Annotated in this window: 205 protein-coding genes, 1 pseudogene and 1 riboswitch (2 of these 207 only partly in view); of the genes and pseudogenes, 150 read left to right on the top strand and 56 right to left on the bottom strand. The window is 50.0% G+C overall.

Features of this window, described 5'->3' with window-relative positions; all coding sequences use genetic code 11:
* The 4 genes in view from cobA to nirB are tightly spaced (at most 50 nt apart) and all read right to left on the bottom strand, a layout consistent with a single transcriptional unit that may run on beyond the window.
* Positions 1 to 401: the 5' portion of a uroporphyrinogen-III C-methyltransferase gene (gene cobA / locus F4V51_RS27855; protein WP_153980375.1), read on the bottom strand. Its footprint begins 370 nt before the window's first position; 401 of the gene's 771 nt are visible here — the first part of the coding sequence; the start codon lies at positions 399 to 401; the stop codon falls past the left edge of the window.
* Entirely contained in the window at positions 398 to 1,279 is an 882-nt protein-coding gene (locus F4V51_RS27850; RefSeq protein WP_153980374.1) for a formate/nitrite transporter family protein, read from the bottom strand. The genes cobA and F4V51_RS27850 overlap by 4 nt, the downstream gene beginning before the upstream one ends.
* A gap of 50 nt (positions 1,280 to 1,329) precedes the next feature.
* A complete protein-coding gene (gene nirD, locus F4V51_RS27845; protein ID WP_095360200.1) occupies positions 1,330 to 1,647 on the bottom strand; it encodes a nitrite reductase small subunit NirD in 318 nt (105 codons plus the stop codon).
* Positions 1,648 to 1,663: 16 nt separating this feature from the next.
* Entirely contained in the window at positions 1,664 to 4,105 is a 2,442-nt protein-coding gene (gene nirB / locus F4V51_RS27840) for a nitrite reductase large subunit NirB (protein ID WP_153980373.1), read from the bottom strand.
* Between the two features lie 594 nt (positions 4,106 to 4,699).
* Here nirB and F4V51_RS27835 point away from each other — a divergent pair.
* The gene (locus F4V51_RS27835) at positions 4,700 to 5,293 is read left to right on the top strand and encodes an ANTAR domain-containing response regulator (RefSeq protein ID WP_153980372.1); all 594 of its coding nucleotides are present in this window, start codon (positions 4,700 to 4,702) and stop codon (positions 5,291 to 5,293) included.
* A gap of 18 nt (positions 5,294 to 5,311) precedes the next feature.
* On the top strand, positions 5,312 to 6,388 hold the full coding sequence (locus F4V51_RS27830; protein ID WP_153980371.1) for an anthranilate phosphoribosyltransferase: 1,077 nt from the start codon (positions 5,312 to 5,314) through the stop codon (positions 6,386 to 6,388).
* Between the two features lie 8 nt (positions 6,389 to 6,396).
* Here F4V51_RS27830 and F4V51_RS27825 read toward each other — a convergent pair whose 3' ends face one another.
* Complete coding sequence (locus F4V51_RS27825) at positions 6,397 to 6,945, bottom strand: acyl-CoA thioesterase (protein WP_153980370.1); 549 nt, start codon at positions 6,943 to 6,945, stop codon at positions 6,397 to 6,399.
* Positions 6,946 to 7,119: 174 nt separating this feature from the next.
* A complete protein-coding gene (locus tag F4V51_RS27820) occupies positions 7,120 to 7,743 on the bottom strand; it encodes an acetate uptake transporter (RefSeq protein WP_095290778.1) in 624 nt (207 codons plus the stop codon).
* Between the two features lie 503 nt (positions 7,744 to 8,246).
* On the opposite strand from F4V51_RS27820, the gene F4V51_RS27815 reads away from it, so the two are divergent.
* Positions 8,247 to 8,423, top strand: a complete 177-nt coding sequence (locus F4V51_RS27815; protein ID WP_153980369.1) for an aspartyl-phosphate phosphatase Spo0E family protein — start codon at positions 8,247 to 8,249, stop codon at positions 8,421 to 8,423.
* A 136-nt stretch (positions 8,424 to 8,559) separates the two neighbouring features.
* Here the strand turns inward: F4V51_RS27815 and F4V51_RS27810 are convergent, their stop codons facing one another.
* On the bottom strand, positions 8,560 to 9,489 hold the full coding sequence (locus tag F4V51_RS27810; protein WP_153980368.1) for a response regulator: 930 nt from the start codon (positions 9,487 to 9,489) through the stop codon (positions 8,560 to 8,562).
* A gap of 435 nt (positions 9,490 to 9,924) precedes the next feature.
* Between F4V51_RS27810 and F4V51_RS27805 the strand changes: the two genes are divergently transcribed.
* Positions 9,925 to 11,361, top strand: a complete 1,437-nt coding sequence (locus F4V51_RS27805) for an alanine/glycine:cation symporter family protein (RefSeq protein ID WP_153980367.1) — start codon at positions 9,925 to 9,927, stop codon at positions 11,359 to 11,361.
* A 145-nt stretch (positions 11,362 to 11,506) separates the two neighbouring features.
* On the opposite strand, the gene F4V51_RS27800 is transcribed toward F4V51_RS27805, so the two are convergent.
* A complete protein-coding gene (locus F4V51_RS27800) occupies positions 11,507 to 12,349 on the bottom strand; it encodes a methyl-accepting chemotaxis protein (RefSeq protein WP_153980366.1) in 843 nt (280 codons plus the stop codon).
* A gap of 288 nt (positions 12,350 to 12,637) precedes the next feature.
* On the opposite strand from F4V51_RS27800, the gene F4V51_RS27795 reads away from it, so the two are divergent.
* A complete protein-coding gene (locus F4V51_RS27795) occupies positions 12,638 to 13,330 on the top strand; it encodes a Crp/Fnr family transcriptional regulator (protein WP_153980365.1) in 693 nt (230 codons plus the stop codon).
* Positions 13,331 to 13,449: 119 nt separating this feature from the next.
* Here the strand turns inward: F4V51_RS27795 and pepT are convergent, their stop codons facing one another.
* Positions 13,450 to 14,688 carry a peptidase T gene (gene pepT / locus F4V51_RS27790; RefSeq protein ID WP_153980898.1) on the bottom strand — a complete coding sequence of 413 codons (1,239 nt, stop codon included), beginning with the start codon at positions 14,686 to 14,688 and terminating at the stop codon, positions 13,450 to 13,452.
* 310 nt (positions 14,689 to 14,998) lie between these two features.
* Here pepT and F4V51_RS27785 point away from each other — a divergent pair, with 310 nt between their 5' ends.
* The 5 genes from F4V51_RS27785 (at position 14,999) to F4V51_RS27765 (ending at position 22,711) form a co-directional block, all read left to right on the top strand.
* Positions 14,999 to 16,033: an NADH:flavin oxidoreductase/NADH oxidase gene (locus tag F4V51_RS27785; RefSeq protein ID WP_153980364.1), complete on the top strand. Its 1,035-nt coding sequence runs from the start codon at positions 14,999 to 15,001 to the stop codon at positions 16,031 to 16,033.
* A gap of 278 nt (positions 16,034 to 16,311) precedes the next feature.
* Positions 16,312 to 16,734, top strand: a complete 423-nt coding sequence (locus tag F4V51_RS27780) for an SRPBCC family protein (protein ID WP_416226500.1) — start codon at positions 16,312 to 16,314, stop codon at positions 16,732 to 16,734.
* Between the two features lie 168 nt (positions 16,735 to 16,902).
* Complete coding sequence (locus F4V51_RS27775; RefSeq protein WP_236146660.1) at positions 16,903 to 20,052, top strand: ATP-binding protein; 3,150 nt, start codon at positions 16,903 to 16,905, stop codon at positions 20,050 to 20,052.
* A gap of 126 nt (positions 20,053 to 20,178) precedes the next feature.
* Positions 20,179 to 21,342, top strand: a complete 1,164-nt coding sequence (locus F4V51_RS27770; RefSeq protein ID WP_153980362.1) for a response regulator — start codon at positions 20,179 to 20,181, stop codon at positions 21,340 to 21,342.
* Between the two features lie 25 nt (positions 21,343 to 21,367).
* A complete protein-coding gene (locus F4V51_RS27765) occupies positions 21,368 to 22,711 on the top strand; it encodes a cryptochrome/photolyase family protein (protein WP_153980361.1) in 1,344 nt (447 codons plus the stop codon).
* On the opposite strand, the gene F4V51_RS27760 is transcribed toward F4V51_RS27765, so the two are convergent.
* Positions 22,665 to 23,408, bottom strand: coding sequence for a GyrI-like domain-containing protein (locus tag F4V51_RS27760; protein WP_153980360.1), 744 nt, complete (start codon positions 23,406 to 23,408; stop codon positions 22,665 to 22,667). The two genes, F4V51_RS27765 and F4V51_RS27760, sit on opposite strands and share 47 nt — an antisense overlap.
* 135 nt (positions 23,409 to 23,543) lie before the next feature.
* Here F4V51_RS27760 and F4V51_RS27755 point away from each other — a divergent pair, with 135 nt between their 5' ends.
* From F4V51_RS27755 to F4V51_RS27740, 4 genes and pseudogenes are all read left to right on the top strand, one after another.
* Complete coding sequence (locus F4V51_RS27755) at positions 23,544 to 24,029, top strand: GyrI-like domain-containing protein (protein WP_110758395.1); 486 nt, start codon at positions 23,544 to 23,546, stop codon at positions 24,027 to 24,029.
* A 213-nt stretch (positions 24,030 to 24,242) separates the two neighbouring features.
* A complete protein-coding gene (locus F4V51_RS27750; protein ID WP_110758396.1) occupies positions 24,243 to 25,418 on the top strand; it encodes an acyltransferase in 1,176 nt (391 codons plus the stop codon).
* Positions 25,419 to 26,865: 1,447 nt separating this feature from the next.
* Positions 26,866 to 27,303: pseudogene (locus F4V51_RS27745) on the top strand (HNH endonuclease); the annotation flags it as partial.
* A gap of 249 nt (positions 27,304 to 27,552) precedes the next feature.
* Positions 27,553 to 28,209, top strand: a complete 657-nt coding sequence (locus tag F4V51_RS27740; protein WP_153980359.1) for a TVP38/TMEM64 family protein — start codon at positions 27,553 to 27,555, stop codon at positions 28,207 to 28,209.
* Positions 28,210 to 28,338: 129 nt separating this feature from the next.
* Here F4V51_RS27740 and F4V51_RS27735 read toward each other — a convergent pair whose 3' ends face one another.
* Positions 28,339 to 28,854: a cupin domain-containing protein gene (locus F4V51_RS27735; protein ID WP_153980358.1), complete on the bottom strand. Its 516-nt coding sequence runs from the start codon at positions 28,852 to 28,854 to the stop codon at positions 28,339 to 28,341.
* A gap of 165 nt (positions 28,855 to 29,019) precedes the next feature.
* Here F4V51_RS27735 and F4V51_RS27730 point away from each other — a divergent pair, with 165 nt between their 5' ends.
* Complete coding sequence (locus F4V51_RS27730; protein WP_201281174.1) at positions 29,020 to 30,021, top strand: NAD-dependent epimerase/dehydratase family protein; 1,002 nt, start codon at positions 29,020 to 29,022, stop codon at positions 30,019 to 30,021.
* A gap of 169 nt (positions 30,022 to 30,190) precedes the next feature.
* On the opposite strand, the gene F4V51_RS27725 is transcribed toward F4V51_RS27730, so the two are convergent.
* Positions 30,191 to 30,364 (bottom strand): CsbD family protein, encoded by a 174-nt coding sequence (locus F4V51_RS27725; protein ID WP_082704104.1) that lies wholly within the window; start codon positions 30,362 to 30,364, stop codon positions 30,191 to 30,193.
* Between the two features lie 681 nt (positions 30,365 to 31,045).
* On the opposite strand from F4V51_RS27725, the gene F4V51_RS27720 reads away from it, so the two are divergent.
* From F4V51_RS27720 to F4V51_RS27680, 9 genes are all read left to right on the top strand, one after another.
* Positions 31,046 to 31,492, top strand: a complete 447-nt coding sequence (locus tag F4V51_RS27720) for a DUF1641 domain-containing protein (RefSeq protein WP_095290826.1) — start codon at positions 31,046 to 31,048, stop codon at positions 31,490 to 31,492.
* A gap of 23 nt (positions 31,493 to 31,515) precedes the next feature.
* Complete coding sequence (locus tag F4V51_RS27715) at positions 31,516 to 32,697, top strand: NAD(P)/FAD-dependent oxidoreductase (RefSeq protein ID WP_095290835.1); 1,182 nt, start codon at positions 31,516 to 31,518, stop codon at positions 32,695 to 32,697.
* 319 nt (positions 32,698 to 33,016) lie between these two features.
* Positions 33,017 to 33,661, top strand: coding sequence for an SDR family oxidoreductase (locus tag F4V51_RS27710; protein WP_153980357.1), 645 nt, complete (start codon positions 33,017 to 33,019; stop codon positions 33,659 to 33,661).
* A gap of 47 nt (positions 33,662 to 33,708) precedes the next feature.
* Complete coding sequence (locus F4V51_RS27705) at positions 33,709 to 34,452, top strand: response regulator transcription factor (RefSeq protein WP_153980356.1); 744 nt, start codon at positions 33,709 to 33,711, stop codon at positions 34,450 to 34,452.
* Complete coding sequence (locus F4V51_RS27700; RefSeq protein ID WP_153980355.1) at positions 34,449 to 35,837, top strand: sensor histidine kinase; 1,389 nt, start codon at positions 34,449 to 34,451, stop codon at positions 35,835 to 35,837. The genes F4V51_RS27705 and F4V51_RS27700 overlap by 4 nt, the downstream gene beginning before the upstream one ends.
* A 76-nt stretch (positions 35,838 to 35,913) precedes the next feature.
* Positions 35,914 to 36,702, top strand: a complete 789-nt coding sequence (locus F4V51_RS27695; protein ID WP_162010005.1) for a PepSY domain-containing protein — start codon at positions 35,914 to 35,916, stop codon at positions 36,700 to 36,702.
* Between the two features lie 150 nt (positions 36,703 to 36,852).
* The gene (locus tag F4V51_RS27690; protein ID WP_153980353.1) at positions 36,853 to 37,491 is read left to right on the top strand and encodes a PepSY domain-containing protein; all 639 of its coding nucleotides are present in this window, start codon (positions 36,853 to 36,855) and stop codon (positions 37,489 to 37,491) included.
* A 250-nt stretch (positions 37,492 to 37,741) separates the two neighbouring features.
* Complete coding sequence (locus F4V51_RS27685; protein WP_153980352.1) at positions 37,742 to 38,527, top strand: ABC transporter ATP-binding protein; 786 nt, start codon at positions 37,742 to 37,744, stop codon at positions 38,525 to 38,527.
* Position 38,528: 1 nt separating this feature from the next.
* Positions 38,529 to 40,184 carry a hypothetical protein gene (locus F4V51_RS27680; RefSeq protein ID WP_153980351.1) on the top strand — a complete coding sequence of 552 codons (1,656 nt, stop codon included), beginning with the start codon at positions 38,529 to 38,531 and terminating at the stop codon, positions 40,182 to 40,184.
* Positions 40,185 to 40,327: 143 nt separating this feature from the next.
* On the opposite strand, the gene F4V51_RS27675 is transcribed toward F4V51_RS27680, so the two are convergent.
* Positions 40,328 to 41,428, bottom strand: a complete 1,101-nt coding sequence (locus tag F4V51_RS27675; protein ID WP_153980350.1) for a Leu/Phe/Val dehydrogenase — start codon at positions 41,426 to 41,428, stop codon at positions 40,328 to 40,330.
* Positions 41,429 to 41,740: 312 nt separating this feature from the next.
* Between F4V51_RS27675 and F4V51_RS27670 the strand changes: the two genes are divergently transcribed.
* The 3 genes from F4V51_RS27670 (at position 41,741) to F4V51_RS27660 (ending at position 45,425) form a co-directional block, all read left to right on the top strand.
* Positions 41,741 to 42,256, top strand: coding sequence for a DUF2179 domain-containing protein (locus F4V51_RS27670; RefSeq protein ID WP_095290851.1), 516 nt, complete (start codon positions 41,741 to 41,743; stop codon positions 42,254 to 42,256).
* Between the two features lie 77 nt (positions 42,257 to 42,333).
* A protein-coding gene (locus tag F4V51_RS27665; RefSeq protein ID WP_153980349.1) for an IS3 family transposase occupies positions 42,334 to 43,691 on the top strand; the annotation gives its coding sequence in 2 pieces (ribosomal slippage) (positions 42,334 to 42,787 and positions 42,787 to 43,691; 1,359 coding nt in all).
* 306 nt (positions 43,692 to 43,997) lie between these two features.
* A complete protein-coding gene (locus F4V51_RS27660) occupies positions 43,998 to 45,425 on the top strand; it encodes a pectate lyase family protein (protein WP_153980348.1) in 1,428 nt (475 codons plus the stop codon).
* A 138-nt stretch (positions 45,426 to 45,563) separates the two neighbouring features.
* Here F4V51_RS27660 and F4V51_RS27655 read toward each other — a convergent pair whose 3' ends face one another.
* The 3 genes from F4V51_RS27655 to F4V51_RS27645 form a co-directional block, all read right to left on the bottom strand.
* Positions 45,564 to 46,577 (bottom strand): substrate-binding domain-containing protein, encoded by a 1,014-nt coding sequence (locus F4V51_RS27655; protein ID WP_153980347.1) that lies wholly within the window; start codon positions 46,575 to 46,577, stop codon positions 45,564 to 45,566.
* A 202-nt stretch (positions 46,578 to 46,779) separates the two neighbouring features.
* Positions 46,780 to 47,964, bottom strand: a complete 1,185-nt coding sequence (locus F4V51_RS27650; RefSeq protein ID WP_153980346.1) for a glycoside hydrolase family 130 protein — start codon at positions 47,962 to 47,964, stop codon at positions 46,780 to 46,782.
* Positions 47,965 to 47,966: 2 nt separating this feature from the next.
* The gene (locus tag F4V51_RS27645) at positions 47,967 to 49,148 is read right to left on the bottom strand and encodes an AGE family epimerase/isomerase (protein ID WP_153980345.1); all 1,182 of its coding nucleotides are present in this window, start codon (positions 49,146 to 49,148) and stop codon (positions 47,967 to 47,969) included.
* A gap of 221 nt (positions 49,149 to 49,369) precedes the next feature.
* Between F4V51_RS27645 and F4V51_RS27640 the strand changes: the two genes are divergently transcribed.
* The 15 genes from F4V51_RS27640 to F4V51_RS27575 all read left to right on the top strand — a co-directional run bounded on the left by F4V51_RS27640 (position 49,370) and on the right by F4V51_RS27575 (position 63,350).
* Positions 49,370 to 50,683: an ABC transporter substrate-binding protein gene (locus tag F4V51_RS27640; RefSeq protein ID WP_095290861.1), complete on the top strand. Its 1,314-nt coding sequence runs from the start codon at positions 49,370 to 49,372 to the stop codon at positions 50,681 to 50,683.
* 233 nt (positions 50,684 to 50,916) lie between these two features.
* On the top strand, positions 50,917 to 51,804 hold the full coding sequence (locus tag F4V51_RS27635) for a carbohydrate ABC transporter permease (protein ID WP_095290862.1): 888 nt from the start codon (positions 50,917 to 50,919) through the stop codon (positions 51,802 to 51,804).
* On the top strand, positions 51,801 to 52,640 hold the full coding sequence (locus tag F4V51_RS27630; protein WP_227779688.1) for a carbohydrate ABC transporter permease: 840 nt from the start codon (positions 51,801 to 51,803) through the stop codon (positions 52,638 to 52,640). The genes F4V51_RS27635 and F4V51_RS27630 overlap by 4 nt, the downstream gene beginning before the upstream one ends.
* 117 nt (positions 52,641 to 52,757) lie before the next feature.
* On the top strand, positions 52,758 to 53,795 hold the full coding sequence (locus F4V51_RS27625) for a glycoside hydrolase family 130 protein (RefSeq protein WP_153980344.1): 1,038 nt from the start codon (positions 52,758 to 52,760) through the stop codon (positions 53,793 to 53,795).
* A 45-nt stretch (positions 53,796 to 53,840) separates the two neighbouring features.
* Positions 53,841 to 54,782 carry a glycoside hydrolase family 113 gene (locus F4V51_RS27620; protein WP_153980894.1) on the top strand — a complete coding sequence of 314 codons (942 nt, stop codon included), beginning with the start codon at positions 53,841 to 53,843 and terminating at the stop codon, positions 54,780 to 54,782.
* A gap of 232 nt (positions 54,783 to 55,014) precedes the next feature.
* Positions 55,015 to 55,980, top strand: coding sequence for a phosphotransferase family protein (locus F4V51_RS27615; protein ID WP_153980343.1), 966 nt, complete (start codon positions 55,015 to 55,017; stop codon positions 55,978 to 55,980).
* A 17-nt stretch (positions 55,981 to 55,997) separates the two neighbouring features.
* Positions 55,998 to 56,996 (top strand): glycosyltransferase, encoded by a 999-nt coding sequence (locus F4V51_RS27610; protein ID WP_153980342.1) that lies wholly within the window; start codon positions 55,998 to 56,000, stop codon positions 56,994 to 56,996.
* 41 nt (positions 56,997 to 57,037) lie between these two features.
* Positions 57,038 to 57,322, top strand: coding sequence for a YesK family protein (locus tag F4V51_RS27605; RefSeq protein WP_153980341.1), 285 nt, complete (start codon positions 57,038 to 57,040; stop codon positions 57,320 to 57,322).
* A 104-nt stretch (positions 57,323 to 57,426) separates the two neighbouring features.
* Complete coding sequence (locus F4V51_RS28910) at positions 57,427 to 57,588, top strand: hypothetical protein (RefSeq protein WP_167301714.1); 162 nt, start codon at positions 57,427 to 57,429, stop codon at positions 57,586 to 57,588.
* A 97-nt stretch (positions 57,589 to 57,685) separates the two neighbouring features.
* Positions 57,686 to 59,611: a ribosomal protection-like ABC-F family protein gene (gene abc-f / locus F4V51_RS27600; protein WP_153980340.1), complete on the top strand. Its 1,926-nt coding sequence runs from the start codon at positions 57,686 to 57,688 to the stop codon at positions 59,609 to 59,611.
* A 183-nt stretch (positions 59,612 to 59,794) separates the two neighbouring features.
* Positions 59,795 to 60,328, top strand: coding sequence for a hypothetical protein (locus F4V51_RS28965; protein WP_236146658.1), 534 nt, complete (start codon positions 59,795 to 59,797; stop codon positions 60,326 to 60,328).
* Positions 60,328 to 60,609, top strand: a complete 282-nt coding sequence (locus F4V51_RS27590) for a hypothetical protein (RefSeq protein ID WP_153980339.1) — start codon at positions 60,328 to 60,330, stop codon at positions 60,607 to 60,609. The genes F4V51_RS28965 and F4V51_RS27590 overlap by 1 nt, the downstream gene beginning before the upstream one ends.
* Positions 60,610 to 60,614: 5 nt before the next feature.
* Positions 60,615 to 61,931 (top strand): glutathionylspermidine synthase family protein, encoded by a 1,317-nt coding sequence (locus F4V51_RS27585; protein ID WP_153980338.1) that lies wholly within the window; start codon positions 60,615 to 60,617, stop codon positions 61,929 to 61,931.
* A gap of 15 nt (positions 61,932 to 61,946) precedes the next feature.
* Positions 61,947 to 62,351 carry a DUF350 domain-containing protein gene (locus F4V51_RS27580; RefSeq protein ID WP_153980337.1) on the top strand — a complete coding sequence of 135 codons (405 nt, stop codon included), beginning with the start codon at positions 61,947 to 61,949 and terminating at the stop codon, positions 62,349 to 62,351.
* A 51-nt stretch (positions 62,352 to 62,402) separates the two neighbouring features.
* Positions 62,403 to 63,350 (top strand): nucleoside hydrolase, encoded by a 948-nt coding sequence (locus F4V51_RS27575; RefSeq protein WP_095360156.1) that lies wholly within the window; start codon positions 62,403 to 62,405, stop codon positions 63,348 to 63,350.
* A 75-nt stretch (positions 63,351 to 63,425) separates the two neighbouring features.
* Here the strand turns inward: F4V51_RS27575 and F4V51_RS27570 are convergent, their stop codons facing one another.
* On the bottom strand, positions 63,426 to 63,905 hold the full coding sequence (locus F4V51_RS27570) for a heme-degrading domain-containing protein (RefSeq protein ID WP_236146657.1): 480 nt from the start codon (positions 63,903 to 63,905) through the stop codon (positions 63,426 to 63,428).
* Between the two features lie 231 nt (positions 63,906 to 64,136).
* On the opposite strand from F4V51_RS27570, the gene lspA reads away from it, so the two are divergent.
* The 23 genes from lspA (at position 64,137) to F4V51_RS27455 (ending at position 89,773) form a co-directional block, all read left to right on the top strand.
* Entirely contained in the window at positions 64,137 to 64,628 is a 492-nt protein-coding gene (gene lspA / locus F4V51_RS27565) for a signal peptidase II (RefSeq protein ID WP_127537427.1), read from the top strand.
* A 316-nt stretch (positions 64,629 to 64,944) separates the two neighbouring features.
* Positions 64,945 to 66,132 (top strand): ABC transporter substrate-binding protein, encoded by a 1,188-nt coding sequence (locus F4V51_RS27560; RefSeq protein WP_397331894.1) that lies wholly within the window; start codon positions 64,945 to 64,947, stop codon positions 66,130 to 66,132.
* 24 nt (positions 66,133 to 66,156) lie between these two features.
* Positions 66,157 to 67,023, top strand: coding sequence for a carbohydrate ABC transporter permease (locus F4V51_RS27555; protein WP_095290884.1), 867 nt, complete (start codon positions 66,157 to 66,159; stop codon positions 67,021 to 67,023).
* Complete coding sequence (locus tag F4V51_RS27550; protein WP_095290886.1) at positions 67,023 to 67,850, top strand: carbohydrate ABC transporter permease; 828 nt, start codon at positions 67,023 to 67,025, stop codon at positions 67,848 to 67,850. The genes F4V51_RS27555 and F4V51_RS27550 overlap by 1 nt, the downstream gene beginning before the upstream one ends.
* Positions 67,851 to 68,099: 249 nt before the next feature.
* Complete coding sequence (locus F4V51_RS27545; protein WP_167301713.1) at positions 68,100 to 69,887, top strand: cache domain-containing sensor histidine kinase; 1,788 nt, start codon at positions 68,100 to 68,102, stop codon at positions 69,885 to 69,887.
* The gene (locus F4V51_RS27540) at positions 69,877 to 70,665 is read left to right on the top strand and encodes a response regulator (protein ID WP_153980336.1); all 789 of its coding nucleotides are present in this window, start codon (positions 69,877 to 69,879) and stop codon (positions 70,663 to 70,665) included. Before F4V51_RS27545 ends, F4V51_RS27540 begins: the two co-directional genes overlap by 11 nt.
* Before the next feature lie 125 nt (positions 70,666 to 70,790).
* Positions 70,791 to 72,128, top strand: coding sequence for an extracellular solute-binding protein (locus F4V51_RS27535; protein WP_153980335.1), 1,338 nt, complete (start codon positions 70,791 to 70,793; stop codon positions 72,126 to 72,128).
* A 56-nt stretch (positions 72,129 to 72,184) separates the two neighbouring features.
* A complete protein-coding gene (locus tag F4V51_RS27530; protein ID WP_153980334.1) occupies positions 72,185 to 73,066 on the top strand; it encodes a carbohydrate ABC transporter permease in 882 nt (293 codons plus the stop codon).
* A 56-nt stretch (positions 73,067 to 73,122) separates the two neighbouring features.
* A complete protein-coding gene (locus F4V51_RS27525; RefSeq protein WP_110758790.1) occupies positions 73,123 to 73,986 on the top strand; it encodes a carbohydrate ABC transporter permease in 864 nt (287 codons plus the stop codon).
* A gap of 251 nt (positions 73,987 to 74,237) precedes the next feature.
* A complete protein-coding gene (locus F4V51_RS27520) occupies positions 74,238 to 75,647 on the top strand; it encodes an MATE family efflux transporter (protein ID WP_095290892.1) in 1,410 nt (469 codons plus the stop codon).
* 157 nt (positions 75,648 to 75,804) lie between these two features.
* A complete protein-coding gene (locus tag F4V51_RS27515; protein WP_153980333.1) occupies positions 75,805 to 76,701 on the top strand; it encodes a helix-turn-helix transcriptional regulator in 897 nt (298 codons plus the stop codon).
* Positions 76,702 to 76,934: 233 nt separating this feature from the next.
* A complete protein-coding gene (locus F4V51_RS27510; RefSeq protein ID WP_110758457.1) occupies positions 76,935 to 77,645 on the top strand; it encodes a response regulator transcription factor in 711 nt (236 codons plus the stop codon).
* Positions 77,642 to 79,147, top strand: coding sequence for a sensor histidine kinase (locus F4V51_RS27505; protein ID WP_153980332.1), 1,506 nt, complete (start codon positions 77,642 to 77,644; stop codon positions 79,145 to 79,147). Before F4V51_RS27510 ends, F4V51_RS27505 begins: the two co-directional genes overlap by 4 nt.
* A gap of 56 nt (positions 79,148 to 79,203) precedes the next feature.
* Entirely contained in the window at positions 79,204 to 80,313 is a 1,110-nt protein-coding gene (locus F4V51_RS27500) for a DUF5050 domain-containing protein (RefSeq protein ID WP_153980331.1), read from the top strand.
* A gap of 298 nt (positions 80,314 to 80,611) precedes the next feature.
* Entirely contained in the window at positions 80,612 to 81,499 is an 888-nt protein-coding gene (locus F4V51_RS27495) for an oxygen-dependent tRNA uridine(34) hydroxylase TrhO (protein ID WP_153980330.1), read from the top strand.
* 21 nt (positions 81,500 to 81,520) lie between these two features.
* Positions 81,521 to 82,159 carry a helix-turn-helix transcriptional regulator gene (locus F4V51_RS27490; protein WP_095291272.1) on the top strand — a complete coding sequence of 213 codons (639 nt, stop codon included), beginning with the start codon at positions 81,521 to 81,523 and terminating at the stop codon, positions 82,157 to 82,159.
* 235 nt (positions 82,160 to 82,394) lie between these two features.
* Complete coding sequence (locus tag F4V51_RS27485) at positions 82,395 to 82,967, top strand: TetR/AcrR family transcriptional regulator (protein ID WP_153980329.1); 573 nt, start codon at positions 82,395 to 82,397, stop codon at positions 82,965 to 82,967.
* A gap of 70 nt (positions 82,968 to 83,037) precedes the next feature.
* The gene (locus tag F4V51_RS27480; protein ID WP_236146656.1) at positions 83,038 to 83,844 is read left to right on the top strand and encodes a phosphotransferase family protein; all 807 of its coding nucleotides are present in this window, start codon (positions 83,038 to 83,040) and stop codon (positions 83,842 to 83,844) included.
* A 327-nt stretch (positions 83,845 to 84,171) separates the two neighbouring features.
* Positions 84,172 to 85,227: an ABC transporter substrate-binding protein gene (locus F4V51_RS27475; protein WP_095290909.1), complete on the top strand. Its 1,056-nt coding sequence runs from the start codon at positions 84,172 to 84,174 to the stop codon at positions 85,225 to 85,227.
* 149 nt (positions 85,228 to 85,376) lie between these two features.
* Positions 85,377 to 86,237, top strand: coding sequence for an ABC transporter permease (locus F4V51_RS27470; protein WP_236146853.1), 861 nt, complete (start codon positions 85,377 to 85,379; stop codon positions 86,235 to 86,237).
* Positions 86,238 to 86,239: 2 nt separating this feature from the next.
* A complete protein-coding gene (locus F4V51_RS27465) occupies positions 86,240 to 87,034 on the top strand; it encodes an ABC transporter ATP-binding protein (protein ID WP_095290912.1) in 795 nt (264 codons plus the stop codon).
* A 164-nt stretch (positions 87,035 to 87,198) separates the two neighbouring features.
* A complete protein-coding gene (locus F4V51_RS27460; protein ID WP_153980327.1) occupies positions 87,199 to 88,377 on the top strand; it encodes a winged helix-turn-helix domain-containing protein in 1,179 nt (392 codons plus the stop codon).
* A gap of 79 nt (positions 88,378 to 88,456) precedes the next feature.
* Positions 88,457 to 89,773 carry an MFS transporter gene (locus F4V51_RS27455; protein ID WP_153980326.1) on the top strand — a complete coding sequence of 439 codons (1,317 nt, stop codon included), beginning with the start codon at positions 88,457 to 88,459 and terminating at the stop codon, positions 89,771 to 89,773.
* Positions 89,774 to 89,859: 86 nt separating this feature from the next.
* Here F4V51_RS27455 and F4V51_RS27450 read toward each other — a convergent pair whose 3' ends face one another.
* Positions 89,860 to 90,441, bottom strand: coding sequence for a hypothetical protein (locus F4V51_RS27450; RefSeq protein WP_153980325.1), 582 nt, complete (start codon positions 90,439 to 90,441; stop codon positions 89,860 to 89,862).
* 33 nt (positions 90,442 to 90,474) lie between these two features.
* Positions 90,475 to 91,059: a hypothetical protein gene (locus F4V51_RS27445; protein ID WP_153980324.1), complete on the bottom strand. Its 585-nt coding sequence runs from the start codon at positions 91,057 to 91,059 to the stop codon at positions 90,475 to 90,477.
* 158 nt (positions 91,060 to 91,217) lie between these two features.
* Between F4V51_RS27445 and F4V51_RS27440 the strand changes: the two genes are divergently transcribed.
* The 5 genes from F4V51_RS27440 (at position 91,218) to F4V51_RS27415 (ending at position 99,572) form a co-directional block, all read left to right on the top strand.
* The gene (locus F4V51_RS27440; protein ID WP_153980323.1) at positions 91,218 to 91,712 is read left to right on the top strand and encodes a DUF6385 domain-containing protein; all 495 of its coding nucleotides are present in this window, start codon (positions 91,218 to 91,220) and stop codon (positions 91,710 to 91,712) included.
* Positions 91,713 to 91,755: 43 nt separating this feature from the next.
* A complete protein-coding gene (locus tag F4V51_RS29210) occupies positions 91,756 to 93,327 on the top strand; it encodes a DUF6385 domain-containing protein (protein WP_236146655.1) in 1,572 nt (523 codons plus the stop codon).
* 80 nt (positions 93,328 to 93,407) lie between these two features.
* The gene (locus F4V51_RS27425; protein ID WP_153980322.1) at positions 93,408 to 95,564 is read left to right on the top strand and encodes a glycosyltransferase; all 2,157 of its coding nucleotides are present in this window, start codon (positions 93,408 to 93,410) and stop codon (positions 95,562 to 95,564) included.
* Positions 95,527 to 97,491 (top strand): glycosyltransferase, encoded by a 1,965-nt coding sequence (locus F4V51_RS27420; protein ID WP_162010004.1) that lies wholly within the window; start codon positions 95,527 to 95,529, stop codon positions 97,489 to 97,491. The genes F4V51_RS27425 and F4V51_RS27420 overlap by 38 nt, the downstream gene beginning before the upstream one ends.
* A 26-nt stretch (positions 97,492 to 97,517) precedes the next feature.
* Positions 97,518 to 99,572 (top strand): tetratricopeptide repeat-containing glycosyltransferase family 2 protein, encoded by a 2,055-nt coding sequence (locus tag F4V51_RS27415; RefSeq protein WP_153980320.1) that lies wholly within the window; start codon positions 97,518 to 97,520, stop codon positions 99,570 to 99,572.
* Positions 99,573 to 99,649: 77 nt separating this feature from the next.
* Here the strand turns inward: F4V51_RS27415 and F4V51_RS27410 are convergent, their stop codons facing one another.
* The 4 genes from F4V51_RS27410 to F4V51_RS27395 are packed head-to-tail and all read right to left on the bottom strand — an operon-like array spanning position 99,650 to position 103,839.
* Entirely contained in the window at positions 99,650 to 100,321 is a 672-nt protein-coding gene (locus F4V51_RS27410; RefSeq protein ID WP_153980319.1) for a class I SAM-dependent methyltransferase, read from the bottom strand.
* The gene (locus F4V51_RS27405; RefSeq protein ID WP_153980318.1) at positions 100,318 to 101,655 is read right to left on the bottom strand and encodes a glycosyltransferase family 4 protein; all 1,338 of its coding nucleotides are present in this window, start codon (positions 101,653 to 101,655) and stop codon (positions 100,318 to 100,320) included. The genes F4V51_RS27410 and F4V51_RS27405 overlap by 4 nt, the downstream gene beginning before the upstream one ends.
* A gap of 1 nt (position 101,656) precedes the next feature.
* Positions 101,657 to 102,547 carry a glycosyltransferase gene (locus F4V51_RS27400; protein ID WP_236146654.1) on the bottom strand — a complete coding sequence of 297 codons (891 nt, stop codon included), beginning with the start codon at positions 102,545 to 102,547 and terminating at the stop codon, positions 101,657 to 101,659.
* Positions 102,547 to 103,839: a hypothetical protein gene (locus F4V51_RS27395; protein ID WP_153980317.1), complete on the bottom strand. Its 1,293-nt coding sequence runs from the start codon at positions 103,837 to 103,839 to the stop codon at positions 102,547 to 102,549. The genes F4V51_RS27400 and F4V51_RS27395 overlap by 1 nt, the downstream gene beginning before the upstream one ends.
* Before the next feature lie 387 nt (positions 103,840 to 104,226).
* Between F4V51_RS27395 and F4V51_RS27390 the strand changes: the two genes are divergently transcribed.
* The 4 genes from F4V51_RS27390 to cydC are packed head-to-tail and all read left to right on the top strand — an operon-like array spanning position 104,227 to position 110,415.
* Positions 104,227 to 105,642, top strand: coding sequence for a cytochrome ubiquinol oxidase subunit I (locus F4V51_RS27390; RefSeq protein WP_153980316.1), 1,416 nt, complete (start codon positions 104,227 to 104,229; stop codon positions 105,640 to 105,642).
* Complete coding sequence (gene cydB / locus F4V51_RS27385) at positions 105,587 to 106,642, top strand: cytochrome d ubiquinol oxidase subunit II (protein ID WP_236146653.1); 1,056 nt, start codon at positions 105,587 to 105,589, stop codon at positions 106,640 to 106,642. Before F4V51_RS27390 ends, cydB begins: the two co-directional genes overlap by 56 nt.
* 1 nt (position 106,643) lies before the next feature.
* A complete protein-coding gene (gene cydD, locus F4V51_RS27380; protein ID WP_153980315.1) occupies positions 106,644 to 108,512 on the top strand; it encodes a thiol reductant ABC exporter subunit CydD in 1,869 nt (622 codons plus the stop codon).
* A gap of 1 nt (position 108,513) precedes the next feature.
* Positions 108,514 to 110,415, top strand: a complete 1,902-nt coding sequence (cydC, locus tag F4V51_RS27375; protein WP_153980314.1) for a thiol reductant ABC exporter subunit CydC — start codon at positions 108,514 to 108,516, stop codon at positions 110,413 to 110,415.
* Positions 110,416 to 110,583: 168 nt separating this feature from the next.
* Here cydC and F4V51_RS27370 read toward each other — a convergent pair whose 3' ends face one another.
* The 3 genes from F4V51_RS27370 to F4V51_RS27360 all read right to left on the bottom strand — a co-directional run bounded on the left by F4V51_RS27370 (position 110,584) and on the right by F4V51_RS27360 (position 112,831).
* Positions 110,584 to 111,543, bottom strand: coding sequence for an MraY family glycosyltransferase (locus tag F4V51_RS27370; protein ID WP_095360332.1), 960 nt, complete (start codon positions 111,541 to 111,543; stop codon positions 110,584 to 110,586).
* Between the two features lie 128 nt (positions 111,544 to 111,671).
* Positions 111,672 to 112,478, bottom strand: a complete 807-nt coding sequence (locus F4V51_RS27365) for a hypothetical protein (protein WP_201281232.1) — start codon at positions 112,476 to 112,478, stop codon at positions 111,672 to 111,674.
* A gap of 8 nt (positions 112,479 to 112,486) precedes the next feature.
* Positions 112,487 to 112,831, bottom strand: a complete 345-nt coding sequence (locus F4V51_RS27360; RefSeq protein ID WP_390585202.1) for an ArsR/SmtB family transcription factor — start codon at positions 112,829 to 112,831, stop codon at positions 112,487 to 112,489.
* A gap of 123 nt (positions 112,832 to 112,954) precedes the next feature.
* Here F4V51_RS27360 and F4V51_RS27355 point away from each other — a divergent pair, with 123 nt between their 5' ends.
* Positions 112,955 to 113,329, top strand: a complete 375-nt coding sequence (locus F4V51_RS27355) for a nuclear transport factor 2 family protein (RefSeq protein ID WP_153980312.1) — start codon at positions 112,955 to 112,957, stop codon at positions 113,327 to 113,329.
* 57 nt (positions 113,330 to 113,386) lie between these two features.
* On the opposite strand, the gene gntK is transcribed toward F4V51_RS27355, so the two are convergent.
* The 4 genes from gntK to F4V51_RS27335 all read right to left on the bottom strand — a co-directional run bounded on the left by gntK (position 113,387) and on the right by F4V51_RS27335 (position 118,145).
* Entirely contained in the window at positions 113,387 to 114,940 is a 1,554-nt protein-coding gene (gene gntK, locus F4V51_RS27350) for a gluconokinase (protein WP_153980311.1), read from the bottom strand.
* 85 nt (positions 114,941 to 115,025) lie between these two features.
* Positions 115,026 to 115,853, bottom strand: a complete 828-nt coding sequence (locus tag F4V51_RS27345) for a carbohydrate ABC transporter permease (protein ID WP_095290931.1) — start codon at positions 115,851 to 115,853, stop codon at positions 115,026 to 115,028.
* A gap of 21 nt (positions 115,854 to 115,874) precedes the next feature.
* A complete protein-coding gene (locus tag F4V51_RS27340) occupies positions 115,875 to 116,825 on the bottom strand; it encodes a carbohydrate ABC transporter permease (protein ID WP_227779678.1) in 951 nt (316 codons plus the stop codon).
* Positions 116,826 to 116,870: 45 nt separating this feature from the next.
* On the bottom strand, positions 116,871 to 118,145 hold the full coding sequence (locus F4V51_RS27335; protein ID WP_153980310.1) for an ABC transporter substrate-binding protein: 1,275 nt from the start codon (positions 118,143 to 118,145) through the stop codon (positions 116,871 to 116,873).
* 324 nt (positions 118,146 to 118,469) lie between these two features.
* Here F4V51_RS27335 and F4V51_RS27325 point away from each other — a divergent pair, with 324 nt between their 5' ends.
* The 5 genes from F4V51_RS27325 to F4V51_RS27305 all read left to right on the top strand — a co-directional run bounded on the left by F4V51_RS27325 (position 118,470) and on the right by F4V51_RS27305 (position 124,766).
* Entirely contained in the window at positions 118,470 to 119,237 is a 768-nt protein-coding gene (locus tag F4V51_RS27325) for a GTP cyclohydrolase II (protein ID WP_110758492.1), read from the top strand.
* Between the two features lie 246 nt (positions 119,238 to 119,483).
* A complete protein-coding gene (locus tag F4V51_RS27320) occupies positions 119,484 to 120,062 on the top strand; it encodes a glycerol-3-phosphate responsive antiterminator (protein WP_153980885.1) in 579 nt (192 codons plus the stop codon).
* Between the two features lie 82 nt (positions 120,063 to 120,144).
* Positions 120,145 to 121,632, top strand: coding sequence for a glycerol kinase GlpK (gene glpK / locus F4V51_RS27315; protein ID WP_153980309.1), 1,488 nt, complete (start codon positions 120,145 to 120,147; stop codon positions 121,630 to 121,632).
* Positions 121,633 to 122,034: 402 nt separating this feature from the next.
* Entirely contained in the window at positions 122,035 to 123,693 is a 1,659-nt protein-coding gene (locus F4V51_RS27310; protein ID WP_153980308.1) for a glycerol-3-phosphate dehydrogenase/oxidase, read from the top strand.
* A 68-nt stretch (positions 123,694 to 123,761) separates the two neighbouring features.
* Positions 123,762 to 124,766 (top strand): Gfo/Idh/MocA family protein, encoded by a 1,005-nt coding sequence (locus F4V51_RS27305; protein ID WP_153980307.1) that lies wholly within the window; start codon positions 123,762 to 123,764, stop codon positions 124,764 to 124,766.
* Between the two features lie 113 nt (positions 124,767 to 124,879).
* On the opposite strand, the gene F4V51_RS27300 is transcribed toward F4V51_RS27305, so the two are convergent.
* Positions 124,880 to 125,152, bottom strand: a complete 273-nt coding sequence (locus F4V51_RS27300) for a winged helix-turn-helix transcriptional regulator (RefSeq protein ID WP_236146850.1) — start codon at positions 125,150 to 125,152, stop codon at positions 124,880 to 124,882.
* Between the two features lie 481 nt (positions 125,153 to 125,633).
* On the opposite strand from F4V51_RS27300, the gene F4V51_RS27295 reads away from it, so the two are divergent.
* Entirely contained in the window at positions 125,634 to 126,005 is a 372-nt protein-coding gene (locus F4V51_RS27295) for a DoxX family protein (protein WP_153980306.1), read from the top strand.
* A 201-nt stretch (positions 126,006 to 126,206) separates the two neighbouring features.
* On the opposite strand, the gene F4V51_RS27290 is transcribed toward F4V51_RS27295, so the two are convergent.
* From F4V51_RS27290 to F4V51_RS27280, 3 genes are all read right to left on the bottom strand, one after another.
* On the bottom strand, positions 126,207 to 126,725 hold the full coding sequence (locus F4V51_RS27290) for an AbrB/MazE/SpoVT family DNA-binding domain-containing protein (RefSeq protein ID WP_153980305.1): 519 nt from the start codon (positions 126,723 to 126,725) through the stop codon (positions 126,207 to 126,209).
* 105 nt (positions 126,726 to 126,830) lie between these two features.
* The gene (locus F4V51_RS27285) at positions 126,831 to 127,511 is read right to left on the bottom strand and encodes a CidB/LrgB family autolysis modulator (protein WP_153980304.1); all 681 of its coding nucleotides are present in this window, start codon (positions 127,509 to 127,511) and stop codon (positions 126,831 to 126,833) included.
* On the bottom strand, positions 127,508 to 127,879 hold the full coding sequence (locus tag F4V51_RS27280; protein ID WP_153980303.1) for a CidA/LrgA family protein: 372 nt from the start codon (positions 127,877 to 127,879) through the stop codon (positions 127,508 to 127,510). Before F4V51_RS27280 ends, F4V51_RS27285 begins: the two co-directional genes overlap by 4 nt.
* Positions 127,880 to 128,041: 162 nt before the next feature.
* On the opposite strand from F4V51_RS27280, the gene cidR reads away from it, so the two are divergent.
* Genes cidR through F4V51_RS27260 form a run of 4 tightly spaced genes read left to right on the top strand, consistent with a single transcriptional unit; the run spans position 128,042 to position 131,282 of the window.
* Entirely contained in the window at positions 128,042 to 128,935 is an 894-nt protein-coding gene (gene cidR, locus F4V51_RS27275) for a cidABC operon transcriptional activator CidR (protein ID WP_127537384.1), read from the top strand.
* Positions 128,936 to 128,992: 57 nt separating this feature from the next.
* On the top strand, positions 128,993 to 129,850 hold the full coding sequence (locus F4V51_RS27270; protein WP_153980302.1) for a carbon-nitrogen hydrolase family protein: 858 nt from the start codon (positions 128,993 to 128,995) through the stop codon (positions 129,848 to 129,850).
* A gap of 51 nt (positions 129,851 to 129,901) precedes the next feature.
* On the top strand, positions 129,902 to 130,579 hold the full coding sequence (locus F4V51_RS27265) for a GNAT family N-acetyltransferase (protein ID WP_153980301.1): 678 nt from the start codon (positions 129,902 to 129,904) through the stop codon (positions 130,577 to 130,579).
* A 31-nt stretch (positions 130,580 to 130,610) separates the two neighbouring features.
* The gene (locus F4V51_RS27260; protein WP_153980300.1) at positions 130,611 to 131,282 is read left to right on the top strand and encodes a GNAT family protein; all 672 of its coding nucleotides are present in this window, start codon (positions 130,611 to 130,613) and stop codon (positions 131,280 to 131,282) included.
* A 123-nt stretch (positions 131,283 to 131,405) separates the two neighbouring features.
* Here F4V51_RS27260 and F4V51_RS27255 read toward each other — a convergent pair whose 3' ends face one another.
* Together F4V51_RS27255 and F4V51_RS29435 are read right to left on the bottom strand one after the other, a co-directional pair.
* Positions 131,406 to 133,388: an LTA synthase family protein gene (locus tag F4V51_RS27255; protein ID WP_236146652.1), complete on the bottom strand. Its 1,983-nt coding sequence runs from the start codon at positions 133,386 to 133,388 to the stop codon at positions 131,406 to 131,408.
* 164 nt (positions 133,389 to 133,552) lie between these two features.
* Entirely contained in the window at positions 133,553 to 134,050 is a 498-nt protein-coding gene (locus F4V51_RS29435; RefSeq protein ID WP_153980299.1) for an antibiotic biosynthesis monooxygenase family protein, read from the bottom strand.
* 135 nt (positions 134,051 to 134,185) lie between these two features.
* Here F4V51_RS29435 and F4V51_RS27245 point away from each other — a divergent pair, with 135 nt between their 5' ends.
* The 3 genes from F4V51_RS27245 to F4V51_RS27235 all read left to right on the top strand — a co-directional run bounded on the left by F4V51_RS27245 (position 134,186) and on the right by F4V51_RS27235 (position 138,895).
* Positions 134,186 to 136,531: a helicase C-terminal domain-containing protein gene (locus F4V51_RS27245; protein ID WP_153980298.1), complete on the top strand. Its 2,346-nt coding sequence runs from the start codon at positions 134,186 to 134,188 to the stop codon at positions 136,529 to 136,531.
* Positions 136,532 to 136,638: 107 nt separating this feature from the next.
* Positions 136,639 to 138,111 (top strand): alpha-amylase, encoded by a 1,473-nt coding sequence (locus F4V51_RS27240; RefSeq protein WP_153980297.1) that lies wholly within the window; start codon positions 136,639 to 136,641, stop codon positions 138,109 to 138,111.
* Between the two features lie 613 nt (positions 138,112 to 138,724).
* Entirely contained in the window at positions 138,725 to 138,895 is a 171-nt protein-coding gene (locus tag F4V51_RS27235) for a hypothetical protein (RefSeq protein WP_153980296.1), read from the top strand.
* Positions 138,896 to 139,008: 113 nt separating this feature from the next.
* On the opposite strand, the gene F4V51_RS27230 is transcribed toward F4V51_RS27235, so the two are convergent.
* Positions 139,009 to 139,758 carry an MBL fold metallo-hydrolase gene (locus F4V51_RS27230; protein WP_162010003.1) on the bottom strand — a complete coding sequence of 250 codons (750 nt, stop codon included), beginning with the start codon at positions 139,756 to 139,758 and terminating at the stop codon, positions 139,009 to 139,011.
* Between the two features lie 203 nt (positions 139,759 to 139,961).
* Between F4V51_RS27230 and uxaC the strand changes: the two genes are divergently transcribed.
* From uxaC to F4V51_RS27210, 4 genes are all read left to right on the top strand, one after another.
* Entirely contained in the window at positions 139,962 to 141,404 is a 1,443-nt protein-coding gene (gene uxaC, locus F4V51_RS27225; protein ID WP_153980294.1) for a glucuronate isomerase, read from the top strand.
* Between the two features lie 182 nt (positions 141,405 to 141,586).
* On the top strand, positions 141,587 to 142,129 hold the full coding sequence (locus F4V51_RS27220) for a MarR family winged helix-turn-helix transcriptional regulator (RefSeq protein ID WP_153980293.1): 543 nt from the start codon (positions 141,587 to 141,589) through the stop codon (positions 142,127 to 142,129).
* The gene (locus F4V51_RS27215) at positions 142,126 to 143,853 is read left to right on the top strand and encodes an ABC transporter ATP-binding protein (protein WP_153980292.1); all 1,728 of its coding nucleotides are present in this window, start codon (positions 142,126 to 142,128) and stop codon (positions 143,851 to 143,853) included. Before F4V51_RS27220 ends, F4V51_RS27215 begins: the two co-directional genes overlap by 4 nt.
* Positions 143,850 to 145,736 (top strand): ABC transporter ATP-binding protein, encoded by a 1,887-nt coding sequence (locus tag F4V51_RS27210; RefSeq protein ID WP_153980291.1) that lies wholly within the window; start codon positions 143,850 to 143,852, stop codon positions 145,734 to 145,736. The genes F4V51_RS27215 and F4V51_RS27210 overlap by 4 nt, the downstream gene beginning before the upstream one ends.
* Before the next feature lie 104 nt (positions 145,737 to 145,840).
* Here the strand turns inward: F4V51_RS27210 and F4V51_RS27205 are convergent, their stop codons facing one another.
* A complete protein-coding gene (locus F4V51_RS27205) occupies positions 145,841 to 146,434 on the bottom strand; it encodes a hypothetical protein (protein ID WP_153980290.1) in 594 nt (197 codons plus the stop codon).
* A gap of 278 nt (positions 146,435 to 146,712) precedes the next feature.
* Between F4V51_RS27205 and F4V51_RS27200 the strand changes: the two genes are divergently transcribed.
* Together F4V51_RS27200 and F4V51_RS27195 are read left to right on the top strand one after the other, a co-directional pair.
* Positions 146,713 to 147,924, top strand: a complete 1,212-nt coding sequence (locus F4V51_RS27200; protein ID WP_162010002.1) for a serpin family protein — start codon at positions 146,713 to 146,715, stop codon at positions 147,922 to 147,924.
* 95 nt (positions 147,925 to 148,019) lie between these two features.
* Positions 148,020 to 148,916, top strand: coding sequence for a diacylglycerol/lipid kinase family protein (locus tag F4V51_RS27195; RefSeq protein WP_153980288.1), 897 nt, complete (start codon positions 148,020 to 148,022; stop codon positions 148,914 to 148,916).
* 274 nt (positions 148,917 to 149,190) lie between these two features.
* Here F4V51_RS27195 and F4V51_RS27190 read toward each other — a convergent pair whose 3' ends face one another.
* Positions 149,191 to 149,814 (bottom strand): TetR/AcrR family transcriptional regulator, encoded by a 624-nt coding sequence (locus F4V51_RS27190; protein ID WP_153980287.1) that lies wholly within the window; start codon positions 149,812 to 149,814, stop codon positions 149,191 to 149,193.
* Positions 149,815 to 149,989: 175 nt separating this feature from the next.
* Between F4V51_RS27190 and F4V51_RS27185 the strand changes: the two genes are divergently transcribed.
* A complete protein-coding gene (locus F4V51_RS27185; RefSeq protein WP_153980286.1) occupies positions 149,990 to 152,224 on the top strand; it encodes an MMPL family transporter in 2,235 nt (744 codons plus the stop codon).
* 232 nt (positions 152,225 to 152,456) lie between these two features.
* The gene (locus tag F4V51_RS27180; protein ID WP_153980285.1) at positions 152,457 to 153,410 is read left to right on the top strand and encodes a nucleoside hydrolase; all 954 of its coding nucleotides are present in this window, start codon (positions 152,457 to 152,459) and stop codon (positions 153,408 to 153,410) included.
* A gap of 182 nt (positions 153,411 to 153,592) precedes the next feature.
* Here the strand turns inward: F4V51_RS27180 and F4V51_RS27175 are convergent, their stop codons facing one another.
* Together F4V51_RS27175 and F4V51_RS27170 are read right to left on the bottom strand one after the other, a co-directional pair.
* Complete coding sequence (locus F4V51_RS27175; protein ID WP_153980284.1) at positions 153,593 to 154,336, bottom strand: DUF3105 domain-containing protein; 744 nt, start codon at positions 154,334 to 154,336, stop codon at positions 153,593 to 153,595.
* 260 nt (positions 154,337 to 154,596) lie between these two features.
* Positions 154,597 to 155,505 carry a hypothetical protein gene (locus tag F4V51_RS27170; protein WP_153980283.1) on the bottom strand — a complete coding sequence of 303 codons (909 nt, stop codon included), beginning with the start codon at positions 155,503 to 155,505 and terminating at the stop codon, positions 154,597 to 154,599.
* A gap of 359 nt (positions 155,506 to 155,864) precedes the next feature.
* Here F4V51_RS27170 and F4V51_RS27165 point away from each other — a divergent pair, with 359 nt between their 5' ends.
* The 11 genes from F4V51_RS27165 to F4V51_RS27115 all read left to right on the top strand — a co-directional run bounded on the left by F4V51_RS27165 (position 155,865) and on the right by F4V51_RS27115 (position 167,370).
* Entirely contained in the window at positions 155,865 to 156,209 is a 345-nt protein-coding gene (locus F4V51_RS27165; RefSeq protein WP_095290982.1) for a Na-translocating system protein MpsC family protein, read from the top strand.
* A 236-nt stretch (positions 156,210 to 156,445) separates the two neighbouring features.
* On the top strand, positions 156,446 to 157,516 hold the full coding sequence (locus tag F4V51_RS27160) for an ABC transporter substrate-binding protein (RefSeq protein ID WP_153980883.1): 1,071 nt from the start codon (positions 156,446 to 156,448) through the stop codon (positions 157,514 to 157,516).
* Between the two features lie 99 nt (positions 157,517 to 157,615).
* Positions 157,616 to 158,554: a nucleoside hydrolase gene (locus F4V51_RS27155; protein ID WP_153980282.1), complete on the top strand. Its 939-nt coding sequence runs from the start codon at positions 157,616 to 157,618 to the stop codon at positions 158,552 to 158,554.
* Between the two features lie 279 nt (positions 158,555 to 158,833).
* Positions 158,834 to 159,655 carry an ABC transporter permease gene (locus F4V51_RS27150; protein ID WP_095290986.1) on the top strand — a complete coding sequence of 274 codons (822 nt, stop codon included), beginning with the start codon at positions 158,834 to 158,836 and terminating at the stop codon, positions 159,653 to 159,655.
* A 6-nt stretch (positions 159,656 to 159,661) separates the two neighbouring features.
* A complete protein-coding gene (locus F4V51_RS27145; RefSeq protein WP_095360095.1) occupies positions 159,662 to 160,453 on the top strand; it encodes an ABC transporter permease in 792 nt (263 codons plus the stop codon).
* An 18-nt stretch (positions 160,454 to 160,471) separates the two neighbouring features.
* Complete coding sequence (locus F4V51_RS27140) at positions 160,472 to 161,530, top strand: ABC transporter ATP-binding protein (RefSeq protein ID WP_153980281.1); 1,059 nt, start codon at positions 160,472 to 160,474, stop codon at positions 161,528 to 161,530.
* Positions 161,531 to 161,635: 105 nt separating this feature from the next.
* Entirely contained in the window at positions 161,636 to 163,375 is a 1,740-nt protein-coding gene (locus F4V51_RS27135) for an adenine deaminase (RefSeq protein WP_153980280.1), read from the top strand.
* A 490-nt stretch (positions 163,376 to 163,865) separates the two neighbouring features.
* A complete protein-coding gene (locus F4V51_RS27130; protein WP_153980279.1) occupies positions 163,866 to 164,609 on the top strand; it encodes an HAD family hydrolase in 744 nt (247 codons plus the stop codon).
* Positions 164,610 to 164,952: 343 nt separating this feature from the next.
* Entirely contained in the window at positions 164,953 to 165,429 is a 477-nt protein-coding gene (locus tag F4V51_RS27125) for a Dps family protein (protein ID WP_153980278.1), read from the top strand.
* A gap of 127 nt (positions 165,430 to 165,556) precedes the next feature.
* Entirely contained in the window at positions 165,557 to 166,765 is a 1,209-nt protein-coding gene (locus tag F4V51_RS27120; protein ID WP_153980882.1) for a nitric oxide synthase oxygenase, read from the top strand.
* Between the two features lie 137 nt (positions 166,766 to 166,902).
* Positions 166,903 to 167,370: an NUDIX hydrolase gene (locus F4V51_RS27115; RefSeq protein ID WP_153980277.1), complete on the top strand. Its 468-nt coding sequence runs from the start codon at positions 166,903 to 166,905 to the stop codon at positions 167,368 to 167,370.
* 40 nt (positions 167,371 to 167,410) lie between these two features.
* On the opposite strand, the gene F4V51_RS27110 is transcribed toward F4V51_RS27115, so the two are convergent.
* Entirely contained in the window at positions 167,411 to 168,643 is a 1,233-nt protein-coding gene (locus tag F4V51_RS27110) for an MFS transporter (RefSeq protein WP_153980276.1), read from the bottom strand.
* A gap of 256 nt (positions 168,644 to 168,899) precedes the next feature.
* On the opposite strand from F4V51_RS27110, the gene F4V51_RS27105 reads away from it, so the two are divergent.
* Genes F4V51_RS27105 through F4V51_RS27090 form a run of 4 tightly spaced genes read left to right on the top strand, consistent with a single transcriptional unit; the run spans position 168,900 to position 172,683 of the window.
* On the top strand, positions 168,900 to 170,009 hold the full coding sequence (locus F4V51_RS27105) for an ABC transporter ATP-binding protein (protein ID WP_127537357.1): 1,110 nt from the start codon (positions 168,900 to 168,902) through the stop codon (positions 170,007 to 170,009).
* Positions 169,999 to 170,832 carry an ABC transporter permease gene (locus F4V51_RS27100; RefSeq protein WP_095360087.1) on the top strand — a complete coding sequence of 278 codons (834 nt, stop codon included), beginning with the start codon at positions 169,999 to 170,001 and terminating at the stop codon, positions 170,830 to 170,832. The genes F4V51_RS27105 and F4V51_RS27100 overlap by 11 nt, the downstream gene beginning before the upstream one ends.
* Positions 170,807 to 171,613, top strand: coding sequence for an ABC transporter permease (locus F4V51_RS27095; protein ID WP_095360086.1), 807 nt, complete (start codon positions 170,807 to 170,809; stop codon positions 171,611 to 171,613). Before F4V51_RS27100 ends, F4V51_RS27095 begins: the two co-directional genes overlap by 26 nt.
* Positions 171,610 to 172,683 (top strand): ABC transporter substrate-binding protein, encoded by a 1,074-nt coding sequence (locus F4V51_RS27090; RefSeq protein WP_153980275.1) that lies wholly within the window; start codon positions 171,610 to 171,612, stop codon positions 172,681 to 172,683. The genes F4V51_RS27095 and F4V51_RS27090 overlap by 4 nt, the downstream gene beginning before the upstream one ends.
* 369 nt (positions 172,684 to 173,052) lie before the next feature.
* On the opposite strand, the gene F4V51_RS27085 is transcribed toward F4V51_RS27090, so the two are convergent.
* Both F4V51_RS27085 and F4V51_RS27080 read right to left on the bottom strand, forming a co-directional pair.
* Positions 173,053 to 173,553 (bottom strand): hypothetical protein, encoded by a 501-nt coding sequence (locus tag F4V51_RS27085; RefSeq protein ID WP_153980274.1) that lies wholly within the window; start codon positions 173,551 to 173,553, stop codon positions 173,053 to 173,055.
* 215 nt (positions 173,554 to 173,768) lie between these two features.
* On the bottom strand, positions 173,769 to 174,788 hold the full coding sequence (locus F4V51_RS27080) for an AraC family transcriptional regulator (protein ID WP_153980273.1): 1,020 nt from the start codon (positions 174,786 to 174,788) through the stop codon (positions 173,769 to 173,771).
* Positions 174,789 to 174,917: 129 nt separating this feature from the next.
* Between F4V51_RS27080 and F4V51_RS27075 the strand changes: the two genes are divergently transcribed.
* A complete protein-coding gene (locus F4V51_RS27075; RefSeq protein ID WP_153980272.1) occupies positions 174,918 to 175,505 on the top strand; it encodes an NAD(P)H-dependent oxidoreductase in 588 nt (195 codons plus the stop codon).
* Positions 175,506 to 175,670: 165 nt separating this feature from the next.
* Here F4V51_RS27075 and F4V51_RS27070 read toward each other — a convergent pair whose 3' ends face one another.
* The 3 genes from F4V51_RS27070 to F4V51_RS27060 all read right to left on the bottom strand — a co-directional run bounded on the left by F4V51_RS27070 (position 175,671) and on the right by F4V51_RS27060 (position 178,392).
* Entirely contained in the window at positions 175,671 to 176,642 is a 972-nt protein-coding gene (locus F4V51_RS27070; RefSeq protein ID WP_153980881.1) for a cation diffusion facilitator family transporter, read from the bottom strand.
* Between the two features lie 305 nt (positions 176,643 to 176,947).
* Positions 176,948 to 177,718: a DODA-type extradiol aromatic ring-opening family dioxygenase gene (locus F4V51_RS27065; RefSeq protein ID WP_153980271.1), complete on the bottom strand. Its 771-nt coding sequence runs from the start codon at positions 177,716 to 177,718 to the stop codon at positions 176,948 to 176,950.
* Positions 177,718 to 178,392, bottom strand: a complete 675-nt coding sequence (locus tag F4V51_RS27060; protein ID WP_153980270.1) for an alpha/beta hydrolase — start codon at positions 178,390 to 178,392, stop codon at positions 177,718 to 177,720. The genes F4V51_RS27065 and F4V51_RS27060 overlap by 1 nt, the downstream gene beginning before the upstream one ends.
* 213 nt (positions 178,393 to 178,605) lie before the next feature.
* Here F4V51_RS27060 and F4V51_RS27055 point away from each other — a divergent pair, with 213 nt between their 5' ends.
* Together F4V51_RS27055 and F4V51_RS27050 are read left to right on the top strand one after the other, a co-directional pair.
* Positions 178,606 to 178,977 (top strand): glyoxalase superfamily protein, encoded by a 372-nt coding sequence (locus tag F4V51_RS27055; RefSeq protein ID WP_153980269.1) that lies wholly within the window; start codon positions 178,606 to 178,608, stop codon positions 178,975 to 178,977.
* 32 nt (positions 178,978 to 179,009) lie between these two features.
* Positions 179,010 to 179,558, top strand: a complete 549-nt coding sequence (locus F4V51_RS27050; RefSeq protein WP_153980268.1) for a helix-turn-helix domain-containing protein — start codon at positions 179,010 to 179,012, stop codon at positions 179,556 to 179,558.
* Positions 179,559 to 179,636: 78 nt separating this feature from the next.
* Here F4V51_RS27050 and F4V51_RS27045 read toward each other — a convergent pair whose 3' ends face one another.
* The 5 genes from F4V51_RS27045 to F4V51_RS27025 all read right to left on the bottom strand — a co-directional run bounded on the left by F4V51_RS27045 (position 179,637) and on the right by F4V51_RS27025 (position 184,052).
* Positions 179,637 to 180,356 (bottom strand): 3-ketoacyl-ACP reductase, encoded by a 720-nt coding sequence (locus F4V51_RS27045; RefSeq protein WP_153980267.1) that lies wholly within the window; start codon positions 180,354 to 180,356, stop codon positions 179,637 to 179,639.
* Between the two features lie 78 nt (positions 180,357 to 180,434).
* The gene (locus tag F4V51_RS27040; RefSeq protein WP_153980266.1) at positions 180,435 to 181,334 is read right to left on the bottom strand and encodes a DUF4097 family beta strand repeat-containing protein; all 900 of its coding nucleotides are present in this window, start codon (positions 181,332 to 181,334) and stop codon (positions 180,435 to 180,437) included.
* Entirely contained in the window at positions 181,331 to 181,924 is a 594-nt protein-coding gene (locus F4V51_RS27035) for a DUF1700 domain-containing protein (RefSeq protein WP_153980265.1), read from the bottom strand. Before F4V51_RS27035 ends, F4V51_RS27040 begins: the two co-directional genes overlap by 4 nt.
* Positions 181,917 to 182,246 (bottom strand): PadR family transcriptional regulator, encoded by a 330-nt coding sequence (locus F4V51_RS27030; protein WP_095291024.1) that lies wholly within the window; start codon positions 182,244 to 182,246, stop codon positions 181,917 to 181,919. The genes F4V51_RS27035 and F4V51_RS27030 overlap by 8 nt, the downstream gene beginning before the upstream one ends.
* A gap of 261 nt (positions 182,247 to 182,507) precedes the next feature.
* Positions 182,508 to 184,052: an FAD-dependent oxidoreductase gene (locus F4V51_RS27025; RefSeq protein WP_153980264.1), complete on the bottom strand. Its 1,545-nt coding sequence runs from the start codon at positions 184,050 to 184,052 to the stop codon at positions 182,508 to 182,510.
* 386 nt (positions 184,053 to 184,438) lie between these two features.
* Here F4V51_RS27025 and F4V51_RS27020 point away from each other — a divergent pair, with 386 nt between their 5' ends.
* The gene (locus F4V51_RS27020) at positions 184,439 to 187,258 is read left to right on the top strand and encodes a glycoside hydrolase family 3 C-terminal domain-containing protein (protein WP_153980263.1); all 2,820 of its coding nucleotides are present in this window, start codon (positions 184,439 to 184,441) and stop codon (positions 187,256 to 187,258) included.
* 102 nt (positions 187,259 to 187,360) lie between these two features.
* Here the strand turns inward: F4V51_RS27020 and F4V51_RS27015 are convergent, their stop codons facing one another.
* From F4V51_RS27015 to F4V51_RS27005, 3 genes are all read right to left on the bottom strand, one after another.
* Entirely contained in the window at positions 187,361 to 188,200 is an 840-nt protein-coding gene (locus tag F4V51_RS27015) for a methyl-accepting chemotaxis protein (RefSeq protein WP_153980262.1), read from the bottom strand.
* Between the two features lie 186 nt (positions 188,201 to 188,386).
* On the bottom strand, positions 188,387 to 188,896 hold the full coding sequence (nrdG, locus tag F4V51_RS27010; protein WP_153980261.1) for an anaerobic ribonucleoside-triphosphate reductase activating protein: 510 nt from the start codon (positions 188,894 to 188,896) through the stop codon (positions 188,387 to 188,389).
* Entirely contained in the window at positions 188,893 to 190,854 is a 1,962-nt protein-coding gene (locus F4V51_RS27005; RefSeq protein ID WP_153980260.1) for an anaerobic ribonucleoside triphosphate reductase, read from the bottom strand. Before F4V51_RS27005 ends, nrdG begins: the two co-directional genes overlap by 4 nt.
* 382 nt (positions 190,855 to 191,236) lie before the next feature.
* Between F4V51_RS27005 and F4V51_RS27000 the strand changes: the two genes are divergently transcribed.
* Both F4V51_RS27000 and F4V51_RS26995 read left to right on the top strand, forming a co-directional pair.
* Positions 191,237 to 192,880 carry a GAF domain-containing sensor histidine kinase gene (locus F4V51_RS27000; RefSeq protein ID WP_153980259.1) on the top strand — a complete coding sequence of 548 codons (1,644 nt, stop codon included), beginning with the start codon at positions 191,237 to 191,239 and terminating at the stop codon, positions 192,878 to 192,880.
* A gap of 181 nt (positions 192,881 to 193,061) precedes the next feature.
* Positions 193,062 to 194,000 carry an aldo/keto reductase family protein gene (locus F4V51_RS26995; RefSeq protein WP_153980258.1) on the top strand — a complete coding sequence of 313 codons (939 nt, stop codon included), beginning with the start codon at positions 193,062 to 193,064 and terminating at the stop codon, positions 193,998 to 194,000.
* A 106-nt stretch (positions 194,001 to 194,106) separates the two neighbouring features.
* Here F4V51_RS26995 and F4V51_RS26990 read toward each other — a convergent pair whose 3' ends face one another.
* The gene (locus F4V51_RS26990) at positions 194,107 to 195,231 is read right to left on the bottom strand and encodes a GGDEF domain-containing protein (RefSeq protein WP_153980257.1); all 1,125 of its coding nucleotides are present in this window, start codon (positions 195,229 to 195,231) and stop codon (positions 194,107 to 194,109) included.
* Between the two features lie 274 nt (positions 195,232 to 195,505).
* Between F4V51_RS26990 and F4V51_RS26985 the strand changes: the two genes are divergently transcribed.
* From F4V51_RS26985 to F4V51_RS26825, 33 genes are all read left to right on the top strand, one after another.
* Positions 195,506 to 195,901, top strand: coding sequence for a Fur family transcriptional regulator (locus tag F4V51_RS26985; RefSeq protein ID WP_127537336.1), 396 nt, complete (start codon positions 195,506 to 195,508; stop codon positions 195,899 to 195,901).
* Positions 195,877 to 196,683, top strand: a complete 807-nt coding sequence (locus F4V51_RS26980) for a winged helix-turn-helix domain-containing protein (protein ID WP_153980256.1) — start codon at positions 195,877 to 195,879, stop codon at positions 196,681 to 196,683. The genes F4V51_RS26985 and F4V51_RS26980 overlap by 25 nt, the downstream gene beginning before the upstream one ends.
* Before the next feature lie 234 nt (positions 196,684 to 196,917).
* Entirely contained in the window at positions 196,918 to 198,378 is a 1,461-nt protein-coding gene (locus tag F4V51_RS26975; RefSeq protein ID WP_153980255.1) for a catalase, read from the top strand.
* 258 nt (positions 198,379 to 198,636) lie between these two features.
* Positions 198,637 to 199,053 carry a BlaI/MecI/CopY family transcriptional regulator gene (locus tag F4V51_RS26970; RefSeq protein WP_095291044.1) on the top strand — a complete coding sequence of 139 codons (417 nt, stop codon included), beginning with the start codon at positions 198,637 to 198,639 and terminating at the stop codon, positions 199,051 to 199,053.
* A 1-nt stretch (position 199,054) separates the two neighbouring features.
* Positions 199,055 to 199,915 carry a M56 family metallopeptidase gene (locus F4V51_RS26965; protein ID WP_153980254.1) on the top strand — a complete coding sequence of 287 codons (861 nt, stop codon included), beginning with the start codon at positions 199,055 to 199,057 and terminating at the stop codon, positions 199,913 to 199,915.
* Between the two features lie 41 nt (positions 199,916 to 199,956).
* Positions 199,957 to 200,367, top strand: coding sequence for a DoxX family protein (locus tag F4V51_RS26960; RefSeq protein ID WP_153980253.1), 411 nt, complete (start codon positions 199,957 to 199,959; stop codon positions 200,365 to 200,367).
* Positions 200,368 to 200,581: 214 nt separating this feature from the next.
* Positions 200,582 to 201,283, top strand: a complete 702-nt coding sequence (locus F4V51_RS26955; RefSeq protein WP_153980252.1) for a pirin family protein — start codon at positions 200,582 to 200,584, stop codon at positions 201,281 to 201,283.
* Positions 201,284 to 201,338: 55 nt separating this feature from the next.
* Complete coding sequence (locus tag F4V51_RS26950) at positions 201,339 to 201,674, top strand: hypothetical protein (RefSeq protein ID WP_153980251.1); 336 nt, start codon at positions 201,339 to 201,341, stop codon at positions 201,672 to 201,674.
* A gap of 242 nt (positions 201,675 to 201,916) precedes the next feature.
* Positions 201,917 to 202,870, top strand: coding sequence for an ABC transporter permease (locus tag F4V51_RS26945; protein ID WP_153980250.1), 954 nt, complete (start codon positions 201,917 to 201,919; stop codon positions 202,868 to 202,870).
* Between the two features lie 2 nt (positions 202,871 to 202,872).
* Positions 202,873 to 203,835 (top strand): iron chelate uptake ABC transporter family permease subunit, encoded by a 963-nt coding sequence (locus F4V51_RS26940; RefSeq protein ID WP_153980249.1) that lies wholly within the window; start codon positions 202,873 to 202,875, stop codon positions 203,833 to 203,835.
* Positions 203,829 to 204,587 (top strand): iron ABC transporter ATP-binding protein, encoded by a 759-nt coding sequence (locus tag F4V51_RS26935; RefSeq protein ID WP_153980248.1) that lies wholly within the window; start codon positions 203,829 to 203,831, stop codon positions 204,585 to 204,587. The genes F4V51_RS26940 and F4V51_RS26935 overlap by 7 nt, the downstream gene beginning before the upstream one ends.
* A 39-nt stretch (positions 204,588 to 204,626) precedes the next feature.
* Positions 204,627 to 205,613 (top strand): siderophore ABC transporter substrate-binding protein, encoded by a 987-nt coding sequence (locus tag F4V51_RS26930; protein ID WP_153980247.1) that lies wholly within the window; start codon positions 204,627 to 204,629, stop codon positions 205,611 to 205,613.
* 177 nt (positions 205,614 to 205,790) lie between these two features.
* A complete protein-coding gene (locus F4V51_RS26925; RefSeq protein WP_153980246.1) occupies positions 205,791 to 207,374 on the top strand; it encodes a spore germination protein in 1,584 nt (527 codons plus the stop codon).
* 4 nt (positions 207,375 to 207,378) lie between these two features.
* Positions 207,379 to 208,578, top strand: coding sequence for a Ger(x)C family spore germination protein (locus F4V51_RS26920; RefSeq protein ID WP_162010001.1), 1,200 nt, complete (start codon positions 207,379 to 207,381; stop codon positions 208,576 to 208,578).
* Positions 208,571 to 208,792, top strand: coding sequence for a hypothetical protein (locus F4V51_RS26915; protein WP_153980244.1), 222 nt, complete (start codon positions 208,571 to 208,573; stop codon positions 208,790 to 208,792). Before F4V51_RS26920 ends, F4V51_RS26915 begins: the two co-directional genes overlap by 8 nt.
* Before the next feature lie 53 nt (positions 208,793 to 208,845).
* Positions 208,846 to 210,048 carry an endospore germination permease gene (locus F4V51_RS26910; RefSeq protein WP_153980243.1) on the top strand — a complete coding sequence of 401 codons (1,203 nt, stop codon included), beginning with the start codon at positions 208,846 to 208,848 and terminating at the stop codon, positions 210,046 to 210,048.
* Positions 210,049 to 210,178: 130 nt separating this feature from the next.
* A complete protein-coding gene (locus F4V51_RS26905; RefSeq protein ID WP_153980242.1) occupies positions 210,179 to 211,003 on the top strand; it encodes a uroporphyrinogen-III synthase in 825 nt (274 codons plus the stop codon).
* Positions 211,004 to 211,199: 196 nt separating this feature from the next.
* Positions 211,200 to 211,389, top strand: a riboswitch (cobalamin riboswitch).
* 399 nt (positions 211,390 to 211,788) lie between these two features.
* A complete protein-coding gene (gene cobJ, locus F4V51_RS26900; RefSeq protein WP_153980241.1) occupies positions 211,789 to 213,687 on the top strand; it encodes a precorrin-3B C(17)-methyltransferase in 1,899 nt (632 codons plus the stop codon).
* 203 nt (positions 213,688 to 213,890) lie between these two features.
* Positions 213,891 to 215,105 carry a sirohydrochlorin chelatase gene (locus F4V51_RS26895; RefSeq protein WP_153980880.1) on the top strand — a complete coding sequence of 405 codons (1,215 nt, stop codon included), beginning with the start codon at positions 213,891 to 213,893 and terminating at the stop codon, positions 215,103 to 215,105.
* Positions 215,102 to 215,872, top strand: coding sequence for a precorrin-6A reductase (gene cobK / locus F4V51_RS26890; protein WP_153980240.1), 771 nt, complete (start codon positions 215,102 to 215,104; stop codon positions 215,870 to 215,872). The genes F4V51_RS26895 and cobK overlap by 4 nt, the downstream gene beginning before the upstream one ends.
* A 69-nt stretch (positions 215,873 to 215,941) precedes the next feature.
* The gene (locus tag F4V51_RS26885) at positions 215,942 to 216,589 is read left to right on the top strand and encodes a precorrin-8X methylmutase (RefSeq protein ID WP_153980239.1); all 648 of its coding nucleotides are present in this window, start codon (positions 215,942 to 215,944) and stop codon (positions 216,587 to 216,589) included.
* 761 nt (positions 216,590 to 217,350) lie between these two features.
* The gene (locus F4V51_RS26880) at positions 217,351 to 218,505 is read left to right on the top strand and encodes a cobalt-precorrin-5B (C(1))-methyltransferase (RefSeq protein WP_153980238.1); all 1,155 of its coding nucleotides are present in this window, start codon (positions 217,351 to 217,353) and stop codon (positions 218,503 to 218,505) included.
* Positions 218,468 to 219,748, top strand: a complete 1,281-nt coding sequence (gene cbiE, locus F4V51_RS26875; RefSeq protein WP_236146650.1) for a precorrin-6y C5,15-methyltransferase (decarboxylating) subunit CbiE — start codon at positions 218,468 to 218,470, stop codon at positions 219,746 to 219,748. The genes F4V51_RS26880 and cbiE overlap by 38 nt, the downstream gene beginning before the upstream one ends.
* 32 nt (positions 219,749 to 219,780) lie before the next feature.
* Positions 219,781 to 220,497: a precorrin-2 C(20)-methyltransferase gene (gene cobI / locus F4V51_RS26870; RefSeq protein WP_095291300.1), complete on the top strand. Its 717-nt coding sequence runs from the start codon at positions 219,781 to 219,783 to the stop codon at positions 220,495 to 220,497.
* A complete protein-coding gene (cobM, locus tag F4V51_RS26865) occupies positions 220,494 to 221,291 on the top strand; it encodes a precorrin-4 C(11)-methyltransferase (protein ID WP_153980237.1) in 798 nt (265 codons plus the stop codon). Before cobI ends, cobM begins: the two co-directional genes overlap by 4 nt.
* Complete coding sequence (locus F4V51_RS26860; RefSeq protein WP_153980236.1) at positions 221,284 to 222,372, top strand: cobalt-precorrin 5A hydrolase; 1,089 nt, start codon at positions 221,284 to 221,286, stop codon at positions 222,370 to 222,372. The genes cobM and F4V51_RS26860 overlap by 8 nt, the downstream gene beginning before the upstream one ends.
* Positions 222,373 to 222,477: 105 nt before the next feature.
* Positions 222,478 to 223,980, top strand: a complete 1,503-nt coding sequence (locus F4V51_RS26855) for a cobyrinic acid a,c-diamide synthase CobB (RefSeq protein WP_153980235.1) — start codon at positions 222,478 to 222,480, stop codon at positions 223,978 to 223,980.
* Between the two features lie 165 nt (positions 223,981 to 224,145).
* Positions 224,146 to 224,868 carry an SDR family oxidoreductase gene (locus F4V51_RS26850; protein ID WP_153980234.1) on the top strand — a complete coding sequence of 241 codons (723 nt, stop codon included), beginning with the start codon at positions 224,146 to 224,148 and terminating at the stop codon, positions 224,866 to 224,868.
* Between the two features lie 36 nt (positions 224,869 to 224,904).
* Positions 224,905 to 225,543, top strand: coding sequence for a ThuA domain-containing protein (locus F4V51_RS26845; RefSeq protein ID WP_095291082.1), 639 nt, complete (start codon positions 224,905 to 224,907; stop codon positions 225,541 to 225,543).
* Between the two features lie 72 nt (positions 225,544 to 225,615).
* Positions 225,616 to 225,996 (top strand): phasin family protein, encoded by a 381-nt coding sequence (locus F4V51_RS26840; RefSeq protein WP_153980233.1) that lies wholly within the window; start codon positions 225,616 to 225,618, stop codon positions 225,994 to 225,996.
* Positions 225,997 to 227,667, top strand: coding sequence for an ABC1 kinase family protein (locus F4V51_RS26835; RefSeq protein ID WP_153980232.1), 1,671 nt, complete (start codon positions 225,997 to 225,999; stop codon positions 227,665 to 227,667).
* 540 nt (positions 227,668 to 228,207) lie between these two features.
* The gene (locus F4V51_RS26830; protein ID WP_153980231.1) at positions 228,208 to 229,656 is read left to right on the top strand and encodes a SulP family inorganic anion transporter; all 1,449 of its coding nucleotides are present in this window, start codon (positions 228,208 to 228,210) and stop codon (positions 229,654 to 229,656) included.
* Positions 229,657 to 229,861: 205 nt separating this feature from the next.
* On the top strand, positions 229,862 to 230,686 hold the 5' portion of the coding sequence (locus tag F4V51_RS26825; protein ID WP_153980230.1) for a DEAD/DEAH box helicase. Its footprint extends 666 nt past the window's final position; the window shows 825 of its 1,491 coding nt (coding positions 1-825); the start codon lies at positions 229,862 to 229,864; its stop codon lies beyond the right edge, outside the window.

The following is a 230,686-nucleotide window of genomic DNA, read 5'->3' as shown; positions in this document are numbered from 1 at the left end:
TGGGTTAACGGAATCAGGGATGAGGCGGAAGTGCCCACAGCAGAGGTGATGCCAGGAATGACCTCAAAAGGAATTCCGGCTTCAGCCAGCACGAGAGCTTCTTCACCGCCGCGCCCGAAGATGAACGGGTCACCGCCTTTGAGCCGAACCACCTGTTTGCCTTCCGCAGCGTGAGCAACCAGTAACCGACCAATCATCTCCTGACTCATGGAATGCAGCCCAGGGGCCTTCCCGCAATAGATCCGGAGTGCTGCATCAGGAGCTTCGGCAAGCAAGTCATCATTCACCAGTCGGTCATACAGCAGTACATCTGCCGTTTGAATGCGTCTCAGAGCTTTCACCGTAATGAGTTCCGGATCTCCAGGTCCAGCACCTACGATACTTACCAGGCCCCGGCTCATGATCGTGTCCCCAGTCTGGACGCAGACTCTGCATTACCCAGTCCTGAACGACCGCCATGGATGGTTGCGAGTTTGGATGCCATCGGGATGGGGTTTCCCCAGCGGTGTGCAGCGTACAGCCCTAACCCGGTGAATAGGGCACCACCAATGAAATTGCCAAACAGCACCGGAATCTGATTCCACAGCCACCAGTCGGCAATACTGACATCAGCACCCAGCATTATACCTGCCGGGATGACAAACATATTTACAACAGCGTGTTCGAATCCTTGAGCAAAAAAAATCGTAATCGGCAGCCACATGGCCACGATTTTACCGAGTGTGGAGGTGGACGTCATCGCCATGACCGCACCTAGTGTCACCATCCAGTTACATAGAATAGCCTTAATGATGACCAAAACAATACCTGCGCCGCCCAGATGCTGATATCCGAGCGTCTTGGCTTCGCTGGTCTGAATCAGCGTTTGAACAAGGGGACTGCTCATGTCGGTTCCCATCTTCGTCAGTGTGAGTTCATATAACAGAGCGTAGAACAGGCATCCAAGTATATGGCCTGCAATGACCCAAAAGTAATTACGCAGCATATCCATCAGGGTGACTCTGCGTGTCATAACCGCGAGTGGAATCATGGCGAAGCTGCCTGTCACGAGCTCAAGTCCGAGCAGAATAATGATCACGAACCCTGCAGGGAATATCAGTGCACCTGCCAAACCAATGGAAGTTTGAGATACAGCGGTATATGCCAGCGTTGTTGCAAAAGCGAGAATTGCACCGGCCAGAAAACCACGGATTAACATCTGCACCCGGTTCATTCTGGCTTTATTCTCGCCTGCGTCCACCATCGATTGCAGGACTTCTGCCGGTTTAACAAAATCCATCGTGCACGCCTCCCTCATTCATGATGTCAGGCATATCTTCTGGTTAAAGACTAACCTGCAATGGTAATGTAGATCTCACCGCTGTGATCATCGACCTCGGTTTTATATGTGTTCAGACATCCATCGTCCGGCTCATGTACCTTGCCACTGCGAAGGTCGATTTTCCAGTCATGCAGTGGGCAATGGACAGCCGTTCCACATACCATGCCTTCTGACAGCCTGCCGCCCTTGTGAGGGCAGCGATTCTCTACGGCGTGCAGTGTTCCATCACTCAATTTGAAGACGGCAATCTCGGTGTCCAAGACTGTAAATGTCCGTGCTCCCTTTTCATCAATATCCGCCAGATGTCCAATTCGCAATCGATTCATCGCTGATCCTCCTCTTCTAGTGGGCTGCCGGCTGGGTGCCAGCAAGTGGGGTGAAGTTTTTACGCAATTTTTCGTCTTCAATAATTTCCTTCCATGGATCAACAGTGCGGCCCAGTGTCAGTTCAAGCCGTTCGACCAGAGCCAGGCGCTCTTCACGGTCTTCGAGTGCCTTCTTCACATGGTCCAGACCGACACGTTCAATCCAGGCTGCCGTTCTCTCATTCCAGCGTGCGTTTTCTCTATAATATTGAAGATAAGCATAAGTCCACTCTTCGACTTCGGCATCGGTTTTCACGGTGCACAGTAATTCTGCTGCGCGGACCTTGACCCCGCCGTTGCCGCCAACGTGCAGTTCCCATGCACCGTCAATCGCGACAACACCCAGATCCTTAATGGTGGCTTCCGCGCAGTTCCGTGGACACCCAGAGACCGCAAGTTTCACTTTGGCTGGAGCAACCATTTTGTCGAGTTTCTTCTCCAGACGAATGCCCATCTCAATGGAGTCCTGAGTTCCGAAGCGGCAGAAGGTGTTGCCGACGCATGTTTTTACCGTACGCAGCGCCTTGCCATAACCGAATCCGGAAGGCATATCGAGCTCTTCCCAGATCTTCGGCAAATTTTCCTTTTGTACACCGAGCAGGTCAAGGCGCTGTCCACCTGTGAACTTCACCATCGGCACATCATATTTCTCGGCAACGGTCGCGATCTTGATCAGTTCCGCTGGGGAAGTGACACCTCCGTAAATTCGTGGAATGACGGAATAGGTTCCGTCTTTTTGAATATTGGCGTGGTAGCGTTCGTTCGTGAACTTGGATACCCGCTCATCTTCGTACTCAGCAGGCCAGATCATGCCAAGGTAATAGTTAAGGGACGGACGACATTTAGAACAGCCTTCCGGTTCATTCCAGCCAAGCACATTCATGACTTCCTTGACGGTTTTCAGCCCCATCTCTTTGATCTGGGCAACGATCTCGTCACGGTCGTAGGAGGTACAACCACAGATGCCTTCCTTCACCTGTTCCCCGATAGCATCCCCTGCATAATGGACGAGCAGCGATTCAACAATGGGCTTACATCCTCCACAGGAGGCGGAAGCTTTGGTACAAGACTTGATGGCACCAAGCGTATTGCATCCCTTATTGAGTACTGCGTCTCCAATGGCAGCTTTGGTGACACCGTTACAGCCGCAGACAATTTCATCGTCTGGCATAGCAGCCATCCGCTCAGCAGCAGATGGGCCGGACCCTGAACCGCCGGCGGATACCCCGAGCAAGATTTCCTTTTCACGTCCACCGATATTCTCTCCGCTTTTAATGAGGGAGAAGAGGGAAGCGCCGTCTGTGGTATCTCCGAACAGTACAGCTCCGATAAGCTGTCCGTCCTTCAAGACCATCTTTTTGTAGACCCCGTCTACGTCGTCCTGTATACGAATGCTGCGGGTATCTGCCGCATCCTTGAATTGGCCTGCAGAGAATACATCCACGCCGGATACCTTCAGCTTGGTAGATGTCACAGACCCTTCATACCCTTCGGTTGCTGCACCGGCCAGGCGTTTGGCCAGAACCATGCCCTGTTCATACAGCGGGGCTACCAATCCATATGCGATGCCGCGGTGCTCTGCACATTCACCGACTGCCGAAATGCCAGGAATACTGGTGTTCATGTAATCATCTACGATGACACCGCGGTTCACGTTCAGGCCTGCCTGACGGGCCAGTTCAACCTGAGGGCGAATGCCGACAGCCATAACAACCAGATCGGTCTCGAGCACCGTCTGATCTGTGAAGCGCAGTGATTTCACGCGATGTTTGCCCGTAATTTCTTCCGTATGTTTTTTCAAAAGAAACTTCATGCCCTGCTCCTCAAGCTCCCGTTGGAGCATCAAGCCTGCAGGCAGGTCTAGATTTCGGTCCATCAGATGTCCATTAATATGAATAACGGTGACATCCATTCCCAGGTTGAGCAGTCCGCGTGCGGCTTCCAGACCAAGCAGTCCGCCACCGATTACAGCTGCTTTGCGATACTTATGCGAGGCTGCCATCATCGTCTCACAGTCCTTGATATCACGGAAACCGATGACACCTTCCTTATCTGCTCCGGGTATTGGGAGAATGAACGCCTGTGATCCGGTTGCCAGAATCAGCTCGTCATATGAAGCGCGGACACCAGCCTGGGATACCACTTCCTTGCGCTCGGCATCGATCCGAATCACGGGATCACCTGGGTACACCCGAATGCCGTTATCCTCGTACCAGCTCCATTCGTTGATTACGATATCTTCAATGCTCGTGCCGCCTGCAAGTACAGAGGAGAGCATGATGCGATTGTAGTTGGGGTGCGGCTCAGCACCAAAAACCGTAATTTCATAAGCATGCGGAGCGAGTTTAAGAATATGTTCAATTGTACGAATACCTGCCATACCATTGCCGACCAGCACCAGTTTTTTCGTTGTACTCATTGTGATTAGCCCCCTTGGATCCATTCTGCGAACTGCCTCGCTTTTCGTTCCGGAAAAATAGAAAAAGCCTGTCATGCCTCGGGGGACTGCGTATATGCATACGCATGCCATGGATCCGAGATTGCAAAACAGGCTTCATTGCCGTTTCAACCAGCTACGCCGTTGTAACTGTGATCGTTCAAATATGGAGTTGTTATGGCCTAACTATAAAAGATCCTTCCTTTCATGTCAATATAGTTAACACAAAAAAGTATTTGAAATTTGAAGTTAATTATGTTTACATGTGTGTAATGGAATCGAGAACTGAACGATGAACGAACAGCGTGTATCGCAACGCGCAAGCTAACAGCCGTAGCGGTTACAGGGGAGAAGAGGCATACAACCCTAGGCAATAACAAGAGACGGAGTTAGAAAAGAACCCTTTTATGATTATGGAAATTAGCCCAACAGCTTACCGACATGCATCATTGGTTTCAAACATGTATATTTTCAACTTAAGATATTGTCAGGTTATATAACATATTAACTTGATGAACCATTTTAGGTGCTTAAGCTAACCATTCTGCCTATGCATTAGGGAGGGATTGATCCATCATGCGATCTTTATTGGTCATCCGTGTAGAACCAACGATAGCGGCCTCATCCGATGCAATCCCTCTAACTCCTGAGAGATTGCTGGGGGCAAACGGGTACCATGTGCAGGTGACAGACAGTGAGAAGGAAGCTCTGAAGCTGGCAGCTGAAGCAGAGGCATCCATCCTGCATCTGTCGCTGGCCGATGTGGAATATTGGGTACGATGCCTGGGAAAGGGGAAGGTGAACACCCCATTGATATGGTGGTGTGCACCGGATACAGCCTCTTCCTCAGTAGAATCCTGCGAGGTAGAGGCCTCGTTGGATGGAATACTGACCCCATCCATGATTGGGCCTGAGATACACTGGACGCTGCACTTTGCAGCCAAGCGTTATATGGAACGCAAGCAGTGGGAGCAGGAACGGAAACAGCTGCAGTCCCGGCTTGAGGATCGAAAGTGGATTGATATGGCGAAGGCCATTTTATGTGATCTGAAACAGATCTCCGAGTCGGAAGCCTATGACCTGTTACGCAAGAGAGCCATGGATGAACGTAAACGGATGGTGGATGTCGCCACGGCAATCGTGAAGGCGCATCAACTGCTCCAGTCGTAATTGAAAGGAGGATGCATCATGGATATGTCTGAGATTCTCAGGGAGGTTGGACGTGGAAAGCGCGGTTCGCGTGATCTGAATTATGCCGAGGCGCTGGCTGTAGCCGAGCACATTCTGAGACAGGAGGTGTCACCTGCTCAGACAGCCGCTTTTCTAATGGCGGAGCGAATGAAGATGGAGAATGTCGAAGAACTGGAGGCCTTTGTTCATGCATGCCGGAACAGCGCAGACCGTCTGTCTGTATTTCACGATGGACTTGACTGCGCAGGTCCTTATGATGGACGGACCAAATCGTTCATGGCTACCTTTCCGGTTGCCTTTGTACTGGCAGCTGCCGGGCTTCCGGTGACATTGCACGGAAGCGAGCCTCTGCCGCCCAAGTGGGGGGTAACCCTGTCCACGCTGCTCAGGGAAGCGGGTATTGATACAAGGAAAATGGATCGGGAAGAAGCCAGAGTGGCGGCGCAGAGAACGGATGTCATGTACGTATCCTCCGAAGAGTGGTGCGGTCCACTTCGGCAGCTGAGACCGCTTCGTGAAGAACTTGGCTTTCGTACCGTGTTTAATACAGCGGAGAAGCTGATTGATTACAACCATTCGCCGTATCTTGTTTTTGGCGTATTTCATAATACATTTCTGGATCGGATCGCGAAGCTGCTTACCCGCTTTGGATACCGCCGTGCTTATGTGGTACAGGGAATGGAAGGTTCGGAAGACCTGTATATTGATCGGCCTACACGTGTTTATGCTGTGGAAAACGGAGATGCAAGACTGGAACTGGTAGACCCTGCCGCTTATGAGCTGGATATTCCTGTACCTGAGATGGCATGGACAGCCGCGAAGCAGCTTGAAGTGGCACAATCGGTGCTCAGCGGAGAGGGGCATATCGCTTTTGTGAATCAGGTGTTGTTGAATGGTGGCTTCCGTCTGTATGTAACAGGCCGTGTCAATTCGATTGAAGAGGGCATCTATACCTGCCAAGGTTTACTGGATAGCGGTGCTGCGTACCGGAAGTATCAGCAATGGACCGTCTCCATGGGTGGGGAACTACCGGATAGCAGAACAGTGTCCACGTATCCGGCTACCTCCAGATGATGTTGTAACTACTCCCAAGGATAGGTGACGGTAAGGAAGTCAGCGAATTTCTTGCTCTCTTCCCGCCGCTGCTTCCGCATGGCCGCCCGATCTGGAGCGGTCTCATATAGTTTCTTCTCTTCTTCCGTCTCCGGAATGAGTCGGGGGACAATGAGTTTTCGATTATTTTCATCCAACGCCACAAAGGTCAGAAATGCCGTTGCCGCAATCTTTTTCTCCCCTGTCTTCAAGTCCTCACGAATGACCTTCACAAATATCTCCATGGAGCTGCGTCCTGTCCAGGTTGCAAAGGACTCCAGTGTAACGGAATCGGTTGGGTTAATGGGATACAGAAAGTCGACTGAGTCGGTTGAAGCTGTTACTGTATTGACCCGGCATAGTTTGGAAGCGGCAATGGATGCAATATCATCAATGTAGGACATCAACTTGCCGCCGAATAAAGTGTTATGGTTGTTCACATCGTTCGGGAATACTCGTGCGGTCTTGAAACAGCGAGTTTCACGCACATATTTCTTCTCCGCTTGTTCGGACTCTGTAGCTTTAGGTATCTCTCTCATGTTTCTTCCTCCTGAACCTCTGGCTCTGCGTCTCTGAAGCATGTGCCATGTCTATCGTCTATTCATGTTATTCCTAGTATAGGTGCCCACCAAGTTCATATTCCGATGATTTCATGATTGCCAAAAAAACCGCCAGGCGCGGACCGGCACGCTGGCGGTTGGTGCTGCTGTATATTAAACCTTGGCTTTGAAGATGCCGGACGGTCCGCCTACTGGCAGGAAAGTATAACCGAAATGAGCATTCAGTACAGAAGCTCCTGTGCCGTAGAGCGACACGATACCAATACCCATTTCAGCATATGCTGCGATGGTATGGAAGACGTGAGGAGCTACGCCGAAAGCATCAAACGTCAGGCCAAGGAACAAGAAGTCAATCAGAATGAAAATGATGAGCAGTACTTTATTGGCTTCCACAGCGCCCAGCGTCATGAACAGGGTGAATACGAGGTATCCGGCAAAAGCAAATCCGAGCTGTTTACCGTCAGCCTGTTCTGCCAGGGTGGAGCCAAACACGCCCATTTTAATCAGCCAGTTGGCACCCATCGCAAACCAGAAAAATGCGTATGCGCCAAAAGCAGTCGTGCCAAATGTATTATTGCGTTTGGAATCCTGGATACAGGCGAACAACTGTGCAAATGCACCCAGGAAGATTGCCCATGGAATAGCATAGCTGAGTCCGTCCGTAATGCCGAGTTTCTGGGAGGAAGCGACCAGGGTCACAATAGCCAGCCCAAATAATCCCATTGCGCTGGGATCGGCGTTTATGATTTTAACTTGAGTCCGTGAATCGGTTTGCATGGTGTTGATGAGCCTCCAATGATATCAAATCAGGATGGTATACAAGAATACGATCCTCTATTAACTTTCGTATCCGCCGGGTCCGGACACACACATCGCCCTATTGTACCTGAATGGCCCGGTTATGGAAAGGAATTTGTTCACCGCGTGAATGCAACATCCTGAACGTTCAAACACCCCTTCATAGCATGCCGATTGGCCTCTTTGCTCAGTTTGCCTGCCTAAGGGGTGTTTTTGTTGTTCATTTTCCAAAATACACAATAAAGACACATTCATACAAGAAGTAGGATAGGGGGAGAAAATATGGATGTAAAACATGCATCTCATTGCAGAAATGGCTTGGTAGCGCCACTTTTGCGGCATCCGGGCAAACATAGTTATTCATGACTTTCAAAAACTGGGGAAGGATACAAAACATCCATGCCGACTATGCCATATGTTAATCCAACTATAGATTGACAGTAAAAACTAAAATATAACACAGAAATAAGGAGGTCAAAGGCATGGTTATGAGTTTGGATCTAAAAAATCAAATCGAAAAAGCCAGACATAACCTTCATATGTTGGTAGAACATCACGAGGGTGGGCTTGGGCATCCGGATGTCATCAGACAATCCATGGCATTGGATGAATTGATTAATGAATATAATCGAATGAAGCGAAACCAGACAAGAGCTTGAGGAATTCATATAATAGTTGGACAACATAGATGAGTACATATGACGATGCGGGCATGAACATAACCGGAAGGACAGCTTTCTTCTCGAAGCTGTTTGATTCCTGTTAATTCATGCCCGCATGTATTTTGGCGCCGGATCAGTGCAAAAGCCGCTTGGCTTCCATATACAGTACCTGAACAAATTTTTTGGTATTTATTCGAGTCTGGGACAAGGAAGGCTCCACATTGTTCTGCAGCTCCAGCATTTTTTTGCGAATTTCCGTAAAATCGAAGAATTTAGACGCATAGTTCTCGAACTTGGGATGTGTGTAATCCGTTAATCCCAGGGACACCACATGACTTAACGTTTGAAATATTGCCCGGCGAACACGCTGCTCTGAGGCCTTGACCTCTTTGGTTATTTCTGTGGCCGAGGCATCCGTTCCCAGTTTGCGAATCGCGATATTCTGAAAAATATCCTTGAGCGACGGGAATGTATAAGGCGATATGGTGTGATCTTCAGCTTCAATCTGTTCCAGATATTCGAGCATGTCCAGCAGATCCTTGCTGCCTGCTTCACCAATCATGCCCATTTCCGAGAGAAGGAAATGTCCTGCGGTCGCAATGGTTTTATTAGGGGCAGGCGCGGTTTGGCGTCCGGCAGATTGGATGCCGGTCAATCCCTGCAATGTCCGCTGAATATCCTTAATGGACTGCTGCATCCGCAGACGTTCTTCGACCAGACGGAGAACGGATAGAATCTCCAGCCGATTAATCGGCTTCGTAATGTAGTATTCGATGCCTAGCGAGTAGGCTTCACCGATCATGTTTTTGGATTCAATCTGGGAGATCATCACGATCTTGCCCTCGAATCTTCCTTCCAGTGCACGTACGGTCTGAATTCCGTCCCGATGGGGCATGAGCAGATCAATCAGCAACACGTCTACCTTCTGTAATTCCAGCAGCTCGGCATGGATGTGAGCTCCGTCCTCTGCTTCTCCGGCAATCTCGCCCAATCCCTCATCTTCAATAATATCCATCAGCATGGAACGAACGCCAGGATCATCATCCACGATAAAATAACGTATAATTTCGGTATCCTCCTCTCCTCAGCGGATGTAATTGGGCCAATGTATGTTCAGACAGATGAACTGCCCTGAGTTGTGGTTCAATTTAATTCCTATCATACTTCGTTGTTTCCTTTCTGCATAGAACCAGCCATGCAGCAATAAGCCAATATGTCAGATAACGTAACAAAGTTTTGCTGAAAGCGGCCTTTTTATAAAAAAAATCCAATGTTTGTTGTAGGAAAGTGTCGTTTTTCGTAGATAGGACTGTAGTATAAGTAACATCTGAATGAGCTGGCTATGAATTGTGTGGAATGGTACAAATGCCAAACGGAACGAAAGATCATCATTCAGAAGTATGCCATGGGATTCTATATGCAATAGTATGGGAATTTTACGCTCAGACATGCAAATGGAATGCGGTTTAACAATTTATGAATAAAAGGAGTATTGCCAATGGAGCAAACGATACAAGATATTGTCGTTGTTTTCAACGATTTTTTATGGTCCAAGCTGTTGATCCTGTTGCTGGTCGTATGCGGGATTTACTTCACGACCAAGACAAGGTTCATGCAGTTCCGCATGATCGGAGACATGGTCAAGGTGCTGGCTGAGCCCAAAAGCAAGGAAGCGGATAAAATCTCGCCTTTTCAGGCGTTCTGTATTAGCATGGCTGCCCGTGTAGGTACCGGTAATATTACGGGAATTGCGCTGGCTATTGCCCTTGGGGGACCGGGTGCTGTGTTCTGGATGTGGATCATTGCAATTATCGGCTCAGCCTCCAGTTTCGTAGAGAGTACACTCGCACAGATCTATAAAGTGAAGGATAATGGGGTCTTCCGCGGAGGACCGGCTTATTATATGGAACGTGGGCTAGGCAAACGGTGGATGGGGGTATTGTTTGCCATTCTCATTACCCTTTCGTTCGGCCTTGTCTTTAACGCTGTGCAGTCCAACACGATCACTGTGGCATTCCAGAATTCGTTCGGTCTCGATCGGTTGACGGTAGGTATTGTAATGGCAGTGATCTTCGCCGGAATCATTATGGGCGGCGTGAAACGGATTGCCAAGGCATCCGAATACATTGTGGTGGTCCTTGCTGTGCTGTATATCGGGGTTGCTGCATTTGTAGTGCTGGCGAATATCACGCAGCTTCCGGCCATGATCGTGCTAATCGTAAAAAATGCCTTCGGCATTGAACAGGTCGCCGGTGGTACATTAGGTGCAGCGCTGATGAACGGCGTCAAGCGTGGATTGTTCTCCAACGAAGCGGGAATGGGTAGTGCGCCTAATGCCGCAGCTACGGCGGATACGACACACCCGGTCAAGCAGGGACTTATTCAGGCTTTTGGCGTGCTAACCGATACCCTTGTTATCTGTACAAGTACGGCCATGATTATATTGCTGTCCGGAGTCTACGAAGGCTCCAACCTGGGGGGCATTGAATTGACCCAGGCAGCATTGAGTGTGCATATCGGATCTTGGGCATCAGGCTTTTTGGCTGTTATGGTTTTCCTGTTTGCCTTCAGTACACTCATCGGGAATTATTATTACGGGGAGACCAATATTGAGTTTATCAAGTCCAATAAAATGTGGCTGTGGGTGTACCGAATTGGCGTCATCGCCATGGTGCTGTTTGGTGCAATAGCCAAAGTGCAGCTGGTCTGGGATCTGGCGGATCTCTTTATGGGGCTGATGGTCGTCGTCAATCTGATTGCGATCCTCATGTTGTCCAAGGTCACGTTTGAAGCGCTGAAGGATTACAAAAGACAGAAGGCTGAGGGGCGTGACCCCGTCTTTACCCGTGACCTTATTCATATTCCGGGTGAGGTGGAGTGCTGGGAGTCTGAAGCGGGCGTAACAGGAACCCAAGAGATGAAGATTGCAAAGTAGGATTAGCGAAGCTCGGGTGATAAGAGCCGGGTAGGATGATAAAACAAAAAAAAACAGGACACCGACGATACCAATAGGGCTCGCGGGGTCCTGTTTCATTATTTGGTATATTTTCAGATACCTATTGATCGCTCAGGATACCATTTTACTTTGTATGAACAGAGTAACTGATCAGTTGATCTGCCAGCATTTTCATCCGGTCGCCCGTTTCATTCAGTTTCTCAATGACATCGGTGAAGGAGGATACAAGAGTGGCTTGTTCCTGGGAAGAGGCAGCAATCTGTGAAACTTCCACTTCCATCTGTTTAATGACCTGTTGAACGTCTTTCAGACTTGCATCAATATCGGTTGTCGCCTGCTTGGCGTCCACGGAGAGCTTGCGCACTTCGGAAGCAACAACGCCAAAGCCTGCACCAGCCTCGCCTACACGCGCTGCTTCAATAGCAGCATTCAGGCCCAGCAGGTTCGTTTGTTCGGAGACTTCCCGGATGAATCCGGCAACCTTATTGATTTCAGCGGAGTTTTGGACTGCAAGGCGTGTGTTCTCCAGAATTTGTTCACTGGTCGCCTGCAATTCCTCGGCATGAGCTGCTACGTGCTGAACCATCTCCACCAGGTTGCTATTAATGGATTGATTTTCTTGTATAATGGCTTCTAGCTGATTCTGATTGGATTGATCGTAGGATATGCAGAAAATGGCAACAACTTCATTATTGTCATCAAAGATAGGAATGTTCAAAATATCCAGCTCAATTCCGTAGACTTCTGGGGGCAGTTTGGTGAGCGAAGGTTCGCGCCCGTTAGTCAGAGCTGTAAAGTTTTTATAATCGTCCAGCAGTGGCTCACCTTTTTCAAAACCGAGATTGAATCTCTCATTGGCAACGGCGTACAATACTTTCTCATGATCATACACAGTCAAACCGGCTGGTTCTCTAAGAATCAGGCTAATATAAGGCATAACTTTCAGAAGTGCATCTACAACATTCATGGGGTCGAACCATCCTTTCATTATTCCTAATTTGCGATTAGAATTCAAAAAACGTACATAATGCTTTAATTATCATCGGATAAGATTGCGCTATCATTAACTCCATTTTTAAATAAAATGATGACGAATTACGGACGATATCTGAGAATTTTCCCATGTAAAATGATTTATTGGATATAAGTGTTAGTTGTAACTATTTTTATATCAGGATATTGGAGCAGTCTGATGCCGAAATTGGGACATATGTCCATTTCTATACGTTAAATACTTGGGTGGGGGTTACCGGAAATGAGAGAAATCATGGATTTTGGGCGGATGCGTCAGCTGGCACGTGAACATGGTCTGGATCAGGTGCTGGATGAGCCTGCGCTTGCAGAATTAAGACTACTGGAAGCCTCCAAAGGTGAGATTATATGTGCGAAGGGAGAACGGCCGGAACGGTTCTATTTTCTTGTTGAAGGCAAACTGAAGATTTATACGACACTGCCTAACGGCAAGTCATTGCTGCTCCGTTTCAGCACGCCGCCAGCCCTCGTGGGTGATCTGGAGCTGGTCAATGGAAAGGAAGCCAAGAATACGGTTGAATCTGTCAACAAAAGTCTGCTGCTGGGCGTTAGCTATCGTTACCTTCAAAACACGTATGCGGATAACCCAAAATTCCTGCATTTCATGCTTAATCATGTGACCCATAAACTGTATACGTTCTCCAATTTATCGAGCCTGAATCTGCTGTACCCGGTAGAAAGCAGGTTTGCCAGCTATCTGTTGTCAACGATGGAGCAGGGCGAGCAGGTGACGGAAGAGATCCAAACGTCCAAGCTGACAGAGCTGGCAGATATGCTGGGGACGAGCTACCGACATCTGAACCGGGTAATCCATGATCTCTGTGATCGGCAGATTATCCGTAAGGAACAGCGCAAGATTGTCATCTGTCATTTGGAGCAATTGCGCGAGATTGCCGGAGGGAACATGTATGAATAAGATCGGCTCCATGGATGTGAAAGTCTCAATTGTAACGCAAAGAGCACCCTATGCCTAAGCAATGGGTGCTCTTTGCTATCTAAACCGTGTAATTCATGTACGATGTACAATGCCGATGATTAAATATCGCCGCGCTCTTCAAATAATTGAGCAATCTCCACGATAACCTGAGTGGCTTTCACCATGTTATCAACCGAAACATACTCGAATTTGCCGTGGTAGTTTTCGCCGCCTGTGAAGATGTTTGGTGTAGGCATGCCCATATACGAGAGCTGGGAACCGTCCGTTCCTCCGCGGATGGGGCGAATAACGGGCTCAATGTCCAGACGAGTCATGGCTTCATGCGCAATGTCAACAATCTGGCGAACAGGTTCGATCTTTTCACGCATATTGTAGTATTGATCATTCAGCTGCACGGTGATGCTCTTCTCTCCATACTTGCCTTGGAGCTCTTCCGCAACCTTCAATACATAGGCTTTGCGTTCTTCAAACTTCGCCCGGTCAAAATCACGAATGATATAGCTGAGCTGCGTTTGCTCTACATCGCCTTCAATGGATATAAGATGGTAGAACCCCTCATACCCCTCCGTGAATTCGGGAGCCTCTTCCGCAGGCAGACGGCGGTTGAACTCCATGGCGATTTTGGCCGAATTGACCATTTTGTTTTTCGCGGTTCCAGGGTGAACATTCGTACCTTTGACTGTAATTTTGGCTGCAGCCGCATTGAAGCTCTCATATTCAAGCTCTCCCAGTGGCCCGCCATCTACCGTGTAGGCATACTTGGCTCCAAAAGCAGGCACGTCGAACTTATGCGGTCCGCGTCCAATCTCTTCGTCGGGAGTGAAGGCAACCCTGATCTTTCCGTGTTTGATCTCCGGATGAGCGATCAGATATTCCATTGCCGTCATGATTTCGGCAATACCTGCCTTGTTGTCGGCACCCAGCAAGGTTGTCCCATCGGTTGTCATGAGGGTGTGACCCTTGTATTCAAGCAGTTCGGGGAAGTCCGTGGTAGACAGTACCACATCCAGCTCCTGGTTCAATACGATATCCTGACCATCATACTGGTCGATGACCTGCGGCTTAACATTTTTGCCAGTGAAGTCTGTCGCTGTATCCAAGTGAGCCAGGAAGCCGATTACGGGTACCTCCTTGTCCGTGTTGGATGGCAGAGTAGCCATGACATAGCCATTCTCGTCCATCGTTACATCCTGTAAACCAATGGCCTTGCATTCCCCTACAAGGTATTCGCCCAAGGCGAGTTGGCCCGGCGTGGAGGGGCAGGTTTCACTGTTTTCATCCGATTGTGTATCCATTTGAGCATAAGTTGTCAGTCGCTCGATTAAAATATCTTTCACCATCATCGCTCCTTCAGCTTGGGTTGGTTTCATATGGGGTATATTATCTCCTGTGTATGAAGGTATCATATCATGTTTTGGACCTACTTCGTGTAGGGGCTGAAGTGCTGGCGGATGAGTTCTAGGTATAAAAAAGGGTACTATGGCACAAAAATGTACGTACTTGCATTCAGGGGAGGTTGCTTCATAATAGAGAATGGCCGAAAAATTGGCGAGAAAGACAGCACAAGATTGGGTAACTGTTTTTCATGTTGAAAAACAAGCGATTGCCTCAACATATACTAATATATTGAATAGGAGATGTGTCCATATGTCAGAGAAATTATTTTCCCCCTATCAGTTCAAGGGGCTTCAACTGAATAACCGTGTAGTTATGGCGCCCATGTGCCAGTACTCGGTAACTGCCAAGGATGGCATCCCGAATGATTGGCATCAGGTTCACTATGTAAGTCGTGCGGTTGGGGGTACAGGCCTGATTGTCATCGAAATGACAGATGTTGAACCAGATGGCCGCATTACCGATAACGACCTGGGCATCTGGTCAGACGCGCATATTCCGGCCTTTGCCAAGCTGGTAGATGGCATGCATGCCCATGGCTCGAAAGTGGCGATTCAAATTGCACATGCTGGGCGAAAAGCAGAGGATGCAGAGCAGCCGGTAGCTCCATCCGTGGTCACTTTCCCGGGTGAAGACTTTAGGGAGCCTCGTGCGTTAACTACCGAAGAAGTAGAAGCAATGGTACAGAAATTTGCGGACGGTGTTCGCCGCGCAGTACAGGCTGGAGTGGATGCCATTGAGCTGCACGGAGCACATGGATATCTCATTCACCAGTTCCATTCCAAGCTGATGAATCATCGTGAAGATGTATATGGACAGGATCTGGCTCGATTCGGCGTTGAGATTATTCGTGCGGTGAAAAAGGAAATGCCGGAAGACATGCCGCTCATCATGCGCATATCTGCAATTGAATACGCTGATGGCGGCTACGATATTGAGCACACCTTGGAAATGGCTCGTGCCTATCAGGCAGCAGGTGTGGACATATTCCACATCAGTTCTGGCGGAGAAGGACCTGCTGGACAACGGAAGCCGGGTAACTACCCAGGTTATCAAGTTCCATTTGCCCGTCGTTTCCGCGAAGAACTGAACGTTCCGGTGATTGCAGTAGGGCTGCTGGATGACGCAGCTCTCGCTCAAGCGGTTATTGGCAACGGCGATGCCGATCTGGTTGCAGTGGGCAGAGGCATGCTGCGCGATCCGTACTGGGCTAACCATGCGGCTCTGGAGCTTGGCGTTAGCAAGGATAAGGCAGCGATTGCGGAGCAATATTCCCGCGGTTATTAATTTATCTAAAACATATATCAGCTTGTAAGACAGGCCGCGGCAAGGGTGAACCTTATGCTGCGGCCTGATTTTGCATGTTGATAGTCAAGCGGTTACGGTTGGGATTCCATTGTTCAGAGCAGACTAAGACGGGAGTTGCACATCTTTTATTTATGCGTTCAAAATGAGGTGCGTTTAAGAGGAGATCCGATGCTAGATTTGGTTGTTAAATGAATTCATTTGACACCCATCTTCATATCCCGAACAATGAGTAATATCTATTTAAGGAGGCGATGGTTATGACATCATCATCGAGCGCACTGCCGGACATTCGGCAGCAATTGGTACTTCATGCACCGCTGGAAAAGGTATGGGAGACTGTCTCAACGGCAGAAGGCATGGAAGCCTGGTTTATGCCAAGTAATCTGGAGCCGGTGGAAGGACATGAATTCGTGCTGGAGGCGGGACCTTTTGGCAAATCACCATGCCGGGTGACGGAAGTTCAGCCGCTTCATAAGCTCTCCTTTCAATGGGGCAAGGATTGGGCACTAACCTTCGAACTGCAGGAGCAGCCGGAAGGTACAGCATTTACGTTGGTTCACAGTGGTTGGGATTCTGATAAACTGACTGAATTCGGACAGGCGCATGCCATCGTGCGCGAGCGAATGGAGCAGGGCTGGTCAGGCATCGTACAGAAACTGTCACAGGTTGTAAGCGGGTAAGAGAGGATTGTCAGTTGCGATCAGGGTTATTTCCTGATTGAACAGCTGGCCGTCCTTTTTTTATGTTGTAAGTTTATAATGCAGAGTTCATACGAGATGGTGAACGGCTTAAAAAATGTGATTCTTTTTAGTTTCCTTCTATTTCCGTGGGCAGCAGAAACGTGTAACATGGATCATGAAGATAAAACGACAAAAAGTGACGCCTATCGTCACATGTCAGAAGGATTTCATTCGATGAAAAAACACTGGATTATGCTGACGATTAGTTTCATTTGTATTGTTGTCTTCCCTGTGGGGTGGATTGTGCAGAGTATTATAACTGAACGCGGGAATCCGGTAGTTAAACAAGGCCTAATCGATTTGACCACATGGGATTTCACCAAAAAGGGTGCAGCCACATTGGACGGAGTCTGGGACTTCTTTCCGAACCAATTACTGACCCCGGTTGATTTTGAAGCGGATGAGTCCGGACGCAAACCACTTGGGCCACCTGAAACTCTTCAAGTCCCGGCCAGGTGGAATAAGACGATGGGTGAAGCTCATGGCTACGGAACCTACCACCTTCGTGTCAAACTCAGGCCCAGCTCCGAGAAGAATGACTATGGCATTCGTACAAAGAATATTCGTATGGCACACCGTATTTTTATAGATGGCAAAGAGATCGGAGGCAAGGGATTGCCTGGGGAAACAAGGGAAACAGACCTCCAGTACAACTTGCCGTTCACCGGGTTTACCTCGATTGAGGGAGACCATGCAGACATCATCATCCAGGTTTCCAACTATACATACTCTTCCGGCGGAATCGTAGCTTCACTATTATTTGGAGATGAACATAGCATTCTGTACAGCCAGCAGTGGGACTGGCTCAAGGATCTGATGACCCTCTTCGGATTTATCCTCCCTGCGGCGTTTTTCCTGCTGCTGTTCAGGCTGCGCCGAAGTGAGAAGGAGCTTCGTTATCTTGGCTTATTCAGTCTCTCCGGAGCCATGTATGCACTGACGCATGGGGAGAAGCTGCTGGGCACCTTTGTACCGTTTCTACCGAATACTGAAATTCTAAGGCTTCAATTAATAAGTTCAGCGCTGGCCTATTACTATTTGCTTCGCTATATGGATGCGCTTGTTCCGGGTGCAATTCACAAATGGTATGTACGTCTCGGAATTACGCTGGTGATTCTACAGTGTGGTATCGGCCTGATCTTGTCTCCGGTACTATTCTCGCAACTGGAGGCTCTAATGCTGATGGTGTCGCTTAGCGTCATTGTATACACTCTTCGAGCGATGTTGTATTGGTTGAAAAAGAGGCCCAATGACAGCCATTACGTGCTGATCAGCATGATGAGCATCCTTATGGTTGTTATTCTGTATACCATCGGTGCTTTTACGACGCAGGATACGGCCTTTCTCGCCCTGTATGAGCTATTGTTATTTGTTTTTGCTCAGATGATTCTTACGGCGATTCGGTTCGCGCAGTCCTTTCGTGAAGTTGAGGCATTATCCGAACGCTTGCTTGTGATCGACAACCTGAAGGATGAATTCATGGCCAATACGTCGCATGAGCTGAGGACCCCGCTGCATGGCATCATTAATATTGCCCAGTCCATGCTGGAAGGAGCGGCAGGGGCTGTGACGCCGAAGCAGGCCAGAAACCTGTCCATGATCACGTCTACCGGTAAGAGGCTCTCACTGCTGGTCAATGACATTCTGGATTTCTCCAAGCTCAAGAATAGTGAGATCGAGCTGAAGCGGGAGGCGGTGGATCTGGAGTCCGTTGCCCGCACAGTGGTTGAAGTTTCGGGATTTACCTTCGGGGATAAGCCTATTGTCTTAATACAGGATTGGCCTCCATCCCTGCCACTGGTCGAAGCAGATGAGGATCGGTTACGGCAGATTCTGTATAATCTGATTGGCAATGCATACAAGTACACGCAGCAAGGCGAGATACGGCTGTATGCGATTGTGCAGGGGGATCAGATTCGAATGTCAGTGGCGGATACCGGAGTTGGCATTGCTCCAGAGAAGCTGGAGGATATATTCCAGTCCTATGAGCAGGAGAATGGTACAAGTGAACGAATTAACGGCGGGACAGGGCTTGGTCTCAGTATTTCGCGTAAACTTGTAGAGCTGGGCGGAGGCATGATCTGGGCCCAGTCAGAACCGGGTCAGGGGTCCGTTTTTCACTTCACCCTGCCCATTGCCAAAACGCCGCTGCTTCATCCTGTTTCCAGACCGACTGCAGCGACCTACGTGCCTGCCGAGCGTGCTAATTCATCTGCAGGGTTTCCTACAGAACTCGATGAATCAGAAGAAGGCCCTGCAGCAGAGCATACGATTCTGATTGTGGACGACGATCCGGTAAATCTCCAGGTATTGTACAATCTGTTGTCAACAGAGCGATACCGGGTCATTTCTGCTGATAGTGGTGCTGCCGCTTTGAAAATGCGAGAACAACACCCGGGAATCGACTTGGTGATTACCGACTGGATGATGCCGCAGATGTCCGGAATTGAATTATGCCGCAAACTGCGTGAGCATAATTCTCTGTCCGAACTGCCTATCCTGATGCTGACGGCGCGTGGATTGCCTGAAGACATCAGGCTGGGATTCCAGGCCGGTGCCAATGATTTCCTAAGCAAGCCGGTCGATGCAGGTGAGCTTCGTGCGAGGGTGCGAACCCTGATTGAAATGCGGGCCTCCGTTCAAGGCGCCATTCGCACAGAGATGGCTTTTTTGCAGGCACAGATCAAACCCCACTTTTTATATAACGCGCTTAATGTCATTATCGCTACTTGTGCCGTTAACCCGGACAAAGCAACAGATCTATTGATCGAACTGAGTCACTATCTGCGTGGGAGCTTCGACTTTCAGAACCGGGACCAGCTGGTGCCGCTGACCAAGGAACTTGAGCTGGTAGAGTCCTATGTTCATCTGGAACAGGCCCGGTTTGAAGAACGGCTGGTGGTCAACTATGAAGTGGAGCCGGACGTTCGGATCTACGTGCCGCCACTCAGCATTCAGCCACTCGTTGAAAATGCCATTCGTCATGGTGTGATGGAGCGGGCCGCGGGTGGAACCGTGACTCTGAAAATTGTCAGAGAAGACGATCGGATCATCGTCCAAGTTGAAGATAATGGGGTGGGCATCCCTCCGGAGCGTTTGGCTCAGGTTCATTCAGGAAGGACAGAAGGACCGGGAGGCGTGGGCCTGCAAAATATCAACCGGCGTTTAATGTCCTTATATGGCGAGGGATTGAATATTCAAAGCCATGTGGGCAAAGGGACGAAAATTCATTTCCGTATTCCTCTGCTGAGAGGTTAATTATCCCAGAATTGTGCCGAGACGAATCATAATGGTTAACAGACTAATAAGTTGATGAAGTCTATTCTGTAATTCCTTTGATATAGAACGAAGAAGAATAAGTAATGTCAGGAGGCTGGAAGAACAGTGAGAGCCATTGTAATCGATGACGAGAAGCCGGCGCAGCTCCACCTGGAGCGCCTGTTATTGTCGGACGGACGGATTACACCCGTGCAATGTTTTTCAACAGCCCGTGATGGACTGGATTTTCTGGCAAAAGAACGTGTCGATGTGGTGTTTCTGGATATTGGCATGCCAGAAATGAACGGACTGGAAGCGGCTGAGTATATACAGCAGCTGGATAACAACATTCGAATTATATTTGTAACAGCGTACGCTGATCATGCAGTCGAAGCATTTGAACTGCATGCACTAGATTATGTTCTGAAGCCGGTAAGCTCGGCAAGATTGGGCAAAACCATTGATCGGATTGCGGCTTGGAAATCTGCTATGCCCGAAATGGCAGCAACCACTGAAGTCAAGGAACCAGCTTCCAATGCTGCCGAGGATGATATCCAGTTACCGGGACTGCTCACCTTCAAACATTTGGATATCTACAGAAGCCTGAAACCGGAGGCAGCCAAGCATAAATGGAGGACGACCAAATCCCAGGAGCTATTCGCATTTCTGTTTCACCATCGCGGAGAATGGGTAAGCAAAGAGATTCTGCTTGATAAATTATGGGCTGATGTCACCTTGGAGAAAGGGCTAACCCATCTGCATACGTCCGTATACCAGATTCGAAAACTGCTCAAAGAATGGAGTATGACAGGCAAATTGGAATACAACATGAATCGTTACCGTTTGCTGCCGGGCAATCTGGTGAGTGACGTGGAGCAGTTTGAACTAGGAGCGGGATATGCAGAAGTCACTTCTACCAATGTGGAAGAGCTGCGGGAGATCATGTTGTTATATCGCGGAGACTATCTTGAAGAGCATGACTACCCATGGGCACAATCAAAGGCACGTGAGCTAAGACGCAAATATATACAATTGGTCATGGACCTGGCTGAATGGAACATGAAGCAAGGAAGAGGCAAGGACGCCATCGATCAGTTACTCGATTTACAGGAAAGAGAGCCTTATGCTGAAGAGATTTGCCGATTAATGATGAAGGTATATGCATCCATGGGTGATGGACAAGCCATACTGCAAGTATATTCATCATTTGCCAAGACACTCTTGGAGGATTTGGGGCATCAGCCGGAACCGGAAACGAGCCGCCTCTTTCAAGAACTAACGACGAAGTAGGCACAGGCCGGGCGGGAGGATTCTAGTGAAATTATTTATACATCGCAAGGATTTGCGTACAGAGGATCTTCAGGCTTTTGATTATTTGCAGAACCAGGAAGATGAGAGTGTGCACCTTTTTATCTACGACCCCTTTTTGCTTCGTCAGGGACGCGATAAGGAACACAGCGGCATCAACTTTCTGAGGCATGCAGCCGGGCTTGCGAGACAGTACCGGGAGGCTGGCAAGCTGCTGCATGTGGCACATGGCAAGCCAGCAGAAGTTGTGGATTACATATTGGGACACACGGAAGACATTATCGATGAAGTGGTCGTTCACCGGGATATGACCCCTTACGCGATCGAAAGGGACCGCAGCATACGCAAGGTTGTAGACCAATACCAGGCCAAGTTCACACAGCTGACGGATCATCTGCTGATCGATCTTCCGCGGTTCGCTGACTTTACAGGCAAATCGGAGCCCTATAAAGTGTTCGCTGCTTTCCACCGGCGCTGGGTGGAATTTATGAATGAATTCCCGAATCCTCCTTCGGTAATAACGGTCGCTGATCTTAAGATCAGTAAGCTGTCCATCGAGTTTCCTGATTCATTCAGGGTTCCTGCAGTGCTTACGGATATCGAGCCGGCTGAAGAGCCTTATGGACTGCTCGATGCCTTCCTGAAGGAGCGTATCGCGGAGTATGGGGAGCATCGGGATGAATATGAAGCATACGAACCAAGCCATCTGAGTTCCTATGTGGCGGTAGGGGCCATCTCGATCCGCAGGATGTACGATGCCGCTTACCGGGCTGAACAGCCGGATGAATGGATTAGACAGCTGTGCTTCCGTGACTTTTATCTGTACCGTGCAGTATATGAGAGTCACTATTTTACATATGAAAAGGTATACGATCTGTCACCGTTAAGTGATTATCACTTCGAACGCTGGTGCAGGGCAGAGACGGGAATACCGATTATTGATGCTGCGATGACCGAGCTGAATGAGACGGGGCGCATGCCTAATCGACTGCGTATTCTGACGGCGATGTTCCTGACCAAAAACCTGCAGTGCCCATTTCCCCTGGGTGAGGCCTACTTCAGACGCAAGCTGCTGGATTATGACAACATTCAGAATCGGGGGAACTGGTTATGGTGCGCATCCCTTGGTGAGAATGCTGCTCCGTATTTCCGGGTAAACAATCCGGTAACACAGTCGGAGAAGTATGATCCCCAGGGAGATTATATCCGGAAATGGCTGCCTGATCTGAAGGATCTGCACAGCAAGGATATCCATCAACCACGCGAGGGTGCGATTGTGGATCTGAAGGCATCCAGACAGGCGGCTATAGAGGTCTATAAACAAATTCTGGCGAGTCGTCAGAAGGATTAATACCGTGCAGCGGAATGTGTATAGTGATGCTGGAGGGAGGCTCCGATGGCCGGATCTCCAAGGCATAGCCTGAAATGTCGGGCTCAAGGCCCCGCTGTCTCAGCTTGTCCATGAGCAGGAGAAACGTCTGATCAATCTCTGCCCGATCCGGAGCACCGAAATGGGTATATACGGCGTATTCACGGGCTGGAAGGATTATACCAACCATGCCTTCCGGCACTTCATGGAAGTGGGATACCTCTACACCGGCAATATAGTGATAGAGGCGTGTACGGCTCAGGGATACACCTGTCTTCACCCCCGTCCGGGTTTGGCGGGGGATTTCATGTTGTCTGCGTTCTAATTCAATCCACAGCTTAGGAATCATCACTTGTGACATATATACAGCTGTAAAAGGAGCCTGGAATTCAAGGCCGATCACATATGTCTGCGGCCGTACCATCCGCTCAAATGAATGAGCCTTGGCAATTCGTTGTTTTGCCATATCCGCTACTCGACCGGCTGATTGCAGCAAGGTATATCCTCCCTGACGTCCAGGTTCTGCATATAGAGGCACACCCATTCCACTAAGCTCATGTAAATACCGAAGCATAGTACGGTAAGAAACCCCGAATTCAGCAGCCATTTCTTCAGCGGTAAACGTAGGTTTGTCATACACTCGCATCATAAGTTCAATCAAACGCTGCGTTTTGGTCATGTTCCATCTGCTCCTGATAGAAATATAGATATACTGACAGATTTTGTCACTATATTAGTATAAAATAGAGTCAGGACTTACGGCAACAGGATCAACTTGAAGATATGGAGAGCATGAATGAAAGGGTGAGAGGGTATGGAACAAGTCAATTCTTCAATGTTGGTACGTATGGAGGCGGCGACCATTATCGGACTGAAATGGGAGGGAACCTTCGCTGAAGCAGGGGCAGGGGGCATTCGTGAAGTGCAAACGGAGTTCAAGCGTCGTCTGCAGGAGATCAGTGATGTGCTTCACCCGCAGGAGCTTCTGGGATTGTCCTATCATACGACAGATACAGGATTTGTTCATTATGTTGCAGTCGAGGTTGGCAAAGATGGAGCATCAACCATTCCATCTGGAATGGTGAAGGTTGATGTCCCGGCCCATGACTACGCCAAGTGCAGCCATGTCAAAGGACAGAGTGTGGAAGCATCCTACAATCGCATCTATGCCTGGATTGAAGAACAGGGTCATGCGGTGTCGCAAGGTCCACTTACACACTACGAAGTATATCCGATGGATCAGGATCCATATGATCCGGAGCCCGAGTTTACCATTTTCATCCCAGTGAACCAGAAATAAATCCTGCTGAGTCAGCATCGCTCGAAGACCGCATTATAGCGGTCTTTTTTACATTTATAGACATGAAAAGTGTGTGAAATCCACTGAAAATTTAGGAATTGTTAAGAAAATGGACTACCCATCTTAAGCATTATGCCTTTTAATAGATAGTGAGCTTATCGTACTAAGTCATATCTGACATATTGACGAACACATTAAGGAGAAACGCTAAACATGAGTGAGACATTGAAAAGAGAGCGAATACCGGAGCTGAACCTGGTACGTGCCATGGCGATTATCGGCGTGCTGTGTGTGCATTCCACGTCCTATGCGACGGTGGACATGACGGGTTCGGGCTACTACTGGCTGTACAACTTTATTAATATCTTCATGAAATATGGTACGCCAACTTTTATTTTCATGAGCAGCTTCGTGTTGTTCTATAACTATTATTCCCGTCCCTTGGACAAGAAACTGGTCAGCAATTTTTATAAAAAGAGATTCGTTTACATTTTGCTGCCGTATTTCCTGTTTTCCCTGTTTTATTTTGTGATTCTGCATTTCACCCATTATCAAGGCCGTCCGTTTGGTGAATCTGCCATCAGCTTCATTACCAAACTGTTCACGGGTAAGGCGTATACGCATCTGTACTTTGTATTCATCAACATGCAATTCTATCTGTTATTCCCGCTTGTTCTGTGGCTGCTTAAGAAGTATCCTGCGGTGGTTAAGTGGTCTGTACCAATTGGCCTGCTGATCCAGTGGGCATTTATCGTAAGTAACAAATACGGGTTCCAGGTGCCGAACAAAGGAAGCTGGGCCTTCTCGTACTTCTCCTATTTCATGCTGGGAGCGTTCATTGGGGTCTATTTTCCAAAGATCAAGCAATGGTTTGTCATCAGTCGTGAAAATGCGACCAAAGGCCGCGTAGCATCCTGGATTCTGCTGTGGGCCGTCTGGATTGCTGCCGGACTCGGACATGTATATATTTATTACCTGCTTCGTATGAAGATTGCCACGTATAATACACTGTGGTATGAGTTTTTCTGGAATTTGCATACCTTTGCTTGTGCGCTCGTGCTGATTCAGATTGCATACCTGTTGTATCGCAAGGGGCCTGCATTGATTGCCAAGCCGCTTAATCGACTTGGTGCGCTGTCCTTCGGAATTTATCTGATCCATCCATTTTTCCTGCTGTTGTATCGGGAATTCCCGCCGCAAACCGGGGTCTCCTGGCTGGTTCACCTATGGTATGCCGGAGGCTTTGCCGTAGCGCTGTTCGCTTCATGGATTGTAGTGGGGCTGACTGCAAGGTTCATTCCGTTTGCCTGGGTCATCTTCGGTAATCTGCCGAAACCAAAACCACGGGTTATCCCTCAATCCAATTCGGGACAGCTCGATGTTCGTTAATATTTAATTGCCATTACAGGAATAATAAGCCGTTTCTTGGTCGACCTTAGGGTTGAGCGGGGAACGGTTTTTTTCATGCGATCAATGAGCATCATGTGGGAACGAATGTTTCTTTTGGAGCTGCCAGGGGTAATGAGAAGGCGGAACACAAATCATAAATGCGAGACTTACAGAACAGGATCAAGGTGAGATAAATGAAAACATGTGAACAATGCGGGAAACCGATGCAAGATATATTGGAATATGTAGAGCACATTCTTCATGAATGCAATGGACAGACAACAGAGTACAGCACAGATGCCTATCCGCCACAGACACAGGGATATGAGTGTGTCCGCGAGCAGATGTGATACAATAGAAAGAAACCGGATTCATACGGAACCGAGGTGACAACATGGAGACGGGCTCAGCCCCTTTCCGGCAGGACATGACGGAACATGAAGCGCAGCAGACCAAGGTATGCATGTATTGCGGGCAACAGCGTCCGTTGTCTGAATTTCGGCGCAGAACCGGAAAGAGGGCGGGGCCCGGTGCCAGACGAGGGGCCTGTCGTCGTTGTCGTCAGCGCAGTGGACAGGCTGACGTTAGCGACAACCTGGTGCAGCAGGGACAGAGCTTGCACATGCGGATGCAAAGACCGGAGAAGATTACAAATGAATCAAGTGCTGCAGCCAATCAACGGGTGATTCAAGAGACAGCGGATGAAGGTTCTGAGAAACAGCACAGCCAAGCTGAACCTCTATCTTCCGCTTCCTCGGAGTCATCAGGTGATCGGAAGAAAAGAAGACGCAGACGAAAGTCCAAAGGGCAGCAGGCACAGCCAGGCCTTGAGCAGTCTGAACGGATCACGGAATCAAGCGCCGCAGGCCAGGCAGATCGTGATCCGAAGCTTGGTGGACGCACGATATTCAATGTGCGTGCTGAACAAGCCGCCGCGCAGCCAGCTGTGGCGGCCAGCGAGGCTTTGCTGCCGGAAGATCCGCAGGATCCGGCAGCGGGAACAGCAGCTGCGGGTCAGCAGACCGCAGCGGGGCGCAAGCGCAAGCGGCGCCGCAAACGCTCGGCGCCGCCCGGCGCTGGCACTGGACCGGACCGCATCGCGGTCAAGTCCGAGGTGCCAGCGAGCGACCGTGGCGCTGCGGCCACGGTCGACGGGCCTTTGGCGGCAGGTGCACAGCCTGCCGCTCCAGGGCTGGACCCGGGCCAGGCAGCATCTGCTGCGGCCGGGGCAGCCGATTCGGCTCCCGTGCGGCCGCAGGGTCCGCAAGGGAGCAGGGCACGGCCAATGCGCAAAGAACGTGCGCATAAGGCCGTGAGTGAAGACGGCGCCCGGGCAACAACTTCCGGACACCGTCCCCATTCCCATCTTGCCCGCAGTCGAAGTGCGGGCGCAGATGGCCGGCCGCGCCGTCAGACTCCGGCGGTTCCGGCAGCCATTGATCCGGAAGATCCGTCGTCGCTGCGTACGAACAGGCAGGGCATGGTCCGCATGCGTGGCAAGACGGATAAGGGTCGCCGCTGGCATCAGGAGATTGACATGGAGCTTGCGGTCACGCTGGTCAAGGAAAAAGCAGCAGTTGTTGTCAATCGGTACACGATTCGCCGATTATTCAGCAACAAGGATTTCAAACGGTACATCATGACCCGGGATCAGTATACCTGCTACTTCTGTGGATCATATGGTGATACGATCGATCATCTTCTGCCTCGGGCCAAAGGCGGCCATACCACTCCGCTAAACTGTGTATGTGCCTGCAATCTGTGCAACCAGTCCAAAGCGGCAATGGATGCAGACGAGTTCATGCGGTCCGGCATACCCGAATGGAATGCCGCTCATCAGGAGGAACTGAACGAACTGCAGATGCAGGAAGCGCAGCTGGAATAGATATGTTTATTTCTTCTCCTGTTAGGAGGAGGAATACCAATATAGAAAAGCACACCAAGACTTGTTGTACAGGTCAGGGTGTGCTTTTTGTTATGTTGGTCTCATCTGTGAATATTTCTTCAAATTAACAACGGTTTGATGTGGATTCGTACGTTATACTGTGAGAAGAAGATGAACCTTACCCAGATCATTCGAGCACAGGAATTGCGGTGTAAACGGATGGAGACTGAATAGATTGGAAGGATGCACATGACCCCGGTACCTCTGGACATCATGTCCTATATTACGGAAGAGAATATTCGTTACTGGCTGGAGCAGTTTCGTTCCCTGGGGCCGCTTCCGGGCATACTGCTCACCTTTATGAAGTCCTTCGTGCCACCGCTGCCGACCCTGCTGATCGTGGGGGTTAATGGGGCGGTGTACGGACTATGGGCGGGATTTTTGTACTCGTGGATCGGGATGGTGCTGGGGTGTACCCTGACCTTCTTGCTGGTCCGGGAGATTGGAAAATCGGCCTTCGTGGAACGGTGGTCCAGCAAACCGCGTGTTCAGCGGAGCATGGTGTGGATTCGGCGGAATGCCTTCAGTTATGTATTTTTGCTGAGCATTTTTCCGGTCGGTCCGTTTGTCATCATTAATGTGGCGGCAGGTATTGCCCGAATGAGACTTATGTCTTTCCTGCTCGCCGTAGGATTTGGTAAGGCCATTATGATATTCTGCGTGACCTACATTGGCTCCAATGTGGCACAATTCCTCGAACATCCTGTTAGGTGGATCGGTGTATTGCTGTTTATCGCTGTATCCTTGTGGGCCAGTCGGAAGCTGGAGAGACACTTCACCCGTTCATCGTCCGAGGAGAAACGGAACGAATCCAATCCCTCTTCAGGGAACACCATTTCTTCCTGATCAGCCGCATGCATATACGGTTCTAAGGCATTTGCTTACGCGCATAAGCTAAACAGACTGTTATCGAGGAACTGATTTTCTCGTTAACAGTCTGTTTTCTGTTTGTTTCACTCATATGCAGGCACCCTCTTATTTACCTTTATTCCATAATTCCAACAATGGTCCCTCGTTCCCGTAGACAGGATCTGTATCAGGGATGGGCACACCCTGAATCTCCTGAAGCACTTCAGGACGTTCTGCCGGATCACCTGTACGGGTATTGTAGCTCGTGCCGCCAGGGTAAGCACCTGCTATACGAAAATCAGAGCTGGCTTCCAGACGCTTATGTCCTGTCCCTGCAGGAAGTACAACAATATCTCCCGTTTGCAGATAAACTCTTTGTCCCCGTTCCCCGCCCAGAATCAGCTGAACGAAACCGCTAACCACGGCTAGTGCTTCATGGGCATTGCTATGGAAATGATGATAGTCAAACACACCATTAATCCAGCTGTTTCCCCAGTGATTGCTGTTGAGCAGCGACTCTGCTCGGGAAGGGTCTTTTGCCCATACGCCCTTATACAGCAATACTGGCAAGTTTGGGTTGTTGGGAATCACGCCATCGTCTTTGAAGTAAAAGGTCTCTATATTATCTCTGGATTCATTCATGATCATCACCTCACTGTTTATTACCCTCATTAGCTGTCTGTTCTGCGGAAAGAAAAATAAAAAATGAATGGAAAATGATACAAAACGTATCAATTTAAGGTTATACTCAATACATACGCTCGCCTCAAGAGCCTGCCTGAGTAAAATCCAAGGAGGAATGGTTTGGTGAACATTGTCATTACAGGGGCTTCCGGATTTGTGGGATTCAATCTTTCTCATTATTTGGCGCAAAAAGGCCACCGTATTACCCTGATCGACCGGGATGACTATTGTCAGAGACTTGTTCACAGCTCCCCGCTGCATGAGATGACCTTCACTTGTTGTGACCTCGCTTCAGACCGCTTCAGCTTACCCCAGGAAACCGATTATATTATTCACCTGGCAGCTATGCCGCATGTGGATTATTCCTACCATCACCCAGGAGAAGTGTTTCGTAACAACACACTAAGCACGCAGGCCATTTTGCAATATGCAGCCAATCATCGTATTCCGGTTGTGCTGGCCTCCTCGGTAGAGGTCTATGGAGGCGAGTTTGGCAGAGTGTATTCCGAATCAGACGTATATGCTCCAGTGTCACCCTATTCGGCATCCAAAGTAGCCTGTGAGACGCTTGCTCATTCCTATGCCCAATGCTACAACCTCCCCGTCAAAATCTTCCGCTTAACCAACCTCTACGGTCCATGGCAGCTGCCAGACCGAATTATTCCCCGTAATTTCGGCCGGATGATGGATGGCTTGCGGCTGGATATTCAAGGATCGGCTGTACGCGATTTTCTGTATATCGATGATGCACTAAAAGCCATTGAACAGATTATGCTGCATGGACAAGATCGGCATACGTATAACATCTCGACAGGACAAGGCACAACGATGCAGGAGATCGGTGAGCTGCTGCAATCACTGCAGCGCTCCACAGGAGATGTCGAGATTCGGGATCAGGAACCGACCCAGTCCAGAGGCTCCAGTTTGGTCGTTTATTCGGGCAAGTTAAGAGAAGAACTGGGATGGAAACCGCAGTTTACCTTGGAACAGGGTCTGGAAAAGACCTACCGTTGGTATCAGGAGCATCCGGATTGGGTGCGACAATTCAGCAGACAGTATCAAACATCGAGAGGAAGTCATGAGTTTATCGTGGATATGGCTAGATATGTGGCCCCAGCGATTTGATACAACGTATTACAATCAAAAAAAGCCAGGGAAGGGTGATTGGAATAACACCTTCCTTGGCTTTTTTCTGCCCCGTAGATACAGACATGTTCATGCTGCATGTCTACGGGCCGACATCATCACGTATATAGTGCACGACTTCATCGTGCGAAGCATATGAGACCTGATCCTAGTGGCGATCTTTTACATCGGCAATTTTATCTTGAACCGCGCCTTTCGCCTTGTCCTTTTTACCCTCAGCCTGAAGGGATCTGTTGTTTGTTGCGTTACCGATCTGATCCTTCACTTCGCCTTTGGCTTTATTCACGCCTGCTTTGATTTTATCGCTAGTTGAATTACTCATATCGAACATCTCCTTCATTTCTGGTGTAGTCCTTATTAACCGGGTTCCTGTAATTTTAAACGTTGTCTGTCAGAAGAAGCTGTCGTAAGGGCCTGAAATAAGGTCAAGATTCTCATCGGGAAGAATTGAGCGAATAGGGAATAAGCCAGCATGACAAGCTGCATAATAACGATAGTGACCAAATTCGTTGCATGGAATTCATGATTTTGGAAAACACTTCCTAAAAATAAGACTGAAAAAATCCTCTATATGTACTTTTTCGCACATATGGACGTATGTGATCTTGTCTTAATACCACATGTGGTAGGAATGCAGATCTGGAGCAGAACGATAAGCGGTTACATTCCGACCGCGAAGCTTGACAAAAAAATCGGATTTGTTACAATGTTCACAATATCTTCACAAGTGTAAAAAATTTCTTTTTCATGTTCATGTGTAAGAGGTGTAATATAAGGGTATAGAGTTCGGTTTCGGCCTGCTTGTCGTTTTGCGTCAACACATGTTGTCCGCAATAGACCCAATACAATACATGATCCGAGAGCGGCCCATGGGCTTCGCTCTTTCTATTGTGTGAAATTTGGTACATTTCAATGTATCCCTTGTATTCGTGGTTCGGCTCTGCTTGACAGGCATCATGAAAGTCGCGGACTTCTATCCCAAAGTAAAGGAGGACTTTCTCTTATGTCACAATCGCCTACTCAACAAGAGGTGCCAGTTACAGAAGGTGCCAACGTTTCCGAGCGCCAGTCCTTGGACGTGCTCGATCAACTGATGAAGCCTGAGGTACAGGAGTCTCTGACCGTTCTGGTTGAAAACCTGCCTAAACTGGCTGAAATGGTTACTGCCATGACCAAAGCTTATGACTTTGCACAAAGCGTAGCTACAGACAAAGTTCTGATCAGCGACACAATGAGCGCTATGGGTGAATTCGCTAAACCAGTTGTAGACAAAGCCAAAGGTGTGGCTTCCGCTGCAATCGAAGCAAGTGATCGTGCGCAAGCAGAGCAAACTTCGGTTGGTCTGTTCGCTATGCTCAAAATGCTTAAAGATCCAAACGTACAACAAACGCTGCGTTTTGCTCAATCATTCCTGAGCATTCTGAACGAGCGTCAACAACAGCAACGTTAAGATTAGAAGAACGGAGGATGGATATGTCGAAGCAAATTTTGATCTTGGGCGGAGGTTACGGTGGTCTTTTGACTGCGCTGACTGCGCGTCAATACCTGACACCGGAAGAAGCGACAATTACAGTCGTGAACCGTTACCCTACGCACCAAATTATTACGGAACTGCACCGTCTTGCAGCAGGAAGCATTGCTGAAAAGGCAGTTGCTCTTCCGCTTGAAAAATTGCTGCGTGGTAAAAACGTGAACTTGAAAATCGATACGGTGGATACAATCAAGCCGGACGAGAAAAAAGTTCTGATGACCAGCGGCTCTACTTACTCTTATGATGCACTCGTCGTTGCCCTGGGTAGCGAAACGGCATTCTTCGGAATTCCGGGATTGCAGGAGTACAGCTTCACGCTGAAATCCGTTAGCGATGCTAACCGCATTCGTGCACATGTTGAAGCACGTCTGGATGCTTACAAACAATCCGGCAACAAAGCAGACGCAACGTTTGTTATTGGTGGCGGCGGTTTGACTGGTATCGAGCTTGTCGGCGAATTCGCTGACCTGCTGCCAGGCGTATGCCAAGAAAAAGGTATCGATTTCAACGATATCTCCCTGTATACCGTTGAAGCAGGTCCATCCATTCTTGCAGGATTCCCGCCAGAATTGGTTGACCGTGCAAAATCCAGTCTCGAGAAACGTGGCGTTAACTTCATCGTTGGCGTAGCGATCACAGAGATGAAAGAAAACGAAGTATTGCTGAAAGACGGCAGCTCCATCCCTACGAACACACTCGTATGGACAGGTGGCGTACAAGGTAATGCAGTTGTTGCTAACAGTGGAATTGAAGTGGATCGCGGCCGTGCTAAAGTTACGGAAGTTCTGCAATCCACATCCCACAAAGATGTGTTCGTTGCTGGTGACAGCGCAGTGGTCTTCCCTAGCGAAGGCGCTCGCCCTTATCCTCCAACTGCACAACTGGCTTGGCAAATGGGTGAAACCATTGGTCACAACCTGAGCGTAATGTTCAAAGGTGGCGCAATGGAATCCTTCACACCAGTATTCTCCGGTACACTGGGAAGTCTGGGTCGTAAGGATGCTGTCGGCATGATCGGTGGCAACCAGACTCGTCTGAAAGGTCTGCCAGCAACCATGATGAAAGAAGCAAGTAACATCCGTTACCTGTCTCACATCCACGGATTGTTCGCACTGGCTTACTAATTTAGTAGCCATCCATAAAAGGGTGCCCCTTGGGGCACCCTTTTTGCGCTGCTTCAGCCAAGGTTAAACGCTAAGGACTAAGGAGCAAGTGAGGTAAAAAGGCTGCAGAACTGGATGAGCTGGGCCAGGTATAGACAGTACAGGGTGTATGGTATATTAAGATGTATATGAAGCATTTTTTATGCGCTGACATGCGCTAAACGGATGGGATCACAGCGGCCGGCGCTTAGAAGCGCCGGCTTTCGTTTAAATTAAAGACAAGTCCAGAGAAGGATAAAGCTACACGGGGTTACCCGTTTAACCGAGAGGAGCATGACATATGAATGTATTGGTTATTGGAGCAAACGGACAGATCGGCAAGATGCTTGTGGAACAGCTCGCCCAGGAAGGCAAGCATCAGGTAACGGCAATGATTCGCAAACCGGAACAGGCAGATGCGTTGAAACAGCTGGGTGCAAATGTAGTCATGGGTGATCTGGAGGGCAGTGTGAATGATCTGGCTGAAGTGATGAAGGATCATGATGCCGTCGTCTTCACGGCAGGGTCCGGTGGTTCTACAGGTGCAGACAAGACACTCCTTATTGATCTCGACGGGGCTGTAAAAACAATGGAAGCCGCGCTGCAGCAGGGCATTTCCAGATACATTCTGGTCAGTGCTTTTGGTGCAGATCAGCGGGAGAAATGGTCGGATGCCATTAAACCATATTATGTGGCGAAGCATTATGCCGATCGCGCGCTGTTTGCGAGCGAGCTGAATTATACGATTATTCGTCCTGGTGGCTTGAAAAATGAACCAGGAACAGGCAAAATCGCCGTAGGAACAGACTTGAAACCAGGAAGTATACCGCGTGAGGATGTAGCTCGTGTTATCGCAGCATCCCTGCAGGAAGAGAAGACATATCGAATGGCGTTTGACCTGATTGCCGGGGACGACCTCGTGGAGGATGCATTGGGCAAACTGTAGAGTTCTATTGTAAGATATCGTGAGAATGGAACGAGGGGGAACTCGGTATGAATGAAGCCGTGCTGGTGATTGAAGATGAACCCAAAATCGCACGCCTGCTTGAACTTGAATTACAGTATGAGGGGTATCAGGTGGGTAAGGCAGGGAGCGGTACGGAAGGATTGGAAATGTATCATGGTGGCCAGTGGGATCTGATTCTGTTGGATATTATGCTGCCAGGCCTGAGCGGAATTGAGGTGTTGCGGCGAATTCGTGCCAGAGATGCCTTGGTGCCCATCCTGATGCTAACAGCGAAGGATTCAGTTGAGGACAAGGTGTCGGGACTTGATCTCGGCGCCAACGATTACATTACTAAACCTTTCCGAATCGAAGAACTGCTAGCCAGAGTACGGGCAGCGCTCCGGCTGAGTGCCGCAGCCGCTTCTTCATCCGGGGTAATACGACATGCCAATCAAGACACAACAAGCCATATGAGTGAAGAAGATACAGGCTGGCTTACTGCCGCTGGTTTGAAGTTGAATGAGGGTACAAGGGAGGTATCCCGGGATGGAATACCGATCGATCTTACTCCACGTGAGTTCGATCTTCTCGTGTATCTGCTGCAGAATCAGCGTCAGGTATTGAGTCGTGATCAGATTGTACAGGCCGTTTGGGGTTACGATTATTATGGAGATACCAATGTGGTGGATGTGTATATCCGTTATGTGCGCAAAAAGGTAGATAACGGATTCACTCCGCCGTTAATACATACTGTTCGTGGTGTTGGATACGTTCTGAAGGAGCAATCATGAGTCTGCGGAGTAAAATCTATGGATACTCCTCCGTATTGTTTGCGGTACTGCTCATCGCTGTAAACCTGTCCGTGTATATCGTATTTGAACGGATTACCATGTCTAATGAGATCAAGCGTGTCGAAGCTGAGGCCGGGTCGATCGTAACAGGAGTGCGTGATTCTGCTGAATCCATTCCACCGGACGATCTGCTGCGTGCCTATGCGCCGGTGGAAGGAATGCTCCGCATTGTCAATGAGGATGGTACCAGTTCCGATCCAGTAACGACAGCGACAGAGCCCCAACTGAACGAGATGCTAAGCAAGCTGCCGTATAAGTACGAGAGTCAAAAGAAATCGGAGTATACCCGGGTTGGAGAGATGGAGTATGTCTGGGTGTCTGTGCCGGTAATCTGGCCTGATGGTGAAGTGGTGAATGTACAAGTCATCGAAAGTGTTGCAGATACCGAGAATGGCCTGTCCGTGCTGCGTACGGTTCTGGTCGTGGTAACGATTATTGCATTGATCCCTGCGATTATCTCCAGCCGAATTCTGGCGAACCGGATGACAAGGCCGATTCAGCAGATGACCCGTACCATGAGTGATATCCAGTCAAGCGGACAGTTTAAGCGGCTTCCGCTGGCTGCCCAATCGAAGGATGAACTGAGTACCATGGGCCAGACATTCAACCGCATGATGGATTTGCTGGAATCCAACTTCGAGCGGCAGGAGCGTTTCGTTTCGGATGCCTCGCATGAGCTTAAAACACCGCTGACCATTATTGAGAGTTATGCGAGTCTGCTGCAGCGACGGGGCAAGGAACGACCTGAGGTGTTCGATGAGGCGGTTGAAGCCATACTGTCCGAATCCGTCCGCATGCGGGAGATGACCGAACAGCTGCTCCTGCTGGCCAAGCAGCCAGAGCAATGGAACATACAGCTGGAAAGGCTTGATATCACACGTTTGGCTCAGGAATCCACCCGAGCCTTCCGGGAAGCCTATCACCGGGAAGTTGATTGTGATGATCCGGGCAGTATCTGGGTGATCAGTGATGAGAGTAAGCTGAAGCAGATGCTGTTTATTCTGCTGGACAATGCCCGCAAGTATAGCGAAGATGCCATTGAAGTCAGACTGGAATCCAACGGACAGGAATGCCGGATATGCATCGTTGATTCGGGGATTGGAATGCGGGAGGAAGAGCTAACCAAAGTATTTGATCGCTTCTACCGTGTGGACCCGGCAAGAACCCGCAGCGGCGGAGCAAGTGGATCGGGCTTGGGATTGTCACTCGCGAAGGACATCGCAGGGGCTATAGGGGCACGTGTTGAACTGAAGAGCGCCGAAGGTGTAGGCACCGAGGCTTCAATTATTTTGCCAGTATCCGTTCAGACGAACCTGTTCTCATGAAATTCTCATTCTTCTCTTGTATACTGATGCCAAGAATGTCACGGGAGCAGATGCACGTATGAAAGGGGGAGGCAGATTGGAAAAGTCACAGGTACCACCGGAAATGAAACGGGAACAGCAGAAGACGACCGGGAGGTCAAAGCGACCGATATGGTGGGGAGCAGGGATTGTGGCTGTGCTGCTTGTCGCAATCGTGGGCTGGTGGCAGCCATGGCAATCCAGCCGTGTGATGCTGAGTGCGGATGCAGCGGCTCAGGCCGTATTGGAACAATACCCTGGAGAAATTGTGAATTCCACGTTGAAGGACGGTACGTATATCATGCAGCTTCGATCCGAAACAGGGCTATATGATGTACAGCTGGATGCAGTAACTGCTACAGTCAATGCCATCAAGCGGCTGGAATCCAATCCTCAGGCTGAAGAAAAAACACTGCTCAGCCGGGAGCAGATCAAGACGGAGTTACGAAAGCAAACCGATGAGCAGCTGGTGTCACTGGAACTGGTGGAACAGCAGGGAAGTCCGGTTTATCTGGCGGTATTGAAAATGAAGGATAATCGCCGTGAGCAGTGGACAGTTGATCCATATAACGGGGAGAAGCAATCTTCCCAGACGCTGGATGCTCCAGCTTCGGAACCGGGAAACGAGAATGATGCTCCGCAGTTTCTTAGTGAGAAGGAAGCTGAGCAAAAGGCACTTGCCAGAGTTCCAGGGGAAGTGGATGACACGGAGCTCCGTGGAACGAATAGTGGGAATCCCTATTACCTGGTCGAGATTGATCTGGAGGACGGCAGGGAAGCTATCGTGCAGGTGAACGCGATATCCGGAGCGATCCGGTCCGTGACTTGGGATGAAGAAGAAGATTAAGTTAAAACTCAACTATAGAGATGCAATAATACTGTGAATGTTAGTCTCATTTTCTCATCAAATTCTAATCTGACTCTCGCTGATCTCTCATACGCACAGGTTATTCTATAACTGTAGACGAGAACGAGAATAACAACGAGGAGATGAAACATGATGATGAACAAACACAAACTATGGATTGGCAGCATTTCGGCAGCGGTACTTCTTGGAGGATCGGCGGTAGCGGCGAGCAGCAGTGTAAACGGACAGTCGGTACAAACCACGCCATCATCGACTTCGCAGTTGGTCTCACAGGATCAGAGCAGTACGGGCAAATTGCTGACTGGAGCGCAAGCCAAAGCAGCAGCGTTAAAAGTGGCTGAGGGTAAAGTGGACGACATCGATCTGGAGCGCAGAAACGGCCAAACGTTCTACGAAGTTGAAATCGACCGCAAAGGAAGCAATGACGTTGTGGTACGACTGGATGCCTACACAGGCAAGATCCTGGCGGTTGTGGATGATGAAGACTATGACTACGATGATGATTATAATTACAATGGCTCTGCCACAAGTACTTCTTCCAACCAGTCTGCTGCAAAACAGGTTAAACTGACCGAAGCACAAGCCTCTGCGATTGCCCTGAAGCAGGTGACAGGTGGAAAAGTAACCGAAATTGAGCTCAATCATGATGACGGACGTTATGTCTATGAGATCGAGATCAGAACCGCGGATGGGGAAGCAGATGTTGATGTGGATGCCAATACAGGTAAAGTGCTGTCCTTAGACCAGGACTTTGACGACGAGGATTAATGAAGGAACGTTAAGACAACGATGAAAATAAATACAGGTTAGCATGCTCATACACCTAGAGAGAATACCTCTTGAAAGCTGCATGCTCACGGGAAAGGACGCTTCATATGAAGCGTCTTTTTTGGCTTTCTTCTCATACCATTTTGAAGGTCTGTTTTTAGACATGGTGCTCATCCGGATCACAACATCCTAAACTGTGGTAAACTAGTAGAATTATAGAAATAGATAGAGACAGGAGCTGGATAACGAAGTGAACGAAGAACAAGTACTTTCCATTGAAGGCTTGCGGATGCGTTATAACGGACGTTATGTCCTGAACGGAATTGATCTTGAGGTGAAGCGGGGAGAGATGATCGGGTACATCGGTCCCAATGGAGCCGGCAAAAGCACCACGGTCAAAATCCTGCTGGGACTGGTTGAAGGATATGTGGGCAAGGTCTGCATCTTTGGCAAGGATATCGCAGATGGCGATACGGAATATAAACGGAGAATCGGTTATGTCCCCGAAGTTGCAGAGCTGTATGAACAACTGACGCCAGCAGAATACCTGACCTTCATTGGAGAGCTGTATGGCTTGTCTTATGAGGATGCCGATTACAAGGCGAAGCAGCTGATGGATTGCTTTGGACTCGAAAAATCCTATCATTCCCGCATTGCCTCGTTCTCGAAAGGGATGCGCCAGAAGGTGCTGCTCATCTCAGCATTGCTGCATGATCCGGATCTGTTGTTTTTGGATGAACCGCTCAGTGGACTCGATGCCAACAGCGTGATGGTGGTCAAGGAGATATTGTCACAGCTGTCGGCCAAAGGGACAACCATCTTCTATTCCTCACACATCATGGATGTGGTCGAGAAGATCAGCAGCAGGATCATTCTCATTGCGGAAGGAAGAGTGATGGCAGATGGGACATTCAGGCAGCTGCAGCAGCAGTCCATGGAAGGCACGCTTGAAGAGGTGTTTAACCAACTGACAGGCTTTAATGAGCATAAGGCGATAGCTGAACGCTTTGTATCAATTGTACAGGAGGTGTATTGATATGGCGGAAGCCTCCGAATTCCGTACGCTGAAGATCCTGGATCATTTTCGCCATATCATTACGAAGACGGGCGCCGATTATGATGTACTTCGGCTTATATTGAAAGTGAAATTTCAGATTGATCAGCGGAGGGTACCGACTGTATTGTCTTCGAGGAGCGGTAATAAGGAGCAGAAGGAAGGCAACCTGTACCTTCGGTCCCTCTGGTTATACGGATTGATGGGTTTGCTTCTGGTGCCATTTGTCGTCTGGGACACGGGTCATTATATGCTCCAGATGGGTCTGGTCACCGCTGTGCTGATGTTTATCATTATGACATCGATGATCTCGGACTTTTCCTCTGTGCTGCTGGATATCCGGGATCGGAATATCATTATGACCAAGCCGGTGAATGCCCGTACGGTTAGCATGGCCCGGGCTATTCATGCCGGAGTGTATTTGCTGCTGCTGACAGGTTCCCTGACAGCCGTACCACTGGTTGCAGGCTTAATCACACATGGCATCGGATTCTTCCTGTTATTCATCGCGGAGCTCATTCTGATCAATATGTTCATTCTGGTCACCACCTCTCTAGTTTACCTGTTCATGATGAAGTTTCTGGATGGAGAGAAGCTGAAAGACATGATCAATATGGTACAGATTTTGTTATCCGTTGGCATCGCTGTTGGATATCAGCTGGTGGCAAGGTCATTCAGTATCATCGATTTTGACATGGTCTTCACACCAGCCTGGTGGCAGCTCTTACTTCCTCCCGTGTGGTATGCAGCTGTATATGAATGGCTGTTCGGTGGTGGTGGGGATGTATGGCTGTATACCTTCAGCGCACTGGCTGTTGTTGTTCCAATGATCAGTTTGGTTATCTATGTGAAGCTGATGCCTTCCTTTGAACTGTATTTGGAGAAAATGGCCCATTCCGGATCCACCTCGGGGCGAAGAAAAGGGTTATGGGATCGAACGGTTGCCAGAGCGTTCTGCCGTTCCGGAGAGGAGCAGGCGTGCTTCCGGCTGTCAGCAAGCATGATGCGGAATGAGCGGGAATTCAAGCTGAAAGTATATCCATCCATTGGATTATCCTTTGTCCTGCCTTATGTATTCTGGTTCACCCAGCTGCAGTCCTCGACGTGGGCGGAGCTTAGAGAGGGCTCGTTCTTTTATACGCTGTACATCATGCTGATTCTTGTGGTTTCGGTGATTATCATGCTGAAATATTCAGGCCAATACAAGGCTTTCTGGACCTTCCGGGCTGCACCGATTGCGAATGAAAATGTGCTCTATATGGGTGCACTGAAGGCATTTATGTGCAATATGTTCTTGCCTGTTTTTCTCCTGAATGCCATTGTGTTCGCCTGGACATTCGGGCTGCGGATTCTGCCTGATCTGGCGGTGATCCTGCTGGTGGGTACGGCGCTGATCCCGTTAACAAGCAAACTGTTATTGCGCAAGCCGCCGTTCTCCCTGTCCTTTAGTATTGCCCAGCAAAGTGATGGCTGGTTCGTATTCGCGGCTTTTCCGGTGATTGCCTTGCTATGGGGAATCCATGTTTTCTTTCGTACTCTGCCAGGAGGCATTTGGATCTTCGGTGGACTTCTGATTGTGGCCAATGTGCTGCTCTGGACCATGTTATACCGGGTTAAGCGGGTGCATGTTCAGGTTTGAAGGGAGTGGGGAGCAGGCAAGGAACAGGCAAGGAACAAAATGCGCGATAGTAAACCATAAGAACGAAGGCCAACCCGTTCATCTGAACCAGGTTGGCCTTTTGCCCTTTGAAGATCATTCGGTCAAGAAAGAGGAAGGGGAATTCATGGCTGAGCAAGTCGGGCCTCAGCCATCTGGTCTGCTGCATCAGCTGTGGAGATGCTCGCTGCCGCAGCTAGTTGGTAGACCTGGGTGAGTGTATCCGCGATTTCCGCCACCCGCTGGCGGATCTGGTCCGGCCCCTCACCCTCCAGCTCGTAGGCGGTGCTGATGATGCCGCCTGCGTTAAGCACATAGTCAGGCGCGTACAGAATGCCCCGCGCCTGCATGCGGCGAACAACCGGCACCCGCTCGCTGAGCTGGTTGTTCGCCGCCCCGGCAACGATGGAGCAGCGCAGCTCCTCCACCGTTGCCGGGGTCAACACGCCCCCCAGTGCACAGGGGGCGAACACCTTGCAGTCAGCGGCGTGAATATGGGCCGGATCGGCCGGGGTAGCGCCGCTGAACTGCACAAGGGTACGTTGTACACGTTCCGGTACAACGTCTGCCACCATGAGCCGTGCCCCGGCTGCATGCAGGTGACGGCACAGGGCATGCCCGACCTTGCCCAGTCCCTGGACAGCAATGGGAATGCCCTGAAGAGTAGTGACCCCCTGATGCTGCAGCGAGGTCACAATGCCTGTATACACCCCGTAGGCAGTCATCTCGGCGGTGAAATCATTTTGTGCCCCCAGGGACCCGGTCGTATCCGTCACATGGGTGGTTTCCAATCGGATCTGGTCCATGTCCGTTGCCGTCGTTCCCAGGTCAAGGCCTGTAACATAGCGTCCATTCAGCCGTTCGAGGAAGCGTCCCAGCGAGCGGAAGATATGCGCACGTTGAGAGACAGCTGGGTTCAGGCTGTTACTACCAGACGGCTCCATGCCCGATACTTGCTCTGCCGCCGGCATCTCCCAGACGACGGCTTTTCCGCCGCCATACGGCAGGTTGGAAACGGCATTTTTGTAAGTCATGCCTTTGGCCAGCTTGATTGCATCACGAACAGCATCTTTCTCCGAAGCATACGACCAGCAGCGGCAGCCTCCCAGTGCCGGTCCAAGGACGGTGCTGTGGATGGCAATGACAGCCCGCAGTCCGCTGTGCGGATCATGACAAAACACGAGTTCTTCGAGGCCTTCGCGCTCCATTTCCTGCCATAGCAGCATGGCCCTTCCCCCTTATGTCACCTTGTACCCATCAAGTCGTCTGAGCGTTTGCTCTCCGTTCACTGCTCTTCATTCTATTCACCGAAACCTGGTTTCGCCCCTGGGTCTTCAGCCGGGTTGATAATCGGGACAAACGGTTCTATAATGGCAATTCCAGCGTGGCATTCGACAGGAAAGCCCGAGATTTGCTTTTAACCGTTTAAAAAGCTCGCATAATGTCCAATGATGGAGATATGGAAAAACGTACAGGAAACGGACCGCAGCCCGGATCGTGGGCCAGCCGTTGTGCATGCCAGGAAAGAGGGATTGTCGTTGCTTAAAATATTGTTGTTTATCTTTTTGATCCAAATCGTGTATGTCTCGGCGTATACGCTTCGGATGATTCTGACACTCAAAGGACAGAAATATATCGCAGCCCTCATCAGCATGGGTGAGATCGTCATTTATGTACTGGGGCTGAATTTGGTCTTGAAGTACCTGACCCAACCGTCTGCATTGATCGTATATGCCGTAGGCTATGGCCTGGGTGTGTTGCTCGGAGCCTGGATTGAAGAAAAGATTGCGCTCGGTTATGTTACGGTTAAAGTGATCTGTAATCAGATGGGCGGGAATGTAGCCAATGCGCTGCGAGATAGAGGTTATGGGGTTACGGCCTGGGTAGGCAGTGGACGTGACGGAGATCGTTTGGTCATGGAGATTCTGGCGAAACGGAAAAATCAGAAATTGCTGTACCAGACCATTCTGGAACTGGACCCGAAGGCATTCGTAATCACCGTAGAACCGAAGCAGTTCCATGGCGGATTTTGGACACGCTCGATCAAAAAATAGGATAAGACAGGCATGCCGCGCTGTGAACTGCACCCCAATTGTTAGACATTATCAACAATTGGAGGTGCAGTTTTTCTATGGCTAAATTTACAAACGAACAAAAAATGGATGCAGTTATTAGATATCAAAGCAAATCGGAAAGTGTAAGGGAAATTGCTAATTCACTTGGGGCGAATCAAGAAGTTGTACGGATGTGGATTAAACAAGCTGAGTATCACGGGTTAGCCGCCTTTAAAAAGTCCTATACTTCCTACACTATGCAGTTTAAGATGGACGTACTTAATAATATGAACGAAATGGGGATATCTCCTAACGAAGCTGCAGTCATCTTTAATATTTCCTCTCCAGCATTAATTCGAACGTGGAGGATAAAGCTTAATACGGTAGGGTTAGATGCGCTCATTTCGAAGAAAAAGGGGCGTCCATCCTTGAAGAAAAAATCCAGTAAACCAACAAAGCCAACACGAACTGAAGACTCTACAGAAGCCCTTCAAGCAGAAATCCAACGTCTACGTATGGAGAATGAATACTTAAAAAAGTTAAATGCCTTAGTTCAAAGCAAAGAAAAATCACCAAGAAAGGCAAAGTAAAGGTCATCTATGAATTAAGGCAGAAGTACCCAGTGAAGGCGCTTGTAGCATTCGCACAAATCCCACGTAGCACGTATTACAATGTAGTAAAGAAGTTGGATCAACTAGATCCAGATCTGGACTTAAAAGTGGAGATTCAAGCAATCTATGATGAACATGAAGGTCGTTATGGCTATCGACGCATTTGTGATGAACTAGCGAATCGCCAGCAAAAAGTGAATCATAAAAGGGTCCAGCGCATTATGAAAGAGTTAGGTTTAAAGTGCTTAGTACGCATGAAAAAATATAAATCGTACAAAGGTACGATAGGTAAAATCGCATCAAACATTTTAAATAGAAACTTCACATCGGAAGTACCTAATGCAAAATGGGTCACCGATATTACTGAGTTTAAATTATTTGGTGAGAAGCTTTATTTATCGCCTGTACTAGATTTATTTAATGGGGAAATTATTACGTATACCATTGGCTCAAGGCCAACGTATTCCCTTGTTTCAGAGATGTTAGATCAAGCTTTAGAACGTTTGCCAGAGGACCATCAGCTACTGATGCATTCTGATCAAGGCTGGCACTATCAAATGAAGCCCTATCGTACAAAGCTTGAATCTAGAGGAATTGTACAAAGTATGTCTCGTAAAGGTAATTGTTACGACAATTCAGTGATGGAAAATTTCTTCGGGATAATGAAATCAGAATTCCTCTATCTGAAGGAATTTGAAAGCTTAGAGTATTTCAAAAAAGAACTTAAAAAATATATCGAATACTACAACACGAAACGAATGAAAGCAAAATTTAAAATGAGCCCGGTAGAATACCGAACTCATTTTAATCAAGCTGCCTACTGAAATAACCGTGTCTAACTTTTAGGGGTCACTTCAGCTGCAGGCCTGTTTTTTTGTGAGCAGTTTCGGTTTCATTGCTTTTCCTTATCCCTGAAGAACTTCCTTAGAAGTTAATTTCGTATGATTGGTGGTTGCCTAGAGTACACTCCTCGCAGCACCCATGCAGCTCCGACAACGATTATCAAGAACCTAAAATAGGGATTATTGTTGTAATCGATTTCAGGATGTACATTGTGGACATGTCCTTCATGACATGCACTGGCAGGGTTGGACGGACATGCTTACTATAATTCAGGGAGGAATCGTTCTATGAAAAGCAGGATTCGAACATGGTGCAGTGCCGCACTGGCTCTTACATTGGGGCTGACCCTACTGTCTGGCCCAACAAGTGTACAGGCAGCAGGAAACGCAGATTACAATCTTACAGGTTTCTCCCAGGGGAACACGGGCGGGGGTTCCATCAGCGAATCGGATACGTCCAGGTATAAAAAGGTCTATAATGCAGCGGATCTGGCTGCAGCGTTGAAAAAGAACTCCGGTGTCAAAGTCGTCGAGATCATGAACGACCTGAATCTGGGGTGGAACGAAATTCCGAGCGCCGCCCAGACATCCCCTTTTGCGAAGCATAATGATGCACTGACTCACCCCGTACTGAAGCAGACGGGCGTAAGCAAGCTGACGATTGACAGCTTCAATGGACTGACCATTTTCTCCGCTAACGGGGCCAAGATCAAACATGCAGCCATCAGCGTCAAACGCAGCTCCAATGTTATCATTCGTAACCTTGAATTTGACGAGTTATGGGAATGGGATGAAGCAACCAAGGGCGATTATGATAAAAACGACTGGGATTATATCACCCTTGAAGAGAACAGTAATGTATGGATTGACCACTGCACATTCAATAAAGCCTACGACGGACTTGTGGATTCGAAAAAGGGAACCGGCGGTGTGACCATTTCCTGGTCTCTGTTCAAAGGGGATGACGGCAGCGCAAACAGCTGGGTTACCCAGCAGATCAATGAGCTGGAAGCGAACAAAGCATCCTATCCGATGTACAACTATCTGCGCAGCAGCGCGGTAGGGCTCAGCAAAGCTGATATCATTGCCATTTCGTCCCCTCAGAAAAAGGGACATTTGGTTGGCTCAACGAGCTTCGAATCAGCTAACGCCAATCTGTCCATGACCCTGCACCATAACTTGTACAAGGACATTCAGGATCGCATGCCGCGCCTGCGTGGAGGGAATGCACATGCCTATAATATCGTAATGGATGCGACAGGAGCGCGTGCAGCTAAATCCAAAATTACGTCGGCGATGGCTGCTGCAATCTCGTCCAAAGGCTATCATTTTGATATCATCAGCAACGGGGCCATCTCTACAGAGAGCGGGGCGGTGCTGGTGGAGAAATCGGTGATCCAGGACGTACAGTTCCCGGTTCGGAATAATCAGACGGATCCGGCCGATGCTGCGTATACAGGCAAAATTCGGGTGACGGACACGATGTATTCCCTGGATGGAAGCTCATTCCGCGGCAGCAGTGATACTTCAGGCAGTCCGCTCAGCCCGGTACCGGCTGCAGTGAAGAGCTTCTCCTGGAACGGATTTTCGTCCCTTCCTTACAGTTACACCACGGATGATCCGGCGACGCTGAATGCCCGACTGACGGGATCAAGTGGAGCGGGTGCAGGCAAATTAACCTGGTCCAAAGACAACTGGCTGAAGACGAGCTACTAGATAACCTAATGCAGCAGGTTATGATTGACTGAGCGGTGGGGGGATGTGAACCCGCTCCACCGCATTTTTTATAAACAAAGAGTGCTCCTGCAGCCACCATGGCCGGGAGCACTCTTTTTAAGCAACAGAAGTCCTGAGTTAAACCAATTCATCATCCTGAGAGGCAGGTGCAGCACTCACGGAATCACGATAAATGATGTTGCCCTTCACATGTACGCGTCCGAAGCTGCGGCTTGGGTTATCAATCTTTTTGAGCATGGATTGAACCGCCGTGCGCGCCATCTGTTCCACATCGACTTCAACCGTAGTTAGTTGGGGGTCGGAGAGAGTGGCATAGATATCGTTATCGAAACCAACCACGGAGCATTGTGCGGGCACCTGTATCCCCAAGGAGGTCAGTTTCTGAACGAGTAAATGAGCGACCTGATCACAGTTGCATACAAAAGCCGTCGGCAGCTGCTCGGGCAGATCGATCTCAATGAACGTACCCCGCTCATCCCTGTCGTTAAGCACAAGCTCCTGATTCATCGGCAAGCGATGCTCCAGCAATGATTTGTAATATCCCAGGAATCGATCCTGAATGCTGCTTGTAGAATATAGATTCCCGACATAAGCAATACGTCGGTGTCCCTGCTGGACCAGAACGTTGGTCAGCTCGTAAGCAGCGTAAAAGTTATCGGTAACGACAGAATCGATATCCGCATGCTCGTCGTAGAAATCAAGAAACATTTTGGGAACGTCCATCGACTGCACCAGCTCGATATACTCTTTGCTGATCTGCCCAAGCACAATGAAACCATCCACTTTGCTGTCGCTGTATAGTTTGGGCAGTGTTAAATCCTCTTCGTCCTGACCATTCAAGATGTGCAGAATACCATAGTATCCTTGGTCCTCCAAATGCTTGGTGATGCGCTGGAATACGCGTACGTAGAACGATTGGGTAGGTCCGGTAAAACGCTCCGGGATAATAACGCCTATATTATGAGTCAAGCCTTCCTTCATCGAGCGGGCTGCAGCATTATACCGATAGCCCATCTGAACGGCAAGCACTTTGATTTTTTCCTTCAATTCGCCACTGACGCCATCTTTATCATTTAATGCTTTCGAGACCGTCACACTGCTAACTCCGAGCTTATCGGCGATATCCCGCATGGTGATATTGTTCTTCAGCTTTGGTCGCCTCCTTCAAGCCGGTTTACATACAATGTGCTGTCATTATGATTAGCGCTTACTTAAACATAATAACCACCCATATCAGTATACATCGTTACCCACATGGAATAAAGAAATTCTGGCAGGATCTGCGCTAATTTTTCAGCATCTTGCGTTTTTGGGTTGAAGGTTGGTCTTCATATTAAACCGATTGTTTTTGCAAAAGTTCCAAGTTCCGTTCGATCAGATCACCACGCTGGCTGGCACAATCCAGGGAACGGTACGGATCGGCCGGGGTGTTGAAGGTGTAATCAACCAGTTTATCCAGCGTCGTTGTCGCCACATGACAGCGGGTATCGCTGGATGCGTAATAAATGAAGACTTTACCCTGTTCATTAACCACCGCACCGTTGCAAAAAATAACATTGGATACATCGCCTACACGCTCGTCGTCATAAGGTGCAATGAAATGCCCGCCCGGCTTGGCGATGATTCGTGCCGGATCATTCAGATCCGTGGCGAATGTGTACAGTACATAACGCAGACCCGCAGCCGTGTTGCGTACCCCGTGCGCAATGTGAATCCAGCCGCGATCTGTCTTGAGCGGGGCAGGTCCCTGGCCGTTTTTAACTTCGTATACCGTATGATATTTGCGCTCGTCGATGATGGTTTCCTTGGCAATAACCGGATTCAGAATATCATCACACAGCCCAAAGGCGATTCCGCCGCCGCTGCCGGTGGAGATGAATCCGTCCTGTGGGCGAGTGTAAAATGCATATTTGCCATCGACAAACTCCGGGTGCAGAACCACATTCCGCTGTTGTGGTGAGCTTGTCGTAATGTTGGGCAGTCGCTCCCAGCTAACCAGATCGCGTGTGCGCACAAGACCTGCCTGTGCCACCGCGCTGGACGTATCAAATGCCGGAGCTTCGGGGTCTTTGCGCTCAGAGCAGTAGATGCCGTAGATCCAGCCATCTTCATGCTGAACGAGTCGCATATCATATTGGTTGGTCTCTTCTGCATCGATGTCTTCCCACACTAATGGCTTACCCGTGAAGCGGAATCCGTCGATGCCGTTGTCGCTCTCAGCGAGAGCAAAGATCGATTTGCGGTCCAATCCCTCGGTTCGGATGACCATCACGTATTTGCCATTGAAGTAGATGGCTCCCGGATTAAGTGTAGCGTTACTGCCCAAGCGCTCCATGAAATGGGGGTTGGTCGTTTCGTCCAGATCGAATCTCCAGTGGAGCGGCACGTGATGGCGAGTAATCACCGGATAACGATACCGATCATATACACCGTTGTAGAATGCAGGATCAATCTCATTTTGGCGTGTAAGCAGCTGCTCCTGCTGCTCCAGTAACTCCTTGTACTTTGGGTGTATCATCGTTATCCCATCCTCTCGATTAGTTCAATACAAAACCTGCTATTGTGATACGGGCATTTCCATGGTCCGGCAATTTCACTCTGATCCGGAACGCCGTCTCCGTCTACCGACCAGTACCATTCCCCGCCAGCACGACGATCGATAATATGTTCCTTCGTATATGCCCACAAGCGGTTCACTCTCTCCAGAAACATAGGGTCGCCAGTACGCTGATAGGCGTTATAGAAGCCGACCATCGCCTCTGCCTGCACCCACCATATCCGTTTCTCATCCACATGAGTTCCCTCTTGTTCGTTCATCAGAGAGCCGTCGGCCTGTACAGCCACATTGGAGATGTTATAGGCAATATCCGTCACCATCGCAGAGTACTCCGGGTGTTGATCCAGCCCCAGCACTCTCAACGCGTCGTCAATTAGCCAGCTGGCTTCAATGTCATGCCCGAAGGATTGCAGATCGATAATGGGTTCCCATGCCTTGTTGAAAAATACCCCGAGAAACTTCGTGTTCTTGTCATACACCCGTTCATACAAGATGCCGAGCAGGCGTTCTAGCGCCGCTCTCACCTGCTGATCCGGCCATACTCGGTAGAGGGTGGTATAGGCCTCCAGCACATGGATATGTGTATTCATCGTGTAATCCGCCATCACGCCGTTCTCACTCAGCATTTCATTCGGCTGTTCATTCCAGAAGCGGTCGAATTGTTCCTTATACGCAGGTAATTCTGCATTGAGGCCTTTATCCTCAATCAGAGCAAAAAGCGTTTTAGCAAGTTCCAAAGCAGAGGCATCCCCAGTAGCACGGTAGTACTCGCTCAGTGAATACACCCCGAAGGATTGCGTATACACATGTTTACTCGTATCGAGTGGAGCTCCCTCGGCATCCACCATCCAATACATGCCGCCAAATTCCGTATCAAGGACATGGTCCGCCAGAAAACGGTAGGCGTGTTCTGCGTGATCAAGCCAGATTTCATTTCCGGTTACCCGGTAAGCTGCTGCAAAAGACCACAGCTGTCGTGCCGTGGCGATTCCACCTTTGGGAGCGAGAGAGTCGACCTGAAGATCATTGGCAACCCAACCATAGAATCCGCCGTGGGTATGGTCCTTGAGGGCAGACCAGAATGGCAAAATATGTCCTTCCCAGTGTTCTTTTATTTCAGTCCGGATGTCACTACTGTTCGTCATAAGTAAGCGCCCCTTCGAATTACAGGATCAAGTTTAGTTAAGTTATCGGTAACTTTATTTAATAATATTAGATTCGGATATAGACGTTGTCAATCAATCGTTTGAGAAAAACTTTTGTTAAGTAATAAATAATTTAATTGACAGGTAAGCGTTACCATAATAAAATCCAATTTGTAACCTTAACGATAACTTAAATTAACTTAGCAAAGGGGTCGAATCGATTGAAGAAAAACAAAGGCTGGATGCTTCTGCTTACCATGCTGCTCATTACTTCACTACTCGCAGCTTGCTCTTCCGGAGGTGAATCTTCACAGGCAGGGGAGGAAATCAGCACAGATCCTGCGGATATCAAGGGTGAGATTACCGTTTTGACGCAGCGTACGGATATTGTGGATACCGTGTTCAAGGATTACGCAGCAGCATTTAACAAGGAGTATCCGGATGTCAAAGTAAACTTCCAGTCACTGGCCGATTACGAGGGCCAAGTGAAAATCCGGATGAGTACCAAAGACTACGGTGACGTGCTGATGATTCCGACCAGCGTACCTATTGCCGATATCCCGGACTTTTTTGAACCGCTGGGCACGTATGACGAGTTGAAAGACAAGTACACAGGGATTGAAGAACGTATGGTCGATGGCCAGGTGTATGGTATCCCTACCGTCATCACGTTCTCTGGAATTATCTATAACAAGCAGGTATTCAAGGATGCCGGCATTACAGAAGTGCCCAAGACGCCTGAGCAGTTCCAGGCAGCTCTCCAACTTGTGAAAGACAATACAGATGCAATTCCTCTGTACACCAACTATGCGTCCGGTTGGGCTTTGACGCAGTGGGAGTCCGATCTGGCGACGGTTGCAGGCAGTGTGGACTACGTTAACATTGATCAGCCGAACACGGATGAGAACTTTGTGGCCGGCAAGCCGCATTATGAACTGTACAAAGTGCTGTACGATGCTGCCAAGAATGGCCTGATCGAGAAGGATCCAACCACAACCGATTGGGAAAGCTCCAAGGCTGACCTTGCGAACGGCAAAATTGCAACGATGGCACTTGGATCATGGGCGATTACGCAAATCCAGGGCTTGACGGATACACCGGATAATATCGGATTCTTGCCATTCCCTACAAATGCAAGTGAGGTCGTCGTTCCGCTCGCCGCAGACTATAACATCGGCATGAACGTGAACAGCGAGAACAAGCCTGCTGCGAAAGCATGGATCGACTGGTTCCTCGCGAAATCCAACTATGCAGTTGAGCAAGGCGGAGGCATGAGCGCAGACAAAAATGCGGAGCTGCCACCCATTTTGGATCAATACAAGGACGTTACATTCTCCACATTAACCCCTGCCAAAGAAGGACAGGAGGGCTTGGTTGATAAAATCGACAATGAAGGCGAGATCGGCCTCTGGCAGCCGGACTTCAAGAAACGCATTATCGAAGCAGCCATCGGTAACCGCAGCGAATCGTATGACGACATCATGAAGGATCTGAATGACAAATGGGTGAAAGCGCGGGCAGAACTCACGAAGTAAGCAGTTTACAGCAGATGCATCGTTGTCACTGCAATACGTACGTCTGACCACCGTTGACATACAGCGAGGCATCGCACACGGACTGAAGGAAGAAGGGATTCCCTTTTTCATCAAGGCATTTTGCATCTGTTTAACGGATGTGAAATGCCATCTTCAGTAGTGGATATATCAGCGTAATTGGGCGGGAGTCTTTCGATATAAAAGCGGCAGAACCGCTTGGAGGTGTGGAGAGCATGAAATACTTAAAGATTTCGAATTGGGGTTATTCAGCGCAGCGCATATTTATCATCTGTGCCTTCTCAATTATTCCGTTGGCACTGCTGTTCACGTTTGCTTATTTACCTGTCATTAACATGTTTAAATACAGCTTCACCGATTGGAACGGATACAGCAAAAGATTCGACTATGTTGGGTTTGAGAACTACACGCGGATCTTCAGTGACCCTGAATATTTCAAAGTGTTTATTGTCAGTCTCTACTATTTTGCTGCCACGTTCATACAGATGGGTCTGGCCCTATACTTTGCAACCATCCTGAGTTTCAAAATTCGAGGCAAAAACTTTTTCAAAGGGATATTGTTCTTCCCCTATCTGCTGAATGGCGTAGCCATCGGATTTATCTTCCTCTTTTTCTTCAAACCGGACGGTACCCTCGATACTCTCATGCAGGCGGTTGGACTTGGGCAGTATACACAGCTCTGGCTGGGGAATCCGAACATTATTAACGTGTCACTTGCAGGCGCATCCGTATGGAGATACATGGGCTTCAACTTCATCATCTTCCTCGGTGCGATCTCTTCCATTCAAAAGGATGTCTATGAAGCTTCGGATATTGACGGGGCCAATCGCTGGCAGCAGTTCCGCCATATCATCCTGCCGAGTATTACGCGTATCCTGCAGCTCAACCTGATCTTGGCGATTAGCGGCGCAATCAGTGCGTTCGATATTCCATACATTATGACCGACGGCTCCAACGGAAGTGAGACCTTTGTCATCCAGACTGTCCACTTGGCATTTAAGTACGGCAAACTGGGCTTGGCATCGGCAATGGCCGTTGTGCTGCTGTTCATCGTCATTCTCGTTACGCTCGTTCAGCGTGTGACCATGAAAGGGGAGGAATGAACGTGCATCAACTTAAATACACCCTTGCGAGCCTATTCAAATATGCCTCACTTATTCTTGCCGCGTTCATTGCGCTTGTACCCATCGTTGTGGTGCTGTTTGCATCGCTTAAGACCAACGCCGAATATGCAACGAGCAGTCCGCTTGCCCCACCAGCCAACTGGCTGAACTTTGCGAACTATACCAAGGCTTTTGTGGACGGCAACATGCTGGTCGGTTTCAAAAATACGATTATTATCCTGATCATATCCATCGTGGGTGCGACTTTAACGGGCTCCATGATCGCTTACGTGCTGGATCGTTTCAAGTTTAAAGGTAAAAAAATCATGGTTGCCGCGTTCCTGCTCGCTACCCTGATACCCAGTGTTACGACACAGGTCGCCACATTCCAGATTATTAACGCCCTGGATCTGTTCAACACCCGCTGGGCAGCCATTGTGATGTATCTGGGGACAGATATCATTGCCGTGTATATTTTCCTCCAGTTCCTGGGTTCCATCTCCAATGCACTCGATGAATCCGCCATGCTGGATGGGGCCTCCTACTTCACAATCTACTGGAAAATTATTTTGCCCTTGCTGAAACCGGCGATTGTTACGGTCATCATCGTAAAAGGGGTCAACATCTATAACGATTTCTACACACCGTTTCTATACATGCCAAAGACCGATTTGCAGGTCATATCTACTGCCTTGTTCAAATTCAAGGGGCCATTCGGTTCCCAGTGGGAGGTTATCAGCGCAGGCATTATGATTGCCATTATTCCAACGATGATCATCTTCCTGCTGTTACAGAAGTACATCTACAACGGCTTCGCCCAAGGCTCTGTGAAATAAAATGCGAAGGTTGCACGAAATGGATTTGAAATGGATATCAAATGCACAGGAACGGAGAGGGTAGAAAAAGCCTGGAGAAATATAGTCGCCTTTATCACCGAAGGGAGAAATGAAACGATGACAGTTGTTAAACCGAAAAACGTACACATTGTTGGAGATGCCCTGCCGAATATGCCTTGGGAGGATAAACCGGAGGGAACAGAAGGGCCGGTCTGGAGACATTCAGCCAATCCGGTCGTGCCGCGTAACCCGGTCAAAGGAGTTGCCCGCATTTTTAACAGTGCCGTTGTTCCTTATGAAGGAAAGTTCATTGGTGTGTTCCGCGCCGAAACGATTAATGGTCGTCCGCACCTGCATATGGGTTTGAGTGAAGACGGTCTTTCATGGACGATTGAAGAGGAGCGCATTCCTTTTGTGGATGAGAACGGAGATCCCTTCATGCCGAACTATGCATACGATCCGCGTCTGGTTAAGGTGGAAGACACGTATTATATCATCTGGTGTACCGATTTTTACGGGGCCGCACTTGGTCTGGCGAAGACGGATGATTTCAAAACGTTTGTCCGTCTCGAGAACCCCATGCTTCCCTTTAACCGCAACGGTGTGTTGTTCCCTCGCAAAATCAATGACAACTACGTCATGCTGTCCAGACCAAGCGACAGCGGCCACACGCCGTTCGGCGACATTTTCCTGAGTGAAAGTCCTGATCTTGTGTACTGGGGCAAGCATCGCCATGTCATGAGCAAAGGCGGACAGGGATGGTGGCAATCGGTCAAGATTGGCGGCGGTCCTGCTCCGATTGAAACATCTGAAGGCTGGCTGATGTTCTACCATGGTGTCACCGGAACATGCAACGGATTTGTATACAGCATGGGTGCAGTCATTCTGGATCTGGATGAGCCATCGAAAGTAAAATATCGCTCCTCGAATTTCGTGCTGACCCCTGAGAAATGGTATGAGGAGCAAGGCTTTGTGGACAATGTCATCTTCCCATGCGCTACACTGCATGATGCGGAGACAGGTCGAATCGCCATTTATTATGGAGCTGCAGATACGTATGTTGGCGTGGCTTATACCACCGTGGAAGAGATCGTAAATTACGTCATCGAGACGGACGAAGTTATCGCCGGAGACCGCGAGGAAGGCAAGCTGTAATTGGACATTTTTATAGATTGAAAGGGGTTCTACAAGGCAATGGAAATGGAGTACATTAAGGGATTTACATTTGGCTGGATGAGCGGCAGAGGGGAATTCCGTAAACCGGAAGCCAAAGAGTCTCTGCGCCTGATGGCTGAACGAACGGGCAGTTCACATGTCATCTTTGCGCTGGCGGCACTCCAAGACCACCCGCAGGCGGTGGAAGTGAAGTATCGGGGAGAGCATATGGTGGAGGATGACGAATTGCTGGACATGATTCGTTACGCCCGCACCCTTGGGCTGCGCGTGATTTTGAAACCAACCGTTAATTGCACCGATGGCACGTGGCGTGCACACATTAACTTTTTTGATATTGATGTGCCGTGTGAGCCGAAGTGGAAGGACTGGTTCCGCAGTTATACCGCTTATCAGAAGCACTATGCAGCCATTGCGGAGCAGGAGAAATGCGAGATGTTTATCGTTGGCTGCGAGATGGTACAGTCCGAGCGTCGAAGCGCGGAATGGCGCGAGGTGATTGCGGCTGTACGTGAGGTGTACTCCGGACTTGTGTCATACAATACGGACAAGTATCAGGAAGGTCATGTCACATGGTGGGATGCAGTGGATGTGATCTCATCGAGCGGATATTATCCCATCGGAGACTGGGAAGCGCAGCTGGACCGTATTGAACAGGAGATTGCACCTTACGAGAAACCCTTTTTCTTCGCCGAAGCAGGCTGTCCCAGCCGCAGTGGATCGGCACAGGTGCCGAACGATTGGGGGCTTGAGGGCGAAGTGAGTGCCGAAGAACAGGAGCGTTTCTACGAAGCCATGTTCCGGCATGCCAGCCAGCGGGAATGGGTACGCGGATTCGGACTATGGGACTGGAGTGCGAGCCTGTATCAGGAAAAGAATGCCCTGACCGATGATGGTTACGGCGTGTATGGTAAACCGGCGGAGCGTGTTATTCGTCGTTTCTATGAAAGGTTGTCGGTCGAAGTTTAGCATCTCTGGCTATAGGAATTCCGAACTGCGACATGATGATGAAGCAGAGCGAGCAATGTCGAAGAAGACGGCGTACATGCAGATAATCGTGGATTATCCTCATGTGCGTCTTTTTTTGTTTTCCTTGGGCGAGAGTACTTCGTTTCACGCTTGCGGGCATGTGCGCAGCAACGTATGATGGATAGAACATATCAATGAGCAGGTACGGAAAGACGAATGGACGGTGTTGATCATGAACAAACATGCACATGGCTGGGTCACGGCTGAAGGGACCCTGAACAAACAGGCTATAACCAGCCGGGAACCGCTCTATAAGGGCATGAACGCCAGGTATGTGGAGCGATTTACGGTCCACAGCGGAGAGAGTTACATTTTCAAACCACTCACGAATCTGGGACAGCATGGGCGTGAACGGTGGATATCCAGGCATGTACTGTCCTTACTGCCCTCCATCTATCCGACGCTAATCGATTCCTCGGACGAAGCCATTGCTCCGGAACAGAGCTGGCTGATCTACGAGGACCTCGGGCCGCTTGTGCATGATTTGCAGGAAGACACATTGCTGTCTGCAGCTGTACATATGGCGGAATGGCACACGCTCTGGGCACCCCAATGGGACGAGCTGCCCCGTGTGGGCCAGAAGCCGTCCATTGGGAACATGCTGCAGGAACTCCGGGATGCCCAGGAATCAACGGATGAATTGCTGTCCAAGCTGGGAATGACGCTCTCTGCATCTGATTGGGACGAGATCAGGGCACTTATTCAAACAGCTGACAAAGAACTTCCGCTTGTCCTGTGTCACGGGGATCTGCATCCCGGCAATATGGCCGATGTGAATGGCAGACTTGTCATTATCGATTGGGAACATGCGCATCTGAATACGCCCCTCTGGGATGTATATCATCTGGTGGATCTGTCTCATCCGCTGTTTCCGAGACATGTTACACCACAGCTTCGGGAGCGGATCATTCAGACGTATCTGAACGAGCTGGAGCAGCGCGGACAGCGGACCGAGAGAATTCCTTTTCGAAGATGGTATGCCGCTTATGCCGTTGTATTCTCGCTCTGGATGCTGCGCTTGATCGATTCGGATCTGCAGAAGGCAGACTGCGTATGGCCGGAGGAGCAGCTGCGCAATCAATGGAATGAGGCGGCAGCCACGCTGGAACAGTGCATGAACCAGCTATTTACCGAATAGACATGAGGGGGCAGAACATGCGTAAAGTAGGACTCGTTATGCGCAAAATTCAATTCACCGAGGCGCAGGGGCCACGCGTATTTGCTGATCGGCTGAAGCAGATCGGTCTGGAGCTTGGGGTAGATATTGTGTTTATATCGCCGGAGCGCCATGTGAGCGGGTATGACTGGCTGCCCGGTTATGAACACGAGAAGGGAGATCTGGTAAACTACGATATCGTGCTGGACCAGATTTATAGCCAAAATATAGAGCATGTCATCTACACGGTATCCGGGTTTACATTTTTGAAGATGTTTTTGCCCAAAAGTGTGCTGTTTCCGCACAGCTTCCCTGACCCGGCACTGACGGGGTATGAGATGATGAAGCCATTCTATACCATGGTGGATAAAGCCATTGTGCAAACGGAGTTTTTGAAAACGGAGCTCGGACGCAACTTCGGCGTACATGATGTGAGCGTCATTCCGATCGGCTTCAATGAGGAGCTGGCACACCGCCATTATGACCCGAGTCAGGTCGTGCACAACCGCGTGCTCTGGATCGGCCGGGATGAAGCGAATCGTCGCCCGGATCTGGTGCTGGAATATGCCCGGCAGAACCCGGACAAGGAAGTGTACATGGTATTTGGCGGACGGCGTTATGAGGAGAGCATGAAGAAGTATGACATTCCGGACAATGTGAAACTTCAGTTTGCATTGACCCAGGATGAAGTCTTTACTCTGATGAACTCTGCCAAGGTATATTGGAGCTGCTCTGCGTTTGATACATTCGCGATGCCCCTGACGGAAGCGATGGCTATGGGCAAAATGATCGTGAAGCCTGAGCATGCATGCTATGGCCATATTCGTTCTACACATGCCTTTGCAGGCAATGAGGATAACTGGTTTGAGCTGGTGAATATGGCAGCTGCTGCACCGCGCAATGTGTCGGAGGACAACCGTGAGTATGCGTTTGGAGCCTTTTCGCGCACAATGATGAAGGATGGGTACCGGACGTTTTTTGCAGATTGGTTGAAATAAGCTGATGAGCAGCAAACTCCAAACTGTGAGGAGAGGATTTTGTGGATATCGTTATTCTATGGACGCTTGGCATGTGGGCAGTACAGCTGTTATTGGAATGGCTTGTGTACCGGATCCAGGGCCGCCGAATGACATGGGTTCAGTCCATCCTGCCTTGTGTGACTTTGCTCGGAGGCGCTATTGTAATCATGATCAGCATCGATATGGGTGGATGGAACGGTATCGGATATGCACTGCTTGGAGCAGCTCTGGGTACATCGGGTTTATTGACGTTGATCACGGTCGCCATTACGGCTCTGGTGCTGCAGCGTCGGAGAAGGAAATGATCGGGAAGGAGCCATGGACTTGATGCTAGACGCATGACATGGTTGCAGAGATACAATTGTCTGTGATATATTGGCATTAATTATGACAAGGGAGGTGAAGACAGGTGAATCACGAGAAGCTTAACAACCGTATTAGCCAGCTGCCGATTGCTATGGCTGGCATTGTTCACACTTTTCGCTACAACGGGAGAAGTCTGTCCAATTTTGAATATACGGAAGTTAACCATTGCGAGAAGATGCCTGCCTTGACCTCATTCGGACGATAAGCGATTAAGCTTGAATTCTGAAGGGCCGCGGAGCTAACCTCTGCGGCTCTTTTTGTGTTGCGGTCAGGATCTTCCATACCATAGGAGGAACCTTATTATGATGATCATTAGCGCGCAACAACTGACTCAATATCACGGAGCACATCTGGTGCTGGACGGCATTACTTTTGAAATTATGGAGGGGGACAAAGTCGCCCTTATCGGCCGCAACGGAAGCGGCAAAACGACACTGATGCGCCTGATGGCCCGGCTAAATCAGCCGGACGAGGGGCAATTGATGATCAAAAAAGATACACGAATCGGCTATGTAGCCCAGGTACCGGAAGGACTGGATGATTATACGGTACTGGATGTGCTGGCTCTGGGATTCAAAGCGCTTATGGAGTGCCGCAGCCGCATGAAGGAAATGGAGCAGCAGATGTCTGATCCGGACTATGCAGCAGATCCAGACCAATTGGAACGTTTGTTGAAACGATATGCCGCACTGCAGGAACAGTTTGAACGTGAGGGCGGGTATGAGATGGACGCACGGATTGATCAGGTGGCGGACGGACTGGATATTGCCAAAGCACACTATGGCTGGAGGTTCGGTTCCCTCTCCGGAGGAGAGCAGACCCGCGTTGTGCTTGCTTCGCAGCTGATCGTCCGTCCCGATCTGCTGCTGCTGGATGAGCCGACCAATCACCTCGATCTGGAGCGGGTGGAATGGCTGGAAGGCTATCTTCGGGAATACACAGGCACGATCGTGCTGATCTCCCATGACCGTTATTTTCTGGACCGGGTGGTGACCCGAACATTGGAGCTGGAAGATGGCGAAGCGCAAACGTCAGCAGGCGGTTATACGGAATACATGAAGGTGAAGGAACAACGGCTGCTGCAGCAATTTGAGGAGTTCAAGGAACAGCAGAAGGTCATGAAGAAAATGAAGGAAACGATCCGTCAGTTGGAGGAATGGGGACGCATTGGCGGGAACGAGAAGTTCTTCCGGCGGGCCGCTTCGATGCGGAAGGCACTGGAGCGGATGGAGCAGGTGAAGCGGCCTGTGCTGGAGCGGCGCAATGCTGATTTTGATGTGCGTCCTACAGACCGCACGGGCCGCCGCGTAGCGGTGATTGAACAGGTGGAGAAGGCTTACGGAGAACGTCCGATCCTGCGCGGCGTTTCAGCGCTGCTGGAGTTCGGAGACAAGGTTGCCCTGATTGGCCGTAATGGCTCAGGCAAGACCACATTGTTCAAGCTGCTGCTGGGAGAAGAACAGCCGACTTCCGGTCAGCTTGAATGGGGAGCACGAGTGGATGTTGGCTATCTGGCACAGCAGGAGGAGCCTTCCAATCCGAAGCTGAGCGTGCTTGAACATTTCCGCCTGGAGGCAGGCGTGGAAGAAGGCGAAGCACGTGGCATTCTGGCAAGGTATCTGTTCTATGGGGCAGATGTATTCCGCTCGGTTGGGCAGTTATCTGGCGGGGAATGGACCCGTCTACGGTTATCCCTGCTGGTGCATCGCAAGCCGAACGTACTGCTGCTGGATGAACCAACCAACCATCTGGACATTGCTTCAAGAGAAGCACTGGAAGAATCCCTGGTTGACTTTGAAGGCACGGTGCTTGCGATCTCTCATGACCGCTACTTCGTGAACCGTGTGGCTTCACGTGTCTGGGAGCTGGAGAATGGCGAGATGACCACCTATCTCGGGGATTATGAAGCCTATCGGGAGAAAAAGCTTGAACTGCAAGCGCGAGCAGGTGCAGCGGTCCAGCATGCCGTTCCGATTCCGGCTCTTCCTCGTGAGCGTGCCGGATCTAAGGACCAACGCGATTCTCGCCAAGGGGAGAACGGAGCGGGGAAGCGACAGTCGGCCGAGCAGCTCGAACAGAAGCTGGCTCGTCTGGAGGCACAGATTCAGGAGCTCGACCACCAGCTTGAATTGCAGGCAAGCTCTGCTGAGCTGGAACAGCTGTGGAACGAGCGTGAGCAGCTGTCGGGTGAATACAACGAGTTATTGGTCCAATGGGCTGAAATGTGATGGTTTGTTAAGACATGGAATATCATGAAAGGTCGGAGAATGGTCTCCGGCCTTTTTGTTTTCCGGATGGTGAATAGAGTCATCCTGCACTGTAATAGGCTTCAAAAGGTGCATTGCGAATGTCCTTATTTACATGTCATAGGGAATAGTGTAACTTTTTCCCTTCTCATGCGTTAAATACGTTTGTATGATTTGAAGCGGCTCACCATAGAGCTACATAAAAGGGAGGTTATCGTTATCTATTACGCATTGACTTATCGAAGCTGGTCGGACGATCGGCAGGCTGAGACCGGGCAGCTGGAGCACGTATCTGTTACCCGGGATGAACTGTTTATGCGCAAACTGGTGGATGCAACCCTGATGAAAAACAAACTGTGGGCCCACCTGTCCAATGAGTGCGAGGATCTGCGGGATCATGCCATCTATGTGACTGCGTACGACAGCCAGATGCCTGCAGATTACGGTACAGCGATTGCGGACGCTGCACTGGCCATGTGCAAAATGTCCTCGATGTACAGCGCAGAGTACATGCTGTGGAATGGAAAGGCATTTCAGGAGCTGGAACTAGCAGACTCCTCCTCGTACACGATGGAACTTGCCGAACGGCTGCTAGACCATTATATGGTTCGCAGCGGAACGACGTATGAATTCGTGTATTCCGTGCTGGATGCGGATCGCCGGAAAGTGTTGTTTTTTATGAAGGAGGTAGACCTGTAATGACAGAAGAAGAGCGGCACCATTCATCGAAACCCGGGTCAAAGGCGAAGCTGGTTGCCTTTTCCCTGATGCTGGCTGTACCAGCTGTATTGTCGGGTTGCGGCAGCAACGACGAGTGCGACCCGGATTATGATAACGGCTGTGAGTATGATTCCAGCAGTGGGCATTATTATTATGGCGGTTCTTACGGCGGCAGCAGCAGTAGTAAGGACAGCTCCTATAGTAAATCGAAGTCCAAATCGAGCGGATTTGGCAGCTTTTTCCGCAGTTCGGGAGGCTAAAGGTTATGAGGCATATTCACTCATTGCCATATGGTCACGAAGAGGTGTTTGCGGGCGAAGCGGGACAGCATGTCCCGTATCACCGGATGTATGGCAAGCAATATTGTGTACCTTCACTAACCCTGTATACGCCTGAAGAAATGAAGGAATTGCAGCATGCCGCTGCACAGATTGACGGAATATACTGCAAAGTCATGCGGTTTATCCAGCAGTACATGCCGGATAGCTTTCTGGAGCAGCAGCTGGGTATTCATCCAGGGCTCATTGCGACAGCAAGGATGGAGACGGTGACGGGTGGTATTACACGTCAGGACTGGATCATCGGCGAGGCGGGCTTCAAGTGTATCGAAAATAATACCGACACGCCTACGGGTATACCTGAAGCAGCGGTGCTGGAGCGCATTATGGTGGGCATGGCCGAAGGTGATGACTTCAGGGCGCCATCAGCAGACATGGATGCCTGCATCCGGGAATGCTTTCGCGGATGGCTGGAGTCTTATGCCGAGCAAGGGCTGCGAGGGCCAGTGACATTTACTTCATTTGGTGAGCATGTGGAGGATCGGACCAATACGGAGTATCTGATGAGACTCTGCCAGGAGGCTGGATATGAGGTGCGTTATGCTCCTCTGGAGGAACTTGAGATTGTTCCCGGAGAGGCACTGTATCATGATGGGCACGAGATTCAGCTGCTGTATCGTCTGTATCCGCTGGAGTATCTCGTTGATGATCGGGATGAGACAACAGGTGTGGACATCGGTGCAGCACTGCTTGCACTGGTACAGGAAGGCCGGCTTGGACTGATGAACCCTGTACAGCATGTCCTGATGCAGAGCAAGGGCTTCATGGCTGCGATCTGGTCACTCTATGAGCGCAATGAACAGACGCCGGAGTACTGCGGTTTTCGGTTGTTTACAGATGTGGAGCTTGAGTCCATTTCGCGGTATCTATTGCCCACCTATTTCGAAGCAGGACCCTTTGAACTGGAGTCCACTCCCTATGTCGAGAAAAGCTATTGGGGCCGTGAGGGCCGAGGCACACTGCTGCTGGGTGAAGGAACGGAGAGTAACGCATCAGGAGCAGGACTGGACGAAGATGCAGAAATCGCTGCTTATTATAACAACCAACCGAAGATTTATCAGCAGCTGGTTCCGATGGAACAGGCGAGCATTCTGACAGAGGATGGGGAATATAGCGGCTATCTGCTGACGGGCGTGTTTGTCATAGGTGGGCGTTTCGCCGGTGTACTGCCCCGAATCGGGGAGAAAGTGACCGGAGATATGGCCTATTATTGTGCGGCTGCGGTCAATGAACGTATTGGATGATGAGGAGGAGTAGGAATGGATAATTTGGGAATGAACCTGCTGAATGTGGCGGTAGGTGTCGGCATTCTGCTGGTGGTATTGGTATGTGGGTATTTCGCTTTTAGCAAACTGACCCGGTATAACGATAGTGAGGAAATTGCCAAAGGTAACGAAGCGGCGGGCATGTATATGGGCAGCAAGCTGCTGGGACTGTGCATCATTGTCGGTATGGTGTCCTTCTCCACGCATTCATGGCTGGATATGCTGTTATGGTCTGTACTGGGAATCATTATTCTGTGTCTGGTCTATATTATATTTGATTTCCTGATTCCCAAAATGCGTGTATGCGACGAGATCGCAAGAGGCAATATGGCGGTAGCACAGCTGCTGCGTTCCATTATCATCGGCGTTTCCATCGTCATCGGTACGTTTTTGATGTAAAATGTACCCTAGCGATACATGAATATCAAACTGAAGAAGGAGCGCGGCATCATGAGAAAAGTCATCATTGATACAGATACAGCAGGAGACGATACAATTGCGATCCTGACAGCACTGCACCACTTCCAAGTGGAAGGCATCACCATTACGGGCGGTAACGTCCAGTTTGACCAAGAGGTTGAAAATGCCCTGTACACCGTGCAGGTGGCTGGACATGGCGGCAAGGTGCCTGTATACAAAGGATGCGAACGACCGCTGATGGCCTACGGGCAGGCGCAGCACCGCACAGTGGAAGATGTGCATGGCGACGACGGCATGGGCGGCGCACATTTCCCCAAGGCAGATCAGCGTCCCGAAAGCGGCCACGCGGTTGATTTTATCATTGAGAAAGTGCATGCCAATCCGGGAGAGATCTCTCTTCTGGCGATTGCACCCCTGACCAACATTGCGATGGCGATTCAAAAGGACCCGACGATTATTCCAGAGATTGCTCATCTCTACATCATGGGCGGTACGAATAATGCACTGGGCAATATTACGCCAGCGGCGGAGTACAACTTCTACGTTGACCCTGAAGCTGCCAAAATTGTACTGCATGCCGGTATTCCAACCACGATGGTTGGCTGGGAGATGTGTACCCAATATTCCGTTATGGATGATGATGACCATGCAGAAATTGCAGCGCTCGGAACATCCGGGGCCGATTTCTTCACAGCGATCAACAAAGTGGTTATGCAGTTCAACAAGTCAGTACATAAGCTGAATGGCACCACACACCCGGATACACTCCTGATGGCAGTAGCAGCAGACGAATCGCTGATGACGAAGTCCGGTCAATATTACGTGGATGTAGAAGCCGCAGGAGAACTGACGCGTGGATACAGCGTGGTGGATATCAACGGACGTTTCGGCAAAGAACCTAACGTGCGCGTATGTGAAGCCATCGATCGGCCGAAGTTTAAATCCATGCTGCTGGATGTTTTGTCAGCTATTCAATGAACCAAGGAATGATCTTAACACGGCAAGCCCACCGGGGTCCGCAAGGACCAGGTGGGCTTTTCTTGTTATATTTCGTTAGCCTTGCTGCAGTAAAAATGAACGGATTCCGGTGGTGACCAGGTCGTGGTCTTCCTCATCCGGCAGACCTGATACCGTAATTGTTCCGATCTGTCCTTGACTCTCGACAATCAAAGGAAAGGCACCGCCAGCCAGTACAAAGTCAGAGGAAGGCAGGCTGAAATCCTGCTCAAGCGTTTTATCCTCACTGCGCAGACGCAGAGCCATATGCCATGAACTGGAGGAGAAATGGTTAACCACATTATTTTTACGCCGGATCCAGTCTTCATTGTCCGGATGAGTGCCTTCCATGGCATGCAGGAAAAGGCGGTGTCCACGGAGAGTAATGTCGATGGTTACGGCCTGTGAACGGCTTTTTGCCTCCTCGACCAGATGAAGTCCAAGCTGTAGGGCCAGTTCAGAGTCAAATGTACGAAATACCAAGTCCTTTTCTTCCTGCTGCATTTCCTTTAATCTCTCTGTCATCGTCAGGTTCAATTTACAGGCAGCCCCTTTACATGTGTAGTTTATGTCTACATTCGACGTAGGGTAGGGTGGTCCCTTCCGGATGCAGGATGGGTTATCGTTTGGCTTTCTGCCCTACATTTCCACAACAGTCCATTTGGAGACACGACTTCGGCTGTGGTAAAGTGAAGGGAACGTAACTTTGGACATTCCACAGGTTTACATAGGATAGGGCAAAACGAGTTGGGCAGGAGGAGAGACAATATGCTGTTTTATTTTATAGCACTGCTGGTGACGCTGGTGGATCAGGGTACCAAGCTGGCCGTGAGAATGTATATGGAAGTCGGCGACATGATGAGACTCGGTGACTCCGGCATGCAGCTGCAGCATTATGAGAATAGCGGGATGGCGGGAAGCATGTTCCAGGGAAATGCGCGTCTGTTCGGCGTTGTTGCCATTCTGTTCATTGCCGGCATTCTGTATTATCGGAGAAAAGGTGAAATTCGCGGTTTCTGGATGCAGGCAGGAGCAGGCTTCATGGTTGGCGGAGCCTTGGGAAATGCGATCGACCGTTTTGTATTTGCAAAAGTAACGGATTTTCTAGTATTTCCATCGGGCCGTGGCATTCTCAACCTGGCTGATGTAGCGATTAATATTGGGGTGATCCTCTTGGTGATCGGAATGTTAATCCGTGCATTTAAGAGCTACCGGGCCAAACGATCGCGTAATGCCTTGCCCAAAATTGAACGTTGGTAATACGTTAATAATCAAGCGTTGCAATCACAAACAAATGGAAAAAAGAAGGACATTGGATAGTTGCCGATGTCCTTCTTTTTGTTATACAGCTATACATTCTGGAAAATACACCCATGATTCATTTTAACCGAAACCGTTTTAGAAATAGAAAAGGGTTGAATAACGCCATTCTGTATGGTGGAACAGGTGAAAGGATTAACCATATGGTTATTTCACCAGTTTAATGGGTAAAGCTTTACGTATATAACGCTGAGGGAGGTACAACATGAGAACATCGCTTACCAAGGCACTCGGGACAATGCTGCTGTGTGGAATTATGGCTGTGCTCTTATCCTCTTGTACAAGTGGGGAGAGCGCAAACGGCAAAGTGCAGGTCGAATTTTTCCAGAACAAACCCGAAGCCAAAGCAACGTTTGATGAACTGATCAAAACTTTTAATGCGGAGCATTCCGATATACAGGTCACTCAGGTGAATCCGCCGGATGCGGAGACCGTGTTGAAGACCCGCGTCGTGAAGAACGATGTGCCTGACATTATGGCCATGGGTGCAACCGATACATATTCGATACTGGCCCAAAGTGAAATTTTTGCCGATCTGACGGACAGTTCGCTGACCAAGACGATTGATCCGAATTACATACAAATGCTGAAGGATGTCACGGGTATGGAGGAAGTGACCGGTATTCCTTACGCAACTAATGCAAACGGCATCATGTACAACAAAACGTTGTTTAAGGAAATGGGACTGGAAGTTCCCAAGACATGGGACGAGCTGATTGCTACCGCCAAAAAGATCAAGGATGCGGGCAAGATTCCGTTTTACTTCACCTATAAGGATGACTGGCAGACCAATCTCCCGTTCAATGCACTTGGACCCAACCTGGTCGGTATTGATTTCTATCTCGAGCGTCGCGAGAACAAGGTGACCTTCAAGGAGAAATACCGCGAGGTGGCGGAAAAGCAGCTTGAACTGATGAATTACGGTCATGGCGATAACTTCGGTAAGGCCTATTCCGACGGTAACCGGGCTTTTGCCAATGGTGAAGCATTCATGTATATCCAGGGAACGTGGGCGATCTCCGAGATTCGCAAAGCCAACCCGAATGTGGATATCGGCTTCTTCCCGTTCCCGACCGGAAATGATCCAAGTGAGATCAAGCTGGTGAACGGCATCGACTCCCTGTTTACGATTTCGGCGGATACGCCAAACCGGGAACAGGCTGAGACGTTTATCGCATTCCTGCTGGAACCCGAAAACATCGGGAAATACATTGAAGAGCAAACATTATTTGCAGCCGTCGAAGGTGTGGAGCAGGACGACCCTGCGGTGCAGGAGCTGACGCCATATATCGAGCAGGGCAAGGTTATTGATTTTGCCGATCACTACATTCCGGCTGCGGTGCAGCTGAATTCCATCGTACAGTCCTTTTTGCAGAACAAAGACATCGACAACTATCTGGATACACTCGACAAAGAATGGGACAAGGTAGCGAACCGGCGTTAAGCCTTGTCCGAAGGAGGATGGAGTATGAACAAACGTATGGCACCCTATTACTGGATGACGGTTCCGGCGGTGGTATTGTTCTTCGTGTTTATGACACTGCCGGCTCTCCAGGGGATTTATTATTCCTTTACGAACTATAACGGGTTTGGGAAAAGCTATGATTTCGTTGGTTTCAAAAACTATTTCAACCTGTTTCAGGACGACAATGTAGGCAATGCTTACTGGTTTACATTCAAGTTTGCCATCGTGGTAACCATTCTGACCAATATTCTGAGCCTGCTCATCGCACTCGGGCTGAATGCCAAGATCAAGTTCCGCAACTTTTTCCGCGGCATTTACTTCCTTCCGAACATCCTGAGTGTATTGATCGTAGGTTACATATTTAACTACCTGTTCTCCAACGTTTTTCCAATCTGGGGACAAAACCTGGGGATTAACGCCCTATCGACCAACATTCTGGGTAGCGAAAGCCTGGCATGGATCGGGATCGTTATCGTAGCCGTATGGCAATCGGTAGCACTCAATACGATTCTGTATCTGGCCGGACTGCAAACGATACCAACAACGCTGTACGAGGCATCCAACCTCGACGGTGCAGGCAAATGGCGTGAATTCTGGAGCATTACCTTCCCGCTCATTGCCCCATTTTTCACCATCAATATGGTACTGGCCATGAAAAATTCCCTGATGGTCTTCGATCAGATCGTTGCCTTGACCAACGGTGGACCCGGCCGAGCAACACAGTCCATTTCTCACCTGATCTATACGGGTGGATTTGAAGGCGGCGAATATGCATATCAATCTGCGAACTCGGTTATTTACTTCATCGTTATTGCGGTGATTTCGATTCTGCAAATCCGGTTCCTGCAAAGAAGGGAGATGGATCTGTAATGAGAAGCCGTACACGTACAAACTGGCTGGTTATGCTGCTCGTTATTCTGGGCACATTATTCATCCTATTTCCGCTCTATATGACGGTTACGATTGCGTTGAAAAATCCGGAGCAAATGGCTCAGTCGGTATTTGCCTTCCCGACCCAGTTGCACTGGGAGAACTTCGCAAGCGCCATCGACATGACGAACTTCTTCCAATCGTTCCGTAACAGTGCTGTCGTTACTGCATCTACCGTCATTTTGACGCTCCTTAGTAACTCCATGGTGGCTTACGCTATCGCGCGCAATATGGAGAAACGCAAGTTTTTCAAAGGGCTGTACTATTACTTCGTCAGTGCGATGTTCATTCCGTTTCCAATCATCATGCTGCCGATTGTCAAACTGACATCTTCACTGGAGATGACGAACCTGCTTGGCTTGACCTTATTACATACGGTGTATGGACTCGCCTTTAACGTCTTCGTGTATGTCGGATATATTCGGTCCATTCCGGTGGCACTGGAGGAGGCCGCTTTTGTGGATGGAGCAACAACCTGGGGCACATTCTGGAAAATCATTTTCCCGCTCATGGCACCAATCAGTGCTACGGTTGGTATTCTCACATGTCTGTCCACGTACAATGACTTCCTGCTGCCGCTCATCATTATCAGTGATCCGGCACAGTACACACTGCCGCTGGTGCAATACGTCTTCCAGGGTCAGTTCAATACCGACTTCAACCTGGCGTTTGCATCCTACCTGCTGGCCTTGCTGCCGATGATTATCATCTATCTGTTTGCTCAGAAGTGGATCATTAACGGGGTAACCCAAGGTTCTGTAAAATAAAGGGATGTGAATATAGAGGGGCGGACCTAAGAGTCCTCCTCTCTTTTTTCTATTCCAAGGACGCACTCCGAACGTTTCAAACGGATTGATTAACCCGGGAAACTGTGCTATTTTTTATTCGTTAGTTTAATCATTAAACAAAGAGAGCGAGTGTTGTATTTTGCAAGCGCTTTAATTGAATAAGTGAATGAAACCAGCATCGGTGTACTCAATCTCAAGAGCAAGGGAGTAGGATGGTGGTTTTTTTACATGCAGAAGGGAGAATGGACGGAATTGCAGAGGAAATCAGGGCGCTATAACTCGCTTCGTAATCAGATCTTCGTCGGTTTCGTCATGGTGATGCTCATTGTTCTGCTGCTCGCAGGTGTAACAGCCTATGACCGGGTGGCTGCATTGCTCAAGAGCAATGCCGAGAAACATATCCATCAGACCGCAGTGCAGGCCAGTGGTCGGTTGGATGCTCTCATTGCACAGGTGAACTCCCTGACGGCCCAGGTCGCGGATGATTCGTATGTGCAGCGTCTGCTCAGTGAGGAGAAGCATGGTAAACCGGCCACCTTTAATCAACGTCAAGCACTATTGCAGATTGCAGGCAGCTATCAATCTTTTATTAACGGGGCGCAAAGTATGGAGATCTACACAACCGGATACAACCGTATATTCCCGATGGATGACCGATCCCTGGATCTCCGGGTGGAGCGCAGCTGGATCACCCAAGCGGATGAAGGCAAAGGCAGATTGGTGTGGGCAGGCTCTGACCCTGAAGACCCGGGTGTACTTCTCGCCATTCGTCGAATCAACCTGCTGGAGCATTCTTTTGAACATGGGGGCTATGTTGTGGTGCGGATGCAGCGCAGTTTTTTTCAACTGAATGACTCGAATGAGGCAGAGGGTTCGCAGGATTCCATCCTGCTGCTGGACGGTGATGGTGAAGTGGTGACTTCCAATCTGCAGATTAACCTTGATCCCAAGGCCATTTTGGACAGCGGGTCCGTCGTTCAGAATGGAGAGGAATCCTATATCGTTGTTCGCCATAAGTCCGAGCTGACGGGATGGACACTTGCTGTGCTGACACCGCTAGGAGAAACAACCGAAGGGGTATCGATCCTCAGAACGGCACTGCTCGTTTCGGGAATCATTGGTGTGGGGCTGTTTCTTGTGATGTCCTTTTTCCTGTCCACCATGATCACACGTCCGTTGATTCGGCTGATGCGGGCTATGCGCGGGGCACAGCCCGGAGCGATGAGACCGAATCTGATGGTCAGCTCGACCATGGAGATCAATGAGCTGAATGAGGTGTATAACCAGATGGTGTACAGGCAGAACGAATTGACACGTGTGGTGCACGAGAAGGAAGTCATGCAGTCCCGGGCCGAGCTGAAGGCGCTGCAATCGCAGATTAATCCGCATTTTCTGTTTAACACCCTGGAGGCATTCTATTGGTCTTTGGAGGAAAAGGGTGAAGAGGAGCTGGCACTTAGGGTTATTGCCATGTCCCGGTTATTTCGCTACATCATCCCGGGTCCTCATCAGGATGAATGGGTCACGATCGCGGACGAACTGGAGCATGCGGAGCGGTATCTAAACATTATGCAGATGCGGCTGGGCGAGAGAATGCAGTGGGAGATCAGGCTGAGCGAGGAAGTGCGCAGCGTGCCTATCCCCAAGCTGCTAATCCAGCCATTGGTGGAAAACGCGATCCTGCACGGGATTGAAAATACGTTAAAGCCGGGCAAGGTGGAGATTCGTGTTGAACCTTCCCCCGTTGAAGGTCGTGTACGCGTCAAGGTCCAGGATAATGGGCCGGGCATGGATGAGGAACGTCTGCTATCCATTGTTCAAGCTCTGGACGGCGGACCTGCTGCATCCACCAAGGGAACGGGAGTGGGGCTTATCAATGTGCATCGCCGGCTGAAAGTCTACTTTGGCAGCCAACTGGGCGATGCAGCCCAGCTTGTGGTGGAGAGCGAAGTAGGGAGAGGCACCATCATCTGTTTTGAAATTCCAAGGGAAACGGGGGCTGCACATGATTCATGAGAAAACCATTCTGATTGTGGATGACGAGCCGCGTACAAGAGAAGGCATACGCAAAACCCTTGAGGCCTGGTCTACTGGGCGAAACCGGATTCAGACGGCAGCAAGCGGTGTTGAAGCCAGGGACTGGCTCGCCAGCCAGCCTGCAGATCTGCTGATCACCGATGTTCGCATGCCGGAGTTCTCGGGCTTGTCGCTGGTGGAGGCCATTCAGCATTTTCCGAGTAAGCCAGCTGTCCTGATTATGTCGGGGTATGCGGACTTTGATTATGTCCACCAGGCGATCAAGCTCGGTGTGGTCGATTATCTGCTCAAGCCGATTGACAAAGAGCAGCTGCTGCAAACGGTACAGAAGGCACTGCACGTCCATGAACAGCAGCGGCGCATCCAAACGATACAGGAGATGGTTGATCCGAAGCTGTTCGAGGTCAAGGAGCGAAGAGAACAGCAGGGCAATACCCCGATTGGCGAAGCTTTGGCATACATTGAGGCACATCTGGGTGAACCGATGACCATGCGTGAGCTTGCCGATTCGCTGCATCTGAACTCCAGTTATTTCAGTGTGCTGTTCAAGGAGCAGGTTGGGCTGAATTTCAGTGAGTACCTCATGCGTAAACGGGTACAGCGGGCCAAGGAATTGCTGTTGCAGACAACGATGCCCATCTCGGAGATCGCAGAGAGCGTTGGCTACCAGACCGATAAATATTTTATCAAAGTCTTCAAAAGCCTGGAGGGGCTCAGTCCAAGCAAATACCGTCATGCCGTAAATGAAAAAAGTTAACAAGTCCACCTTAAAATAGTGGAGTTTTACCAAATCGTCCTGACCTTATAGTGTGATGATGCCCGTGCTACAATTTCGATAAAGCGGTTACATTAACCGAAAAACCACTATTGGGGGCTGGAATTATGAGCAAAAAAACGCTGGCAATGCTTCTGTCATGGACGCTGGTTCTCGCTGTCATATTGTCGGGGTGCAGCAGCACGGGTTCCGGTGGAGGCAGCGAATCCGGCAGTAATGGCAGTGGAGAGGGCGGTACCACAGACGGAAAGGTCACGCTGAAATTTATGCATCTCTGGCCGGCTGGCAGTTCTGCACAGCAGAACAAGCTGGTCAACGATATTATCCAGCAGTATCAGACGGACAATCCAAATGTGACGATCAAGCAGGAAGTGCTGGAGAATGAACAATACAAGAACAAACTGAAGATTCTGTCCGCATCCAATGAACTGCCCGATGTCGGGGTAACTTGGGCCGCAGGCTTCCTGGAGCCTTATGTAAAGGGCAATCTGTTTGCGCCGCTTGATGAACTGCTGAATGGATCCCTTGGTGAGAAGTTTATCGCCGGAACGACCGAGGCTTACGCGGTAGACAGCAAAACCTATGCGCTCCCGATTGAGCTGAATATATCCCCCATTTATTACAACAAAGCGATCTTTGCCAAATATAATTTGCAGCCGCCAGCCACATACGATGAATTCCTGAATGTGCTGAAGACGCTGACCGAGAACGGCGAAGTGCCAATTGCACTCGGGAATAAAGACCGCTGGACCGGTTCACTCTGGTATATGTATCTGGCGAATCGTGTAGGCGGGGATGCGCTGGAGAAAGCGATTAGTGGATCAGGCAAGTTTGAAGATCCTGCCCTGACACAGGCTGCTGCAGAAGTGCAGAAGCTTGTCGATATGAACGCATTCAACAAGGGCTTTAACGGGTTATCCAATGACGAAGGCAAATCCGAATTCATGAATGAAAAAGCAGCGATGTATCTGATGGGAACGTGGGAACTGCCGAACTTTACTACGAACCCGGATATTCCGCAGGAATTCAAGGATAAGGTTGGATTTTTCAAATTTCCGACGATTGACGGCGGCAAAGGAGACATCAACAGCTGGGTAGGCGGACCGGGCGTAGGCTTGTTTGTGGCCCAGAACTCCAAAGTGAAGGAAGAAGCGCAGAAGTTTGTGCAGTATTTCGTGGAAAAATGGGGTGAAAGCTCCGTGACCGAAGCCGGGGTCATTCCGGCAACCAAAGTTGATACGGCGGCAGTACAGCTGCCACAGCTCTATATCGATCTGCTGAACGAGTTGAATCAGGCAAGCAGCCTGACACTCTTTGCAGATGTACAGATGAAACCGGCTGCTGCTCAGGTGCATCTGGACATGATTCAGGCATTGTTTGGCAAAGCGGTCACCCCTGAGGACTTTGTGAAAAATCATCAGGCTGCAATTGATAAAGGCAACTGATGTACACCTCACCTACACCATTTGAAGGTTAGAACGTTTGAAGGGAGGATCACGTCTTGGACAAAGTCATGTCGAACCGTCTGGTTGCTGCGCTGTATGTGCTGCCTGCGCTGCTTCTGCTGCTGGTTCTGGTCTATATTCCGATTGTGCTCACCGGATATTACGGTTTGATGCAATGGGATGGGATTGGGGCGATGACGTTTATTGGTTTGGATAACTACACCAGATTGCTTCAGGACAGTACGTTCTGGCAGAGCGCCAATCATACATTTTTGCTCGCCTTGTTCTCTGCGCTGAGCCTGATTGGTTATCTGATGATTGCACTGGTGCTGTCAGGCAAGATCAAAGGCGCGAATCTGTTTCGCAAAATATATCTGATTCCGATGCTGCTGTCTTCCGTTGCGATCGCTCAGCTATGGCTGAAAATCTATCATCCCAGCAACGGTGTGCTGAACACCTTCCTGGAAGCGATCGGATTCAGCAATCCGCCGGCCTGGCTGGCGGAGCCATCGCTCGTGCTGTATGCACTGTTCGTGCCGATTCTGTGGCAGTATGCGGGCTTCTATATTCTGATCTATTATGCTGCGCTGAAGAACATCCCGGAATCTCTGGTCGAGGCTGCCCGAATTGATGGTGCGAATCCGTGGCAGATTGCCTTTCGGATCAAGCTGCCACTCATCACGGAAGTCATCAAGGTAACCGTGGTGCTCGCCGTGGTGGGCTCGCTCAAGTATTTTGACCTCATCTATGTGATGACTGATGGGGGCCCTAATGGCTCCAGTGAAGTTATGGCCTCCTATATGTATCGTCAGGCTTTCCGAAGCTTCGACTTTGGGTACGGCAGTGCTGTAGGGTTTTTCCTGCTCTTGATCTGTCTGGTGGTCACATGGCTGCTCCGCAAGGCGACGGCGTCCAAAGATACGATCGAGTATTCCTGACGTGAACGTAAAATGAAAGGAGGTCTATCCTGGTGAAGACGGATACGGCTGTTCGGCTGCCCGTACATCCGGAGACAGGCCAAGGCTCAGCATGGTTAAGAAGGTTTGGATATGTGCTGCTGTATGTGCTCTTGTCTCTGGTGGCTGTGCTTCAGATATTGCCCTTGATCTGGCTGCTGTTATTCTCGCTCAAGAATAATCAGGAAGTATTCGACATGGCTCCTTTTGCCCTCCCGGCTACGCCGCGTTGGGAGAACTATGTCAAGGTATGGACGGAAGGCAATATCAGCTTATACTTTTTCAACAGTGTATGGATTACGGTGGTTTCTGTGGTGTTCACGGTTCTGTTTGCCAGTCTCGTCACGTTTGCCATCACACGGATGCGCTGGAAGGGACGTTCGCTGGTGCTGGGGCTGTTCATGGTAGGTCTGATGATCCCGGTGCACTCCACACTGATCCCACTGTTCAGCCTGTTCCTGAAGTTGAATCTCACAGACCATCCGTTATCGGTCATTCTGTCTTACATTGCATTTAATATGCCGATCACAATTATGATCCTGCTTGGATTCTATTATTCACTTCCGAGAGAGGTCGAGGAGGCCGCGGTGATGGACGGTTGCTCCGTCAACCGGATTTTCTTCCGCATTGTACTGCCGATGACCGCTTCCGTAATTGCGACAACAGCCATCATTAACATGATCTATGACTGGAACGAATTTATTTTCGTCAATACCTTCATTAGCTCGGATGCGTACAAAACGCTGACGGTTGGTGTACAGAACTTTATTGGGCAGTATACCACCGATTGGGGTGCCATTGGAGCTACGCTGATGATCAGCATCCTGCCGATCCTGATTGCATTTCTGGTGCTAAGTGAACGGATTGTTGAAGGGATCGCAGCCGGTTCGGTCAAAGGATAATGGTCCGGTAATTGGTCCAGTAATGCCCTTCTATTAGACGCTGTCTGCGTTTAATAGAAGGGTTTTGTGATGTCTCGGCATGTCTACAGAGCAATGTGGCAGTGACTGCAAGACAGGTTTTATGAAACAAATAAATGCCTATTTCTTACATTTCAAAATTCTTTCAATTATTTTCGCAAAACTACTGCATTTTCAAATTACCTGTGCTAACATACCCTATGAAATCAAGCCCACGTTAGAAAGGTGAGAAAATGACAGCAATATCCTCGACCAAAGAGTCCCTCCGTTCAGATGCCAAGGATCTGAAGCTGATTCGGCTAACCTGGCCGATTTTCCTGGAACTCTTCTTGTTTATGTTGATGGGGAGCGTAGATACGCTCATGCTTAGTTCGGTATCGGATAATGCAGTCTCCGGGGTGGGCGCAGCCAACCAGATTATCTCGATTGCCATTCTTGTACTCGAAGTCATCGGACATGGTGCTGCGATTGTCGTAGCCCAATATATAGGTTCCAAAAAACTGAGTGAAGCAGCACAGGTTACAGGGAATGCGATTACGCTGAACCTTATGGTTGGGCTGATCCTGAGTGTTATTTTTCTGGTGTTTGGTGGACATTTACTGACACTTCTGAATATTCAAGGCGAAATCTATGATTACGCCCGTTCGTATATAAGCATTGTTGGGGGCGGGATTTTCCTGCAGGCACTCATCAATGCGCTGGCTGCAACCATTCGTACACACGGGTATACCAAGGAAACGATGTACGTATCCGTGTTTATGAACGTCATCCACGTGATTGGTAACTATGCCCTGATCTTTGGACATTTCGGCCTGCCCAAGCTGGGCGTGGAAGGGGCAGCGATCTCGACGGTGGGAAGCCGTTTCATCTGCCTGCTGATCTTCTTCTGGCTGTTGTACCGTGTGAGTGAGGTCCGGGTAGAGTTCGGTTACTACATTAAATTGTCCAAGAATTTTATCGGCAAAATTCTGCGCATCGGCATTCCGTCTGCGATGGAATCCATGGTGTATCATTCCTGCCAACTCATATTTACGTTGTACGTGACCTATCTTGGGGCGGAAGCCATGGCAACCAAGCAATATGCAGGCAATATCTCCAGCTATATTTATCTGTTCAGTATGGCGATCGGCATGGGAACATCCATTATTGTCGGTCGGCTTGTGGGGGCACGCCGCAAAGATGAGGCATACAAACGGGTATTCGACAGTGTAAAATGGGCCCTTCTGGCCACCGTTATTATTGACGTGATCATTATTATCTTCCGCGTACCATTAATGAGCATCTTTACGGAAAACCCGGAGATTATCAAGCTGGGCGCGCAGGTACTCCTGCTCAGTCTGTTGCTTGAAACCGGGCGTACCTGCAACATTGTCATTATCGGTTCCCTGCGTGCGGCAGGGGATGCCAAGTTCCCGGTATATATGGGGCTGATCTCGATGGTATGCATGAGCCTGCCTCTCGGATATCTGCTGGTGTTCCAGCTTGATCTGGGTCTGGCAGGTGTATGGCTTGCCATTGCAGCAGACGAATGGACACGTGCGGTCATTATGTACTTCCGCTGGAAGAGCCGGGCGTGGGAGAAACATGAACTGGTGGAGCATGATGAGGACGAGGTTGGTGCAGAGCCGGTTCCAGCAGTCTGATTATTTGGCCACGATTAGATATACAGCAATCAAGGAAGAGTCGGCAGGACATCGTTGTCCCTGTCCGGCTCTTCTTTTTATATTTTCCGCAAAAATGATCAAAACGGCCGCTTGGCGAACACGTATAGTAAGGATATGGAAGGGGGTTAAACTCCACTTGAGCCGTTATCAGGAGATAATTCAGGACAGCTTGTTCTATATTGAGACACATCTGCATGAGGAGATCGGACTGGAAGAGGTGGCGTCAGAGGCTTTGTTATCGCCGTATCACTATCACCGGGTATTCCGGGAAGAGGTAGGCATGACCGTTATCGATTACATTCGTCATCGCCGGATGAGCTTGGCTTCTACCGCGCTGCGCTCCACGGATGCAGGCATTTTGGATATTTCTCTCGCCTGCGGCTTCGAAAGTCAGGAAGCATTCACCCGGGCCTTTCGCAAAATGTATGGCATGCCGCCCGGTCGTTTTCGCAAGGTATTTGATCTGAAACTATTTACCGGAAAAACCAGAGGAGGAGAAGTACAGATGAATTCTGCAACTGCAATCAAAGGCTGGATGTTAACCGGAAGCCACCCGCAAAATTATGAAATGGGCATTGATCCTGCCGAAGTCCATCATGGGAAGGCCTCGGGGTATCTGAAGGCTGTAACACCCATGGAGCCGAATGAGTTTGCCACGATGATGCAGCAATTCCGTGCAGACAAGTATGTAGGGAAACGGATGAAGCTGTCCGGCTTTGTCAAAACCGATCGTGTAGACGCATTCTGCGGATTATGGATGCGAGTGGATAATCATGTCCAGGACGTGCTGCAGTTTGATAATATGCATGACAGGCCGATCACGGGGACACAACCCTGGAATCAATACAGCATTGTGCTGGATGTTCCCGCAGAGAGCGCAGTCATCTCGTTTGGCGTCATCCTGAACGGTAAGGGCAAGGTCTGGGTGGACAGCTTCCGCTTCGAGGAAGTGGATCTGAATACACCCTTAACCCATATGGAGACGGAAGTTGAGATGTCGGACGAGCCGATGAACTTGTCGTTTGAAGAATAGTTTGATCGTTCGCATTCTTGTAAGCTTAACATGGTAAAAGACGAAGACCGATCCGTTTCCAGGTGAGGTCTTTTTGCCTTGTGCGGGTATAAAAAAAGTGGAGCGAAGTCCAAGCTTAGAGATATACGGCTTGTTGTATAAATTATATTATCCTCCATGGATTATCCGGCCATACCTTGTTAACATAGATCCAGGAATAAAGAACTTAAGAATCCATAAAGAGGATGAATCCGATGACTAAAAAAGTGCTTGTGGTCGATGACGAGTCAAGCATCGTCAGTGCCATTGCTTATGCGCTCCGGCGCGAAGGATATGAAGTAGAGACAGCAAATGATGGCGAGGAGGCACTGGTCAAGGTTGCGTCATTCCATCCGCAGGTCATGATTCTGGATGTCATGATGCCAAGGCTCGATGGATACGGCGTATGCCGCAGACTGGAGGACCGTGAGGATATCGGCATTATTTTGCTGACCGTGAAAAATGACATCGTGGACAAAATCGTTGGCCTGGAGATGGGTGCCGATGATTACATGACCAAGCCGTTCGAGATTCGCGAGCTGCTCGCCCGGGTGAAGGCGCTTATGCGCCGGGTGGAGAAGAGCAGTCCACCGCCAGACGAGCAGAAGAATCAGGCCATCGTTAATGGAGACTTGCGCATTCATGTGGCTCACCGGACGGTGACAGTGAAGGAAGAAAAGCTGGATCTGACGCCCAAGGAGTTCGACCTGCTCACGATCCTGATGTCCAATCCGGAGCGGGTGTACACCCGTGATGATCTGCTGGATCGGGTGTGGGGCATGGAATACGCAGGAGGCACACGCACAGTGGATATTCATATTCAGCGTCTGCGCAAAAAAATCGGTGATACGGATCAGCAAAAGCTGCAGACGGTGTACGGTATTGGCTATAAGGCATCAGCTCCTGAACCGGGCGGTTCGGCATGAGGGTCAGCATCAAGCTGAAATTCAGCGTGTTTCTGGCGGCATTGCTCATCTTGACCGTTGTGGTGCTCAGTTCCCTCGTCCTGCGAGGGATTGAACGCAACCAGCAGTCACAGATCGAGGGCATTCTGTCGCAGCAGACGCGTCTGGTCAATCTGAATGTGCGTCAGGCCTACTATACGGAAGCCATACGGCTGGAGACGGATGCCTTTTTGAAGCAAAATGGACGCAGGCTGGCCCAGGAACTGGCGAACTCGACAGGTCTGCCCATTGCGCTCTATGACATGAATGGGACACAGGTAGGTTCGTCCATTACACCGGGTGAGAGTCTGGAGATCCAGGAGACGCTGAACTATGCTCTGCAAAATAAAATCGCCTACCGTGAACAGGGGGACACGCTGCTCTATGCGGCACCGCTGGATGGTCCGGATGGCCAGATGGGTGCGATATGGATGCAGTACTCGGTCCAGAGCTACCATGAGTTCTATGCACGCATTTTACAGTTGTTCCTATGGGCGGGAATTGCCGTCGTGGTATTGAGCTTTATTCTCGGGTACCTGTTCTATAATCGGTTCGCGGTTGCGATCACCAAGCTGAAGAAATCAGCGGATTCCATTCGGGAAGGCGAGTATATCACCGAATCTCCTGTTAAACGCAAAGATGAACTGGGCGAACTGGGGCAAGGCATTTATTACATGAGCACGTCCATTCAGCAAAATATTACAGACATGCATGCAGAGCAGCAGAAGCTCCAGCTGGCGATTGAGAAGTTGCAGGCACTGGAGCAGCAGCAGAAACAATACATCGGCAACATCAGCCATGAATTCAAAACGCCGCTAACCTCGATCAAGGCCTATGTAGAACTGCTTGATATGTACCGGGACGATCCTCAGCTGCTGGAGGATGCATCCAGCAACATTGGTAAGGAAACGGAACGGTTATACGAGATGGTCGAGAAGGTGCTGCATTTATCGGCATTGGAGAAATATGATTTTGAGAACCAGGCGGAGGATGTGGAGGTTGGTGCGCTGCTGGAGGACGCATGCGGACGCATGCGAGGCAAAGCTGAAAAGTTTGCGCTTCAAATGGAGCTGGACATTCAGCCTGCCGTTATCCGTAGCGATCGGGAAAGCCTTATGCATATCTTCATCAATCTGCTCGATAATGCAATCAAGTATAATGTGCCTGGCGGTGTCATTCGCGTACAGAGCGAGCAGCGGCCACAGACGCGTGAAGCGGTGATTCGCATTTTCAACTCGGGTCTGCCGATTCCGGAAGAGGCAAGAGAGAAGATCTTTGAACCTTTTTATACAGTCAACAAGGACCGGGCGAGAAGGACGGGTGGAACCGGACTAGGTCTGTCACTCGTGAAGCAATTTGTAGAGAGACAGGGCGGAACGATCACCCTGCTGCAGGGTGACCTGAAGAATGAGGAAGGAACAACGTTCCAGCTTGTTCTCCCGCTCGCCAATTCAAGTTTACAAGTTGGAAACAAGTTTGAATAACTTTGGAAGTATGGTATGTGTATGCTTGGTCTATAGCATAGAAAGCAGGGGGGACCATGATGAATTGGAAACAGGCGGCACTCAGTACATTGGGAGCGTTAGCTCTGTTGTCTGCAGCAGCTTGCGGGGGGACGACGGAGCCGGGAGGCAACACACAAAGTGGGAAAACGGGCACGGATATCACGGTAAAAGACAATACCAATACATCGGTGTATCAGAGCTTCAAACTCGAGAAAATTGATAAATTGCCCAATATGCGCGGCGTGGCCTGGCTAAGTGATGACTGGATCGTATCGGACAAAGAAAACACATCGATGAAACCCGTCACGGTTGAGGGCCAGGAGAGATATCCGCATAACTTATATATGTACGATCTGTCGAAAGGAACTGATACACCGCTCAAGGAGAGCGAAGTCAGCTTGAGCTCGCCAATTGTCTCACCGGATGGGCAGTACCTGTTCTACCGGGAGCCGGAGGAATCGACAGGCAAAGGTTTCTTTCTGAATTTGCACAACGGGGAGTCGGTGAATGCGGGTGAGGAAGATGGATTCATTCAGGAAGGCGCGTGGCTGGATAATGAGCATGTTGTCTTTCCGAATATGAAGGGAGACCTCGTCTCAGCCAGTATTGATGGTACAACCAAGGTGTTGGTGGAGACCGGCAATTTCAACGTACGCAGTGTCAGGGTCTCGGGCAGTATGATCTACTATATTACCGGTGAAGACGGACAATTGAATGCCTATGATACAACCACAGGTGACGTGAAGCAGGTCCTGAAGAGCGTGGAGTGGGTTATTCCGTCCAATGATGGAACCAGGCTAGCCATTGTAAAAAAAACAGCGGATACGAAACGGGCGCTGGTGCTTACCGATCTGGAAGGCAACGAGAAGGCGACGCTCGCCAGGGGCACCCAGATCTTCGGGACCAGTTGGTCCGGGGATGATTCCAAGATCGCGTACACGATTAACTCGGAGAGTGATGACGAGAAGGGACTGTTCGTCTCCAATACGGAATCTGCAGAGCAATTCCAGATCTCGGCCGATATGGACGACATCTCCGATCCACTCGCCTGGAGCCCGGAAGGCGATAAGATTCTGCTCTCTCAAGCGGTGCTGCAGAATGAATCGTATCACTTTGTCACTTCTGTTATTACAATCTCGGAGTAACTAAATCCAAAGAGCCTGTTCCCCAGTGGGATTCAGGCTTTTCTTATATCTTCCAGAGACACCTCAATTATGGTTGAAATGTTCCATAACTTTCATCCCTTTCTATACATTTATATTGACTAAGCCCTTCCGATTCCGATAAACTAGAGTGCAGGAATAAAAGTCGTATGTTGGGCAGCAGTTCGAGACGATGTTTCGGGCGGCTGTTTATTTTCTTTTTAATGAGCAAGGTTGCAACGTTGTAGGCTTGTCGGATGATCCGGCCAATATCAACATGGAATAGGAACAGGTGATACACATGTGTAACAGCGCGTACCGCGTGCTTTTATATTATAAGTTCGTGAAGATTGAAGACCCCGAGACATTTACTCAAGAACATCTGCAATACTGCAAGGACCTGGGTGTAAAAGGCCGTATTCTGATTGCATCGGAAGGTATTAATGGTACGGTATCCGGTACGCCGGAGCAGACGGAGCAATACATGAAGGACATGCATGCCAATCCGCTGTTCAGCGATATGGTGTTCAAGATTGATGACGTGGAAGAGCATGCGTTCAAAAAAATATTTGTTCGTCACAAAGCGGAGCTCGTAACCTTCCGCGTGGACGAAGATCTGGACCCGAACGTTACTAGCGGCAAACGCCTCTCGCCAAAAGAGTTCCACGAGCATTTGCAGCGTGATGACGTTATCGTCATCGATGGCCGCAATGACTACGAATACGAAATTGGTCATTTCCGCGGAGCCATTCGTCCGGACGTCGAGTCGTTCCGCGAGTTTCCGGAGTGGATCCGGGAGAACCTGGGCGACATGAAGGACAAAAAGATCATTACCTACTGTACTGGCGGCATTCGCTGCGAGAAGCTGACCGGTTTCATGATCAAAGAGGGATTCCAGGACGTGGCGCAGCTGGAAGGTGGCATCGTAACCTACGGTAAGGACCCTGAGGTACAAGGTCGTCTGTTCGATGGTAAGTGCTACGTATTCGACGAACGGATCTCCGTACCGATTAACCGGACAGATGAGGATATTGTTATTGCCAGCTGTTATCACTGTGGAACGACACATGACCGATATATTAATTGTCCAACCTGCAACCTGCAGCATGTGTGCTGTGAGGATTGCGAAGAGACGCATAACCGCTTTTGCTCGGATGCCTGCCGGGAGGCAGCACCGGTACACGCATAAGCAGGAGAGCAGGTGCTGCACGTGAAGCGTGAAGACGAAATGACGACGCGTGAACGGATTTTGTTCATGCTGAAGCGGCAGGGCACGATGACCGCAAGAGAAATGACGGCCGAACTTGAACTGACCGGCATGGCGATTCGCCGTCACCTGACGGCACTGGAGCAGGATGGACTAATTGAAGTCCGGGAGGCTCGGGCCACCGCTGGACGTCCATCTTCGGTGTACCATTTGACCGCACGCGGAGATGGTTTTTTTCCAAAATCCTATCCATCGCTTACGCTTGAATTGCTGGAAGAACTGACGGAGTCTGCCGGTGAAGGCATTGTAGACACGTTGTTCGAGAGCCGGCGCGACAAGCTGCTTCGGAGCAAATTGCCACAGATGGAGGGCCAGGATCTGGCCGGGCGTGTGGAGGAATTGGCACGAATACAGAATGCTAATGGCTACATGGCTGACGCGTCGAGAGAAGAAGACGGTTCTTATGTGCTGACTGAGCTGAACTGCCCGATTGTACAGGTAGCGAGCGTATATCGTCAGGCTTGCCGCTGTGAATTGGATCTTTTCCGTTCCTTGCTGCAGGCAGATGTCGAGCGCACGGAATGCTATGCTGAAGGCGGCAAAAAATGCACATACCAGATTCGCGAAGCCGCGGGAAATTGATGAACGTATGGAGATTGTTTCGATCATTCGAAGCAGTCTCCTTTTTTGTTAGATAAGACGTAAAAACGTTACTATGATGATTGAATACACTTTATAATTCACTTAACATCCGGTTAGGTTTTATCAGTTGATTTTATTTAGGAGAAATATTAACCTACATGTACGCTTGACACATCGAACTCACGATAATAACATACGTTATATAACAGTTGTTATTATTATGGAGGGAGAAATAATGCCACCAAGATCCGAGATCACGCAGGAAAAAGTATTATCTGCCGCATTTCAGCTTGTGCGGGAGCAAGGATTGGAGGCGGTCACTGCGAGAAACGTCGCTCAGACGCTTCAATGCTCTACCCAACCAATCTATAGCCTCTATAACAACATTGAAGAGCTGAAATCAAGCGTGTATAACAAAGCTGCCGAATTTGCTCGCCATTGCATGATGGATTATAAGAATAGTGATAATTCTCCTGCTCTGAACCTAACCATCGGTTTTCTGTATTTCGCTCAAAACGAGAAACAGCTGTTTAGAGCTTTGTATTTATCAGGTTATCGGCAATACAATCCACATACCGATCAGTTTCTGGGTGAAGAACTAACCACATCTTATATGAGATACAGCAAGCGATTGCAGGATATTTCCTACGAGCAACTCAAGCGTATTTTCCTAAAACTTACAATTTATTTAATCGGCATTGGAACGTTACTGAACTCTCACACCCTAGAGCTGGACATGGATGAAGCCATCGAGATGATCCGGGAAATGTATGAGATGTTACTGCATAAAGAAGGTCTCACTTATTAAATCCGAATAGGGAGTGTGCAAAGTGGTCCAGGGGATCGGTAATAAAATTGGAGAAGGTGGATGCGCTGAAGTGTTTGAATGGGAAGATGGAAGCAAGATTATCAAATTGGCTAAGCCTAATACCATTCCGGCTGCTATACAGGCTGAACTGCACCACTGTCAAACTGCTTGGGCCTGTGGGCTTCCCGTTCCGCGCCCCTATGATTTGGTGGTCGTTGAAGGACGGTCAGGTATTGTATTTGAACGGATTTATGGCGATCCCATTATAAAGAGATTTGTGGAAAGAGCAATAGAGCAATCCAGCACACAGCAACCCATTGATATTATGAAGGACTATATAGAAGCCAAGATCACGGCAAAACTGTTTCATCAGATTCACTCTCATGCAGTGGCCAACATGCCAAGTCAGCGGGAAAATATAAAGAATGATATTAATAGAGCACAATATCTAACAGATGCGGAGAAGGCAGCCGTTATCGCCGAGCTGGATGGCTTACCCATCAAGCAGCAGCTATGTCACGGAGACCCAAATCCAGGTAATATACTGGTTAGGGATAACGACGCAGTCATGATTGACTGGAACAATGCTTCTACAGGAAATCCGGAAGCTGATTTGGCTGAATATGTAATTATGATCCGATATGCGATCTTACCCCCACATTTGCCGAGTGAAGCCACTGTTCTTCTCGATGCTACAAGGGAAACCTGCATTAACTTGTTTATGGAAGAGTACGAGAGGTTATCTGGCATCCGTTATGCAGATGTTGAACCTTGGATCCTTCCTGTGGCGGCACGCAAGCTGGTTGCGGATGGGATCTCCGAAGAGGAAAAGCGTTTGCTTATCAACGAGATTAGAAGAAGGCTCCACATTTGTTAGGCAAAATTTATATATGATAAAGGCGCCATCGGCAGAAATATTGCGGATGGCTTTTTTAATTTGTGTAATGTTTTCTATCACGATTAAGGAATAAACCAAATTGGAAGCGGTACAACCATTGACGGGAAAGAAGTCGCACCTTAATATTAGAGAAACACAAAATGACCAATACGAGTCATGGACTTCAGTCGCATGAGGAATGTCTATGTTTGTCTGCTTTTGTCGATAAAAGCAACAATGCGTTGAAGCGTTCGCTTAGTCCCGCCCTATCGTGTCACTAGGATGAGAGATGGGCAACACATTTAGAAGATGGAGAGGGGTTCTCACATGAAAAAGAAATTCTGGATGTCACTGATGATGGTTGCCTCAATGATTGTAGCCGCAGGTTGCGGAAATAACAGCAGCACGGGTACGGGTACGGAATCCGAAGGATCCGGTACTCCAGCAAGCGAAGGTACTGCAGAAAAATCCTACCGCATTGCCATCTCGCAAATTGTGGAACATCCATCCCTGGATGCAACACGTGAAGGATTCATTGCGGCATTGAAGGAAGCGGGAATCGAAGAAAACAAAAACCTGACCATTGACTACAACAATGCACAGGGTGATTCAACCAACAACCTGTCCATTGCCCAAAAAATCGCAGGCGACTCAAAGAATGACCTGGTGCTCGGGATTGCTACCCCATCTGCACTGGCACTGGCTCAGCAGGTCAAAGAAAAGCCATTGCTCTTCGCAGCAGTAACGGACCCGCTGGGTGCCAAGCTGGTTAGTGACTTGGACAAGCCAGGCGGCAATGTCACTGGTGCATCGGATACGAATCCGGAGGCAATTGTGCAGCTGGCTGATTTTATCGCGAAATACATGACGGACGTAAAAACGGTAGGTTTGGTCATTAACGAAGGCGAACCGAATGCCGTTGTCATGGCAGACAATGCCGAAAAGGCACTGGCAACACACGGAATCAAGCTGGTCAAAGCTCCAGTTACGAATACATCTGAAGTTAAACAGGCAACAGACTCTCTGGTAGGCAAAGTGGATGCCTTCTACATCACACTCGACAACTCGGTTGTCAGTGCAGTGGATACGATCATCCAGACAGCAAACAGCAACAAGATTCCGTTCTTCTCCAGTGACCGGGATACGGTTGAAAAAGGTGCTTTTGCTACCGTAGGTTTTAAATACTATGACCATGGATATCAAGTCGGTGAAATGGCCGCGGATATTCTGAAGAATGGTACGAAGCCTGGCGATATGAAAGTAACCGTTCCGGACAAGCTTGATCTGATCCTGAATCTTAAAGCAGCTGAAGCTCAAGGCATCACCGTTACCGACGAAATGAAGGCGGAAGTTCAGGACCAGGATAACAACATTATTCAATAATCTGACCGGATAACAACCGGCAGTACGGATGCGAGGCGGACGTGCAGTGGGTTCGCCTCATTCTTTTCGATAGACAGGGAGGAAGTAGCGTGAGTATAAGTTGGAATTCAATCGAAGGGGCAATCGAGCTCGGTCTGTTATATGCCCTCATGGCCCTTGGTGTATATATTACGTTCCGGATTCTCGATTTTCCCGATCTTACCGTAGACGGAAGTTTTACAACAGGAGGCGCAATCGCGGCGGTTATGATCTCCAATGACTTTTCTCCTTGGCTCGCCTGTTTGGCGGCAATGGCTGGAGGAATGATAGCTGGAGCCTGTACCGGTCTGCTGCATACCAAAGGCAAAATCAATGGATTGTTATCCGGAATTCTGATGATGATTGCACTCTATTCCATTAATATGCGTATCCTCGGTGCCCCGAACAAATCTATTATGGGAATGGACAATCCATTCTCAGGTGAGCATGTCATGGTGCTGATCATCATTGTTGTGCTGGTATTTAAAATCATGCTGGACCTGTTCATGAAAACCGATATTGGACTGGCATTGCGCGCCACAGGCGACAACAAACGCATGATCCGCAGCTTCGGTGCCAATACCGATGTAACGACCATCGTCGGCGTCAGTTTGTCCAACGGACTGGTTGCCTTGTCCGGGGCATTTATTGCCCAGCAATCAGGCTTCGCAGACATTACGATGGGGATTGGTATGATCGTGATCGGATTGGCCTCCGTTATTATCGGGGAAGCCATTCTGGGTGCAAGAACGGTATTCTGGGCAACGCTCGCAGCTGTGGTCGGTTCGATTATTTACCGGATTGTCGTTGCGCTTGCACTTCAGGTCGAATGGTTCGATACCTCTGATCTGAAGCTGATTACCGCGGTAATCGTCATTATTGCTCTTGTCTTCCCAACCATGCAGCGTTCGATGAAGCAGAAGAGCCTTGCTCGCAAACGAACGGAAGAGCTCATGCGATCCACGGGCCAACAAGCGAAGGGAGGCATGTGATCATGCTGGAGATTTCACATGTGACGAAGCTGTTTAATCCGGGAACGACAGACGAGAAGACAGCACTGGTTGGCGTGAATCTGACGATGAATCCGGGGGATTTTGTAACGGTCATCGGCAGTAATGGTGCGGGAAAATCGACGTTGATGAATATCATATCTGGTGTAATGAAGCCGGATATGGGTGATGTGCTGATTAATGACCGGTCCATCAAAAACCTGCCTGAGCATAAGCGCAGCAGCTGGATCGGCCGGGTGTTCCAGGATCCGATGGCAGGAACGGCTCCGCATATGTCTATTGAGGAAAATATGGCGATGGCGTATAAACGCGGTAAAGGACGTGGCCTTGGCTTCGGGGTTACCCGGGCAAGACGGGAGATCTTCAACGCCCAGCTGCAGAAGCTGGGGATTGGACTCGATAAGCGGCCCAATGCCAAAGTGGGTCTTCTCTCTGGCGGGGAGCGCCAGGCACTCAGCCTTCTGATGGCAACCTTTACCCAGCCGCAGATTCTGCTGCTTGATGAACATACGGCGGCACTTGACCCTTCACGTGCCGAATTGATTACCGAGCTGACCGAAACGCTGGTCCGTGAGATGAAACTAACGACCCTGATGGTAACTCACAATATGGAGCAGGCGATTCGTCTCGGTAACCGTCTGATCATGATGGATAAGGGCAGAATCATTCTGGACGTCAGTGAAGAGCGCAAGCGCACATTGACCGTACCTGAGCTGCTGGGCGAATTCGAGCGCATCAGCGGCAAAAAGATGGCAGACGACCGCGTGGTACTTGGCTAAGCCAGTCCATACGCTGGGCGTATTATACAAAAAACCTTTTGCGTACCCGCAAAAGGTTTTTTGTGGTATGTTGTTTTCTACATGAACGAATACCAGGTTTAGTGTAATCACATTATGGATGAACCCAAACAAGGGATAAGCAAGCATATACAGGGGGAGCAGGCATGTCATTGCAATTTGATGAAGGTACATATACCGTAACCCGGCGCACGGATTCCATCCAGCTGCTCGCGAAGGAATTCGCGCTTTTTCATTTTCTATATGAAAACAAGGAAAAGGCATTTACTCGCAGCCAGCTGCTGGACAGCGTATGGCCGCTGGAGTACCCGGTTGAACGAACCGTGGATGACCATGTGTACCGGCTGCGCAAGAAGCTGAAGCATTGGGAAGAAGTTTCGCTCGATACGGTGCGGGGCTACGGTTACAGACTAACCATAAGGACGAATATGGCAGCGCTGCCCGCCAACCCTTCCGAACACGATCTGGAGATGCGGGAAGTGATCCATGGATTGTTCCGCAAATATCATTTGTTTGGACAGGGGAAATCGATGTTAACCTTGTTCAATCAGCAGGATGCTTTGGGTATCCAGGTTGATTCGTTCTATCAGCTGTATATCCATTTTATCCAGGGGAATCTGGAATGGCTGATAACCACCGAGGAATTCCCTTTTGAGGAGCGTTTATACTGGCTGCTGATTTTTGTACACGCGCTAATCGAACCAGCGGAGAGTTTGCACCTGTATGAGCGGGCATTGAATTCACCCGCGCTGTCTGCGGATCAGCTTCGGGAGCTCCGTATCTTGAATATTGTCGAGATCTATGCAGAGGTTGGTCAATATCGGCGTGCCAAAGCACAACTACTAGAGACATATCGCGTCATTGAGGCAGACCATCTGGTCAACTTCAAGCTGCCTGTATCCCTGTCGGAGTTGTACGTTGAGTTGTGGGGCGGCAGTGGTGAAAGAGTAGAAGAACAGATGAGCATGTTACGTTCGAGTTTGAAGGATGCCCCATATTTGCGTGAGATCGGGCGGTTCCAGGTTATGGAGGGGCTGTGGCTGCTGAGGCAGGGGAGAGCCCGAGAAGCAGAGCCGAGAATGGATGACGGGCTGGATGTTCTCAAAATGACATTGAACGCACCACTATACATCAATTCGGCGAATCAGATCTTGTTATTCATGGCACATCACCGAATTGAGGGACGTCTGGTTCATAAATATCGTCAAGTCTATGCTGAAATTGCCAAAGAATACGGTGTTCCTATGTATGGGCAGCGTATTACGAATGAAGTCCGCGCGTATTTATCCCCATTTTCTCCAGCGTCTGATCTTCCTCTGATATAACTCTCGTATGATTACAGCCAAGGAACATGTAAGCCTGACAACAAGGCTGTAATCAGATGAGTAGGAGGAAACCCCCAGAATGAATACTGTTTCACATGAATCTCATCAGCCATCACAATCGTCCCAAAGGCCATCCACAAGTTTGTGGACCAACTTCCGCTTCATGCGCATGTTTATCGCGTATGCGCTCGCTACCTTCGGGGATTGGTTCGATGCCCTTGCCATTCAGATATTGGTGGCCTATCGATGGGGTGCCGATCCACTGATCATCGCATTGATTCCCGTCTGTATGGCTGTTCCGGGCATCCTGCTGGGTTCGGTCGCGGGTACACTTGCAGATCGTCTGCACAAAGTAAAGATCATGCTGCTCTGTGATGTAATCACCGTTGTGCTTACGGTTGCCATTTTGTTCGCGCCAAGCGCGGCATGGCTGCTTCCACTTCTGGCCCTGCGAGCCATGATGGGCGTATTCCACATTCCGGCCCAGCAGGCGCTGACGCGTCAAGTGGTGGCCGAGGAGCATCTGTTTCAGGCATCGTCTCTGAACGGTTTTGTCGGACAGTGCTCCAAGGTGGCTGGACCGCTTCTGGGTGCCGTCATCCTGGCGGTATTCTCACCGCAGATTTGCATTGTGATCAATGCCTGCACCCGTCTAATATCCGGGTTGGTATTATGGCCATTGCGACGGTTAACAGAGAAGCCGGAACATTCTATAGACCATGAGACACAAGATCATCAGAACCACGCGGAGACGGAATCGGTGCTGACGCAGTGGACGAAAGGGTGGAGCTTTATACGAAACAGCCGGGCCATACTATGCACGCTGTTGTTTGGCTGTTTGGGCTTAATGGCCATTCTGATGATTGATTATCAGTTCGTAACGCTTTTCCGAAACATCAAGCCGGGAAATGAAGCCTTGATTGGATGGCTGGGCTCATCTGCAGGAGCGGGTGCTGTTATCATGATTCTGCTGCTGAACCGGCTGCCGCGAGTCAGTTATGGCTGGGGGTTGGGTGGAGGGTTCCTCCTTATTGGAGTAGGTATTGCTGCCTTAGGCATGGTAGCTCCCTTTACCCCGAATCTATGGATAATCGTCTGGGGGCTGTGCATTGGCCTCGGAAACGGCCTCTCTATGGTCACGCTGAATTATTTGCTGCAAAAGGAAACCCCTCCTGCTTATGTAGGGCGTGTCTTCGGCATCCAAAATTCGATGTCCAGTGTTGTGCTTATCGTTGCCCCGCTGGCAGGCGGCGTTCTGATTCGTATCGCGGGGCCGAGTCTTACCTTTCAATTCATCGGCATCGCTACACTTGCTATTGGACTTACAGGTATCTTGATGCAGCGCAAGTTGTGGGGAGTCCAGAGACCACGTGTTGTTGCCGGGCAGGAACTATGATTTATTGGCAAAAAGACACACGTAAAAGCCGCTTCGAGTTTGCCGGAGGCGACTTTTCTCTCTTGGAGGGGATGGTAAGGAAGTCATTAGACCTCCCACCAAGCAAAGTAGGCTGTAGACGCCAGCAAGCCTCCAACGGAAAGGGAACCACTGACCGTCAGATTAATGGCCTGACCTGGCGGGACGACATAGCTCCCAAATACGCTGGATGAAAAGGGCCCCGCTTGCAAAGGCATCGTCATTAGCGTCGTTGCTCCGGTAGGCGCAGCGTTGGAAAATCGCACGATTGCAACACTGGTGTTGGTACTGGACAGATTGCTGTTCACGGATGGCAGCGTACTTGGCGAAGCCAGCGTTCCATTGGCACTCAGGACCATGGAACCGCTGAAGGAGGACAGGAGATTGAGTGCAACTGTAATTCCACCGGAGAGCTTCGATACGTACAGCGTTCTCCCACTTCCCACAGGGTTGCTCAACTGAACCGTCGCGATAACGCTGCCGCCCAATAACCCCAGGGTGGTGGAGTTGGTTGTACCGGAATTGAATAGTCTTCCCACGTTTCCTGCATCGCTTTCCGGTGGGGTAATAATGCCCGGAGACCGAAAGGTATTGGTATTGGAAGTATACACTGGCTGAGTCTGCGGGTTAAACACGTTATGGTTGGGCAAGGTATTCACCACCTTTTCCTTCATGGTTATCTGTCAGAATTCCCACCAGAACAAATTAATGGCTGCCGTCTGATTCCCAACACCCACGCTAACGGATAACGTCAGTCCTGGTGGCACGATAATCGAACCGTTGAAGTTCATCCGAAACATGCCAGCGGTCAGCGGAAGACTTAGCAGGCTTGTAAACGCACCGCCCAGCGTTCCTGTATTTTGCCTCGTGGTGACCACACTGGCATTCGTACTCCCAAGCAGTGTATTGACCGGGACAGGTGTACTTCCACCCGATGTAGAAACAGTTCCGCCAGAATATACGACCAGCGTAGCTGCTGCGGTTGTTCCTCCAGATACACTTGAAATCCTTAAGGTTCTGCCACTGCCAGCGGCATTAATGATTTGCAGAAGAAGATTCTGGTTGTTAGGAAGTCCGGCATTATTGGTAGTCAATGCAAAGAAACTGCCAGCAGCAGCAGCCCCGCTCTCTGCCGAAGCCTCAATTCCGGGGGCGGAAAATGTATTGGTAAGCTGGGTAAACAGGGGACCATTAGATTGGTTGAACACGTTATAGTTCGTTATCTTACCCACCTCCGATTTGATTAAACTGAACTGACCTTTTGGCATGCAAATATATACTCTCATCCTTGTACTTACAGTGTATGTACGACATGAGAGAAGCGTTTGGGGCAAGAACGGCAAAATCGAAAATAGCGGCAGATGCCGTGCCCGTATTTTAAGTCCGGGCATACGATGCGGAAGCACATTTTTTAAGGGGAATCGAGATGAGTCGAACAGCGAAGCGAAGCAAGAAGAGATTGAGACCAACTAAATATGTGAGCCGCCGCCGACCCCGCCGATCCTGCCGCGCTAAACTGCTGAAACCTCCTTGTTCCCGGATTACTCGTCCCCGGGTCAAGCAGGGTCGCCCCTCACGCACGATACTCCCTGGTGCTACTCACTGTTTTACAGAGCATACGTATGTCGGGGCCGAAACCAGCAGTTCCACCAGTGCTCTTCCTGCTCAGGATACATCATCGCTCAGCATGTACACATATGGCATTGTGAACCGGGGCAAGAATCCGGCTCTTGTACAGATCCAGATTAGTCCCAATGCAGTGGATTATGCGGTGGACAGCCAGGAGGTGATTGCGGGGGGCCAAACCAAAGCTTTGGTTCCGCAACGGTTCCTTCGATATACCCGGCTTGCGATTCAATCGATGGAACCGGATCAACCGACCAGGCTGGATGTTTACTTTCAGGCACAGCGCATGCCCTAAGGTGAAATAATATGACTGATTTCCAGGGAGGAGGACGGGGCTCATGCCTAACTTCACAACGTTTAACACGAATCCGGACAATCTGCGGACCCTGATCTTTGGTCAGGATGCTACCGGTACGGCCCAGCCCGTCAGAACGGATACGAGTGGTAATGTTGTCGGGATCATTTTGGACGGAACGATCAGTAACATCTCGGGTTTGACGACGGTTACCATTAATGCAGGCACAATCACCAACCTGCTGAATGGTACCCTTACGAGTGTGCTCGGGGCCACCATTACTGCAGGTACGATCACCAGTGTGCTTGGAGCTACGGTAACAGCAGGGACCTTGACGAACTTGCTGAATGGTACGATCACCAGTGTACTCGGAGCAACCATTACAGCCGGAACCATCACGAGCGTGCTTGGAGCTACAGTGACAGCGGGAACGTTGACGAACCTGCTGAACGGTACCCTCACAAGTGTGTTAGGCGCGACCATCACGGCAGGCACACTGACGAACTTGCTAAATGGTACGATTACCAGTGTACTTGGAGCAACCATCACAGCCGGAACCATTACGAGCGTGCTTGGAGCTACGGTGACAGCGGGAACGTTGACGAACCTGCTGAATGGTACCCTCACGAGTGTGTTAGGCGCGACCATCACGGCAGGCACGCTGACGAATTTGTTAAATGGTACAATCTCGAATGTGCTTGGAGCCACCATTACGGCGGGAACCATTACCAGCGTACTCGGAGCTACGGTGACTGCTGGAACGCTGACGAACTTGCTGAATGGTACGATTACCAGCGTGCTTGGAGCCACCATTACAGCGGGAACCATCACGAGTGTACTCGGGGCCACGGTAACCGCAGGAACCTTGACGAACCTGCTGAACGGTACAATTACGAACGTACTCGGCGCGACCATCACAGCCGGAACCATCACCAGTGTGCTTGGTGCGACGATTACTGCAGGTACAATCACAGGCATTCTGGGAGCGACGCTTACAGCCGGAACCTTGACGAATCTGCTGAATGGTACCCTCACGAGTGTGCTAGGTGCAACCATTACGGCGGGCACGTTGACAAACTTGCTGAACGGAACCATCACCAGCGTACTTGGAGCAACGGTCACGGCCGGAACATTAACCAACCTGCTTAACGGTACAATCACGAATGTGCTTGGAGCCACAATTACTGCGGGAACATTAACGAATTTGCTGAACGGAACGATCACCAGTGTACTCGGCGCGACCATCACAGCCGGAACACTTAGCAGCGTAACGTCGATTTCCCAAAAGAGCTTCCAGGAATCGCAGCTGATCAATACACCTACTGCCAATACGTTTACGCCTCTACCAGCAGTGACAACCAGTGTATTTGGCACATATTCCTTCTTTGTATACAACAGGGGGCCAGGGATCAATCGTGTGGATGCCCAGGTGGAAATCAGCGCCAACGGCTCGAACTGGTATACGGATGTGGCAACAGTCACGGGAATTCTGGCAGGCTCCGTGGACGTACTGGTTCCCCAGCGTTTTCTCAAATATACACGCCTTTCTTATCGTTCCAGTCTCATCGGCGCACCAAGTACAATCGATGTGTTCTTCAATGGACAAGGCACATAACCAGGTTATCAATCATATAGGTACATGGAGTCCCATTTAATGGACTTCATGTACTTTTTTTGCGTTGGAGGTGACAGCATATGCAGAACAGGCTGCTTGGAATTCACATGATTGTTCAAAATGAGGAACAACATTTGCCCCGCTGTCTGAATAGTTTTTATCAACCCGGTATGGAGTGGTTCATTACAGATACAGGCTCGGGTGACCGCACGCCAGAGATTGCAAGACAATTCGGGGCAACCGTACTTCATGCCGAGTGGGAAGATGACTTTGCACGGGCACGCAATATTAGCCTGCCGCTGGCAGGTACCGAGTGGATTCTGTGTGTAGACGCGGATGAGTATGCTATAGATGGTATGGAAGAGTTAATGAATTATCTGCCTACAGTCCATAAGAGTGTATCGAAGTTAAAAGTGACAATAGAGAATCGGATCGATGAAAAAACGAAAGATCAGGTTGTCTTTCAGCCGGTACGCCTGTTTCGATCGGGTTACGGATACCGCTATGAAGGTCGTATTCATGAGCAGCTGGTATGTGATGATACGGAGAACATCCGGCAGGAGTCCGACCCCGTGGCTCCGCTTCGGCTCGTGCATGATGGGTACCTTGCTTCCCGAATCGCTCAGGGGGGCAAATCTTTGCGGAATTTGAAGCTTTTGCAGCAGGAGTTAAAGGAGCACCCGAATCAGCCTTTTCATCTTTACAATCTGGGAGTGACGTATTGCCAGCTGGGAGAGATGGAGAAGGCAGCGGATTCGTTTGTCGATTCACTGCGCCTGACGGAGCTTGGTGCACCGTATCGGTCTACACTCGTGTGCGATTATGCGAAAGTTCTTGGAGCCCTGGAACGTTATGATGAAGGCCGCGCGCTTCTGGCAGTGGAAACGCAACATTACCCGGACTACGCTGACCTTCACTTTCTATACGGCGACTTTCTTGAACAACAAGGTCTTGAGGAACGAGCTTATCAATCCTATGCAAGAGCAGTGGATACATCCGAAGGAGTTCGCAGGCAGTCCGAATATGTACATGAAAAAGGCACAGACACCTACAGACCCTACACAGCCATGGCGCGTCTGGCACAGAAGAGAGGGTTCCTGCAGGAGTCGGCCCATCTGTATGGTCTGGCCTTGGACTACATGTCTGCATATTCCCCTGCGCTGGAGGGACTCGCAGATGTATTGCAGCAATCTGGAGAATCCGATGAGGTCATTGCTGAGGCATTACTGCTTCGCTGGAAGAAACGGTTGAATTTGCGGGAGCAGGACCATACAGGAGAAGGTGCAGATGAGATCAGGAATATTATTCACGCGCTTGCATCTTGCGGAGCTTATGGGCAGGCATTGTCCCTGCTCCAGGATCTGGCCCAGGAGGTTCAGATTGACCCTGCAGTTCAGCTGTACTGGATGTTATGTGCGGGCCGATGCCCGGAAGCCATACAATTTGCTGAACAACTGTGGGGGAAACGTGATGTGAGTGTCGAACCTCTCCTGCCCGAACAGCGACTGGATTGGGCAGTTGCTTGTTGGGCCAGTGGAACAGGCCTTCCTCCTGCTTTTCTGGAGTCATCTGAGCAGGAAGATCGCGAAGTCTGGGGGACGGTGGACCAGTGGTTCAGAGGACAACAGGTGCAGGCGTGGAACACCGGGAGACAGAGTGTGGAAAGGCTGCCTGAAGTACTGCAATCGACTCCGCTTAACCTGATTCAGGACATCGTGCAGCGATCTGTCCAAACAGGGCAACTGACAGTGGCCCAGCAGTGGTTTGAGAAGTGGATGGATGGTTGCACGGAGAAAGAGCAATGCATGGAGTTTAGCAGGTGGATTTCAGGCATTCTTTATCGCGAAGGATATACCCGATCAGCCGCTGATCTCCTAATTGGCTGTATGACGGAAGGGAAGCTGGATGCTGAGGGTACCTTTTACCTCGGGGAAGCATTGTTTGCCAAAGGGCATTACGATCAGGCTGTGACTCTATTTCAGCAGGCGCTGGAGCAAGATGCAGGATCGCATCAGGCACGAGCCGGAGCTGCCATAGGTTATTTGTATTTGGCTCTTGGCGTTATTCAAAAGGAGCTGAGTCGCTCTCCTTCCAACCCGGGCCTTATAGCGGAGCAGGAAGCCCTCCTTCAAAGGTTAAGGACAGCCCAAGGCATCCCTTGGCGTACAGATTGGCATGCCAATGAGAGGAGGAACCAGTTTGCCGAGCAACCGCATTTCGCTATGCATGATCGTTAAGGATGAGGAGGAGTCGCTCGCGCAATGTCTGGAGAGTGTCCAGGGAGCTGTAGATGAGATTATCGTCGTGGACACCGGTTCTTCGGATCGGAGCAACGATATTGCGCGGCAGTACGGGGCAAGAATCGTGCCCTATGTGTGGTGTGATGATTTTGCTGCTGCACGTAATGCAGGTCTGGAGCAGGCAACAGGGGAATGGATTCTGTTTCTGGATGCGGACGAGGCACTCGATGCAGCAGCGCGGGAGCAGCTTCGGAGCTGGACGGCAGCCAGTACATGCGACGGATTGTTTTTGAACATTCATAACTATACAGGTACAGGTCAGCAGGGAGCTACAGTGAATCCGGTACTGCGGTTGTTCCGTAATGCTCCCGAGCATCGGTTTGAAGGGCGGATCCATGAACAGATTGCAGGGGCCATTTGCCGGAAGAATCCGGATGCTGCTTTTCATGTGACAGACATGGTGATCCATCATTATGGTTATCAGACTGCAGTTGTGGAGCGCAAGGACAAGGTGAATCGGAATCTGAAATTACTGGAACAGGCTGTGAAGGAAGAGCCGGAGCAATCGTTCCATCATTATAATCTGGGCGTCGAGTACTTGCGTGTGGGGGAAGCGGAGCGGGCACTTCAGACCTTTCGTGTGGCCAAAGCAGGCATCGATCCTCTGGTGACCAGTTATGCCCACTTGTTATTCAAGTATGAGGTACGATGCCTTCAACACTTGAATCGCTGGCAGGAAGCATTGGACCACATTGAGGAAGCACTGGTGTTATTCCCGGATTATACGGATCTGCTGCATAACCGCGGAGTGTGTCAGGAAGCATTGGGTCACACGGAGCAGGCAGAGCATTCCTTGCGTGAAGCCATTCAGTTGGGACCGCCGCCTCCTGTGTACCATACGGAAGAAGGAATGGGCACCTATCAGACCTGGTACGCCCTCGGGCGGCTGCTGGAAGGGCGGGCAGACCTTGAGGGTGCAGTCGATGCTTACGTGGAAGCCGTTCGTGCCAAATCCAGCTTACTGCCACCCCTCTACCGAATATTCCGGATCATGCGGGTTTCGGGGCAGCAATCGGTTATACCCGCACTGATTGCCCACCGTTTCGCCCTGTCTTCCGAAGAGGCTGCTCACAAGATCATTGGCGTTCTGGAGCAGAGTCGTTGTTATGATGCTGCGCTGGAGATGCTGCCAGGCGTAGCTGCGCAACCTTCGAAGGAGATGAGAGAACGGCTGTCATTTGCTGAGTCGCTGCTTCATATCGAACAGGGGAGATGGAACAAGGCGAGGCTCAAGCTGGATACCGTTCGGCGTAAAAAAGGTGATTATGCGCTGCAAGCAGCCAGTTGGCTGGAGCGTGTGAGCTGGCTGGAAGGGCGGGAGACAGCAGCATCGGATCCATTAACGATGTGGCTGAATCACTGCGTGCAATCGGGGCCAGAACCGTCTGCAGGACAAGAGAAGGCCGTCTTGCATACCACTGCCAGTACTAATGCCAATGCCAAAGTCAATGGAAGGCCTGGTGATGCTGAAGCAAAGACTGAAGCAAAGACTGAAGCAGCAGCTTATGAGGGCTGGCAGGCCTTGGCTCTGCTGATGGAGGGATGCATCCACTCCGGTAGATGGGCTGAGCTGCTTGGGCTCGTTCAAATCTGCCAGCGATTTTTGGCAGCAGATGTCCGCTCGTCGGAAGAGCACCATCATGGGCAAGCGCTGAACCGAGCTTCGGAATATGCACAGGAACCTTTTGCCGGAGCTTTCAATACCGCTGCAGGAGCGGGCTGGCTGGCGAAGAGTCTTGTAGGTGCCGCAGATTATCATTTACAGGAGTTGGCCGGAGAGCCGAATGGTGAACGTCACCGCTGCTGGCCAGTGATACAGCAGCTTCGGCTGGAATTGCCGGGACCGGATGGTTTTGAGATCTGAATCATTGACAGTATGGAGGGATGAGCTTGGAGCCTGGAATCAGCCTGTGCATGATTGTAAAGGACGAGGAGGATGGTCTTAGGCGCTGCTTGGAATCTGTCAGGGGAATCGTGGATGAGATCATCATAGTCGATACCGGTTCGGCAGATGATACGCTTCGAATTGCCGCCCTCTATGGTGCCAAGATCATTCGTGCAGAATGGAACGGGGATTTTGCTGCTGCTCGCAATCAGTCTCTTACCGCTGCAACCCAGCCCTGGATTCTGGTATTGGATGCAGATGAAGTATGGGGGCAGACGCAGCAAATGAAGACAGAGCTTACGCAGTTATTATCCGGGAGCCCTGATCATGTCTGGGGTTACTGGATCAAGGTAACAAGTCTCTTGGGACCGTCTGGTGAAGAACGGGTGACGGATGCGGTGTGCCGCTTGTTCAGGAACGATCGCCAGATCACATTCAAGGGTAGAATTCACGAAGAGGTCGCATCCTCCATCCTGGCTTTTGCTCCTGAAGGCTTGGTGCATTCGGAGCTGGAAGTCCTGCATTATGGCTATCTGGAAGAGGTCATTGTAAGCAAAAATAAAACAGAGCGGAACATGCGTCTGATTCGTTCCGCTCTGAATGAGGGGGCCGATGAGCAGCCGGAGCTGCTGTATGCGCTGGCGGCGGAATGGTTTCAGCAAGGGGTGTACGATGAGGCACTGCGGCTGCTGGAACCGCTGCTTGCCCGGCTTGGGCCATCCTGCGGCTATCATTCGGATCTGGTACTCAAAACAGCATATGCCTTAAGGGAAAGTGGGCGGCCGGAACGGGCGCTGGCTGTGGTACAGGCATGGACTACCGTATATGCTGACTTCGCTGATGTGCTGGAGCTTGGCGCGGTGCTGGAATTGGACCTCGGCAGAGAAGAGGCAGCGCTGGCCTGGTTGAAGAAAGCTCGATCTGCAGCGAAATCAACGGGGCAATACACTTCCGTTTCAGGTGCCGGAACGTATCGAAGCCTAACGCTGGAAGGCATTGCCCTTGAACGTCTGGGCCGCTGGGAAGAGGCTGAGGCGGCCTATATTGCTGCACTGGCTGCGCAGCCCGGAAACATGGCTGCATGGCAGCGCCTGCTGCTGCTGGCCGCAGCCACCGGGCGGCCCAATGCCATTGCGGATGCGGCATCGCGTGTACCGCTGCCGCCTGCTGCATGGCAGGCGCTCGTTCCGGCCGCGCTGGATGCGCACCGGCCGGAATGGCTGCTGCGCCATGCGGGACCGCTGGCGGCTGTGCTGCGGCAGCAGCCGCTCGCCGCCGGGCTGGCGCTGGCCCAGCTAGGCGAAGATGCTGCAGCGCGTGCATCGCTGCAGCCTTGGGCGGCGCATGCGCAGCTCGGGCCCGAGGCGTCGCTGGCGCTGTGGGCGCTCGGCTGCAAGCGCAGCGCTGGGCGCGCACTTGCACGCGCAGGCGCCCACCAGCCGCTGCAGGGCCGCACAGCATGCGAGCTGCCTGCAGCGGCACTTGCCGCCGATGCGCTGCTGCGCGGCTCCGCGCCGGGCAACGCAGCGCCAGGCACAGCTCCGCGCGAAGCCCCTGCGCCACGCGCCGAAGCAGCTGCGCCGCCGCAGGCCGTGCACGCCGCCGCCCAGGCGCTCGCGCGCGTGGGCGCCTGGGCCGCATGGCTGCGCCTGCTGCAGGCCCTGCCGCAAGGCGCAGCCCCGGCGCTGCTCGCGGCGCTTCCGCCTGCGGCACGCTGCGGGCTGCTGCGCGTGCCCGCAAGCGTCCGTGAAGGGCTGCTGGAGCTATTCGGCTTGCCGCCGGAAATACAGCAGCCCTTCACAGACGAAATGCCCGCCACGGCTCGTGCCACAGAGGCACTGCTGGCAGGCACGCTCGCGCTGCTCGCCGGGCGGCAGACCGAAGCGCAGGAATGGGCCGTGAGGGCCCAGCATATTGCGCTTCAGCCTGCCGCCTCTGGCCGCCCGGCGACGACTCTATGTTCGCCGGGGCTGCACATGCTGCTGCGCCTGACATCTCCCGGCGCAGCGGCAACCGAAGGTTTTGCATCCCGCTGTAAGATGCTATTCGTCCATCTCTGACATAACGGGCTTTCACCCACATTACAGCCAACCCCATTGCTGTCGTTTGACAGCTGCATTCTTGCTAGCGAAAATGGCTACCCTTTCCGAATGATCGCTCGGAAGCAGCGGATTGGCGTTCCATACATGTCAGACCAGATGGCATCATCAGGCTCTTCCACCACGAGCTTTCCATCAATGGTGAGACCGGTAACAGCCATGATGGTCTCGAGTAGATCGGGCCGCATCTCTGGCACATCAAAGGTTGCAATTAATTGTCCATCCGGCTTCATGACCCGGGCGAATTCGCGAAAGGCACGCAGCATCGTGCCGGTATCCAGATGCTCCAGAACCGAAATGCAGAATATACGGTCAAACATGCCGGAGGCATAAGGCAGCTGCGCCAGGTTTGCCTGAGCGCGATGCAGCCTGGTCAAGTAGTGCTCCGGTAAGTGACGCGCAGCCTCTTCGCCGAAGTCGGAAGCAATATCCAGCCGAATTGCTTCCTCCGACAAGATGCGTTCATCCCAATCACAGGCGTGAGCTTCCCGGCAGTGTTCGGCCAGCCAAAACTTGAATGGATGGGAAATGCCGCAGGCTGCATCCAGTACCACGTCGTCTTGTTGGGCAAACTTGCGGGCCCATTCATATTCGTAAGGTCTGCTCCACCATGCCGGATGCAGTGGAAATACCAGCGTATCTGTTTTGGGATCGCTTTGCCGAACATATCTGGATACTAGTGCCTCATTCTGATTAGGTGTGTCCATCATCCCCGTATCCCCTCTCTCAATCCTGCATCTGCCAAGAACGTCTCCAATACCGAACGCCACTTGCGCCGCCATCCGGACAGATCGTAAGCGACAGCTGTCTCCCTGGCGTATATGCCGAGGCGCTCCCGCTCCGCCCTGTCCTCCAGCAAGCGAACCAGAGCGGCGGTTAGTGCTTCATCGCCAGGGGGCACAAGCAGCCCGTTAAAACCGTCCTGTATGAGATCGTTTAACCCGCCCACATTGGAAGCGACCACCGGAATGCCGCAGCTCATGGCTTCCAGGCAGGCATAGGAGGTTCCCTCCGAGAACACCGTGGGAATCACGGCAATATCGGCCTGATGGTAGGCCTCGCGGATATCCCTGAAGTCGTACGTACGCTGCAAGATGCGATCCTGGTGCGGATGAGTGCGGTGCCAATACCGAAACACCCTGCCCACCGTGCTGCCTTCAACCAGTTCTCCGGCAAATTCAATCTCCAGATCCGGATAGGCACCCAGCAGCCGATCTGCCGCAAGCATCATGGGGATGATGCCCCGTTCCATACTGATCCGGCGCGGATACAGAATTCTCAGAGGACGGGCAAGCTGTGATGGCAAAGCCATCCTGTGGATGCTGGCAGCAGAATCAGCGATCTCGTTTGCCTGATCGGAATTGTCAGCGTTATCAAGCAGAACAGGCTCCTTAGCACTCCATCCGGAGATGGCTACCCCGGCTTCTTCCTGGCTGGCGAGGTCCTCCTTCCATGCAGACAGCCATTCCGCTTCCTGTTCCTGCCCGAACCTCGGTCTGGGGGGAGCAGGAGTGAAATAGGAGGTATCCACAGCATTGGGAATAAGGACAACCTGTTGGGGATCATTAAACGTGCATGCTGCCCGGCAAAAGGTCTGAAAATGGGAGTCTACCGATACGATGCGTACCAGTCCATCCAGTGCCAATTGGATGTGCTCAGCCACCTGCTGCTTGGTCTCCAGCGGCAGTCCGGGACGATCCCAGTTAATGCCGTGGCAGATGCCCAGACTGCCGGGCTTGTAGCTGATGGGCTGCCAGAGACAGCTGGCATAGATGACCGGGCCGCGAGCTGCAGCTGCCATCCGGGCAAAGGCTTCAGGCACATCATCCATATCGTAGGCGTATCCGAATACATCAATCTGCTCCGTACGTGTCTGAAATGCTTCATAATAAGACAACTGATGCACTTCGGGATTATGCCCCAGCTCACGGATCACACTGCACAGATCCAGAATATAACGTTCAAGCCCCCCTCCGAATACCCGTCCGAACTCCCGGTTGTATCCATCCGTGAAGCTGTGTGTCAAAATGCTGACCACACCCATCTCAATGCTCCTCCTTCCAGGGAACCAGCCGAGGTTCCGGGTCCAGGATGGATTCGTAATGTTCCAGACTGCCCCACTCGCCGCTGGGATCAATGCGTTTGTAACGCAGATACTTGCGAACCCGGTCTTCGAGGCTGCCCGCCCACCCCAGATGCTGTACTTTTAATTCCGTGCAAATGCCAGGCAATACCGAACTGGACATGGGGAGACGGGGAACATGATGGTTCTGCTGTGGGTAAAAGTAAGGATACTCCGGCATATAGCGGACAAGTGATGCCGTATGCCGTCTGTGCAGACCCCAAAGTTCGTCATCCCGGTAGTGGGTCCGTCCACCCCACATATCGTAGAATCGGAATGCCACCCAGTCTGCATGGTCCTGGTTGATCAGCTCGCGTATCGCTTCCTTGGCCTCCGTACTGTACAGTTCATCCGCATCGACGGACAGCAGCCAGTCCGGTGAAGTACTTACAGCTGCTTGCCATAACGCATTGCGGAGCCGCCATTCCTCTGCAAATAGAGGTTTCTCCAGGATTTCGAGCCGAATCACTTTTGGATAGGACCTGCATATGTCTGGTGTTCCATCGGTACTCGCATCATCCACGATAACGATCTCATCCACGAATTCACTCAGATCATGGAGTACTTCCTCGAGGTATCGTCCACGTTCGTTACGGACCTGCAGCATGGCAGTCAGTTTGTTTCCGTGACTTTTGCGGACACGGCGGATGGAAGAAGGTGTGGGGCTTGAACGCTCGCTTTCCACCTCATTGCTCTTCGAGTCCATCTGATGGTCTGCCAATGTTTCGGAAGAGGAGGGGGGAACTTCAGTCCGAATGTCAGACTGCATGCCCAGCCCCCGATTATGCTGCGTGCGCTTCTTCGGGTCCAGCATCACGGCACCTCCCCGAGCAGCTGCTGTACAGCGTGATCCAGCAGTTCCATCTCCACAATCCGTGCGAGAGCTTCCTCATTCTCCATCGCAGCTTCGAGAAACTGTCGCACTGCCCCGTGACGATCTCCCCGCAAGGCCATGGCAGTCCCTGATAACTCCTGATAATCCCTGCGGCTGGAACGGTCCTGAATATCTGCTGCATGGACCAGAGCCAGAGCATCCTCCACACATTCGGTCTCCTGATATATCCGGAACTTCCAATGCCGGGCGGTTTCTCCTCCAAGCGCATCCAATATCCCCAGCGCAGCACCGTAATCATCGTTTAACCGCAGCAGCTCTGCCTGCACAAGCTGATGCTCTCCCGCCTCCAGCCAGCGGCACAGCTGTTCATAGTGGTGCCGTTCCTGTTCGCTGCCTGCACTAATTCCGTAGACTTGCAGCGCAGATTCAACCTCTCCTGCTTTGACATGAATGGCCGATAGAAACCGATAGTGTGATTGTACACAATCACTTCGCCCGTTCATGATCGCATGTGTAAAGGCCTCCTTCAGGGATGCTGCTGCACGGGAGTCGTCCAGCAAATATTCATAGGCTGCCAGCAAAAAGGAGATCGTCTCATGCGGCCCCGTTTTGGAACGGAGCTGGCGGTAATAGTCTGCACGCATGCTGCACTGGAGCGGAGTGATGGTGTCCGGTGCCTCGGTCACGGTTTGTCTGAGGGCATGAAGAAAAAGAAGCTCATAATCTCTTAGCGGAACTTCGAGATCATCCTTGTGTATGGAGCCAGCCGGAGCCTTGTCTTCACCGCCCAGCCAGACCGTGCGGACGCCCTGAAAGGCAAGCTTCATATACCGTGTTTCCGAAGACGTGCCGATCAGATCGGCAGTACCAACCAGTCTGGATATGCAGCTCTCCCACAGCGGAGAGCTTGCTTCATCGCCCGCCGGCTCGGGAAGAAGCACAATGCTGATCTTCGGTTGCATCGATTGAACTGCTGTAAGCCAGTAGGGGTGTGCAATGACAGCTGCGGTGTGATTTTGCTGGAGCAGAATCTCAGCTTCTGGCAGGGTGATTACTGAAATGGCCGGGGGCATATCTTCAGAACGTTCCTGACTGCTTACATATAAGACTTCTCCCTCGGCCGAGAGCAGGGCAGCGATGTCCGGATAAGGAAAAGTGGACCATCCCCCTTTGCGGGGAAAAAGAATATACCGATTGGGAGGACATTTGCTGTCATCCTCAGTTGACGCTGTTTTCCCGTTGATCTCCGGTACCCATTCGGGCTTATCCATAGGTCATCACCTCACTTTGAATGCATTCAATCGTTCGGCCTCCGCTTCCGGAGGTGTTCCATCTCTCCACATCATATGTACAGCCCTTAAGGCACTTCGCATGATATGTCTGACTCTAGCATATGGGCATGTTGTGCCAAACATGAGCAACTTCCCTGAATAGACGAAGCAGATAAGCCGCATATTCGGCTGAATTTTATCCAATGTGTGACCATCGTCACATTTTTTTCGCAATTCTGACGTAGATTGTGATAATTGTCACATGTACCAAATAGGCAATCTGGCACAATACGTTCATCACGTATTTGGCGGACAGATAGACAGCGAAGGTGCAGCTTCCATGCCAAATGCAAATCACTGCGATGTAAACAGAAAGAAGGGGTAACGATGGATCCGATTATGTTATCGCGTATCCAATATGCACTCACAACGATCTTCCATTTCTTTTTTGTACCGCTGTCCATCGGTCTTGTGCTGCTGGTAGCCATTATGGAGACGTTGTACGTAGTCAAGGGCAAGGAGATTTACAAAACGATGGCCAAGTTCTGGGGCAAGCTGTTCCTGATTAACTTTGCCGTCGGGGTCGTGACAGGTATTCTGCAGGAGTTCCAGTTCGGCATGAACTGGTCCGAGTATTCACGCTTTGTCGGGGATGTGTTCGGGGCGCCACTGGCGGTTGAAGCCTTACTGGCGTTTTTTATGGAGTCTACATTTATCGGGCTCTGGATTTTCGGGTGGGACCGGTTATCCAAAAAGGTGCATCTGGCCTGTATCTGGCTCGTATTTGTCGGCACATTCTTGTCCGCACTGTGGATTCTGGCAGCCAATTCATTCATGCAGCATCCGGTCGGTTTCGAGATTAACAACGGCCGTGCCGAGATGAATGATTTCCTCGCCCTGCTTACCAATGGTCAGCTGCTGGTTGAATTCCCGCATACGATCTTTGGCGCATTAATGACAGGGGCTTTCGTGGTAACCGGCATCAGTGCGTACAAATTGATGAAAAAGCAGGATGTGGAGATTTTCCGCAAATCGTTCAATATCGCCATCATCATTGGTCTTGTTTCCTCATTCGGTGTGGCATTCTCGGGACACTTCCAGGCGCAATATCTGGTGGAGACGCAGCCGATGAAAATGGCAGCCAGCGAAGGAACCTGGACAACAACGGAAGATCCTGCGCCGTGGACGGTCATCGCAGCAATTGATCCGGACAAACAGGAGAACTCCGGTGAGATCAAGATTCCCGGATTGCTCAGTTATCTATCCTACAGCAAATTCTCCGGCAGTGTTCAAGGCATGAAAGAACTCAATGCCGAGTATCAGCAGACATATGGGCCAGGGAACTACATCCCGCCAGTGCGGACGACGTTCTGGAGCTTCCGCATCATGATTGCTGCGGGTGGTTTAATGATTGTACTCGCCCTGTACGGTACATTGCTGGCGATGCGCAGGAAGCTGGAGGTAGCTGGAACATGGTTTATGCGCCTGATGGTTTTTGCCATCTCCCTGCCTTTCATCGCCAATACGTCGGGCTGGATTATGACGGAGGTGGGACGGCAGCCGTGGACGGTATTCGGATATATGACGACCGAAGCAAGTGTATCGCCTAACGTAAGCGCAGGCCAGATTCTGTTCTCTACCATTGCGTTTACGGCGGCTTACACGGTTCTGGGCATTGTTATGGTCTATCTGTTCGTTCGTGAGATCAAGGCAGGTCCGCACGCAGTAGATAAGCCGGAGGAACACGATGAATCGGCCGATCCGTTCGGCATGGATGGGGGGTATTCCGTTGTCACTAAGTGAGCTTTGGTTTCTGTTGATCGCTGTATTGTTTGTCGGTTTTTTCTTTTTGGAAGGCTTCGATTTTGGTGTGGGAATGTCCACAGGCCTGATTGCCAGATCAGATCGTGAACGTCGTACCCTGATCAACTCCATCGGTCCGTTCTGGGATGGAAACGAGGTCTGGCTAATCACGGCAGGCGGCGCAATGTTCGCTGCTTTTCCGCATTGGTATGCCACCTTGTTCAGCGGTTTTTACCTGCCGCTTGTAGTTGTATTACTGGCATTGATCGGCCGTGGAGTCGCTTTTGAATTCCGGAGCAAGATGAAGCAGCAGCGCTGGCGCAAAACATGGGATATCATCATTGTCGTCTCAAGCAGCCTCCTGCCATTTCTGTTCGGGGTTGTCTTTGCAACGCTCATGAAGGGTCTGCCCATTGATGGGGAGATGCAGATGCGAGCGGGATTCCTGGACATCGTCAACCCGTATACTGTTGTTGGCGGTCTAAGTGTTACCTTGTTATGTCTCGTTCATGGGCTGTTGTTCGCTTCCTTGCGGACCGTTGGTGATCTCAGGGAACGGGCGTTGAATATGGCAAATAAATTAATGCTGCCGCTGGCCGCCATTCTTGCGGTGTATGCAGTGATGACCTACTTCATGACAGATGTGTTCGCCGTTCGCGGCTGGGCGCTCTGGATCATGGTGGTCCTTGGTGCCGTTTCATTGGGTCTCGCTGCTTACTTCGTGCGGCATAAGCGTGAGGGCTGGGCTTTTGGTATGACCGGAGCCGTTATTGCCATCGCATTTGCCTCTGTATTCATTGGCCTGTTTCCAAGAGTCATGGTCAGTTCCTTCGGCTCAGCGTTCGATCTGACCGTGTATAATGCCGCTTCCGGTGCGTATTCACTGAAAGTGATGACGATTGTAGCCTGCACGCTGCTGCCTTTTGTCCTCGGATATCAGATCTGGAGTTATTACATTTTCCGCAAACGTCTGAACGAGCAGCATCACCTGGAGTACTGACATGGGACGGGGATTGCTGAAGCTGCCGGGGATCCGGCCTGTACTGGCGCTGGCTTCAGCGCTGGTACTGCTGCAGGCGATGACGATCATTATGCAGGCCAAATGGCTTGCCGAGGCCATAACGGCATTGTTCGAAGGGTCATCCATCGCAGAGCAGTACCCTGTGCTGCTGCTGTTCCTGGCTGCTTTTGCTGCCCGGTATGCCATTTCCTTCTGGTTGCAGCTGGTGGCCATGCGGTATGCAGAGAAAACGGGAACAGATCTGCGCAGGCAAATGGTGGAGCAGTGGTTCAGGCTTGGCCCGCGTTTTGCCAAAACGGAAGGAACAGGGCATCTGGTCACGTTGGCCCGCGAAGGAACAGCCCAGTACAAGACGTATCTGGAGCTATTTATCCCCCGCATGCTGGGCATGGGATTTACCCCAATCGTTATACTCTTGTATGTGTTCAAGCTGGATATCATGTCCGGTGTTATTTTGACGGTCACCCTTCCCATATTGATTGTGTTCATGATTCTGGTCGGTCTGGCTGCACAGCGTAAGATTGATGGGCAATTCAAGTCATACAAGGCACTGGCCAATCACTTTGTGGATACGCTTCGCGGACTCGAAACGCTGAAAACGCTGGGCCAGAGCGGCAAGCATACAGATACCATTATTCGAGTCAGCCAGCGCTACCGAAAAGCAACGATGTCTACACTGCGCATGGCCTTTTTGTCTTCCTTCGCACTGGACTTCTTCACCATGCTCTCAGTTGCCTCGGTCGCGGTTGGCCTTGGTTTGCGGCTAACAGAAGGACAGATGCTGCTCGGACCGGCACTGACGGTACTTATTCTGGCACCGGAGTATTTCCTGCCTGTGCGTATGGTGGGTGCAGATTACCATGCCACATTGGATGGTAAGGAAGCTGGAGAAGCAATTGTACAGATGATTGATCGGGGGAAGGCAGCCGAGCAGAGACAGCGGGAAGCATACACCACTACTCTTCTTCAGACACAGGCAGGGACGGACGGAGTGAGATCTGTACAGCAGTCTTCTTCCGACCGTAAACATGCCTCGACCATACGTGTTGTGTTGGATGATGATCGCACTGCCAGACAAGTGTCTTCAGCTTCATCGAAGCTGATCTGGAACAAGGGCAGCAGGCTAGCGCTTACCGACATCCAAGTGCGTCATGATGAGGACGGGGCCAACTCACTGGAGGATGTCACCTTTCAGATTTCCGGTATGATCAAGGTTGGTATCATCGGTGCAAGCGGTGCAGGGAAATCCACATTGATTGACGTGCTGGCCGGCTTTCAACTGCCCACATCAGGACGAGTGTTGGTGAACGGTCAGCCCGTGTCCCTGGAGATGATGGAATCCTGGAGAACACAAACGGCTGCCATTCCGCAGCATCCCTATATATTCAGTGGGACCCTTGCTGATAACGTCCGCTTTTATATGCCGGAAGCATCGGATGCGGAGGTCGCAGAGGCAGCTAATGCAGCAGGTTTGAACCAGCTGGTCTCTTCCTTGCCAAACGGACTGCATGAGCGAATCGGAGCCGGGGGTAGACAGCTCAGCGGTGGGCAAGAGCAGCGGATAGCCTTGGCCAGAGCCTTGCTAAGTGCACGGCCGGTGCTGCTGCTGGACGAGCCAACCGCACATCTGGATGTAGAGACAGAGTACGAGATGAAACGGACGATGCTGCCGTGTTTTGAAGACAAACTGGTATTTTTGGCTACGCATCGCCTGCACTGGATGCCACATATGGATCGCATCATCGTGATGGACGGCGGGACGGTTGCCGAGACAGGAACACATGAAGAGTTGCTTGCAAGACAGGGCGTCTATTACCAGATGATTCGGGCCCAGATGGAGGCGGTATAACATGGAAGCTGAACATGAGCAGATAGAAACGGCCCGAAACGGGCGTGTGAAGAGCAGCTGGATTTCTCCTTACGTGGTACAGTACCGCTGGAGATTTGCCGGAGTTATCGCACTGGGGACATGTGCTGCATGTTGTGCCGTCCTGCTGCTCTTTACCTCGGGGTTCCTGATCTCCAAGTCTGCGCTCCGCCCTGAAAACATTCTGATGGTATATGTACCGATTGTGGGTGTTCGTGCGTTCGGGATTTTTCGTGCGGTGTTTCGATATGCCGAGAGGCTGGCCGGTCATGATGCCGTACTGCGTGTGCTTGCCGATCAACGGGTGAAGCTGTATCGGATTTTGGAGCCCCAAGCCCTGTTCCTGCGTTCACGAATGCAAACGGGGGATGTGCTTGGTGCACTTGCAGAGGATGTCGAGCGGCTGCAGGATATTTATCTGCGTACGGTTTTTCCCGCCATCACGGCACTGATCCTGTACGGTGCGGCAGTTATCTCTTTTGGAACCGTGGATCTGGGTTTTGCATTGTGGATGGGTCTGTACTTGTTATTCCTTATTGGGTTGCTGCCAGCCATCACGCTAAAGATTACATGGAAACAGAAAGTACGGTTGAAAAAGGAGAACAGCCACCTATATACGCGCCTTACAGACGGTGTACTTGGCCTTGGAGACTGGCTGGCCAGTGGTCGGGCAGCAGAGTTTGTTCGTCTTCAGGAGGAGGGGGAGCAGCGGGCAGATTCCGTTCGGCGCAGCCTGCGAAGATGGACGCGCTGGCGTGACCTGATTGCACAATGTGTCATTGGACTGATGGTGGTGTCTGTGACATTGTGGGCAGGAAGCCAGGCTGCAGCAGGACAGCTGCCCGCCGTTATGATCGCGGCATTTGTATTGGTTCTATTTCCACTAACGGAAGCCTTACTGCCTGTGTCCGATGCGGTGGAGCGTATCCCCGAGTACCGCGAATCGCTGGATCGATTGCAGCATCTGGAGGGTAAGGGAAACGCTCCAGGTGCTACGTCAGGCAGAGATGAAACGGTGCAGGCGCCTGAAGTCCCTTCTGAATCAGCGGAGATGACGAATTGTTCACGGGATCAACGCATCCGTCTGCGTATCTCTCCGAAGCTGAGAGCAGATATTCGAATCGATCATGTAAGTTACCGCTATGCTTCCGAAGATGCCCATGCGGTACAGGGTGTTTCTCTTCATCTACCCCAAGGGAAACGGCTAGCCATCCTTGGGCGCAGTGGGGGAGGCAAATCCACACTGCTCAAACTGATTCAGGGTGCTCTGCTCCCTTCAGCAGGGGAAGTTCTGATCAATGATCAGCCTGTGCAGACGCTGGGGGAGAATGTACCTGATGTCATTGCAGTGCTAAATCAGAACCCGCATCTTTTCGATACAACGGTTGCGAACAATCTGAGGATTGGCCGTCCACATGCAACAGATGAGGAGATCAGACGCGTGGCCAACCAGGTCGGTTTGTCCGGCCTTATCGAGTCTCTTCCGCAGGGGTACAATACCCCGATGCTGGAGACGGGCATGCGCTTTTCGGGCGGCGAACGGCAGCGGATTGCCCTGGCCAGGGTACTGCTGCGGGAGACACCTGTCGTCATCTTCGATGAACCTACAGTGGGACTTGATCCTGTGACGGAACGCGCACTGATGCGCACCATTCTGGACAGCATGCAGGGCAAAACGATGATCTGGGTTACCCACCATCTCATTGGTGCTGAACAGATGGATGAGGTCATTTTTATGGAAAATGGACAGATTGCCATGCAGGGTTCTCACGAACAGCTGCTGGCTCGGGAAGAGCGTTATCGTCGCCTCGTCGAGCTCGACCGACCAGGATGGGCAGACTGGCAGAAGCCAGGGGTCCCGTTGCCGCCCGCAGCTTCCAGGTAAGTGTGGTTGGTTTCGAAGATTGAGTGCTGAGATCATGTTGATCGGATGAAAAGAGAAGACTTACTCCAAGGTATAAAGCTGATGAAAGGGTTATATCAGCCAAAAGACGAGCCCGTGGTTTCACGGGCTCGTCTTTTTTTAATTGATATGGAGCAATAGGGTCCGTCCCTACATTTCGACCAACATGAGAATGATGGAAGAGAGACAGAGGCAGGTACTGATGAGATATAAAACGCCAACTACCTGCTTATGGTTCAGCCCTGCACGCAGGAGGCGGTAATGAGCCTGGCTTGCATCGGCCTGATAGATGGCTTTGCCTTGGATGAAACGTTTGATAACGACAAAGATATTGTCGAAGATCGGTACACCAAGAGCCAGAATCGGGATGAATAGGGACAGCATGGTGGCTTGCTTGAATGCCCCATCAAGGGCAATGACAGCCAGAATGAAACCGAGGAATGTCGCACCGGCATCACCCATAAATACCTTGGCCGGAGGTTTATTGTATTTCAGATACCCAAGCGTTACACCGACAAGTACGATGGACATGAGTGCCGAATCGCTCTGGCCTTTGGCCAGGGCAACGACAAACAGCGTGACGGCCGAGATCGCTGACAATCCGCCAGCAAGCCCGTCCATGCCATCCGAGAAGTTAATGACCGTGGTTACACCGAAGATCCACAGGATCGTCAGAATGAACTGCAGCCAGAACGGAAGCATGACGTATTCCGAGGTCAGCGGGTTAACAAACCCGGTGAATGCAATGCCGGAAGCAAATACGAGCACGGCCGCAGAGATCTGAATGATCATTTTGGGCAGGGCGGGAAAGTCTTTGCCTTTTGTTTTGTACCAGTCATCAATGGTGCCAATCGTTAACAGAAGCATACCGCCTGCAACCAGTGCGGCTGTCTCCATGGACAACTGCTTCGTAAAAGCAATGTATGTCAGGAAGAATCCGGTGAATATCGCGTAACTCGCCGTCAGTGGAATAGGCTGCCTGTGCAGCTTGCGCTCTACGTCCTCCCGTGGCTTGTCCACAAAATCAAGGCGGTGTGCCAGGCGGCTAAGCGGAGGAATGAGCAGAAGCACGACAACAAAAGACAGCAAAAAGGCCATTATGTATACCATAAAATTGCTTGATTCACTCCCATCTACCATTTTTCCCCTATTATACGAGCTGGAGCGGAAATCTGTCGATGTCATTATTGTAACCTGCTTGAACGTACATGTTGGCAGAAAGCCAAAGTTCAGATCATTTATTGAAAATAAGATCCAAAGAAGTGGTTTGCTGTTTCCGCATGATAGCCGTCATCTCCTTGCCAGGTAGCGGCAAAGATAAAATCGCCGGAACCACCTTTGCCTCTTCTCGGCGTATCTCCAGGAATCAGCAGTCCAGCAGCAGCCCAGATCTCAATCAGGGCATCCCGCTCCTGTTTGCTCGAAGGGAGCAGACCTTTCCACAGCTTTTCAAGCGAACGGGCACTATCCTTGGGATCACCAGTCTGGCAGGCTGCGAGAAGCTGTTCAAGGATGGCCTTGTCTTCCGAGGTTACCTCGTAGCTTGAATCGTTATCAAGAAGCAGCAACTCCAGATCCATCAGGCAGTAGAGCAACCATCCATGACGGACCCCGCCCCATTTGATCCGCTCAAAATTCAGGACGTTCAGATCCGCGTTCACATACTGCTTGTCCGACTGTAACCTTAGGTAATTGCAATCCCCGCATGCACTGGTGTTGGCATGAAGCGCGGGCCGTTCCCCATAGGTGTGCAGAGGTAAACGTGAGGTGAGTGCCCAACTGGAGAGCGCACTGCGCAAATATACTTTTTTGGTAGACAGGCTATGCAGAAAAGCCGATACGACCCTGTCCTTCAAGGTGATGTCCTGATGAATTTCATGCAGACGCCGAACAATCTCGTCGTGGGTGGTGGTCTGCGGATCGAACATCACATGCTTGCTCTTGGCATATTCAAAATCATCTCCGGAGAATGGTGCACGTTCTGTCTTCCAGCCGCCACCTCCCCAGAATGTGGTCAGCAATATTTTTGCCGCTTTTTTATCCAACAATGCAATTAACCTCCTGTCGTATTCAATATTAATTCTACAAGACCGGGGAAACGACTGTTTAGATCATCCTTTCGCAAAGAGTAAAAATGCTGTTTGCCTTCTATACGTGGCTGGATCAGGCCTGCTTCACGAAGAATTTTGATGTGATGGGACAATGTGGATTTGGAAATATGGTCTACTTCGAAGGCGGAACAGTTTTTCTCGCCGGAGCTGGCCAGGCAGTGTGCAATCTTCATGCGCACCGGATCACCAAGTGCATTGCAGACCGTGGTAAACTCCATGTCCGAAGCCATGGGTATTGTAGGTGTTTTCATATCTATGACGGTAGCATATTGAAACGTCTCTTTCAATGTTTGATTTTTTTCGAACTGAGGGTTGTAAGGAGACTGAATCGTGTGATACATTGCTATTCAATAGTTCGAAATTATTCGAACTGTAATTCATATCGGTTTATGACCATCAGGAGGAACATCATGACTACCTTGTTAAACAACTATTTTCGTTTATTTGACGCTTCCCGTACGGACGCACGTGCAATGGAGGATTTACTGTCCCTGTTCACAGCGGATGCAGAGATTGTGTTGAACGGTACCAGCAGAAGGGGATTTGAAGGTTTTATGAAAGCATTCTACGAGTACAACATGGACGTCAAACATATGTGGGACGGGTGGGTTCTTCAGCCGGACGGCAGCTATCAGACGAACTGGGCCGTATGTGGGCAAGCTGCTGATGGCACGGTATATGCCAAAACAGGGATTGATATCGCCCGCGTGAATGATGAGGGACAGATTATGTATCTGGAAAATGTGCAGGACGACAAGGATGCATTCAGTAAATATAATCAGTAATGCTTTATAAGTAGTAAAAAAAAGGTGCCCTTAAATGGACACCTGTTTTTTCTGCAACTATTTCTGATGCATCGTTTTATTTTGAAAAGCAGCGATATCCGCATACTCTTCCTCAAATTTGCGGGAGATCCGAATAAAGATCGGCAGCAATTCCCGGTAGATGCGGACATGATCCGGGTCAGGCTGATGGCGATGTGTGGATCCGATCATGCCGGATACCGCACTCAGGGAATCAATTCGGCCAAGTGCATACAAGCCAAGCACGGCTGCACCAAGGCAGGAGCTCTCAATGCTTTCGGGAATAATGACATCCTGGTCGAAGATATCGGCCATCATCTGCCGCCATAATTCGGAGCGGGCGAAGCCACCCGTTGCCTGGATTTTGGTAGGACGGCCGATCTTCTCCTCAATAGCCAGCATGACCGTATACAGATTGAACAATACACCTTCCAAAGCTGCGCGGATCATGTGCTCCTTCTTATGATGAAGCGTCAGACCGAAGAACGAGCCGCGGGCATTCGGATTCCAGAGCGGAGCCCGCTCACCTGTCATGTACGGATGAAAGAGCAGACCTTCCGATCCTGGCGGTACATTTTCTGCGACACGCGTGAGCACTTCATAAGGATCGATCCCCAGCCGCTTCGCTGTTTCTACCTCAGAGGCTGCAAACTCGTCCCGAATCCAGCGGAAAATGACCCCGCCATTATTCACGGGCCCGCCAATCACCCACGCATCCTCGGTGAGGGCGTAACAGAAGAAACGTCCTTTTGGATCGGTAACCGGTTTGTCCACCACTGTACGAATGGCTCCGCTGGTGCCGATGGTCACTGCCACCACGCCAGGATCAATTGCATTTACGCCAAGATTGGAGAGCACACCGTCACTTGCCCCGATGACAAATGGCGTCGTGTCTGCAATGCCCATTTCCTTGGCATACTCCGGGTTTAGGCCTTGCTTGAGCACATGCGTGGTCGGCACAAGCCGGGATAAATGATCTGGTGTAATTCCTGCCACATGCAGGGCTTCCTCATCCCAGTCCAGCTTCTCCAGATTCATCATTCCGGTGGCAGACGCCATGGAGTGATCAATCACGTACTCATTGAACAGCTTAAGGAACACATATTCTTTCATGGAAATGAATTTGTGGGTTTGCTTGAACAGCTCCGGCTGTTCCCGGGTCAGCCACATGATCTTGGTCAGGGGTGACATCGGATGAATGGGTGTTCCTGTTCTCAGATAGATTTCATGACCATTCATTTCCGTTTTGAGTGCTTCGGTCCATTCCGCGCTGCGATTGTCTGCCCACGTCATGGCACGCATGAGCGGTTTGCCCTGCCCGTCAACAGGCAGGATGCTGTGCATTGCCGAGCTGAACGATACAAACAGAATCTCATCTGGTTTGACACCCGCCTTGAATGTCGCCTGTTTGACGGATTCTACAACAGCTTGAAAAATATCGTCCGCATCCTGCTCAGCAATCGCAGGAGTGGGGGTATACAGCGGATAATCGGCACCACCCTGAGCCACAATGGAACCGTTTTGTTCGAACAATACGGCCTTGGTGGATGTGGTGCCGATATCTACGCCAATCATATAGGGTGAAGAAGCCATTTTGTCATCCCTTTCTCTGAAGCATCTGGTATTTATCTTTAGATAAGAATATCAGACTTGAGGGATGGATCAAAATGCCGAGTCCTTAATCTTTCACTGCTCCAGCGGCAATGTCCGAAATGAACTGGCGGCTGATGAACAGGAACATGATAATGAGCGGAATAACAGCCAGCAGAGTACCGGCGATAACCATTGCATAATCCGTATTGTACAGTCCATTTAACTGTGAGAGGGCAATCTGCAGGGTGTATTTCCGTTCATCTGTCAGGACAATGAGCGGCCACAGGTAGTCGTTCCATACTCCGATAAAGGTAAATGCACCGAGAAACGCAAAAGCAGGTCGCAGGATGGGCAGCGCCACATTCCAATAGAGACGGAAGAAATTACAGCCGTCGATCCGGCCCGCATCGAGCAGGTCATTCGGGATGGACTCCGTGGCATACTGCCGAATCCAGAAGATGCCGAAGGCATTCACCATACCAGGGATAATCAGGGCCTTGAAGGAACCGACCCAACCGAACGTCGCCATGAGCACGAAGGAAGGCACAAGCGACAGCTGGGAAGGTACCATCATGGTGGCGAGCAGCAGGACGAAGAGCCACTTTTTGCCCGGAAACTCAAACTTCGCAAACGCAAAACCCGCTAATGAGTCGAAGAATAGCACGAGCACGGTCACCATGCCGGATACAAACAGTGTATTGACAAATGCACCCCAGAAGTCGATCTGCTGCAGCACCCGGCTGATATTATTCCACAGTTCTCCCCCGAACCAGAGCTGGGGCGGAAATGCATAGATGTCGGACGTTGTCCGTGTGGACATTACAATCAGCCAATAGAACGGGAACATGGAAATGAGCATGCCCCCGATAAGACCGGTATACAATACCAGCGATTTGAGGTATTTGGACGTCATGAGCGCTCCCCCCTTGTCACATCAGGATGACTTGCCTTGAACAAGCTTCCAGTTCACGATGGAGAACAGGGCGATAATGAGGAACATACCCCAACCCACCGCTGCACCATATCCGAAGTAGTTGTTGATGAACGATTCACGGTAAAGGTACAGAACAATGGTCATTCCGGCTGCGCCTGCACCGCCGTCGTTGCCCACAAGAATCTGAGGTTCGGTGAACAGCTGCATGCCGCCAATCGTTGATGTAATCACCGTGAAGAGAATTACAGGGCGCAGCATCGGAATTGTAATTCGGAAGAAGGACTGTATACCGGATGCGCCGTCAATTTTGGCTGCTTCATACAAGGTCTGCGGTATACTCTGAAGTCCGGCGAGATAAATAACAGCGTTGTACCCCGTCCAGCGCCAGACGACCATGGAGGAGATAGCCACTTTAATACCCCAAGGCGCATTAAGCCATTCCACGACCGGAAGCCCGACCGACTGCAGGAGATAGTTGAGAAAGCCATAGTTGTTGGCAAACAGTGCACCAAAGATGATCGCCACGGCCACGATGGAGGTGACGTTCGGAAGGAAGTAACCGACCCGAAACAGTGTACGGAACTTCACGAACGGCGCATGCAGCAAAAAGGCAACAATCAGGGCGAAGAACAGCATGGGAATGGTCGAGTATATCCAGATCATGAATGTATTGCCCACAGCCTGCCAGAACTCGGCATCCGTCAGCATGTATTTAAAATTGTTCAGCCCATTGTAGGTCATTACGCCAATGCCGTCCCACTTATGGAAGGCCAGGTACAATGAGAAACCGATGGGAAACAGTCCAAACACGGCAAAGAGAATATAAAACGGCGAGATCGCTGCATATAGGGCACGATGTTCCCAAATTTGGGACAGAAGAGATTTCTTCCGATCCAGGTCCGGACGCACGGCTCCGGGTTCGGGAGTGAGATGGGGTTCGGTTACAGCCATATGAATTCCTCCTTATGCGGATATCGAACACACACGTTCTTCAGGTCAACGCTGGAGTTCCCGCTCTACGCGGTGTACGGTATCGGTCCAGACCTGCTGGGCATCGGCATTTTGCTTCGCGACATCATTCAGGCGCCGGGTAATAATGTTGTGTACCGATGGGTAACGTTCACCAAAAAAAGCGTCTGGAACATGCTGTGCCGATTCGGCAAATACAGACCCTGTCGCCTGTCCGCCGAAGAAAGGCTCCTCTTCTTTCATGGCGGGAGAGTCGAACACACCCGGCGCAGAAGGGAAGAGGTTCAACGTCTGATATTGCTCCAGCTGATTTTCCGGACTCTGCAGCCAGCGCACCAGCTCGAAGGCTTCCTGAGGATGCTCACTGGACTTCAGAATGGACAGGAACGAACCGCCGTTATTGCCATCTCCGCCAGGAGCACGGGCCACCCGCCATTTACCCGATGTATCTGGCGCGGCTTCCTGCAGCACCTGCTTCATCCAGACCGCACCCACGAAGGAGGCAATTTCCCCATTATTCATCGCTGCATTCCAGCCTGGAGTCCAGCCGTCTGCATTCGCCAGCAATCCCTTTTGCTTGAAATCAATGGCGGTATCCCAGCTTGTTCGTACCAGAGGAGAATCCATGCCGATAAACGAACCATCCGGGCGGAAGTAGCGCTCAGCTCCTTGGGACAGGACTTGATTGTAAACGCTTCCAATGTTATCGGTTAGAAATACCTTGCCCCCAAGTTTCTCCTTGATCTGTTCGCCTGCTGCGGCGTATGCTTCCCAGCTATTCAGCTGACGGCTTACCTCAGCGGGTTCAGATGGCAGCCCAGCCTCCTTGAAGAGGTCTGCCCGGTAAAAGAGGGCTGTCGGTCCCGTATCCATCGGGAAACCGATCATCTGTCCGCTGGGCGTGACGCCCTGCTTCCATTTCCACTCAAGATACTGGTCTTCGACGTCCCCAGCGCCGAGATCATACAGGTTATAGAAACGGTCTTCACTGGGGAACAGTTCCATGATCCAGTCGTTTAGGGCAACAATATCGGGCTCGCCTGATTTGGCGGCCAGCGTTGTCTTGAGCTTCGCCTTGAAGTCACCGCCGATCTTCTGGGCAGTCAGTTCTATATTGGGGAACTGTTCCCTGGCCTTGGCAATCAGCTTATCATCAATGGAACGGTTCCAGTACCATAGTGTAAGCGCTACCTTTTTGTTGTTCGCAGAATCGTCTTGTCCTGGCCAGATGGAGCATCCGCTTATAAGCAGGACGCAGACCATCATGATGGCTGTCCAGCAGGTTTTTTTCCGGCGGATCATGTGCACAACCCCCTCATCGTTAAGTTCGAGGCATGAAGTACTTTGGACTACAACATCATTCTATGAGCAGTTTATAAACTCATACCCAATATTCCGAAAATGAAACACAAATTTGTGTCGGTTTCGTATCCTGATTTTATTAGTTACTTTAAAAACAAAAGTTACTTGACACAATATAATTTTTATTTTAAACTTGCTTACATAAAGTAACTAATGATGATGACAATAATATAGATACGTACTATAAACGTCCAGTGATCTTTTTTCGGTCTGGATACGAATCAATCTGTATATCAAATGGCTTAACAGGAGGAAACAAACATTATGATTAATTCACATATTATTCAACTACTTGCCCCCAAAATCCAGACTTTTCCGAGTGGAAAAGAATTTATATATCTGGTTGGACCGATTAAGCTCCCGGTCAATCTGGATGGAGAGACGCATACATTCCAGTGGTACAGCTGGCTGAAATCGGATAAGGTCATGGAGAGCGGCGAGCTGATTGAATCGCTGGCTACTGCAGAACTGGCAGAACGTCAGCAGTCGAGTGTGCTCGTATACGGCGATTTTGCCGAAGCGCAGGAAGCACTGATCCGGATGCACAGCATCTGTCATACAGGCGATATTTTTGGCAGCAAGCGCTGTGATTGCGGCTTCCAGCTGGAGCAATCCATGAAAATGATCGCAGCCCATGGAGCGGGTGCCTTGTTCTACCTGGCGAACCATGAAGGTCGCGGGATCGGTCTGTTCAGCAAAGCGATGGCGTACATCCTCCAAGAGGAAGGTCTGGATACCGTAGATGCGAACCTGCAGCTTGGCTTTACGGATGATGCTCGTAACTACGACGATGCCATCGCTGTATTGCGTGCACTGCGTTCTGCACCGGTTACGTTGATTACCAACAATCCGCGGAAGCTGGCTGCACTGCAGGAAGCGGGACTGAATGTGGGTGGACGTGTTCCGCTGTGGGGCGATCGCTCGGCGTTTAATGAGAAATACCTGCAAACGAAAGTAAGTCGTTCGGGTCACTTGGCAGAGAATGATGGCTGGGCCGGGGCTGATGTACTGCTTCCGCATGCGCAGGCTTAAATTTCACCTTAAGTGTTAACCTTAAGTGTTAAATTAGCGTTGATTCCAGTGAAGGTATCTTGCTGTGCAATCGACAAAAAGTGGCTGTTGTTGTTCACTCCTTAGGGGTGTATGACAACGGCCTTTTGGTGTTTACGACAGAGCAATGAACACTATGGGGATGCTTTCTAGTGCCGGGCTCTGCTTGCCGATCTACCATACGGATTATACAATATAGGCAATCTGAATGATGCAGGAGGAACGATGGTGCCATTTGAGGGACAGAGCATGTTACCCGCTGCCAAGAGCATGAAGCAGTTCGAAGCGATTATTGATGGCCCTTACACCTATGGGGTTTTGCTGGATACCCACATTGCCCAGTTGAACAGCTTGCTGGATGAGGCAAGGCGGCGAAGCAAAAAAATCCTGCTGCATGCCGATCTGGTCCAAGGGCTGAAGAACGATGAGTACGCGGCAGAATATTTGTGTCAGCATATTCGTCCTGCGGGTTTGATCTCTACACGGGCCACAGTGATTCAAAAGGCGAAACAAAAGGGGATCACCGCGATTCAGCGGGTGTTTTTGCTGGATACAAATGCCTTGGAGAAAAGTTATCAACTGCTGACGAAGACACAGCCGGATTATATTGAAGTGCTTCCTGGCGTTATTCCGCATATTATTACCGAGGTAGCGGAACGGACGGGGATTCCCATTATTGCCGGAGGGCTGATCCGGTCTGCCCAAGAGGTTGAGCTCGCGCTGCAGGCCGGTGCAACAGCGGTGACCACGTCCAATTTTGACCTGATTCGACATTTTGGGGAATCGCTTACAGAACCGAAACAATAGCATGAATTTCAACATTATTGCATCTGTCAATCAGGCACCTGGGATATCGAATGATGCAATATGCGAACAGGAGGTTGTCGATATGGAAAAGTATATTATGGCTCTTGATCAGGGAACCACGAGTTCACGGGCTATTTTGTTTAACCACAATGGGGAGATTGTACATATTGCTCAGCAGGAGTTTCCGCAGTACTTCCCCAAGCCGGGTTGGGTTGAGCAGAATGCGAATGAAATCTGGAGCTCCATTCTTGCGGTTATGGCTTCTTGCTTGGCAGAGAGCGGCATTAAGCCTGCTCAGATTGCCGGAATCGGGATTACGAACCAGCGCGAGACGGTTGTGGTGTGGGATAAGGAAACAGGTCGCCCTATCTATAATGCGGTAGTCTGGCAGTCGAGACAAACTGCTGATATCTGTGATGAGCTGAAGACGAAGGGCTTGGCTAACCTTTTTCGTGAGAAAACGGGACTGCTTATTGATCCCTATTTTTCCGGTACGAAAGTCAAGTGGGTTCTGGACCATGTGCCAGGAGCGCGTGAACGCGCGGAGCAGGGAGAACTGCTATTTGGCACAATCGACAGCTGGCTGATCTGGAAGCTCAGCGGAGGTACCCATGTAACGGACGTATCCAATGCTTCCCGTACATTGATGTACAACATCTATGATCTGCAATGGGATGATGAACTGCTCCATATTCTCGATATTCCAAAAGCAATGCTGCCGGAAGTGCGAGGCTCCTCTGAAGTGTATGCGCACACGATGGATTATCATTTCTTCGGCCACCGGGTTCCCATTGCTGGCGCAGCGGGGGATCAGCAGGCAGCTCTATTTGGTCAGGGATGTTATCACAAGGGCAGTATGAAAAACACATATGGTACCGGGTGCTTCATGCTCATGAATACCGGGAAAGATCCGGTAAAGTCGGACCATGGATTGATCACAACGATCGCATGGGGTGTTGATGGCAAGGTAGAGTATGCACTTGAAGGCAGCATTTTTGTGGCGGGTTCTGCCATTCAGTGGCTTCGTGACGGATTAAGGATGCTGCGTTCCTCCAAGGATAGTGAGGATTATGCTGCACGGGTACCCTCGACAGATGGTGTGTATATGGTACCGGCCTTCGTCGGGCTAGGTAGTCCATATTGGGACAGCGAGGTCAAGGGCGCCGTATTCGGTCTGACACGCGGCACCACGAAGGAACATTTTATTCGAGCGACGCTTGAAGCGCTAGCGTATCAGACCAAAGATGTCCTGGCGGCCATGGAATCCGATTCGGGGATTGCTGTCGATTCGTTACGCGTCGATGGCGGTGCAGCGGCCAATGACTTTCTGATGCAATTCCAGAGCGACATTCTGGGCATTCCGGTTGAGCGTCCAACGGTGAACGAGACAACGGCTCTGGGGGCAGCTTATTTGGCAGGTCTTGCTGTCGGATACTGGGAAAGTGCGGATGAGCTGAAGAATCATGAGAACACGGAGCGCGTATTCAATTCGCTGATGGAAGAGGATACCAGAAATGATCTGTACGCCGGTTGGCAGCGAGCAGTGAAGGCTGCCATGTCCTTCAAATAAGTAGGAATATGAATATATAGCTATTTGTACTTTTTCATTAAACAAATTCAATAGATGATAATTACTGGTGGAAAATGATGCATAACTTACAGGGGATATTTTCCTGGAGAACGAAATGCATATATCCATGATTAGGAAAATAAAGAGGTTAGTGGATCAGTTTGAAATTACGTCCTTGGACAGAACGATTTTTTGAAATTTTTTTGAATAATGTGTCATTTCAGGCCTTCACGCCGCTCAAAATGTGTGATAGGATTAAGGCACAAGTTAAAAAATGATGTCTGGAGATCGGGAGAGACCACGTACCGCTCAGCAATTGCTGCAGCGAATGACGTGGTCTTTTTTTGTTCATTTTTGAAGATGGGTTAGCAAAAATAAAGGAAATGAATGGGAGGCATACCGATGACTTCATCTTTCTCGGCAGCGATGCGCGGCGAGTATCTTCAATCCATGGCGAATGCACATTTTGACATATTGGTTATAGGCGGAGGGATCACGGGGGCAGGCATTGCCCTTGATGCCGTGTCCCGCGGACTGAAGACCGCGCTGGTTGAAATGCAGGATTTTGCAGCGGGCACGTCCAGCCGTTCAACCAAACTGGTCCACGGAGGGTTACGATATCTGAAGCAGTTTGAAGTGAAAATGGTAGCGGAGGTAGGACGCGAACGGGCAATTGTCTATGAAAATGGACCTCATGTGACGACACCGGAGCCGATGCTCCTGCCCATCTATACGGGAGGTACGTTTGGGCGCTTCAGCACCTCGATTGGTTTGATGGTGTATGACCGGCTCGCGGGTGTGAAGCGCAGCGAGCGCCGTACGATGCTGAACGCTGGAGCTGTCTCGGACAGCGAACCTTTGCTGCGCCGAGAGGGACTGTTGGGTGGCGGGTTATATGTGGAATACCGGACGGATGACGCACGGCTTACCATCGAAGTGATGAAAGAAGCGGTAAAGCGTGGAGCACAAGCTGTGAATTATGTAAAGGCAGGCGGATTTGTGAAGGAAAATGGAAAGATCATTGGCATCCAGGCTACGGACCAGATCACAGGCCAGCGTGTTCAATTAAGGGCAAGCAAGGTCATCAATGCTTCGGGTCCATGGGTGGATGAACTCCGCGAGGTAGATGGTTCACGTCAGGGCAAGACGCTGCAAATGACCAAAGGCATTCATCTGGTGTTCGACGGATCAAGGTTTCCTCTACGGCAAGCAGTATATTTTGATACCCCCGATGGGCGAATGGTTTTCGCAGTTCCACGCGATGGCAAAACATACGTGGGTACTACGGATACTGTTTTCCGAGATGACCCGGCGCAGCCTCTGATCTCTGAAGCAGATCGGGATTATCTAATCGATGCGGTAAATGGCATGTTTCCAGATATTCAGATTTGTGCCGAAGATGTGGAATCGGGCTGGGCTGGCATACGTCCATTAATCCATGAGGAGGGCAAGAGTCCTTCCGAAATCTCACGCAAGGATGAAGTGTGGGTCTCCCCTTCCGGACTGATCACCATTGCGGGAGGCAAGCTGACCGGGTATCGCAAAATGGCTGAAATGGTCGTTGATCTGGCAGCTCGGGAGCTGAAGCAGGAAACAGGGAAATCGATGGGGCCATGCATAACGAAGAAGTTGCCGATTTCCGGTGGGCACGTTGGTGGCTCAGCAGGATATTCCGTCTATGTAGAGCGCAAGATTAAGGATGGGGTAGCGCTCGGACTCCATCGGCAAGCTGCAGAGCGGCTGGCTCGTACCTATGGATCCAATGTGGATGCCCTGTATGACCGGCTGCCTGATCCACGGGCCAAGGCCGAACGGCATGGCATGCCGCAGGAACTGCTGCTCATGCTGAATTATGCAATTGAGGAAGAAATGGCCGTAACCCCGGCAGACTTCCTGGTGCGACGAACAGGCGATTTATTTTTCCGAATTGACGAGGTGCGTCAGTATAAGTCGGCAGTTATCCAATACATGAATGATCGGCTGTACTGGACGGATGAGCAGAGAACAGGGTATGAACAAGAGCTGGACCGGCTGATATTGGGGGCATCTGGCAAAATATAATGCAGGATTTTGTATGATGGGGTCGAATGGAACATGTAAGCGCGTAACAAAGAGAGGGGATTACATCCATGACGTTACAGATCGGCATCATTGGAACAGGTTGGTTCAGCAAAGTCCATGCAGATATTTTGGCACGAATGGAAGGCGTCCGTGTGGCAAGTGTGCTCGGGACCACCTTGGAGAAAGCTGAGGCGATGGCTTCCGTGTATGACGCAGCCGGCTACAGCGAGCTTGAACATATGCTGGATGGGGAGAAGCTGGATGCAGTTTACATCTGCGTTCCGCCAATGTCACATGGTTCAATTGAATCGGAACTGATTCGTCGGGGCATCCCTTTCCTTGTAGAGAAACCACTAAGTACAGGAATGGATATTCCGCGCAAGATTTTAGATCAGGTGAAGGATACAGGTTTGCTTACTTCGGTAGGTTATCACTTCCGCTATCAGGAAGCTGCGCAGGTGCTTCGGGGGGCAATGCAGGATCAGACGATCGGCATGGCACTTGGACGCTGGATGGGCGGTATGCCAGGCGTAGCCTGGTGGCGCCGTCAGGAAGGATCCGGAGGACAGTTTGTCGAGCAGACAACACATATTGTCGATTTGCTCCGGTACTGTGCAGGAGAAGTTACTGAGGTATATGCTGCAGCAGCCCAGCGTGTGATGCATGAGAAGCACGATCATGTTACCGTAGCAGATGTAGCGAATGTTACGCTTAAGCTGGAGAGCGGTGCCATTGCGAGCATTGCCAATACATGCCTGCTGCCGGATGGAGAAGGCGGTGCCGGACTTCAGTTCTACACGGAAGCCGGAGTATGGGACTGGACACCGGATCGTCTGCTGCTGCCGAGTGCTGCTGCTCACGCGATGGCAGGTCAGGAGATTCCGGCAGGACATAATCCGTATGAGCGGGAGAACGAGGCGTTCATTCATGCTCTTCGGACGGGTGACCGTACGCGGATTCTGTCTGATTACGCGGATGCCTGCCGTACACAGGAGATTACAACAGCAGCGCTGGCATCGGCCGATTCCGGTCTGCCGGTGCAGCTGAAGCCTACTAAGAATCTCTCGCATTAATCCTTCTAATCATCTAATGGCAGTTCAAGAAAAAAGCCTGAATGGGAAGCTGATATGGAGAAGATCAGCACCATTCAGGCTTTTGGTGTTTTAGATTAGAGCGATCTGCACTGCTATCGTTTCAGCCAGTCGGAGGACCAGCCATAAATTTGGTTGATCACCGGCTCAATAGCCTTGCCTTTGGGAGTCAGCTCGTATTCAACCCGTGGCGGAATTTCAGGATACATATGACGGGTTACGATGCCTTCCATCTCCATTTCCTTCAAACGCTCGGATAACAAACGGCCGCTAATGGCCATTTCCGCTTCCAGCTCTGTGAAGCGCTTAGGTCCGGAGAGCAGCTGATACATGATCAGCAGAACCCACTTCTTACCAATGATGTCCATAGCTTGTGTGATCAAACAGGGACTTGGTGATTTTGCTTTTCTCAGCTTCAACGTGTTCACCTCAATTCGCATAACAATGTTGGAATAGTCTAATTGTCTTGTATATAAAAAAGTGCCTGGCTTACCGCCACTCTGACGAAAAATAAGAAGCATTCATTCCTATAGGTTACGGCAAAAATCCATGCAACAACCCTTTTGTATGTATTATACACTATTTATCAAAAAATTACTTGAATAAATAATCTTATTATTATATACTCACTTCATAAAAGTAAGCCAGTATCCAATAATACCTAATAGATAGATTTAGACCACATTAATTGTTAACATGTTGGCTTGAAAACCGAGTCGTCGCAAGACGGCTTTGACATAGATTTAGCATCTTGCAGATTTGAATTGAATTTGGCATGTGCAGCAGGCAAGATGCTCCCGCTTTTCTTTTCATCTAACCTTTAGATCAGTTACAGGAGGAACATACATAATGAGAATTATTGGATATATTTTTCTGGTCGTGCTTGCAGGTGTATTTGTAATGACGGGGCTTAACAAGGTAATGGGTGCTGAGATGATGGTGCAGACGTTCGAGAGCTTCTCGTATCCCAAGTGGACGATGTATTTGCTCGGTGCGGTAGAATTGCTTAGTGCAGTGGGCTTATTGATCCCTCGTACCCGCATGGTAGCAGCAGGTGTCCTGACATTTATTCTGATTGGTGCAATCGGAAGTCATCTGATCTACGGACAATACGGGGCTATTGCTCTTCCGGCAATCCTGCTTGTTGCCAATATTGTTGTTCTGGCGATCGGTATGCGCAAGCTGGAGGAAGAGGAGGTTCTGGAAGTCATTCAAGCATGACCTAATTAGAGCAATATATAGATTGAATAATTCAAAGAGGGCGGCTGCCAAAACAGCTGCCCTCTTTTACGATACCATTATTTAATTCATTTTTCTTTAGAGGATAAAAAAAGAAGAACCCACACATACACAGGGTTCTCTTGCAGTAGGACTTCCTTATCGGGAAGATCTCCTGATTATAAATAATAAAATGAAATCGTATTATAGCAATTTCTTTAATTGGGAGACGCGTCCTTGGCTAATACCAAGCTTTTCCGCAATCTGCTGCTGAGCCAAATCAGGATTCTGTTCAACAATTTCTTTCATCTGTTGCAGCATGCGAGCCGTCTTGGGCCGCAGGTCAGGATACTCAGTGCTGGCAGGTACAGTTCCCTCATCCCATGTGGGGGACGAGACTTTGGCGGATTCGGAAGCAGGACGCTCCACGGCTGCAGGAGCCTGTTTGTTCTGAGGAACGAACCATTCGGGAGTGTCATCCGGGTGTTTTAATTGAACAGCACACGTCCGGCAGATGAATTGCTCTTTGAAATACATTTCCGTATCCATATCACCGCAAAACACACACAACGTTGATTTGTACTTTCTCAAAATCAACTCTTTCCCTTCAATGAAAAACTCAAGCGGATCGCCGATATGGATTTCCATCGTATCCCGCATTTCCTTGGGAAGGACAATTCGTCCAAGGCGGTCCAGAGATCTCTTCATTCCGGTTCTTTTCATCGCATCTCCCCCGCAATATTCGCTTATAAAACATGTCCTTATTGTAAGGAAGAAAGGGCTTTAATACAACAATAATATTTCAAATAATAGGGACAATTCTATCTATTATGGGAAAATAAGTTTAGAAAGAATAGGTGCCACCGCCAGAGTGAACAATGCAGCGAGTACCATGGAGATACTGGAGATGGTTCCTGTGAGGGAACTGAGCTCAAAAGCTTTGGAAGTCCCTGTACCGTGGGCACCTGTTCCGAGCAGGGTTCCGCGGGCAATCTCTCCATCAATGCGGAGCATTTTAACGATAGAAGGACCCATAATCGCACCAAGCAAACCGGTCATGATGACAAAAACCGCAGTAACAGCGGGGATCCCCCCAATAGTAGCCGAGACATTCATGGCAATCGGGGTTGTAATGGAACGCGGAATCAGGCTGTGAATCAGCCCGGAGTCCAGCTGAAGCCACTTGGCGAGCAGGGCAGACGAGAGTACGGCAACTACCGATCCGGTCATAACACTGAAGACAATCTCGGATATATGCTTTTTGAGCACATGGAAAAAGGTATAGAGCGGTACAGCAAAGGCTACCGTAGCCGGCTGCAGCAGAAGACTAAGCCATTTGCCGCCGCTGCTGTAATCTGTATAATCTGTTCCGGTCGCAAGCAGCACCCCAACGACAAGCAGGGGCGTGATCAGCAGTGGAGACAGATAAACCTTGGGCAATTGGCGATACATGCGTTTGGCAATCAAGTAAATACCGACAGTTAACAACAAGCAGAGAAATCCAATCATCCGGTGTGACGCTCCTTTCGTTTGGCAATTCGTGTGGCAACCAGCCCGGTGCAGACCATAACCAGAAATGTACTCAGCAGGACGATGAACAGAATCTGCAGTCCGTCATGTTCAAGCATGGGCATGTAGTTCATGATGCCAACGGCTGAAGGGATGAAGAAAAGCAGCAGTTCTCCGAGCAGCCATGCGGCTCCGACTTCAATCCAGCGCAGCTTCACGACCCGAGTCTGTAGCAAAATAAACAGTACAACCATGCCGAGTATCGAACCCGGTATAGGCAAATGGAGAGCACGGGCCAACTGGTCCATGAGCAGTGAAAAGACCATGAGGAGAGCAACCTGCAATATCCCAAGTCCCCATTTTTTCACTTCAATTCCTCCTTATATCATCAACGTGATTGATTTATTTTTTATGAAAATGAATGGAAACACACTTTCTTGTTACAAATTTTACATCGCATTCTTTCATGAGTAAAATGCATATTAAGAATGTTTTCTATTCCATTTATCTATGAGAGGCTGGAATCAACGATGGATATCCGCCATTTGCAATATTTTCTGGAGGTCGCCAGGCAGCAGAGCTTTACCAAGGCAGCCGAGGTGTTATATATCACCCAGCCAACCATCAGCAAAACCGTGAAAAGTCTGGAGGATGAGCTGGGGGTTACGCTGCTGGATCGGTACGGCAAGAGAGTCGAATTGACCGATGCAGGGCATGTTTTCTTCCGGCAGGCACTGGAAATTGAAAAATCGTTTCGCAGCTTGTCCTCCGAACTCGACGATCTGATGAATCTGAAGAAAGGACATCTGCGCATCGGATTGCCACCCATGGTGGGCTCAAGCTTTTTCCCCATGATCATTGGTGAATTTCATAAGGCCTATCCGCAAGTGAGCATTCAACTGTTTGAGGATGGTGCCAAAAAGGTAGAGGCCGATGTCATCAGTGGTGCACTGGATATTGGTGTCGCTGTGCTGCCGACGGTGGATGAGCTGCTCGATCATTTTGTGTTCGTGGAAGAAAAGCTGAATCTGCTTGTTCACCCTTCGCATCCGCTGGCGGGCAAAGAATCGGTTGCCCTGCGTGAACTGGAGCATGATGCCTTTGTGCTGTTCAGGGAGGATTTTGCCCTGCATGATCGGATCATTGCTGCCTGTCAGCATGTAGGATTCCAGCCGAGGGTGGTCTATGAGAGCTCCCAGTGGGATTTGCTCAGTGCAATGGTTGCGGCCAATCTGGGGGTGGCATTACTTCCCGAGACCATCTGCCGTGAAGTGGATCATATGCGTGTACGCATTATGCCGGTTGTGGAACCCGTGATCCCCTGGCAGCTCGGCATGATCTGGCGTAAGGACCGATATCTGTCTTTTGCCACAAGGGAATGGATCGGTTTCACCAAGGCGATGTTGAGCGAAGAAAGGAAATAGAAATTACTTCATTTCGTTGTTACAATGAGAGCAGAATAATGATGGAGGTGGAGAAACATGAAATTGCGGGTATCCGCGGTACAGTACCGATTGCAAACCATCAGCTCCTTTGAGCAGTTTGCTGCTCAAGCCGAGCATTATATACGGACAGCCGACGAATTCGGAACTGAATTTGTGCTGTTCCCTGAATTTTTTACAACTCAGCTCATGTCCATTGGTGACGGTAAGGGCAACGCGCTGACCATTGAGGACTTGCCCGATTTTACAGAGCAGTATGAACAGCTGTTCACATCCCTGGCAGCGAAGTACAACATGCATCTGATCGGGGGAACCCATGTCATCCGGCGTGAAGGGAAATTGTATAATACCGCCCACATGTTCTATCCGGATGGCCGTATTGCACGCCAGGCCAAGATCCATATTACACCGACCGAAGTACAGGAATGGAATATGGCACCGGGGGATGGCCTTGAAGTATTCGACACGGATAAAGGCAGAATTGCAATGCTGACCTGTTACGATATTGAGTTCCCGGAAATTGTGCGTATGGCAAAAGCCAAAGGAGCTGACGTCATCTTCTGTCCTTCCTGCACGGATGACCGGCACGGATTCTACCGGGTGCGCTATACAAGTCATGCGCGCGCAGTGGAGAATCAGGTTTATGTTGTACTGACCGGAACAGTAGGCAATCTGCCGACAGTGGACTTCATGCGTGCCAACTACGGACAGGCTGCCATCATTACGCCGAATGATGTCCCGTTCCCGCCGCGCGGCATTCTGGCCGAAGGTGAGATTAACGATGATATGATCGTAACAGCAGATCTGGATCTGGATTTGCTCTACGAAGTACGTGAGCGCGGATCTGTAACGACCTGGCGTGACCGCCGCACCGATCTATATACAGACTGGGCGTAGTCTGAGGCTCGAACTGCCCGTATTGTCTGTTGGGAGGAGGAGATTATCAGCATGTATCAAAAAGAGATGTTGATTACCGGTCCGGATAAGCACGGTAAGCCAGTAAAAGCTATCGTTCGTACGTATCAGCACGCTGACTTCGATGAACTGATTCGCATCCAGGCCGAGAGCTTTCCTCCGCCTTATCCGGAAGAGCTGCTCTGGAACCATCAGCAGCTTGCCAGTCACGTAGCCAACTACCCGGATGGGGCCATCTGCATTGAGGTAGATGGTGAGCTGGCGGGATCGATGACCTCGCTGCGCATGCAATGGGACCCTTCACATCCGGCAAGCCACACGTGGGCTGAAGTGACCGATGATGGGTATATTCGCAATCATCAGCCGGATGGCAACACGCTCTACATCGTTGATCTGTGTGTACGTCCGAAATTTCGCAAGTGGGGACTGGCACAGCTCATGATGCAGGCCATGTATCATCTGGTCATTGCACAGGGGCTCGACCGACTGCTCGGTGCCGGGAGAATGCCGGGGTACCATCTGGTGGCTGATGAAATGACGGCTGAATCGTATCTGGAGCAGGTGGTATCCGGCGAGAAACGCGATCCGGTGATCTCATTCCTGCTGCGCTGCGGACGTATGCCAGTGGGTGTGGCGACGGATTATCTGGATGATGAGGAGTCCTGCAACTATGCAGCCCTTATGGAATGGCGCAATCCGTTCAAGACATAATGCACATTTAACATTGGAGGTAGATGAATCCATGGAATTTACACGAATTACTTCAATTAATGATCCTTTGTTTGCCCAAATGCACAAGCTGATGCAGGAAATTTTCCCGCCTGAGGAAGTGCTGGACTTCCCGCTGTGGCAGGAACCGCTGGAAGACCCAGGCATTCGCGTATTTGTGGCTGTGCATGAAGGGAATGTTGTGGGAGCGACAGAATACCGCTACTACGAAGACTGGAATGTGGCCATGACGGATTTTACGATCATCGGCCGCGAAGGTCTGGGCATCGGCAGTTTCCTTGCCAACCATCGGAAGCTTGACCTGCAGCAGCTTGCCGCGGCAAACGGCAAGGAACTGTTCGGCATGTTCGCCGAGATTTATAACCCGTATCTTAGCCAGGATCATGAATTTGGCGGCATTAAGCCCATGGATCCGTATGTACGCCGCGAAGTGCTGTCCCATCTGGGATATCAACGACTGGATTTCCCATATGTTCATCCTTCCTGGCAAGGGGACGGAGAAGCGGTGGGTGGACTTGACCTCTGCTTCATGCCGGGCAATGAGGAGCAAGGGGAGCTGCCAGCCAGCCTGGTGGCTGATTTCCTGAATCGCTATTATGCTGTCCTGCCGAATAAACCGCAGGAATGGCTTGCGATGGTGGATCAGCTGAAAGCTCGCACTTCGGTGCCGCTGCTGCCTTTGTAATTACGAATGAAATATACAGCATGACACAGCCTGCGAACGGCTGGAAATGCATAAAGCCCATGAAGCAGGATTCCATTCCTGTTTCATGGGCTCTTTTGATAGATTGAATGATTGCTTCGGAGGCTACTTCTCTGTATTCCGGTCAGGCAGCTGTATTAAATAACTGTTGGACAAATGCATAAGATCCAAAGCACGCTCATACTCGTCCTTGGTAATGTACCCTGAGGAGGACACGGTGTCGCCATCCGTTGTGGCAGTTGCCGGAACAGCTGCCTCTTCCGATGACTCCTTATTCGGTCCCGGATGGTTCTCCACCTGACTGGTATCCTGCCTTCCGGCATTAGCTAGCGAGTAATGGGTTCCGTCACCATAACCGGTCTCCGGAATGAATAATGAGGCATCATTAAGCACAGAACCGGTAGGCAGATAATAGCGTTCCGGCAGCAGATTGCCTGACTCCCGCAGCAGATCCTGCCCGAAGTGCAGTTGATCCTGGAGAGATGCGCCTGTGAGTCCGGCTATCGTTGGCAGAATGTCCACTTGTCCACCGATCTGATCCAGCTGCTCTGCAGGCGTGACCCCGGGAGCCGTCATGATGAGCGGAATATTAATCATGTCCGCAGATGTATACTCCCGGCCATAGATTTCTTTCATTAACTCTTTGTCGTCCTTGTCCAGCGAATAGATGGGCAGGCCAAGGTGGTCTCCGTATACCACCAGCAGGCTGTTTTCCCATAGTCCGCGTTGTTTCAAACCATCGATGAATTGTCCCACCGCCTGATCAGCATAATGCTGGGATACCAGATAATCGCCAGGCAGGGTGTCCGCGTACCGCTTCGGCAGCGTCAGGCTAACCTTTCTCTCTGGTAAATGGTACGGGTGATGCGCAGACATGGAGATGATCTGTGCATAAAATGGCGAGCCTTCTGCCTGCATTTCTTCCAATTTATTAAGCGTTTTAGAATACAGCACCTCATCCGATGCCGAGAAAGCAATGGAGTCCGCTGTGCCAAAATAATCGATATCATAATATTGGTCAAAACCAAGCGCCTGGTAGAGCTGATCCCGATTCCAGAAACGAACATCGTTTGAATGGAATGTAGCCGTCTGATACCCGATTGACGACAATAATTTGGGGAGACTTGGCAGGGCTTTATCGGCATAGACCGTCGATGCCGCTCCGTTTGGCGGTGTATAGAATGATGTGTTTACAACAAACTCGGCATCGGATGTATTCCCCTGACCTACCTGCTGATAGAAGTTCGGGAAATACAGGCTTTCCTGTGCAAGCTGGTTGAGATGTGGTGTGACTTCCTGGCCATCCACCTTCAGACCAATCAGGAAATTCTGGAATGATTCCAGCTGGAGGACAATCACGTTCCGGCCTTTAGCTGCCCCGGAATCCACGATAGACTCCAGCGCTGTCGTTTGTTTGATCTGATCAATGCGATCCTGATCAATCTCATCAAGCGGAAAGGGCTTTTCAGGCCGATCCGCCAGAATGGTATAAGCCTCGTAACCGAGAATTCCCATTTGTTCCGCTTGGGTAATTTCGCTCATGCTTGCCCGGTTCGGATATATGTTCAGCATGCAGATTACCAAGGAAATGATCAGAATAAAAGAGGCGACTCTGCGTGTGCTTCTGTGGTCCAGAGGTATCTTTCCCGGACGTTCGGTAACACCGAGCTTGATCCGGCGCCGGATCAGGATGCCGCCAATAATCAGAATATCCGCAAAAATAAACAAGTAATACGGGTCCAGCAGGGAGAACATGCTGCTCTTCACCGACGTCACCTGATTCACCTGCGCGAGCGCATGATAATTGACGATGACCCCATAATATTTGTAATACATAATGGCAGCGAAAAAAATGCCTGACAGCACCAGGTTCAGTGCAAGATAGGCCCACATCCGTCTTTTGGCGGCGAACCACTCAATCAGACAAAAGCAGATCCAGATCAACGGCAGCTCCGTAAGCAATGGCTTCCAGACGGGGATATCATCGAAAATGACCATCCAGGCCAGGGAGCTTTTAATAATCATAATCATGGTAAACAATATAAACGGTCCGCTTAGAAACCGGGTGAGTGAACTGCGTGACAACATAACCGCCTTCCCTTCCGAAGTTTCATTTAACAAGTATTATGATACCTCATGGTATGTCGTGTCAAAAGTATGAAATAGAAAAAGCCCCTCCCATTCGGGGAGAGGCCTTGTGAACTGCTGCATAAGTACAACTGGTGGGGCACTTGAGTCTGCCAGACTGCCCATTATTCTATTGTATATGTCGTGACATAAGAGGCTCTTGGAAACATGGCTGGTTTCTGTGCGGTCAGCCCTTCACTTGTACTGCGATTGCGGTGGGCATGATTATAGGCCTGAGACTGCTGCCAGCTTTTGAAGTGATCCTCTGACTCCCACAGGGTAAGTACAACATACGTATCATCTTTCAGGGGACGGAGCACCCGGATACCGACAAAACCTGGCTCGTCCTCCACTTTGCGTGCACGGTTTTTGAACCGATCCTCGAAGTCACCGCGGCCGTCTTCCGTCACCGGGATATTATTCAAAACCGCAAAGCTGCCGCCTGTCCAGGAGCCTGCGGCATCAAATGCCTCATATGCGGCTACGCTATCATCCGGCTCAATATGAAGCAGACGTTCAGACGTTTCGATGGCAAGACGAACCTGCTCCTCGCTCCGCAGGGTCAGATGTGGATACGCGGCGAGTACGTCCGGAATCGGGGAAGGAACCAAATAAATATACATGGAATCTGCCTCCTTAAATGTACGTTCCCCTTCAACATAGCATATGGGGAGGGACGAGTCCAATCTGCAGAATGGCTGGTTTGGCCAGGTCTTTTCATGATAAAGTAGAAGGACTAAAACAGAACGGGTGATCGTATGACAAATACCATTCGAATATCAGTCAGGCCTTTGGTTGAATACGTATATCGCAGCGGCAGTATTCGTCCCGGATTCCGCTCCAATGCATCCATGCAGGAAGGAACCCGAATTCACCAGAGAGTGCAGAAGGATTATACGGAAGATGATCTGAAAGAAGTTGTGCTTGAAGCTGAAATCCGGCATGGAGACCTGGTCTATGTCGTTGAAGGGCGATGTGATGGTCTGATTCGTCTGGAGGGTCAGCTGACTGTGGATGAGATCAAATCAACAGCCGGCAACCTGGATGATCTGGGCGACGGACTTCCGGTCCACTGGGCGCAGGCCATCATGTATGCATATATGTATGCCGTTCAGCATGATGAGCCAAGAATGCAGGTACAGCTTACCTATGTGCAGACCGTGAATAGTCAGGAGAGAAGATATCGGCGCATGCTCGAACGTGAGGAGCTTGAGCAATTTGCTGCTGAGGTCATTGCCGGATATGCTCCTTATGCCGAGATGATTGCTGCATATGAAGAGAAGCGCGATGTCACTGTTAAAGAACTGCCGTTTCCATTCCGCAAGTATCGGGAAGGGCAGCGCAAGCTGGCAGGCGCAGTATATCAGACTATCCGTGAAGGCAAGGGACTGATGGCCAAGGCACCAACCGGAATTGGGAAAACAATGTCCGTCTTATTTCCCGCAGTGAAGGCTATTGGTGAAGGCGAAGCCAGTCGATTGTTCTACCTGACGGCAAGAACGACGACTCGTGTTGCCGCAGAAGAGGCTTTTGCCAGAATGCAGGCGGAAGGACTGAACATGCATGTGATCAGCCTGACTGCCAAGGACAAGATCTGCTTCAAGGATGAGGAAGCTTGTGATACCGGACAGTGCGGCATGTGCGAAGGGTATTATGATCGCATTAATGGGGCAGTGCTGGATATGCTAGAGCATGAAACATTGATGACACGCCCAGTCATTGAACAGTACGCGCGCAAGCACCGGGTGTGTCCGTTCGAATTTTCACTGGATGCGGCATATGCGGCCGATGCAGTCATCTGTGACTATAACTATATTTTCGACCCGCGTATTTCCCTCAAACGCATGCTGGAGGAGCAGAAACGCAAGACGGTGCTGCTGGTCGATGAGGCGCATAATCTGGTGGATCGCGGCCGCATGATGTTCTCCGCTGAGCTGGAGAAGGCTGTTTTTCTGGATGTCAAAAGGGAGTTTAAGACGCTGGGCAGCAGTGTCACTGCCGCGAAGGCTATTACAGACCATGCAGGAGCCATCGATAAGTACCTGATCACCCTGCGCAAAAACGGAGGAGAAGAGGGCAAGCTGCTGCAGCAGGAGGCTCCGGAGGAACTGATTGAATTGCTTGAGCCCTTTGTCATGGTTGCAGAGCAGAATCTTGTGGAAGGCGGTTCGGGAAATGCCGAGACGGATCAACTGCTGCTGGATGCCTACTTCACAGCTCAGAACTTCCTGCGTATCGCCAAGCTGTATGATGAACGATTCGTCACGTATGCCGAATGTGTGCGAAGCGAAGTGAGAGTGAAGCTGTTCTGTCTTGATCCATCCGTGCTGCTCCGTCAGACAGCGAAAGGGTTCCGTTCCATCATTCATTTCTCGGCAACCTTGTCACCACTGGGTTATTACCGGGACATGCTTGGTGCGGAGGAAGAGGACTACACGTTGCGTATCCCTTCACCCTTTCAGCGGGAACAATTGGATGTAAGGCTGCTTCCCTTGTCCATTCGCTACAAGGACCGGCAGCGTTCCAGGCAGCCGATTGCGAGCATGCTCCATCAGCTCGTATCCGAGTGGCCGCGGAGCAACCTGCTTGTCTTTTTCCCATCGTATCCGTATATGCGTGAAGTCTACGAGACCTACATGCAGCTTCCTAGTGAGGCCGATACGGTCATGCAGGAACAGGGCATGAATGAGCTGGAAAGGGAGGCATTCCTGAATGCATTCCAGCCGCATCCGGAACGAACCAGGCTCGTATTTGCCGTGATGGGCGGCGTATTTTCAGAAGGGGTGGATCTGCCGGGAGATCGTCTCAATGGGGTCGTTGTGGTCGGTGCAGGGCTTCCCCAGATTGGACTCGAAAACAACGTGCTTCGTGACTATTTTGACCGCTCAGGACGCAATGGCTTCAATTATGCTTATGTTTTTCCGGGGATGAACAAGGTGCTGCAGGCAGGCGGCAGGCTGATTCGGACGGAAGAGGATACGGGCGTACTCGTGTTGGTGGATGATCGGTTCACCCAGGAGCCGTATCGTTCCCTTCTGCCCGAGGAGTGGCTGGACTACAAGCGCATCTCCCCTTCAACCGGAAACTTCTCTGCGGGTGATTGAAGCATAGGCCAAAAAGGGTATTACTTGGATAGCAAACGAACGAACAAGGGCGAATACATATCCGTTCCAACGTCCGCTTCGAAAGCAATCAAGGAGGTCGGTTTTTGATGAAAAGAAATCATACGATGATGCAGTTTTTTGAATGGCATTTGGCTGCAGACGGTAAGCATTGGAAACGACTGGCCCAAATGGCTCCGGAGCTGAAAGCCAAAGGCATTGATTCGGTATGGGTGCCCCCTGTGACCAAAGCCATTACCCCGGAGGATACCGGATATGGCGTCTATGATCTGTATGATCTTGGGGAGTTCGACCAGAAGGGCAGTGTGCGGACGAAGTACGGTACCAAGCAGGAATTGGTGGATGCCATTGCCGAGTGTCAGAAAAACGGTGTTGCCGTCTATGTTGACCTGGTGATGAACCATAAGGCTGGTGCCGACGAGAAGGAATTTTTTAAAGTTATTGAAGTGGACCCTAACGACCGGACGAAGGAAATATCCAAACCGTTCGAGATCGAAGGCTGGACCAAATTTACGTTTCCGGGTCGTGGCGACCAGTACTCCTCCTTCAAGTGGACATCCGAGCACTTTAACGGTACGGACTTTGATGCCAAGACAGAGCGCAGCGGCATATTCCGCATCGCAGGAGAGAACAAGAACTGGAGTGAAAATGTCGATGACGAGTTCGGCAACTATGATTATCTGATGTTCGCCAATATTGACTACAATCACCCGGAGGTCCGCAAGGAGATGCTCCAATGGGGAAAATGGTTGATCGACACGCTGCAATGCAGTGGTTTTCGTCTGGATGCGATCAAGCATATTAACCATGAATTCATCAAGGAATTTGCAGCAGAGATGATTCGCAAGCGGGGTCAGGACTTCTACATCGTAGGGGAGTTCTGGAATTCCAATTTGGATGCCTGCCGTCAATTCCTGGATACGGTGGATTATCAGATCGACCTGTTCGATGTGTCCCTTCACTACAAGCTGCATGAGGCATCCCTGGCAGGCAGAGATTTCGACCTGTCCAAAATTTTTGATGATACGCTCGTTCAGACACACCCAACGCATGCCGTAACGTTTGTCGATAATCATGATTCCCAGCCGCATGAAGCACTGGAATCGTGGATTGGCGACTGGTTTAAACCCAGCGCTTATGCATTGACCCTGCTGCGTCGTGATGGGTATCCGGTTGTCTTTTACGGCGATTATTACGGTATTGGCGGTCCTGAGCCGGTGGAGGGCAAAAAGGAGATTCTGGATATCCTGCTGTCTGCCCGTTATAACAAAGCTTATGGCGAGCAGGAGGATTATTTCGATCATCCCAATACCATTGGATGGGTACGCCGCGGCGTGGAAGAAATCGAGGGCTCCGGTTGCGCGGTGGTGGTCTCCAACGGGGATGATGGCGAGAAACGAATGTTTGTCGGCGAACATCGTGCCGGTGAAGTATGGATCGATCTGACGCACAGCTGCGAGGATAGCATCACCATTGAGAAGGACGGTTGGGCTACGTTCCATGTGTGTGGCGGAGGTTTATCCGTATGGGCTTTGCCTGATGAAGAGAGTACAACTGCGTAAGCTTGAGGATAAATATAGACAACGAAACCACCTGAAATGGCGATGGAATGCCTGCAGGTGGTTTTTTTTGCTGGGTCCAGCTTTTATGATTGTGCTATCCTATAATGGAATAATAAACCAAATACATGTGCGTTGATCATTGAAATACTTTTTATGTAGACTCTAGGGGGTGGATGGATTGAGGAGAATTATATATACGGGGGCATTTTTACTATTGATGGTGTGTTTGGTGGCCTGCAGCATATTTCCAAACAAGGGGCCGAACGGTGAACCCAGACGAACAGATGACTACACGCTTAATTCCGAGCGACGAGACCTTAATCAACACATTTTGAAGAACCCAGGCTCCTTCAGGGAAAATCCCCCCAATGACTATACATTAACCGCAAGTGTAAACGTAAGTCATGAAAACGGGGCTGACTTTAATGAAATCTTGGTAAGCGAGGTTCGGGTGCCAATGGATAATGTAATTCAGTCTTTTACACTAAATTCATCCATGTTAAATCATATCAATGCCTCCGAGCTTCTTAACTCTAACGTGCACAATACACACGAAACGACTCTCGGTCCGGACAAAGAACCTTTAGGATTAAGCTTGAGCAGGGGATATACGTTGAAGTCAGAAACGGAGATCGACAGCACTATCATTCATGCCTACGAGGATATGTACATTAAAATCTCCTATGGACCGAATGAGGATCGAACAGAAGATTACTTTAATCTAAAAGCCAAACCCTCTTCCGAAGTTATCGAATACATGAAAGCGTGGAGTGAGGATAAATAAGTAGAAAGGCAGCCTTTATCCGGCTCCATTTGGGAGCGTGAACGAAGGCCACCTCATCTTCTAGTAAACGATGCTTCAGCTTCCGAAGCTACTCGGAGCATCCCATACATATCTTATTTCTCATCCAGCTCAAATGATTCCAGTGTGCCGACCATGCGCAGGTCATGCTCGCGGTTAAACCGTTCCCGGGTACTCGCATCTGCATATTCGTCATGATAATGCATTAAGACGGTCTTTTGCCTTACTTCCGCAGGCAGTTGTTCCAGGTCCTTCAGCGAGGTATGGGATTTGATCACTAGATCATGCATATGGCATTCATGGAAAATCAGCTGCACATCTGCGGCAGCCTGTTCTACCCGTTCCTGATCCAGCGTGCTATCTGCACTGTAGTAGAAGTAGGGCTTCGCAGCAATCCCATTGCTGACCATGCCTGGAACGTGCTGTGTACGGAATGTCTCAAACGTCACGCCGCCCAGCTCGAATGAGCCTCCATCCGGCAGTGGAACGATATCATAATAATCGCTCATTGTACGCTCGCCATCAGTGGTGTAGCGCATGCCTGGAGATAAGATGCTCCATAGCGGCTCGACCAGCTGTTCGTGGATAAACAGGCGTGGTTTGCGGTCACCCACAATTTGCGAATAGTATCCGAGCATCTGTACACCGTTAATGTGGTCTTCATGCAAATGTGTGATAAATACATTATGGATATCAGTCATGGGGAACCCAATCTCTTTGAGCGCTTTGGCATTCGATTCCGGAAAATCAATGACCAGGTGCGTGCCTCCAAATTCGGCGAGCATGCTGTTGTGATGCTGCTCTACGCTGAACATGTCCCCTGTGCCCAGAAATGTAATTTTCAACAATTTCATCTCCTTGTATGATCTTCAGATCAGCATATCGTTCATTAAAACCAGTATATCTTGTTCGGGGGCATATGCCCAAACTAACCTTTTTTGAATACGCTATCATTTTTTATTGAACTTTGATAGGAAACAGTGTAGCGTAAAGATGGGAAGTGTACCCATATGAACGTAAACTCACCCAAAGGGAGCGTGCGAAGCGAATGAAGTCTTTTTTGGATGAACAATTTTTGCTGCACAATGAGACAGCCGTCAAGTTATATGAGGATTACGCCAAGGACATGCCGATTATTGACTACCACTGCCATCTTAGTCCACAGGAGATCTACGAGAACAAGACCTTTGGCAATATTACGGAAGCCTGGTTGTACGGGGATCACTACAAGTGGCGGTTAATGCGGGCAAACGGTATCGAAGAGCAGTACATCACTGGTGGTGAGGGCGTGACCGATTACGATCGTTTCCTGGCTTATGCCAAAACGGTACCCATGATGATCGGCAACCCGTTATATGCCTGGTCCCACCTGGAATTGCAGCGGTACTTCGGGGTATATGAAGTATTGAATGAGAGCAGTGCTCCAGGAATCTGGGAAAAAGTAAATGCCAAGCTGAACAGTGAAGGATTTGGTGCACGTGACCTGATCACGAAATCCAATGTCACGGTTGTGTGCACAACCGATGATCCTTGTGATTCTCTGGAATACCATCTGAAGATTCAGGAAATCGAAGGCTTTGATACAGCTGTGCTGCCTTCTTTCCGTCCGGATAAGGGGCTTGAACTGAACCGGGATACCTTCATCGAATGGGTGAGCAAGCTGTCTCAGGCTTCGGGTACAGCAATCTCTGATTATGATTCATTCCTCTCTGCGCTGGAATCCCGGGTGGAGTTTTTCCATTCCGTAGGTGGCCGAGTTTCCGACCATGCACTGGACTATGTGCCATATGGCAAGGCAACACGGGAAGAAGCAGCTGCCATTTTTGCCAAAGCACTCGCAGGTCATCAAGTAAGCCGTGAGGAAGAGGACAAGTACAAGACCGTTACACTGACCTTCCTGGGCAAGCTATATGCGGAGCGGGGCTGGGTGATGCAGTTCCATATAAATGCAGCCCGTAATAATAACAGCCGGATGTTCGCTCAGCTTGGACCGGATACCGGATATGATGCGGTGAATGATACGCCGCTCTCTTCTGCGATGATCGGTCTGCTGGACGCATTGGAGCAGGAGAAGGCACTGCCCAAAACCATTCTATATTCCTTGAATCCACGGGATAATGAAGTGCTGGCTGCCATTGTCGGCAGCTTCCAGGGCGGCGGTATACCAGGCAAAATTCAGCTTGGCGCAGCATGGTGGTTCAACGATACCAAGGATGGCATGCTCGCTCAGATGAGAGCACTGGCCAACGTTGGTTTGCTGAGCCGTTTTGTGGGGATGCTCACGGACTCACGCAGCTTCCTTTCCTATACAAGACACGAATACTTCCGCCGTCTGGTCTGCAACCTGATCGGGGAATGGGTGGAGCAAGGAGAGGCACCGCATGATATGGAATTGCTCGGACAGATGGTTCAAGGCATTGCCTACAACAATGCCAAGGCGTACTTCCCATTCTCGGCTTCCCTCAAAACCGTATCTGCTTCGCAGTCCTGATTGACATTGAACTTTTCGAAACCGTGGCGATCTGCCGCGGTTTTTTTGTGGTGTCATTTACCTGTTTGACTTCCGCCGCTGGTGAAAATATAATTAGTATACCTAATTAATTGATATACTATTTAATAGTGATCCTATGTTAATTGAGAATTCATTGAGAATGTAAAAAGGAGGAACGCCATATGACAGGTCTGGATCCAGTGGCCCAGAAGCTGCTGTATTCCATCATGCAGTTTAACAAAGGCAAATGGAGACAGCATAAGCCCCACGGGCGTAACCATAATGAAATTATGGTATTGGCCTGTTTGCTCCACGGTTCACATCCGGGAGAGCGTCTGGATTGGAGAGATAATCCCCCCGATTTCAACAGCGAATTGAATGAAGATCATCCAGGATTGAAAGTATCGGAGATCAGTGCGCTGCTGCGAGTAAAATCACCGACGATTACTCCAGTCATTCGTGGTCTTGAGGACGAGGGACTGGTCAAGCGAACCATGGACCCGGATGATCGCCGTGCCGTGCGTATTACGATTACAGAAGCAGGCCGTGATATTATTCGGGCTGTTCATGAAGAGCGCATGCAGATATTCAACAGATTGGTTGAGCATCTGGGAGAGGAAGACAGTACCCAGTTAGCCGAGCTGCTGACGAAAGTATATAGCTTTTTTGACTCGCTCGCTTCCCAACAAAAGGAGCATTCAACCGAAGGAGATGATACGCCATGATGAAACTGTTTCGCATGCTTAAGCCTTATCAAATCCCCATTATCTTCATTTTGGGTCTGGTACTGCTGCAATCACTCGCCGAGCTGTACCTGCCAACCTTGATGGCCGATATCGTTAATGATGGTATCGTCAAAGGGGATGTTCCGTACATCTGGCAAATCGGCGGCTGGATGCTGGTCATTGCGATTGGGGGTACGGCCTGTTCCGTATTGGCCAGTTACCTGTCTTCCCGTACAGCAGGAGGGTTTGCCAAGCAGCTGCGCAGCCGGGTTTTCCGCCACGTGGAGAATTTCTCGCTGCAGGAATTTGATAAACTAGGCACCGCATCACTGATCACCCGTACGACGAATGACATTACGCAGGTTCAGAACGTATTAACGATGATGCTGCGCATGATGATTATGGCTCCGATGATGTGTATCGGTGGTATCTTCATGGCGGTATCCCAGGACGCAAAATTGTCCACGATCTTCCTGGTCGTGCTGCCTGTACTGGCGGGTGCCATTGCACTGATTGGGGCCAAGGGTCTGCCGCTATTTAAACAAATCCAAAAAAAGCTGGACCGGCTGAATTTGGTTCTGCGTGAGCAATTAACAGGTATTCGTGTCGTTCGTTCCTTCAACCGCGGAGAACATGAACACGTTCGTTTTAACGGAGCGAATACGGATCTGAGAGATGCTTCGATTAAAGTTAACGTTCTGATGGCGACATTGATGCCTGTTATGATGCTTGTCATGAACTTCTCCATGATCGCCATTCTATACTTCGGAGGACAGCGCATAGACAGTGGAAACATGGACATTGGTTCCCTGATTGCGTTTATCCAGTACGCGATGCAGATCATGTTCTCACTGATTATGGTTTCCATTATTTTTGTCATGATTCCAAGAGCTTCTGCATCCGCAGAACGGATCAACGAAGTGCTGGATATGCAGCCTGACCTTAGTGATCCAGAGCAGCCTCGTGGCATGAAATCCCTGCAGGGCACCATTGAATTCGACAATGTGACCTTCCGTTATCCGGGAGCAGAGAATGCGGCATTGTCGGGTATTTCGTTTACGGCCCGTCCGGGAGAGACCACAGCCATTATTGGTGGTACAGGATCGGGGAAATCCACGCTGCTCAGCCTTATTCCCCGTTTCTATGATGTAACAGAAGGCAGTGTGCGGGTGAACGGTACGGATGTACGTGAAATCAGTCAGGAAGATTTACGCGCGAAAATTGGCTTTGTGCCACAAAAGGCCGTCCTCTTCACGGGAACGATTGCGGAGAATATCCGCCACGGGAAAGAAGATGCCACCATGGAGGAAATCGTTCATGCAGCCCGTACTGCTCAGGCAGAGAACTTCATCTCCGAGATGAAGGACGGGTATGACAGCCTTATTGCTCAAGGTGGTAATAACGTTTCTGGTGGACAGAAACAGCGTTTGTCCATTGCACGCGCACTTGTTCGTCGCCCGGAAGTGTATATTTTCGACGACAGCTTCTCCGCTTTGGATTTCAAAACCGATGCCAAACTTCGTGCTGCGCTGAAATCCGAAACGACCGAAGCGGCGGTGCTGATTGTTGCACAGCGAGTAAGTACAGTTATGGATGCAGATCGCATCCTGGTTATGGATGAAGGACGCATTGTTGGTTCCGGTACCCATAAGGAACTGCTTGCGAACAATGAAGTGTACCGCGAGATTGTATCATCTCAGCTGACAGAGGAGGAGATCGCATGAGTGAACGTACCGAACATAAAAGCAGAGCACCTCGCCCCTCTGGCGGACCAGGTCACCCTGGTGGCGGTATGGGCATGCGTCCTCCGGGTGAAAAGCCGAAGGACTTCAAAGGTACCCTGCGGCGGCTGATCAAGTATCTCCAGCCACACCGTTATCGTCTGCTCGGTGTATTGGTAGCTGCAATCCTCAGTACCGTGTTCAGCATTATCAGTCCGAAGGTTATGGCTGAAGGAACCGATATACTGAGCCAGGGCGCCATTGCCATTCTGCAGGGCATACAGGGCGCAGGTATTGATTTTCCTGCATTAATGAAAGTGTTGTACCTGCTCTTGGGATTGTACCTGTTCAGTGCAGCATTTATGTATATTCAACAATACCTGATGGCTGGGGTTGCTCAGCGAGTGGTCTATGACATGCGTGAGCAGATCAGCGCCAAAGTGGGCCGGCTGCCACTGAAATACTTTGACTCCCGTACCCACGGGGAGACGCTCAGCCGGGCGACCAATGATGTGGACAACATCAGTAATACGCTTCAGCAGAGTTTGGCCCAGTTTATTACTTCTGTCGTAACCATTGTCGGCGTAATTATCATGATGCTGACGATTAGTCCATGGATGACACTGATCACCATTTTGACGCTGCCACTCAGTGTAATCGTTGTGATGCTGGTGGCATCCCGTTCACAAAAACATTTTGCGGGACAGCAGAAATCACTGGGTGAGCTGAACGGGCATGTCGAGGAAATGTACACTGGACACAAGGTCGTAAAAGCATTTGGACGCGAAGAACAATCGGTACAGCAATTCGAGAAGGTCAATGAAGAGCTGTATGAATCGGGCTGGAAGGCTCAATTTATCTCAGGGATCATCATGCCGCTTATGAGTTTTGTCGGTAACCTGGGTTATGTTCTGATCTGTGTGGTCGGCGGGATCTTTGTTACACGCGGCGCCATCTCAATCGGGGATATTCTGGCGTTCACGCAGTACTCTCGTCAATTCACACAACCGATTAACCAGATTGCCAACATCTCCAATATCATTCAGTCCACGATCGCTTCGGCAGAGCGGGTGTTCGAGCTGCTGGATGAAGAGGAAGAGGTACCAGAGTCAAGCAAGCCAGTACAATTACAGCAGCCTCAAGGAGCGGTTGCGTTCCAAGGCGTTAATTTTGGATATAAACCGGATGAACTGCTTATCAAAAATATGAACATCGATGTTAAGCCGGGTCAGACCGTGGCCATTGTAGGACCAACCGGCGCGGGTAAGACAACACTGATCAACCTGTTGATGCGTTTCTACGAAATTCAGGATGGAAAAATCACGATCGACGGTGTCGATATCCGGGACATGGAACGCGGCAAGCTGCGCAGTCTGTTCGGAATGGTGCTTCAGGATACATGGCTGTTTAACGGAACCATTCGGGACAACATCGCGTATGGTCGTGAGGGTGCAACCGAAGCAGAAGTGGTTAAGGCGGCAGATGCAGCCCATGCCGATCACTTTATTCGTACGCTGCCGGAGGGCTATGATACCGTGCTGAACGAAGAAGCATCCAATATCTCTCAGGGACAGAAACAGCTGCTGACGATTGCAAGAGCCATCTTGGCGAATCCATCCATTCTTATTCTGGATGAAGCAACGAGCAGCGTGGATACCCGGACTGAGGTATTTATTCAGAAAGCAATGAATGATCTGATGAAGGATCGCACGAGCTTTGTCATTGCTCACCGCTTGTCTACCATTCGCGGGGCGGATCTCATCCTTGTCATGGATCACGGCAATGTGATTGAACAGGGCAACCATGATGAATTGATGGCACAGCAAGGATTCTATGCGGATCTGTACAACAGCCAGTTTGCAGAACAGCAGCCGCAGGCGATCTAATTTAACGATGCATACAATGTTATAGAAATAAGCCGGACTCCCTGTTGGGAGCCCGGCTTATTTGCTGTGTCGTAACCTTTTGCCGCCTGGTTGAAAATGAATTACTACTTGTCTTTGGATTCCACCACAGCTGTACGATCTGCTTCATCATGGGTATCTGCCTTCTCTTCAGACTTTGCATCCGTGCTCGCTTCTTGAAGAGCTGACGGGGCGGGTTCGCCCGGAATTTGCTCACGCTGTTCAAGCATACGTTTCACGACCTCATAACAGTCATCGACATGTTTGTTACCCACATAACGCATGGCTGTGAAGCTGAGAGCTGCGGCTAGACCTTGGCCTGCAAGTGGAACGAACTTGGCTACGGATTTGGTGGCTACGCGTACGCCGACCCGCTTCAGTACCTGAACGACAAGTTCCTTCGTTACCATGCGTCCGATGACTTTGCTTCCGATAGACATGACGAATCCGTAAATCATGGATTTGGTCTCGGGGTCCATGCCGTCGAGCTGTTTTTGCGACAGTCCGAATTTATTGTTAATGGCAGGCAATAGCTGCATAAGCATCCCCACATCAGCCAGCACGTCTGTACCGGGTAAAGGGACGAGTGTAGTACCAGCAGAAGCGGTTGCTCTCTTGCGGACCATCGTGCGGCATTCCTTGCGGACTTGCTCCAATTGTTCCAACGTTGCCGGAATCATAGGAAATCCCTCCATTCGTATATGGTATAGATATAACCGATTTAGCTCCTTTTGAATGGCGTTTCCCCCGTGGGGGTGATTATGGAGTGTGAAGTAACCTTTTCCCTCTACCATGCGTTTAGTAAAAAAAGGAAAACACTCATTAGCCATGTACGATTTCTATTTATTACGGATGTGAGGGGATGACGATGCATACACGGTTATCTGTACACCTGTTATTATGTTGTGTATGTTGGCTGTTCATTACAAGCTGTTCAGAACAGGAGGGGAAGAACCAGATGGAACCCAGTTCGAATCAGGTATTATCCGCTGATGAACGGAATGCACTTCTGAAGAAAATCGAGCCGAAACAGATTGAGGCGATGAACCGATTGGGGCTGCAGCTGATCAGAGAGCTTGGAGCACAGGAGGCATCGAGCGGGAAGAATCTGCTGATCTCTCCATATAGTATCTCAGTGGGGATGGGCATGGCATACCTTGGCAGTGAGGGAGAAACAAGGCGGGAAATGGCAGAAGCGATGGGTTGGTCAGGACGGGATGATGGGCAATTAAACACTACGCAAGCAGCATTGTATCAATTACTAACGCATCCTGGCTCTGAAATAGAGATTGAAATTGCCAATGCAGTGTGGATTAAGAACGGAGTCACAGTAGAAGATGAGTATAAGGCTAAATTACAGCAAACATTTGAAGCCGAAATCAGGCCATTGCATGTACAACCCGAACAAGCCAAAGATGAAATTAATCGTTGGGTGGAAGAGCATACTCGTAGCAGGATCCAACAATTGATGCAGGAATCACCTGCAGCGGAAACGCTCATGATTTTGGTGAATGCCATAGCATTTGACGGCAACTGGACGAATGAATTTCAACCTGAGTATACAAAAGATGGCGATTTCCGGCTCGCAAATGGAAGCACGATGTCTGTGCCGATGATGTATCAATCGAAGCAGTTTCATTACACGGAGAATGAGGATTGGCAGGCTATTCGGCTTCCCTATGGGGATGAACAAATGTATATGCTGGTTGTATTGCCCCGGGAGGGTCATACGTTGGAAGAAATCCAGCTGCAGGTGGAGGATCATCCCCAAAAGCTGAATGAACCATCTGACTTCAGGTTGGTAGACTTGTCGTTGCCCCGCTTTCGAGCCGAGTATGGCGTTCATTTAAAAGAAGCCATGCAGCAGCTTGGTATAGAGAAGGTTTTTGATCCGTATACAGCTGATTTTACAAACATAATCCTGCGTGGACCGGACTGGCAGGCCTATATTGGCCAAATCATCCACCGAGCTGTGATGGAAGTGAGTGAGCAAGGAACCGTAGCGGCCGCTTCTACACTCTTGGATATGAGAGCAGGGAGTGCCCCACCTACGGATCGTGTCCAGATGGAGGTTAATCGTCCATTTATGGTTGCTGTGGTGGATGATTCAACTGGAGCATGGGTTTTCGCTGGAGCCATCCAGCGGCCTGAACAGGTCGTTTCCCACTGACGTCTGAGCTAACAGTAAAAGTATAGGCTCTTTCGCTACTGCTTCAACCTTGACAGCTAAAGGGTAAACAAGCATTAGAATGGAGGAAGAGAGCGATGGCATTTAACAAAGCACTGTTAATTCATCACAATCATGCCGGAAAAGCGAATCGTGCGGATGCAGTAGGTACTGCAGCCGGAGTACTTGCGCCTGCTGTTCGTGAGCTTGTTGTTGTACGCACCGACGAACCTGGAGAGGGGGAAGCCTTGTGCCGGGATCGCGGGCAAGAGTTCGATGTCGTTTTTATTTTGGGTGGGGACGGTACGGTGCATGAATGCGTGAATGGACTGGCCCGTCTGCAGAAACCGCCGCTGATTGGGATTTTGCCTGGAGGGACCTGTAATGATTTTGCACGTTCTCTCGGATTGTCACCGGATGTGGAGGTCGCGGCACGTCAGCTGCTTGAGGGTCATGCAGTTTCGATTGATATTGGGCAGGCCAATGATCGGGTGTTTACGAACTTTTTTGGCATTGGATTAATCAGTGATACATCGCAGAATATTAACTCCAACCTGAAGGGTGCGCTGGGTAAGCTGAGCTACTTCATCAGCACACTGCAGACCATTAGTAACACCGAGCCTTTTCATTACCGGATGGAGGCGGACGGCAAAACGATGGAAGGGGAAGCCGTCATGATCTACGCGGCGAACGGACGGTTTCTTGGAACGAATTCACTTCCATTTGCTCCAGATGCGCTGCAGGATGGTGAACTGGATATCCTCATTATTCATGAGACGGGCATTCCGCTGCTGCGAGAGATCCTGTCGCACAAACCGGAGGGAGAGTGGCAGCCACAGAATGAAAGTATCAGTTACTTCAAGGCGTCAACCCTGCTGCTGGAGACGGATGCTCCCATGCCCGTTGATACGGATGGCGAATTGTACATGAAGACACCCGCCGAGCTGTCGGTGCTGGCGGGTCATCTGACTTTTTTGACCGGGGATGTGTACTAAGCACTTCTCCGGTTCTTTTTATATCAATTACCTTGCCGCGCAGGGCCTGTCTTCTGACCTGGGACATGCCGTTCACGGAATTCATGCTCCAACATACTCATGAGAATGGCATCATGATATTGGTGGTTGACGGGGAACACGTGGGGATGATGTTGGTTGGGACATTCGTGATACCTCCTAGAAAGTCATAACGCTTGGGCAATGGTCTATCCATATCAATGCCACTGTATAAACGATTGCATTCTGACATGAGTATATCTCAATAAAGTAAACGTTACTTTCGCTGAACAGCTCCGTCCAGGAATAAGGAAACCAGCTCATGAGCCAAGTCCTCAATGCTTGCATGCATGCTGCGCACATCCTCCCGGTTCGCGAGCATGAGCAGGGAGGTGAATGCTTGGGCGAGCAGCATAGGGCTCGCAGAGCGCAAATAACCGCTGTCCATCTCCCGTTTGAAATGTGTGGCGAGAACATTGAAGATCTGCGTCTCGGCTTCACGGATCTGCGCAAGCTGGTCAGCATTGAGATAGGTCTCGGCTTCACGCATCATGGTTTCCGTGTCCACATGGGACTGCTGCATTTTGGCTGCAGCAACACTCTCCAGCCGCTGCTGCAATGAGCCGGGTTCTTCCAAACGAAGTGCCGTCTGCTGCTGGCCCATGGCCATCATACGCGTTATGGCAACAGTGAAGAGTTCCGGTTTGCTGGAAAAGTGATAATAGATGGACGCCTTGGTCACATGGCATAGTGTGGCAATCTGCTGAAGAGAGACGGGTTCATAACCATATTCCATAAATAACTGCGAAGCAGTCATGAGTATCTTCGACTGGACTGATGTCTGATCGGTACCTGCTTTGGGTCTTCCGGGTGACCGGGAAGGTGTAGTCTTTTTAGTCATGCGGCATACCTCTTTACATAAAAATTATCTTGGCATAAAGTGTTCAAAAAATTAGTATTGCAAAATTAACCTTACGGTATATATAATTAACTCGATTATACTATGACCCGTGGTTCATTTCTACAATTCATATACAAAACGGTTTCATAGAAACAGAACAGGAGATGAAGAAACGATGCAAGAAGGATCGGGCTACGGCCGCTGGGTTGCGGGTAAACGGACCAAATGGATTACACTGTTCGTATGGATTATTATTGCGGTTGTACTCGGCGTAGTATGGCCAGCCGTAGGCGAGCGCGAGACGAATAACGCACAGGACCTGAGTGATTCCAAGCCGTCCGTACAGGCAGCTGCCATTGCTCAAAAGGAGTTTCCAGGTGGGGAAGGCCTCCCTGCATTAATTGTATGGCATCAGGCCGGCGGGCTGACGGACCAGCAGATCGAACAGATTCAGGCGCTGACCGAGCGGCTGGATCAGGATCCGGTAGAGCAGCAGCAAGCAGTTGTGCCGTTCTACCAACTGCCGCCACAAGCCATTCAAGGCCAGCTGTCGGAAGACGGAAGTACGCTGGTTATGCCGCTTTTCTTCAATGAAGGCGCAGACTCTGAACAATTGAAGGAAGGCATTGAGGCGGTTGAGCAGAAAACGGAGGACATTTTTGGTTCCAATCCGTTTGATGTCGCTATAGACGATGCCAATGCACTAAGTGCACGAGTCACCGGACCTGTAGGAATATCCATTGATGCGAGCGGGTTATTCTCATCGGCCGACGTATCCCTGTTGATTGCAACGGTGATTCTCGTCCTGGTGCTTCTGCTGCTGATCTACCGCTCACCGGTACTGGCGATCATCCCCATTATTGCGGTTGGTTTCGCCTACATGGTCACGAGTCCAATACTTGGATTTATGGCCGATCAGGGCTGGATTACAGTGGATGCCCAGTCGATCTCCATCATGACCGTATTATTGTTCGGAGCAGGTACGGACTACTGCCTGTTCATGATCTCCAGATTCCGCCAGATTCTCTATCATGAACCGGATAAAAAGAAGGCGTTGTTCCAGGCCATCACCGGATCATCCGGTGCGATCGCCATGAGTGGATTCACAGTTGTTGCAGCCCTGCTCGTGCTGCTGCTGGCTGAGTACGGTGCATATCACCGTTTTGCTGTTCCATTCAGTTTGTCCATTTTCATCATGTTTATTGCCAGCTTGACGCTGGTTCCGGCACTGCTTGCCATCTTCGGGCGGGGATCATTCTACCCGTTCGTACCACGTACGCACGAAATGGAAGTGGAGCGTGCCAAGAAAAAAGGCAAACCGGCTCCGGCTCCGCGCAAAATCAAGGAAAGCTGGATTGGTCGCACAGTCATCACCAAACCATGGACTGTACTGGCCATTACGCTGGTACTGCTCGGTGGTCTGGCTGCCTTCTCCAGCCAAATCAAATTTACGTATGACCTGCTGTCTTCCTTCCCGGAAGACGTACCTTCACGTGAAGGATTTACGGTCATTGGGGAACAGTTTTCGCAAGGCGAATTGGCCCCAGCCAAGGTCATTATAGATTCAGAGGGCAAGGAAACCGATCTGAAGCAGCGTCTTGAAGCTTTGGATTATGTAAGCAAGGTGGGTGAAGCTCAGCAGGGTGCTGAGAATGCCAACATTACCGCCTATGATGTCGAGTTTAACCTGAATCCGTACTCCATGGAGGCCATGCAGCATATTCCGGACTTGCGGGCGACGGCTGAGCAGGCATTAACTGACGCAGGAATTACCAGTGTGGACAGTCATGTCTGGATTGATGGCCAAACTGCAGAGCAGTATGACATCGAAGTAACCGGAGAGCGGGATGCGAGCATCATTATCCCTGTGGTCATCGGCATGATTACATTGCTGCTTTTGTTATACCAGCGCTCTGTGGTAGCGACTGCATATCTGATCGCCACAGTGGTTCTCTCCTATTTCTCGGCCCTTGGTCTCGGATGGCTTATCATCCATTATGGCTTGGGTGCAGATGCCATTCAGGGTGCGATTCCGCTGTATTCATTCGTATTCCTGGTCGCGCTCGGTGAGGACTATAACATCTTCATGATCTCAAGTATCTGGCAGAAACGCAAAACGATGCCTTTACGCCAAGCGATCAAGGAAGGGGTAGGCGAGACAGGTTCTGTTATTACTTCCGCAGGTCTGATTCTCGCAGGAACGTTTGCCGTACTGGCAACACTGCCTATTCAGGTACTGGTGCAGTTCGGAATTATTACGGCAGCGGGCGTGCTGCTCGATACATTCCTTGTCCGTCCATTCATGGTGCCTGCCATTACAGCCTTGTTGGGCAAATGGGCATTCTGGCCAGGTAAATACAAGCCTGTTGCCGAGGAAGCAAGAGAGAAGCAAACGTCCTCCTCTATGTAATTTGAAGTCGGAATTCAGGCAGCTCGGTTCATGTTACTGCTTGATGAGCAGTGCATGGATCTGGAAGATGCGGGCAGTGTGAACAACAGCACTGCCCGTTTTTTTATGGCAACTCTGAGGCGATGGTTTACGTATAACAGGGTTTTGGGACATAATAGAGGGAACGTTGGTCCAGGGGCTGACGGATGAAAGTACATCAATGGGACAACCAGGGGAAGGATGAAAGTAAGTAATGACGAACCAACTTAATGTTTATTTTAACCATGACGGCGGCGTGGATGACCTCGTATCGCTGTTCATGCTTCTGCAGATGGATAATGTAAAAGTTACAGGTGTATCAGTTATTCCGGCAGACGGATATTTGGAGCCAGCGACGGATGCCAGCCGTAAAATTATTGATCGCTTCGGAACGTATTCCGTCGAAGTATCGAAATCCAACTCCAGAGGTAAAAATCCATTTCCTGCAGCGTGGAGATTGCACTCCTTCTATGTAGATGCACTGCCTATACTTAATGAATCTGGCAAAATGGAAGCGCCTTTGTCAGCTGTTCCGGCTCACCAGCACCTGATTGAGAAGGTTCGTAACACAGAAGGCAAAACACTTCTTTTGTTCACGGGCCCACTCACGGACCTCGCACGTGCACTTGACGAAGCACCAGATATTGAAGAGAAAATCGACAAGCTGGTGTGGATGGGCGGTACGTTCGAAAAAGGAAACGTGGAAGAGCCTGAGCATGATGGCACAGCCGAATGGAACGTATTCTGGGATCCGGAAGCGGCTTACCGTGTATGGGAAAGCGGCATCCAGATCGACCTGGTTGCACTGGAGAGCACAAACAAAGTCCCTCTTACACCTGCTGTGCGTAATCGCTGGGCAGCAGAGCGCCGCTACGAAGGCGTGGACTTCCTTGGAAACTGTTACGCAGGATGCCCTCCACTGGTGTACAGTGAAACCAACTCCACATATTATCTGTGGGACGTGCTGACAACAGCTTCCGTGGGTCGCGAAGATATCGTGAAAAAGAAAACTGTGAATTGCATCGTAATTCCAGATGGTCCTAGCCAGGGCCGTACGGTAGAGCAAGCGGACGGACGTCCTGTGCAGCTGGTGTACGATACCGATCCGGATGCATTCTTTACTTATATGACCGATCTGGGTAAAAAGGCTGCTCCGCAGCGCTACTAATCCAGACAACCAAAGCGTTGTCTTATATTCGTAAGATCACAAAAAGCCGCAGGCAGAGCGCCCGGGATTTCTCCCGGGTGCTGCCGGTGCGGCTTTTTGTTATTTTCAGTCACACAAACATAGCTGTGTGTCAAAGCGTTCTACGTGAATCCAGGATTCGACGGGTAATGGAGCATCAACAATTACATCGTTCCGCCACCTTGGCGAACGGAAGGAGGAATTTTCTCTGGTCCCTGGTTAATGTACCGGTTAATAAATGTACCGACTTTGGCATCGTCGAAGGTGTCCAGCTTCATCGTTTTGGTCCAGGCCGTTACGACGACTTCACTGCCTTCTGGAATATCCTTGTTTGGTACAGCCAGTATGCCGGCGCCCGCCTCACGGAACTTGGTCAGATATTTCAGATGCTCCTTCAGGTCTTCGCTGGCGTTCTCACGATAATAGATGATGATATCGCCATGCTCCAGATTGTGAACAAGATAAGGATATCCCGGAAAATCGGTGTAGAAGCCAAACTTGATGTCATGTGGGTTATGAGGCCCTGAAGTGGGAATGGTCATGTCGTAATCAATAGGGTCTTCCGTATGTTCTGCACCATAGTAAGGATCATCTGTTACTTCAATGTTGGCATTAGCGTTAAGATCAGCCACGTCATATTTGTCGAATGCACCTTGTGTGAAGAACAGAATAAGGATGATGACGGAAACACCGAGCAATGCGTGTGCAGCCAGCCGGATGGAGCGGCTTTTCTTTTTGATGGTGGCTCGTTCATCCTTCTTCATATGACTTAGTACTTTGCCCTGTGTACGCGAAGCTAGAATATAAGCTGCGATGGAGAGCAGCAGCAGGACTGCCCCTACAATGAGCCACAGATAGGATGTTCCTGCCTCGTGGTTCATTTGCATGTGATTCATATCGTGATTCATCGATTGATCCTCTTCTTTCTTTTCTAAAATGGAAATTGCCTTTAATATCACTACATCATGTAGTGTTTAACTGCGCCGAGAACCCTTCTTCAAGGAAACTGTGAAGTTCCCGGTACGTAAATTCAAACATAAGGTTTGCACTACACATTATAGTGTATCGAAGATGCCAGTGCAATCCTGGATCGGGAAACGAAAAAAGACTCTTCTGATTAGAACCAGAGGAGTCTCTTCGTAGATGGAATTTTGAAATGAAAATCGGACTATAGACGACCGAATGGTGACAGCATCATGCCCAGAATTCCAAGAATGGATCCTGCGAGCAAACGGTACAAAATGTAAAGCAAAACAACGTTGGCAATAAGGACAGTATACATGCTGTCGATGGCTGACTTCGTACGATTGAGCGGATGTTGGAACAGCACCGCATTCATGCCTGCAAAAACAATGACATACGAAACAACCAGCAGGAAGATCGCGATCGGATATGAAATAAAGATAAACAAGTTCGCGAGCACAAGTGCTGCAACAGACGGAACAAGTAGGGCACCATACTGTGCTACCAGCGTTTTCGGACGAAACGTGATTTTCTCGATTTTCAGTACAGCGTAGATCAGTACTACAGCCACAAGCAGGATGATCGCGGTAAACAGCAGCGGGCGGATGAATCCAGCTACGAATAAACCACCCATATCTAACCGGCTGAAGGTAAGTAAAAAGTAAGTAGAGGACAGGATTGCAATGAGAGCCATCGTAATTAATCCATTCAGCGCATGTTGATCACCGACGGTTTTCATCGTTTGGTAAGGACGGGCTAGGACGCTAACAAAATAGGATATGTACTGTTTGCTGACTTCTTTGGCTTGCTGCACCTTCTCATTTTGCATGACATTGTTCCACTGATTGGTGTCACCTGCAGACGCGTGGTTATTCGGGCCGGAATTGTCATACGTCTGGTCATGAGGTGTTGGAGCAGAAGGTGTACGGGATGGAACGGATTGAGAAGGTGCTGCTTGCGTACTGGACCAACGTGTATATTCGGATTCTGCTGCAGCAGCTGATTCGTGGTCACGGGGAGTGGTAGAAGAAGATGGGGACTGAGTCAGATCTGTACCACACCTCTCGCAGTAATGCGCATTTCCATTTTCATGATTACATACCGGGCATTTCATAAGATGGGCCTCCAATTTCATATATTAAGTAATATAGACATTTTGTCTCATTTTAACGTTTGGTGCCGAAGTTTGTCTATGTTTACAACGTAATTAATAACCGTAATTTCCCAAATGAAACAAACGGTGTATCAAAAATGATTTTCCAAGCAACAATATTATAGGAAGTGATCAGGTAGAAGGTTTTCGTTTACAGTGGAATTGGCATATGAATTTCGGTGTTTTTTTGGTCATCGTTCGCTTTTATGTGTTATTTGCATGTTAAGTATATCTTTTGGGTTGCCTCCTACCTCATATTTATGTATAATCAAACGTGTTAACACGTCGAATGTACGGTAGTAAATGATGAAGGTGAATTCATGGAACTGCTGGACAGTAATGAAAGTAAGAAAAAGATGTGCCAGTACTACAACGAAATTTCGAAGGAACTATTCGGCTTCGGAACCACTCTCCTGAGAGTGACCGTGGATCAGAATATTGTGACCTTCTTTGCCAAGCACCGACGTTCGCCACGCTCTGACGCCCTGGAAGGGGAGGCCCCCGGCTTGAAGCTGGAAGTGGACTTCCGCATGTCTGTCTTATATAAGAAGAAATTCCGGGAGAAGCTCGAGCAGCACATGGGTTTGCCAATTGAAGCTGTATTAAGGGATTACGATGCGTCCACACAGTGGGCCATCACGAATATCATTCTGGAACAGGCATAACGTGAATCGACTGGTTCGATTCGGGTCATGCGCGCGTTTCGATTATATCGTCCCAACAATTTCATATGATGGCGTCTTGTCTTCGGATTGATTCTGAAGCAGAAACCAATGATGTACCGGCAGCGGGTGTCGCTTTCCTTTGTTTACGAAGAAAAGTGTTCTTGTTCTTACAAGAATGCTTTTCTTTTTGTTTTTTTATAACACATCACACATTTCAGGAGGAATTCAAGATCATGATGAAAAAGTGGGTTAGCGGTCTGGCAGCAGTGGCAATGACATCGGTATTACTTGCAGGTTGCGGCAGCAGCACGGATGATGCGGCAGGTGGATCTGGCAGTGAGGGAACAGCAGCGAACAAACTGGTGATCTCCACTTGGGGCTTCTCTGAAGATTTCTTCAATGAAGAAGTATTTGGTCCATTCGAAAAAGAACATAATGTGGACATCGTGCTTGAAGTCGGTAACAACGCTGAGCGTCTGAACAAAATCCGTCAAGGTACATCGAATGTGGATGTCATTTACCTCTCCGACTACTATGCACAACAAGGTATTGATGAAGGTCTGTTTGAGAAAATCGATCGTTCCAAAATTCCGAATGTTAATGATATTTACGATATTGCCAAAGCACCACTTGGCGAAGATTATGGCCCAGCATACACCGTTGGCCAGCTCGGGATTGCCTACAATCCTGACCTCGTCTCCAAAGAAGTGACTTCATGGAGCGATCTGTGGGATCCGGCATTTGAGAATAACCTGACGATCCCGAATATTACGGCAACAGCAGGCCCAATGGTCGTGGATGCAGCTTCTCGCGTAGCCGGAAACGATACATTTAATGAAGATGCGGCATTTACGAAACTGAAAGAATTGAGCGGCAATGTGGTTAAATTCTACAGCCAAACGTCCGAGTTCGTGAACATGTTCTCGCAAGAAGAGATTGCAGGCGGACCGATCATGGAAATGTATTTCAAGGATCTGAAAGCAGCTGTGCCTAATGCGAAGTTTGTTGCACCTAGCGAAGGCGCATATGCAGTTATGAATACAATCAACGTGGTGAAAGGCAGCAAAAACAAAGAGCTCGCTGAAGAGTTCATTAACTGGCAGCTAAGTCAGGATGTACAAGCGAAGTCTGCCAAAGCCAAAGTGGATTCACCGGTAAACACCAAAGTTGAATTGACTGCAGAAGAAGCAGAAGGCGTGACATATGGCGCTGACGTGGTTGAGAAGCTGAACAAGCTGGATATGGAATTCGTGAACCAACAAGCGAAAGCTTGGACTGATCGTTGGAACCGTGAAATTGCACAATAAGAAACATTGGGTAGAGCTAGATAAGAACGACAGATAGCGACTTATCGAAATGAATAACCTTTGCAGCAAGCACGATCAATGGTAAGGAGTGGAGAACGTATGAGTGAGGCGTTACAACGTATCATCCTGGATGTAGATACGGGTATTGATGATGCGCTGGCCATTTTGCTGGCCGTCAAGAGCCGGAAGCTGGACATTCTCGGCATTACCACAGTTTGCGGAAACGTATCGCTCCAGCAGGCAACGGATAATACATGCAAGATTCTTGAACTGGCGGATGCGACTGATATTCCTGTGATGGCTGGAGCGGCCAGTCCGCTCACCCGCCAATCACATTATGAACATCGGGTACATGGACAGGATGGATTGGGCGGAGCACTGCCTGATCCGGCCGTGTCCAAGCAAGCGGAAGAGGGTTTTGCGCCGGACTATATTATTGAGCAAGCCAAGCTGTATCCGGGTGAACTCACGCTGATTATGACTGCGCCACTAACCAACCTGGCACTTGCCTTGCTGAAGTGTCCAGAACTGCCTTCTTTATTGAAGGAAGTGATCTTCATGGGTGGCGTTGTTCGCGGACATGGCAATATTACGCCGACGGCAGAGTACAATACGTACGCTGATCCGGAAGCTGCACGCATTGTTCTGCATGCAGGCATTGAGAAGCTTACGCAGGTTGGCCTGGATGTCACGCGTCAAACGCTGCTGAATGAAGCTACAATTGAACGTCTCACAGATCCTGCGCTGCGCGCGTACGTGGCTCAGAGCACAGAGATCTACATCAACCGTTACGAACAAATGAACGGTATTCGGGCTTGCGCTCTGCATGATCCGCTGGCAGTGGGCGTTGCCCTTGCACCCGAACTGGTAGGGCGCAAATCGTATTATGTGGATGTCGAAACGGCCAGCCGCCTGTGCGATGGCCAGATGGTATGCGACTTTCAAAACCGTTTGGGCCAGCAGCCTAACACGCTTGTCTGCGAAACGGTGGACGCGGAAGCGTTCCTTGAACTTTTTATTAACGCATTAAATGCGTAGTTCTACTCCATTCAGTGAGTAAAGTTAGGCTCAGTCTTAAAATTAGTTCTTAATATGATTCGCTTGTAGTGGAGGGACGAAATCGATTCTGAAGAAACGCAGTGTTCGCCTTTATCCCCGGATTTCAACCTTTACTAAAGGATCAAAGAAATCTGGGGATAACAGCGATCGAAAGAACGATTCGGACCGGAACGGTTGCCAAGCAGAGATAGTAAGTACTTGTTTTTGAAATGATCTAAACTTTCGAAACAAACCATTTTATAAGTCAGGAGTACCGCGATGAAGAAATCAGTAATCTACTGGCTATTGCTGCCGGGGTTCGTGTTTTTGGCGGCATTTATGATCATTCCGATTGTCCTGACGATCGGATCAACGTTTTTCCAGGAAAACTCCTTCACATTTGAAGGATACATGCACTTTTTCAGAGACCCTTACTTTTTGAAAATATTGCTTACGACGCTGCAGGTCAGCGTGGTCACCACCCTTGTCTGTGTGGTGCTCGGATTCCCGACAGCTTATTATATTTCGCAAAAAGCGCCGCGCCGCAAAGGTATCCTGCTGGCACTGGCCATTTTCCCATTGCTGACAAGCCCGGTGGTACGCTCGTTCAGCTGGATGATCATTCTTGGACGCAAAGGTTTGATCAATAATGCACTGGTTGGCCTGGGCATCGTGGATAAACCGCTGGATATTCTGTACACGCCGGCAGCCATGATGATCGGTCTGACTCACCTGTTCCTGCCGCTCATGATTATCTCTCTGGTCGGTGTGCTTGAGAACATCGATAATGACCTGCTCAAAGCGGCACAAAGTCTGGGAGCTTCACGTATCACGGCATTCCGCCGAGTTGTATTCCCGCTGGCTGTGCCAGGGCTTGTCATCGGAGCCGTGCTTGTATTTGTCGGAAGCCTCACGGCGTATACGACACCTGCACTTCTTGGAGGCAAGCAGCGTGTGATTGCCACGTTCCTGTATCAAAACGCCATGACCCTTAACGACTGGTATCTGGCCTCGGTCGTTGCCGCAATTATGATTGTCATCACGTTTGTCGTGGTCGGTGTCATGAACAAAATGGCCAAAACTTTAAATCCGAAGGGGTAGACACATATGCGGGAGAAACATATCGGGCTGGGCCTGTTCAGTCTGCTGGTCTTTATCTTTCTGCTGGGCCCGCTTCTGATCATATCGGTCACTTCGTTTGAACCGGGAACGGTACTGAAATTTCCGCCGGAAGGCTTCTCCTTCCGCTGGTATGAAAATATTTTTAACACAGGCGGGTTCCTCCGCACGTTCCAGACGTCCATCATCATTTCCCTGCTGGGAAATCTGCTGGCGCTGCTGCTCGGAGTACCGGCTGCCTATGCACTCAGTCGTTACGATTTCAAAGGCAAGTCTGTGCTGAACGCACTGTTCCTGTCCCCGGTACTCATTCCGGGAATCGTGCTTGGTTTTACATTGATGAAATATTTGATCGTCATTTATCATCTGCCGATGTATCTGGGCCTGCTGATCGGTCACACGATCATCATGCTTCCATTTATCATTCGCGTCATTGCTTCAAGTCTTTCGAGCTTTGACTTTGCCGTGGAAGAAGCTGCACTGAGTCTCGGCGCAGGGCGGGTAAGAACGTTCTTCCAGATCGTTCTGCCCAACATTCGTTCGGGGATTCTGGCGGCCGTGCTGATTGCCTTCCTGGAGTCGTTCAACAACGTGGATATCTCCGTGTTCATGACGGGGCCGGGGGTAAGTACACTGCCGATTCAGATGCTGACGTATGTGGAGAACTATTTTGACCCAACAATTGCAGCCATTTCCGTGCTGTTGATGGTACTGACTGGACTTTTAATGTTCGTGATCGAACGGATCATGGGCGGATTTTCATACTTTACTAAACGTTAATTGGAGGCGCAGAACGCTATGGCATTGCTGACATTGGATCGCGTATCGGTGGCTTACGATAACCAGACGATCCTGAAGGATTTTCAATTGGAGCTGGAAAAAGGTAAGCTGCTCTCCCTGCTCGGACCGAGCGGTTGCGGCAAAACAACTACGCTGCGCCTCATCGCCGGATTCCTGGAAGCATCGCAGGGCAAGTTTATGTTCGGCGGCAAGGACTATACGAAGGTTCCGGTAAACAAGCGGAACTTCGGATTTGTATTTCAGAGTTATGCGCTATTCCCGCATCTGTCTGTCTATGACAACGTGGCCTTCGGCCTGCGGATGCGCAAGGTAAAAGATAAAGATATCTCTGCACGCGTTATGCGCATTCTGGAAGTGGTGAACCTGAACGGCTTCGAGAAGCGTTTTCCGCAGGAACTGTCCGGTGGACAGCGGCAGCGGGTGGCGATCGCACGTGCACTCGTAATCGAACCGGATTTGCTGCTGTTTGATGAACCGCTCAGCAACCTGGATGCCAACCTGCGACTGAACATGCGGGTGGAGATTCGCCGGATTCAACAGGAGCTTGGTATTACAACGCTGTATGTATCCCATGACCAGGAAGAATGCTTCTCGATCTCGGATCAGGTAGCCATCATGAACAAGGGCGTTGTCGAGCAGCTTGATCGCCCGGAGACCATTTTCAAATATCCGGCAACCGAATTTGTAGCCCAATTTATTGGATTCCATAACTTTATTGAGTTTGCTGAACGCAGTGATGCAGGAGATCAGATCTCGTTGAAAGCAGGAGGTCGTCTGTTTACAGCGACAGCCCATCCTGGAACGGCACGCCCCGGCGCTCGCAAAGGCGCAATTCGTCCAGATGATCTGATCGTCAGTGGGGATACGTCAGCGGATCTGGCCAACGCGTTGCCAGGTATCGTGAAGGTGAGTACGTATCTTGGACGCAGCTATCAATATGTGATTGAGACCGAACTCGGCGATTTTACGGCAAACCAGGAGATGGAGACACCGTACCTCAGCGGGCAGCGTGTCAGCCTGATTTTCCCGCAGGACAAGCTTGTCCTCGTTGAATAGCAGCCATATTCGTGAATAGCAGCAGGAAGCAGAAACAGAAGCAGCAAAGGCAGCATGCTGCATGATTGGATATGCAGCATGCTCAATAGAAGGAGATTATGCCCCATGCGTGCAGATCAACTGATTGTGAATGTAAATGTGTATAACAGTTATTATAAACGGTTTGAATTGAATAACGTCGCCGTACTTGACGGCAGATTCATGTATGTCGGATCCGGCGGTCCTGAGCTGATTCAGGCAGACGAAGTGATCGATGCGCGGGGAAGATATATGATTCCTGGCCTGATCGATATTCACCTGCACATTGAGAGTACCATGGTGACGCCGGCTACCTTTTCCCATGGCCTGATTCGCTGCGGAGTAACGTCCATTGTAGCGGAACCGCATGAGATGGCGAATGTGTTCGGACTGGAAGGTGTGCAGGAGATGATGGCTGCGAGTCGTGAGACCATGGTCAACATGTTCTATGCCATCCCGAGCTCCGTTCCGGCAACGCCGATGGAAACGACGGGCGGATCTATTGAGATTGAAGATATGGATGTACTTCTTGCAACCGGAGAGATCATCTGTCTGGGTGAAATCATGAACTACGTGGATGTCATCCGTGACCCGGAATGCAAGACCAACCAGATTCTCCAGCACATTCGCCAAAATTACCCGGATCTCGTGATCGAAGGTCATACACCGAAATTGCTTGGGCTGGATCTGCACCGACTGATCTATGCAGGTGTGGACTCGGATCATACCCATCAGAGCATAGAAGGACTGCAGGCGCGGATTTCAGCAGGCATGTTCATTGAGATCCAGGAGAAATCGATGACCCCTGAGGTTATGGATTACCTGATTCAGCATGATGTAGCTCAGCATTTCTGCTTCGTGACGGATGACGTTATGCCGGACTCCCTCGTGGAACGAGGTCATCTGGATCATATTGTGCGTAAGGCCATTCAGATGGGCATGCGTCCGGAAGATGCCATTTACGCAGCAACGTCTACTCCGGCATCCCGAATGAAAATGACGGATCGAGGCAGCATCGCCCCAGGCAAGGTGGCCGATTACGTTCTGGTATCCAATCTGGAAACATTGGCGATTGATCAAGTGTACAAAAATGGCCGGAAAGCTTATGACGACTACGAACCGTTTAAGCAGGAACGGATGACGGGGCAGTTCCCGCCCCATTTCTATAACAGTGTACAATTGGACAAGCTGACAGCAGAGGACTTCACCATTTCATTGAGCGATCCCAAAGTCAGGGATGCTGCTAATCAGGCGGAACAAGATTCATTCAACTGCCGTGTAATGATGGTGAAAGACGGCTCGACCTTCGTGGAAGAACACATCGCAGAGGTTCAGGCAGCGAGTGGCGAACTTCAGTGGGAAGATAGTGGATACGGACAGATTGCTACCTTTGAACGATATGGTGTGAACGGCAATCGGGCACATGGCTTGATCGGTGGAGATACGATTAAACGGGGAGCCATCGCAACGACATATTCACATGATAACCACAACCTTCTGGTCGTGGGTCGCAATCGTGAAGATATGATTCTGGCGGCTAACACGGTAATTTCGAGCCAGGGTGGGTTCTGTGTGGTAGAGGATGGCAAAGTGCTGTCTCATCTGGAACTGCCTGTAGGCGGAATTTTGACAGAAGAACCGCTTGCGGTTGTGTCTCATCAAGTGAAGGAATTGCGGGCAGCGATGCTCTCTCTTGGTTATGTTCACTATAACCCGATCATGTCGATCAGCACCCATTCACTTGCAGTGAGCCCTGCGCTGAAAATTACAGATCACGGTTTGATTGATGTGAATGCAGGCAAGGTTGTACCGTTGGTTGTAGAGTGAATCGTTAATTCAAAGAACATGAATAGGTAGGTATGCTGTAGAAAGAGTGCAGTATATCTACCTTTTTTGCTGTTGGTTTAAGGCGAGATAAATATTAATCTTTCTTTTCCACCTTCAATGTTCATTTTTACGCTTCTTCATTTTTAGGAGCATTACTGCGTGGTACACTGACCTTATTGCACACCCCGTCATGGGGATTACGATTAACAGATAGCTGGAAGAGGGTTTGGCATCGTAAGTATAATAGGCGTAGACTAGTATCAATGCAGCAACCACGAAAAGAATGAGATTTAGGACTAAGCTATAGATATTTTGTTGTTTCTTTTCCTTCGGGTATGTAGAGAATGTCATGCAGTATGGCTGCCTCCTTGCCGATTTGTTAAAAAGTTATTGTATCATTTATTAAAGTTTGTTCCCATAATATTCTAATCTTTTATTAATTTTATGAGTGAAATATAACTCACCTCATTGAAGATAGAGAAGGAGGACCATTATTTTATCCAAAGACCAAACTCAGAAAGCGATATTTTTTGATGTGGATGATACATTGTATGACCACTTGCAGCCGCTCAGAGGAGCACTGCAGAAGGTTCTTGGTCTAGACGATGATTTTCCATATGCCGAGGTTTATCACCGATTCCGCTACTACAGCGACTGGTTGTCTGATCAGGAGGGTCTCTCTGCCGTTCCGGAAGCCGAAGCCGTGGAACGGATGCGTAGACGCAGATTTGAACTCACGATGAAGGAGTTCGGGGTACCCTTAATTGAAGGACAGGCTGAAACACTGCAAGCACAGTATCTGAGCAGACAGTTTCAGATTCAGCCATTTGATGGTGCTTATGATCTGATAAGGAGCCTTATGGCAGACGGACACCTTGTAGGACTTATTACGAATGGTGAGGGGGAACATCAGAGACGCAAGCTCGAAGCACTGAATGTGTTTGACCTCGTCCCGGAGGAGCGAATCTTCATCTCGGGAACCCTCGGGTATGCCAAGCCGGATCGGCAATTGTTTGAACATGTAAATAAACAGACAGGCACGGATGCACGCTTCAGTTATTATGTCGGGGACTCATGGCGTAATGACGTAGTAGGTGCGGTAAACGCCGGATGGAATGTCATCTGGTTCAACCATCGGAATGCACTGCCAGAATCGAACCATCAGCCTCATCACGTGGCACGAGATTATAATGAAATAACTCGAATTCTTACATCCGAGTTGGTTCTACAATAAAGAGTGATATGTGTTTTGCAGCCCTGTTTGCCTTACTAAGGTAGGTAACAGGGCTTTTTGGATTGTGGAAAATGTGAGGATAATCGCTGCACATCAAGTGAATCCGAGGTATAAATGCTTTGTGTAATCTGACAAGCAGCAACATCTCGCTTCTATGAGAAGATGGAGTGCAGCTTCATGGAATCTTCATTTGGAAGAGCAGGCTAAAGCCTTCACAAAGTAGATAGGCGGTGTTATAATTAAAACAAGATTTAGATTAAGTCTAAATTAAATAAAGCAGCAAATAATCAGAATTCCTTGAATTAAAATCACATTATTTTGTATATGAGAGGGGAAAATATCCATGAGCACAATTCAAACAACAAACACTTTTACTAACCACACTGCAGCATTGCAAGAAGTCCTGAACCGCCAGATTGCAGGCTGGTCTGTATTGTATACGAAACTGCACCATTTCCACTGGTATGTCCAAGGACCACATTTCTTCACACTTCACGCCAAATTCGAAGAGCTGTATAACCTGGCTACAGCGAACATGGATGAAGTCGCAGAACGCCTGCTTGCTATTGGTGGACGTCCGGTAGCTACGATGTCCGAACAGCTTCGTTTGTCCCCAGTTGATGAGGCACAGGGACAGTTGTCTGCTGAGCGTATGGTAGAGTCGGTGGTTGCTGATCTGCGCACCATGGTAGAAGTGATTAAGCAAGGCATCCATGCAGCAGGAGAAGCAGAGGATAACGCTACTGAAGATATGCTGATTGGATTCACAGCGGCATTGGACAAAGAAATCTGGATGTTAAACGCATTTCTGGGCAAATAAGCGAAGATAACCCGCATCCTGACAACGATATGTAGAGTCCGTGAACAAAGTCCCCGTTCGCTTACAAATCCGGTGTGCTTGCCGTATAATAGTGGCATTCGAGATGTACAGATTGGTGGAATGAATGATGCGGACAGACCTGGATCAATTGCAGGGAGAAGCTGAACGGTTTATATATACATGTTATGAAGAGCTGGGCCATTCGCGAGAAGACGCGGAGGCCCGGCTTATTGCTGTTCATCAGGAGATTGAAGATACGGGCACTTATGTGCATACGACCGAAGAACTGGAGCACGGCTGCAAAATGGCATGGAGGAACAGCAACCGCTGTATCGGACGATTGTTCTGGGACAAGCTGCGAATTGTGGATGCTCGTCATGCAGACACAGCCGGAACTGCTGCGGAGGCCGTGATGAATCATATCCGTGTGGCATCCAATGGCGGTAAGGTTATCCCGATGATTACGATTCTTCCGCCGACTGGGCCAAGCGGAGCTCCTGTACGGATCTGGAACCACCAGCTTATCCGTTATGCTGGATACGAGACGGAACAAGGTATCATTGGAGATCCTGCATCCCTGGAACTGACCAAGGCGGCCATGTCACTTGGCTGGCAAGGGGCAGGGGGAGATTACGATGTATTACCGCTCATTATTCAGGCGCAAGGGCAGGCTCCCGAGTGGTATGTTATACCCCATGAGGATATTGTAGAAGTGAACATTGAACACCCCGACCGATCTGAAATTGCGGAACTCGGCATGCGCTGGTACGGTGTACCGATGATTGCGGATATGCGGCTTGAGATTGGAGGCATTTCTTATCCGGCTGCGCCGTTTAACGGCTGGTATATGGAGACCGAAATTGGTGCACGTAATCTGGCGGACACCTTCCGCTACAATAAACTGCCTGCAGTGGCAGCAGCACTCGGACTGAACACATCCAGCGAAACGACGCTATGGAAGGATCGCGCACTCGTTGAATTGAATGTAGCCGTACTGTATTCTTTCAAGAAAGCAGGCGTCAGCATAGTGGATCACCATACGGCGGCGTCGCAATTTGCTTTGTTTGAGCAGAGGGAGGCAAAGGCAGGGCGTGAGCTGACTGGAGACTGGGTTTGGCTTATTCCGCCTGTTTCTCCGGCAACGACCCATATCTTCCACAGCTCCTATCGCAATGAGATCGTGAAGCCGAACTTTTTCCGTCAGGAATCAGCGTATATACTAGATGGAGAATCAGCTGGTGCTGAACCAGAGAATATTGAACAACAGCATAAGGATGCCAATCCCCATCAGCCGCAGGCTGGAGATTCATCCCTGAGATGCCCGTTTGCACACTAGGTGCGAGCGGGTTATTTTTTCTTTTTCATCAGCTCAAGGTCTGCAAAATAGGAAAAAATAAAGGGGGATTTTTCTCTATATGGTTATTTAAAACTCTCCTATAATGAGTCATGAATTCACATAGGAGGGGATCATCGATGGGATACATTGAAACGCTGCGGGGTATGATTGGCAATGCTCCTGTAATTTTGGTAAGACCGAGTATTCTCATTTTGAATAAGACTGGTGAAATTCTGTTAATTCGGCATAATGATGATACCTGGGGAGTGCCCGGTGGATTTATGGAGTTGGGAGAGTCGGTAGAAGAGGCAGCGATGAGAGAGGTTCAAGAAGAGCTTGGGATAAAAATAAAGAATCTGGAGCTATTCGGCGTCTTTTCCGGTAAAGAATTATATACGAAATTAAGGAACGGGCATGAATATCATAATGTGGTCATTGGATACGTTTGTACGGAATTTGAAGGGGAGCCTAAGCCCGATGGCGTAGAAGTTTTAGAAGCGAAGTTTTACAAACCAACAGAATTACCCGACAAGACAGACCCATACTTAAAAAGAAAAATTCAAGAAAATGCTCAACATATCGCCTCTTTAATAGGAAAAAAATAAAAGGATCAAGACCGCCCACTCATGTGAGCGGTTTTGTACGTTACCCCTGTTTCGCTCTGTACCTGCTCCGCATCACGGCCTGAACGGCAATAGCAGCAGCGATCAGGACCAGATTGAACACAAACACGGCGTAGAGCGAAACGTACTCTACAAGCAGCGCCGCAATCAGAGGAGATATGATGGAGCCGATCTCCGCCGCAGAGACGATTTTGCCAATGACCTCGCTTCTGCCTGCATCAGGGATGTGGTCCCCGATATGAGCGAAAAAGGAATCCATGTAACAGGCACCGCCAACCCCGCCAATCAGCATGCCAACATAAACCCATGCATAAGAAGAGGTGCTTAGAAAAACAACCACTTCAATGCCGATCATTAACATGCCGAGCATGCAGAGCAGCAGTCGATCACCCATACGATCGGATAGATAACCGGCTACGGGTGCAGCAGCCAGCGTGGAGATTCCGGCCACGGTAAAAGCCAAGCTGGTCGCAAATGGGTCCCAATGCATCATGTGGGCTGCATAGAGAGCGAAGTACGTCAGAAATACCGCATAGGCACTCATTTCGAGGAAATGTACCGTACCGTAGCCGATTAACTGCTGTCGTAGGGTCAACCTTGCCCGAGATCCTGCATAGGCATGGTTTATCGGAATGTCTGGGTTTGCCCCAGAGTCCAGATTTGGCATTCGCTCGCGCTCTTCCGCTGTAAACTTTTGTTTAGATTCTGGCCTACTCTTGATCCCCATAGCCGTTCCCATGGCTATCAGACAGCATAGCGTAACGAGCAGAAATGGAGCCGATAACGGCCAGTGCAGGGCAAGCCAGCCGCTGATTACCGGCCCAAGCACCATGCCTCCACCTTCACTACTGCTGATATATCCATTGTACAGACCGCGGTTATCCGCATTGCCCCCATCCCCGATGATGGATCGGACAATGACGGTGAGTCCGGTGGAAGCGAGTCCCTGCAGCAGCCGCAGCAAACCAAACAGAAGTGCAGCAGAAGAGACGGCGAAGCCGCCCATACAGACCGCGAGAATGAACAGCATGACGATTAAGGCCCGTTGACCGCCCAGTTTGCGGTAGAGTGCTGCAGCCGGAACCCCTCCAATGACTTTTCCAACATAAAAGAGTGCAAAAATAACCCCCATCATCCAGCCGGACAGGCCGAATTCCTCAATAAATAAAGGAAACAGGGGGAGGATCATGAAACCGCCCATCTGACTAAGAAAACAAATGATCATCAGCAAAGGCAGATTACGGCGAATGTCCACGTTTAGACTCCTTTCCTACAGACTCAGGTAAGCTCAAAAAACCTCCAATCGCCTTATAGAATGCGTAGATATCGACATATAAACGTAATGTATGCAGGATCTGTGAGAATAAGAAGAAAAGACATACTGCGTTTACATCAAAACCATTGCGGATATAGCTGAATCATATATAATAGATGGGATTTGTAATAACGATGTGTTTATAGAAGATGTACAGGGGAAGTTGTACCTCAAGTTTAAGGGGGCGAGATGAAACATGTCAGATCAACAACCAATTATCCGGTTCGACCGGGTGACCCAGCAATACGATCAGGATGAAGCCGTATTGAAGGAAGTCAGCTTCGAGATTGAGCGGGGTAAATTTTATACGCTGCTTGGCCCTTCGGGCTGCGGCAAAACAACGATATTGCGGCTGATCGCCGGCTTTGCGGAGCCGACTCAGGGCAGTATTTATTTTAACGGAGCATTGATCAATCGTGTTCCTGCCCATCAGCGCCAGGTGAATACCGTATTTCAGGATTATGCGTTATTTCCACATTTGAATGTATTTGAGAACGTGGCTTTCGGTTTGCGGATCAAAAAGATGAAAACGGCTGAAATACGCAGCAAAGTGTTGGAAGCCCTCAAATTCGTCAACCTGTCCGGTTATGAAAACCGCGAGATTGGCGAAATGTCCGGTGGACAACGTCAGCGGGTCGCCATTGCTCGTGCAATTGTCAACGAGCCTGAGATTCTGCTGCTGGACGAGCCCTTGTCCGCACTCGATCTGAAGCTCCGGACCGAAATGCAGTACGAGCTGCGTGAGCTGCAGCAGCGTCTGGGCATTACGTTTATTTTCGTTACGCATGACCAGGAGGAAGCGCTGGCCATGTCGGATGAGATTTTCGTTCTGAACGGCGGCGTAATTCAGCAGAGCGGTACGCCGAATGACATCTACGATGAACCAATTAACCGCTTTGTGGCGGACTTTATCGGTGAATCGAACATCGTATCCGGCAAGATGAAGCAGGACTTCGTGGTGGAATTCGCTGGTGCACAGTATGAATGTGTCGACCAGGGATTGCAGCCGAACGAGCCGGTAGAGATCGTGATCCGGCCGGAAGATCTGGAGATTACGACCGAGGATCAGGGCAAGCTGAAGGTCAATGTGGATTCCCAGCTGTTCCGCGGGGTGCATTACGAGATTTCCAGCTATGACGATGCCGGCAACGAATGGCTGGTGCATTCCACGAAGAAAGCAGTCGTGGGCGAACGCATTGGTCTGTATTTCGATCCGGAAGCCATTCACGTCATGCGCTTCAACGAGACCGAAGAGGAATTCGACAAACGACTCGAAGCCTATCAAGAGGCCGTCCATGCAGAGTAAGGCGAGTACACGCAATGCGTATCTGATTCCATATGTATTATGGATGGTGCTGTTCGTTGTCGCTCCGGTACTGCTGGTTGTCTATTATTCGTTCTTTGATGTAGAGGGAAATTTCACGTTTGGCAATTATGCCCGCTTCTTCACGCCCGTATATATGCAGATGACACTGAGTTCATTCTGGTATGCACTGCTAATCACGGTGTTTGCCCTCTTGGTTTCCTATCCGACGGCATACTTGCTGACCCGGACGAAGCACAAGCAGCTCTGGCTGCTGCTTATCATTTTGCCTAGCTGGATTAATCTGTTGTTAAAAGCCTATGCCTTCATCGGCCTGTTCGGAACCTATGGCCTGACCAACTCCTTGCTTGAAGTGATTGGCATCGGTTCACAGCAGATTCTGTTCACCGATTTCAGCTTTATCTTCGTATCGGTGTACATCTTCATCCCGTTCATGATTCTGCCGATCTTCAACGCGCTGGAAGAGATGAATCCTTCGCTGATCTACGCGGCGCGGGATCTCGGGGCTTCATCCTGGCTGACGTTTCGCCGGGTCATCTTCCCGCTGACACTCACTGGAGTCAAATCGGGATGTCAGGCTGTATTTATCCCTGCGTTGTCCCTGTTCATGATCACCCGCCTTATTGCGGGTAACCGGGTTATTACGCTGGGAACAGCCATTGAACAGCATTTCCTCGTCACACAGGACTGGGGAATGGGGTCGACGATTGCCGTCTTTTTGATTATTGCGATGGCGATCATTATGTTTCTGACCGGATCAGGGAAGAAGGAGGTGCGTAATGGGAAGAAACGGAAAGCTGTCTAACGTTTATCTGGCTGTCGTCTTTGCGATCCTGTACGCACCGATTGCGTACCTGATCTTCTATTCCTTCAACAGCGGCGGTCACATGCGTAACTTTGAAGGGTTCACACTGGAATGGTACAGGGAAGTATTTGCCGATACCCGGCTGCTGATCATTGTACTGAATACCTTTATTATCGCGCTGCTGTCATCGGCCATCTCGACGATTCTTGGCGTGGCCGGAGCCCTCGCGATCTATCATGTGCGGCGTAAACGGACCAAGAATACGCTGCTATCTCTCAACAACGTATTGATCGTAAGCCCGGATGTCATCATCGGTGCATCCTTCCTGATTTTGTTCACCATGATCGGAATCAAGCTGGGCTTCACATCGGTCCTGCTGTCCCATATCGCGTTCAGCGTGCCGATTGTTGTCATCATGGTGCTGCCCAAACTGCAGGAGATGAGCCCAACACTGATGGATGCGGCACGCGATCTGGGCGCAGGCTCATGGCAGATTCTCACACGTGTAGTACTGCCATATGTTAAACCGGGTATTTTTGCCGGATTCTTCATGGCACTGACGTACTCCCTGGATGACTTCGCGGTTACCTTCTTTGTAACGGGGAACGGGTACTCGACGCTATCCGTAGAGATCTATTCCCGGGCGAGACAGGGTGTGTCGTTGTCCATTAATGCGCTGTCGACACTGCTCTTCCTGTTGACCGTGCTGCTGGTTATTGGCTACTACTTCATTAACCGCCGGGCTGCACGGACACCTGCCGGAAGGGGGCTGCGTCCATGAAGCAACTGGTACGGACATTTGCAATTGTATTTGTGGCAGCCTTTGCCCTGATGATCCTGGCCTCCTATCTCAATAAGAGTCAGGGATACTCGGGCGGCAACACGCTGACCATCTACAACTGGGGCGATTATATCGACCCGGATCTGCTGACGGAGTTTGAAGAGGAGACAGGCATCAAGGTCATCTACCAGACGTTTGACTCCAATGAAGCGATGCTCACCAAGATTGAGCAGGGCGGAACGACCTTTGATGTAGCGATTCCTTCTGAATATGCGATTAGCAAAATGAAAGAAGAGAACCTGCTCGTTCCACTTGATCACAGCAAATTAACCAATCTGAACAATATTGATCCTGATTTCCTGAACTTGTCCTTTGACGAAGGCAATCAGTATTCGATTCCGTACTTCTGGGGAACGGTGGGGATTGTCTATAATCCTGAGCTGGTGGACGGATTGACGTTTGATAGCTGGGATGACCTGTGGGACCCTCGTCTGAAAAACCAGATCCTGCTGCTGGATGGTGCCCGTGAAGTCATCGGGATGGGACTGAACAGTCTGCATTATTCCCTGAATGACACCAATGAAGACCATCTGCAGGAGGCGCTTGCGAAACTGTCTACCCTGACGCCTAACGTCAGAGCCATCGTCGGTGATGAGATCAAAATGCTGCTGGCCAATGAGGAAGCGGCGGTGGGTCTTGTCTGGTCCGGAGATGCTTCGGAGATTATGGATGAGAACGACAAGCTCGATTACGTGGTGCCTGAGGAAGGATCGAACCTCTGGTTCGATAACATGGTCATTCCGAAGACGGCAAGCAATATTGAAGGAGCACACCAGTTTATCAACTTTATGCTGGACCCTGATCATGCCGCACGTAATGCCGAATATGTCGGATATTCCACACCGAACGCCGAGGCGCTTAAGCTTCTGCCAGAGGACATCTCCAGTGATGAGCGGTTCTATCCGGATGATTCACTGACAAGCAAGCTGGAAGTGTACGATAATCTGGGTAAAAAAATGCTTTCGCATTATAACGACCTGTTCCTTGAGTTTAAAATGCACAGCAAGTAACACTGATCGGCATAACAGATGCCGTCATGAGCTGCATACTTGAATGTGCTTTATAAAGTCAAAACCCCGATCATCCATTCCAGGATGATCGGGGTTTTCTCTTACCCTTACCTTTAGAGCAAAATGTACTTGCTATTGGTTTATAAGATGAACTTTCGGATTACACGGAACGGAGAGGACAGAACAAACTGGAGAAGCGAAGCGTGCGCCTAAAAGCTTTCTGAAAGAAAGCTACTTCGGAAGCATAAGCTATTTCGCGGATTTCTCCCTGTCAAAGGGGGAATCAAGGAAATCCGGGAATAACAGCGATTGGAAGTTGTTCTGTCATCGGAGTGGCCTAGTGTAATCCCAGCCCTTCAGCTTATACCCCTACATGTTTCTTTTGCGGCCCACGATTAACCACGCCCCGCCCATAATCAGCACAATCGCCACGAACGGCTGAATGAAGGACATGCTGCTGAGCATCGAACCGATGGACATCACCGTGAAGAAGAGCAGCGAGATCACCATCAGGATGTTGATGGGAATGAGCAGCCACTTGTTTCGTCCGCCAAACCAGTACAATTCGAACAAACCTACAGCAACCGCGAGGATAAAGCCAGGCCACATCGTGCCCCAGTTACCAAAGAGCATGGCGATCTGGCTAACTACGCCGGCAGTCAGCAAAATACCGCCCGGTACAAGCAAGCCCACCCCTCTGCCAATCATGGAGAAGTACAGCCAGTGGAAGAACAGGCCGAGCGGAATGACGAACAGGGTTGGCCAGAAGTTGGCGAAGATCGTACCCGGACCGAGTGAACCTCCCTGGTTCAGAATCAGATACACGCCCAGCAAAATCAGTACAGGCGCCAGGATCGTACGTTTAGCCATGATATCTCTCCTTTTCATCGTTTCATTAAGAGTCGTTCCGATCAGATATGAAGTCTTTTTTCTCGTTACACACAGCATACCATGAATTGGAATTATCCATCCTCGGTCTTTGGCGTTAAAAAGAACCTAGACTTAAGTCTAGGTAGGAACCACATGGTGACTTTCATCTCAGGGCTTAACCCGTGTACTTCCTGCACAGGCGGCCTATTCGGGATTCAGGTCAGACCCGCCCGATATTGTCCCGGTGTCTGTCCAGTCCATTTTTTGAACGCATTCTGAAATGCACTTTGCTCTGAAAAATGTAGGGCATAGGCAATTTCACCGACAGAGTACTGTCCTTCCTGCAAATATTTCTGGGCAAGCTCCCTCCGTACCTGAACGGAGATTTCATGGTACGTCGTACCTTCTTCACGCAACCTGCTTTGAAGTGTGCGAATGCTCACGCCTAAATGTTCTGCGGTGTGTTGTAATGTGGGGAAGGAGGCAGGAAGGCTGTCGATCAGCCAGCGGCTGACCTTGCCAGAGAACGTATGAGAAGGCTGCAGCAGATCCTTGCTTTTCTCGGCCATCGTTTCAAATACCTGCAGCATTTTGGCATCCGAATAGAGCACAGGCTGACGGAGAATGTCTTTGTGCAGACGCAGCAGATTATGTGGTTCCCCGAATTGGGGAGCTACGCCGAACATGTCAATGTATGGGCGGAGGTCGCCCGTATCATCTGGAGCCTCATGGCTAAAACGAACCTCTTTTACCGCCACCGGACGATTCGCGAGCTTACGGATCAGATACAGAACGGATATGGCCATGTCTTCCACGCAATGGCGGGACATCTGCTGCGGCGATTGCAAAAACAGACGAAGGACCACATCCTGTCCCTGAATCTCCCAATCGAGATTGAAGCCGCTGTACAGAATGATGTTATACCGCTGATATGCGGCGAGGGCATCACCAATGGTCTGGGAGTGCATCATCACGTAACCGGGAAGACCCAGATCTGCGAAGTCGAGCAGCAGACCCTGATTGAGGCCAAAATACAAATCGTTGGAATAGGCAGAAGCTTGCTGCATTATTCGTTCCAGTTCGTCGACCGGAATTCGGGCATCGGCATGTTCCAGGACGGCCGAATCGAAATCGGCATATTTGAAAAACGCTTCGAGTTCAAACCCTTTGTGAACAAGAGTTTTCATGATTGGATACAGCAGGGAAATGGATACTCCGATATTGTGGTTGTTCATGTACCTCCATTTGCGCGAATTAGCAACATTTTCGGCGCCCTCGATCATTTGTTTCGATGTAAAGTCACCTTATGATGGGGATACGCCAGCTTCTTCGGCTTTCATTTATTATACAGGAGGAACCTAAGTATGAAATCCAATATTCTGGTGATTAACGGCCATCCGGATCCCGAGAGCTATTGTAGAGCATTATCTGATGCTTATATCCAAGGCGCCCGGAGTTCCGGCAGTGATGTGAATTTGCTAGATTTGAGCCAAATGGAGTTTAATCCCAACCTTAAATACGGTTATCGTAAGCGGACAGAACTTGAGGAGGATCTGGTCAAAGCCCAGGAATTGATCCGTCAAGCCGATCATTTGGTGTTTGTGTATCCGTTGTGGTGGGGGACGATGCCAGCTGTTCTGAAAGGATTTTTCGACCGGGTATTCCTGCCGGGGTTTGCCATGAGATACCGGGAAGGCTCGCCCCTGTGGGACAAATTGTTAAAGGGAAAGTCCGCGCAGCTCATCGTGACGATGGATACACCCCGCTGGTATTACCGTTTGATCTACAGGCAAGCCGGGCACCGGGTCATGAGTTCAAATATATTGAAATTCTCTGGTGTATCGCCGGTACGGGTTACGGAGATCAGCCCGATCAAGGGATCTACCGAAGCATTCCGGCTGAAATGGCTGGGGAAAATCGAGGAAATGGGGGCCAAACAGGGAAAGAGATGATAAGGTAACAACCCGCAAACCCAAGCCGGACAATAGGCACTAATTCTACTATTCCATTTGAAATCCTGTATCCAGAGACAACGGTGGAAGATTATTCGTTGAACATGCAGCAAGCCCACTCCGGAGAGTGGGCTTGCTCGCTTTGGATATATCATAAAAAAGACGTTATTTTACAACATCCGAATGTTTCTTGCCCCAGCTATTCACACCATCATCTTCGATAATGGAAATGGCTGCATCGGCGATATCCGGATTCGTCATCAATTTCTCCTGAATACGGAACTTGATATCATCGGCATCGGCCAGGGACAGGCCTTTGGTCAGCTCAATCAGTCCTTCAACATGATAATAACGGCCTTCCTGGATTATACGCATCATCTGGATATCGGCCACGTGGGAGTCTGCCAAGATTGTTTGGGACACCTTGTCCTCGATATCCTGTGGTGCAGCCACACCAATCAGTCCAATCATATTGTCATATCCGACGCGGAAGGCTACGGCAATCATCAGACAGCCAATCAGGGTAGTCACAATGCCATCCAGCAATGCGAAATTGGTCAATGCAATAACAACGACAGAGACGAGGGCAAGGGTTGCTCCGAGTACAGCAACTACATCTTCGTAGAACACAAGGCGTGTCGGCGGTGCAGCGCGTCCTACATTTTTGATCGCTGCCGGAACGAGAGAGAATCCGGATGCTTTCGGCGCCCGTGCTTCCACAAGGATCTCCTTCATCGCTTTAATCAGGATGGCACCGTCAATCACAATGTTCAGCACAAGTACAGCAATGTTAATCCAGAGGCCGCCGGAATGACCCGCAGGGTGCTTCAGGAGGTGAATCCCCTCATGAATGGTTTCGTAGGCCATAATCGTGACCACGATAACGGCAATCATACAGAAGATGTTGATGACCCGTCCAAAACCGGTCGGGAAGCGGCGTGTCGGTTTTTTCTCGGATAATACACTTCCGACAAAGACGAACCCCTGATTGATGGCATCGGCGAGCGAGTGCATGGCTGAGGCAAACATGGCCCCACTGCCACTGAATAGAAAGGCTCCTCCTTTGCACAATGCAAGTACGGCATTACCTGCCATAGCTACAGCCGAGGACGTATTCCCCTTTTTGACGAGAGACATAAAGCTCTCTGACTTTGCTTGATCAGCCACGTTGATTGTTCCTCCCAGAAGATTTGATAGGTGTAAAATTTAAGATTCTTAGTTACATCTTGTGCATTACCACTAAATGTTATTATAACCCGCTTTACATATCCCAGCATTATGCAAAAAAGGTCATAATATAATATGGACAAATTTTAAGATCTTGAATAAGGAGGAATTGTAGATATTCAATTCATACAATAGGCATGAAAAAAGGCACTCCAGGGAGTGCCGATTGATGTATTCCTTGCGTTCAGCAATGACTATGGTATTGCTACTTAAGCTTAATCAAACTTCCAGCAGGACAAGCTTAGATTACCGTATTGATATGCTTTGAATAACAGGGATGCCTTCTTGGTCTGATCGCCAGCTCCCATAGCCAGCAGCAGGGGTACAAAATGCTCTGGTGTAGGGACTGCAGCACGAGCGGATGGTGCTACCTTGTCATAAGCGAAGAGGGCTTCCGTATCCCACTGGACAAGCTTGTCCTCCAGCCATTGGTCAAACTCCAAGGCCCAGGAGTCCACGCCGTTACTTTCCCAGTTCAGCTGGCGCAAATTGTGGACTGTGCCGCCGCTGCCAATCACAAGGATATCCTGTTCGCGAAGTACAGCAAGTGCTTGACCGATCTGATACTGCTGCTCATTCGTCAAGTAGCGATTCACGGAAAGTGCAATGACCGGGACATCTGCATCTGGGTAGAGCAAGCGAAGAACAACCCAGGCACCGTGATCCAGCCCGCGCACGGAATCAGCCTCAGCGGGAATGCCAGCTTCTTTAAGCAGACGAAGAACATCTGCAGTAGTCTCAGCGTGCCCATGAGCCGGATATTTGATCTGATACAGTTCCGGCTGGAAACCGCCAAAGTCATAGATTGTCTCATATTGAGCCGTAGAGGATACAAGCTGAGTTGCAGACTCCCAATGGGCGGAGAATAAGACGATAGCTCGGGGTTTCGGCAGATCCTGTCCGATTTTTTGCAGGAATTCGGTATAAACATTCTCCTCCAGTGCAAGTGAAGGCGCACCATGTGCGATAAAGAAGGATGGCATCATTATGCATTCAGTCCTTTCGTATGGTTGGCAGCCAGTTCAGCGTCGCTGCGAAGCCATAATTGGAATTGATCATAAAGCTCTGCGGTGACGTGATGTCCACCAGAATAAGGAACGTAAGTTACACTGCGAGCATGTTTACGGAAATAATTCGCATTGTCTTCACCCAACTGCAGGGGAAACATGTGATCCTGGTCTCCATGGGAGATAAATACGGATAACGAAGTTCCAGGGTCTATTGGATATTCGTCTTTTACAAATTGCGGAATGTATCCGCTCATGGCTACGATTCCTTTGATTGCATCACCCATGATCAAGGAGAGCGTCATCGCCATAATGGCACCCTGACTGAATCCCGCAATATAACGTCGAGTCGGGTCAATGGCATATTCAGAGGACAAATCTCCGATCAGCTGCTGCAAACCCTGAACCGAAGCGTCAAACAGCTCACGAACCGGATTACCAATGCTTTTAATTTGAAAATAGGCATAACCGCTGCCCTGAACAAGGGGTCCCCGAACAGCTACGATAATAAAATCAGATTGCAGGGGTTCCATTAGACGAAGCATATCCTGCTCGTCCGAACCCATACCATGGAGGGCGAAAATAACGGGATATTGCTGATCTGTATTGTAATTCGAAGGCAATCGAACTTCATAAGTAAATGAGGTATTCATTGAAATCACCGCCTGAAGAAAGTTATATAATAATAGTTCACCAATATGAAATAAATATTCTTATTTATAAACAAAATTTATCACGAATCCATTGTAGGGTCAATATTTTTTTTGTATTATGAAAATATGTTACGTATTAAAAATCTCTAACTTAACTACTAAAATAACGCTGCTGATTGTGATGTTCATATTAATCCCGAGGATGTGATCAGGATGCTGCAAGGGATCGTGCCTATTTTGAGAATATTTGATGAGGATAAGGCCAAAGAGTTTTACGTCAACTACCTGGAGTTTGTCGTAGATTGGGAGCATCGATTTGAAGAGGGGATGCCCTTATATATGCAGATATCGCTTGATTCCATTGTTCTTCACCTGTCCGAGCATCACGGCGATTGTACGCCGGGAGCTGCGCTGCGAATAGAAATGAAGGATCTGGGTGCACTCTGTGGCAGGCTTAATCAGAAAAAATACAAACAGTCCAGGCCGGGAATTACGGATACGCCTTGGGGATTAAGGGAAATGACCGTGACAGATCCGTTTGGCAATCGGATCATTTATTACGAGTCTCCCCGTGCGACAGACTGAAGATTTAGCAAGAGAAGGGTAGGAGAAGCAGTATGGATATCGGTTTGGCCATTCGTACGATTAGGAAGCAAAAACAGATTACGATTATGCAAATGTGCGAGGGGACGGGGTTGTCAAAGGGCTTTATCAGCAACGTCGAAAATAACAAGACATCCCCTTCCATTGCTACACTTGAAAGTATCGCGGATTATCTGGAGGTTCCCCTGCCTTACCTGCTGCTTACACCAGAACAGCGGATGAATGTGGTGCGCAAGGATGAGCGGCAGGAAACGACTGCGGGCAGCGGTTCGATCAAGGTACAGCATCTGACGGCAAAAGGGGCCATGCGCATGTCGATTGTAGAACTGCCACCGGGTGTTTCCACAGGGGTCAACAAGCATGCAGGGGAAGAGAGTCACCTGGTCCTCCAGGGCAGAATTCGTGCAGCACAGTGTGAGGACGTTGAGATATTGGAAGTGGGGGATTCGTTTAGCTGGAATGCCATCGTTCCCCATGAGGTAACGAACATTGGAGATGAGACAGCAGTTGTGTTAATCGCCGTGTCCAAAGAGCTGGATCTGGACCGTTTGTGGGACAAATAGAGGCGCGGCAGCATCTCTTAGGTAAAATGAAAATAGACCGCCAGGAGGTTTCCGGGCGGCCAAATTCATTTCTGCTGTTTACTGCGGATTGGTTGTCCAGATTCCAGCAGCTTTGACAAATACACGATCGGAGAGCTTAAGTGTCGCCAGAGCCAGCTCGGCTACATCTTCCGCTTGCATCATGCGATCCTCGTCTCCGATTTTCAATCCGGCATTGGTAGCAAGCTCTGTATTAACTGTGCTTGGGGTTAACGCCGTTACACGAATGTTGGATTTGCGCACTTCCTGCATCAGGGATTCGGTCATCCCCAGCAGCGCGAACTTGGATGCACAGTATGCTGATCCTGTAGCAAATCCACGTTCACCCGCTGTGGAAGCAATGTTGATTATACTGCCGCTGCTTTCCTTGATCATGCTCGGCAGGACGGCACGAGTCACATAGTATGTACCCATAACGTTAACATGCAGGATACGCTCCCATTCTTCAGGCTCCATGTCGAGCAAGGTACCGAAGCTGGCAATACCTGCATTGTTGATGAGAATGTCAACCGCGCCTAGTTCCATTTCTATTGCTGCTACTGCTGCTTCAGCCTGTGTACGATCAGAAATGTCAGCTACAGCACTTGTGACCTTAATGCCATATGCCTCGCTTAACGTTAGCTGAAGGGCCTCCAGATCGGAAGCCGTACGTGCAATCAAGCCGAGATGCACACCTTCCTTGGCAAGTGCTTCGGCAATGGCGCGGCCAATACCTTTACCGGCTCCTGTAATGACAGCCGTTTTATTTTTAAGTTCCATGTGGGTAATTCCTCCTTATAAGTTGGAATGGCAGTTGATTATACTATATTACCCACAGTTCTCATATTTGCTTCATCACTACTTGGTGATACGGATGCTGCCAGAGGTGGTACGGGCCTTGATGACTTCCTTGCTGTTCATCAGAGATTCCGGTACATTTACATCTCCGGAAGTGGCACGAGCGTCGTAGACTCCTTCAAAATCGGGTGCAGCTTGAATGAAGACGTCTCCTGATTGTCCCGATACATCCACCGCTGCAGAATGGGTCTGTTCGATATGAACACTTCCCGAAGTGAAGCGGATATTGGCTGCTCCGTTTAACTGTGTGATTTCTACATCTCCTGATGTTATTTCACTGTTCACATTACCATCTAACTGATCTGCAGTGAAGCTTCCGGAGGTTTGCGTTACAGTCATGTCACCATCGATAGTGGAAGCCTTGATGTCCCCTGAAGTGAGATCCAGATCAATACGCGGGGCCGATATATCTTCCAGCCGAATGGATCCCGAGGTATTGTTGAGCTCAAGCAGATTGGCATGTAAACCGGCCAACTTCCAGTCGCTTGAGGACGAATCGAGTTTAACCTCATTTAATTGGTGGCCTTCAGGCAGAGCTACGGTGATTTTGGAATCCCGATCACTCCAATACAGGGTGAAAAACTGTATTCGCTCACGTTTTGTCTGAGCCAGCTTGAACGTGCCGCCAGATAACGTGGCCTGTTCGAAACTTTGGATGACAACCGGGTCCCATTTACCGTCTACCTCAATATAACCATTGGAATCCGGGCTGACCACGAATTCGATATCCGCGCTAAAATTGGCATCCATAATTACATTTTGCAACTCATCATTTTTGAAATCCCATCGTTTGGAGTAAGCTTCCCGATCATCTCCGAACTGAACTCCATATATGGACGTGCCGAGCAAACCTATTCCGATACAGATGACAGCCAAAGCCAACCACTTTTTTGTACTCATGCGGAAACGTCTCCTTTCATCGTTTTACTATTCCATCTAATGTATTGCAGCGTGACGGCCTTGAAGCCCTTGAAAACTCGCTGTGCGGCCAAGAAGAACAGAATCCCAACACCAAATGCACCAATAGCTACAAACAGCTCTGCCTTATCAAAAGGACTGAGGAACAGGAAGTCCACCGCAGCTGCGACCGGGGCCAATACCAGCAAGGACATACTGGCAATGGCGAGCCATAGCGACCAGAGGGTTAACCCCAGAGGAATGCCCAGAATCAAATTCAGAAAAATCAGGCCAATCCCTGTAAAAAAGTTGCGAGCAGCCCGGTTGCTGTTCTTTGGCGGCCGCATTTCACCATAAGTCGGAGCGTAGAAGGGATCGGAACCCGGCGTGTTCACGTCATAGCGCTCACCGAGTGCTTCCCGCGCAATCTCTTCCGGATGGCCTAACTCGCGGGCGATCTCCTCTTCAGTTCTTCCTTCCTGAAGCCCGAGCTCGAAGTGCTGATCATAGTCAGCGAGCAGCTCCGCCCGTTCTTGAGGCTCCATCGGCCGCAGATGGATTTCCATGGCCTGCATAAATTGTTGTCTATTCATGATCGGTTCCTTCCTCAATCAGATTTGCGACGTTGCGCACAAATTCATTCCATTCCGTAGTCAGTGCCTGCATGTAGTCACGACCTGTGTCCGACAGCTTGTAATATTTACGGGGCGGACCCTCGCTTGATTCCTGCAAATAGGTGGTGCAGTACCCGTCTTGAACAAGTCTGCGAAGTAAGGGGTACAGTGCACCCTCGGCAACTTCAATATGTTTGGAAACCGCCTGAGCCAGTTCGTAGCCATACCGATCCTGGCGGTTAATCAGCACCAGGACGCATAGCTCCAGTACTCCCTTTTTGAACTGGATATTCACGTTCACACAGGTTCCTCCTTAATCCTTCTTCAATCACTAGTGTGTATTGATCAGTAGTTGTGAAATCATAATAGCATTCAGTACTGTATATTGCAAGGTAGTGATTTAAAAATAGTTCCGTGTCATGGTTGTGCTCAAGAACAGACACCCGATGCTCGTGTAAACTTCGATTGACTTCCCATAAGAACAGCATACGTAAAACCCGGGTAGGATGCCTCCGTCCGAAGACGGAATCCTACCCGGGTCTGGAAACTGAATCTACTCTGTTTATTCTGTGGCTTCAAGCACTTTAAGATCTTTGACAGCCGGTCCTTCAATGACTTTGCCGGCAAAATCGAAGCGGGAACCGTGGCAAGGGCAATCCCACGAGCGTTCCCCTTCATTCCATTCCACTTCGCAACCCAGATGCGTGCAGGTTGTATCGACCAAAAACAGTTTGCCGCTGGTGTCCTTGTAAGCACCGGCACGTTTGCCGTTATGACGAACAACGGCACCTTCGTCATTGCCGATCTCGCTGACGTTCTTGTGAACGATGCCTACTTTTCCGGAGATCAGCTCTTTCGCTACATTCGCGTTTTCGATGATAAAGTTTTTCATACCGGGATCGGTCTTGAATCTGGCTGGATCGAAGACAGCGGCATGGGGATTGTCACGACCGGTGATACGATCTGCCAGAATATGTCCAGCCATCGTACCAGTGGTCATGCCCCACTTGGCGAATCCGGTAGCGACATAAACTCGTTCATGCCTTCCGGTAATCGGTCCTATATAAGGCACTTTATCAATGGATATCAGATCCTGGGCGGACCAGCGGAATGGAATGCTGCGGATGCCGTACGTTTCCTCTGCGAACCGCTCGAGGCGTTCATAATGACCATAGGTGCAGATTCCTTGTCCGGTTTTATGGTTTTCCCCGCCGAAGAGAATGAGCTCCTTCCCTTCATGGAGCACCTTGCGAAGGGAACGGGCTGGCTCATCATCCGAGATGTACATGCCGCCGGCATAAGGCTTTTGAGGTTCTACGGCAACCGCATAAGAGCGCTCGGCGTGTAACCTTGTGAAATAAAAACCAGGGTCATACACCGGAAAGTGGGAGGCTACAACCACATGTTCTGCTGTCACGGATGGGCCATTACCATAAGTACGTACATGAAGTGAAGCATCTTCTTCCACATCAGTGACTGTCGTATGCTCATAGATCTGAACTCCCTGCTTAACGGCAGAATCAAGCAAATGGTGTAAATAGGCGAGAGGGTCAAAGCGAGCTTGACCTGGCATCTTAATGCCTGCTCTCGATGGAACTTGAATCGGAAGCGGATCGACCCACTGACCTGGAATGTTCAGCTTGCCGTAAGCGGTGAGCTCAATCTCCAGCTTTTTCAGATTATCTTCGGATTGAATGTACACGTAGGCATCTTCCTCTGCCCACTGGCAATCGATCTGTTTCTCTTTCACGAGATTGCGCATCCAGTTGGCGGCCTCCGCATTGCCTTCATAATACATGCGCGCCTGTTCCTGTCCGAAGTGGTGAAGCAGTTCATCGAAAATGACCCCATGCTGTGCAGAAACCTTGGCTGTTGTATGTCCGGTTGTACCATCCAGTACTTTCCCGGCTTCCAGCACCACCACACGCATTCCACTTTGGGCAAGCAGATAGGCTGTTGTGATGCCAGCAATCCCTGCACCAATAATGGCTACATCTGCACTGATATCTTCAGTAAGCTTCGGATAGGCGTCAAATTCATGAGTAGCCCTCCAGATCGATTCCGGTATGGGGGGCAGGCCCGCCGGGGGCTGTTGATTGTTGCTCATTCGGTTGTCCTCCTTGATCTTTCTTCAGGTCAAAAATGAAATGGTTCGTATCCCATGCAAGCGCGAAGTTGATGTACTCCTAACCATGATTGCCACACTATGTCAGAATAAAACGAGGTGGCTGAGACTTTACAAATCATTGTTCACATTTTCCTGAAGAGGACCCCTGTTATTTTTGCCTGACATGCATTATGATAGGGTTATCGAAACCGTTTTAGTAAATGTACCAGGGTAATGTATACAGATGTTTAAATGTTGATTTAACAACGTTTTTACCTATATAAAACGAGTCGTAGATTTATCAAAGTGCACCGTGTTCATTACATTATATGTATTCGCTATCATTAGCCGATAAACGATATGAAGTATAAAGGAGATTTCAACCCATGACGAATCAAACCAAATATCCATTTCAGGATACAACGCTCGAACTGGACGCAAGGGTTAAGGACCTGGTATCCCGTCTGACGGAAGATGAAAAAATCGAATCCATGCTGCAATACCAGCCAGCGGTAGAACGCCTGGGTATTGCTGCTTATAAACACGGAACAGAAGCCGCCCATGGCCTGGCCTGGCTTGGTGAAGCTACATCCTTCCCGCAGCCTGTTGGACTGGCTTGCACATGGGATGCGGAACTTATGAAAGAAATCGGTTCTGTCATCGGGGACGAGGCGCGCGTGTTCTACAAACGCAATCCGGCTGTGAATGGTCTTACCCTGTGGGCACCTACAGTTGATATGGAACGTGACCCGCGTTGGGGCCGCAATGAAGAGGCTTATGGCGAAGATCCGGAACTGACTGCCGAACTTACCACTGCACTGGTCAAGGGGATTCAGGGAGATCATCCGAAATATTACAAGGCTGTTGCAACGCTCAAGCACTTCCTTGCGAATAATAATGAAGTGGATCGCGGAAGCGGCTCATCGAGCATTGATCCACGCAATATGCGTGAATATTATCTGAAGGCATTCGAGAAACCGTTCAAGGAAGGCGGAGCGCAGTCAATGATGACCGCGTATAACTCCATTAACGGTACGCCGGCACTGCTTCATCCTTTTGTGAACGAAATTGTCAAAGGCGAGTGGGGCATGGATGGTTTCATCGTCAGCGATGCAGGTGATGTGATGGGGATCAAGAACGATCATAAGTACTATGATTCTCATACACCGGGCACGGTGGAGTCCGTCAAAGCGGGAATCGACAGCATTACCGATGATGCGGATCTGTCCAAGCAAGCCCTTCGCGAAGGGTTGGAACAAGGAACGCTAACAATGGAAGATATCGACCAGGCATTGTTCAATACATTCCGTGTACGTTTCCGTCTGGGTGAGTTCGATCCGGCTGAAGGCAATCCGTATGCGTCCATTGGCGAAGAAGCGATGATGACAGAGAAGGCGAAGGCCCTGTCGCTAAGAGCAGCAAGAGAACAGGTTGTATTGCTCAAAAACGCTAAAGGCACCCTGCCGCTGAATAAAACCAAATCAGGCAAAGTGGCTGTCATTGGTCAGCTGGGCGGCACTGTTTACCGTGACTGGTATGCTGGCACCATGCCTTACAGCGTATCTCCGCTTGAGGCAATCAGCGGCAAGGTAGGCAGCGATAAGGTTGTGTTCAAGGATGGAAATGACCGAATTACATTGACTTCGGTAGCGAATGGAAAAGCAATCGGACTGGCTGAAGGCGAGAAGTCACCGCTTATTGCATCGGGAGAAGCAGAGACGTTCACGCTGACGGATTGGGGCTTCGGAAGTCTCACGCTGCAGGCAGAAAGCAATGGCAAATATCTGACCACGGATGAAGAAACGGTAACGGCTTCAGCAGATGAAGTGTACGGCTGGTTCGTGAAGGAAGTATTCCACTTGCTTCCGCAGGAAGATGGTAGTGTCGGTCTGACAACATGGAATGGCAAAACGGTAACCGCGCCAAATGGCGGAAACGACGCATTTGCCGTGTCAGAAGAGCTGAAGTCTTTTGGTGCAACCGAGACGTTTAAGAAGGACATCGTTGTGAACGGGCTGGATGAAGCTGTAGCCGCTGCGAAAGAAGCAGAAACGGCCATTGTATTTGTCGGGAACAATCCGCTTGTGAACGGGAAGGAAGAGATTGACCGTCCAAGCCTGGATCTGGCTGAATCCCAGCAACGTCTGGTTGAAGCTGTATATGCGGCCAATCCGAATACCGTTGTGGTTATTGTGGGCAGTTACCCGTTCACATCCAATTGGGTTCAAGAGAACATCCCGGCTGTACTGTACACTTCCCATGCAGGACAGGAACTGGGTACGGCTGTCGCCGACGTGCTCTACGGAGATTACGCACCAGCAGGCCGTTTGAACATGACGTGGGTGCAATCCGCAGATCAGTTAACGGATATCAAGGACTATGACATCATTCAATCCGGACGTACGTATCAGTATTTTGAAGGCAATGTACTGTATCCATTCGGACATGGATTAACGTATGCTGCGTTCAAATACAGCAACCTGGAGTTGAATCCCGACCAAGCGGGACCCGAAGGAACGGTCAAAGTAACCGTCGACGTAACCAACACCGGAACCATTGCCAGTGATGAAGTCGTCCAGTTGTATGTACGCGCCGGCAAATCCCGTGTGAAACGTCCACTCAAAACGTTAAAAGGATTCCGTCGTCTCCATGTTGAAGCTGGCGCAACCGTAAAAGTGAGCTTCAGCTTGCCAGTACAGGAACTGGCCATCTGGGATGTCACCCGTGATCGTTATGTGGTTGAAGCAGGAACGTATTCCATCATGGTCGGCAAATCGTCATCCGATATTCAGCTTGTTGCTGATCTGACGGTCGATGGCGAAACAATCCCTGCCCGTAATCTGAGCGTGGTGACCCGTGCTGAGAATTATGATGCTTACTTTGGTGTGGATCTGGATGAGAGCAAGGAAGGTGGAACTTCTGTCCGCGTGACGGGGGAGCACGGATGGATTGCTTTCAAAGATGCCGATCTAGGGGATCAAGCAGCAGTCATTGAAGCACGTGTATCGTCAGAACAACCAGGTGCAGCACTGGAAGTTCGTCTGGACGCAGCAGACGGAACACTGGCAGGACGTGTCGACATCGCACAAAGTGGTGCACAGCAATGGTCTACGGTGAAAGCCGATCTTCAAGGTGCAGCAGGCCAAAGGGACATCTATATTATATTGTCTGCGGGTGTACGCATAAGCCATTTTGAGATTCGCTAAACAAAGCGGATAGAATGAGCTTGCCGCATACTAAATAATTGAATAGAAGAAAGCCTCCGAATCAGATTCGGGGGCTTTTCCACTTGAGTATCGATATGTATATTATTTGCCGTCAAACGTAATCAGTTTGTTCACGAATTGTTTCAGCTGCTGGCTGGTTTCATTCAGCTGTTCAATGGTACTCATGAAATTGTTGACGAGTTCCGCCTGTTCCTGCGAGCTGGCGGTAATCTCTCCAAGCTCATTTTCCATCATTTGAATGGATTGCCGGACAGCGAGAAGGGACTCTTCAATTTGGGTGGTGGCTTGCTTGGTATCTACCGACAGTTTGCGGATTTCTTTCGCAACGACGCCGAATCCGGCTCCTGCATCACCTACACGGGCAGCTTCAATGGCTGCATTTAAACCAAGCAGGTTGGTTTGTTCGGAGATTTCCCGGATGAAGCTCGCAACCTGAGTTACGTTACCTGATTTCTGTACAGCTTGTTTGGAGTTATTCCGGATTTCCTCAGTTGTGGCGCTCAGCTCCTCGGAATGTGCAGCCACATGCTGCACGCTATCAATAAGCTGATTGGTCAGATGCTCCGTCGCTTCCATGAGCTGTTGTAACTGAGCCTGGTCGTCCATGCTGTAGAGCAGATTGAATATGGCGATGACCTCACCCTGTTCGTTTTTGATCGGCAGGTACGATACATCAAATGGAACACCGAATAATTCCTTGGGATAATGATCGAACTGCTTCTCCGTCGTGCCTTTCAGATCGGCAAAATTACGATTGGGTTCAAGCAAAGGATCTCCCGCTTTGAATTCCAATTGTTTTAAGGACTCTCCTGCAGAAAAGTACAGGAACTTCTCCCGATCGATAATGGAAAGGGTTACATCCTGGCGTATGGTATCACGGAAAAACGGCATACATGTAATGAATGCTTGAATAATATCCATAGTTAGGTAATTTCCTCCTAAAATGTTTAATGTAGAAAAGTGCTAAAGTTTATTTTAGTAACCACCTATATATTATATCGACATGCAATAAAGAAGTGAGTAGTGAAAAAATAAAAAAATTCCCATCGAAAATACACGCAATTCATCCTCTGCGTATTTCCAATGAGAATATCGATTGGGATCATGCTATAACGACTCAAGGTCTACTGTAACAATTTGTTGATCTCTTAACGTCGCCTGCACATCCACCAAGCGCTGATTGCGGCTGCCCCGAAAGGGTAAGGATATATCCCGTTCGGCAGCCACGTAGGGGCCATCTACAATGACATCACACAGCCAGGCCAGTTCAGCCCGTATAGGATCAGTGACAAGCTCTTCATAGGTGAATCCGGTATAGGCCCACACGGTCCGATCAGGGCATGCATCGCGGAAACGGCGAACCCAAGGGATGCATTCCTCTGCTGAGAAAAAGGGATCACCCCCGCATATTGTAACCCCATCCAGCAGGGGATGGGCAGTTATCTCATGCAAAATCTGCAGCTGTCGCTCTGCGGTGAAATGTTCTCCTGCCCGGAAGCTCCATGAATCCGGACTGAAGCACCCTGGGCAGGCATGACGGCACCCGCTGATAAAGATGACCGCTCGCAGACCAGGTCCTTCATTTACAGATTCGGGAATATAACCGTACAGATTCACTTATGTTTCACCCGATCCCGCACTTCGGCCTGTTTCGCGGAATTGAAGCGTACCTTGTAGTCGCCGGTAAGATAACCGGTGACCCTGCGCAATCGCTGAAAGTGCACGTGGTCCTCGTGTGCCTCACACCCAGGACATACATCACCAATGACACCTTCATATCCGCATGCTGGACAGCGGTCTATCGGGTGATTAATGGAGAAATACCCAATATCCTGTGCGAGTGCATATTGAACAATACGCTGAAAGGCGCTGGTATTGGCCCGTACATTTCCATCCAGTTCAACATAGGAAATGGCCCCGGCATTGCATAGCGTATGGAAGGGAGCCTCCAGTTCAATTTTGCGGTAAGCTGGCAGGGTGTAATAGACCGGAATGTGAAATGAATTTGTGTAATATTCCCGGTCATTGACCCCGGCAATGAGTCCATATTGCTCGCGGTCAATCTTGGTGAACTTGCCGGATAACCCTTCGGCAGGCGTGGCAAAGAGCGTAACATTCAGGTTATGCAGTTTACTCATGCGGTCACAGAATTCACGCATGGTGCGGATAACATTCAACGCCTCACGGTGGATATGGGGGTCCTGTCCATGGTGCCGGCCATACAGTGCGGTCATGCATTCGGCAAGCCCAATAAAACCAATGGACAAGGTGCCATGCTTCAATAGTTCGGCTACCGGTTCATCTGGTGCGAGCTGCTCACCGCCTTCCCACACCCCTTCCCGCATCATGAAATCAGATGCTTTGGCAGGCTGTGCCGTTTGTATACGATAGCGGTGCAGCAGTCCGGAAGCAGCACGTTCCATGACCTTTTCCAGTGCTGCATAGAATCCCGTACGGTCGGCGACGGCCCGTGCACCCTGACAGATGCCATAACGAATGCCGAGCTTGACCAGATTGATGGTGTTGAACGAGAGGTTGCCTTTGCCGCTCTGCCGATTGCGTCCGAAGCGGTCTGCCAGCGTACGTGTACGGCACCCCATGGTGGCGATGATGGTATCCGGATCTTCAGGCCGATAATAAGGCAGGTTGAATGAGGCATCCACGTTGACAAAGTTCGGATACATGCGCCGGGAAGAGCAGATCACGGCTAGTCGGAACAAGTCGTAGTTGGGTTCCCCTTGAGCCTGGTTAATTCCCTGCTTGCACTGGAAGATATGCTGTGGAAACACGGGTGTTTCCCCGCCACCAAGGCCGCGGATGGTTGCCTCCAGCAGGGAACGGGATACAAGCCTGCCTTCGGCTGAGGTGCATAGTCCATAGTTCAGCGAAGTAAAAGGAATCTGTCCACCTGCCCGGCTGCTCATGGTATTCAGATTGTGAATCAATGATTCGGCAGCCTGTCCGGTCTCCAGTTCTGTTTCCTCACAGGCAAAAGCAAAAGCACGCGGGCAAGCTTCTCGTGCCACTGGACTATCCAGGTGCAGATGCTCGTCGTCAATCTGCGTGTGCTCTCCAAGCAAACGCTGTCCTTTGCGATAATGTTTGCGGAAGGAGCGCTGTACATAAGGAGCCAGGTCCCAGTCGATTTTGTTGGCGGATACTCCGCCGTACTGACTGTTTTGCTGTGATTGAAATATGATGGCGACGAGCGCCATTGCAGACATGATGGTCTGCGGGGTACGCACGGAGCCGTTACCCGTATTGAAGCCGGAGGCCAGCAGTCGATCAAACGGGATAAAGATGCAATTGGTTGTTCCAAGCGCATACTGATCCAGATCATGAACGTAGAGATCTCCATTCTCTACAGATGCAGCAAGCTCTGCCGGCAGCACATGACGAAGAGCATGCCACTTGGCCGTCTCCGAGCCGAGCCTGCTCATTTTGCCGCTGAACGAATCACCATTGAGGTTGGCGTTCTCCCTCAGTGTGTCTGCGTCTTCTGCGCCAATAATTCGTCTTCCCAGGTCGGATAATAGATCGGATGCCGGTGGAGTGGCATACTCAAGCAGGTTCATGTGAGATTCCTCCCAAATATTGATTTATAATATCGGTCATTTCATTTAAACACTATATGTAGACTTGCATTATCCATTTATAAACTATATGTGGATTTTTGGGTGTGATCATTCTCACACTGTAACCTTCTACAGGCAGGAACTGCTGCGGGTGGAGTGGATAAAGGTTTTCAAAGTGAACTGGGAAGAGTATAATTCCTATTTACGCTGTACTCGGGATAAGCTTGGATTTCATACACTATGATTCTCTTGGGCTTCTATGGTGGTAAACATATATGTACATGTTGTGACAGTTAACTTAAGAAATTTGACCCTCATATACAGGACAGATTCATTTTGAGATAGAGATGTAGAAATACAGCTAAGATTTGAGGGGTGGATCATGGGAACGGCAGGGATTACGAGAGGCTTTTATGAAAATGTACAGGAAGCAGCGTCCCACATCGTGGACGTGTTAAGCGGGGTATTGGAGGTCAATACGATCTTTGTTGCCACCAATGACGGGACGACCAATGTCATTTTGGAAGCTTTTAACCGAAACGAGGAACTGGTTATCAGTGGCAGTGAACTTCCATTTGATTCTTCCTACTGCAGTCTGGTGCTGCGAAATACAAAAGAAAACCTGATCATAACGGATACTGCAGCACATCCGCTGACTTGCTCAATGGATGTAACCAAGGCGCTCGGTAACCGTTTTTTTGTGGGCATACCCATCATGCGGCGTTCGGGTGAAACCTTTGGGACGATTTGTTTAATGGACAAGCCGGACTATGTCATTAGTGAGACAGATATGAAGACATTGAACGCCATGGCTGTATTCCTTGGATATGTCGTTGACTTGGAGAATACTCTGCTCATCCAGAAACAAAAGCTGAATGATACGGAGCAGCTGAAACAGCAGCTGCAGATGGAGAAGGAACGTGCAGAATCGGAAGCGATGACGAAGGCCCAGATGATTGCGCTAATGAGTCATGAGATTCGCAACCCGCTCAATGGCATTCTTGGTTTAACTGATCTGATGCGTACACCGGATATGCCCGAAGAGCATGTGGAATATGTGGACATGATCGAGACCAGTGGCAACATCCTCCTGTCTTTGCTGAATAATATAATGAACTTTAATATTAATGAAACAGGTAGAACGGTAGTTCATGATGATCCCTTTGACCTGGTTTCTACTATTGAGAGTACTGTGTATCTGCATGCCGGGCTGGCGATGGAGAAAGGAATCGAGCTGGGACTGAACCTTGAGATGAATGTCTCTCAGGTCTTCGTGGGAGATGAGGTCAAGATCGGTCAGCTGCTCGCAAATGTGCTGAAATATGCCATTGATTCCACGCGTACAGGTTCCGTGCTCGTTACGGCCGTCGTAGATGGTCAGAATGTGGATGAGGCTGGTACGTTGCTGCTTCACATCAAATATACGGGCCGGATGCTGGCATCGGACAAAAAGCTGCAGGCGTTTAATACACTGGACGGAAATGTCAGCATTCAGAAGCTTGTGGGCACCAACCTTGGTTTGGCCGTCAGCCAAAATCTCGCCATTCTCATGCATGGCCGTATCGAGGTGACCAGCCTGGCTGAGGAGGAGACGGAATTTCAGATCAGGCTGCCCTTGATGAAGCACTGGGAACTTCCGCAGCTTACAGGCATCCAAGAGCGATTGAAAGGTAAAACGGTACTGCTGGTCAAAGCTCCTGATATTCTGCAGGGAGTATCTTCCCTCATGCGCAGGTGGGAGATGGATGTAAACATGACATCAGACACGAACCAGGCAAAACACTGGTTGGAAGATGGACTTGAGCCTGAAATTGCCGTCATTGACATGGGGTTAGATCCAGACAAGGCCATGGATTTTATTCATGAATTAAAGGGAATGGCCAAACAACTGCCGATCATCATCCTGGTCCCTTACGGAATGCATATGGATCCTCAGGAGGCGGGGAACGTTAATGCTGTCTTAACCAAGCCGGTTAGACAGTTGGACTTGCTGAACGCACTGAGCGCGACATTGCACCGGGCATAAGAAAATATAAGCAGCGTACCTAATCAGGTACGCTTTTTTTGTATACGGAAAGAGCACGCCTCGAATCGGTTCTGTTTATTTATCCGTTTTCTTTTGTTAAATCCCTTTTCATCCACGCTGGTTACGTTACAATAGAAAAGTAAGAATCATACTCATTAATCTAGAGGAGGATGTGCATTCAATGGAATACCGCAGATTGGGTGGAAGCGGACTGAAAGTAAGCGAGATCAGCTTGGGCAGCTGGCTGACGTACGGAGGATATGTGGAGCGTGAAAATGCGGTGAAGTCAATTGAAACCGCATTCGACGAAGGCATTAACTTTTTTGATACAGCAAACGTATACGAGCGCGGCGCGGCGGAAGAGCTGCTTGGGCAGACTTTGAAAGCATATTCCCGTGATTCCTATGTTCTTGCAACCAAAGTGTTCGGCAAAATGGGCGACGGTCCGAATGACCAGGGCTTATCCCGCAAACATATTAAGGAGCAATGTGATGCCAGTTTGAAACGCTTAGGCGTGGAATATGTGGACATCTACTATTGCCATCGTTATCATACGGAAACACCGATTGAAGAAACGCTGCGTGCACTGGATGACCTGGTTCGTCAAGGAAAAGTGCTGTACGTAGGCGTAAGCCAATGGACTGCTGCTCAGATGGAAGCAGCGCTGGGTACCGCTGACCGTCTGCTGCTCGATCATATCGTGGTCAATCAGCCGGTCTATAACATGTTTGACCGCTATATTGAGAAGGAGATTATTCCACTGGGTGAGCGTAAGGGAATCGGACAAGTTGTCTATTCTCCACTTGCACAAGGCCTGTTAACCGGCAAGTACACCTCGGCTTCAGATCTTCCGGAGAACTCCCGTGCGGCGAAGCTCGGCTGGGATGAAGGCAAGATCAATGCAGACAAAATCGGAAAAGTGCGTCAGCTGATTGAAGTAGCGGACAAGCTGGATCTGAAGGTTGGGCAGCTGGCACTTGCATGGATTTTGCGTCAAACCAATGTATCCAGTGCTCTTGTAGGGGCAAGCCGTCCGGAACAGGTGAAGGAGAATGCTGCTGCCTCAGGTGTGAAACTGGATTCATCCATTATTGAAGAGATCGAGCAGATCCTGTCTTAGTGGCTAGCAGCCTTTCAAGGTGCAGTTTGCAAACTAAATGGTAAAAAAGGATGCCCCGCAGCCATCATTAGGCTTAACTGCGGGACATCCTTTTTTGTGTTTTAGGCTAGAGCAGACGATTGCCAATAAGCACCTTGGATCGCTTCGGAATGGCGCAGACCCGATTTCTCCCGGTATTTTTGGCTTCATATAATGCACGGTCTGCCTGCTCGAAGAAGTCAGCATCATCCTGCTCGTCGCAATGATCCGGAAAGACGGCTACCCCGATCGAAATGGTCAGACGAATGGTTGTGCCATCTGGCAGAGCGAAGAGATACTTTTCAACAGACTGTCGGATGGATTCGGCAATGGCCAGGGCTTGATGATTGCCGCAGTCCAGCAGCAGGATTGCAAATTCCTCGCCACCGTTACGTGAGACCATGTCAGCTGATCGCGAATGTTCGATAAGTAATTGCCCCAGCTGTTTCAGGACAGCGTCTCCAGCACTGTGACCGTACGTATCATTCACCTTTTTGAAGCGGTCGATGTCAATGACAAGCAGGGAAAGCTTCTGTCTGTTTTCCCGGGCACGCTCCAGCTGCAGTTCCAGGGATTTCTCAAACTGACGGCGATTGCTGAGATTGGTGAGATGGTCTGTGGATGCTCTGCGTTCCAGAAGGAATAACATCTCATTCGATTTATTAATAAATTCGGCGATAAAATAAATAAAGATCCCACCGACAAAAGAAATCGTCATTTGTAACGGATATACTTTCATTAATGAATTCATGCTGCTGGAATTCAGCACCAGAATCACAAAGATCAGTGTTATGCCCAGCAGGTTCATCGTTATGATTTTGGTTAATCTCGACCAGGAAGCATAGGCAAAATATACACCGGATAAACCGATTAAAGTCATGACGAAACCGGCATCAATCGCTGGAGACGACAGACCAAAGATGGCAATGCGCAGGATGGAGATGACAAGTCCAGAGATGACCGATGCCAGACCTCCCAGATACACTGCGGCTGTAACAATCGCAAGATGGCGCAGGTCCACTATGGTATCTTCATTAAGAGGGAAGGAATAGTTCATCAGCACAGTACCATAGATACCAAACAGGAAGCCGCCGATTATCTGCACACGTAATGAGGGGAACGGAACACGAATGTTATAGTATTTGGCAATAATTCCGGATATGTACATGAATGTGATCATGACACAGATATTAATAAAGAACGTGCTTAACAATGAACAGCCCTCCTTTAACGCACATTACTATATTTTATCTGAAAAAGAGCACAGTAGCGAACCATATTATAGCAAATGTGCAATTCGATTGCTGGAAATGGTCTATTATTAATATAAGTTTTCTGGTAATAGACTCGTATTGACTTCATTATACATTAAGATTTATACTTAATCTAAATCAAAATTTGTTTCAATGTTTCTGGGAATCATAGCGATCGATGGATTGCTGTGTCATCGTATATATTTTGGAATGGATTAATAAAGGAGAATTGCCGTGAAAACTCTAAATCTGACGATACAAAGACAGGCCGTATATGATGTAGTACGCCACTCGGAAGACCATCCGACTGCTGCAGACGTGATGAACCGTCTGGTCGAACAAGGCTATAATCTCGCCTATGGCACCGTATATAATTCGCTGCGTTATTTAACGGACAAAGAATTGATCCGGGAGCTTAAGCTGGGTGAGACTGCCAGCCGATATGATGCTCGCATGGATGACCACCAGCATATTATGTGTGAAGTCTGTGGCAAAGTGGATGAGGTTATGACAGAGGTCCCTTCGGCGTGGATGCAGCAGGTGGCCGAGGAAACCGGTTATGCAATTGATCACGCTCATGTGGTCTTTGGAGGTGTCTGCGGGGAATGCAAAAACAAACGGATCAAGTAAAAATCAGGATGTCTGATCGACGTTTGCCGCTGCGGGTCAAGCCAGCTCTTACTGATCCGGCTCCCTTTGTGGAAGCTTGTCCTGTCACACGGCGTGTCATTCTGATCAGTCCGATGCCAGGCCAGGTTCATGAACTGGTCAAAGCGTTGACGGATAGCTGCTTCGATGTATTGGTGTTTCATCGTTGGGAACCGGATCTTCATGAACGGCTGGTATTTGATCTGTTGATCTATGATCTGTCTGTGGCTGGAACGATTGATGCGTTCGCTGGCATCAGCAGCCGTTTGAACCGGGAGGCAGAGCGTATGGCACCTTGCCTATATCTGGTGGGCGAGAATATGATAGGCAGCGCAAGCGGACCCATGCTTCAGGAAGAGCTGCTGGTGTGGCCAGCCCGTCCGCAGGAAGCACTGTACCGGGTGCAGCGCATGATTGGCAATAGTCCGGTTACGCCGAAGCGCGGCTTCTTGCCTGAGGAAGGGCAACGGATCAGCTTCAAGGACCTGTGGCTGGATCGGGAGCGGATGAGTGTTCAGCGGGACAATGAGCGGATTCACTTGACGAAGACCGAATACGATCTGCTGCTGAAGCTGATTGATGCCAAAGGAGCTGTCATTTCCCGGGAGGAGATGCTCAGCGATATTTGGGAGACTGATTTTACGGGTGGAAGCAATGTAGTTGATGTTCATATCAAAAGCTTGCGCAAAAAGCTTGGAGATAACGCAGCTTCCCCGCAATATATTGTTACAGTAAGAGGAGTGGGCTACCGCCTGGCGGATTAGTCCGCTTTTTTTTATTTCTAGTTATTTATGACATAAGCAGATGTTCATCCTTCATTCATGAAACGATCAGGATACTCATGATAACCTCATGCGAAACTCATGCAGATTCTCTATGGGACATGTTAGAATCATTTTAACAGTTAGATCAAGTCTAAATGTATATTTAAAGTAATGACGAATATGATTTAAATAATAGATACACAGGCATGAGGCCATCATGAGGAGGATGCAGAGATGACAGAACATATGACAACGAACCAGGGAGCACCCGTGGGTGATAACCAGAATTCCCGCACAGCAGGCAGAAGAGGACCGACTCTACTTGAAGATTATCATTTGATCGAGAAGATTGCCCATTTTGACCGTGAACGTATTCCGGAGCGGGTCGTGCACGCCAGAGGCGCGGGTGCTCATGGGGTATTTACCCTGGAGAACAGTATGAAAGAGTTCACCAAAGCGGATTTCCTCCAGGAGCCTGGTACGGAAACACCTGTACTGGTCCGTTTCTCCACGGTAATTCACGGAACGGGGTCGCCAGAGACTGCGCGTGATCCACGCGGGTTTGCCGTCAAGCTATACACGCGGGAAGGCAACTATGATATTGTCGGTAACCATCTGCCTGTATTCTTCATCCGTGACGCGATGAAATTCCCGGATATGGTGCATTCCCTGAAGCCTGCGCCAGATACGAATATTCAAGACCCTGCACGGTACTGGGATTTCATGACCCTTTCACCTGAGTCCACACATATGATGACGTGGTTGTTCTCTGATCTGGGTACGCCTGCGAGTTACCGTGAGATGGATGGATTCGGTGTGCACGCCTTCAAATGGATTAATGCGCAAGGCGAGATCCACTACGTGAAGTATAAGTGGGAGTCTGCACAGGGTGTGCGCGGCTTCTCTCGTCAGGAAGCGTCTGAAGTGCAAGGACAGGACTTCAACCACGCTACCCGGGATCTGTATGACCATATCAAAAATGGCCAGTATCCGCAGTGGAAGCTGCAGGTACAGCTTCTGAAGCCGGAGCAGATGGATGATTTCTCATTTGATCCGCTTGATCCAACCAAAACCTGGCCGGAAGATATCATTCCGTTTCAAACGGTAGGAACCATGACCCTGAATCGCAATCCGCAAAACTTCTTCGCTGAAGTCGAACAGGCGGCTTTCTCGCCAAGTGCATTGGTGCCTGGGATTGAGCCATCTGAGGATAAACTGCTGCAAGGACGCCTGTTCTCCTATCCGGATACCCAGCGTCACCGCCTTGGACCAAACTATTTGCAGATTCCGGTGAACTGCCCGTATGCACCGGTTCGCAACCATCAGCGCGATGGACTCATGAATGTGAATCAGGATCCCTCCCCTGTGAATTATGAGCCGAACAGCTCCTCCAGCAGTCCACAGGAAGATCCGGCATACCGGGATACTCAGGTGCCGCTGCACGGTCATGTTACACGGGAGAAAATTGAGAAAACCGATGATTACACGCAGGCAGGCGAATTGTTCCGTTCCTTCACGGCCGAAGAACAGAATAATCTGATTGATAATCTGATTAATGACCTGAAAGGTGTTCCGGCCCAGACGCAGATGCGTGCATTATGTCACTTCTTCCAGGCTGATGGACAGCTTGGCGGACGTCTGGCTCGTGGACTGGGTGTAGATATCTCGGCATACATGCCATCCGGCAGACCGTAAATAAGAGACATTATTAATATTTTTTCATAAGCTTGTAGGTAATAAATGAATACGGATAAGGCTGGGCATGACTGCAGAGAATGCAGGGCTGTCCAGTCTTTTTGCTGTCTTTGCAGCCGAGCTGGCTTCTCATATATGATCCCAGTGATATTCTGAAATGGAAAACAAATTTACAAATCATTTACAATAAATAGCTGACATAGAGGTTGACTTCTCGTTTGATGGCACTACAATGGGTAGTGTGAGGGGTGTCTGAACATGAAAATACACAATTTTAAAGTGGGTGAGCGTGGGCTGAATCGTTTTTTTGGCCCGCTGGAAGCGAAGATTATGGATATCTTATGGGCGCGTCCAGGTAGCAGCATCCGTGAGGTGCAAACAGCACTTGAACAAGATAAAGATGTTAATTTTAATACCGTCATGACGGTTATGAACCGGCTCGTGGACAAGGGTCTGCTTCGCAAAACACAGAAGGGCCGGACGTCACTGTATCACCCTGTACAGAGCAAGGAGGAGTTTATGAACGACCAATCGAAGGAGCTGTCGCATGAACTGGTAGACGAATTCGGTGCACTTGCAGTGAGCCACATGCTGGATGCACTGGATGAAGCCGATGCGGGGTTGATTGAACGTCTGGAGCAGAAGATCAAACAATGGAAAAAGGATAGCGACTGATATGTGGAAGGCCCGCTCGAAACTGTTGTTTACTGTCGGGTTTGGCATTCCGCTACTTGTGTTCATTCAAATGTTTATGTACGCCATGTACAAACTGTTTGGCTGGGACATTCCCTTTAATCTGCTCTGGCTGTGCAATCACTGGATGAGCCGTATGGGATGGTTGTCGGTAGGCCACTTTTTGATGCTGCTTGTCGTGCTAACCTTTGGAGGAACAGGCTGGCTGTTCATGCATCGAATGATGAAGACGCGAGCAGCTGTACGCAAGCTCCATGCGATCGAGAACCAAGAAATGTCCAGAGCACTTGAGGTCAAGTACCGCCATCTCCAACAACCGGGGTTCATCGTCGTGGACAAGCAGTCACCGATTGCTTTTACGATTGGTTTATGGAGGCCTTACATTGTTCTCTCGACGGGGTTGCTCGGTATGCTCGATGCTGAAGAAGAAGCAGCTGTTGTGTATCATGAAGTACATCATCTATGGCACCGTGATCCGTTGAAGACAACGCTGCTGTCGGTGTTTGCCATGATGATGCCGTATATTCCTGTTTTGAAGCATACTTCAAAACAATATCATATCGTCCGCGAAATTTTAGCCGATAATGAAGCAATTGAACGTACGGGAAATGCAGCGGGAATTGGCAGTGCCTTGCTCAAGCTGATCCGCGCTTGTCCGGAACCATGGCGCGTAAGGGAGATGGCTGTGCAATCCTCGTTTGCCGATACGTCGGTGAATGTGCGCATCTCTCGTTTGCTCGATCCGGAACAAGATGTTGAGCTGGCTCTCCCGTGGTTCGCCATATTAATGTCGGCGACAGTGTTTTTGTTGATGTCAGTTTTGTTTGTTTGGTCGATCGGATAAATTGAATGTGACACACTTTAATGTCGAGGAGGAAGATGTACATGAATAGCAGGAGTGTAGAGATTGGCTTGTTCTTCTTAAGAATCATGATCGGGCTCATCTTTGTATTGCATGGGTGGAGCAAGTTTGAAGGTGGAATCAGCAGTGCGGTAGGTTTTTTTGAGAGCATGGGTATTCCTGGGTTCCTCGCATCCGTTGTTGCCATTATTGAGCTGGCCGGCGGGGCCGCGATGATTCTTGGATTGGGAACACGTGTGTTTGCTGCTTTGTTTATTGTCTTGATGGCAGGGGTTCTGTTTACGGCCAAAGTAGGTCAGCCATTTGTTGGTGGTACTGAATTTGACTACCTGACGCTGGCAGGTTCCCTGACCTTGCTATTCACAGGCAGCCGCTTCCTCGCGGTGGATCAGTTGATAGCTAGACAAGGTAAGGTTCAGAATGCAAGTTCATAAGACGCACCGTTTGTGAGCATGTATTTCATAAAAAAGCAGGCTAAGCCTGCTATTTAAGCCTTTTCCTGCTGGATTGGTTTGCGGGTAATTATACTTGTGAACTGCTCTGGCAGGAGAAGGTTTTTTTATTTTGGACGCCAAGCCTAAACTTTTGGTACAATGAGAATAAGTATGCTACTAAGAAAAAATAAGAACATTACGGAGGATGTGCTTTATGATTAATATCATTCCATCTGAAGCCCGTGCCAGCTTCGACCGGGGCTGGCTGCGCGGCAGTCACACCTTTTCCTTTGGAGAATATCAGGACGCGGAGAACACAGCGTTTGGGCCGATGCGGGTAGCAAATGATGATGTGATTGCACCTGGGCGTGGTTTTGGTGCACATCCGCATAGTGACATGGAGATCGTATCCATTGTGCTGAACGGCAAGCTTCGTCATGAAGACAATCTTGGCAATGTAGCTGTAACCTCGTTTGGGGGAATTCAGCGAATGTCCGCGGGCAGCGGCATGATTCACACCGAGCATAATGCATCCGATACGGAAGAGGTACGTTTGCTTCAGCTCTGGTTTATGCCTACGACGAGAGGGCTGCAGCCTTCGTATGAGACGACATCATTTGATCCTGCTGCACTAACGGGAGCGCTCCTTCCTGTAGTATCTCCTGAAGGTGGACCGCGGGTTGCATCCATTCATCAGGATATGACCATATATCTAAGCCGTTTGACTAAAGGTGAGGCATTAACATATAAGCAGGATGAGGGACGTCGCCAGTATATTTTTGTGATTGAGGGTAAGCTCGGACTGAATGGTGAGCACGATTTAACTGCTGGCGATACAGCGAGGGTAGAACAGACTCAGGTCACGGAATTTCAGGCAAGTGAGGACGCGTTCTTCATGCTCATTGATTTGCCTTAACTTGAGTGGAACGCAGCATTTAATAGACACGAGCACTAAGGGAGGATATACGTCTATGGCACAGCAGGAATGGTTTATGGTTAAACATGGGGTGACCGGGCGAGGTCTGGCGAATAGCAAAATAGATTCCCTGTCCTATCGGTTCCAAAAAGAGGGCGAAGGCTTCGTATTCACCGTTACAGGTTTGGATGATCAAACCGTGGAACAGATCATTGAGCTCAGACAGGAGCTGAACGTCTTTCGATTCGTACAGCGCAAGGATCAACCCCTCCTGAAGCACTGGTACTATGTCCAAGGAGACCGGGTTGCATACGATAAGGATCGTGGAACCCTTACGATTTTTGCGAATTCCGAGATTCGTTATGTGCCTGAAGATTACTTTGCTGATTAATGATCATACGTAGATGGGTCTTCCATACCGGAAGGCCTATTTCTTTTTGTCTATTTCATATGGCATGTGATGTTTTTTAGGTTGTTTTAGGAAATCCCAGAAATTGCGAAGTTACGGAAGGTTGACATCTGGAAATTAATATAGATATAATCCATATTAATTGATAATGAATATCAATATCATATGGAAGAATAGAGTCATTATGTTGTCATAAGGCTATCGGTGAGGGGTTTAGTAGAGAGATGAAGTTAGGTTATATGTTGATCGCACTGGTTGTTCTGTCTTTCGTTTACATATTTATCGGCAACTCGGACATTTCGCCCCTGGATATATTCCACTTGACCCCAGTGCAGCTGCAGGTACTGCAAGTCAGCCGGTTTCCCCGTCTGATCAGCATTCTGGTCGCGGGCATCAGTATGAGCGTGATTGGTCTGATTATGCAGCAGCTGACACGCAACCGGTTTGTTTCGCCTACAACAGCAGGCACCATGGATTCCGCAAGACTTGGAATTCTGGTGACCCTGATGTGGTTCCCTGGCGCGTCCTCTCTGCAAAAAATGCTGGTTGCCTTCGCCTTTGCCCTGGCAGGTACGCTGATCTTTATGCGAATACTCGAGAAGGTTAAATTCAAGGACACGATCTACATCGCTCTTCTGGGCTTGATGTTCGGTAATATCGTTAGTTCGGTGACGACCTTTTTTGCTTACAAAAACGATTTGATCCAAAACATATCCTCTTGGCTGCAAGGTGACTTCTCCACCATCATGAAGGGCCGATATGAATTGATCTATATCAGTATTCCGCTGCTGATTATCGTCTATCTCTTCGCCAACCGTTTCACACTGGCGGGGATGGGAGAAGACTTCGCAACCAACCTGGGCCTGGCATATCGGAGAGTGGTGAACCTCGGATTGATTCTGGTAGCCATGGTCTCGGCTGTAGTCATTATCACCGTAGGCACCATTCCGTTTTTGGGTCTGGTCGTACCCAACATTGTGACGCTTTATAAGGGAGATAACTTGCGTGACACGCTGCCCCATACGGCCGTACTTGGAGCGATATTCGTTCTGGTCTGTGACATTCTGGGTCAATTGATTGTTTATCCGTACCAGCTGTCCATCAGTTTGACAGTGGGAGTCGTAGGCAGTGTGCTGTTTCTGTATTTACTGCTTCGAAGAAAGGCAAATGGGTCATGAGAATGAAATATTCAGCGAATACGCTAAAGTTTGGCATCTTGATCGCAGCGGCGCTCATTCTGATTGGTGTGTTTCTGGTCATTCAGTCGGGGGGCAACTGGGACTACATCCTGCCGCGCCGGGGGAAGAAGATTCTGGCCATCGTGCTCACCGGAGCATGTATTGCATACTCAACGGCCATCTTCCAAACGATAACCAACAATCGCATCCTAACGCCTGGCATCATGGGACTCGACTCCCTGTATATGCTGTTTCAGACGTTTGCGGTGTTTGTATTTGGAAGCAGTCACATCAGCTTTGTAAATAAAAATCTTAATTTTGCAGTGTCAGTCCTGCTAATGACTCTCTTTGCCCTGCTGCTGCATCAATTCATGTTCAGGCGGGAACGAGGGCGCAATATCTATCTGCTGCTGCTTGTGGGCCTGATTCTGGGAACGCTCTTTCAGAGCCTATCCTCCTTCATGGAGGTCCTGATTGATCCCAATGAGTTTCTCATCCTGCAAGGCAAAATGTTTGCCAGCTTTAACAATGTAAATACGGATCTGTTGATCATTTCGATGGCTTCCATCCTTCTGATCCTGCTGTATGCGCGGAAATTCACGAAGTATCTTGATGTTCTGGCACTTGGGAAGGATCATGCGGTGAACCTCGGTGTGGATTACCACTATATCGTGAAACGGCTGCTGCTCGTTGTCATGGTGCTGGTGTCCATCTCTACTGCACTTGTAGGTCCGATCATGTTCCTGGGATTGCTGGTCGTGAATCTGGCTCATCAGGTGTTCCGGACACACCGGCATACCGTGCTGATCTGGGGCTCGGTCATCATCGCCGTCGTTGCCTTGGTAGGCGGACAGCTGATCGTGGAACGGGTATTCACCTTCTCCACAACCGTAAGTGTCATTATCAACTTTGTAGGCGGTGTGTATTTCATCTATTTGCTGCTAAAGGAGAGTAAGTCGTGGTAGAAGTCAGAAATGTCTCAAAACAATACGGCGGCGTCCGGGTAGTGGATGACGTATCACTGAATATTGCCAAAGGCAAGATCACGTCCTTTATCGGACCGAACGGTGCCGGCAAAAGTACACTGTTATCCATGATCACCAGGCTCATTGGCAAAGACACCGGTCAGGTCCTGATTGAAGGCAAGGAAATTGAAGGCTGGAAGAGCAAGGAGTTATCCAAGAAAATATCCGTGCTTAAACAATCCAACCATATCAATATCAGGCTGACGGTGGAGGATCTGGTGGCGTTCGGTCGTTTCCCTTACTCCCAAGGACGGCTTACTCCGGAAGACCGTCAGTGGATACAGGAAGCCATTGATTATATGGATCTTGGTCCGTACCGCAAACGGTATTTGGACGAGCTTAGTGGTGGACAGCGGCAGCGGGCGTACATCGCGATGGTTATTGCCCAGAACACTGAATATATTCTGCTGGATGAACCGCTGAACAACCTGGACATGAAACATTCCGTGCAGATTATGAAAGTACTGCGCAGAATGGTGGACGAGCTTGGCAAAACGATAGTCATTGTCATTCATGACATCAATTTTGCATCCTGCTACTCCGATTATATTGTTGCGCTCAAGGAGGGCCGGGTTGTTCAGGAAGGTAAAACCGAAGATATCATTGATACGGAAGTATTACAGCAGGTATATGACATGCATATTCCGGTGCAGGTGATTGATGGACGCAAGATTTGTGTGTACTTTTCGTAAGAAAATTAAACCAATATAGAGAGTGAGAGGTGTCTATTTATGAAAAAGGGTTGGTTGTTTACGCTGCTCGTTGTATTGTCTGTGGTGCTGGCAGCATGCGGAGGTAATAAAACAGCGGAGAATGCGGGTGCGAGCACAGGTACAGGTTCAGAGGCCAATGCGGGGGCAGCACAGTCCAATGAGGAGATTGTGATTAAACATCAACTTGGCGAGACCAAAGTGAAGAAAAATCCGCAAAACGTGGTGGTGTTTGACTATGGTGTACTGGACACCCTGGATCAGTTGGGCGTAGAAGTTGCCGGTGTTCCTCAAGAAGGCGTTCCTCCATATTTGGAAAAGTATAAAGACGCCAAGTACACCAACGTGGGCAGTTTGAAAGAAGCCGATTTTGAGAAAGTAAATGCGATGAGCCCTGACCTGATTATTATCTCGGGACGTTTGGCCGATTCATATGAAGAATTGAGCAAGATTGCACCGACCATTCATATGGCAGTAGACAACGAGGATTACATGAATTCCCTGACGGAAAACGTGAAGACACTTGGTGAGATTTTCGGCAAGGAAGCAGAAGCGGAGCAAGCATTGACGACCATTGAAGCATCTGCCCAAGCATTGAAAGACAAGGTAACGGCAGCAGGCAAAAACGCACTGATCGTGCTGACAAACGAAGGCAAACTGAGCGCATATGGTGCAGGCTCTCGATTTGGAATCATTCATGACGTATTTGGTTTTAAACCAGCAGACGCCAATATTGAAGTGTCCACGCATGGACAGAGCGTTTCCTTTGAATATGTCATGGAGACCAATCCGGATTACCTGTTTGTGGTAGACCGCAGCGCAGTGGTTGCAGGCAGCGGGGAAGCAGCTCCAGCTAAACAGGTCATCGAGAATGATCTGGTTAAGAATACAACAGCGTACAAAGAAGGACACATTGTGTACCTTGATCCGAACTACTGGTACTTGTCCGGTGGCGGCCTGGAATCCATTCAGGAAATGATCAAGGAAGTGGACGCAAGCGTCGAATAACGGAAGTATATAACAGCAACATATTGGAATGGGGAAGAAAGGATCTCTGCGAACGCAGGGATCTTTTTTTTGTTTTCCTGAAGACGGAAGCATGCATGGATTTTTGTAAATCGTCCACATAATTCCCGTTCATTTGGCACAAGCTACCTTGTATAAAAAAAGAGCGGAGGGACGGACATGGCCGACAGGACAACAGGAAAAGAAGCTGCCTCAAACGCAGCCGAAAAAAAACATATCCCCTTGGGGCTGCCGTCTCCGCCCATACTGAAGCAGCCGATCGGATTGACGCATGAGAGCCATATGCTTGCCCTGGAAGACATTTTCTCGGACAGTTCGGATGTGGTATTCCGCAATGTCATGATATCCCCTGAAGTTCAGGGACTTCTGGTGTATATCGAAGGGATTGTCAATTCAGCTGATATCCAGGATCATATGCTCCGTCCACTCATCCGGGGGCTGGTCGAGCAGCGTACCGATGAGCCTGACGTCCCCATCGATGATACACGCATTGCGCTAACACAGGTGAAAAAGGTGGACTCCTGGGCGGAAGCAGCCGATGGTGTGCTGGAGGCATCGGCCCTACTGTTGATTAATGGAAGCCGGGAAGCCTGGCTCTTTAATGTCAAAGGCGGCGTGCGCCGGGGAGTAGAGGAACCTCAAACCGAATCGGTTATTCGGGGACCCCGCGAAGGATTTACGGAGACACTTCGTGTAAATACAGCTCTGATCCGATTCAAGTTGAAGAATTCGTCACTCAAAATGTTGAGCATGACCATCGGGACAGAGACCAAGACCAATGTGGTATTGACATATCTGGACGGAATAGCGGATTCGAACCATATCAAGGATGTCAAGGACCGCCTGAACAAGATCAAGATTGATGGCATTCTGGAAACGGGATATATCGAGGAATTGATTGAAGATCATCCATATTCCCCATTCCCACAGATGCATTATACGGAACGCCCGGATACGGTCGTGGGGAACCTGCTGGAGGGCCGCTTTGCGATTCTGGTGGACGGCAGTCCGTTTGCCCTGATTGGTCCGGTGACCATGTGGCAGATGCTGCAGGCCAGTGAGGACTATTATGAACGGTTCTTTATCACCAATCTGGTGCGATGGATCCGGTTTCTGTTCGTGGCCATTGCCTTGTTTCTGCCAGCGCTTTATATCGCCATCACAACGTTTCATCAGGATATGCTTCCAACAACGTTGATTCTGAGTATTGCCGGAGCCAGGGAAGCCATTCCGTTCCCGGCTTTGGTGGAAGCTCTTATTATGGAACTTTCATTCGAAGCCTTGCGTGAAGCGGGGGTCAGGTTACCGAAGACGGTGGGTCAGGCAGTCAGCATCCTGGGTGCACTCGTAATCGGGCAGGCTGCGGTTCAGGCCGGGATTGTATCGGCGCCCATGGTTATCATCGTATCCATGACAGGTATTGCATCGTTTACCATCCCGCGCTTTAACTTTGCCATTACAGTTCGTCTGCTGCGGTTTCCGATCATGCTCCTCGCCGGAGCACTTGGACTGTACGGTATTGTTATCGGACTGGTATTGATCTCGGTCCATCTGACGCAGATGACTTCCTTCGGGGTCCCTTATCTGTCAGGGCTGAGTCCATATCACAGAACGGATACCAAGGATATTGTAATTCGTACACCATGGTGGAGAATGATCAATCGTCCTTCCACGGTTCATCATGATAAGAAGCGGATGAACGCCAAGATTAATGGATCGCCGGAAGCAGAGGAGGGGTGGTAAGCTCATGCATTTCATGCAGAAATACCGCACCGTAGTGCTTTTGTTCCTGTGTACCCTTTTGTTATCTGGCTGCTGGGATCGGGAAGAGATTAATGATATTGCCTTTGTCATTGGCATAGCCGTGGACAAGGAGAAACAGGATTACAGGACAAGTCTGCAGATTGCGCTTCCGGGTCAATCCGGTGCTTCGGGAAGTGAAGGCGGCGGGGGAGGGACAAGCGGGGACAAATCCTGGTTCATGCTGTCCACAACCGCCAAAACGTTTCGCGGGACCTCGCTAGAAGGGCAAAAGGCTCTATCCCGGCGCCTCTATTATGCCCATCGTCGTACGCTGCTCATCGGAGAGGATCTGGCCAGGGAAGGCATTGCTCCGATGCTGGACCTATTAACCAGATATCCGCTGAACCGCCTGTCAGCCATGCCAGTCGTGACCAAGGGGGAAGCATTTAAGGTTCTTGATACAGACGCACCGATTGAAAAATTCCCTTCGGAGATGGTACGGGAGCTATGCTTCCTGAATATGCGGCATCCGCGCTCCCTGAAAGTATTTATCGACTCCATCCTCTCGGACGGAATCGATCCCTTTCTCCCGATTGCTTCCGTTTCGGAAAATGTACCGAAGGATTGGAAGGATGTCAAAACCAATATCAAGCTGGATGGACTGGCTATCTTCAAAAAGGACAAACTGGTGGGAATGATCGAAAAGGCACCAGCAGATGCACTGATTTTGGCCATGGGTGAAGCCAATACGCCAGAGGTAATGGTTAAAGCTCCAGAGGGAGAGGGGACGTTGTTCCTGAAGCTGAACGAAAACAATTCTTCGTTCCAGCCGCATATTCGTAATGACAAAGTGAGTGTCACGATTCAACTATACGCCAAGGGAGTTTTGGTGGATAACGAATCGAATTACGGCGACCTGCGGGAACGTGAGATTTTGACGCTTAACGAAGCTGTTCACAAAAAAGTGAAGGAAGATATCGAGGAGGGCGTAAGGCTGCTCCAGAGCAAGTATAATGCCGACATTCTGGGGCTGGGTCGTTCCATACATCAGCAGATGCCGAAAGAATGGGACAGGATCAAGGAACGTTGGTATGACATTTATCCGAATATGGAAGTCGTGGTAGAGCCCCATATCGTCATTGAGAATGTAGGCATTACGAATAAGCCGATTGGATTGACCGAGGAGGAGATCGTGCATGATTAAGCCGCTCATGTTTACTTATCTGGCAATGGTCATCGCTGTTGTTTTCATGGACTTTAAGCACTTGAAACAGGCAGCGGCGATTAACCGATGGTTATCTTATGGGGTAATTGCAGTAAGCATCGGGATTTGGTTTCAGGTTACTCACCTGAGTAAAACCTTCTTCCTAACTGTATGGTTAACACACTTGATCCAGCGGCTTCTTCCATTACCTTGAACAGGAACCTGGTCTAGGACGTTTGGCTTGTTAACATAGAAAGGAGGGAAGGAATGAATCAAGGGGTTACCAACCGTCAACTGGTACTGCTTATCATGCTATTAAGCATAACAAATACGCTAATACAGCCGCATGCTCAAGCGATATTTTATGCTGAGCAGCATGCCTATCTATCCTATATCCCCGTTTTTATCGTTATGGTTGGCTCCATGTGGATGTTGAATCGTGTACAGGGGAGATTTCCTGATCAGGACCTGTTCGAATCTTTGGTCGAAAGGTTCCCTCTGTTGGGACGGCTGGCAGGGTCGTTGTATATCTTCTTCTTTCTGATTGTGTTTGCCCGTGACATTCGCCTCATCGGTGACTATGTCAGCATCACTTTATTGGAGACAACACCAATCTCGATCATTGTACTGTCTCTGTTGGTGATGGCAGTGTTCATCGTAAGGGGCGGGCTGGGTTCTCTGATTGGGATGTCCGAGTTATACATTACACTCTTTTTATTGAACTCGGTCATTGTTCCATTCATGCTCATTCAACAAATCAATCTGGATAACCTCATGCCATACTTTGATATTGATGCTGCAGGTGTGGGCAAAGGAAGCTGGTATATCTTCTCTTTCTTCGGGGAGATGATAGCATTGCCTTTTGTGGTCAAGGGGAGGGACTTTCGTTTCAAATCCGTGGCATGGGGGATTACGATCGCTGCCCTGCTGATGATGTTAATCATGGTGGAGACCATTACTTCAATTGGTGTACCCATTGCATCAAGGCTGGTATATCCATCTTACGAGCTCGCCAGACAACTGCAGGTCAGTGATTTTCTGGACCGATTTGACCTGGCTTTAGCTGCAGTTACCCTGCCGGCGATGATCACGAAAATTGCCTTTGATCTGTTTTTTATCTGCTGGGGATTGAAGCGAATGATTCCTAAGGTATCCGGGAAGCTCATGACAGGTCCTGTTGCACTGGTAGGATTCGTATGTGCGTTCTGGTTTTTCAAAAATGCAATTCAGCTGTTCCGCTTCACGCGGGAATGGACATGGATTGCCATTCTGTTCGAAGTGATCTTTCCAATCATTCTTTTTGTGTTTCTTCGACCACGTAAAAAGGAAAGGGGTTCCTCACGCCAAGGAGAGAACCATCGCGATACAACCCAAAAACAGCATGAGCAGGAGAAGAAAGGACGCAATTCCGATCAGGAAGACAACACAGGAAAAGATGAAATGCAGGGGGGCGAGCTTCAGCCTTCCTGATGCCAATCATAAAAAATCGTTATAGAAGAACACGCCAAATGACGTGAAACAAGGTTTCCCTCCATGAAACTACCCTGTATACTGTAGTCAAACGAATGACGTTCGGACGAACGAACTGGGGGGAACATGAATGGCTCAACATTTGGCCGGTATACGTGTAGCACTGACGGGACCGCGTAAATCCAAGGAAATGGCGTTGTTAGTTGAGAAAATGGGTGGTATTCCACTCGTGCGGCCAGCACAGGGAACGGTATTCCTGGATGATCGGAACATACGCGACGGTCTCGTCTCCTTGATCTCTGATCCACCCGACTGGGCGGTATTAACTACAGGCATGGGACTGGATGCCATATTTGAAATGGCAGAGGATATGGACATAGCTGGTCAACTGCTGGATGTCTTGGCGGAAGCCTCCATTGCAGCAAGAGGATACAAAACGGTGAACTCACTTCGCAAGCGCAAGCTTGCACCGCTGGTCCGGGATGATGACGGTAGTACGGACGGACTGATCCGAGAATTCGCGCCACATAATCTTGCCGGCAAAAAAGTCATGCTCCAGCTTCATGGAGAAACTGCACCGAAGCTGGTCAACTGGCTGGAAGAACAGGGTGCTGAAGTAAGACAGGTTCTGCCTTATCGCCATGTACCACCGGAAGAGGCCGAACTGGAACTGCTTTTGAATGAAATCGTGCAGCATGAGGTCGATGCCGTAGCATTCACCAGCGGCCCCCAAGTACGGTTTCTGGCAGCATACGCAGCTTCCCAAGGCAAGCTGGAACAGATGCAGCAGGCTTTCCGGGACGGTGTGATTCCTGCATCTGTAGGTAAGGTGACTGCAAACGCCATGCGTGAAGAAGGAATTGAAGCACTTGTTGTTCCGGAGGAAGAAAAGATGGGAGCACTCATCGTTGAACTGGGACGATATGTTGCTGCAGCACACGCAGAAAAATCCTGATAAGTAGATCAGGACGCAGGTCTGTTAAAGGATTCGATAAGATCGTTATGAGAGCTACATATATGGATATCAACATTCAAGTTCTGATCTGTTCTGGATCAGAACTTTTTTGTGTTTTGTCTGAACATAGAATTGTGGACAAGCATCATAAGCATGGACATTTTTTCCTGAGCGGTGTTATGATGAAAGCAATATCATTCATGAAAACAAGCAAGGTGCTCTTGCGTCGAGCAAGAGGTAACAGGGAATCGGGTGCAAATCCCGAGCGGTCCCGCCACTGTAATGGGGAAGCCCTTTTCATCCAAGTCACTCGGACATCCGGGGAAGACAGAAAAGGAAGCTGATGATCCAGAGCCAGGAGACCTACCTTGCATGTGTCACCGAACCCTTCGCGGAAAGGAGTGGTGTACGAAGAATCAGGAAACGGGCGAACAACCGGTTCGCCTGGCAGGCCCTTTGCGGCCATGCAGCCACAGGTCTATCCTCTATAGGGGCCGTGGACTGTCTTCTTGAGTGTACGTACATGCGTATCCCATCCGTTATAAGGATGGGATTTTTTTGTTTTTTACAGTCGATCCGGAACTGGATTTAATCGAACATGCCGCGAAGAAGAAGGTCGGTCAAGCCGTCCTTTTTCACTGTTTTGGAATAGCCGGGATAAGAGGCTTGAGCTGCACGGAGCAACTCAATCATCAAGAGCTGGCTGCAGACGACGGCTGAGGAAGCAATGATATAGATGTGATTGACGTGCTAAGGGTGAACAGGGAGATGGAGGAGGAGAAGCAATGCAGAGTCAAGGAAAGCTGCTGATTATCGGATTTGGCCCAGGAGCGATGGAGCATATCACCACCCGGGCATTGGAGGCACTGCGGGAGAGTGAGGTCATCATTGGTTATAACACTTACGTTGATCTGATTCGTCCACTCCTGGACGGACAGGAGATTGTACGGACAGGTATGACCGAAGAAGTAAGCCGGGCACAGGAAGCGGTCAGACAGGCCGAGCTGGGCAAAATTGTTGCAGTAATCTCCAGTGGTGATGCAGGTGTGTATGGCATGGCTGGATTAGTGTATGAGGTGCTGATGGAGCAAGGCTGGAAGCCGGAAACGGGTGTTGGCGTTGAGGTTATCCCGGGTGTATCTGCCATTCAATCCTGTGCTTCCTTGCTTGGCGCACCCGTGATGCATGATGCATGTACGATCAGTCTGAGTGACCACCTTACGCCATGGGAGACGATTATTCGCCGAGTTGAAGCAGCAGCATCAGCTGATTTTGTCATTGCTCTGTACAACCCTCGCAGTGGACGCCGGACACGCCAGATCGTGGAGACGCAGGAGATGCTGCTGCGGTACCGTAGTCCCCAGACGCCTGTGGGGCTTGTAAAAAGTGCCTATCGTGAACGTCAGGATGTCGTGATGACCACGCTGGAAGACATGTTGAACCATGATATCGGCATGCTGACGACCGTGATTATTGGTAACTCCTCGACCATGATGTACGAAGGACTCATGGTCACACCGCGTGGATATCAGCGGAAATACACGCTGAATACCGTGGAACAGCCGCTCAGACCACATGAGCGGCTCCGCACGGAAGCTGAGCCTTGGTCGCTCGGCGCGATGGAGGCACGTTCTGCCGCTTCCGCCGATGCAGCAGGCACAGTCCGCGATACGCAGACCGCGCAGCCAGCTGCGGAACCAGCCCTGCGCGGCGCCAGCGCCAGTACGGGCATGGGACCGCAAGGGCAGCAGGGCGCTGGCTTGCCTGCTGCTCAGCCAGCGGGCGGCAGCACCGCAGTGCTTGCAGCCGAGCGGCCTGGAGCGGTGGAAGGCGCACCTCGTGCTGCCCTGGCGGTGCCACGTGCCGGTGCGGCCGAACTGGCTGCCGAAGCACTGACGCGGCTTGCGGCAGGCGGCAAGCTCGCTGGCGAAGCAGCCAGCCGCTGGCTGGATGCGGCGGGGTCAGGCGTGCCAGCAGCGACGCCGCAGACTGCAGGGGCAGCTGCTGTGCGGACAGCACCCGAGCCGGGACGCAAGGCACCGCTGTTCGAGATTGGCGTGTCGCCTGGCGTCGGCAACAAGAAGTTTACCGCAGCCCAGATGGCGCTGCTGGCACAATGCGCGAGTGAAGAAGGCGAGCTGGAATACACGCCGGAGCATCAGATTATTTTGCGGGTACCGACCTTTGAGCCGGATCAGCTGGTAGAAGAACTGCGTGCAGCGAATTTTATCGTGGTGCCGATCGGTGACGTTATCAAGGTGAAGGCCTGTGACTTCTGCAACATGGAGAAGGATGATGCCGTTCCGATGGCCAATCATTTGCAGGCTGTTATAGGCGGACTTAGTGCGCCGAAAGAGACCAGCGTGGCTCTGAATGGCTGCGGCATGGCATGTTACGGTGCCGTGCTCGAGGACATCGGCATCGTCTACCGCAAGGGCGGATACGACCTGTTCCTTGGCGGCAAGAAGTTCGGACGAAACGCTCACCCTGCCCAGCCGGTAGCCGGAGGGATTCCAGGTGATCAGATTGGCGGGATTGTGGAGCGAATCGTAGCGGAGTACAAGGAAAAGGGACATCCCAATGAGAGGTTCCATAAATTTTTCAAACGGGTTGGAGTAATCCAAGGCTTCCGTCACGTCGATGCGCCTGTGACCGTGGAAGTAAACCCGGTATGCGGCGACTAGGGATCGCGCGCGAGTGTTGTTACCATCTGATATTTTATAACCAGCATTTGTAGTTATACCAGAAAAATTCCAATGCACTTATATATAGATCGAGATGATTGGGTAACCAGGTTACCCTGCGTAAAAGGCTCGTTTACCGAGTAAGAACAACCTAAAATTGAGATGCCTGGTCTATGGATCAGGCGGGGGAGGAAGAAGCCATGATGAATGCCATTTTGCTGGTTGGACACGGCAGCCGTGATCCGGAGGGAAACCGGGAGTTAATGGAGTTTGCACGAGCGGTAGCGGAGAAAGCGCCGGAGAATACCGTGGTAGAGACCTGTTTTCTGGAATTAACAAGACCGAGCATTGCTGAAGGCGTTACGGCTTGTGTAGATCAAGGGGCAACGCGTGTCGTATTGGTGCCGATTATTCTGTTTGCTGCGGGCCACGCCAAAATTGATATTCCAAATGCCATTGACCGGGCCAAGATCCGTTATCCGCAAGTGGAATTTGTATATGGACGTCCGATTGGCGTACATGAGAAAGTCGTTCAAATTATGCAGACCCGCCTGCAGGAAGCTCAGCCTGTTCTTGTTACCGCGGGCCAAGGCGGCGCAGCAGTGGTGGCTCCGCCAGCTCCCGTCACGGATGAAGAGACAGCCGTACTTGTCCTTGGGCGGGGAAGCAGTGACCCGGATGCCAACAGTGATTTCTTCAAAATGACTCGGATGTTGTGGGAGAAACTCCCTTACAAGTGGGCCGAAAGCAGCTTTATTGGTGTGACGCAGCCTTCCTTCCCGGATGGTTTGCAGCGTTGTCTCCTGCTCGGAGCGAAGAAGATCGTCATCATGCCTTATTTCCTGTTCACAGGTGTGCTGATCAAACGCATTGATGAGATGACTGCAGAATTTGCTGCGGCACATCCGGACATTCAGGTGGAGATCGGAGGATATTTTGGATTCCATCCCAAATTGGTGGAGCTGGTATTGGAACGTGCGAACGAAGGGTTGAATGGACGGGTAATGGCCAACTGCGACAACTGCCAATTCAGACTTGAGGCTGCCAAACATCACCACCATCACCATGATCACGACCACGATCATGACCATGATCACCATCATCATGATCATGCACATGATCACAGCCATGACCATCATCATCATGACCACGACCATGGACACAGCCACGATCCTCACGCCCATGATCACGAGCACCACCATGAGGAGCAGCATACTCACGAACATGCCGTGAGCAGCCGTGAAGCATCGCTGGATTATCATCATGACCACGACGGGGAACTTCACCATTCGCATCATGACCACGAAGGTGCGCTGCATAATCAAGATGAAGAGGGCGGAGACGGAGAGAACACCTCACCAGAAGATGCAGGGCATGCTCAGATCGCAGCTGCTTCGGAGCGGGTGAACCGTCCATGATCTTGATGTTATGCGGTACAAGTGATGCGCGGGAATTGGCTGTGCAGATTCAGCAGCAGGGGATGGACGTACTCACATCGGTTGTAACCGAGAGTGCAGCGCACAGTCTGTCCGAGGCGGGGCTGCCGGTTCGAACAGGCAGGCTGACGATCGAAGCCATGGTCCAGCTTGTCCGTGAAAAAGGAAGCCGTGCCATCGTGGATGCAAGTCATCCCTTTGCGGAAGAGGCCCATGCCAATGCCATGGAAGCAGCCAGACAGGCAGGAATCCCTTATATCCGTTACGAGCGAACGGGACTTGCCTACGATGACCATCCGCTGCTTCATGTCGTGCCTACCTATGAGGAAGCCGCTCTTAAGGCAAAAGAACTCAAAGGTTCTGTCATGTTAACGACTGGAAGCAAAACGCTGCAGATTTTCACCAAGCATCTGCTCGGTGATCCTGACATTCGTCTCGTTGCCCGTATGCTTCCGCGTCTCGACAATATGGAGAAATGCGGTGAACTGGGTGTGGAACAGCGCAATATTATTGCGATGCAGGGACCCTTTTCCCGTGAAATGAACGAAGCATTGTACAAGCATTATGCCACCACCGTTATGGTCACTAAGGAAAGCGGCAAGACCGGAGCTGTAGATGAGAAGATTCAATCTGCACTGGAGCTTGGCATTCAGGTTGTATTGATATCCCGACCAGAAGCCGAATTCGGAACGGTGTTTGATGAGTTTGAAGGCGTACTCTCCGAGTTGAAGCGTGTATTGATGGAGTAGAACACCCGAATAGATCAAATTGGGATAGACCCATTTTGAATCATATTACGATTGAAGGAGTGAGTGCATATGGATTTCAAAACAGAATTTAAGCCTTTAACTGTACAGCCCCAGGAGATTGAGGGGAAAAGCTTCGAGATGATTACCGAGGAACTGGGTGAGCACCCATTCACGGAAGAACAATATCCCGTTGTACAGCGTGTCATTCATGCCTCAGCTGACTTCGAACTTGGCCGCAGCATGGTTTTCCATCCGGATGCCATTCAGGCAGGAATTGCAGCTCTTCGTGCAGGGCAATCTGTCATTGCCGACGTACAGATGATCCAGGCTGGAGTAAGCAAGGATCGTATTCGCGGGTTCGGCGGAGATGTGCACGTGCATATTTCCGACACGGATGTGATGGAGGAAGCGAAACGGTTGAATACAACGCGGGCCATCATCTCGACGCGTAAAGCAACGAAGGCATACGATGGCGGAATCTACGCCATAGGTAATGCACCGACAGCATTGCTTGAGCTGATTCGTTTGGTAAAAGAAGGCGAAGCCAAGCCAGGCTTGATCATTGGTATGCCTGTTGGATTCGTGTCCGCAGCCGAATCCAAGGATGAGCTGCGCAAGCTGGACATCCCGTTTATCACGAACATCGGCCGGAAAGGCGGCAGCACCATTGTGGTAGCTGCGTTGAACGCAATCTCGCTGATGGCAGTGAAGGCATAGTCGCTTTTTCAGCCTAAACTGAGCGTATCTAGAGCGTCCTAGAACGTCCATGAGTGTACCCGAGCAGGGAGTACCAGGGCAGCGCTAACGAACCTCAAGAGCCTTATATCGCAGATAATCACGAGTTATACATTCTAACAAACCTGAGTGAAGCTATTCTGCTCAAAGCCGCCAAAAACGGTGGGAACATCGGCTTTATGTTGAAATAACGACGCTATAATTCGTTAGATTTTCAGTCTGTGGAAATTGGCTCGAATAGGACTTCCTGAGTTCGTTAGAGTGCAGCCATGATCAATTGAAACGGAGCGAATGTTGGAGCATGCAAGGTACAAAGTGCATGAGGGAGTTCAATCCTGAATCCAATCCTGAATCATCGCTCAATCACTAAAGTGTGAAGGTAATAAAATGTAAACTTAATAACTGCCATTTGATTCCATCTTCTAGTGGCATTAGATGGCCAGTTACTCCAAATAAACCTCATGGCATGGTTTAGCATATGAGCCTGCAGGTAAGAACTTTGCGAGGTATACGAGAATACAGGGAGTAGCGGAGGGGACGGAATCGATTCTGTAGAAGCGACAGCGTTCGCCTTTGTCTCCGGAATTCTCCCTATACATAAGGGAATCAAAGAAATCTGGAGACAACAGCGATCGGAAGAACGATCCGTACCCGTAGCGGCTACCCCGTAGTTTTCGCATACGCAGTGAATCAAGTGTCATCTACTATGTAAAGTAATAAGAAAGGACGGGAGGTTCAAAGCCATGGAAAAGAAACGCATGAAAAGCGGGGAAGCACCCGACCCGGACAAACCGATGCGTTCCGGCTTCACCACAGGAGCCTGCGCGACGGCCGTTGCCAAGGGGGCCACGCAGCTTCTGTTAACCGGGATTACTCCTGCACAGGCTGTGGTTTCATTGCCCGCGGGCTTTGACCACTCGTTCGAACTGATCGAGCAGGAACTGATGGCGGACGGCACGGCTGCCTGTGCCACCATCAAGGATGCCGGGGATGATCCGGATGCTACGCATCTGGCGAAGATCATCGCACATGTCTCCTGGCGCGAGGAGCCTGGTGTGGAGCTGGATGGCGGCATTGGGGTAGGTCGTGTGACCAAACCGGGCCTGCCTGTTCCTGTCGGCGAAGCGGCGATTAATCCCGTTCCGCGCCGTATGATTACCGAGGCCGTAACCCAGGTGCTTGCCGAACATGGGACAGCCAGGGGAGTAAGAGTGGTCATAAGCGTGCCGGACGGCGAAGAGATTGCCAAGAAGACGCTGAATTCGCGTCTCGGCATTTTGGGCGGCATCTCCATTTTGGGCACACGTGGCGTGGTCGTTCCATTCTCCACCTCTGCGTACAAAGCAAGTGTGGTACAAGCCATTTCAGTTGCGCAGGCATCTGGCTGTGATCACATTGTGCTGACGACAGGCGGCAGCAGTGAGAAATATGCGATGAAAATGATGCCCGAATTGCCCGAAGAAGCCTTCATTCAGATGGGTGACTTTGTCGGGTTCGCCATCAAGCACGGGAAACGACTGGGCATGAAACGCATCAGCCTGGTGGGGATGCCGGGCAAATTTGCCAAAGTGGCTCAAGGAGTCATGATGGTGCACTCCAAGAGTGCGCAGGTGGATTTTGGATTTCTTGCGTCCGTGGCCCGCGAGACCGGGGCTGGAGATGAACTGGCGCAAGCGATCGAGGAAGCCAACACGGCGACTCAAGTGGCCGACATGATGACTGAGGCGGGGTATTTGCCCTATTTTGAAAAGCTATGTACATATGCCTGTAGGCACTGCCTGGAGCATGCCGGAGGCGGAGTGACGGTCGAAGTGGTATTGGTCACGATGAAAGGAATGGAACTCGGGAGGGCGGAAATCAGTGAACTGGACGACAGCAGCTGGAGCAAAGAATCATAGGATCCGTATCATCGGCGTAGGTGAAGAGGGTGCGGCAGGATTGACGGTGGATAGCCTGAATCTGATTCAGGAAGCAGATGTACTGGTGGGCGGCGAACGTCAGCTGCAGTGCTTTCCTGCATTTGCGGGAGAGAAGCTCACGATTAAGAGCGGATTAAGCGATTTGGTTGTGAAAATAAAAGCGCTGCAGGACACGCACAACATTGTTGTGCTTGCCTCAGGAGACCCGCTGTTCTACGGCATCGCCGGGTATCTTGCGCGTAAGCTGGGCCCGGATCAACTGGAGATCCGGCCTAATCTCAGCTCGCTGCAGCTGGCATTCGCCAAGCTTGGCGAGAGCTGGCACGACGCCGTGCTCGAGAGCGTGCACGGACGTCCGCTCAAGGGCCTCGCCCAGCGCATTGATGGCCAAGCCAAAATTGCGCTGCTCACGGACGAGCATAACAGCCCCGCTGCGATCGGGGCTTATCTGCAGCAGTTCGGCATGACCGAGTATGATGCCTACGTTGCCGAGAACCTCGGCGGGCCAGATGAACGTGCCCGCCATTACACCCTGGACGAGCTGGCAGCAGCTGAATGCAGCCCGCTGAACGTCGTCATTTTGCTGCGCCGCAAGGATGCGCCTGCGCCGCGCAAAGGGTTTGGGTTTGCGGATGAGGAATTCCATCAGCGCAAACCGGAGAAGGGCCTGATTACCAAGCGCGAGGTCCGCGCCTTCAGCTTGTCTGAGCTGCGACTTGGCGAGGACAGCATCGTGTGGGATATCGGCGCAGGTTCCGGTTCGGTGGCGGTCGAGTGCACGCGGCTTGCGCCGCGAGGCCAGGTCTTCGCCATCGAGAAGAACGAAGGTGACCTCGTGAACATCGAAGCCAACCGGATCAAATTCCGGACGGACTTCACCGTCCTTCATGCCAAAGCACCAGCAGGGCTGGACGAACTACCGAATCCGGATGCGGTGTTTATTGGCGGCAGCGGCGGCGAGCTCGCGCAGCTGATCGCCCTATGCGCGTCCCGGCTGCGCCCCGAGGGACGCATTGTCGTGAATGCAGCGACGATCGAAACGCTGCATGACAGCATGAAGGCGATGCGCGATGCAGGCATGGACGCCTCCGTGACGCTGCTTCAGACGGCGCGCAGCAAGCCGATTCTGAACATGACCCGTTTTGACGGATTGAATCCAATTTACGTGATCACAGGCCAGCATGCCGCGACAGAGGGAGCGGTAGCCGGAGTGGAAGAATGACTTTTCAAGGACAGGACAAGGGGGAAAACAACATGAGTACGGCAGCAGTAGGTACGCTGTATGGCGTGGGTGTCGGGCCGGGAGACCCGGAACTGATTACGGTGAAGGCATACCGAATGATCCGGGAGTGTCCGGTGGTGGCATATCCGAAGAAACGCAAAGGCGGCAAATCGTATGCCCACGAAATCGTGGAACTGTATGTTAACCCGGAAGAGAAAGAGATGCTCGGTCTGATCTTTCCAATGACCAAGGACCCGGTTGTCCTTGAACGGGAGTGGGGCAAAACCGTCGAAGCCTGCTGGGGTGCGCTGAAGGAGGGGAAGGATGTGGCCTTTGTAACCGAAGGCGATCCGAATCTGTACAGCACCTTCATTCATCTGGCAAGGCTGATGCGTGAACTGCATCCCGAGGTACCGATTGCTTCGATTCCGGGAATTTCATCTGTACTGGGCGCCGCTGCTGCACTGGATATCCATCTGGCAGACGGGGATGAGCAGGTGGGCATTATCCCCGCGACTGCCGATAAGGAAGCGATGCGTCAGGCAATTGAGCATCACGATACGATTGTGTTTATCAAAGTGGCGAAGGTGCTTGACCCGATGCTTGAACTGCTGGACGAGATGGGTCTCGGCGGCAAAGCCTCGGTTGTCACCAAAGTCACTTCTCCATATGAACTGGTCTGGCGCGATGCCCGTGAACTGAAAGGGCAGGAGCTGGAATATCTGAGCCTGATGGTGGTGAGCAAATGAAAACGCTGGAACCGAAAGTATATATCGTAGGTGCAGGCCCGGGTGACCCCGAACTGATTACGGTGAAGGGCTCGAACATTTTGAGAAATGCGGATCTGGTCCTGTACACCGACTCCCTCGTGAACGATGAACTGATTGCGACGGCAAAGCCTGAAGCAGAAGTGCTGCAGAGCTCCGGCATGGATCTGGAGCAGCAGGTTGAGCTCATGTGTGAAGCCACTCGTGCAGGCCGCAGCGTAGCTCGTGTGCATACCGGTGATCCGGCGGTGTACGGCGCAATTCTGGAACAGATGGTACTGCTGAAACAGCAGGGCGTGGAGTATGAGATTATTCCGGGTGTTAGCTCGGTCTTTGCTTCGGCGGCCGCCCTCGGAGCGGAACTAACTGTGCCTGAACTGACGCAGACGGTTATTCTCACCCGCGCAGAAGGCCGCACGCCAGTGCCTGAACGCGAGAAGCTGCGTGATCTGGCGTCACATCACTGTACGGTGGCCCTCTTCCTGAGTGCTACGCTGGCGAAAAAAGTCGTGGTTGAATTCCTCGCCGCAGGGTGGAGCGAAGATACACCGGTGGCGGTTGTGCAGCGCGCGACTTGGCCGGATCAGAAAATTGTACGGACTACGCTCGCCAATCTGGCTGCCGATCTGCGTGCCGCTGGTATTACGATGCATGCGATGATTCTGGCAGGCTGGGCACTTGATCCCGATCTCGTGAACCGGGATGCCCACCGTTCCAAGCTGTATGACAAAACCTTCACTCATGGTTATCGCAAAGGAGTGAAGTCCGGTGAGTAATCCGTTTGCAGCCGTAGCCATCACGAAGCATGGTGTGGAGATGGTACGCAATCTGGCTGGACAATTCCAGGGTACAGATGTGTACTACATGAGCAAGTTCGTCCGCGGGGATGAAGAAGAGCTGGGTTATCAGCTGTTTGAAGGCTCGGTGAAGCTGATTTTTCCGGATCTGTTCAAGCGTTACAATGGCATCATTCTATTTATTTCGCTGGGAGCAGTAGTCCGCATGATCGCCCCGATTCTGGTGGACAAAAAAGTGGATCCTGCCGTGCTGGTCATTGATGACCGCGGAGAGAATGTCATCAGTGTCCTGTCGGGCCATCTTGGCGGTGCGAATGAACTGACTCGTCAGGTTGCGGAAGTACTCGGTGCACGCGCGGTAATTACAACCGCTTCGGATGTGCAAGGAACAATCCCGGTAGACATGTTTGGACGGGAGCTGGGCTGGATCGTGGACAGCTTCGACAAGGCCACGCCAGTCAGTGCAGCGGTTGTTAACGAGGAGCCGGTTGCGCTGATTCAGGAGACGGGAGAACGGAACTGGTGGCGATATAACAAGCCTGTACCGGATCATATCCGTGTCTTCAGCAGCATGGAGGAAACCGAGTCATTTCCTTTCAATGCGGCACTTGTGGTCAGCGACCGCCTGCTCACGGAAGATGAACAGACACGTTTTCTGACAAATGGGGTGCTGTATCGACCGAAGAGTCTCGTACTGGGCATGGGCTGCAACCGCGGCACATCCATGGAGGAACTGGAGCAGGAGATGCTCACCACATTGGAAGAGCTGTCTCTATCAGTGAAAAGCGTACGAAACATAGCGACGATTGATCTGAAAAAGAATGAAGAAGGCCTGCTGGCGCTATGCGCCAAATACGGCTGGGAACTTGTGACGTATACGCCAGCCGAGCTGAATACCGTTAAGCTTGCAAATCCATCGGAGACGGTATTTAAATATACCGGAGCTTACGGTGTGAGCGAGCCTGCGGCATTACTGTCTTCCGGAGCGGACCACTGGCTGCTGGAGAAGAAAAAGAGCGGGAACCTGACGATTTCCGTAACGCGAATTCCTTTTGACTAACAAAATTGAAATTATGCGCTTCAGCGATGAAGCAAATAAGTATTGTTTAGGCCGCATCGTTTCGAGGTGCGGTTTTGTTATATCGAAGAAAGGTGGGAATGGATCATGAGCATTTCAAATCAATCTGCCAGACCACGGCTGATCATAGCCGGAACGGGGAGCGGTGCAGGAAAAACAACGGTAACTCTGGGCCTGATGAAAGCACTGGCCCAGAGCGGAATGAGCGTACAGGGCTTCAAATGCGGGCCGGATTATATTGATCCAACCTATCATACGGCTGTAACGGGCAGAGCATCGCGAAATCTGGATGCATGGATGACCTCCCCGGAGTATGTAAGAGAAGCATTTGCCAAAGCATCAGCGGGACATGATATTTCCATTATTGAAGGTGTCATGGGATTGTATGATGGCAAAGATCCCTTAAGCAATACGGGATCAACTGCGGAAATTGCTCTCGTTACACAGACTCCGGTCATTCTGGTCGTGGATGTTCGCAGCATGGCTCGCAGTGCAGCTGCGATCGTGCTTGGTTTTCAGCAGCTGGAGCCTGAGCTTAACATCGCTGGTGTCATCGTCAATCGCTGCGGAAGTGCCGGCCACTACAGTATTGTGAAGAAAGCCATTGAGCAGATGTGCGGCATTCCTGTGGTTGGATGGCTGAAACGGGAGGAGGACATGTCAATTCCAGAGCGTCACTTAGGGCTGGTCCCTGCCATTGAACGGGGAGAGTTGGAGCCGCTGTTCGAGCGGGCTGCGGACGCATTGCTGGAAGGCACCGATCTGGATGCGATTATTGCGATAGCGAAGGCTGCACCTGACATAGAAGAAGAGTTAATCATGAACAATGAGGATATTTCACGGCAAAACCCAGATCCAATGTCGGCCGGTGCCCATTTGAAGTGCAGCGAAGACAGCACGTCTGGCGAGTGTGATGAACGCGGAACTTCGTCCCGTCCGGTAATAGCTGTTGCCCGGGATGCGGCGTTTAATTTCTATTACCCGGATAACCTGGAGCTGCTCGAAGCAGCAGGAGCCGGGTTGAAGTACTTCAGCCCGCTTGCAGGGGAAGGCATACCGTCTGAGGCAGATGGCATTTATCTTGGCGGGGGCTTTCCGGAGGAGTTTGCGGCATTGATCGCAGATAATGTCTCGTTTCTGGAGGGATTGCGTGAGGCCGTTCGCAGGGAGATGCCTTTGTTTGCGGAATGCGGAGGTTATATGGTGCTCGCGGAGACGTTAACCAACCGGGAAGGGCTAACGTATAACATGGCAGGGATTATACCTGCTGGGGTACAGATGCAAGCGAAGCGGGCGGCACTCGGTTATCGTGAGGCCAGAGCTGTAGAGGATTCCTTTTTGCTGAAAAAAGGAGAGGTGATCCGTGGCCATGAATTTCATTACTCTACCATGACCTACCAAGAGGAAGGCGACATTCCCTATGCTTATGAGACTAAGGGATTACGGGGCATGAAGCAGGAGGGATATGCCAGAGGTAACGTTGTAGCCGGGTATACCCATGTTCATCTCGGGTCTCATCCGGGTGCAGCAGGGAGATGGGTGCAGCATTGTCTGTCATACCGACTGAGAAGAAGTGGTCAGCATATATGAAGGACGATTTTTGGATGAAAATGATAAAAGAAAAGAGAATCCTGCATTCATCACACCATGAGACTTTGGTCGTGAAGTTGAGCTTTCCTGTTTACATTTAAAGGTTTTTGCCTGACCATGTGGAATGAATTAAAAGACAGAGCAGCCTGGATAGGGAGGGAAAGCATGGTGAGAACCGTATGTGTGACCGGGGCAGCCCGGGGACTTGGATTGGCTCTGACAGCACAAATGCTGAAGAGAGGATATATTGTATATGCTGCAGGTCTGGATATGGAGAGCTCAGAGGGGATTCGTCTGCTCGTGCAAGCTTATCCGAAGCATCTTCGGGTCATTGAGCTGGATATTGCCGATGATCTGTCCGTTGCGCTGTTTGCCGAGACCATCAAACTGGATACAGATCGTCTGGATATGCTGATCAATAATGCGGCTATACTAGGGAATATTACCGATCATGTCCGCGGGCCGTTAAACTTTGCCGAAATGGCAGAGGTATTCAACGTGAATACGCTGGGTTCACTGCGTGTAACTCACGCAATGCTGCCCCTCCTTCTTGCGGGCGCGGGCAAGCTGATTGTGGACATCTCATCGGAGGCGGGCAGTATTGAGCAGTGCGACAGACATGGCTGGTTCGCTTACTGCATGTCCAAATCTGCACTAAACATGCAGGCTAGGCTTGTGCATAATGGAATCAAGGATGAAGGTGGACAGGTCATGCTGATTCATCCCGGGTGGGTGCAGAGCTATATGAGCGGTGAATTGAACACAGCCGCAGACCTTACGCCAGAACAATCGGCACAGCATATCGCAGCACTTATTGACCGCCATAAGGATTTTATGGGAGATCAGCCTGCCTATGTAGACTATAAGGGGGACGATCTTCCCTGGTAATCTTGTTACAGCTTTAACATGAAAGGAGTTTTATTAATGGACCATCGTAAAAAGGCGTTGTTGCTCGGCGATTATACACATCCGGACTGGCATCCGCTGCAGGATGTTGACGCAGAGATCAGCCGTATTTTTCATGATAGCATGACCGTGCAGTGCAGCGAGAATCGCAATATGCTGCTGCAGGAGAACATATCGGGATTTGATGTGTGTATTTCATACATGGACGATTGGAAGGGGAAAGTCTCTCCTCAGCAGACAGCTGGATTGCTGTCCTATGTGAGCAATGGAGGCGGCCTGGTCATTCTACATAACGGGATTTCGCTTCAGAATCGTTATGAACTCAAGCAGATGATTGGTGCGAAATTCCTGCATCATCCACCGTATGGACCGCTTGAGTTTACTGTGACGGAACATAAACACCCTGTGACCGAGGGGATTACCGGATTCACCATGGAAGAAGAGCCTTATCTGTTCGAGTTCGGATCATTCGCCGAAACCACGATTCTGCTTGAATACCAGACTGAAGATGGACCTAAGCCTGCGGCTTGGGCACATACCTATGGATTAGGCCGGATTGTGTACCTCATGCCAGGGCATCATGTGCCTTCTTTTGCACACGAATCCTATCGCCAGCTGATTTTGCAGGCAGGCAAATGGGCAGCACGATACGTGTAACCTGATCGTTTATTTGTTGTGCTGGGTATAAAGGGTATAATATAGAAATCAACGAAGAGGAGGATGACAAGAATGAGCGATTTGTTCAAAAAGGCGATCTCATTAGGGTTGGGTCTTACCGTCGTAAGCAAGGAAAAAATCGAAAAAACCGTAGATGATCTGGTCAAACGCGGGGAACTTGCGCCAGGTGAATCCAAAGCCTTGGTCGAGCGTCTAATGGAACGAGGCGACGAAGAGCAGGGTCAGCTTAAGCGTGTGATTCATGAGCAGGTCAAGCGGGTGCTTCAGGAAGTAGGCGTACCTTCGGAGAGTGATGTGACCAGTCTGGAACAGCGCGTTGCTGTACTGGAGAAAAAGCTCGCCGAATTGGGCCAAACACCACAGCTGCAACCAGATGTATCCCCAGCTCCACTTGAAGTTCCTCCTCCGCACAAAGGAAACGAGATCGAGTAGATGGCTGTGCGAATTAAACATGTCGGCAGATACCGGGAAATTGCCATGGCGCTGGTGCGTCATGGCTTCGGTTATATGGTCGAGGAACTGGGGCTGTTCCAGCTGCTGGCCATACCTCGGCGGTGGATGTCACGTGAAGCACACACGACCAAAACGCTGAGTGAACGGATCAGACTGGTGCTGCAGGAGCTGGGGCCGGCTTTCGTGAAGCTGGGGCAATTGGCAAGCACAAGAGCGGATCTGCTGCCCGAGCCGGTCATCCGTGAACTGGTGAAGCTTCAGGATCAGGTACCCCCTTTCTCTTCGGAAACGGCACGGGGGATTCTGGAACAGGAATTGGATACACCGCTGGAAGAGATCTTTTCCCGGTTCGACGATACCCCGGTGGCTGCAGCCAGCATCGGGCAGGTGCATCTGGGCAAGCTTCGAACCGGAGAGGCCGTCGCCATCAAGATCCAGCGTCCCGGCATCTCACGGATTGTGCAGCGGGATTTGGATATTTTGCGTGAGCTGACGGCGATGGCGGAGAAGCGATGGGACTGGGTGAAGCAGTACCAGATTCCGCAGATGGTAGAGGAGTATGCCCAGGCGCTGATGGCTGAACTGGATTATACCGTTGAGGGGCGGAATACCGAGAAGATCGCCCAGCAGTACCAGCAGGATAACAAGGTCAAAATCCCGCTAATCTACTGGGATCAGACTTCCTCGCGTGTGTTAACCATGGAATACGTGGAGGGTATCAAGCTGAATGACCGTGACGAACTGGTCAGACGTGGACATGACCTGAATGACATTGCCCAGCGACTGGTGGATTCCTTGTTGAATCAGATCTTTATTCATGGTTTCTTCCATGCGGATCCGCATCCTGGCAACCTGATGGTGTTAAAAGACGGGCGACTGGCGTTTATCGATTTTGGCATGGTTGGCACTCTGAGCGATGAGATGAAGCAGCATCTGGCTTCGCTCATCATCGGGTTGATGCGCAAGGATACAGACAGCATGATCCGGGCGATTGAGAAACTGGGCATGATGCCGGATGACATGGATCTCCGCGGCCTCCATAATGACTTGGACAAGCTGCGCAGCAAATATTATGACATTCCCTTTTCCAAAATCAGCGTGGGCCAGGCGCTTAACGATCTGTTCGGTGTGGCACAGAGACACCGGGTCGTCATGCCAGCTGACATTGTGCTGCTGGGGAAATCACTGCTCACAATGGAAGGCGTGATCGAACATCTGGATCCATCACTCAGCATTGTGGATATGGCGGAACCCTTCGGCCGGAAGCTGATCAAGGACCGGTTCAGTCCGGGACGAATCAAGAATCGGCTGTTCCGCAGTGCCGCAGACCTGGCTGAGAGTGTGATCGGACTGCCGGGGCAGCTCCGGCAGCTATCCTCCATTATCAGTAAAGGCAAGCTGCGGCTTGAGGTTAGCGTACCCGAACTGGACACGCTGATGCGCAGGCTGGACCAGATCAGTAATCGTCTTTCCTTCAGTATCGTGCTGCTCGCCTTCTGTATCATTATGGTCGGACTCATTATTGGTTCCTCAATCAGCCATCAGTCAACGATGCTGTGGGATATTCCGGTCATTGAGATCGGTTTTCTGGTTGCCATTCTGATGGTGGCCTTTCTGCTCTATTCGATTTTCAAATCGGGAAGATTCTAGTTACATTTAGGTAGGAAAGAGCTGTTAATGCTTCTTGGCGAAGGAGCGTTAACGGCTTTTTTATGGTCTGGGAAATAATGCATCAACTCTAAAATAGATAAACAGAGCATAACGGAGATATATTATAAAAATAAGAGAAATCCAGGAATAATCTATCGTTTGCGAAGATATAGCCTGTTCGTATAAAAGGATCGCCCTGTCTATAATAATAGGTCAGTACATAACGGACCCGGTCTTTCTGAGAGGGGAAGACCAGTGACATCAAGAGTCGTCTTCTGATGTCTTCTTAGCTCGAACCTGAATGATGTAACAGAATTATGTGGAACGCACTGGAACGGATTAAGCAGGATCGCTGCGGATTTCGGACTTATTTTATTCCGGATGAAGAGCTTCTTGTATCAACACGTACAGGCCATGATGCGGAGGGAGTGTTCCGCTGTTTTGTGCTGCCCTGTCGTGGTTGGTCAGTGACGTGCCTAGCTGTACATTTCAGGTAATCAACCCATGAGGTTAACGGTGTAGGAGGAACGGCAAGAACATATGAATACGTTAAAACAACAATGGTTTGGCAACATTCGCGGAGACGTGCTGGCAGGCATTACGGTAGCGCTGGCGCTGATTCCGGAAGCCATCGCCTTCTCTATCATTGCGGGTGTCGATCCGATGGTCGGATTGTACGCATCGATTACGATTGCGATTGTGATCTCGATTGCAGGCGGAAGACCGGGAATGATCTCGGCTGCTACGGGAGCCATGGCGGTGCTGATGGTTGGCCTCGTCAAAGATTACGGCTTGGAATACCTGTTCGCGGCCACGATATTGACGGGAATTATTCAGTTTATTTTAGGTATTTTTAAAGTTGGGAAGTTCATTACGTTTGTGCCGCATTCGGTACTTACCGGATTTGTTAATGCCCTGGCGATTTTGATCTTCATGGCCCAGCTGACGCATTTTACAGGTGCGAACTGGATCATGTATGCAATGGTCGCAGGCACGCTGGCCATCATTTATATTTTGCCACGGTTTATCAAAGGCGTTCCGGCTCCTCTCGTTGCCATTATCGTCATGACGATTATTACGGTCGTGTTCCATTTGGATGTGAAGCAGGTAGGTGACATGGGGAATTTGACGAGTACCCTTCCGATGTTCCATCTGCCCAATATTGAGTGGTCCTTCCATACACTGATGATCTTGCTGCCCTATTCATTCACGATGGCACTGGTAGGTTTGCTGGAATCCTTGCTGACCGCTACCATTGTAGATGAGATGACGGAGACCAAGAGCAGCAAAAACCGTGAGGTGCGCGGTCAAGGGATTGCCAACTTCGTTAACGGGTTGTTCGGCGGCATGGGCGGCTGTGCCATGATCGGACAATCCGTCATTAATGTGAAGTCCGGCGGCCGGGGACGGCTGTCCACATTTACGGCAGGCGCCTTTCTGGCCATCCTGCTGCTGCTGCTCAGCGGAGTGGTGAAACAGGTGCCGATGGGTGCGCTGGTGGGTGTCATGTTTATGGTGTGTATCGGTACGTTTGACTGGAGTTCCGTCAAAAATATTGCACGTGTTCCCCGCGCAGAGGCCTTCGTTATGGTGGTTACGGTGGTGATCGTCGTCATCACCAATGATCTATCCATCGGTGTATTGGTTGGCGTTGTGCTTAGCGCCCTGCATTTTGGATGGAAACAGGCCAAGATTCGTGTTCATGCCAGCGAGGAGCAAGGCCAAAAGGTATATCGTGTTCACGGTCCGTTCTTCTTCGGCTCTTCATCCCGCTTCGTGGAGGAGTTTCATGCCGAGACGGATCCGGAGGAGATCACGATTGATTTTGGCGGATCACATATCTGGGATAACACGGCCGTTGTTGCCATCGGCAAGGTGAAGTTCAAATACGCAAAACTGGGCAAAACGGTGCATCTCCGAGGCTTGAACGAGGAAAGCTCACGTTTGCTGGAGAGAAGCGGGTTTGCGGTCTCACAGAGCCATGGTTAATGGAGATAAATGATCTCTGGAACATAAAATACATTAAAAGGGTGCCGGAACATGTCCGGTACCCTTTTGTTTTGCTGGACAAACGTGTAAACTACACGGTATGGAGAAAAAGAGCAGACGGACTGATTGCTTTTTGAAAATCCATTTCATGGGGAAGAATACATCGAAATGGGCTTATCTAAATGAACATACAGAGGTGTAACGATTGGCAAACTTTGAACAACTGGGCATTCGCCCGGAATGGTGCGAGATTCTGAAACATCAGGGGATCGCCGTGCCGACACCGGTACAGGAGCGCTCGATTCCCGTACTGTTAGGCGGACGTGACATTATTGCTGAGGCACAGACAGGTACAGGGAAAACGCTGGCTTTTTTGCTGCCGATTATTCAAAAAATCAACGTATCGGACCGCTCCCCGCAGGCATTGATTATCGCCCCTACGCGTGAGCTGGCCCTGCAAATTACAGAGGAAGCGAAGAAGCTGACGGCCAATGACGATAAGCTTCATGTGCTTGCTGTGTATGGCGGACAGGACGTGGAGAAACAGCTTCGCAAGCTGCAAAATGGGACTCAGATCGTCATCGGTACACCGGGACGTCTTCTGGATCACCTGCGCCGTGGCACGCTGAAGCTCGATAACGTGAAAAAACTGGTGCTGGATGAAGCGGACCAAATGCTGCACATGGGCTTCCTGGACGATGTAGAGACCATTCTACGTGAACTGCCGCATAAACGTCAGACGATGCTGTTCTCGGCAACGATGCCGAAGGGTATTCGCAACTTGGCGAAGAACTACATGAAAGATCCCGAGGATGTAAAAGTATCTTCGAAATCGGTTATTCCAATTAATCAGATTCGTCAGCAAGTGCTGGAATGTACGGATCGTGGCAAGTTCGATGCGCTTCGCGGCATGATTGATACGTATCGCCCGTACCTGGCGATTATTTTCTGCCGGACCAAGCGCCGTGCATCCAAGCTGAATGAAGATCTGCGCGAAGCAGGTTACGAGAGCGACGAGCTTCATGGGGAT

The organism is Paenibacillus xylanilyticus (genome assembly GCF_009664365.1).
GTDB classification, from domain to species: Bacteria; Bacillota; Bacilli; order Paenibacillales; family Paenibacillaceae; genus Paenibacillus; species Paenibacillus xylanilyticus_A.
The sequence above is the reverse complement of the archived record's forward strand: the minus strand, read 5'-3'. Positions and strand labels throughout refer to the sequence as shown.

Excerpts from the sequence above, each read along its gene's own strand:
- F4V51_RS27000 (WP_153980259.1), top strand. The coding sequence starts at position 191,237 with ATGGGAACGGCAGGGATTACGAGAGGCTTTTATGAAAATGTACAGGAA.
- F4V51_RS27500 (WP_153980331.1), top strand. The coding sequence starts at position 79,204 with ATGATGAATTGGAAACAGGCGGCACTCAGTACATTGGGAGCGTTAGCT.
- F4V51_RS27150 (WP_095290986.1), top strand. The coding sequence starts at position 158,834 with ATGAAGAAATCAGTAATCTACTGGCTATTGCTGCCGGGGTTCGTGTTT.
- F4V51_RS29435 (WP_153980299.1), bottom strand. The coding sequence starts at position 134,050 with ATGTATATTTATTTGGTTCCTTCCCCGATTCCGGACGTACTCGCCGCG.
- F4V51_RS26930 (WP_153980247.1), top strand. The coding sequence starts at position 204,627 with ATGAAAAAGGGTTGGTTGTTTACGCTGCTCGTTGTATTGTCTGTGGTG.
- F4V51_RS27495 (WP_153980330.1), top strand. The coding sequence starts at position 80,612 with ATGTGTAACAGCGCGTACCGCGTGCTTTTATATTATAAGTTCGTGAAG.
- F4V51_RS27445 (WP_153980324.1), bottom strand. The coding sequence starts at position 91,059 with ATGCCAAAAGGTCAGTTCAGTTTAATCAAATCGGAGGTGGGTAAGATA.
- F4V51_RS27040 (WP_153980266.1), bottom strand. The coding sequence starts at position 181,334 with ATGAGTACAAAAAAGTGGTTGGCTTTGGCTGTCATCTGTATCGGAATA.
- F4V51_RS27260 (WP_153980300.1), top strand. The coding sequence starts at position 130,611 with ATGGAATTTACACGAATTACTTCAATTAATGATCCTTTGTTTGCCCAA.
- F4V51_RS27185 (WP_153980286.1), top strand. The coding sequence starts at position 149,990 with ATGCAAGAAGGATCGGGCTACGGCCGCTGGGTTGCGGGTAAACGGACC.
- F4V51_RS27820 (WP_095290778.1), bottom strand. The coding sequence starts at position 7,743 with ATGCAAACCGATTCACGGACTCAAGTTAAAATCATAAACGCCGATCCC.
- F4V51_RS27210 (WP_153980291.1), top strand. The coding sequence starts at position 143,850 with ATGAGTGAACGTACCGAACATAAAAGCAGAGCACCTCGCCCCTCTGGC.
- F4V51_RS27720 (WP_095290826.1), top strand. The coding sequence starts at position 31,046 with ATGTCACAATCGCCTACTCAACAAGAGGTGCCAGTTACAGAAGGTGCC.
- F4V51_RS27190 (WP_153980287.1), bottom strand. The coding sequence starts at position 149,814 with ATGACTAAAAAGACTACACCTTCCCGGTCACCCGGAAGACCCAAAGCA.
- cobM (WP_153980237.1), top strand. The coding sequence starts at position 220,494 with ATGAAAACGCTGGAACCGAAAGTATATATCGTAGGTGCAGGCCCGGGT.
- F4V51_RS27035 (WP_153980265.1), bottom strand. The coding sequence starts at position 181,924 with ATGAATAGACAACAATTTATGCAGGCCATGGAAATCCATCTGCGGCCG.
- F4V51_RS27290 (WP_153980305.1), bottom strand. The coding sequence starts at position 126,725 with ATGAAAAGAACCGGAATGAAGAGATCTCTGGACCGCCTTGGACGAATT.
- F4V51_RS27325 (WP_110758492.1), top strand. The coding sequence starts at position 118,470 with ATGATTAATTCACATATTATTCAACTACTTGCCCCCAAAATCCAGACT.
- F4V51_RS26835 (WP_153980232.1), top strand. The coding sequence starts at position 225,997 with ATGGCTGTGCGAATTAAACATGTCGGCAGATACCGGGAAATTGCCATG.
- F4V51_RS27220 (WP_153980293.1), top strand. The coding sequence starts at position 141,587 with ATGACAGGTCTGGATCCAGTGGCCCAGAAGCTGCTGTATTCCATCATG.
- F4V51_RS27485 (WP_153980329.1), top strand. The coding sequence starts at position 82,395 with ATGCCACCAAGATCCGAGATCACGCAGGAAAAAGTATTATCTGCCGCA.
- F4V51_RS27725 (WP_082704104.1), bottom strand. The coding sequence starts at position 30,364 with ATGAGTAATTCAACTAGCGATAAAATCAAAGCAGGCGTGAATAAAGCC.
- F4V51_RS27805 (WP_153980367.1), top strand. The coding sequence starts at position 9,925 with ATGGAGCAAACGATACAAGATATTGTCGTTGTTTTCAACGATTTTTTA.
- cobK (WP_153980240.1), top strand. The coding sequence starts at position 215,102 with ATGATCTTGATGTTATGCGGTACAAGTGATGCGCGGGAATTGGCTGTG.
- F4V51_RS27105 (WP_127537357.1), top strand. The coding sequence starts at position 168,900 with ATGTCAGATCAACAACCAATTATCCGGTTCGACCGGGTGACCCAGCAA.
- F4V51_RS26970 (WP_095291044.1), top strand. The coding sequence starts at position 198,637 with ATGAAAATACACAATTTTAAAGTGGGTGAGCGTGGGCTGAATCGTTTT.
- F4V51_RS27300 (WP_236146850.1), bottom strand. The coding sequence starts at position 125,152 with ATGGACATCATTGGTAAGAAGTGGGTTCTGCTGATCATGTATCAGCTG.
- F4V51_RS27610 (WP_153980342.1), top strand. The coding sequence starts at position 55,998 with ATGCGTAAAGTAGGACTCGTTATGCGCAAAATTCAATTCACCGAGGCG.
- cydB (WP_236146653.1), top strand. The coding sequence starts at position 105,587 with ATGAATCGGCCGATCCGTTCGGCATGGATGGGGGGTATTCCGTTGTCA.
- F4V51_RS27285 (WP_153980304.1), bottom strand. The coding sequence starts at position 127,511 with ATGATTGGATTTCTCTGCTTGTTGTTAACTGTCGGTATTTACTTGATT.
- F4V51_RS26950 (WP_153980251.1), top strand. The coding sequence starts at position 201,339 with ATGGCACAGCAGGAATGGTTTATGGTTAAACATGGGGTGACCGGGCGA.
- F4V51_RS26880 (WP_153980238.1), top strand. The coding sequence starts at position 217,351 with ATGGAAAAGAAACGCATGAAAAGCGGGGAAGCACCCGACCCGGACAAA.
- F4V51_RS27120 (WP_153980882.1), top strand. The coding sequence starts at position 165,557 with ATGCGGACAGACCTGGATCAATTGCAGGGAGAAGCTGAACGGTTTATA.
- uxaC (WP_153980294.1), top strand. The coding sequence starts at position 139,962 with ATGAAGTCTTTTTTGGATGAACAATTTTTGCTGCACAATGAGACAGCC.
- F4V51_RS26965 (WP_153980254.1), top strand. The coding sequence starts at position 199,055 with ATGTGGAAGGCCCGCTCGAAACTGTTGTTTACTGTCGGGTTTGGCATT.
- F4V51_RS27200 (WP_162010002.1), top strand. The coding sequence starts at position 146,713 with ATGGAACCCAGTTCGAATCAGGTATTATCCGCTGATGAACGGAATGCA.
- glpK (WP_153980309.1), top strand. The coding sequence starts at position 120,145 with ATGGAAAAGTATATTATGGCTCTTGATCAGGGAACCACGAGTTCACGG.
- F4V51_RS27470 (WP_236146853.1), top strand. The coding sequence starts at position 85,377 with ATGGCCCTTGGTGTATATATTACGTTCCGGATTCTCGATTTTCCCGAT.
- F4V51_RS27835 (WP_153980372.1), top strand. The coding sequence starts at position 4,700 with ATGCGATCTTTATTGGTCATCCGTGTAGAACCAACGATAGCGGCCTCA.
- F4V51_RS27440 (WP_153980323.1), top strand. The coding sequence starts at position 91,218 with ATGAGTCGAACAGCGAAGCGAAGCAAGAAGAGATTGAGACCAACTAAA.
- F4V51_RS27460 (WP_153980327.1), top strand. The coding sequence starts at position 87,199 with ATGTCATTGCAATTTGATGAAGGTACATATACCGTAACCCGGCGCACG.
- F4V51_RS26945 (WP_153980250.1), top strand. The coding sequence starts at position 201,917 with ATGAAGTTAGGTTATATGTTGATCGCACTGGTTGTTCTGTCTTTCGTT.
- F4V51_RS27475 (WP_095290909.1), top strand. The coding sequence starts at position 84,172 with ATGAAAAAGAAATTCTGGATGTCACTGATGATGGTTGCCTCAATGATT.
- F4V51_RS29210 (WP_236146655.1), top strand. The coding sequence starts at position 91,756 with ATGCCTAACTTCACAACGTTTAACACGAATCCGGACAATCTGCGGACC.
- F4V51_RS27760 (WP_153980360.1), bottom strand. The coding sequence starts at position 23,408 with ATGACCAAAACGCAGCGTTTGATTGAACTTATGATGCGAGTGTATGAC.
- F4V51_RS27795 (WP_153980365.1), top strand. The coding sequence starts at position 12,638 with ATGAGAGAAATCATGGATTTTGGGCGGATGCGTCAGCTGGCACGTGAA.
- F4V51_RS26910 (WP_153980243.1), top strand. The coding sequence starts at position 208,846 with ATGAATCAAGGGGTTACCAACCGTCAACTGGTACTGCTTATCATGCTA.
- F4V51_RS27620 (WP_153980894.1), top strand. The coding sequence starts at position 53,841 with ATGGAGTACATTAAGGGATTTACATTTGGCTGGATGAGCGGCAGAGGG.
- F4V51_RS27055 (WP_153980269.1), top strand. The coding sequence starts at position 178,606 with ATGCTGCAAGGGATCGTGCCTATTTTGAGAATATTTGATGAGGATAAG.
- F4V51_RS26830 (WP_153980231.1), top strand. The coding sequence starts at position 228,208 with ATGAATACGTTAAAACAACAATGGTTTGGCAACATTCGCGGAGACGTG.
- F4V51_RS27205 (WP_153980290.1), bottom strand. The coding sequence starts at position 146,434 with ATGATTCCGGCAACGTTGGAACAATTGGAGCAAGTCCGCAAGGAATGC.
- F4V51_RS26925 (WP_153980246.1), top strand. The coding sequence starts at position 205,791 with ATGGCCGACAGGACAACAGGAAAAGAAGCTGCCTCAAACGCAGCCGAA.
- F4V51_RS27125 (WP_153980278.1), top strand. The coding sequence starts at position 164,953 with ATGAGCACAATTCAAACAACAAACACTTTTACTAACCACACTGCAGCA.
- F4V51_RS27165 (WP_095290982.1), top strand. The coding sequence starts at position 155,865 with ATGGAACTGCTGGACAGTAATGAAAGTAAGAAAAAGATGTGCCAGTAC.
- F4V51_RS27265 (WP_153980301.1), top strand. The coding sequence starts at position 129,902 with ATGTATCAAAAAGAGATGTTGATTACCGGTCCGGATAAGCACGGTAAG.
- F4V51_RS27215 (WP_153980292.1), top strand. The coding sequence starts at position 142,126 with ATGATGAAACTGTTTCGCATGCTTAAGCCTTATCAAATCCCCATTATC.
- F4V51_RS27635 (WP_095290862.1), top strand. The coding sequence starts at position 50,917 with ATGAAATACTTAAAGATTTCGAATTGGGGTTATTCAGCGCAGCGCATA.
- F4V51_RS27550 (WP_095290886.1), top strand. The coding sequence starts at position 67,023 with ATGAGAAGCCGTACACGTACAAACTGGCTGGTTATGCTGCTCGTTATT.
- F4V51_RS27655 (WP_153980347.1), bottom strand. The coding sequence starts at position 46,577 with ATGCGGGATATCGCCGATAAGCTCGGAGTTAGCAGTGTGACGGTCTCG.
- F4V51_RS27615 (WP_153980343.1), top strand. The coding sequence starts at position 55,015 with ATGAACAAACATGCACATGGCTGGGTCACGGCTGAAGGGACCCTGAAC.
- F4V51_RS27335 (WP_153980310.1), bottom strand. The coding sequence starts at position 118,145 with ATGATCCGCCGGAAAAAAACCTGCTGGACAGCCATCATGATGGTCTGC.
- F4V51_RS27080 (WP_153980273.1), bottom strand. The coding sequence starts at position 174,788 with ATGAACAACCACAATATCGGAGTATCCATTTCCCTGCTGTATCCAATC.
- F4V51_RS27270 (WP_153980302.1), top strand. The coding sequence starts at position 128,993 with ATGAAATTGCGGGTATCCGCGGTACAGTACCGATTGCAAACCATCAGC.
- F4V51_RS27240 (WP_153980297.1), top strand. The coding sequence starts at position 136,639 with ATGAAAAGAAATCATACGATGATGCAGTTTTTTGAATGGCATTTGGCT.
- F4V51_RS27195 (WP_153980288.1), top strand. The coding sequence starts at position 148,020 with ATGGCATTTAACAAAGCACTGTTAATTCATCACAATCATGCCGGAAAA.
- F4V51_RS27115 (WP_153980277.1), top strand. The coding sequence starts at position 166,903 with ATGGGATACATTGAAACGCTGCGGGGTATGATTGGCAATGCTCCTGTA.
- F4V51_RS27775 (WP_236146660.1), top strand. The coding sequence starts at position 16,903 with ATGGATCATGAAGATAAAACGACAAAAAGTGACGCCTATCGTCACATG.
- F4V51_RS27050 (WP_153980268.1), top strand. The coding sequence starts at position 179,010 with ATGGATATCGGTTTGGCCATTCGTACGATTAGGAAGCAAAAACAGATT.
- abc-f (WP_153980340.1), top strand. The coding sequence starts at position 57,686 with ATGATGATCATTAGCGCGCAACAACTGACTCAATATCACGGAGCACAT.
- F4V51_RS27390 (WP_153980316.1), top strand. The coding sequence starts at position 104,227 with ATGGATCCGATTATGTTATCGCGTATCCAATATGCACTCACAACGATC.
- F4V51_RS27755 (WP_110758395.1), top strand. The coding sequence starts at position 23,544 with ATGGAACAAGTCAATTCTTCAATGTTGGTACGTATGGAGGCGGCGACC.
- F4V51_RS27135 (WP_153980280.1), top strand. The coding sequence starts at position 161,636 with ATGCGTGCAGATCAACTGATTGTGAATGTAAATGTGTATAACAGTTAT.
- F4V51_RS26980 (WP_153980256.1), top strand. The coding sequence starts at position 195,877 with ATGCAAAAACAAACGGATCAAGTAAAAATCAGGATGTCTGATCGACGT.
- F4V51_RS27650 (WP_153980346.1), bottom strand. The coding sequence starts at position 47,964 with ATGATACACCCAAAGTACAAGGAGTTACTGGAGCAGCAGGAGCAGCTG.
- F4V51_RS26885 (WP_153980239.1), top strand. The coding sequence starts at position 215,942 with ATGGATTTCAAAACAGAATTTAAGCCTTTAACTGTACAGCCCCAGGAG.
- F4V51_RS27660 (WP_153980348.1), top strand. The coding sequence starts at position 43,998 with ATGAAAAGCAGGATTCGAACATGGTGCAGTGCCGCACTGGCTCTTACA.
- F4V51_RS27830 (WP_153980371.1), top strand. The coding sequence starts at position 5,312 with ATGGATATGTCTGAGATTCTCAGGGAGGTTGGACGTGGAAAGCGCGGT.
- F4V51_RS26845 (WP_095291082.1), top strand. The coding sequence starts at position 224,905 with ATGGACCATCGTAAAAAGGCGTTGTTGCTCGGCGATTATACACATCCG.
- F4V51_RS27370 (WP_095360332.1), bottom strand. The coding sequence starts at position 111,543 with ATGGTATACATAATGGCCTTTTTGCTGTCTTTTGTTGTCGTGCTTCTG.
- F4V51_RS27545 (WP_167301713.1), top strand. The coding sequence starts at position 68,100 with ATGCAGAAGGGAGAATGGACGGAATTGCAGAGGAAATCAGGGCGCTAT.
- F4V51_RS27140 (WP_153980281.1), top strand. The coding sequence starts at position 160,472 with ATGGCATTGCTGACATTGGATCGCGTATCGGTGGCTTACGATAACCAG.
- F4V51_RS27705 (WP_153980356.1), top strand. The coding sequence starts at position 33,709 with ATGAATGAAGCCGTGCTGGTGATTGAAGATGAACCCAAAATCGCACGC.
- F4V51_RS27700 (WP_153980355.1), top strand. The coding sequence starts at position 34,449 with ATGAGTCTGCGGAGTAAAATCTATGGATACTCCTCCGTATTGTTTGCG.
- F4V51_RS27825 (WP_153980370.1), bottom strand. The coding sequence starts at position 6,945 with ATGAGAGAGATACCTAAAGCTACAGAGTCCGAACAAGCGGAGAAGAAA.
- F4V51_RS27400 (WP_236146654.1), bottom strand. The coding sequence starts at position 102,547 with ATGCTGGACCCGAAGAAGCGCACGCAGCATAATCGGGGGCTGGGCATG.
- F4V51_RS27740 (WP_153980359.1), top strand. The coding sequence starts at position 27,553 with ATGACCCCGGTACCTCTGGACATCATGTCCTATATTACGGAAGAGAAT.
- F4V51_RS27780 (WP_416226500.1), top strand. The coding sequence starts at position 16,312 with ATGACATCATCATCGAGCGCACTGCCGGACATTCGGCAGCAATTGGTA.
- F4V51_RS27785 (WP_153980364.1), top strand. The coding sequence starts at position 14,999 with ATGTCAGAGAAATTATTTTCCCCCTATCAGTTCAAGGGGCTTCAACTG.
- F4V51_RS27355 (WP_153980312.1), top strand. The coding sequence starts at position 112,955 with ATGACTACCTTGTTAAACAACTATTTTCGTTTATTTGACGCTTCCCGT.
- cidR (WP_127537384.1), top strand. The coding sequence starts at position 128,042 with ATGGATATCCGCCATTTGCAATATTTTCTGGAGGTCGCCAGGCAGCAG.
- F4V51_RS27005 (WP_153980260.1), bottom strand. The coding sequence starts at position 190,854 with ATGAACCTGCTTGAGTATGCCACTCCACCGGCATCCGATCTATTATCC.
- F4V51_RS27175 (WP_153980284.1), bottom strand. The coding sequence starts at position 154,336 with ATGAATCACGATATGAATCACATGCAAATGAACCACGAGGCAGGAACA.
- nirD (WP_095360200.1), bottom strand. The coding sequence starts at position 1,647 with ATGAATCGATTGCGAATTGGACATCTGGCGGATATTGATGAAAAGGGA.
- cobI (WP_095291300.1), top strand. The coding sequence starts at position 219,781 with ATGAGTACGGCAGCAGTAGGTACGCTGTATGGCGTGGGTGTCGGGCCG.
- F4V51_RS27680 (WP_153980351.1), top strand. The coding sequence starts at position 38,529 with ATGGCGGAAGCCTCCGAATTCCGTACGCTGAAGATCCTGGATCATTTT.
- cobJ (WP_153980241.1), top strand. The coding sequence starts at position 211,789 with ATGCAGAGTCAAGGAAAGCTGCTGATTATCGGATTTGGCCCAGGAGCG.
- F4V51_RS27520 (WP_095290892.1), top strand. The coding sequence starts at position 74,238 with ATGACAGCAATATCCTCGACCAAAGAGTCCCTCCGTTCAGATGCCAAG.
- F4V51_RS27295 (WP_153980306.1), top strand. The coding sequence starts at position 125,634 with ATGAGAATTATTGGATATATTTTTCTGGTCGTGCTTGCAGGTGTATTT.
- F4V51_RS27540 (WP_153980336.1), top strand. The coding sequence starts at position 69,877 with ATGATTCATGAGAAAACCATTCTGATTGTGGATGACGAGCCGCGTACA.
- F4V51_RS27085 (WP_153980274.1), bottom strand. The coding sequence starts at position 173,553 with ATGGCTAAACGTACGATCCTGGCGCCTGTACTGATTTTGCTGGGCGTG.
- F4V51_RS27715 (WP_095290835.1), top strand. The coding sequence starts at position 31,516 with ATGTCGAAGCAAATTTTGATCTTGGGCGGAGGTTACGGTGGTCTTTTG.
- F4V51_RS27455 (WP_153980326.1), top strand. The coding sequence starts at position 88,457 with ATGAATACTGTTTCACATGAATCTCATCAGCCATCACAATCGTCCCAA.
- F4V51_RS27800 (WP_153980366.1), bottom strand. The coding sequence starts at position 12,349 with ATGAATGTTGTAGATGCACTTCTGAAAGTTATGCCTTATATTAGCCTG.
- F4V51_RS26955 (WP_153980252.1), top strand. The coding sequence starts at position 200,582 with ATGATTAATATCATTCCATCTGAAGCCCGTGCCAGCTTCGACCGGGGC.
- F4V51_RS27750 (WP_110758396.1), top strand. The coding sequence starts at position 24,243 with ATGAGTGAGACATTGAAAAGAGAGCGAATACCGGAGCTGAACCTGGTA.
- F4V51_RS26840 (WP_153980233.1), top strand. The coding sequence starts at position 225,616 with ATGAGCGATTTGTTCAAAAAGGCGATCTCATTAGGGTTGGGTCTTACC.
- F4V51_RS26915 (WP_153980244.1), top strand. The coding sequence starts at position 208,571 with ATGATTAAGCCGCTCATGTTTACTTATCTGGCAATGGTCATCGCTGTT.
- F4V51_RS26855 (WP_153980235.1), top strand. The coding sequence starts at position 222,478 with ATGAGCATTTCAAATCAATCTGCCAGACCACGGCTGATCATAGCCGGA.
- F4V51_RS27180 (WP_153980285.1), top strand. The coding sequence starts at position 152,457 with ATGACGAACCAACTTAATGTTTATTTTAACCATGACGGCGGCGTGGAT.
- F4V51_RS27065 (WP_153980271.1), bottom strand. The coding sequence starts at position 177,718 with ATGATGCCATCCTTCTTTATCGCACATGGTGCGCCTTCACTTGCACTG.
- F4V51_RS27505 (WP_153980332.1), top strand. The coding sequence starts at position 77,642 with ATGAGGGTCAGCATCAAGCTGAAATTCAGCGTGTTTCTGGCGGCATTG.
- F4V51_RS27645 (WP_153980345.1), bottom strand. The coding sequence starts at position 49,148 with ATGACGAACAGTAGTGACATCCGGACTGAAATAAAAGAACACTGGGAA.
- cydC (WP_153980314.1), top strand. The coding sequence starts at position 108,514 with ATGGAAGCTGAACATGAGCAGATAGAAACGGCCCGAAACGGGCGTGTG.
- F4V51_RS26905 (WP_153980242.1), top strand. The coding sequence starts at position 210,179 with ATGGCTCAACATTTGGCCGGTATACGTGTAGCACTGACGGGACCGCGT.
- F4V51_RS27245 (WP_153980298.1), top strand. The coding sequence starts at position 134,186 with ATGACAAATACCATTCGAATATCAGTCAGGCCTTTGGTTGAATACGTA.
- F4V51_RS27510 (WP_110758457.1), top strand. The coding sequence starts at position 76,935 with ATGACTAAAAAAGTGCTTGTGGTCGATGACGAGTCAAGCATCGTCAGT.
- F4V51_RS27575 (WP_095360156.1), top strand. The coding sequence starts at position 62,403 with ATGAGAAAAGTCATCATTGATACAGATACAGCAGGAGACGATACAATT.
- F4V51_RS27850 (WP_153980374.1), bottom strand. The coding sequence starts at position 1,279 with ATGGATTTTGTTAAACCGGCAGAAGTCCTGCAATCGATGGTGGACGCA.
- F4V51_RS27555 (WP_095290884.1), top strand. The coding sequence starts at position 66,157 with ATGAACAAACGTATGGCACCCTATTACTGGATGACGGTTCCGGCGGTG.
- F4V51_RS27305 (WP_153980307.1), top strand. The coding sequence starts at position 123,762 with ATGACGTTACAGATCGGCATCATTGGAACAGGTTGGTTCAGCAAAGTC.
- F4V51_RS27015 (WP_153980262.1), bottom strand. The coding sequence starts at position 188,200 with ATGGATATTATTCAAGCATTCATTACATGTATGCCGTTTTTCCGTGAT.
- F4V51_RS27025 (WP_153980264.1), bottom strand. The coding sequence starts at position 184,052 with ATGAGCAACAATCAACAGCCCCCGGCGGGCCTGCCCCCCATACCGGAA.
- F4V51_RS27090 (WP_153980275.1), top strand. The coding sequence starts at position 171,610 with ATGAAGCAACTGGTACGGACATTTGCAATTGTATTTGTGGCAGCCTTT.
- F4V51_RS26975 (WP_153980255.1), top strand. The coding sequence starts at position 196,918 with ATGACAGAACATATGACAACGAACCAGGGAGCACCCGTGGGTGATAAC.
- F4V51_RS26960 (WP_153980253.1), top strand. The coding sequence starts at position 199,957 with ATGAATAGCAGGAGTGTAGAGATTGGCTTGTTCTTCTTAAGAATCATG.
- cydD (WP_153980315.1), top strand. The coding sequence starts at position 106,644 with ATGGGACGGGGATTGCTGAAGCTGCCGGGGATCCGGCCTGTACTGGCG.
- F4V51_RS26850 (WP_153980234.1), top strand. The coding sequence starts at position 224,146 with ATGGTGAGAACCGTATGTGTGACCGGGGCAGCCCGGGGACTTGGATTG.
- F4V51_RS27060 (WP_153980270.1), bottom strand. The coding sequence starts at position 178,392 with ATGAATACCTCATTTACTTATGAAGTTCGATTGCCTTCGAATTACAAT.
- gntK (WP_153980311.1), bottom strand. The coding sequence starts at position 114,940 with ATGGCTTCTTCACCCTATATGATTGGCGTAGATATCGGCACCACATCC.
- F4V51_RS27710 (WP_153980357.1), top strand. The coding sequence starts at position 33,017 with ATGAATGTATTGGTTATTGGAGCAAACGGACAGATCGGCAAGATGCTT.
- nirB (WP_153980373.1), bottom strand. The coding sequence starts at position 4,105 with ATGAGTACAACGAAAAAACTGGTGCTGGTCGGCAATGGTATGGCAGGT.
- F4V51_RS27465 (WP_095290912.1), top strand. The coding sequence starts at position 86,240 with ATGCTGGAGATTTCACATGTGACGAAGCTGTTTAATCCGGGAACGACA.
- F4V51_RS27345 (WP_095290931.1), bottom strand. The coding sequence starts at position 115,853 with ATGACGTCCAAATACCTCAAATCGCTGGTATTGTATACCGGTCTTATC.
- F4V51_RS27630 (WP_227779688.1), top strand. The coding sequence starts at position 51,801 with ATGAACGTGCATCAACTTAAATACACCCTTGCGAGCCTATTCAAATAT.
- F4V51_RS27160 (WP_153980883.1), top strand. The coding sequence starts at position 156,446 with ATGAAAAAGTGGGTTAGCGGTCTGGCAGCAGTGGCAATGACATCGGTA.
- F4V51_RS27020 (WP_153980263.1), top strand. The coding sequence starts at position 184,439 with ATGACGAATCAAACCAAATATCCATTTCAGGATACAACGCTCGAACTG.
- F4V51_RS27045 (WP_153980267.1), bottom strand. The coding sequence starts at position 180,356 with ATGGAACTTAAAAATAAAACGGCTGTCATTACAGGAGCCGGTAAAGGT.
- F4V51_RS27405 (WP_153980318.1), bottom strand. The coding sequence starts at position 101,655 with ATGGGTGTGGTCAGCATTTTGACACACAGCTTCACGGATGGATACAAC.
- F4V51_RS27410 (WP_153980319.1), bottom strand. The coding sequence starts at position 100,321 with ATGATGGACACACCTAATCAGAATGAGGCACTAGTATCCAGATATGTT.
- F4V51_RS27590 (WP_153980339.1), top strand. The coding sequence starts at position 60,328 with ATGACAGAAGAAGAGCGGCACCATTCATCGAAACCCGGGTCAAAGGCG.
- F4V51_RS27735 (WP_153980358.1), bottom strand. The coding sequence starts at position 28,854 with ATGAATGAATCCAGAGATAATATAGAGACCTTTTACTTCAAAGACGAT.
- F4V51_RS26920 (WP_162010001.1), top strand. The coding sequence starts at position 207,379 with ATGCATTTCATGCAGAAATACCGCACCGTAGTGCTTTTGTTCCTGTGT.
- F4V51_RS27625 (WP_153980344.1), top strand. The coding sequence starts at position 52,758 with ATGACAGTTGTTAAACCGAAAAACGTACACATTGTTGGAGATGCCCTG.
- F4V51_RS27560 (WP_397331894.1), top strand. The coding sequence starts at position 64,945 with ATGGCTGTGCTCTTATCCTCTTGTACAAGTGGGGAGAGCGCAAACGGC.
- F4V51_RS27255 (WP_236146652.1), bottom strand. The coding sequence starts at position 133,388 with ATGTTGTCACGCAGTTCACTCACCCGGTTTCTAAGCGGACCGTTTATA.
- F4V51_RS27145 (WP_095360095.1), top strand. The coding sequence starts at position 159,662 with ATGCGGGAGAAACATATCGGGCTGGGCCTGTTCAGTCTGCTGGTCTTT.
- F4V51_RS27425 (WP_153980322.1), top strand. The coding sequence starts at position 93,408 with ATGCAGAACAGGCTGCTTGGAATTCACATGATTGTTCAAAATGAGGAA.
- F4V51_RS27095 (WP_095360086.1), top strand. The coding sequence starts at position 170,807 with ATGGGAAGAAACGGAAAGCTGTCTAACGTTTATCTGGCTGTCGTCTTT.
- F4V51_RS27070 (WP_153980881.1), bottom strand. The coding sequence starts at position 176,642 with ATGTCTCTCGTCAAAAAGGGGAATACGTCCTCGGCTGTAGCTATGGCA.
- F4V51_RS27815 (WP_153980369.1), top strand. The coding sequence starts at position 8,247 with ATGGTTATGAGTTTGGATCTAAAAAATCAAATCGAAAAAGCCAGACAT.
- F4V51_RS27395 (WP_153980317.1), bottom strand. The coding sequence starts at position 103,839 with ATGGATAAGCCCGAATGGGTACCGGAGATCAACGGGAAAACAGCGTCA.
- F4V51_RS27155 (WP_153980282.1), top strand. The coding sequence starts at position 157,616 with ATGAGTGAGGCGTTACAACGTATCATCCTGGATGTAGATACGGGTATT.
- F4V51_RS27075 (WP_153980272.1), top strand. The coding sequence starts at position 174,918 with ATGAAATCCAATATTCTGGTGATTAACGGCCATCCGGATCCCGAGAGC.
- F4V51_RS27310 (WP_153980308.1), top strand. The coding sequence starts at position 122,035 with ATGACTTCATCTTTCTCGGCAGCGATGCGCGGCGAGTATCTTCAATCC.
- F4V51_RS27170 (WP_153980283.1), bottom strand. The coding sequence starts at position 155,505 with ATGAAATGCCCGGTATGTAATCATGAAAATGGAAATGCGCATTACTGC.
- lspA (WP_127537427.1), top strand. The coding sequence starts at position 64,137 with ATGCTGTTTTATTTTATAGCACTGCTGGTGACGCTGGTGGATCAGGGT.
- F4V51_RS27690 (WP_153980353.1), top strand. The coding sequence starts at position 36,853 with ATGATGATGAACAAACACAAACTATGGATTGGCAGCATTTCGGCAGCG.
- F4V51_RS27100 (WP_095360087.1), top strand. The coding sequence starts at position 169,999 with ATGCAGAGTAAGGCGAGTACACGCAATGCGTATCTGATTCCATATGTA.
- F4V51_RS27340 (WP_227779678.1), bottom strand. The coding sequence starts at position 116,825 with ATGGCTGTAACCGAACCCCATCTCACTCCCGAACCCGGAGCCGTGCGT.
- F4V51_RS27585 (WP_153980338.1), top strand. The coding sequence starts at position 60,615 with ATGAGGCATATTCACTCATTGCCATATGGTCACGAAGAGGTGTTTGCG.
- F4V51_RS26940 (WP_153980249.1), top strand. The coding sequence starts at position 202,873 with ATGAAATATTCAGCGAATACGCTAAAGTTTGGCATCTTGATCGCAGCG.
- F4V51_RS26895 (WP_153980880.1), top strand. The coding sequence starts at position 213,891 with ATGAATGCCATTTTGCTGGTTGGACACGGCAGCCGTGATCCGGAGGGA.
- F4V51_RS27535 (WP_153980335.1), top strand. The coding sequence starts at position 70,791 with ATGAGCAAAAAAACGCTGGCAATGCTTCTGTCATGGACGCTGGTTCTC.
- F4V51_RS26995 (WP_153980258.1), top strand. The coding sequence starts at position 193,062 with ATGGAATACCGCAGATTGGGTGGAAGCGGACTGAAAGTAAGCGAGATC.
- F4V51_RS27580 (WP_153980337.1), top strand. The coding sequence starts at position 61,947 with ATGGATAATTTGGGAATGAACCTGCTGAATGTGGCGGTAGGTGTCGGC.
- F4V51_RS27675 (WP_153980350.1), bottom strand. The coding sequence starts at position 41,428 with ATGCTGCTATGGCAGGAAATGGAGCGCGAAGGCCTCGAAGAACTCGTG.